The 230,686-nt window shown below is 58.0% G+C and carries 193 protein-coding genes and 3 pseudogenes (1 of these 196 cut by a window edge); 109 read left to right on the top strand and 87 right to left on the bottom strand.

Going from position 1 to position 230,686, the window contains the following annotated elements; translation table 11 throughout:
- The 4 genes from KUF73_RS21270 to KUF73_RS21255 form a co-directional block, all read left to right on the top strand.
- Nucleotides 1-771 carry the 3' portion of an endonuclease/exonuclease/phosphatase family protein gene (locus KUF73_RS21270; protein WP_218439992.1) on the top strand. 108 nt of this gene lie to the left of the window's left edge, so the window shows 771 of its 879 coding nt (coding positions 109-879); the start codon falls outside the window, past its left edge; it ends in the stop codon at nt 769-771.
- Nucleotides 768-2,828 (top strand): GGDEF domain-containing protein, encoded by a 2,061-nt coding sequence (locus tag KUF73_RS21265; protein ID WP_218439991.1) that lies wholly within the window; start codon nt 768-770, stop codon nt 2,826-2,828. The genes KUF73_RS21270 and KUF73_RS21265 overlap by 4 nt, the downstream gene beginning before the upstream one ends.
- Before the next feature lie 101 nt (nt 2,829-2,929).
- Nucleotides 2,930-3,709 (top strand): N-acetylmuramoyl-L-alanine amidase, encoded by a 780-nt coding sequence (locus KUF73_RS21260; protein ID WP_218439990.1) that lies wholly within the window; start codon nt 2,930-2,932, stop codon nt 3,707-3,709.
- A 76-nt stretch (nt 3,710-3,785) separates the two neighbouring features.
- Nucleotides 3,786-5,402: an EAL domain-containing protein gene (locus KUF73_RS21255; protein ID WP_218439989.1), complete on the top strand. Its 1,617-nt coding sequence runs from the start codon at nt 3,786-3,788 to the stop codon at nt 5,400-5,402.
- Nucleotides 5,403-5,408: 6 nt separating this feature from the next.
- Here the strand turns inward: KUF73_RS21255 and KUF73_RS21250 are convergent, their stop codons facing one another.
- Together KUF73_RS21250 and algB are read right to left on the bottom strand one after the other, a co-directional pair.
- Entirely contained in the window at nt 5,409-7,199 is a 1,791-nt protein-coding gene (locus KUF73_RS21250) for a KinB sensor domain-containing domain (protein WP_218439988.1), read from the bottom strand.
- Nucleotides 7,200-7,209: 10 nt separating this feature from the next.
- Nucleotides 7,210-8,556 (bottom strand): sigma-54-dependent response regulator transcription factor AlgB, encoded by a 1,347-nt coding sequence (gene algB / locus KUF73_RS21245; protein ID WP_218439987.1) that lies wholly within the window; start codon nt 8,554-8,556, stop codon nt 7,210-7,212.
- Between the two features lie 380 nt (nt 8,557-8,936).
- On the opposite strand from algB, the gene KUF73_RS21240 reads away from it, so the two are divergent.
- The 5 genes from KUF73_RS21240 to KUF73_RS21220 all read left to right on the top strand — a co-directional run bounded on the left by KUF73_RS21240 (nt 8,937) and on the right by KUF73_RS21220 (nt 13,422).
- Entirely contained in the window at nt 8,937-9,224 is a 288-nt protein-coding gene (locus tag KUF73_RS21240) for a hypothetical protein (protein ID WP_218439986.1), read from the top strand.
- Nucleotides 9,225-9,296: 72 nt separating this feature from the next.
- Complete coding sequence (locus KUF73_RS21235) at nt 9,297-9,461, top strand: DUF1328 domain-containing protein (protein WP_003170804.1); 165 nt, start codon at nt 9,297-9,299, stop codon at nt 9,459-9,461.
- A 2-nt stretch (nt 9,462-9,463) separates the two neighbouring features.
- Nucleotides 9,464-9,928 carry an inhibitor of vertebrate lysozyme family protein gene (locus tag KUF73_RS21230; RefSeq protein WP_218439985.1) on the top strand — a complete coding sequence of 155 codons (465 nt, stop codon included), beginning with the start codon at nt 9,464-9,466 and terminating at the stop codon, nt 9,926-9,928.
- Nucleotides 9,929-10,644: 716 nt separating this feature from the next.
- Nucleotides 10,645-11,976 carry a glutamate/aspartate:proton symporter GltP gene (gene gltP, locus KUF73_RS21225; RefSeq protein WP_218439984.1) on the top strand — a complete coding sequence of 444 codons (1,332 nt, stop codon included), beginning with the start codon at nt 10,645-10,647 and terminating at the stop codon, nt 11,974-11,976.
- Nucleotides 11,977-12,192: 216 nt separating this feature from the next.
- Entirely contained in the window at nt 12,193-13,422 is a 1,230-nt protein-coding gene (locus KUF73_RS21220; protein ID WP_218439983.1) for a nucleoside recognition domain-containing protein, read from the top strand.
- 110 nt (nt 13,423-13,532) lie between these two features.
- Here KUF73_RS21220 and KUF73_RS21215 read toward each other — a convergent pair whose 3' ends face one another.
- The 9 genes from KUF73_RS21215 to KUF73_RS21175 all read right to left on the bottom strand — a co-directional run bounded on the left by KUF73_RS21215 (nt 13,533) and on the right by KUF73_RS21175 (nt 24,059).
- Nucleotides 13,533-14,159 (bottom strand): ABC-type transport auxiliary lipoprotein family protein, encoded by a 627-nt coding sequence (locus tag KUF73_RS21215; RefSeq protein WP_218439982.1) that lies wholly within the window; start codon nt 14,157-14,159, stop codon nt 13,533-13,535.
- A complete protein-coding gene (locus tag KUF73_RS21210) occupies nt 14,156-15,094 on the bottom strand; it encodes an MlaD family protein (RefSeq protein WP_218439981.1) in 939 nt (312 codons plus the stop codon). The genes KUF73_RS21215 and KUF73_RS21210 overlap by 4 nt, the downstream gene beginning before the upstream one ends.
- Before the next feature lies 1 nt (nt 15,095).
- Nucleotides 15,096-15,899 carry an ABC transporter ATP-binding protein gene (locus KUF73_RS21205; RefSeq protein WP_218439980.1) on the bottom strand — a complete coding sequence of 268 codons (804 nt, stop codon included), beginning with the start codon at nt 15,897-15,899 and terminating at the stop codon, nt 15,096-15,098.
- Nucleotides 15,896-17,044, bottom strand: a complete 1,149-nt coding sequence (locus tag KUF73_RS21200) for an ABC transporter permease (RefSeq protein WP_218439979.1) — start codon at nt 17,042-17,044, stop codon at nt 15,896-15,898. Before KUF73_RS21200 ends, KUF73_RS21205 begins: the two co-directional genes overlap by 4 nt.
- Before the next feature lie 55 nt (nt 17,045-17,099).
- Nucleotides 17,100-18,128, bottom strand: a complete 1,029-nt coding sequence (locus KUF73_RS21195) for a DUF5924 family protein (protein ID WP_218439978.1) — start codon at nt 18,126-18,128, stop codon at nt 17,100-17,102.
- A 197-nt stretch (nt 18,129-18,325) separates the two neighbouring features.
- Nucleotides 18,326-19,702, bottom strand: coding sequence for a pitrilysin family protein (locus tag KUF73_RS21190; RefSeq protein WP_218439977.1), 1,377 nt, complete (start codon nt 19,700-19,702; stop codon nt 18,326-18,328).
- A gap of 174 nt (nt 19,703-19,876) precedes the next feature.
- Nucleotides 19,877-21,535 (bottom strand): Na/Pi cotransporter family protein, encoded by a 1,659-nt coding sequence (locus KUF73_RS21185; RefSeq protein ID WP_218439976.1) that lies wholly within the window; start codon nt 21,533-21,535, stop codon nt 19,877-19,879.
- A 363-nt stretch (nt 21,536-21,898) separates the two neighbouring features.
- Nucleotides 21,899-22,666: a TerC family protein gene (locus KUF73_RS21180; RefSeq protein ID WP_218439975.1), complete on the bottom strand. Its 768-nt coding sequence runs from the start codon at nt 22,664-22,666 to the stop codon at nt 21,899-21,901.
- Nucleotides 22,667-22,751: 85 nt separating this feature from the next.
- Nucleotides 22,752-24,059 carry a CitMHS family transporter gene (locus KUF73_RS21175; RefSeq protein ID WP_218439974.1) on the bottom strand — a complete coding sequence of 436 codons (1,308 nt, stop codon included), beginning with the start codon at nt 24,057-24,059 and terminating at the stop codon, nt 22,752-22,754.
- A 443-nt stretch (nt 24,060-24,502) separates the two neighbouring features.
- On the opposite strand from KUF73_RS21175, the gene KUF73_RS21170 reads away from it, so the two are divergent.
- On the top strand, nt 24,503-24,904 hold the full coding sequence (locus tag KUF73_RS21170) for a GFA family protein (protein ID WP_218439973.1): 402 nt from the start codon (nt 24,503-24,505) through the stop codon (nt 24,902-24,904).
- On the opposite strand, the gene KUF73_RS21165 is transcribed toward KUF73_RS21170, so the two are convergent.
- Nucleotides 24,905-25,231, bottom strand: coding sequence for a DOPA 4,5-dioxygenase family protein (locus KUF73_RS21165; RefSeq protein WP_218439972.1), 327 nt, complete (start codon nt 25,229-25,231; stop codon nt 24,905-24,907).
- A gap of 84 nt (nt 25,232-25,315) precedes the next feature.
- Between KUF73_RS21165 and KUF73_RS21160 the strand changes: the two genes are divergently transcribed.
- Nucleotides 25,316-25,981: an NAD(P)-dependent oxidoreductase gene (locus KUF73_RS21160; RefSeq protein WP_218439971.1), complete on the top strand. Its 666-nt coding sequence runs from the start codon at nt 25,316-25,318 to the stop codon at nt 25,979-25,981.
- A gap of 105 nt (nt 25,982-26,086) precedes the next feature.
- Here KUF73_RS21160 and KUF73_RS21155 read toward each other — a convergent pair whose 3' ends face one another.
- Complete coding sequence (locus tag KUF73_RS21155; protein ID WP_218439970.1) at nt 26,087-27,037, bottom strand: LysR family transcriptional regulator; 951 nt, start codon at nt 27,035-27,037, stop codon at nt 26,087-26,089.
- 114 nt (nt 27,038-27,151) lie between these two features.
- On the opposite strand from KUF73_RS21155, the gene betC reads away from it, so the two are divergent.
- The 3 genes from betC (at nt 27,152) to KUF73_RS21140 (ending at nt 31,280) form a co-directional block, all read left to right on the top strand.
- Nucleotides 27,152-28,666: a choline-sulfatase gene (gene betC, locus KUF73_RS21150; protein WP_218439969.1), complete on the top strand. Its 1,515-nt coding sequence runs from the start codon at nt 27,152-27,154 to the stop codon at nt 28,664-28,666.
- A gap of 16 nt (nt 28,667-28,682) precedes the next feature.
- Nucleotides 28,683-29,603 (top strand): choline ABC transporter substrate-binding protein, encoded by a 921-nt coding sequence (gene choX / locus KUF73_RS21145; protein ID WP_218439968.1) that lies wholly within the window; start codon nt 28,683-28,685, stop codon nt 29,601-29,603.
- Between the two features lie 108 nt (nt 29,604-29,711).
- The gene (locus KUF73_RS21140) at nt 29,712-31,280 is read left to right on the top strand and encodes a SulP family inorganic anion transporter (RefSeq protein WP_218439967.1); all 1,569 of its coding nucleotides are present in this window, start codon (nt 29,712-29,714) and stop codon (nt 31,278-31,280) included.
- An 80-nt stretch (nt 31,281-31,360) separates the two neighbouring features.
- On the opposite strand, the gene aroE is transcribed toward KUF73_RS21140, so the two are convergent.
- Nucleotides 31,361-32,182, bottom strand: coding sequence for a shikimate dehydrogenase (gene aroE / locus KUF73_RS21135; RefSeq protein WP_218439966.1), 822 nt, complete (start codon nt 32,180-32,182; stop codon nt 31,361-31,363).
- Nucleotides 32,183-32,195: 13 nt separating this feature from the next.
- The gene (gene hemF, locus KUF73_RS21130; RefSeq protein WP_218439965.1) at nt 32,196-33,110 is read right to left on the bottom strand and encodes an oxygen-dependent coproporphyrinogen oxidase; all 915 of its coding nucleotides are present in this window, start codon (nt 33,108-33,110) and stop codon (nt 32,196-32,198) included.
- 162 nt (nt 33,111-33,272) lie between these two features.
- On the opposite strand from hemF, the gene KUF73_RS21125 reads away from it, so the two are divergent.
- Entirely contained in the window at nt 33,273-34,250 is a 978-nt protein-coding gene (locus KUF73_RS21125) for an NADPH:quinone reductase (RefSeq protein WP_218439964.1), read from the top strand.
- An 80-nt stretch (nt 34,251-34,330) separates the two neighbouring features.
- Here KUF73_RS21125 and KUF73_RS21120 read toward each other — a convergent pair whose 3' ends face one another.
- The 3 genes from KUF73_RS21120 to KUF73_RS21110 all read right to left on the bottom strand — a co-directional run bounded on the left by KUF73_RS21120 (nt 34,331) and on the right by KUF73_RS21110 (nt 37,152).
- Entirely contained in the window at nt 34,331-34,888 is a 558-nt protein-coding gene (locus KUF73_RS21120) for an L-threonylcarbamoyladenylate synthase (RefSeq protein WP_218439963.1), read from the bottom strand.
- A gap of 54 nt (nt 34,889-34,942) precedes the next feature.
- Complete coding sequence (gene dprA, locus KUF73_RS21115) at nt 34,943-36,046, bottom strand: DNA-processing protein DprA (RefSeq protein WP_218439962.1); 1,104 nt, start codon at nt 36,044-36,046, stop codon at nt 34,943-34,945.
- Between the two features lie 80 nt (nt 36,047-36,126).
- Nucleotides 36,127-37,152: a LysM peptidoglycan-binding domain-containing protein gene (locus KUF73_RS21110; protein ID WP_218439961.1), complete on the bottom strand. Its 1,026-nt coding sequence runs from the start codon at nt 37,150-37,152 to the stop codon at nt 36,127-36,129.
- 171 nt (nt 37,153-37,323) lie between these two features.
- On the opposite strand from KUF73_RS21110, the gene def reads away from it, so the two are divergent.
- The 5 genes from def to KUF73_RS21085 all read left to right on the top strand — a co-directional run bounded on the left by def (nt 37,324) and on the right by KUF73_RS21085 (nt 41,991).
- A complete protein-coding gene (gene def / locus KUF73_RS21105; protein ID WP_218439960.1) occupies nt 37,324-37,830 on the top strand; it encodes a peptide deformylase in 507 nt (168 codons plus the stop codon).
- Between the two features lie 70 nt (nt 37,831-37,900).
- Complete coding sequence (gene fmt / locus KUF73_RS21100; protein WP_218439959.1) at nt 37,901-38,860, top strand: methionyl-tRNA formyltransferase; 960 nt, start codon at nt 37,901-37,903, stop codon at nt 38,858-38,860.
- Nucleotides 38,857-40,167 carry a 16S rRNA (cytosine(967)-C(5))-methyltransferase RsmB gene (gene rsmB, locus KUF73_RS21095; RefSeq protein ID WP_218439958.1) on the top strand — a complete coding sequence of 437 codons (1,311 nt, stop codon included), beginning with the start codon at nt 38,857-38,859 and terminating at the stop codon, nt 40,165-40,167. Before fmt ends, rsmB begins: the two co-directional genes overlap by 4 nt.
- A 22-nt stretch (nt 40,168-40,189) precedes the next feature.
- The gene (trkA, locus tag KUF73_RS21090; protein WP_218439957.1) at nt 40,190-41,563 is read left to right on the top strand and encodes a Trk system potassium transporter TrkA; all 1,374 of its coding nucleotides are present in this window, start codon (nt 40,190-40,192) and stop codon (nt 41,561-41,563) included.
- A gap of 113 nt (nt 41,564-41,676) precedes the next feature.
- Nucleotides 41,677-41,991, top strand: coding sequence for a tetratricopeptide repeat protein (locus KUF73_RS21085; protein WP_218439956.1), 315 nt, complete (start codon nt 41,677-41,679; stop codon nt 41,989-41,991).
- On the opposite strand, the gene KUF73_RS21080 is transcribed toward KUF73_RS21085, so the two are convergent.
- The 3 genes from KUF73_RS21080 to tag all read right to left on the bottom strand — a co-directional run bounded on the left by KUF73_RS21080 (nt 41,992) and on the right by tag (nt 43,879).
- Nucleotides 41,992-42,231 (bottom strand): PilZ domain-containing protein, encoded by a 240-nt coding sequence (locus KUF73_RS21080; protein ID WP_218439955.1) that lies wholly within the window; start codon nt 42,229-42,231, stop codon nt 41,992-41,994.
- 162 nt (nt 42,232-42,393) lie between these two features.
- Nucleotides 42,394-43,281 (bottom strand): lysophospholipid acyltransferase, encoded by an 888-nt coding sequence (locus tag KUF73_RS21075; protein WP_218439954.1) that lies wholly within the window; start codon nt 43,279-43,281, stop codon nt 42,394-42,396.
- A 40-nt stretch (nt 43,282-43,321) separates the two neighbouring features.
- Nucleotides 43,322-43,879 carry a DNA-3-methyladenine glycosylase I gene (gene tag / locus KUF73_RS21070; RefSeq protein WP_218439953.1) on the bottom strand — a complete coding sequence of 186 codons (558 nt, stop codon included), beginning with the start codon at nt 43,877-43,879 and terminating at the stop codon, nt 43,322-43,324.
- Nucleotides 43,880-43,960: 81 nt separating this feature from the next.
- Between tag and glyQ the strand changes: the two genes are divergently transcribed.
- The 4 genes from glyQ (at nt 43,961) to KUF73_RS21050 (ending at nt 48,368) form a co-directional block, all read left to right on the top strand.
- Nucleotides 43,961-44,914: a glycine--tRNA ligase subunit alpha gene (gene glyQ, locus KUF73_RS21065; protein WP_008155694.1), complete on the top strand. Its 954-nt coding sequence runs from the start codon at nt 43,961-43,963 to the stop codon at nt 44,912-44,914.
- Entirely contained in the window at nt 44,911-46,965 is a 2,055-nt protein-coding gene (gene glyS / locus KUF73_RS21060; RefSeq protein ID WP_218439952.1) for a glycine--tRNA ligase subunit beta, read from the top strand. The genes glyQ and glyS overlap by 4 nt, the downstream gene beginning before the upstream one ends.
- A gap of 6 nt (nt 46,966-46,971) precedes the next feature.
- A complete protein-coding gene (gene gmhB / locus KUF73_RS21055; RefSeq protein ID WP_218439951.1) occupies nt 46,972-47,505 on the top strand; it encodes a D-glycero-beta-D-manno-heptose 1,7-bisphosphate 7-phosphatase in 534 nt (177 codons plus the stop codon).
- A gap of 83 nt (nt 47,506-47,588) precedes the next feature.
- Nucleotides 47,589-48,368 carry a 1-acyl-sn-glycerol-3-phosphate acyltransferase gene (locus tag KUF73_RS21050; protein WP_218439950.1) on the top strand — a complete coding sequence of 260 codons (780 nt, stop codon included), beginning with the start codon at nt 47,589-47,591 and terminating at the stop codon, nt 48,366-48,368.
- 335 nt (nt 48,369-48,703) lie between these two features.
- Here the strand turns inward: KUF73_RS21050 and gyrB are convergent, their stop codons facing one another.
- Genes gyrB through dnaA form a run of 4 tightly spaced genes read right to left on the bottom strand, consistent with a single transcriptional unit; the run spans nt 48,704 to nt 54,914 of the window.
- The gene (gyrB, locus tag KUF73_RS21045; protein ID WP_218439949.1) at nt 48,704-51,121 is read right to left on the bottom strand and encodes a DNA topoisomerase (ATP-hydrolyzing) subunit B; all 2,418 of its coding nucleotides are present in this window, start codon (nt 51,119-51,121) and stop codon (nt 48,704-48,706) included.
- Nucleotides 51,122-51,126: 5 nt separating this feature from the next.
- Nucleotides 51,127-52,230: a DNA replication/repair protein RecF gene (recF, locus tag KUF73_RS21040; protein ID WP_095943030.1), complete on the bottom strand. Its 1,104-nt coding sequence runs from the start codon at nt 52,228-52,230 to the stop codon at nt 51,127-51,129.
- A 20-nt stretch (nt 52,231-52,250) separates the two neighbouring features.
- Nucleotides 52,251-53,354, bottom strand: coding sequence for a DNA polymerase III subunit beta (gene dnaN, locus KUF73_RS21035; RefSeq protein ID WP_218439948.1), 1,104 nt, complete (start codon nt 53,352-53,354; stop codon nt 52,251-52,253).
- A gap of 39 nt (nt 53,355-53,393) precedes the next feature.
- On the bottom strand, nt 53,394-54,914 hold the full coding sequence (gene dnaA / locus KUF73_RS21030; protein ID WP_218439947.1) for a chromosomal replication initiator protein DnaA: 1,521 nt from the start codon (nt 54,912-54,914) through the stop codon (nt 53,394-53,396).
- A 567-nt stretch (nt 54,915-55,481) separates the two neighbouring features.
- On the opposite strand from dnaA, the gene rpmH reads away from it, so the two are divergent.
- The 26 genes from rpmH to KUF73_RS20900 all read left to right on the top strand — a co-directional run bounded on the left by rpmH (nt 55,482) and on the right by KUF73_RS20900 (nt 83,023).
- Nucleotides 55,482-55,616 (top strand): 50S ribosomal protein L34, encoded by a 135-nt coding sequence (rpmH, locus tag KUF73_RS21025; RefSeq protein ID WP_003213577.1) that lies wholly within the window; start codon nt 55,482-55,484, stop codon nt 55,614-55,616.
- A gap of 16 nt (nt 55,617-55,632) precedes the next feature.
- On the top strand, nt 55,633-56,034 hold the full coding sequence (rnpA, locus tag KUF73_RS21020) for a ribonuclease P protein component (RefSeq protein ID WP_028620331.1): 402 nt from the start codon (nt 55,633-55,635) through the stop codon (nt 56,032-56,034).
- A complete protein-coding gene (gene yidD / locus KUF73_RS21015; RefSeq protein ID WP_081832423.1) occupies nt 56,027-56,272 on the top strand; it encodes a membrane protein insertion efficiency factor YidD in 246 nt (81 codons plus the stop codon). The genes rnpA and yidD overlap by 8 nt, the downstream gene beginning before the upstream one ends.
- Before the next feature lie 2 nt (nt 56,273-56,274).
- On the top strand, nt 56,275-57,954 hold the full coding sequence (gene yidC, locus KUF73_RS21010; protein WP_218439946.1) for a membrane protein insertase YidC: 1,680 nt from the start codon (nt 56,275-56,277) through the stop codon (nt 57,952-57,954).
- Between the two features lie 79 nt (nt 57,955-58,033).
- On the top strand, nt 58,034-59,404 hold the full coding sequence (gene mnmE / locus KUF73_RS21005; protein ID WP_218439945.1) for a tRNA uridine-5-carboxymethylaminomethyl(34) synthesis GTPase MnmE: 1,371 nt from the start codon (nt 58,034-58,036) through the stop codon (nt 59,402-59,404).
- A gap of 550 nt (nt 59,405-59,954) precedes the next feature.
- Nucleotides 59,955-61,847, top strand: coding sequence for a tRNA uridine-5-carboxymethylaminomethyl(34) synthesis enzyme MnmG (gene mnmG / locus KUF73_RS21000; RefSeq protein ID WP_218439944.1), 1,893 nt, complete (start codon nt 59,955-59,957; stop codon nt 61,845-61,847).
- Nucleotides 61,844-62,488, top strand: a complete 645-nt coding sequence (gene rsmG / locus KUF73_RS20995; protein ID WP_218439943.1) for a 16S rRNA (guanine(527)-N(7))-methyltransferase RsmG — start codon at nt 61,844-61,846, stop codon at nt 62,486-62,488. Before mnmG ends, rsmG begins: the two co-directional genes overlap by 4 nt.
- A gap of 18 nt (nt 62,489-62,506) precedes the next feature.
- Complete coding sequence (locus KUF73_RS20990) at nt 62,507-63,304, top strand: ParA family protein (RefSeq protein WP_218439942.1); 798 nt, start codon at nt 62,507-62,509, stop codon at nt 63,302-63,304.
- Nucleotides 63,305-63,313: 9 nt separating this feature from the next.
- Nucleotides 63,314-64,186, top strand: coding sequence for a ParB/RepB/Spo0J family partition protein (locus KUF73_RS20985; RefSeq protein ID WP_218439941.1), 873 nt, complete (start codon nt 63,314-63,316; stop codon nt 64,184-64,186).
- Nucleotides 64,187-64,333: 147 nt separating this feature from the next.
- On the top strand, nt 64,334-64,741 hold the full coding sequence (locus KUF73_RS20980) for a F0F1 ATP synthase subunit I (RefSeq protein WP_218439940.1): 408 nt from the start codon (nt 64,334-64,336) through the stop codon (nt 64,739-64,741).
- A gap of 16 nt (nt 64,742-64,757) precedes the next feature.
- Nucleotides 64,758-65,627 (top strand): F0F1 ATP synthase subunit A, encoded by an 870-nt coding sequence (gene atpB / locus KUF73_RS20975; RefSeq protein WP_218439939.1) that lies wholly within the window; start codon nt 64,758-64,760, stop codon nt 65,625-65,627.
- Nucleotides 65,628-65,760: 133 nt separating this feature from the next.
- Complete coding sequence (atpE, locus tag KUF73_RS20970; protein ID WP_003097235.1) at nt 65,761-66,018, top strand: F0F1 ATP synthase subunit C; 258 nt, start codon at nt 65,761-65,763, stop codon at nt 66,016-66,018.
- Between the two features lie 58 nt (nt 66,019-66,076).
- On the top strand, nt 66,077-66,547 hold the full coding sequence (locus KUF73_RS20965; protein ID WP_060540276.1) for a F0F1 ATP synthase subunit B: 471 nt from the start codon (nt 66,077-66,079) through the stop codon (nt 66,545-66,547).
- Nucleotides 66,548-66,559: 12 nt separating this feature from the next.
- On the top strand, nt 66,560-67,096 hold the full coding sequence (locus KUF73_RS20960) for a F0F1 ATP synthase subunit delta (protein WP_218439938.1): 537 nt from the start codon (nt 66,560-66,562) through the stop codon (nt 67,094-67,096).
- 21 nt (nt 67,097-67,117) lie between these two features.
- The gene (gene atpA / locus KUF73_RS20955) at nt 67,118-68,662 is read left to right on the top strand and encodes a F0F1 ATP synthase subunit alpha (RefSeq protein WP_218439937.1); all 1,545 of its coding nucleotides are present in this window, start codon (nt 67,118-67,120) and stop codon (nt 68,660-68,662) included.
- A 50-nt stretch (nt 68,663-68,712) separates the two neighbouring features.
- Nucleotides 68,713-69,573 carry a F0F1 ATP synthase subunit gamma gene (gene atpG, locus KUF73_RS20950; RefSeq protein ID WP_008045673.1) on the top strand — a complete coding sequence of 287 codons (861 nt, stop codon included), beginning with the start codon at nt 68,713-68,715 and terminating at the stop codon, nt 69,571-69,573.
- A 27-nt stretch (nt 69,574-69,600) separates the two neighbouring features.
- Nucleotides 69,601-70,980, top strand: a complete 1,380-nt coding sequence (gene atpD / locus KUF73_RS20945; protein ID WP_008084423.1) for a F0F1 ATP synthase subunit beta — start codon at nt 69,601-69,603, stop codon at nt 70,978-70,980.
- 45 nt (nt 70,981-71,025) lie between these two features.
- Nucleotides 71,026-71,451 carry a F0F1 ATP synthase subunit epsilon gene (locus KUF73_RS20940; RefSeq protein WP_007969909.1) on the top strand — a complete coding sequence of 142 codons (426 nt, stop codon included), beginning with the start codon at nt 71,026-71,028 and terminating at the stop codon, nt 71,449-71,451.
- A gap of 114 nt (nt 71,452-71,565) precedes the next feature.
- Nucleotides 71,566-72,933 (top strand): bifunctional UDP-N-acetylglucosamine diphosphorylase/glucosamine-1-phosphate N-acetyltransferase GlmU, encoded by a 1,368-nt coding sequence (gene glmU, locus KUF73_RS20935; protein ID WP_218439936.1) that lies wholly within the window; start codon nt 71,566-71,568, stop codon nt 72,931-72,933.
- Nucleotides 72,934-73,127: 194 nt separating this feature from the next.
- Entirely contained in the window at nt 73,128-73,904 is a 777-nt protein-coding gene (locus tag KUF73_RS20930) for a DeoR/GlpR family DNA-binding transcription regulator (protein ID WP_218439935.1), read from the top strand.
- A 1-nt stretch (nt 73,905) separates the two neighbouring features.
- On the top strand, nt 73,906-75,738 hold the full coding sequence (glmS, locus tag KUF73_RS20925; protein WP_218439934.1) for a glutamine--fructose-6-phosphate transaminase (isomerizing): 1,833 nt from the start codon (nt 73,906-73,908) through the stop codon (nt 75,736-75,738).
- A 123-nt stretch (nt 75,739-75,861) separates the two neighbouring features.
- On the top strand, nt 75,862-76,764 hold the full coding sequence (locus KUF73_RS20920; protein WP_218439933.1) for a LysR family transcriptional regulator: 903 nt from the start codon (nt 75,862-75,864) through the stop codon (nt 76,762-76,764).
- 129 nt (nt 76,765-76,893) lie between these two features.
- Nucleotides 76,894-77,520 (top strand): glutathione S-transferase family protein, encoded by a 627-nt coding sequence (locus KUF73_RS20915; protein WP_218439932.1) that lies wholly within the window; start codon nt 76,894-76,896, stop codon nt 77,518-77,520.
- A gap of 63 nt (nt 77,521-77,583) precedes the next feature.
- Nucleotides 77,584-79,614, top strand: a complete 2,031-nt coding sequence (locus tag KUF73_RS20910) for a pyridoxamine 5'-phosphate oxidase family protein (RefSeq protein WP_218439931.1) — start codon at nt 77,584-77,586, stop codon at nt 79,612-79,614.
- A gap of 111 nt (nt 79,615-79,725) precedes the next feature.
- The gene (locus KUF73_RS20905) at nt 79,726-80,922 is read left to right on the top strand and encodes a DUF3142 domain-containing protein (protein WP_218439930.1); all 1,197 of its coding nucleotides are present in this window, start codon (nt 79,726-79,728) and stop codon (nt 80,920-80,922) included.
- Nucleotides 80,909-83,023, top strand: a complete 2,115-nt coding sequence (locus KUF73_RS20900) for a hypothetical protein (protein WP_218439929.1) — start codon at nt 80,909-80,911, stop codon at nt 83,021-83,023. The genes KUF73_RS20905 and KUF73_RS20900 overlap by 14 nt, the downstream gene beginning before the upstream one ends.
- A 3-nt stretch (nt 83,024-83,026) precedes the next feature.
- Here the strand turns inward: KUF73_RS20900 and KUF73_RS20895 are convergent, their stop codons facing one another.
- The gene (locus KUF73_RS20895; protein ID WP_218439928.1) at nt 83,027-83,656 is read right to left on the bottom strand and encodes a LysE family translocator; all 630 of its coding nucleotides are present in this window, start codon (nt 83,654-83,656) and stop codon (nt 83,027-83,029) included.
- 145 nt (nt 83,657-83,801) lie between these two features.
- On the opposite strand from KUF73_RS20895, the gene KUF73_RS20890 reads away from it, so the two are divergent.
- On the top strand, nt 83,802-84,275 hold the full coding sequence (locus KUF73_RS20890; RefSeq protein WP_218439927.1) for an Lrp/AsnC family transcriptional regulator: 474 nt from the start codon (nt 83,802-83,804) through the stop codon (nt 84,273-84,275).
- A 96-nt stretch (nt 84,276-84,371) separates the two neighbouring features.
- On the opposite strand, the gene lpdA is transcribed toward KUF73_RS20890, so the two are convergent.
- A complete protein-coding gene (lpdA, locus tag KUF73_RS20885) occupies nt 84,372-85,778 on the bottom strand; it encodes a dihydrolipoyl dehydrogenase (protein ID WP_218439926.1) in 1,407 nt (468 codons plus the stop codon).
- Between the two features lie 217 nt (nt 85,779-85,995).
- Between lpdA and hflK (KUF73_RS20880) the strand changes: the two genes are divergently transcribed.
- The 5 genes from hflK (KUF73_RS20880) (at nt 85,996) to cfaB (ending at nt 93,381) form a co-directional block, all read left to right on the top strand.
- Nucleotides 85,996-87,957, top strand: a complete 1,962-nt coding sequence (gene hflK, locus KUF73_RS20880; RefSeq protein ID WP_218439925.1) for a protease modulator HflK — start codon at nt 85,996-85,998, stop codon at nt 87,955-87,957.
- Complete coding sequence (gene hflC / locus KUF73_RS20875) at nt 87,954-89,009, top strand: protease modulator HflC (protein WP_218439924.1); 1,056 nt, start codon at nt 87,954-87,956, stop codon at nt 89,007-89,009. The genes hflK (KUF73_RS20880) and hflC overlap by 4 nt, the downstream gene beginning before the upstream one ends.
- The gene (hflK, locus tag KUF73_RS20870; RefSeq protein WP_218439923.1) at nt 89,006-90,064 is read left to right on the top strand and encodes a protease modulator HflK; all 1,059 of its coding nucleotides are present in this window, start codon (nt 89,006-89,008) and stop codon (nt 90,062-90,064) included. Before hflC ends, hflK (KUF73_RS20870) begins: the two co-directional genes overlap by 4 nt.
- Nucleotides 90,061-91,971 carry a cation-translocating P-type ATPase gene (locus KUF73_RS20865; protein ID WP_218439922.1) on the top strand — a complete coding sequence of 637 codons (1,911 nt, stop codon included), beginning with the start codon at nt 90,061-90,063 and terminating at the stop codon, nt 91,969-91,971. Before hflK (KUF73_RS20870) ends, KUF73_RS20865 begins: the two co-directional genes overlap by 4 nt.
- Nucleotides 91,972-92,196: 225 nt before the next feature.
- On the top strand, nt 92,197-93,381 hold the full coding sequence (gene cfaB / locus KUF73_RS20860; RefSeq protein WP_218439921.1) for a C17 cyclopropane fatty acid synthase CfaB: 1,185 nt from the start codon (nt 92,197-92,199) through the stop codon (nt 93,379-93,381).
- Here cfaB and cls read toward each other — a convergent pair.
- On the bottom strand, nt 93,378-94,817 hold the full coding sequence (gene cls / locus KUF73_RS20855) for a cardiolipin synthase (RefSeq protein ID WP_218439920.1): 1,440 nt from the start codon (nt 94,815-94,817) through the stop codon (nt 93,378-93,380). The genes cfaB and cls overlap by 4 nt on opposite strands.
- Nucleotides 94,818-94,949: 132 nt before the next feature.
- Between cls and KUF73_RS20850 the strand changes: the two genes are divergently transcribed.
- A complete protein-coding gene (locus KUF73_RS20850) occupies nt 94,950-95,471 on the top strand; it encodes a DUF3617 domain-containing protein (protein ID WP_218439919.1) in 522 nt (173 codons plus the stop codon).
- Between the two features lie 103 nt (nt 95,472-95,574).
- On the opposite strand, the gene KUF73_RS20845 is transcribed toward KUF73_RS20850, so the two are convergent.
- From KUF73_RS20845 to folE2, 5 genes are all read right to left on the bottom strand, one after another.
- Entirely contained in the window at nt 95,575-96,471 is an 897-nt protein-coding gene (locus tag KUF73_RS20845) for a His/Gly/Thr/Pro-type tRNA ligase C-terminal domain-containing protein (RefSeq protein WP_218439918.1), read from the bottom strand.
- 154 nt (nt 96,472-96,625) lie between these two features.
- Nucleotides 96,626-97,501 carry a metal ABC transporter substrate-binding protein gene (locus KUF73_RS20840; RefSeq protein ID WP_218439917.1) on the bottom strand — a complete coding sequence of 292 codons (876 nt, stop codon included), beginning with the start codon at nt 97,499-97,501 and terminating at the stop codon, nt 96,626-96,628.
- Nucleotides 97,502-97,512: 11 nt separating this feature from the next.
- Nucleotides 97,513-98,073: a metal ABC transporter permease gene (locus KUF73_RS20835; protein ID WP_218439916.1), complete on the bottom strand. Its 561-nt coding sequence runs from the start codon at nt 98,071-98,073 to the stop codon at nt 97,513-97,515.
- A complete protein-coding gene (locus KUF73_RS20830) occupies nt 98,073-98,741 on the bottom strand; it encodes a metal ABC transporter ATP-binding protein (protein ID WP_218439915.1) in 669 nt (222 codons plus the stop codon). The genes KUF73_RS20835 and KUF73_RS20830 overlap by 1 nt, the downstream gene beginning before the upstream one ends.
- The gene (gene folE2, locus KUF73_RS20825) at nt 98,738-99,634 is read right to left on the bottom strand and encodes a GTP cyclohydrolase FolE2 (protein ID WP_218439914.1); all 897 of its coding nucleotides are present in this window, start codon (nt 99,632-99,634) and stop codon (nt 98,738-98,740) included. The genes KUF73_RS20830 and folE2 overlap by 4 nt, the downstream gene beginning before the upstream one ends.
- A gap of 114 nt (nt 99,635-99,748) precedes the next feature.
- On the opposite strand from folE2, the gene zigA reads away from it, so the two are divergent.
- A complete protein-coding gene (zigA, locus tag KUF73_RS20820; RefSeq protein ID WP_218439913.1) occupies nt 99,749-100,954 on the top strand; it encodes a zinc metallochaperone GTPase ZigA in 1,206 nt (401 codons plus the stop codon).
- Nucleotides 100,955-100,975: 21 nt separating this feature from the next.
- On the opposite strand, the gene KUF73_RS20815 is transcribed toward zigA, so the two are convergent.
- On the bottom strand, nt 100,976-101,332 hold the full coding sequence (locus KUF73_RS20815; RefSeq protein WP_218439912.1) for an NADH:ubiquinone oxidoreductase: 357 nt from the start codon (nt 101,330-101,332) through the stop codon (nt 100,976-100,978).
- Nucleotides 101,333-101,358: 26 nt separating this feature from the next.
- Here KUF73_RS20815 and KUF73_RS20810 point away from each other — a divergent pair, with 26 nt between their 5' ends.
- Complete coding sequence (locus KUF73_RS20810) at nt 101,359-102,324, top strand: GTP-binding protein (protein ID WP_218439911.1); 966 nt, start codon at nt 101,359-101,361, stop codon at nt 102,322-102,324.
- 86 nt (nt 102,325-102,410) lie between these two features.
- Here KUF73_RS20810 and KUF73_RS20805 read toward each other — a convergent pair whose 3' ends face one another.
- Nucleotides 102,411-102,824: a DUF3301 domain-containing protein gene (locus KUF73_RS20805; protein ID WP_218439910.1), complete on the bottom strand. Its 414-nt coding sequence runs from the start codon at nt 102,822-102,824 to the stop codon at nt 102,411-102,413.
- 120 nt (nt 102,825-102,944) lie between these two features.
- Here KUF73_RS20805 and pdxY point away from each other — a divergent pair, with 120 nt between their 5' ends.
- On the top strand, nt 102,945-103,817 hold the full coding sequence (pdxY, locus tag KUF73_RS20800; protein WP_218439909.1) for a pyridoxal kinase PdxY: 873 nt from the start codon (nt 102,945-102,947) through the stop codon (nt 103,815-103,817).
- A gap of 90 nt (nt 103,818-103,907) precedes the next feature.
- Here pdxY and KUF73_RS20795 read toward each other — a convergent pair whose 3' ends face one another.
- Nucleotides 103,908-104,390 (bottom strand): acyl-CoA thioesterase, encoded by a 483-nt coding sequence (locus tag KUF73_RS20795; protein ID WP_034149366.1) that lies wholly within the window; start codon nt 104,388-104,390, stop codon nt 103,908-103,910.
- Between the two features lie 284 nt (nt 104,391-104,674).
- Here KUF73_RS20795 and KUF73_RS20790 point away from each other — a divergent pair, with 284 nt between their 5' ends.
- A complete protein-coding gene (locus tag KUF73_RS20790; RefSeq protein WP_218439908.1) occupies nt 104,675-106,438 on the top strand; it encodes a cation:proton antiporter in 1,764 nt (587 codons plus the stop codon).
- 21 nt (nt 106,439-106,459) lie between these two features.
- Here KUF73_RS20790 and KUF73_RS20785 read toward each other — a convergent pair whose 3' ends face one another.
- From KUF73_RS20785 to uvrD, 4 genes are all read right to left on the bottom strand, one after another.
- Entirely contained in the window at nt 106,460-106,867 is a 408-nt protein-coding gene (locus KUF73_RS20785) for an SMI1/KNR4 family protein (protein WP_007943369.1), read from the bottom strand.
- Between the two features lie 138 nt (nt 106,868-107,005).
- On the bottom strand, nt 107,006-107,884 hold the full coding sequence (locus tag KUF73_RS20780; RefSeq protein WP_218439907.1) for a Tim44 domain-containing protein: 879 nt from the start codon (nt 107,882-107,884) through the stop codon (nt 107,006-107,008).
- Between the two features lie 179 nt (nt 107,885-108,063).
- Complete coding sequence (locus KUF73_RS20775) at nt 108,064-108,504, bottom strand: EamA family transporter (protein ID WP_218439906.1); 441 nt, start codon at nt 108,502-108,504, stop codon at nt 108,064-108,066.
- A 120-nt stretch (nt 108,505-108,624) separates the two neighbouring features.
- The gene (gene uvrD / locus KUF73_RS20770; RefSeq protein ID WP_218439905.1) at nt 108,625-110,808 is read right to left on the bottom strand and encodes a DNA helicase II; all 2,184 of its coding nucleotides are present in this window, start codon (nt 110,806-110,808) and stop codon (nt 108,625-108,627) included.
- 259 nt (nt 110,809-111,067) lie between these two features.
- Between uvrD and KUF73_RS20765 the strand changes: the two genes are divergently transcribed.
- Entirely contained in the window at nt 111,068-113,938 is a 2,871-nt protein-coding gene (locus tag KUF73_RS20765) for an EAL domain-containing protein (protein WP_218439904.1), read from the top strand.
- Between the two features lie 69 nt (nt 113,939-114,007).
- Here the strand turns inward: KUF73_RS20765 and KUF73_RS20760 are convergent, their stop codons facing one another.
- The 3 genes from KUF73_RS20760 to KUF73_RS20750 form a co-directional block, all read right to left on the bottom strand.
- A complete protein-coding gene (locus tag KUF73_RS20760) occupies nt 114,008-114,322 on the bottom strand; it encodes a hypothetical protein (protein WP_218439903.1) in 315 nt (104 codons plus the stop codon).
- A 646-nt stretch (nt 114,323-114,968) separates the two neighbouring features.
- Nucleotides 114,969-117,659, bottom strand: a complete 2,691-nt coding sequence (locus KUF73_RS20755; protein WP_218439902.1) for an RHS repeat-associated core domain-containing protein — start codon at nt 117,657-117,659, stop codon at nt 114,969-114,971.
- Entirely contained in the window at nt 117,640-119,196 is a 1,557-nt protein-coding gene (locus KUF73_RS20750; RefSeq protein WP_218439901.1) for a DUF6531 domain-containing protein, read from the bottom strand. The genes KUF73_RS20755 and KUF73_RS20750 overlap by 20 nt, the downstream gene beginning before the upstream one ends.
- A gap of 422 nt (nt 119,197-119,618) precedes the next feature.
- Between KUF73_RS20750 and hexR the strand changes: the two genes are divergently transcribed.
- Nucleotides 119,619-120,485 (top strand): transcriptional regulator HexR, encoded by an 867-nt coding sequence (gene hexR, locus KUF73_RS20745; RefSeq protein ID WP_218439900.1) that lies wholly within the window; start codon nt 119,619-119,621, stop codon nt 120,483-120,485.
- Nucleotides 120,486-120,656: 171 nt separating this feature from the next.
- Nucleotides 120,657-120,869 (top strand): PA3496 family putative envelope integrity protein, encoded by a 213-nt coding sequence (locus KUF73_RS20740; protein ID WP_218439899.1) that lies wholly within the window; start codon nt 120,657-120,659, stop codon nt 120,867-120,869.
- Here the strand turns inward: KUF73_RS20740 and KUF73_RS20735 are convergent.
- Nucleotides 120,811-121,773: a LysR family transcriptional regulator gene (locus KUF73_RS20735; protein ID WP_218439898.1), complete on the bottom strand. Its 963-nt coding sequence runs from the start codon at nt 121,771-121,773 to the stop codon at nt 120,811-120,813. The two genes, KUF73_RS20740 and KUF73_RS20735, sit on opposite strands and share 59 nt — an antisense overlap.
- A gap of 190 nt (nt 121,774-121,963) precedes the next feature.
- Here KUF73_RS20735 and KUF73_RS20730 point away from each other — a divergent pair, with 190 nt between their 5' ends.
- Entirely contained in the window at nt 121,964-123,379 is a 1,416-nt protein-coding gene (locus tag KUF73_RS20730; RefSeq protein ID WP_046030798.1) for an acetyl-CoA carboxylase biotin carboxylase subunit, read from the top strand.
- Nucleotides 123,380-123,390: 11 nt separating this feature from the next.
- Nucleotides 123,391-125,199, top strand: a complete 1,809-nt coding sequence (oadA, locus tag KUF73_RS20725) for a sodium-extruding oxaloacetate decarboxylase subunit alpha (RefSeq protein WP_218439897.1) — start codon at nt 123,391-123,393, stop codon at nt 125,197-125,199.
- A 197-nt stretch (nt 125,200-125,396) separates the two neighbouring features.
- On the opposite strand, the gene KUF73_RS20720 is transcribed toward oadA, so the two are convergent.
- Entirely contained in the window at nt 125,397-127,610 is a 2,214-nt protein-coding gene (locus tag KUF73_RS20720; RefSeq protein ID WP_218439896.1) for an autotransporter domain-containing protein, read from the bottom strand.
- Between the two features lie 267 nt (nt 127,611-127,877).
- Here KUF73_RS20720 and KUF73_RS20715 point away from each other — a divergent pair, with 267 nt between their 5' ends.
- On the top strand, nt 127,878-128,036 hold the full coding sequence (locus KUF73_RS20715) for a hypothetical protein (RefSeq protein ID WP_256345666.1): 159 nt from the start codon (nt 127,878-127,880) through the stop codon (nt 128,034-128,036).
- Between the two features lie 97 nt (nt 128,037-128,133).
- Here the strand turns inward: KUF73_RS20715 and KUF73_RS20710 are convergent, their stop codons facing one another.
- Genes KUF73_RS20710 through KUF73_RS20700 form a run of 3 tightly spaced genes read right to left on the bottom strand, consistent with a single transcriptional unit; the run spans nt 128,134 to nt 129,901 of the window.
- On the bottom strand, nt 128,134-128,805 hold the full coding sequence (locus KUF73_RS20710) for a GNAT family N-acetyltransferase (protein WP_218439895.1): 672 nt from the start codon (nt 128,803-128,805) through the stop codon (nt 128,134-128,136).
- A 17-nt stretch (nt 128,806-128,822) separates the two neighbouring features.
- Nucleotides 128,823-129,269 carry a GNAT family N-acetyltransferase gene (locus KUF73_RS20705; protein ID WP_218439894.1) on the bottom strand — a complete coding sequence of 149 codons (447 nt, stop codon included), beginning with the start codon at nt 129,267-129,269 and terminating at the stop codon, nt 128,823-128,825.
- Nucleotides 129,270-129,271: 2 nt separating this feature from the next.
- Nucleotides 129,272-129,901: an FMN-binding negative transcriptional regulator gene (locus KUF73_RS20700; protein ID WP_218439893.1), complete on the bottom strand. Its 630-nt coding sequence runs from the start codon at nt 129,899-129,901 to the stop codon at nt 129,272-129,274.
- Between the two features lie 90 nt (nt 129,902-129,991).
- Between KUF73_RS20700 and KUF73_RS20695 the strand changes: the two genes are divergently transcribed.
- Complete coding sequence (locus tag KUF73_RS20695; protein ID WP_218439892.1) at nt 129,992-131,545, top strand: PLP-dependent aminotransferase family protein; 1,554 nt, start codon at nt 129,992-129,994, stop codon at nt 131,543-131,545.
- 3 nt (nt 131,546-131,548) lie between these two features.
- On the opposite strand, the gene KUF73_RS20690 is transcribed toward KUF73_RS20695, so the two are convergent.
- From KUF73_RS20690 to aspA, 8 genes are all read right to left on the bottom strand, one after another.
- Nucleotides 131,549-136,147, bottom strand: a complete 4,599-nt coding sequence (locus KUF73_RS20690) for a dermonecrotic toxin domain-containing protein (protein ID WP_218439891.1) — start codon at nt 136,145-136,147, stop codon at nt 131,549-131,551.
- A gap of 203 nt (nt 136,148-136,350) precedes the next feature.
- Nucleotides 136,351-140,922 (bottom strand): dermonecrotic toxin domain-containing protein, encoded by a 4,572-nt coding sequence (locus KUF73_RS20685; protein WP_218439890.1) that lies wholly within the window; start codon nt 140,920-140,922, stop codon nt 136,351-136,353.
- Nucleotides 140,923-141,074: 152 nt separating this feature from the next.
- On the bottom strand, nt 141,075-142,175 hold the full coding sequence (locus KUF73_RS20680) for a polyamine ABC transporter substrate-binding protein (protein ID WP_218439889.1): 1,101 nt from the start codon (nt 142,173-142,175) through the stop codon (nt 141,075-141,077).
- Between the two features lie 12 nt (nt 142,176-142,187).
- Nucleotides 142,188-143,219 carry a histone deacetylase family protein gene (locus KUF73_RS20675; RefSeq protein WP_218439888.1) on the bottom strand — a complete coding sequence of 344 codons (1,032 nt, stop codon included), beginning with the start codon at nt 143,217-143,219 and terminating at the stop codon, nt 142,188-142,190.
- A 211-nt stretch (nt 143,220-143,430) separates the two neighbouring features.
- Nucleotides 143,431-144,423: an AraC family transcriptional regulator gene (locus KUF73_RS20670; RefSeq protein ID WP_218439887.1), complete on the bottom strand. Its 993-nt coding sequence runs from the start codon at nt 144,421-144,423 to the stop codon at nt 143,431-143,433.
- Between the two features lie 104 nt (nt 144,424-144,527).
- Nucleotides 144,528-149,150: a hypothetical protein gene (locus KUF73_RS20665; RefSeq protein WP_218439886.1), complete on the bottom strand. Its 4,623-nt coding sequence runs from the start codon at nt 149,148-149,150 to the stop codon at nt 144,528-144,530.
- A 129-nt stretch (nt 149,151-149,279) separates the two neighbouring features.
- Nucleotides 149,280-150,284, bottom strand: a complete 1,005-nt coding sequence (locus KUF73_RS20660) for an asparaginase (RefSeq protein ID WP_218439885.1) — start codon at nt 150,282-150,284, stop codon at nt 149,280-149,282.
- 264 nt (nt 150,285-150,548) lie between these two features.
- Complete coding sequence (aspA, locus tag KUF73_RS20655) at nt 150,549-151,973, bottom strand: aspartate ammonia-lyase (protein WP_218439884.1); 1,425 nt, start codon at nt 151,971-151,973, stop codon at nt 150,549-150,551.
- 180 nt (nt 151,974-152,153) lie between these two features.
- On the opposite strand from aspA, the gene KUF73_RS20650 reads away from it, so the two are divergent.
- Nucleotides 152,154-153,065: a LysR substrate-binding domain-containing protein gene (locus tag KUF73_RS20650; protein WP_218439883.1), complete on the top strand. Its 912-nt coding sequence runs from the start codon at nt 152,154-152,156 to the stop codon at nt 153,063-153,065.
- Nucleotides 153,066-153,130: 65 nt separating this feature from the next.
- Here the strand turns inward: KUF73_RS20650 and KUF73_RS20645 are convergent, their stop codons facing one another.
- Nucleotides 153,131-153,691 (bottom strand): hypothetical protein, encoded by a 561-nt coding sequence (locus tag KUF73_RS20645; RefSeq protein ID WP_218439882.1) that lies wholly within the window; start codon nt 153,689-153,691, stop codon nt 153,131-153,133.
- 73 nt (nt 153,692-153,764) lie between these two features.
- On the bottom strand, nt 153,765-154,331 hold the full coding sequence (locus KUF73_RS20640) for a zinc-dependent metalloprotease (RefSeq protein WP_218439881.1): 567 nt from the start codon (nt 154,329-154,331) through the stop codon (nt 153,765-153,767).
- 827 nt (nt 154,332-155,158) lie between these two features.
- On the opposite strand from KUF73_RS20640, the gene purE reads away from it, so the two are divergent.
- The 4 genes from purE to KUF73_RS20620 all read left to right on the top strand — a co-directional run bounded on the left by purE (nt 155,159) and on the right by KUF73_RS20620 (nt 157,720).
- Nucleotides 155,159-155,650, top strand: coding sequence for a 5-(carboxyamino)imidazole ribonucleotide mutase (purE, locus tag KUF73_RS20635; protein WP_150634558.1), 492 nt, complete (start codon nt 155,159-155,161; stop codon nt 155,648-155,650).
- A gap of 11 nt (nt 155,651-155,661) precedes the next feature.
- Nucleotides 155,662-156,744, top strand: coding sequence for a 5-(carboxyamino)imidazole ribonucleotide synthase (locus tag KUF73_RS20630; RefSeq protein ID WP_218439880.1), 1,083 nt, complete (start codon nt 155,662-155,664; stop codon nt 156,742-156,744).
- A gap of 106 nt (nt 156,745-156,850) precedes the next feature.
- Nucleotides 156,851-157,096, top strand: coding sequence for a GlsB/YeaQ/YmgE family stress response membrane protein (locus KUF73_RS20625; protein WP_218439879.1), 246 nt, complete (start codon nt 156,851-156,853; stop codon nt 157,094-157,096).
- An 87-nt stretch (nt 157,097-157,183) separates the two neighbouring features.
- Nucleotides 157,184-157,720: a DUF3299 domain-containing protein gene (locus KUF73_RS20620; RefSeq protein ID WP_218439878.1), complete on the top strand. Its 537-nt coding sequence runs from the start codon at nt 157,184-157,186 to the stop codon at nt 157,718-157,720.
- 83 nt (nt 157,721-157,803) lie between these two features.
- Here the strand turns inward: KUF73_RS20620 and KUF73_RS20615 are convergent, their stop codons facing one another.
- Together KUF73_RS20615 and KUF73_RS20610 are read right to left on the bottom strand one after the other, a co-directional pair.
- Nucleotides 157,804-158,703 carry a D-hexose-6-phosphate mutarotase gene (locus KUF73_RS20615; RefSeq protein WP_218439877.1) on the bottom strand — a complete coding sequence of 300 codons (900 nt, stop codon included), beginning with the start codon at nt 158,701-158,703 and terminating at the stop codon, nt 157,804-157,806.
- Nucleotides 158,704-158,777: 74 nt separating this feature from the next.
- Nucleotides 158,778-159,182 carry an acyl-CoA thioesterase gene (locus tag KUF73_RS20610; protein WP_047535207.1) on the bottom strand — a complete coding sequence of 135 codons (405 nt, stop codon included), beginning with the start codon at nt 159,180-159,182 and terminating at the stop codon, nt 158,778-158,780.
- A 363-nt stretch (nt 159,183-159,545) separates the two neighbouring features.
- On the opposite strand from KUF73_RS20610, the gene KUF73_RS20605 reads away from it, so the two are divergent.
- From KUF73_RS20605 to KUF73_RS20570, 8 genes are all read left to right on the top strand, one after another.
- Nucleotides 159,546-160,844: an MFS transporter gene (locus KUF73_RS20605; protein WP_218439876.1), complete on the top strand. Its 1,299-nt coding sequence runs from the start codon at nt 159,546-159,548 to the stop codon at nt 160,842-160,844.
- A gap of 245 nt (nt 160,845-161,089) precedes the next feature.
- Nucleotides 161,090-162,091: a phosphate ABC transporter substrate-binding protein PstS gene (locus KUF73_RS20600; protein ID WP_218439875.1), complete on the top strand. Its 1,002-nt coding sequence runs from the start codon at nt 161,090-161,092 to the stop codon at nt 162,089-162,091.
- Nucleotides 162,092-162,606: 515 nt separating this feature from the next.
- The gene (locus KUF73_RS20595) at nt 162,607-164,640 is read left to right on the top strand and encodes an ABC transporter permease subunit (RefSeq protein WP_218440011.1); all 2,034 of its coding nucleotides are present in this window, start codon (nt 162,607-162,609) and stop codon (nt 164,638-164,640) included.
- 15 nt (nt 164,641-164,655) lie between these two features.
- Nucleotides 164,656-166,326, top strand: a complete 1,671-nt coding sequence (gene pstA, locus KUF73_RS20590) for a phosphate ABC transporter permease PstA (protein WP_218439874.1) — start codon at nt 164,656-164,658, stop codon at nt 166,324-166,326.
- A gap of 163 nt (nt 166,327-166,489) precedes the next feature.
- On the top strand, nt 166,490-167,323 hold the full coding sequence (pstB, locus tag KUF73_RS20585; protein WP_007942698.1) for a phosphate ABC transporter ATP-binding protein PstB: 834 nt from the start codon (nt 166,490-166,492) through the stop codon (nt 167,321-167,323).
- Nucleotides 167,324-167,394: 71 nt separating this feature from the next.
- Nucleotides 167,395-168,156, top strand: coding sequence for a phosphate signaling complex protein PhoU (phoU, locus tag KUF73_RS20580; RefSeq protein ID WP_034149333.1), 762 nt, complete (start codon nt 167,395-167,397; stop codon nt 168,154-168,156).
- 167 nt (nt 168,157-168,323) lie between these two features.
- Nucleotides 168,324-169,244, top strand: coding sequence for a response regulator (locus KUF73_RS20575; protein ID WP_218439873.1), 921 nt, complete (start codon nt 168,324-168,326; stop codon nt 169,242-169,244).
- A gap of 177 nt (nt 169,245-169,421) precedes the next feature.
- Nucleotides 169,422-170,318: a peptidoglycan DD-metalloendopeptidase family protein gene (locus tag KUF73_RS20570; protein ID WP_218439872.1), complete on the top strand. Its 897-nt coding sequence runs from the start codon at nt 169,422-169,424 to the stop codon at nt 170,316-170,318.
- Between the two features lie 108 nt (nt 170,319-170,426).
- Here the strand turns inward: KUF73_RS20570 and KUF73_RS20565 are convergent, their stop codons facing one another.
- From KUF73_RS20565 to phoB, 3 genes are all read right to left on the bottom strand, one after another.
- Nucleotides 170,427-171,767: a hemolysin family protein gene (locus KUF73_RS20565; RefSeq protein WP_218439871.1), complete on the bottom strand. Its 1,341-nt coding sequence runs from the start codon at nt 171,765-171,767 to the stop codon at nt 170,427-170,429.
- 123 nt (nt 171,768-171,890) lie between these two features.
- Nucleotides 171,891-173,177 (bottom strand): phosphate regulon sensor histidine kinase PhoR, encoded by a 1,287-nt coding sequence (phoR, locus tag KUF73_RS20560; protein WP_256345667.1) that lies wholly within the window; start codon nt 173,175-173,177, stop codon nt 171,891-171,893.
- Between the two features lie 75 nt (nt 173,178-173,252).
- The gene (gene phoB / locus KUF73_RS20555) at nt 173,253-173,942 is read right to left on the bottom strand and encodes a phosphate regulon transcriptional regulator PhoB (protein ID WP_034149326.1); all 690 of its coding nucleotides are present in this window, start codon (nt 173,940-173,942) and stop codon (nt 173,253-173,255) included.
- A 152-nt stretch (nt 173,943-174,094) separates the two neighbouring features.
- Between phoB and KUF73_RS20550 the strand changes: the two genes are divergently transcribed.
- Entirely contained in the window at nt 174,095-174,481 is a 387-nt protein-coding gene (locus tag KUF73_RS20550; protein ID WP_218439869.1) for a hypothetical protein, read from the top strand.
- 103 nt (nt 174,482-174,584) lie between these two features.
- On the opposite strand, the gene ubiA is transcribed toward KUF73_RS20550, so the two are convergent.
- Nucleotides 174,585-175,475: a 4-hydroxybenzoate octaprenyltransferase gene (gene ubiA / locus KUF73_RS20545; RefSeq protein WP_218439868.1), complete on the bottom strand. Its 891-nt coding sequence runs from the start codon at nt 175,473-175,475 to the stop codon at nt 174,585-174,587.
- Nucleotides 175,475-176,038, bottom strand: coding sequence for a chorismate lyase (locus tag KUF73_RS20540; RefSeq protein WP_218439867.1), 564 nt, complete (start codon nt 176,036-176,038; stop codon nt 175,475-175,477). The genes ubiA and KUF73_RS20540 overlap by 1 nt, the downstream gene beginning before the upstream one ends.
- Before the next feature lie 201 nt (nt 176,039-176,239).
- Between KUF73_RS20540 and KUF73_RS20535 the strand changes: the two genes are divergently transcribed.
- From KUF73_RS20535 to KUF73_RS20525, 3 genes are all read left to right on the top strand, one after another.
- Nucleotides 176,240-176,407 carry a rubredoxin gene (locus tag KUF73_RS20535; protein WP_007954349.1) on the top strand — a complete coding sequence of 56 codons (168 nt, stop codon included), beginning with the start codon at nt 176,240-176,242 and terminating at the stop codon, nt 176,405-176,407.
- Between the two features lie 21 nt (nt 176,408-176,428).
- Nucleotides 176,429-177,577 carry an NAD(P)/FAD-dependent oxidoreductase gene (locus tag KUF73_RS20530; protein ID WP_218439866.1) on the top strand — a complete coding sequence of 383 codons (1,149 nt, stop codon included), beginning with the start codon at nt 176,429-176,431 and terminating at the stop codon, nt 177,575-177,577.
- A 194-nt stretch (nt 177,578-177,771) separates the two neighbouring features.
- Complete coding sequence (locus KUF73_RS20525; RefSeq protein WP_003195589.1) at nt 177,772-178,047, top strand: HU family DNA-binding protein; 276 nt, start codon at nt 177,772-177,774, stop codon at nt 178,045-178,047.
- A 164-nt stretch (nt 178,048-178,211) separates the two neighbouring features.
- On the opposite strand, the gene KUF73_RS20520 is transcribed toward KUF73_RS20525, so the two are convergent.
- The 4 genes from KUF73_RS20520 to tssI form a co-directional block, all read right to left on the bottom strand.
- Nucleotides 178,212-178,607: a DUF6124 family protein gene (locus tag KUF73_RS20520; protein WP_218439865.1), complete on the bottom strand. Its 396-nt coding sequence runs from the start codon at nt 178,605-178,607 to the stop codon at nt 178,212-178,214.
- Nucleotides 178,608-179,180: 573 nt separating this feature from the next.
- Entirely contained in the window at nt 179,181-180,263 is a 1,083-nt protein-coding gene (locus KUF73_RS20515; RefSeq protein ID WP_218440012.1) for a hypothetical protein, read from the bottom strand.
- A gap of 13 nt (nt 180,264-180,276) precedes the next feature.
- A complete protein-coding gene (locus KUF73_RS20510) occupies nt 180,277-180,945 on the bottom strand; it encodes a DUF2931 family protein (protein WP_218439864.1) in 669 nt (222 codons plus the stop codon).
- Nucleotides 180,938-184,378, bottom strand: a complete 3,441-nt coding sequence (tssI, locus tag KUF73_RS20505) for a type VI secretion system tip protein TssI/VgrG (RefSeq protein WP_218439863.1) — start codon at nt 184,376-184,378, stop codon at nt 180,938-180,940. The genes KUF73_RS20510 and tssI overlap by 8 nt, the downstream gene beginning before the upstream one ends.
- A gap of 483 nt (nt 184,379-184,861) precedes the next feature.
- Here tssI and tssA point away from each other — a divergent pair, with 483 nt between their 5' ends.
- From tssA to KUF73_RS20415, 18 genes and pseudogenes are all read left to right on the top strand, one after another.
- Nucleotides 184,862-186,424 (top strand): type VI secretion system protein TssA, encoded by a 1,563-nt coding sequence (gene tssA, locus KUF73_RS20500; RefSeq protein ID WP_218439862.1) that lies wholly within the window; start codon nt 184,862-184,864, stop codon nt 186,422-186,424.
- A gap of 26 nt (nt 186,425-186,450) precedes the next feature.
- Nucleotides 186,451-186,954 (top strand): type VI secretion system contractile sheath small subunit, encoded by a 504-nt coding sequence (tssB, locus tag KUF73_RS20495; RefSeq protein ID WP_218439861.1) that lies wholly within the window; start codon nt 186,451-186,453, stop codon nt 186,952-186,954.
- A gap of 26 nt (nt 186,955-186,980) precedes the next feature.
- The gene (gene tssC, locus KUF73_RS20490; protein ID WP_218439860.1) at nt 186,981-188,453 is read left to right on the top strand and encodes a type VI secretion system contractile sheath large subunit; all 1,473 of its coding nucleotides are present in this window, start codon (nt 186,981-186,983) and stop codon (nt 188,451-188,453) included.
- 13 nt (nt 188,454-188,466) lie between these two features.
- Entirely contained in the window at nt 188,467-188,877 is a 411-nt protein-coding gene (gene tssE / locus KUF73_RS20485; protein ID WP_218439859.1) for a type VI secretion system baseplate subunit TssE, read from the top strand.
- Between the two features lie 15 nt (nt 188,878-188,892).
- Nucleotides 188,893-190,680 carry a type VI secretion system baseplate subunit TssF gene (gene tssF, locus KUF73_RS20480; protein ID WP_218439858.1) on the top strand — a complete coding sequence of 596 codons (1,788 nt, stop codon included), beginning with the start codon at nt 188,893-188,895 and terminating at the stop codon, nt 190,678-190,680.
- On the top strand, nt 190,644-191,645 hold the full coding sequence (gene tssG / locus KUF73_RS20475; RefSeq protein WP_218439857.1) for a type VI secretion system baseplate subunit TssG: 1,002 nt from the start codon (nt 190,644-190,646) through the stop codon (nt 191,643-191,645). Before tssF ends, tssG begins: the two co-directional genes overlap by 37 nt.
- An 11-nt stretch (nt 191,646-191,656) precedes the next feature.
- On the top strand, nt 191,657-194,275 hold the full coding sequence (tssH, locus tag KUF73_RS20470; protein WP_218439856.1) for a type VI secretion system ATPase TssH: 2,619 nt from the start codon (nt 191,657-191,659) through the stop codon (nt 194,273-194,275).
- Between the two features lie 10 nt (nt 194,276-194,285).
- Entirely contained in the window at nt 194,286-195,803 is a 1,518-nt protein-coding gene (locus tag KUF73_RS20465) for a sigma 54-interacting transcriptional regulator (protein WP_218439855.1), read from the top strand.
- A 34-nt stretch (nt 195,804-195,837) separates the two neighbouring features.
- Nucleotides 195,838-195,978 (top strand): type VI secretion protein, encoded by a 141-nt coding sequence (locus tag KUF73_RS20460; protein WP_218440010.1) that lies wholly within the window; start codon nt 195,838-195,840, stop codon nt 195,976-195,978.
- A 17-nt stretch (nt 195,979-195,995) separates the two neighbouring features.
- Complete coding sequence (gene tagH, locus KUF73_RS20455) at nt 195,996-197,189, top strand: type VI secretion system-associated FHA domain protein TagH (RefSeq protein WP_218439854.1); 1,194 nt, start codon at nt 195,996-195,998, stop codon at nt 197,187-197,189.
- A 5-nt stretch (nt 197,190-197,194) separates the two neighbouring features.
- Nucleotides 197,195-197,695, top strand: a complete 501-nt coding sequence (tssJ, locus tag KUF73_RS20450; protein ID WP_218439853.1) for a type VI secretion system lipoprotein TssJ — start codon at nt 197,195-197,197, stop codon at nt 197,693-197,695.
- Between the two features lie 2 nt (nt 197,696-197,697).
- Nucleotides 197,698-199,029 carry a type VI secretion system baseplate subunit TssK gene (tssK, locus tag KUF73_RS20445; protein ID WP_218439852.1) on the top strand — a complete coding sequence of 444 codons (1,332 nt, stop codon included), beginning with the start codon at nt 197,698-197,700 and terminating at the stop codon, nt 199,027-199,029.
- Between the two features lie 5 nt (nt 199,030-199,034).
- Nucleotides 199,035-199,928: a type IVB secretion system protein IcmH/DotU gene (icmH, locus tag KUF73_RS20440; RefSeq protein WP_218439851.1), complete on the top strand. Its 894-nt coding sequence runs from the start codon at nt 199,035-199,037 to the stop codon at nt 199,926-199,928.
- Nucleotides 199,925-203,443, top strand: coding sequence for a type VI secretion system membrane subunit TssM (tssM, locus tag KUF73_RS20435; protein WP_218439850.1), 3,519 nt, complete (start codon nt 199,925-199,927; stop codon nt 203,441-203,443). The genes icmH and tssM overlap by 4 nt, the downstream gene beginning before the upstream one ends.
- Nucleotides 203,443-204,168, top strand: a complete 726-nt coding sequence (locus KUF73_RS20430; protein ID WP_218439849.1) for a PP2C family serine/threonine-protein phosphatase — start codon at nt 203,443-203,445, stop codon at nt 204,166-204,168. The genes tssM and KUF73_RS20430 overlap by 1 nt, the downstream gene beginning before the upstream one ends.
- Before the next feature lie 23 nt (nt 204,169-204,191).
- Nucleotides 204,192-205,079, top strand: a pseudogene (locus KUF73_RS20425) (serine/threonine-protein kinase); the annotation flags it as partial.
- A gap of 119 nt (nt 205,080-205,198) precedes the next feature.
- Complete coding sequence (locus tag KUF73_RS20420) at nt 205,199-205,582, top strand: helicase (protein ID WP_218439847.1); 384 nt, start codon at nt 205,199-205,201, stop codon at nt 205,580-205,582.
- Between the two features lie 525 nt (nt 205,583-206,107).
- Nucleotides 206,108-207,325, top strand: coding sequence for a hypothetical protein (locus KUF73_RS20415; RefSeq protein WP_218439846.1), 1,218 nt, complete (start codon nt 206,108-206,110; stop codon nt 207,323-207,325).
- Nucleotides 207,326-207,432: 107 nt separating this feature from the next.
- Here KUF73_RS20415 and KUF73_RS20410 read toward each other — a convergent pair whose 3' ends face one another.
- The 6 genes from KUF73_RS20410 to exbB form a co-directional block, all read right to left on the bottom strand.
- Entirely contained in the window at nt 207,433-208,833 is a 1,401-nt protein-coding gene (locus tag KUF73_RS20410) for an aminoacyl-tRNA deacylase and HDOD domain-containing protein (RefSeq protein WP_218439845.1), read from the bottom strand.
- A 78-nt stretch (nt 208,834-208,911) separates the two neighbouring features.
- Nucleotides 208,912-210,987, bottom strand: coding sequence for an ATP-dependent DNA helicase RecG (recG, locus tag KUF73_RS20405; protein WP_218439844.1), 2,076 nt, complete (start codon nt 210,985-210,987; stop codon nt 208,912-208,914).
- Nucleotides 210,988-210,996: 9 nt separating this feature from the next.
- Entirely contained in the window at nt 210,997-211,926 is a 930-nt protein-coding gene (locus tag KUF73_RS20400; protein ID WP_218439843.1) for a hydrogen peroxide-inducible genes activator, read from the bottom strand.
- 186 nt (nt 211,927-212,112) lie between these two features.
- Entirely contained in the window at nt 212,113-212,862 is a 750-nt protein-coding gene (locus KUF73_RS20395) for an energy transducer TonB (protein WP_218439842.1), read from the bottom strand.
- Entirely contained in the window at nt 212,859-213,284 is a 426-nt protein-coding gene (exbD, locus tag KUF73_RS20390) for a TonB system transport protein ExbD (RefSeq protein WP_218439841.1), read from the bottom strand. The genes KUF73_RS20395 and exbD overlap by 4 nt, the downstream gene beginning before the upstream one ends.
- Before the next feature lie 6 nt (nt 213,285-213,290).
- Entirely contained in the window at nt 213,291-214,259 is a 969-nt protein-coding gene (gene exbB / locus KUF73_RS20385; protein WP_218439840.1) for a tonB-system energizer ExbB, read from the bottom strand.
- 189 nt (nt 214,260-214,448) lie between these two features.
- Between exbB and KUF73_RS20380 the strand changes: the two genes are divergently transcribed.
- Nucleotides 214,449-215,303, top strand: coding sequence for an SDR family oxidoreductase (locus KUF73_RS20380; protein WP_218439839.1), 855 nt, complete (start codon nt 214,449-214,451; stop codon nt 215,301-215,303).
- 89 nt (nt 215,304-215,392) lie between these two features.
- Here KUF73_RS20380 and KUF73_RS20375 read toward each other — a convergent pair whose 3' ends face one another.
- The 6 genes from KUF73_RS20375 to KUF73_RS20350 all read right to left on the bottom strand — a co-directional run bounded on the left by KUF73_RS20375 (nt 215,393) and on the right by KUF73_RS20350 (nt 220,697).
- A complete protein-coding gene (locus KUF73_RS20375) occupies nt 215,393-216,133 on the bottom strand; it encodes a hypothetical protein (protein WP_218439838.1) in 741 nt (246 codons plus the stop codon).
- A gap of 68 nt (nt 216,134-216,201) precedes the next feature.
- Nucleotides 216,202-216,582: a RidA family protein gene (locus KUF73_RS20370; RefSeq protein WP_003229509.1), complete on the bottom strand. Its 381-nt coding sequence runs from the start codon at nt 216,580-216,582 to the stop codon at nt 216,202-216,204.
- Between the two features lie 24 nt (nt 216,583-216,606).
- A complete protein-coding gene (gene spoT / locus KUF73_RS20365; protein ID WP_218439837.1) occupies nt 216,607-218,712 on the bottom strand; it encodes a bifunctional GTP diphosphokinase/guanosine-3',5'-bis pyrophosphate 3'-pyrophosphohydrolase in 2,106 nt (701 codons plus the stop codon).
- 57 nt (nt 218,713-218,769) lie between these two features.
- Complete coding sequence (rpoZ, locus tag KUF73_RS20360) at nt 218,770-219,033, bottom strand: DNA-directed RNA polymerase subunit omega (RefSeq protein WP_003177259.1); 264 nt, start codon at nt 219,031-219,033, stop codon at nt 218,770-218,772.
- A gap of 167 nt (nt 219,034-219,200) precedes the next feature.
- Complete coding sequence (gene gmk, locus KUF73_RS20355; RefSeq protein WP_218439836.1) at nt 219,201-219,821, bottom strand: guanylate kinase; 621 nt, start codon at nt 219,819-219,821, stop codon at nt 219,201-219,203.
- Nucleotides 219,822-219,833: 12 nt separating this feature from the next.
- Entirely contained in the window at nt 219,834-220,697 is an 864-nt protein-coding gene (locus KUF73_RS20350; RefSeq protein ID WP_218439835.1) for a YicC/YloC family endoribonuclease, read from the bottom strand.
- 267 nt (nt 220,698-220,964) lie between these two features.
- On the opposite strand from KUF73_RS20350, the gene rph reads away from it, so the two are divergent.
- The 3 genes from rph (at nt 220,965) to gltS (ending at nt 223,572) form a co-directional block, all read left to right on the top strand.
- A complete protein-coding gene (gene rph, locus KUF73_RS20345; RefSeq protein WP_218439834.1) occupies nt 220,965-221,687 on the top strand; it encodes a ribonuclease PH in 723 nt (240 codons plus the stop codon).
- A gap of 28 nt (nt 221,688-221,715) precedes the next feature.
- A complete protein-coding gene (locus KUF73_RS20340; RefSeq protein ID WP_218439833.1) occupies nt 221,716-222,084 on the top strand; it encodes a DUF4870 domain-containing protein in 369 nt (122 codons plus the stop codon).
- Nucleotides 222,085-222,366: 282 nt separating this feature from the next.
- Nucleotides 222,367-223,572: a sodium/glutamate symporter gene (gene gltS, locus KUF73_RS20335; protein ID WP_218439832.1), complete on the top strand. Its 1,206-nt coding sequence runs from the start codon at nt 222,367-222,369 to the stop codon at nt 223,570-223,572.
- 86 nt (nt 223,573-223,658) lie between these two features.
- Here the strand turns inward: gltS and KUF73_RS20330 are convergent, their stop codons facing one another.
- Entirely contained in the window at nt 223,659-224,438 is a 780-nt protein-coding gene (locus tag KUF73_RS20330) for an exodeoxyribonuclease III (protein ID WP_003176915.1), read from the bottom strand.
- Between the two features lie 82 nt (nt 224,439-224,520).
- Between KUF73_RS20330 and pyrE the strand changes: the two genes are divergently transcribed.
- Nucleotides 224,521-225,165: an orotate phosphoribosyltransferase gene (pyrE, locus tag KUF73_RS20325; protein WP_150638147.1), complete on the top strand. Its 645-nt coding sequence runs from the start codon at nt 224,521-224,523 to the stop codon at nt 225,163-225,165.
- Nucleotides 225,166-225,329: 164 nt separating this feature from the next.
- On the opposite strand, the gene argB is transcribed toward pyrE, so the two are convergent.
- From argB to coaBC, 4 genes and pseudogenes are all read right to left on the bottom strand, one after another.
- Complete coding sequence (gene argB, locus KUF73_RS20320) at nt 225,330-226,235, bottom strand: acetylglutamate kinase (protein ID WP_218439831.1); 906 nt, start codon at nt 226,233-226,235, stop codon at nt 225,330-225,332.
- Nucleotides 226,236-226,259: 24 nt separating this feature from the next.
- A pseudogene (locus KUF73_RS20315) lies at nt 226,260-227,663 on the bottom strand (phosphomannomutase/phosphoglucomutase); the annotation flags it as partial.
- Nucleotides 227,664-227,950: 287 nt separating this feature from the next.
- Complete coding sequence (gene dut / locus KUF73_RS20310; RefSeq protein WP_218439829.1) at nt 227,951-228,406, bottom strand: dUTP diphosphatase; 456 nt, start codon at nt 228,404-228,406, stop codon at nt 227,951-227,953.
- Nucleotides 228,407-228,411: 5 nt separating this feature from the next.
- Nucleotides 228,412-229,620, bottom strand: coding sequence for a bifunctional phosphopantothenoylcysteine decarboxylase/phosphopantothenate--cysteine ligase CoaBC (coaBC, locus tag KUF73_RS20305; protein ID WP_218440009.1), 1,209 nt, complete (start codon nt 229,618-229,620; stop codon nt 228,412-228,414).
- Nucleotides 229,621-229,755: 135 nt separating this feature from the next.
- On the opposite strand from coaBC, the gene radC reads away from it, so the two are divergent.
- Entirely contained in the window at nt 229,756-230,430 is a 675-nt protein-coding gene (gene radC, locus KUF73_RS20300; protein WP_218439828.1) for a DNA repair protein RadC, read from the top strand.
- Nucleotides 230,431-230,465: 35 nt separating this feature from the next.
- Here the strand turns inward: radC and KUF73_RS20295 are convergent.
- A pseudogene (locus KUF73_RS20295) lies at nt 230,466-230,686 on the bottom strand (IS110 family transposase); the annotation flags it as partial.

Below are 230,686 nucleotides of genomic sequence, written 5' to 3'. Positions count from 1 at the left end.
AGTTTCAATATCCAGGTTGGCATCAGTACCGAGCGGTATCGGCATTACCTGACCCGGGGCTGGCAACATTTGTTGCCGCACACCGGGCGTGCCGACAATCTGCAGAAAATCGGCAATCTTCTTGGCGACTTCGATCTGGTCGCCCTGCAGGAAGCCGATGGCGGCAGCCTGCGTTCAGGCTACGTCAATCAGGTCGAACACCTGGCGCAACTCGGCGCCTTCCCGTATTGGTATCAACAACTCAATCGCAACCTCGGTCGCCTCGGTCAGCACAGCAATGGCGTGCTCAGTCGACTGCGCCCATGGGCGATTGAAGATCATCCGCTGCCGGGGCCAAAGGGTCGCGGGGCAATTCTGGTGCGCTTCGGCGAAGGTCCGGAAGCATTGGTGGTCGTCATGATGCACCTGGCGCTAGGCGCCCGCGCCCGTAGCCTGCAACTGGCTTATATCCGCGAAGTCATTGGTGGTTACAAACACCAGGTGCTGATGGGCGACATGAACACCCATGCCAGTGACCTACTGCAAAATTCCCCGTTGCGTGACCTCGGCCTGCTGGCACCGCAACTGGAAGCGACGTTCCCCAGCTGGCGCCCGCAACGCTGCCTGGACCACATTCTGCTGAGCCCGACCCTGACCCTTGAAAAGGTCGAGGTGCTGGCGCAGCCCATTTCCGATCACCTGCCGGTCGCGGTAGAGATTCGTCTGCCGGGTTCGCTCACGGCCGATGCATTGCCCGCGTTGAGTCCTGCCCTTCGCGGAACCCCTGAATGAGCGACGAAACAGAGCGCTGGAAAGAGAAGTACCTCAAAAGCATCGAACAACAGGAAAAGCTCGAACGTCGTTGGGACGCCCGGCTCGACTTGCTGCGTCGGGGGCTGGTACGCAGCACCCTGGCGGCGGAAGGTACTGACCGGGCCGTTGACCAATGCATGAAGGAAATGCGCGAAGTGGTGCGCACCGACGACATGGATGCCGGCCTGGCCAATCTGCTTCCACGCCTGGAAAAGGCGGTGCTCGACTCCGAGCAGCGTCGCGAAACCCGAGTCAACCAGACCAGCGCCGCACTGAACGCACTGGTGACCCAGTTGCAAACACTGCCGCTGCCCCGGGAAGTCCGGCGCCCACTCAAGAACTTCGCCAAGCAACTGGATAGCCGCGTCAGCCAGGCACGCGAGATCCCATTGCTGCTCAGCGAACTGAGCGGCCTGCAAGGTAAAGCCTTGAGCCAGCTCGAAACCCCGGCTGAACCTGACCGCCCGGGCCTGTTGCAACGGTTGTTTGGTCACCGTGACGTCGATGAAGCGGCCGCCTCCGCAGAGCAAGCTTCCATCGCGCCATCTATCGAGGCCATGTCGGTGCCGGTAGCTGTGACACCGCCGGTAGCGGTAGATCCTGTGCCTGCCAACACTGAACCGCCTGTCGAAGTGCCGGAAGTCACTGTTGCAGCCATCGAGCCGCCGGCGATCCAGCCCCCAGTGAACACACCGGCGCCGCCCGCCGTTGCGGCTATCGTTTCGCCCATCGTTGAACCGCATCCAGAACCGGCCCTCCCCTTCGAGGAGCAAGTTCAAGCCGACACGGAGAACCCTGAGGTAGCGACACCTGCAACCGTGGCGCCAGTCGCTCAGACTGAACTGGCAATCAACCCCGACGAACTGACTCCAGCAGTATTTCTCGACAGCCTGCCACTGCCTTCAGCCATGGCCCAAGCCCTGGCAGCCATCGACCCGGATGAGCCCGAGCACGATATTCTCTACGCGCTGCCAGACTCGCCTGAGCCCTCCTACAGCTCGGTCGCCAAGCACATCGAAGAAACATTGCTGGGCCTGCTCGACGATCTGACGCTACCCGAGCGCCACCGTCCGCAAGCCGAATCGATGCGCGATCGCCTGAAAAATGGTTTGAACTGGTACGAGTTGCTACCGATTCTTGATGATCTGGCCACCTTGATGCTGGCAATCTCCGACAGCGGTCAGCACGAATTCGAAACTTATCTGCAGCGGCTCAACGAACGTCTCGAATCGTTCCAGAGCAACCTGCAAGCAGCCAGCGCCGGTCATGCCGACAACCGTTCTGCCGCCCAGGCCATGGACACGCAGATCCGAGAGCAGGTCGACGGGTTGCAAAGCAGCATGCACGAAGCGGCAGACCTCGACGGTCTCAAGCACGTCCTGGAAGACCATCTCGAAGGCCTGCTCGGGACCATGGATCAGCACCGCATACAGCGCGACGAGCGCGAGCAAGAGGTGGCGGCCCGCCTGCATAGCCTGGCCGAAAGAGTTGCCCACATGGAGCAAGAGGCCTTGGGCTTTCGCGAACACCTCGAAGAGCAACGCCAAAAAGCCTTGATCGATCCGCTGACCGGCTTGCCCAACCGAGCGGCCTGGAGCGAGCGCCTGGACCACGAAGTCAGCGAGTGGCAACAACACGGCAACACATTGATGCTGGCCATGCTCGACCTCGATCACTTCAAGCGTATCAACGATAACTATGGTCATCTGGCGGGCGACAAAGTCCTGAAAATCATCGCCAGCGTGCTGCGCAAGCGCCTGCGCGGCACGGACTTCATTGCCCGGTTCGGCGGTGAAGAGTTTGTGGTGTTGCTGCCTTCTACGGTGCCAGCCGCCGGCATGAAACTCTTGGAACACCTTCGCGCCTCTATTGAGGCCTGTCCTTTCCACTTCAAGGGTGAGCGGGTGACGATCACCATTTCTATGGGGCTGACGGCGTTCAAACCCGGCGAACACAGCGATCTGGTACTCAAAAGAGCTGATCAGGCGCTATATCGCGCTAAAAATGCCGGACGTAATCGCGTGGAGTTGGGCTGAGGGTATTGTTCCATTTTGTTTAAAACCGGGTGATTACCCTCTGCGTGCAAGGCAGTACGTTACACTGTTGCATTACTGTCTTGCGTGTACTGCCTTCCGCCATGAAATATTTTGCCCTTATCGTGTCGCTAATTCTGTTGGCCGCCTGCTCCAGCGGCCCCCGCTTCGACACCAGCCACCCCTCGGCCAATCACGACAGCCGCATCCAGTTCGTGGTGGTTCATTACACCAATGCATCGCTGGAGCGGTCGCTGCAATTGTTGACCCATGGCGAAGTCAGCAGCCACTACCTCATTGGCGACGACAAGAACGCGACCATCTATAAGCTGATGGATGAAAACCTGCGGGCGTGGCATGCCGGAGAAAGCCAATGGCAAGGCCGGACATGGCTGAATTCCAGCTCCATCGGCATTGAAATCGTCAATCCGGGCTTCAAGGACACCCCGACCGGGCGTCTCTGGTACCCGTACAGCGAGGCGCAAGTCCAGTCGCTGATTGTCCTGCTCAAAGACATCAGCAAGCGTTACGCCATCCACCCGCGCAGCATCATCGGCCACAGCGACATCGCACCCCTGCGCAAACTTGATCCAGGCCCGCTGTTTCCCTGGAAACGTCTGGCTGGCGAAGGCATCGGCATCTGGCCGAACGAACAGGCTGTTGCGCGGCAACAAATGCAGTTTGAAGCACAACTGCCGAGCATCAGCTGGTTTCAGGCAGAGCTGGCCCGCGTCGGTTATGAAACACCGCAAACCGGTGAACTGGACGTCGCAACGCGCCATGTGATCGCAGCTTTTCAGATGCATTTCCGTCCATCGCGCTTTGATGGCACGCCGGATGCGCAAACGGCAGCGCTGCTGCAGGTGCTAAATCAGACAAAATAATGACGCCCGCCCGACGGTCAACGCACTTTCTCAACCAGCAGCTATAACTCATTGGTAATTCTTCGGATATTCCACAATGACTGCTGCTCAAGATGCGTTCCGTAGCTGGTTCTATCGCCCCTGGTTTTTGGCGATGCTGGCGGCTGCCTTGAGCGCCTCGCTACTGATGGCCGGCAGTTACTTCGTTGCCATCCAACAGGTCGAGCAAAACGAAAGCCGGGAAATGAATGCCCAGGGCGAACGCTTCCTCGCCCGCCTGGAGCAACTTTTCGGGCAACTGCGCGAAAGCCTCGATGACCTTGAAGCGCAGCCACTGAGAACCTGCAACGATGAGATGATCGCGACCCTGCAGCAGGTCAGTTTCAATTACCGCTTTGTGTATGAAGCCGCCTATATGGACGCGACGCGGATCTGCTCCAACCGCCCACGCCAGGAAGGCTTGTCGCTGTTGCGGCCACCGGACATCAAGGGTCCCACCTACAGTTACTGGCTGAACACCACCACGGAACCCGATGAAAACCGTGCGGCGCTAATGCTCGGCCGTGGCAATTTTCGCGTGGCCACGTCTCGCGGCCATTTGACCGACATGGTCGACCTGTCACCAGGCAGCAGCCTGTTGGTTGTACTTGACCAAGGCACACGGGCGATTCCGGTGCTGGGTGTCTCACAGGTTTGGTCGCTGACTGAACAATGGCCACCGAGTAAAACCCGCGACGCGCTGCAAGTCACGCCAACACGTTTGATTTATCGCATGCCCACCGACAACCCGGAATTCCAACTGGTGCTCATCAGCCCGCGCGTTGGCACCCATATACCGCCAGTATGGTGGTGGTTGTTGTCCGCCAGCCTGGTACTGGCGGCGTGCGTAGGGTTTTTGGTGTTTCTGCTGGTGCGCCAGCGCCAGTCACTGGATGCCGAGCTGACCGGTGCCATACGCCGGGGCGAACTGCAGGTGTTGTATCAACCGATTTTCGATCTCGACAGCCGCAACTGTGTTGGCGCCGAGGCCTTGCTGCGCTGGCGAAGGCCGGATGGCACGCTGACCAGTCCCGATTTGTTCATTCCTATGGCGGAGAACACCGGGCAGATCCGCCAGATGACCGACTTCGTCCTGCAACGCTTGCTTGAACAACTGGGGCAGTTGCTGCGGTCCAATCCGCAGCTGTACATCTCGGTGAACCTGGCGGCGTGTGATGTGATGGTCCCGCGTATCGGCCAAGTGATGGCGCGCCTGCTGACGTTGCATCGAGTCGCAGCCAAGCAAATTGCCTTTGAAGTCACCGAACGGGGTTTGATCGACGTGGTGGTGGCTCGGGAAAACCTGCAAGCCTTGCGGGATGTCGGGCACCAGGTATTGATCGATGATTTTGGCACCGGTTATTGCAGCCTGGCCTACTTGCAGACCCTGCCGGTGGATTGCCTGAAAATCGACAAGGCCTTTATCGATGCGCTGGGTCATGACGCGGCGAGCAGCGGTGTTGCCCCGCACATCATTCACATGGCCCAGTCACTGCATCTGAAGGTTATCGCCGAAGGCATCGAGTACGAATCCCAGGCAGCGCTCCTGAGCAGTGAGGGTGTGAAGTTCGGCCAAGGCTGGTTGTTTGCCCATGCACTGAGTGCGGTGCAGTTCATCGAACTGATAACCCGTGGCCGTCGACTGGCCAACCGGCGTCTGGATGACGAGGCCTGAAAGCGGCTACACCGCCAGCGCCATATAAAACTGAGTGCCCTGCCCCGGCCGCGAATATACCCCCATCCGCCCACCGTGCAACTGCACAATTTCCTTGCACAGCGCCAGTCCCAGCCCGGCTCCGCCTTTCTTGCGGCCAACTTGCACAAAGGGTTCGAAGATCCGCCCTTGTTGCCCGTAGGCAATGCCTTCCCCGTTATCTTCGACGCTGATAATGACCCGCTCGCCGTGACGTCGAGCCTGCAAGCGTATGAGCCCGCCCGGGGCGGTGTGGCGAAGCGCGTTGTCGATCAGATTGTCGAGCACACGATCCAGTTGTGGCTGATCAGCCTGCAAGCGCGGCAATGGCCCCTGCACTTCCACCAGCAACTCAATACCTTTCTCTTGCGCCCCCTCGGTAAAGCGTATCTGCGCCTGCTCCAGCAAATCCTCTATGGAACACGGCGCCAGTGAGAGTTTCTGCAAACCGTTCTGGTAGCGGGAAAAATTCAACAGGTCGTTGATCAACTGCATCAGCCGTTGCATCTCTTCATTCACCGTGTCCAGCAGGTCCGCTTCACGGGAATCCTCAGGGAAATGCGCACGCTCGCGGAACAGCCCGAACGCCATGTGCATCCCGGTGACCGGCGTGCGCAGCTCATGGGAGGCGCGTAACACGAACTCGCTGCGCACCCGTTCGAAGGCGCGTTGCTCGGTAACGTCATGCAACACCATCACCGCGCCGAGGATATGACCTTGGGTGTGGCTCACCGGCGTCAGGCTGTAAGTCAGCAAGCGCGACTCACCATCGACTTCGATACTCAGGTCTTCCGGCGCCCGCTCCAGAGTGCCGCCCCGCAGTACCAGTTGCAGCTGTTCATCGAGCTCGGGGCGTTCCAGCGCCGAACCCAGGCCTTGGCCGAGTCGATCGTTGTCCCAACCCAACTGACGCTGCGCGACCGGGTTGAGATGCTCCAGATGGCCCTGGCGATCGATCATCAGTAACCCGTCATCGATGCTGTCGAGCACCGCCTGCAAGCGCTGTTGTCCCGCAAGCAGCTCGTCGACGTTGGTCGCCTGATGCTCACGCAACGCCTCAGCCATGATCCCGAATCGCCGCGTAAGCTGATTCAGCTCCACTGCCGAAGAAACGGGCAGCGTGACGTCGAAATTGCCTTGGCCAATGTTATCCGCCGCTTGCGCCAAGGCCTCGATGGGCTCCCCGAAACGCCGGGCGATGGCATGCGCGGTCACAAATCCGATAATCAGCACCGCCAGACCCACCAACCCGAGCAACCCGGCGATCAACAACGCACGCTCCCTGGATGCACGCTCGGTGTCGCTAATGTTGTCCAATGCGTGCTTGTGCTCATTGATCAAGCCATTGCGCAGCGCATTGAATTTTTCAGTGAGTTGCTCGTTGCCGCTCAACACATGCGTCGGCTCGCGGGCCACTTCATACGCCTGGATAAAGCTCTGGTACTCGGCCTTGGCCTTTCTGAAGCCGTACTCGCTGCCTTCAACTGGCGCTTCCTGGGCGATACCCTGCTCCAACAGCTCGAAGTAGTGCTGTTTGGAGGCCTCGAAGGCCGCAGCGTCATGATTTTCGCTGAGCATGATGATCAACTGATCGCCCAGGGTCTGGCGCAGTTTCAGACCCAGATCCAGGGTGTTGAAGTTGTTGCGCACCAAGGCTTCCTGAGTTCCGGCCATTTGCATCACGCTGACCAGCCCGAGCAAAAGCCCGAGCAGCGCTACGGTGATCAGCGCGGAAATGCTCAGAAAAAGCCGGGTCCGCAACTTCATCGCCAGTTTCATCGGGGGCGGCTCACAAGTTGTACTGTTTGCGTTTGCGATACAGCGTCGACGCATCGATACCCAAGGTTTTGGCGGCCTGATCCAGTGTACCCGCGGTGGCAAGCACGGCACCGATGTGGGCTTTTTCCAACTCATCCAGACTCAGCGCCGCGCCGATTCGCGGTGCATTGTTGACCGGCGTTTCGGCCATGCCCAAGTGGCTGATCTCGACTCGCTCCTGCGGACAAATAATGCTCGCCCGTTCCACTACGTTACGCAGTTCGCGAATATTCCCCGGCCAGCGATAACCCAGCAGCGCCTCGCGGGCCTCGTCACTGAAGCCCCGGGCCGGACGCGCGTATTCCTTGACGAAGCGCGCGAGAAACCGGTCCGCCAGGGTCAGGATGTCTTCCCTGCGTTCACGCAGTGGCGGCAAGTGCAAGGTGATGACGTTGAGGCGGTAAAGCAGGTCTTCACGGAAACGACCGTCGCGGACCATGTCTTCAAGGTTCTGGTTGGTGGCGGCCAGAATGCGCACATCGGCGCGGCGAGTGACCGGGTCGCCCACCCGCTCGTATTCTTTGTCCTGGATGAAACGCAGCAACTTCGGCTGTAAAACCAGCGGAAAATCGCCGATCTCGTCCAGAAACAACGTACCGCCATCAGCCTGATTGACGCGCCCCAACGTACTTTCGCTGGCGCCGGTGAACGCGCCACGGCTGTGCCCGAACAACTCGCTTTCCATGAGTTCGGCGGTCAGCGATGGGCAGTTAATGGTGATGCAGGATTTTTTCGCCCGCTTGCTCCATCCATGAATCGCCTGGGACAACTCGCCTTTACCCGTGCCGGACTCGCCGAGAATCAAAATGTTGGCATCGGTTACGGCCACCTGGCGTGCGGTTTCCAGCACCACTTTCATCGCTGGGCTGTGGGAATCGAGGCCATCTTTGGGTTTGCGAATTTCACCTTCCAGGGCTTCCAGGCGCGCCGACAATTGCCGCACTTCCAGCTGCTTGGCGGTGGCCAGGCGCAATTGGTCGGGACTGCAGGGTTTGACCAGATAGTCGGCGGCACCCGCCTGTATCGCATCCACTGCGGTGTCCACAGCCGAATGAGCGGTGACGATCACTACCCGCATCCAGGGTGCCTGAATCCGCATCTGGGCCAGCACATCGAGGCCGTTATCTTCGCCCAGGCGCAAATCGAGGAAGCACAAGTCGAAGACCTGACGTTGCAACAGCGCATCGGCCTGCGCAGCGCTGCTGGCCGTCGCCACGCTGTAACCTTCATCTTCCAGGCAATAGCGGAAAGTACGCAGGATGGCGGACTCATCATCCACCAGAAGAATACGGCCTTGATGCTCAGTGGCTGATTCCATTTTCCTACGCTCCTTAATGAATGATCTTGGTTAGTCCCGGAAAAATCGGGCAAGTTGCATGGTTTATTCTGATCCATTACCGCCATGGCAGGGTAGCTCTCTCCTAGCACCCTGACTTGCGTCCTTTTCTGACAGCTGCGCCCTCCTCTCAATTCAAAAATATTACGAGTCGCTTCCGTTGATCGTGCAATACGCACGACCGCGCAAAGGGCCATCGTGCAGGATGCGTCCGAAGCATGTTGCGTAAAATTATTAACTTATTGATTTATAAAGATTTTTTCACACAAAAAAAGCTGGCATGCCGGCTGCAATAGCCTGAGTAACGCAGGGCAATAACAATCGCCCTCAACAGATTACCCCCGCGAGGGAGGAGCCTCAGGATGAATCGCCAACGTGCCGCCCAATTGCGTTTCTCGCCACTGCATCTGCAGCAGGGTCTGTTCGCTGTCATGGCGCTTGTGATCACCTTGATCGCCGGTCAGCAGATCCTTCGTTGGGAGCAGAGCCAACAGCAAGACGCACCGCGGATTTCATTTGAGCGCCCAACCCAAACCCATTTCAGCGCCGCCGGCAGCGCGATGGCCGACAACGCTCAAATGCGAATGATGGACGTCGACCAGGCCCGCCCACTTGATGAGATGCCTCGTCAGGAACGCTGGGTGTTTTAAGTACACAACCTCGGCGCGCTAGACGTTCCGGGACAAGCAACACCTCTAAATAGAAGCGTAAGGAGAATCACCATGTTGAGCTGGGCAATCACATTCTTGATCATTGCCATTGTCGCTGCCGTACTGGGCTTCGGTGGTATCGCGGGCACCGCCACGGGTATCGCCAAGATTCTCTTTGTCGTGTTCCTGGTGATGTTCATTGCGTCCTTCTTCTTTGGCCGTCGCGGTCGAGGCTGATAATGAGTCTTCTGTTAAAGACACTGGCAGCCGCCCTGCTACTGGGCGGTAGTGCCATGGCAATAGCCGCCAATGATGGGCAGGCACGGGTCAACGAGTTATTGAATGCGGACCCCCAATACCGTGAAACCTGGCAAGGCGTGGTGAAGAAAGAAGAACGCCTGCCGGAATGGGTGATGAATTTGTCCGGCGATGCCGAGCAAATGAATGCCGTTGAAGAGGATGGCGACAAGTATCTGGTGGGGCCGCTGTGTGAAACCCAGGCGACTTGCCTCAACCAACGCTTGATCGTAGCCGTCAGCTTCGACAAAAAGGATGCCTACGCCATGCTGGTCGAAGTGCCTTCAGGGTTACCGGCCGACAAGTCGCCGACACGGCATGCCAATTACCGGTTCCTCGGTAAACCGGACCAGGGTATGCAGGACTTGCTGATGGAACAGCTGAAAAAAGATCCGCACTGGTACTGAAATTGAAACATGAAAGAGGCGTAATGCTTCCTTCCATTGCGCCCACCTGAGGAAGGTCGGCGCATGGCCAAGGGGCCGGGATGTTCTGCCTGTTTCAGGGGCGGAGTGACCTACGGGTACAGGGAGTGCCTGCGAAAGGGCCGGGTCAGGTAAAAGCTGCGACGCAAGTTCGCCAATCAGACATGATTTGACGAGCTTGCGGAGAGCTTGCCAATGCAAGGCACCGAGCTGGAGCTTTGCACTTCGTTTCGACACCTTCCTCTCAAATCCTCGCTGATATCGGCGGAAACTATTTTTCCCGGTGCTGCGCGAGCGACCGTATATCGAGAAACAAGGCCTTTATTTGGCGGTAAGTTTTCTCCGCGTCTTGAGGGATTTTCCCTAAATTCGTCGTCTATTCTCTTGTTCAATAAATAATCAATCTGCTCTGTAATGGCCGGTTCACGGCACTTATGCCTGCCGAAATGTCACATTCGAACCGATTGCGACGTCGCTTTCAGCAAAAACACCTCATGCCGATTCGGCATAGGGTAGGCGTTTACGGCATTAGACGTTGCTTCCTTGCATCGGAATAGTTGCGCCTTTTTTCGCCTGCCAGAGAGCCATTAACAAGCGCTCCGGGGCTCCTTATACGGGAGCAGATGCACACGACTTTTTCGCCACAAGCGTTGCAGGTCGCGTCTCTGCTCGAGTCAAACTGAAGTAAGGGTAAAGATATGAAGAAGGCAAAGCTTAGCCTCGCCTGGCAGATCCTCATCGGTCTGGTATTGGGGATTGCAATCGGTGCGCTGCTCAACCATTTCAGTGCCGAGAAAGCCTGGTGGATCAGCAACGTCCTGCAACCGGCAGGCGATATCTTTATCCGTCTGATCAAGATGATCGTGATCCCGATCGTGATCTCCTCGTTGATCGTCGGCATCGCCGGCGTTGGCGACGCGAAGAAGCTCGGGCGTATTGGCCTGAAGACCATCATTTACTTCGAAATCGTGACCACCATCGCCATCGTGGTCGGTCTCCTGCTGGCCAACCTGTTCCACCCGGGCTCGGGCATCGACATGAGCACGCTGGGTACTGTGGACATCTCCAAGTACCAGGCGACTGCCGCCGAGGTTCAGCATGAACACGCGTTCATCGAGACCATCCTTAACCTGATTCCGTCGAACATCTTCGCGGCCATGGCCCGTGGCGAAATGCTGCCGATCATCTTCTTCTCCGTGTTGTTCGGTCTCGGCCTGTCGAGCCTGCAAGCGGACCTGCGCGAGCCGCTGGTGAAGATGTTCCAGGGCGTATCGGAAAGCATGTTCAAGGTCACCCACATGATCATGAACTACGCCCCGATCGGCGTTTTCGCACTGATCGCGGTGACCGTGGCCAACTTCGGATTCGCATCGCTGGTGCCGTTGGCGAAACTGGTGATCCTCGTTTACGTCGCCATTGCCTTCTTCGCTTTCGTAGTACTGGGCCTGATCGCACGCCTGTTCGGTTTCTCGGTGATCAAGCTGATGCGCATCTTCAAGGATGAGCTGGTACTGGCCTATTCCACCGCCAGTTCCGAAACCGTGCTGCCGCGCGTGATCGAGAAGATGGAAGCCTACGGCGCGCCGAAGGCCATTTGCAGCTTCGTGGTGCCGACCGGCTACTCGTTCAACCTCGACGGCTCGACCCTGTACCAAAGCATCGCGGCCATCTTCATCGCCCAGCTGTATGGCATCGACCTGTCGATCAGCCAGCAACTGCTGCTGGTACTGACCCTGATGGTCACCTCAAAAGGCATCGCAGGTGTACCGGGCGTGTCCTTCGTGGTGCTGCTGGCTACGTTGGGCAGCGTCGGTATTCCACTGGAAGGCCTGGCATTCATCGCCGGTGTCGACCGAGTCATGGACATGGCCCGTACCGCACTGAACGTGATCGGCAACGCCCTGGCCGTGCTGGTTATCTCTCGTTGGGAAGGCATGTATGACGATGCCAAGGGCCAGCGCTACTGGAACTCCCTGCCGCACTGGCGCAGCAAAGAGAAGCTGCCCGCTGGCCAAATCTCCAAAAACTGACACACACCCTGTAGGAGCGAGCCTGCTAGCGATGGAGTATCAGTCGACACCTTTGTAGCTGACACACCTTCGCGAGCAGGCTCGCTCCTACAGTAGATCAATGGCGACCATGAAAACGGGTCTGCCAGACGTGACAAACAAACCCCGGAGAAATCCGGGGTTTGTCGTTTCTGGCCACCCCGCTATCATTCCGGCATCTTTTGGGGGATTTGACTGATGCTAAACGGCCTGTGGCTTGGCTTCTTCATCGTGGCTGCCGTGTCGGCGCTGGCGCAGTGGCTGATCGGCGGCAACGCCGGGATCTTCGCGGCGATGGTGGAAAGCATTTTCGCCATGGCCAAATTGTCAGTCGAAGTCATGGTGCTGCTGTTCGGCACCCTCACCCTCTGGCTGGGTTTTTTGCGAATCGCCGAGAAAGCCGGGATCGTCGAATGGCTGGCGAAGGTGTTGGGGCCGCTGTTTCTGCGCTTGATGCCGGAAGTCCCGCCCGGTCACCCTGCCTTGGGCCTGATTACCCTGAATTTCGCCGCCAACGGCCTGGGCCTGGACAATGCCGCCACGCCGATCGGCCTCAAAGCCATGAAGGCCCTGCAAGAACTCAACCCCAGCGCCACCGTCGCCAGTAACGCGCAGATCCTGTTCCTGGTGCTCAACGCGTCCTCCCTGACCCTGCTGCCGGTGACAATCTTTATGTACCGCGCCCAGCAAGGCGCGCCCGACCCGACGCTGGTGTTTCTGCCGATTCTGCTGGCCACCAGTTGCTCGACCATCGTCGGTTTCCTGTCCGTAGCCTTCATGCAGCGCCTGCGCATCTGGGACCCCGTGGTGCTGGCGTACCTGATTCCCGGCGCACTCGCCCTCGGCGGTTTCATGGCGTTGCTGGCGACGCTCTCGGCCACGGCGCTGGCGAGTTTGTCTTCGATCCTCGGCAACTTGACGCTATTCGGTTTGATCATGCTGTTTCTGGTGATCGGCGCGCTGCGTAAAGTGAAGGTTTATGAGGCATTCGTCGAAGGCGCCAAAGAAGGCTTCGACGTGGCGAAGAATCTGCTGCCTTATCTGGTGGCGATGCTTTGCGCCGTGGGGGTTTTGCGGGCGTCAGGGGCCCTGGATTTTGGTCTCGACGGGATTCGGCATCTGGTGCAATGGGCCGGTTGGGATACGCGTTTTGTCGATGCGCTGCCAACTGCAATGGTCAAACCGTTCTCCGGCAGCGCCGCCCGGGCGATGCTGATCGAAACCATGAAAACGTCTGGTGTGGACAGCTTCCCGGCGCTGGTTGCGGCGACGGTGCAGGGCAGTACCGAGACGACGTTCTATGTGCTGGCGGTGTACTTCGGGTCGGTGGGCATTCAGCGAGCGCGGCATGCGGTGGGGTGTGCGTTGCTGGCGGAGCTGGCCGGGGTGCTGGGTGCCATCGGGGTTTGCTACTGGTTCTTCGGCTAAGCAAGAACCCCTGTAGGAGCGAGCTTGCTCGCGATGGTGTGTCAGTTACGCAGATGTCGACTGATACACCATCGCGAGCAGGCTCGCTCCTACAGGGGTATGCGCAGGTTTCAAGGTCTTGGTGGTGGCGCCAACTTCTGCCCTTGCTCAACCGCCCAACTCACCACCTGCACCGTCAACTGATCAGTGGCTTGGCCAAACCCGGCCACCACCGCCGGCACTTTCACGTCGCTCAGCGGCTGGCGCACTTCAAAGCGTTTGCCGGCGAGGATTCGCTGGTCATAGCCACGCACCAGCAACGCATCCAGGCGCACCACCACGCTGGAGCTCGTGCCCTGATACTCAGTCTGGAACGCCTGCAGGCTGCCGCCCAGTTCCAGGTCTGCCTGGAAGTTGCTGTCGTCGGTACTCAGCAGCGTCACTCGACCATCGCGTTGAAAACCATCCAGCAGACGATTACGCAGCAGCACCGGCGCCGGGTCGCTCCAGCGCGAGCCCTTGTAGCTGATGATCACGTCGCCCTGGGGGATCACGGCGATGTTCGGGCTGTTCAACGCTTCGCTGGCCTGGGGTTTGTTCAGGCGCAATGACCAGCGCTGCGGCGTTCCATGACTGGCCGACGTGTTGCTCTGCGCAGTAGGCAAGCGATAGACATCGAACGGTTCGGACTTGGGCAGGATCGAGCAAGAGCTGATCAGCGTGAAGCTGGCGAGGAGGGCAAGGTGAGTCAGCTTCATGGGGTAAATTCCTTGTTCTTGTCGCTGCCCAGCAGGTAACCGCTGGGGTTGGCCTCCAGACGTTGTGAAATGGTACGCAGCGAGTTCAGGGTTTCACGCAGCTCGCGCACCGCCGGGGCCAGGCCATTGAGGCCCTGCATGCCGCTGTTGAGCGAGTCCTGATTGGTGGCCAGCAGTTTGTTGATGGTCGCGCTGCTCTGTTCCAGCGACTTCATGGCCTGTGCGGCGCTGCCGAACATTTGCTTGCCCTGATCGTTGAGCAAGCCGTTGGCGTTGCGCATCAACGCCGACGTCTGTTCCATCATGGTGCTGGCTTGCTTGCCGACCGATGCCAGTTGCTGAATGGCCTGACTCAGGTCGCCACGCTGGTTGGCAATGGTCCCGGTGGTTTGCTCCAGATGCTCAAGGGTCTTGCTGATACGCTCGATGTTATCCGTGGAAAACAACAAATTGGCGTTTTGCATCAGCGTATTCACGCCGGCCATCAAGTCATTACTGTCATTGAGCAAACGGGCGATGGGCGAGGGCGCGGCAATGATGGTCGGCAGATTGCCGTCCTTGCCCTTGAGCGTCGGGCTCTGTGGTGTACCGCCGCTGAGTTGGATGATCGAGGTCCCGGTGACGCCGGTCAGCGCCAGTTTGGCCTGGGTGTCTTCCTTGACCGGCGTATCGCCGCCCAGGCGAATCCGCGCAAGCACCCGGCGCGGGTCTTTCGGGTCCAGGCGCAGCGACACGACGTCGCCAACCTTGATCCCGCTGTACTGCACCGAACTGCCCTTGGACAGGCCGCTGACCGCCTCGTTGAACACGACTTCGTAATCCTTGAATTCGGTGTCGACACTGGACTTGGCCAGCCACAGTCCGAAGAGCAGGGCGCCCGTCACCACAATCACGGTGAACAGGCCGATCAATACATGATGGGCTCGGGTTTCCATGTCAGACCTCGTTAAGCTGTTGAGCGGCTGTCAGCGCCGCGCGGCCGCGAGGGCCGTGGAAATATTCGTGAATCCACGCATCGTTGGTTTCCGACACCTTGTCGATGGCGTCCGCCACCAGCACTTTCTTCTGCGCCAGCACCGCCACCCGGTCGGTGATGGTGTAGAGCGTGTCGAGGTCGTGGGTCACCAGAAACACACTCAGGCCCAAGGCATCGCGCAGGGTCAGGATCAGTTGATCGAACGCCGCCGCGCCAATTGGATCGAGCCCTGCGGTAGGCTCGTCGAGAAACAGGATGTCCGGGTCCAGCGCCAACGCCCGCGCCAGCGCGGCACGCTTGATCATGCCGCCGGACAAGGACGCGGGATATTTGTCCGCCGCCGACAGCGGCAACCCGGCCAGGGCCAACTTCACCGCCGCCAGGTGCTCGGCATCGTTGCGGCTCAGGCCGGCATGTTCAATCAGGGGCAGGGCGACGTTTTCGGTCACGGTGAGTGAGGAGAACAGGGCGCCTTTCTGGAATAGCACGCCGAAACGCCGCTCGACCAGCGACCGTTCGTGTTCGGACAGGGTCGGCAGGTTTTTCCCAAAGACTTTGACCACGCCTTCGCTGGGCTGACGCAAGCCGACAATACTGCGCAACAGCACCGATTTGCCGCTGCCGGAGCCGCCGACCACGGCAAGGATTTCGCCCTTGAACAAATCCAGATCAAGGTTCTCGTGCACGCTCTGACTGCCGAAGCGATTGCACAGCCCGCGAACTTCGATCACCGCCTCGGTGGGCGCTCGGGGTAAACGTCTCACCAACCCATCTCCATGAAAAACAGCGCGGCCACGGCGTCGAGCACGATCACCACGAAAATCGACTGCACCACGCTCGAGGTGGTGTGCGCGCCGACAGACTCGGCGCTGCCGCTGACCTTGAAGCCTTCCAGGCAGCCAATCGCCGCAATCAGGAACGCGAAGATCGGTGCTTTGACGATGCCGACCAAAAAGTGCTGAACACCGATGTCCGATTGCAGCAGCGACAAAAACATCGCCGGCGAGATATCCAGCGATACCGCGCAGACTACGCCGCCACCGACAATCCCCGAGAGCATCGCCAGGAAGGTCAGCATTGGCAGCGCAACCAGCAAGGCCAGGACGCGCGGTACCACCAGCAATTCCATCGGGTCGAGGCCCAAGGTGCGGATGGCATCGATTTCTTCGTTGGCCTTCATCGAGCCGATCTGCGCGGTAAACGAACTGGCGGTGCGCCCGGCCATCAGGATCGCGGTCAACAACACGGCAAATTCACGCAGGAAGGAAAACGCTACCAGGTCGACGGTGAACACGGTGGCACCAAAACTGGCCAGCACCGTCGCCCCGAGAAACGCCACCACGGCGCCCACCAGAAAGGTCAGCAGGGCAACGATGGGCGCGGCGTCGAGGCCGGTCTGTTCGATGTGCGCGACCATTGGCGTAATGCGCCAACGCTTGGGACGGAACAGGCCGCGAGCGATGGTTTCCAGAATCAGGCCGACAAACCCCAGCAGTTGCAGGGTGTCTTGCCAGACCACGTCCACCGCGCGGCCGATGCGGGTCAGCAGTTGAATGCCGACGCTGATTTCCGGTTCCTTGAGCGGTACGCAGAAATCCGTCAGGGATTGATAAACCGTTTGCAGCAATGCACGGTCGGCGGAGGAGAGGGTGCAGTCGGGGTGTTCGGCGGACCGGCCAAGCCGCTCGGAGCCCAGCAGCTCCACCAAAAGCGAGGCACCTGCGGTGTCTAGAGCACCAAGGCCATTGAGGTCGATGCGGGTGCTGTCATCGTATTGGCCTTCGAGCTTTTCGCTCAGCAGTTTGAGGTCGGCGTAATGGGCAAGCGTCCAGTCCCCTGTGACCCGTATCTGGGCCGGGGTGTGCGAAGTATCCAGTTGGGCATTGCCCGCCGCTGTGCTGCTGGTCATAAGCTCCGTGCTTTTTCAGCTATTACGCAGACCCTACGTAATAGCACGAACCGCATTACTTTTCTTTGGTCGCTGTGCTGTCGGTGATCTTGAAGCGCAGCACACCGATCAACTGACCGTCCTCGGTCAACACTCGAACCTGCCAGTTGCCTGCCGGGTTGCCGGGGAAGTTCTGTTTATGGGTCCAGGCGCGGTAGCCTTCCTTGCGGCCGCCGTGGATATCCAGCGCAATACGGTCGACCTCTTTACCGTTGAACTGCCAGACGTGATAAATCCGCTCGTCCAGGCCACGCGGGGCGTTGATCGCGGTGTAGGCGTACAAACCGCCGCCACGAATCTGCTCGGCGCTGACTTCTTCAAGACTGGCACCTGGGGTTCGGTCCTGCAGTTGCGTGCTGATGGCCACGTCGGTCATCCACAGGGTCGCCGGCGGCACCCACGATCTCAGCACCCAGCCAACGCCGCCGATGCCCACCGTGATACTCAAAATCGCCAAGGCATTGCGCACGGTTCGAATCGGGAAAATCGAAGCCAGGCTCGGGAACGACAATACGACGGCGATGCCCAGCGCCAGTTTGAAACTCTGCGAGGTGGTCAGGTGCATGATCACCGGCAGGGCGGTGAGAAGGGCGGCGAACAGCGTCAGGGTATGCAACGCCAGGAACGCCCAGCGCCGGGGCGCCAACCATTTGTAGTAGAGCGGATCGGTGATGGAGATCAGCGCCGCAATCCCCAGCAGCCCGGTGAAAAACAATTGGCCGCTGTTCCAGGTGGTGGTGATGAAAAAGAACGGCAGGACGAAAAACAGGCTTTCCTGGTGGATCATCTGCGTCGCATAACGCAGCAGCGGCTGGGGAATCTCGCGCTTGAAGACTTTGGTGAACAGTTTGGTCAGGCTGTTTTCCAGCATCAGCCAAACCCAGCTCACCAGCATGATGGTGGTGATCCAGCTCGCCAGGCCTTGTTGACGGTCGACCATGATGAAACTGCCGACCCCGGAGACAAAACCACCGAGCGCGATAACCCCGGGGTAGCGCTTCATCAGTTCGAGGATGCGCTGTACGAAAAGGGTCAGGGTCGGCATTCGGCGGTTCACAGTAGTCGTAGGAAAAATCCCCGACAGGTTACCGCTGGCAGGCCAGTGTGGCGAGGGGCTGCGGTCCGATAGGTGGCGAATTCACAGGCCCCAAAAGATCGCAGCCTTCGGCAGCTCCTACAGGTGTCGGTATTCCTATGTAGGAGCGGCCGAAGGCTGCGAGCTTGGCGGGTCAAGCAACACACTCACCTTCTACGATGAAAGCGCCAAGCCGCCAGAATCAACACCAGCAACCCCAACACCCCGGCAATCGCCCACAGCACCTGGTCATAACTGAGCAGCGGCTTTTCGATCCGCAGATAACCGGGTTGCAGGAGCAATTCGCGCATGGCCTTGTTTGCCTCTTCCAGCGTCACACCTTGCAGTTCCTTGGCCGGGTCGGCGAAGCGACCGTCCTCGTAGTCCCCAAGGGCGCCCCAGTAGTAATCCGCCAGCGCGCTGTTGCCTTGCACGGCCCAGGCCTGACGGGCAATGGCGGCTTGCTTGAGGCGGTTGAAGGTCTCGGCATTGAGCCCGTCCTTGAGCAACCGGGCCTTCAATTCATCCAGCACCTCTTGCGCCTCGGCCACGTCGTCGCGCTCAAGGTCGGCATTCAGGCTCATGAAGCCCACGCCGCCAAACACCTCGCGCTCGGCCCACGGGCCATAGGACAAGCCATGCGCCAGGCGTAATTCGCGATAGAGCGCCCAGTCCAGATAGTCTTTGAGCAGGTCAAAGGTTTCGTCGTGCTGATCCTCCAGCACCGGCTCCGGAACCAGCCAGTGCAACTTGGCCCCGCCACCGACAAACCCGTGAATCAGACTGCGCTCATGGGCTGCGCTGGCCTTGATCTCTGGCAGGGGCAAATGATCCGTGGGGTTGATGGCTTCCAGTGCACCGTAAGTCCGCTCCAGATAGGCCGGCAGCAAACGGTCGAGGTCGCCGACCACAATCAGCGTCATGTTGTTGGGGGCGTACCAGTCCTTGCGTACTTTCTCCAGTTGTTCGCGGGTCAGTTGATCGACTTCGGCGCGCTCCTGGCATTTGAGGCCCAGTTCTACAGCCAGTTGATTGCTCGCGGTATGGCCCAGGTCCTGACGATCCAGCCAACGCTGCAGATGAGAGTAGTGACCGCCGTCTTCACGCTCGACCACTTGCTTGGCGGCGTTGATGGCGTTGTCGTCGAATTGGGTCTGGGTGAGCAATGCCAGCAGCAGGTCGAGGACCTGGCGCTGGTTTTTCGCGGGGGCTTCGATCACGAAGGTGGTGTCGGCGCTGCTGGTGTAGGCGTTCCATTCGCCACCCAGCGCTTGCATGCGCTCTTCCAGGCCGCCTTCGCCGCTGGCGTCGATACCGCTGAACAGCAAGTGTTCCAGCAGGTGCGGCAACTCTTTCTCGGCGCAGCTGAAATCATCGATGCCGACGCCAACCACCAGCCGAATCGCCACATGCCCGCGATCGCTGCCAGGCTTGAGCAGCAATTGCAGGCCATTGCGCAGGGCATAGCCCTCGACCTGGAAGCGATCCAGGGCAAATGAAGGAAAAGAACTCAGCAATAGACAGGCGAACAACAGACAACGCATAGCAAGCTTCCATACGACTGATTGGAGATCCGTGTCGCTTTCCAGGCAGCCATCGCGAGCAGGCTCGCTCCCACATTGGTTTTGTGAACACCACAATTCAAATGTGGGAGTGAGCCTGCTCGCGATGATCTTGAACCGAAACCAATGTTACTGACTGACCACACCGCCAGACGTTCAAGGCGAATGTGTGATGTCAGCCAAATCGTCGACAGCCAGCGCACCGGTGTCGGACGTTTCCAATACCACGTAGGCACTGCTGCAAAACAGTGAATTCAGACGCTTCATATCGGCGATCAATTCCAGGTGCAACGAACTGGTCTCGATACTCTGCACGATCTTACGTTGCAAACGGCTGACATGAGCGTGGGCCAGGCGGCGTTCCTGTGCGCGAAAGCGACGTTTTTCACGCAGCAACTGACGGGCGCTTTCTTTGTCGGCGCTGAGAAATACCGACAACCCCAAGCGTAGATTAGCGATCAACTGACTGTGCAGCCCGGCCAACTCTTCCAGGCCCACCTCGGAAAACGAGCGGCGCTGGGACGTTTTCTGTTGTTGAACCTTGCGCAGCATGCGTTCGATCAAATCGCTGGCAAGTTTGAGGTTGATCGCCAGTTCGATGATTTCCGCCCAGCGCCGGCTGTCCTGATCGCTGAGGTCTTCGCGGGGCATTTGCGCCAGATAAAGTTTGATCGCGCTGTACAGCGCCTCCACATCGTCGGTCAGGCGACGCATCTCCTGGGTCACGGCAGTCTGCTTGCCGTGCAGCACGTCGAGCATGGCTTCGAGCATGTTGTCGATCAGGTCACCCATGCGCAGGGTTTCCCGAGCCGCGTTGGCCAGCGCCAGGCTTGGCGTGACCAAGGCCGTCGGATCAAGATGCCGGGGTTTGGCCATGCCATTGGCCTGAGGGCGTTCCGGCAGCACCCAGGCACAAAACCGGGCCATCGGGCCGACGCTGGGCAACAGAATCAGGCAGCGCGCGGTGTTGTAGAGCAGATGGAAGCCAATGACCATTTCCTGAGGGCTGTAATCAAGGCTGTCGATCCAGTGCACCAGCGGGTCCAGCACCGGAATGATCAGCAACAGGCCGATCAGTTTGTACAACAGGCTGCCCAACGCCACCTGGCGCCCGGCGGCGTTCTGCATGCTGGTGCTGAGGAACGCGAGAATGCCGCTGCCGATGTTGGCGCCGATCACCAGGCCGATGGCCACCGGCAGGCTGATCACGCTGGCGCCGGCCAGGGTCGCAGTCAACAGGACCGCCGCGAGGCTGGAATAGGAAATCATCGCGAACAGCGCGCCGACCAGGGCGTCGAGCAGGATGTCGCCGGTCAACGAAGCAAAAATCACCTTCACCCCTTGGGCATGGGTGATCGGTGTGGCGGCTTCGACGATCAATTGCAACGCGAGAATGATCAACCCCAGGCCGATGGCCACTCGGCCCATCTGCCCGAGCCGCGTCTGTTTGCGCGACAGGAAGAAAATCACCCCGAGAAAGATCAGCAGCGGCGACAGCCAGGACAAGTCGAAGGTCAGCACCCGCGCCATCAGTGCCGTACCGACGTCGGCCCCCAGCATGGTGGCCAGCGCCGGGGTCAGCGCCATCAGGCCCTGACCGACAAACGAGGTGACGAGCATGGCAGTGGCGTTGCTGCTCTGGACCATGGCAGTCACCACGATCCCCGAGATGAACGCCAGCCAGCGCTTGGACATGTTGCGGCCAATCACATGGCGCAGGTTGGAACCGTAGACCCGCAGAATGCCGGTTCGGACGATGTGCGTGCCCCAAATCAACAAGGCCACGGCAGATAGCAAATTGAGCAGGGTGAGCATGCAGGCCCCCTGTGGTGGTAGCGCCCCAAAGGGGCAAGTTGACGGTACCGCGCTTTTTCTACGTTCTGTACTTAAGCTGTAGTTGGCTAACGGTCTGGGCGCCAGCATCGCATAGCTAAAGAAGTGATTGAAACAAAACTGTCATGAAAACAGATTCATGCAGCCATCAAAAAAGGGCCCGAAGGCCCTTTGATAGTTCGCAGAATCATTGTGGCGAGGGAGCTTGCTCCCGCTCGGCTGCGCAGCAGCCGCAAAACCATTGAATGCGGTGTACCGTTGAGATTTCAGGGCTGCTTCGCACCCCAGCGGGAGCAAGCTCCCTCGCCACAACGGCTCTCTGTCACAGAATTCCACCACACAGGGTTACTGGCCCGGAATATCCTTGCGCAGTTTCACCGGGTCTTGCTGCTTCTTCTTTCTCGCAATCGCGGTGCGCATCTTGATGTTGATCGCTTCAACCGCCAGCGAGAACGCCATGGCGAAGTAGACATAGCCTTTTGGCACGTGCACATCAAAGGACTCGGCAATCAGCACAGTACCGACGATCAGCAGGAATGACAGCGCCAGCATCTTCAGCGACGGGTGCTTGTCGATGAACTCGCTGATGGTGCCAGAAGCCCACATCATCACCAGGACTGCAACGATGATCGCCGCAACCATGACCGGTACGTGCGACACCATGCCGACCGCAGTGATCACCGAGTCGAGTGAGAACACGATGTCGATGATCGCGATCTGAATGATGGTGTAGAGGAAGTTGCCGCCCTTGCCACTCGGCTCGTCGCTGGTTTCGTCTTCACCTTCCAGCGCGTGGTACATCTCTTGCGAGCTCTTCCACAACAGGAACAGGCCACCGAAGAACAGGATCAGGTCTCGCCCGGAAATACCCTGGCCGAACACTTCGAACAGGTCGGCGGTGAGGCGCATCACCCAGGTGATCGACAGCAACAACAGAATCCGCGTGACCATGGCCAGCGCCAGCCCGAAGATTCGGGTGCGCGCCTGCATGTGCTTGGGCATGCGGCTGACCAGGATCGAAATCATGATGATGTTATCGATACCCAGGACGATTTCCAGGGCGGTCAGGGTGAAGAAGGCAACCCAGATTTCAGGGTTGGTCAGCCATTCCATGTGTATTCCTTTGAGGATGTGTTAAACCACGAAGGGTCCGGACTTCAAACCGCAAAGCCAGGACCCGACGTGGTGAGTCTTGGGCTTATAGAGTGCTGAACAGCGGAAAAATCCCCATCAGCAATGCTGCAACCAGTATGCACATGCACACCAGCACTGCCCATTTGAGGGTAAAGCGCTGATGGTCACCAAAATCGATACCGGCTAGTGCCACCAACAAATAAGTCGAGGGTACCAGCGGGCTCAGCAAATGGACGGGCTGACCGACGATCGAGGCACGTGCCATTTCCACCGCGGTTATACCGTAGTGGCTGGCGGCTTCGGCAAGTACCGGTAACACGCCGTAATAAAATGCGTCGTTGGACATGAAGAAGGTGAACGGCATGCTCACCAGCGCCGTGATCACGGCCAGGTACGGGCCGAGGAAATCCGGGATCACTGCCAACAGGCTTTTCGACATCGCATCGACCATGCCGGTGCCCGACAGGATACCGGTGAAGATACCGGCGGCAAAGATCAGCCCGACCACCGCCAGCACGCTACCGGCGTGGGCCGCGACGCGGTCTTTTTGCTGTTGCAGGCAAGGATAGTTGACGATCATCGCGATACTGAACGCCACCATGAACAGCACCGGCAGCGGCAGCAGGCCGGCGATCAGGGTGCACATCAGGGCCAGGGTCAGGGCGCCGTTGAACCAGATCAGCTTCGGACGACGGGCATCCGGGAACTGCGAAACGCTGATTTCGCTGTGATCGATTTCATCACCCACCAAGTGCAATTCACCCAGACGAGCGCGCTCGCGTTTGCCGTAGAAATAGGCAATCGCCAGGATGGCCACCACACCGGCCAGCATGGCGGGAATCATCGGAACGAAGATCGCCGACGGGTCCACGTGCAATGCACTGGCGGCACGGGCGGTCGGGCCACCCCATGGGGTCATGTTCATCACGCCACCGGCGAGGATGATCAGGCCGGCCATGATCCGCGGGCTCATGCCGATGCGGCTGTAGAGCGGCAGCATGGCGGCCACGCAAATCATATAAGTGGTCGCGCCGTCACCATCGAGGGAGACGACGAGGGCCAGTACGGCGGTGCCGACCGACACTTTCAACGGATCGCCCTTGACCAGTTTGAGGATCTTGCGAACAGCCGGGTCGAACAGGCCGGAGTCGATCATCAGGGCGAAATACAGAATGGCGAACATCAGCATCACGCCAGTCGGCGCAAGCTTGGTGATGCCTTCGAGCATCATCGGCCCGATTTTCGGCGCAAAACCACCAAACAGGGCGAAGATGATCGGGATGATGATCAGGGCGATCAGCGCGGAAAGGCGCTTGGTCATGATCAGGAACATGAACGTGATGACCATGGCAAAGCCAAGGAAAGTCAGCATGGGAATACTCCAGGCGTAGCGCGGCTAGGGAATGGGCGGATCAGGTGGGATCAGCGCAGAACGGTAAGCGCGGGGCGTACGGACGGAGTTGCAGCGAAGCGGCGGGTAGCAAAGGACATCAGGATCACCATTGTTGTTGTTAAATGGGCCGGGCGAGCAATCGATAACTCGCGTTGGCCAACCGATCTGTTGCCGGTAGTGGGGGCGATCCTAATCGTGGAAGCTTTCAGCCAGCTTTCGCTGATGAAAGCATTGACCGGAAGTACAACCGGTCGTCGGACCGGGTATAAGCCTGCGCGAGCAAGCTGGCGCATTGGTTTGCGTCGCGACACGAATCCCACCCGAAGGCTGCGATCTTTTGATCTTGTTTTTAAAATCAAAGTCAAAAGATCGCAGCCTTCGGCAGCTCCTACAGAGGGCCATACGCAAGAGGAGGTAACGGCATGCGCGACATTCACACCGGCGGCTGCCACTGCGGGCACATCCGCTATCAATTCAGCGGGCCTCTGCACGACATTGCCCACTGCCATTGCTCGATTTGCCGTCGGGTCAGCGGCGGGATCGTGACCACCTGGATCACCCTGCCGGCATCAGCCTTTCAGTGGCTGACCGGGACACCGTCGCGGTACGACTCGTCTTCAACTTGCGCGCGATATTTCTGCGGCAACTGTGGGGCGCAGCTGGCACTGGTGACGCATCTGAGCCCTTCGAGCATCGATGTGACCATCGCCACCCTCGACCACCCCGAACAGGCCCCGGCCGAACGCCACATCTGGACCGACAACCGGTTGCCATGGTTGCGCCTGGACGAGAAGTTGCCGGGAGAGCCTGAAGAAACCATCTGATCAAAAAATAGACAGGTCCAGCGGACGTATCGCGCCCATCCAGATCGCGTGCTCGCTGTGGTCCAGCAGATCGTCGCCGGTGTCCGGGTGCAGGAACACCACCAGACCCTTGCGGTTGAGCGCCAGCCACGGCAGCACCTCGCCGATCAGTTCAGGGCCGAACGCCAGTTGGCAACTCCAGTCCGGGTGCGGGCCGACCGGGCGTTCGTGCACGCGCCCCATCTTCAGCGCAAACAACTGCGCGGCCTGCTCACACAAGGCTCGTGCCTGGTCGATCGAGCTGGCGTCGAAATAGACGTGGGCGTGGTAACCCTTGATCCGTTGCATGTGAATCCCTCTAAAACCGAGTCGAACCCTCACCGTTTCCCGCAGGTCACACGCCATATACGCAGGAAACAACGGAGTTCAGCCATGAAAAATGCCGAAACCCCGGCGGTGAAAGTGGTGCTTTATGGTGCCATGAGTAGCCTGGGCAGTGCGCTGATGGCTGAAATGCTGCGCCGCCAGCATGAAGTGATCGCGATTCTCGATGACCTGACGGCGCTGGCACCGCGTCCGGGTTTGCGTACCAAGACCGGTGACCTGTTCGAGGCTGAACGGGTGAAACAAAGCGTGGCCGGTAGTTCTGCTGTCATCTGTTTACTAGACGCGCCGGGGTTACCTTTCAACAGTGAACATGTGGAAAAAACCATCGTACCGGGACCGGTTGAACAGGTGCTGGCGGCGGATGCTTTGATCGACGGCATGCAGGCGGCGGGCATTTCGCGACTGTTCCTGGTGGGTGATTTCGACGTGCTGGACGATCCGGAAACTTACGACCCACTGCAACGCCACGCCGCTGAAGAAATCCACGAGGCCCTGCAAAGCAGCGCCTTGCATTGGACACTGGTGAACGCACCGCGCGGCGTGCCGGGTCTGACTATCGAGCATTTCAGTCAGGTCAGCAGCAGCCTGGAATCCGGTCTGGCCGAGCCATTGGAGCGCTTGCATCGCACGGCGGTGGGAATTGCCGATGAGCTCCGATTGAATCTGCATGTCGGTGAACATGTGAGTTTCATTGCAGCCTCATCAACATAAACATCAAAAGATCGCAGTCTTCGGCAGCTCCTACATAGGTTTCGCGTGTGATGCCGCCCCCCTGTGGAGCTGCCGCAGGCTGCGATTTTTTGCTCTTAAAAATGCTCAAACCGCAATCGAAGGAAACGGCAGACCCGTAAGCGATTGCGCACTGCTGGCCTGCTCAGCCATCAACCAATCGACAAACTGTTGAATCAGCGCCCCACGCCGTTTGCGCTGAGGCAAGACCACGTAATAGCCCAGTCGAGACATTACCGTTTCGGCGATCGGCCGGCACAACAAACCTTGCGCCAACAAGTTATCCACAAGGTGCCGCCAGCCGATGGCCACGCCCTGGCCACCAATCGCGGCCTGAATCAGCAGAGTGTAATTATCGAAGCGCAGCTGCCCGGGCGCAGGTGGCGAGGTAATCCCCAACTCACGGAACACGCCGCTCCAGTCGAACCAGTTGCTGCTGTTTTCACCGCGCAGGTGCAGCAGCGGAAACTCCAGCAACGATTGGGCTGACAAAGGCAGGGCGCGCTCATTCAGTAATTGCGGACTGCACACCGGAAACACTTCTTCGCTGAACAGCCAATGGCTTTCGCCCTGCTTGAAGCGGCCATCGCCGAACAAAACCGCGACGTCGATATCAGTACGCAGCATGTTATGGCTGCGCTCACTGGTCACCAGGCTGACATCCACTTGCGGGTTGGCCGCGTGGAAACGGTGCAGGCGCGGCATCAACCAATACGCGGCGAAGGCAAAGTCAGTGGCGACCTGCAGTACTTCATGCTGTTGTTGTGCGCTGATTGCGCTCAAACCAGCGTCGATATTCTGTAAACCGAGCTGAACTTGCTCAAACAGGATCATTCCAGCCTCGGTCAACTCGATGCCGCGATAGATACGGTCAAACAGCCGTGTCGCCAGTTGTTCCTCCAGCCGCTTGATCTGCTGGCTAATCGCCGGTTGCGTGGTGCCCAGTTCAACGGAGGCAGCGGTGAAGCTGCGCTGTCGGGCAGCCGCTTCGAAGGCGCGAAGCAAATCCAGAGACAGGTCACCAAGGGCGTCATACATAAGCTGTGCTTATCCTAGTCATTGTCCGGCATGGGCTTTACCGCGACGTGTGCGGGTTACATCCTCGACCACAGCACTCTCGCATAAACATCCACTATGGAATGCCGCGATCACATGAAGCGCAAGAACATTCTTTTCATCATGGCCGATCAAATGGCCGCGCCAATGTTGCCGTTCTACGGCCCTTCGCCCATCAAACTACCTAATTTGAGCCGCCTCGCCGCCGAAGGCGTGGTATTCGACGCCGCTTACTGCAACAGCCCGTTGTGCGCGCCGTCGCGTTTTACCTTGGTCAGCGGTCAGCTGCCGAGCAAGATCGGCGCTTACGACAACGCGGCCGATTTTCCTGCCGATGTCCCGACTTATGCCCACTACCTGCGTCGCCTCGGTTACCGCACCGCACTGTCGGGCAAGATGCACTTTTGCGGCCCGGACCAATTGCACGGCTATGAAGAACGCCTGACCAGCGACATTTACCCGGCCGACTATGGCTGGGCAGTGAATTGGGATGAACCGGACGTGCGCCCGACCTGGTATCACAACATGTCGTCAGTGCTGCAAGCCGGGCCGTGCGTGCGCACCAACCAGCTCGATTTCGACGAAGAAGTGGTGTTCAAGGCCCAGCAATACCTGTTCGATCACATCCGCGAGGACGGCGATCAGCCGTTCTGCCTCACGGTCTCGATGACTCACCCACACGACCCCTACACCATTCCCAAAGCCTTTTGGGATATGTACGACGACGCCGACATCCCTTTGCCCACAACGCCGAATCAACAAGATCTCGATCCGCATTCCCAGCGTTTGCTCAAAGTTTACGACCTATGGGATAAACCGCTGCCTGTGGATAAGATCCGTGACGCGCGCCGCGCTTACTTTGGGGCTTGCAGCTATATCGACAGCAACGTCGGCAAACTCCTGCAAACTCTCGAAGATACCGGTCTGATCGAGGACACCATCATCGTGTTCTCCGGCGACCACGGCGACATGCTCGGCGAGCGCGGCCTCTGGTACAAAATGCATTGGTACGAAATGGCTGCACGCGTGCCCCTGTTGATAAGTGCGCCAGGGCAGTTTGGTGCGGGTCGGGTCAGCGCGTCGGTTTCTACCGCCGACCTGCTGCCGACCTTCGTCGAACTGGCTGGCGGCTCTCTGGAACCCGGTTTGCCGCTGGATGGCCGCTCGTTGGTTTCGCACCTGCAAGGGCAGGGCGGTCATGACGAAGTGTTTGGCGAATACATGGCTGAAGGCACCGTTGGCCCGCTGATGATGATCCGTCGCGGCGCCTACAAATTCATCTACAGCGAAGACGACCCTTGCCTACTCTTCGACGTAACCAACGACCCGCGTGAGCTGGAAGAACTCAGCCAGTCGCCGCAACATCGCCAGCTGTTCGACGATTTTCTCGCCGAAGCACGGGCGAAATGGGATATGCCGGCGATTTACCAACAAGTGCTCGCCAGTCAACGTCGCCGGCGTTTCGTCGCTGACGCCCTGACCATCGGCAAGCTGAAGAGCTGGGATCACCAGCCGCTGGTGGACGCCAGTCAGCAGTACATGCGCAACCACATCGACCTCGACGATCTGGAGCGTAAAGCACGTTATCCACAACCCTGCCAAAACCAATAATGTTAAGGGGAAGTCCATGCAAAGGTTATCCACAGTACTGACGGTCGGGCTCCTGGCTCTGGGCAGCGCATCGGCATTTGCCGATCAAAGTTGCGAGACGGTGAAAATGGCCGATCCCGGCTGGAGCGACATCGCCGCAACCAACGCCATCACCGGTTTCCTGCTGGACGGCATGGGCTACAAGGCCAAGGTCGACACCCTCGCGGTGCCGATCACCTTCGGCGGGCTCAAGGATGGCCAGGTGGATGTGTTCCTGGGTAACTGGATGCCGGCGCAGCAGGGCTTCTACGACAAGTTCGTGGCCACGGGCGATGTCACACAACTGGCGAAAAACCTCGACGGCACCGAGTTCACATTGGCGGTCCCGGATTATGTCTGGGACGCGGGTGTGCATAACTTTTCCGACCTGAACAAATACGCCGACAAGTTCGACAAGAAGATCTACGGCATCGGCTCCGGCGCGCCGGCCAACATCTCCTTGCAGGAAATCATCAAGAAAAACGATTTCGACATGGGCCAGTGGAAACTGGTGGAATCCAGCGAGCAGGCGATGTTGGCCGAAGTCTCCCGAGCGGTGAAAAAACAAAAGTTCGTGACCTTCCTCGGCTGGACCCCGCACCCAATGAACGTGCAGTTGAAAATGCATTATCTGAAGGGCGGCGAAAAATACTTCGGTGATACCGGCAGCGTGCACACCTTGACTCGCAAAGGTTATGCACAGGCCTGCCCGAACGTCGGCAAACTGCTGACCAACCTGAATTTCACCCAGGACATGGAGAACAGCATCATGGCCGAAGTGGTGAACAAGAAAGTCAGCAATGCCGATGCGGCCAAGGCGTGGATCAAGGCCAATCCGGCCGTGCTGGATAAATGGCTCGATGGCGTGAAGACCGTTGATGGCAAGGATGCGTTGCCGGCCGTGAAAGCCAAGTTGTAGATAATCTCTGTGGCGAGGGCGCTTGGCACCCGAGCGGGAGCAAGCTCCCTCGCCACAATTCTTGTTTCGTCCTGCTACCCTTGCGCAAAACCCGACCCGAGAGGACCCATGGCCCTTCCCAGCCGCCATTCACTCTTCCCATTCCTCACCTGGTTACCCCGGCAAACCCGCGCCAGCGTCGGCCGAGACCTGATTGTCGGCCTCAGCGGTGCCATTCTCGCGTTGCCGCAATCCATTGCCTACGCCCTGATTGCCGGTCTCCCCCCGGAATACGGCTTGTACGCGGCGATAATACCGGTGCTGATCGCTTGCCTCTGGGGCTCGTCGTGGCATTTGATCTGCGGTCCTACGGCGGCCATCTCGATTGTCTTGTACGCCAGTGTCAGTCCTCTGGCTGTTCCAGCGACCCAGGACTACGTGACCTTGATCCTGCTGCTGACATTTCTGGCGGGCATTTTCCAATGGCTGCTGGGTCTGCTGCGCTTCGGTGCCCTGGTGAATTTCGTCTCGCACTCGGTGGTACTCGGCTTCACCCTTGGCGCGGCGGTGGTGATTGCCATTGGCCAACTGCCGAACCTGCTTGGCCTGGATTTGCCCAGCCAGGCCACCGCCCTGGATAGTTTCATCAACTTGTTCCGGCACCTCGACAAGCTGGATAAACCGTCGCTGATGCTGGGGCTGGCCACCGTCGTGGTCGGCGTAATCCTCAAACTGTCGTTGCCGCGCTGGCCAACACTGTTGATCACTCTCGTCTTGGGTGCCCTGCTGGTTTGGCTCTGGCCCTCGATGTTCGGCCATGTCGAACTGGTCAGTGCCTTTGTCGGAAAGCTGCCGCCATTTAGTCCGTTGCCACTGGATCTCGATCTGATCCTGCGCCTGCTGCCCAGCGCTGTGGCGGTGGGCATGCTCGGGTTAGTCACCAGCCTGTCGATTGCCCGCTCAATTTCGGCACGCTCGCAGCAACTGCTCGACGCCAACCAGGAAGTTCGCGCCCAGGGTTTATCCAACATCGTCGGTGCGTTTTTTTCCGGATCGCTATCAGCCGGTTCCTTTACCCGTTCAGGCCTGAGCTACGAAGCGGGCGCTTGCTCGCCCATGGCGGGGATATTTTCGGCGTTGTGGGTGGCGTTGTTTGCGATCTTTGGCGCCAACCTGATCGCACACATTCCGATCCCGGCCATGGCCGGCAGCATTCTGTTGATCGCCTGGGGATTGGTGGACCACCGTGGCATTCGCGCATTGCTGCGGGTCAGCCGTGCCGAATTCGTGGTCATGGCCCTGACCTGTGTCGCCACGCTGCTGCTGGAATTGCAGACAGCGATTTACGCCGGAGTGCTGGCGTCGTTGTTCTTCTACCTCAAGCGCACTTCGCAGCCGCGAGTGCAGCATGTACGCGATGGCGATGAAGACATTCTGCGGGTCGGCGGGTCGATCTTTTTCGGCGCCAGCCATTACCTGCAAGTTCGCCTGCAACGCATGCACGGTGCGCGGGTGGTGATCGAGGCGCAGCAAATCAACTTCATCGACTACTCGGGCGTGGAGATGCTGCATCAGGAGGCGCGACGATTGCTGCGTCAGGATCGCAGTCTTACGTTGCGCCAGGCCAGGCCGCAGGTAGTAGATGAATTGAGGAAGCTCGAAGGGGCGGAGAAATGTCCGATCCGGTTTGAAGACTAAAAAGATCGCAGCCTTCGGCAGCTCCTACAGGGTGTCATCAATCCAATGTAGGGGCTGCCGAAGGCTGCGATCTTTTGATTTTAAAGGGCCAGCTGCCGCCGAAGTTCAGCCAACACCGGCGCCGTATCGGGCCGCACCCCGCGCCACAGGAAGAACGCCTCGGCCGCCTGTTCGGCAAGCATCCCCAGACCATCCATGGCCACCGCCGCGCCGTGTTCACTGGCCCAGCGGCAGAACGAGGTGGGCTCCTTGCCGTACATCATGTCGTAGCACAGGGTTTTGCCCGGCTCGATCAAGCTGGCGGCAATCGGCGGGACATCGCCTGACAGGCTCGCAGACGTCGCGTTGATGATCACGTCCACAGACTCCTGCAACCAGTCGTAACCACTGGCCGAAACCGGGCCCAGATCACAAAACAGCTCCGCGAGCAGTTCAGCCTTGTCCACCGTGCGATTGGCGATGATCACCGACGCCGGTTGCTCGGCCAGTAACGGCTCCAACGCCCCACGCACCGCGCCACCCGCACCGAGCAGCAGGATGCGTTTGCCCTTGAGGCTGAAACCCGCGTTAACCGTCAGGTCCCGCACCAGACCGGCGCCATCGGTGTTGTCGCCCAGCAAACTGCCGTCGGCCAGTTTGCTCAAGGTATTCACCGCACCGGCTCGCTGCGCGCGCGCTGTCAGACTGTTCGCCAGGCGATAGGCTTCTTCCTTGAACGGTACCGTGACATTCGCCCCACGTCCTTCTAGGAAAAATTCCCGGGCACAGCCGGAAAAATCGTCGAGTGGCGCCAGCGAGGTGCTGTAGTCCAGTTTCTGATCGGTCTGTTCGGCGAACAGGCGATGAATCAGCGGCGACTTGCTGTGGCCAATCGGGTTACCGAATACGACATAACGGTCCATCAGGAATCCTCGTTCAGGCCTTGGCCAACCAATCGCGGTCTTGCAGGAAATACTCGGTCAGGCGCGCTTCTTCGCTGCCGGGCTCGGCTTTCCAGTCGTAACCCCAACGCACTTGCGGTGGCAGGGACATCAGGATCGATTCGGTTCGCCCGCCCGATTGCAGGCCGAACAAGGTGCCACGGTCGTAAACCAGGTTGAACTCGACGTAACGCCCACGGCGGAATTCCTGAAACTCGCGCTGTTTGGCGGTGAACGCATCGTGCTTGCGGCGCTGCACAATCGGCAGATAAGCATCGATAAACGCATCCCCGATGGCGCGCATGAAAGCGAAACTGGTGTCGAAGTCCCACTCATTCAGGTCATCGAAAAACAGGCCGCCGATACCCCGTGGCTCGTGGCGATGCTTGATGTGGAAGTAGCTGTCGCACCAGGACTTGTACCGCGAGTAAACGTCCGGGCCGAACGGCGCGCAGGCCTGCTCGGCCACACGGTGCCAATGCACACAGTCTTCTTCGTTGCCGTAATAGGGCGTCAGGTCGAAGCCGCCGCCGAACCACCAAACGGGCTCTTCGCCTTCTTTTTCGGCGATGAAAAAGCGCACGTTGGCGTGGGAAGTCGGTACATGCGGGTTGTGCGGGTGAATCACCAGCGATACACCCAGGGCTTCGAAACCACGCCCGGCCAGTTCCGGCCGATGGGCGCTGGCGGACGGTGGGAGACCGCTGCCGAAGACGTGGGAAAAGTTGACGCCGCCCTTTTCAATGACCGTGCCGTTTTCGATCACCCGCGTACGCCCGCCACCACCGGCAGGCCGGGCCCAGGCGTCTTCGACGAAGTGCGTGCCGCCGTCTTCGGCTTCCAGCGCAGCGCAGATTCGGTCTTGCAGGTCGAGCAGGTAGGCTTTTACAGCCTCGGTGCGGGTAGTCATGGCATCACCTTGAATCGGGCAAAGCTACGCGGCGCTCCATCGGAGCGGGCCTGCGCAAATGGGCGCGTAGCATACCACCGCCGGTACGCTCGTCGCAGTTGACGAGGATCAAGCTTAGGAGTCCGATAGGGCACTTGGTAAAACGACCGAAGGAGAGTTCAGATGGCAAAGCGTATTCAGTTCCGTGCCCATGGCGGCCCCGAAGTGCTCGAGTATGTGGATTACCAGCCCGCCGAGCCCGGCCCGCAGCAGGTCCGTGTGAGCAACAAGGCCATCGGCCTGAACTTCATCGACACCTATTACCGCAGCGGCCTCTATCCGCCACCCGCCTTGCCATCGGGCTTGGGTTCGGAAGGCGCGGGCGTGGTCGAGGCAGTGGGCAGTGACGTGACCCGATTCAAGGTCGGTGATCGCGTGGCCTACGGCAGCGGCCCATTGGGTGCCTACAGCGACGTGCACGTGTTGCCCGAGGCTAATCTGGTGCGCCTGCCGGATGCCATCAGTTTCGAACAGGCCGCGGGAGTGATGCTCAAGGGCCTGACCGTGCAATACCTGCTGCGTCAGACCTATGAACTCAAAGGTGGCGAAACCATCTTGTTCCACGCGGCGGCCGGTGGCGTTGGCTCGCTGGCCTGCCAATGGGCCAAGGCACTGGGCGTGAAGTTGATCGGCACCGTGAGCTCAGCAGAGAAAGCCGCGCTGGCCAAGGCCAACGGCGCCTGGGCGACCATCGATTACAGCCATGAAAACGTTGCACAACGCGTACTGGAATTGACTGACGGGAAAAAAGTCCCGGTGGTCTACGACGGCGTCGGCAAGGACACTTGGCTGACCTCGCTCGACAGCGCAGCACCGCGCGGCCTGGTGGTGAGTTTCGGCAATGCGTCCGGCGCTGTAGATGGCGTCAATCTGGGGATTCTGTCGGCGAAAGGTTCGCTGTACGTGACCCGGCCGACGCTGGGGACTTATGCCAACAACGCGGAAAACCTGCAGCGCATGGCCGATGAGCTGTTCGAGATGATCATCAGCGGCAAGGTGAAGGTGGACATCAGCCAGAAGTATCCATTGGCTGATGCGGCTAAGGCACAGACCGAGTTGTCGGCGCGGCGCACGACCGGTTCGGTTGTTTTGTTGCCCTGAATGACGCCATCGCTAGCAGGCCAGCACCCACACAGATCCATTGTGGGAGCTAGCCTGCTAGCGATGGGCGCGCCTCGGTCTCAATCCGGGCGCACAACATGCCCGGTCGCCAGATCGCGAATCACGCTCGGATTTTTGCGCCCACCCAGATTCCCACCCAGCACATGATCGACCTGCCCACGGAAATACTGCTCGACGCGAATCCGCGTGCGCGCCGCCGGACGGCCTTGTGGGTTGGCTGACGTCGACACCAGAGGCCCGACCAACGCACACAAATCCCGTACTTGCGGGTGATCGCTGACTCGCAGCGCCACGGTTTCATGCACCCCGGTAATCCACTGCGGCAATAGATTCTGATGCGGCACCAGCCAGGTGTTCGGCCCCGGCCAGGTGCTGGCCATCCGGTCCATCCACAGTTCAGGGAAGTCTTCGAAGAGGAAGTCGAACTGGCGAATGTTGTCGGCGACCAGGATCAGGCCCTTCTCCATAGACCGGCCCTTGATCAGCAACAAACGCTCCACCGCATCAATGTCCCACGGGTCGCAACCCAGGCCCCAGACTGCTTCGGTTGGGTAGGCAATCACCGCTCCGGCGCGAACTGCTTGTGCGGCTTGTTGCACACGCCAACTGTTGACCATGAAAAACTCTCCAGAAAAAGGCTCTGCGCAGTTTACCGATCTTCCTTGTAAAACCTAGCTCACCCGTGCCAACCAGCGGCCGTTTTCGCAAACTGCACGCCCCTCCATTTCCAGTTCCGTCAGCGCTCCCAACACTTTGGGCAAGGTCCAGCCGCTGGCATCCGCCAGTGCTTCACTGGTATGCGGCGCGGCATGCAGTAACGCAAGCAGAGGATGAGTCGCCGCCGGCGCCGACTCCGTGAATAACGGCAGCTGCTGCCAGCCGCGCAGCGCTTCGAGGATATGCTCGATGGTTTCCACCAACACTGCACCGTCGCGGATCAGCTGATGACAGCCGCGCGCACCAGGATGATGAATTGATCCAGGAATGGCATACACCTCGCGCCCTTGCTCCGCCGCTAGCCTCGCGGTGATCAACGAACCACTGGCGACACTGGCCTCAACCACCAGCACGCCAAGGGACAAACCACTGATGATTCGATTGCGTCGCGGGAAGTTGCTGGCGGTCGGGCCGGCGTCCAGCGGGAACTCCGACAGCACCGCGCTACCCGAGGCAATCATCGCGTCAGCCAGCCGTCGATTGCGTTGTGGATAAAACTTTTCAAGACCCGTGCCCAACACCCCGACTGTTTGCCCTCGGACGTCCAGCGCCGCCTGATGCGCGGCGGCGTCGATGCCCAGCGCCAAACCGCTGGTGATGACAAACCCGGCACTGGCCAGGCTGCGCGAAAACGCCGCCGCGGTGTCCATGCCCGGCCGTGAAGCTCGACGACTGCCAACCATCGCCAGCTGCGGTTTTTCGAGAATGCCGGGATCACCCGCCACGAACAGCAACGGCGGTGCATCGCTGATTTCCGCCAGCAGAGCAGGGTAGTCAGGCTGGTCCCACATCAGTAAATGCTGGCCCTTGCGCTCTATCCAGGCCAATGCGTGACTCGCGCCATCACGGACTTCCGCGCAACGCCTGGCCTCGGAACACGCCAGCGGCAAACCAAGCGCACGCCAGGCACTGGCCGGCGCGCTGATGGCTTTTGATGCCGAACCGAAGGCTTCCAACAACTTTTTGAAACGCGCCGGGCCGAGTTCAGGCAAACGGTGCAGACGTAAACGAGCTTCCAGTTCCGCAGGGGAAACCGGTGTAACAGAGGGCTGCGACATGGATCATCCTTGATCGTTATGAGGACCCGTACAAACGGGAATAAGCTGTGGATAACTCTGTTGGTAACTTGTGAAGCCAACTAAGGATTTCGCACCTTATCCATCACCGCCAGCGAGCGCGAAGCATTGAGCACCAGCCCGTAGCTGAGCTTGTCGTAGGTGCGAAAAACCATCAGCAGTCCGGCGCGCTCATCGGGAATTTTCAGCGGCTGGCCAGTGATCCGGTCGCGCACGGTTTCGCCGGTTTTCATCACCACCAACACGTTGCCTTCCGCCAGACCATCGCGTTGGCCCTTGTTAAGCGTGACCACGTCTAGCGCGCCGATCTGAGTCACCCCGCGCGGCACATCGATGATCACACCGTTGATTGGGTTTTTCGGTGCGCTGGGCATGAACGTCGAGTTGATCGACCGCTCTTCACCGCTGAACAGCCGGTCGCCGAGGCGCACTTTCTGGGTCGTGCGTTGCAGCGCCAATGTGGCCACGTCGCCTTCGGTGGCCACAACTTCGCCGCCGCCGATGTCGTCGGCATTGATGCCCAGAAACTCCTGGGTCTGCGGATCGGTGTAAACCTTGCCTTGGCGGAAGATGCCGTAGACCGGCTGCGCCGGGTCGAAATGGCCACGGGCGAAGATGCGGTCACCCATGCCGCTGAGCACACGCTCGGCATCACCGGCGACGATGTAAGGCGCCTTGTCGAAATCCTCAACCTTGTCGACGATGCGGTTGCTCAACAGAAAGCTATTGATCGATTTCAGCGGAATGCTCGGGATCGCGTCGGCCACCGGGCTGCTGCGCACCCGTGGCGAGAGCTTGATGATGCCCCGCGATGCGCCGCGGTTGAGCGTCAGCCGTGGCTGGCCATTGACGTAGACCAGCGACAGAGAATCGCCGGGGTAGATGAGATTGGGGTTTTCGATCTGCGGATTGGCTTGCCAGAGCTCAGGCCAATGCCAGGGTTCACGAAGAAATTTTCCCGAGATGTCCCAGAGTGTGTCCCCCGCTACCACTGTGTACTGCTGTGGAAAACCTTCCTTGAGTTGCACTTGCGCGTGCGCCAAACCGGCCGAGGCCAGAAGGAGCAGGGCGAGTAGTGATTTCCTCATGCGGTGAATCCCTTTATTATGTGCGTTCGCGTGAAACGCCAGAGCCGTCAGTGGCTCGCTCCCGGCTTGCTTATCAAAAGAAGGGAGCTACGTTTTACAAAGGTAGCCTGCATCTTCGGACTCGCCAGGCCATCGACCCGACCTTACTTCACACGTGCACTCATCAAGCTTATGGCCATTTTAAACATCCTCGAATTCCCTGACCCGCGCCTGCGCACTATCGCCAAACCGGTGGCCGTAGTGGACGACGAAGTGCGTCAGTTGGTCGATGACATGTTTGAAACAATGTATGAAGCACCGGGTATCGGCCTCGCCGCGACCCAGGTCAACGTGCACAAACGTATCGTCGTGATGGACCTTTCTGAAGACCGCACCGAGCCACGAGTGTTCATCAACCCCGAGCTCGAACCGCTGACCGACGACATGGGCCAGTACCAGGAAGGCTGCCTTTCGGTGCCGGGTTTCTACGAAAACGTCGATCGCCCGCAAAGGGTCAAGGTCAAGGCTCTGGACCGCGACGGCCAGCCTTACGAACTGATCGCCGAAGATCTGCTTGCCGTGTGCATCCAGCACGAATGCGACCATCTCAACGGCAAATTGTTCGTTGATTACCTGTCGACGCTCAAACGCGACCGCATCAAGAAGAAACTGGAAAAGCTCCACCGCCAGAACGTTTGATGCCCTCCTTCAAAGGCTTGCTGCGGCAAGCCTTTTTCTTTTCAAGATGCTAAGCAATAGAGAGCCCTTCATGACTGAGCCACTGCGCATCGTCTTTGCCGGCACCCCGGAATTCGCCGCTGAACACCTCAAGGCCCTGCTGAGCAGCCCTCACGAGGTCGTCGCGGTCTACACCCAACCGGATCGTCCGGCCGGTCGCGGGCAAAAACTGATGCCGAGCCCGGTCAAGCAACTGGCCCTTGAGAACAACATTGCGGTGCTGCAACCGCCAACACTGCGCAACGAAGACGCGCAGGCTGAATTGGCCGCATTGAAGCCGGACTTGATGGTAGTGGTCGCCTACGGCCTGATTCTGCCGCAGGTAGTGCTGGATATTCCGCGCCTGGGCTGCATCAACAGCCATGCTTCGCTGTTGCCGCGCTGGCGCGGTGCAGCGCCGATCCAGCGCGCTGTCGAAGCGGGCGATGCCGAAAGCGGCGTGACGGTGATGCGCATGGAAGCAGGTCTCGACACCGGGCCGATGCTGCTGAAAGTCACCACGCCGATCAGCGCCGACGACACCGGCGGCAGCCTCCACGACCGACTGGCCGAAATGGGGCCACCGGCCGTGATCCAAGCGATTGCAGGCCTGGCGGCTGGCACGCTGCAAGGCGAAGTGCAGGACGACAGCCTCGCCACTTACGCGCACAAATTGAACAAGGACGAAGCCCGCATCGACTGGACTCGCCCGGCGGTGGAGCTGGAACGCCTGGTCCGCGCCTTCAATCCGTGGCCGATCACCCACAGCACGTTGAACGGCGAAGCACTGAAAGTGCTGGCCGCGAGCCTCGCCGAAGGCAAGGGAGCAGCGGGGGAAATCCTCGGCGCCAGCAAGGACGGCTTGATCGTCGCGTGCGGCGAGCAGGCGCTGTGCCTGACCCGCCTGCAATTGCCCGGCGGCAAGGCGCTGAACTTCAGCGACTTGTTCAACAGCCGTCGTGAGAAATTCGCCCTCGGCACGGTGCTCGGTCAAACGGCGGATGCTCAATGAATCCGCGTCTGGCCGCCGCCAAGGCACTCGCCGCTGTTCTTAACGGAAAAGCCTCACTCAACAGTTCGCTGCCGACGCAAATGGACAAGGTCGAGGACCGCGATCGCGGTTTCACCCAGGACCTGGCGTTCGGTACCGCGCGCTGGCAGCCACGCTTGTCGGCGCTGGCGGCCAAGTTGCTGCAGAAGCCGTTCAAGGCAGCCGACACCGATGTCGAAGCGCTGCTGCTGGTCGGCCTCTATCAATTGCTTTACACCCGCGTGCCGGCCCACGCCGCTATCGGCGAAACCGTCGGTTGCGCCGACAAACTGAAAAAACCCTGGGCGAAAGCCTTGCTCAACGCCGTGCTGCGCCGCGCCCAACGGGAAAGCGAAGCGCTGCTGGCCGAGTTGGAGCACGATCCGGTGGTGCGCACCGCTCACCCGCGCTGGCTGCAAAAATCCCTGAAGGCGTTCTGGCCTGAGCAATGGGAAGCTATTTGCGCGGCGAACAATGCGCATCCGCCGATGATTCTGCGAGTCAACCGTCGCTATCACACACGCGACGCTTATCTCGGCTTGCTCAGCGAAGCCGGCATCGCCGCCAGCGCATGCGCTTATAGCCGCGACGGCATCATCCTCGACGCCGCCGCCGACGTGCGCAGCCTGCCGGGTTTCGCCGAAGGCTGGATCAGCGTGCAGGACGAAGCGGCACAACTGGCTGCCGATCTGCTGGATCTGGCGCCGGGTCAACGGGTGCTCGACGCCTGCTGCGCACCGGGTGGCAAGACTTGCCACATCCTCGAAGCCGAGCCAGCGCTCGCGGGCGTGGTAGCTGTTGACCTGGAAGCCAAACGTCTGGTGCGCGTGCGAGAAAACCTCGAACGCCTGGGCCTGAGCGCCGAACTGATCGCCGCCGACGGTCGTGACACCGCCACTTGGTGGGACGGCAAACCCTTCCAGCGCATCCTGCTGGACGCGCCGTGCTCGGCCACCGGCGTCATTCGTCGTCACCCGGACATCAAGCTTACCCGCCAAGCAGACGACATCACCGCACTGGCGCTGCTGCAAGGTGAACTGCTGGACGCCCTGTGGAAAACGCTGGAGGTTGGCGGCATCTTGCTCTACGCCACTTGCTCCACATTGCCCACGGAAAACACCGAAGTCATTGAAGCCTTCCTTGCCCGTACACCCGGCGCCCGTGAACTGGACCTGGCTACTGCGGCCGGGATCAAGCAACCTCATGGTCGCCAGTTGCTGGCCCAGCAGGGCGGCCACGACGGGTTCTACTACGCCAAGCTGATCAAGATCGCCGCCGCGCGCGGTTAAACGGATTCAATGGAGTGACTGGATGAAAATCATCATCCTCGGTGCAGGGCAGGTCGGCGGTTCGCTGGCGGAACACTTGGCCAGTGAAGCCAACGACATCACGGTGGTCGACACCGACGGCGAACGCCTGCGCGACCTCGGTGACCGCTTGGACATCCGCACGGTGCAGGGACGCGGTTCGCTGCCAACCGTGCTGCGCCAGGCCGGTGCCGACGACGCCGACATGCTGGTGGCCGTGACTAACAGCGATGAAACCAACATGGTCGCCTGTCAGGTTGCCCACACCCTGTTCCACACACCCACGAAGATCGCCCGGGTCCGTGAAGCCGCCTACCTGACCCGTACCGAGCTGTTCGATAACGAAGCGATTCCAGTCGACGTGCTGATCAGCCCCGAGCAAGTGGTCACCAATTACATCAAGCGTTTGATTCAGCATCCGGGTGCCTTGCAGGTGATCGACTTCGCCGAGGGCAAGGCGCAACTGGTGGCTGTGAAGGCGTATTACGGCGGCCCCCTCGTGGGCCAGCAACTGCGCCAGTTGCGTGAGCACATGCCGAATGTCGAAACCCGCGTCGCGGCGATTTTCCGTCGTGACCGGCCGATTTTGCCTCAGGGCAACACAGTGATCGAAGCGGACGACGAAGTATTTTTCATTGCCGCCAAAGCCAACATTCGTGCGGTGATGAGTGAAATGCGCCGTCTCGACGAGACTTACAAACGCATCGTCATCGCCGGTGGCGGGCAGATCGGCGAGCGGCTGGCCGAAGCCATCGAGAGTCGCTACCAGGTAAAGATCATCGAGATGAACCCGGCCCGTTGCCGCCACCTCTCGGACACCCTCGACAGCACTGTGGTGTTACAGGGCAGCGCCTCCGACCGCGACTTGTTGATGGAAGAAAACATCGCCGACGCCGACATCTTCCTGGCCCTGACCAACGACGACGAAGCCAACATCATGTCGTCATTACTGGCCAAGCGGCTGGGCGCGAAGAAGGTGATGACTATCATCAACAACCCGGCGTACGTGGACTTGATTCAGGGCGGTGACATCGACATCGCTATCAGCCCGCAGCTGGCGACTATCGGCACCTTGCTGGCCCACGTGCGCCGTGGCGATATCGTCAGCGTGCACTCACTGCGCCGGGGCGCGGCGGAAGCCATCGAGGCGATTGCCCACGGTGATGCAAAGTCGAGCAAGGTCATCGGCAAGGCCATCGAGAACATCGGTCTGCCGCCGGGCACCACGATCGGCGCGATCATCCGCGACGAAGAAGTGATCATCGCCCACGACGATACGGTGATCGAAACCGGCGACCATGTGATTCTGTTCCTTGTGGATAAAAAGCATATTCGCGATGTGGAAAAGCTGTTTCATGTGGGGTTGAGCTTTTTCTGACTCAACATTGCCAAAATCGCAGCCTGCGGCAACATCTGCACCGGTATCTGTAGGAGCTGCCGCAGGCTGCGATCTTTTGATCTTTGCTTCAAACCAGACAAAGGAATCCACAAATGATCGAATCCCTGGAAAAAATGCTCGCCAAGGGTGTGGATAACTCGTTGCTGCGCTTCGGCCTGGGCAAGGGTTATCTGGATCTGGGGGACAATGCCAAGGCTGTGGAGCATTTCCAGCGTTGCGTGGAAATCGATCCAAAATACTCGGCGGCGTGGAAGCTGTTGGGCAAGGCGCACCTGGCGTTGTCGGACCATGCCGGCGCGCGCCAGGCCTGGGAACAAGGCCTGGAAGCCGCCCGCGCTCATGGCGACAAGCAGGCGGAGAAGGAAATGACGGTGTTTATCAAGAAACTCGATCGTCAGGCGCTCTGATCAGAGGTAGCGCAAGCCAATACCTTCGGCATCCACCAGCACCACTTCCATGCGTACTCGCGGCGCGCCTGTGGGTAAGTCCTGCACCTGCCCATACACCACCGCCCCTCTGGGCAATGCCGACAAGGCCGGATGCTTAACGTAGACACCGGTGGTCGACAGATTGCGCGTCTGGCCCAGGCATTCGCCGAAGCTTTCGTGGCTGATCTTGATGCGAAATGATTTTCTGTTTTCGGACATCTTTGCGTCCTTTCCTGAACAGCGGCATGTGTGCATGTAGGAGCGAGCTTGCTTGCGATGGACGTTAAGGTTCACGAGGGCTGTCTGGCCGAACGCGGCGCTCTTACGTCCATCGCGAGCAAGCTCGCTCCTACAACTTATCCACAGATCATGCCATTTGGATCAATACCAGCGTTCTTCGCCCGGTGGACGTTTCTTGAAGCGCTTCATGCTCCACATGTACTGGCTCGGATACGCCCGCACATAGCGCTCGACCACCTGGCTCATGGCCGCGCACGACGTCTCGGTATCGGTGCTGTACATGGCTTCGGGCGCGGCTTCGAGGATAACTTTGTAGCCCGAACCGTCCGGCAGACGCAGGGCATGCAGGAACACACCGACCGCTTTACCGCCGGCCAGCATGTTCGGTACGAATTTGCTGGTCAGTGCCTGGGTGGCGAAGAACGGCACGAAGATCCCGGCGGATTCGGACGGTTCCGGGTCAGCGGGAATGCCCACTGCACCACCTTTGCGCACTTCCTTGATGACGCTGAGGATGCCTTCCTTGGTGGAAGCGGCCACTTTGTTGCCCAGTTGCACACGCTGTTTGCGCAGCAATTCATCCACAGCCTTCAGTTTTGGCGGGCGGTAGAAAATGATCGGTTTGCACTGGCTGCAATAGAAGTGGTTGAGCACTTCCCAGTTGCCCAGATGGCTGGTGATGCCAACCACGCCTTTGCCGGAGGCGAGGGCGTCTTTCAATATGTCGAGACCTTCGACCTCGCGCACCAGGTCGATGGAACGCTGGGCTGGCCAGATCCAGGCGCAGGCGCTTTCGGTCAGGGACTTGCCAATGTCTTTCAAGCTCTGGCCGACCAGACGCTCGCGCTCGGCAGGGTCCATGTCCGGAAAGCACTTGGCCAAGTTGATCCGCACCACATCGCGGGAACGGTTGGGGGTTTTCCACATCAGCCAGCCAATCGCCGAGCCGACGGCCTGCACCGCCCGCCACGGAAGCAGGGCAAACAGCCGCAGAGCGCCTACCAGCAAGGCGCCTTTAAACTTTTCCACAGGTCACTCCTGTTCTTGTGCTGTGCGCGAGGCGGCTATTCTAACCGCCGTTCGCCAGCAGCGCGTAGCGGTCACAATCCCGGGTGTGATCCATGACCATGCCCGAAGCCTGCATCAGCGCGTAGCAAATGGTCGGGCCGACGAAGGTAAATCCGGCCTTTTTCAAACCTTTGCTCATCTCCACCGCCTCGGGTGTGATGGCCGGCACTTCGGTGCGGTCCTTGAAATGATTGATCTTCGGCGTCCCGCCAACAAACGACCAGAGAAACTCGACCGGGTCCTCCAGCGCCAGCCAGGCCTGGGCATTGCGCCGGGCGGCATTGAGCTTGAGGCGATTGCGGATGATCCCCGGATCGAGCATCAATTCATCGACTTCGGCGTCGCTCATTTGCGCCACGCGCTGCACGTCAAAGCCGTACATCACCTGGCGGTAATGTTCGCGTTTGCGCAACACGGTGATCCAGGAAAGCCCGGCCTGGAACCCTTCGAGCAAAAGCAACTCGAACAAACCCTGCGCATCGCGTAGAGGCGTGCCCCACTCTTGATCGTGATAAGCCATGTACAGCGGATCTTCGGAACACCAAAAGCAGCGTGGCATAAGGCTCCAGGGGGCGTGCGCAGCAACGAATCGGGTATACTCCCGCTCTTTAAATCGCAGCCCAAGAAACAGGTGAATTTCGTGAGCCAGCCTACGCCAGCCGTGCGTACCTTCCAAGACTTGATCCTCGCCCTCCAGCAATACTGGGCCGAGCAAGGTTGTGTGGTACTTCAGCCCTACGATATGGAAGTAGGCGCCGGCACTTTCCACACCGCAACATTCCTGCGCGCCATTGGCCCGGAAACCTGGAACGCCGCTTATGTGCAGCCAAGTCGTCGCCCGACTGACGGCCGCTACGGCGAAAACCCGAACCGTCTGCAGCACTACTACCAGTTCCAGGTAGTCCTGAAGCCGAACCCGGACAACTTCCAGGAGCTGTACCTGGGCTCCCTAAAGCACGTGGGCCTCGACCCATTGGTGCATGACATCCGTTTCGTCGAAGACAACTGGGAATCGCCGACCCTCGGCGCCTGGGGTCTGGGCTGGGAAGTCTGGCTCAACGGCATGGAAGTGACCCAGTTCACCTACTTCCAGCAAGCGGGCGGCATCGAGTGCTACCCGGTGACCGGCGAGATCACCTACGGCCTGGAGCGCCTGGCCATGTACCTGCAAGGCGTGGACTCGGTCTACGACCTGGTCTGGGCTGACGGCCCGATGGGCAAAGTCACCTACGGCGACGTGTTCCATCAGAACGAAGTGGAGCAGTCGACCTACAACTTCGAACACGCCAACGTCGAGAAGCTGTTCGAACTGTTCGATTTCTACGAAAGCGAAGCCAAGCGCCTGATCGAACTCGACCAGCCGCTGCCGTTGCCGAGCTACGAAATGGTGTTGAAGGCCTCCCATACCTTCAACCTGCTGGATGCGCGCCGGGCGATTTCCGTCACCGCGCGTCAGCAATACATTCTGCGTGTACGCACCCTGGCGCGTTCCGTTGCGCAAGCCTACCTGCTGGCTCGCGCCAAGCTCGGCTTCCCGATGGCGACCCCGGACCTGCGTGACGAAGTACTGGCCAAGCTGGAGGCTGCACAATGAGTGCTCTGGATTTTCTGGTTGAACTGGGCACTGAAGAACTGCCACCCAAAGCCCTGAACACCCTGGCCGAGGCGTTTCTTGCCGGTATCGACAAAGGCCTGCAAGCCGCCGGCCTGAACTACGAGACCAAAACCGTCTACGCGGCGCCACGTCGTCTGGCGGTGCTGATCACTTCGCTGGCTACTCAGCAGCCGGATCGCAGCATCAACCTCGATGGCCCGCCACGTCAGGCTGCGTTCGATGCTGATGGCAACCCGACGCAAGCGGCACTGGGTTTTGCCAAGAAGTGCGGCGTCGACCTGAGCGAAATCGATCAGAGCGGCCCAAAACTGCGCTACAGCCAAAGCATTGCCGGCAAGCCGACCGCCAGCCTGCTGCCGACCATCGTCGAAGATTCCCTGAACGACCTGCCGATCCCGAAGCGCATGCGTTGGGGTGCCCGCAAGGAAGAATTCGTTCGTCCGACCCAATGGCTGGTGATGCTGCTCGGTGACCAGGTCATCGACTGCACCATCCTCGCGCAGAAGTCCGGTCGTGATTCCCGCGGCCACCGTTTCCATCATCCGGAAACCGTGCGCATCGGTTCGCCATCCAGCTACCTCAATGACCTGCGTGCCGCTTACGTGCTGGCCGACGCCAACGAGCGTCGCGCAATCATCAGCAAGCGCACCGAAGAACTGGCGACCCTGCAGGAAGGCACCGCCATCGTGCCGCCGGACCTGCTCGATGAAGTGACTGCGCTGGTTGAGTGGCCGGTGCCGCTGGTGTGCTCGTTCGAAGAACGCTTCCTCGACGTGCCACAAGAAGCGCTGATCACCACCATGCAGGACAACCAGAAGTATTTCTGCCTGCTGGATATCGACGGCAAGTTGCTGCCACGTTTCATTACCGTGGCCAACATCGAGAGCAAAGACCCGCAGCAGATCATCGCCGGTAACGAGAAAGTGGTTCGCCCACGCCTGACCGACGCCGAGTTCTTCTTCAAGCAAGACAAGAAGCAGAAACTCGAAGACTTTAACCTGCGCCTGCAAAACGTGGTGTTCCAGGAAAAACTCGGCAGCGTCTACGACAAGGCCGAGCGCGTTTCCAAACTGGCCGCTTACATCGCTCAGCGCATCGGCGGCAACGCTGCATGGGCTTCCCGTGCCGGTCTGTTGTCCAAATGCGACCTGGCGACCGAAATGGTCGGCGAGTTCCCGGAGATGCAAGGCGTTGCCGGCTACTACTACGCCCTCAACGATGGCGAGCCGCAAGACGTAGCGCTGGCGCTGAACGAGCAGTACATGCCGCGCGGTGCTGGCGCTGAGCTGCCAACCACCCTGACCGGTGCGGCCGTGGCCATCGCTGACAAGCTCGACACGTTGGTCGGCATTTTCGGCATCGGCATGCTGCCGACCGGCAGCAAAGACCCGTATGCCCTGCGCCGTGCCGCACTCGGTGTGCTGCGCATCCTGATCGAGAAGCAACTGGATCTGGACCTGAACGATGCCGTGGCCTTCGCTGTGAATGCGTTCGGTGCCAAGGTGAAAGCTGCCGGCCTGAACGACGCCGTGCTGGAGTTCATCTTCGACCGTCTGCGTGCTCGTTATGAAGACGAGGGCGTCGACGTCGCGACCTACCTGTCGGTACGTGCGCTGAAGCCGGGTTCCGCCCTGGACTTCGACCAACGTGTTCAAGCAGTCCAAGCGTTCCGCAAGTTGCCGGAAGCGGCTGCCCTGGCTGCCGTGAACAAGCGAGTTTCGAACTTGCTGAGCAAGGTTGAAGGCTCGGTTCCGACCGTCGTCGAAGCGAAGTACTTCGACAATGCCAACGAGTTTTCCCTGTATTCGGCGATTCAGCAGGCAGACCAGGCTGTTCAGCCAATGGCTGCGGCGCGCCAGTACAGCGAATCGCTGGCACGCCTGGCCGCCCTGCGCGAGCCGGTCGATGCGTTCTTCGAAGCAGTGATGGTCAACGCGGAAGACGCCAAGGTCCGCGCCAACCGTTATGCCTTGCTGGCGCGTCTGCGTGGGCTGTTCCTCGGCGTCGCCGATATTTCGTTGTTGGGGTAAGACTGTTTGAAACTGCTGATTCTCGATCGGGACGGAGTGATCAATTACGACTCCGACGCTTACATCAAGTCGGTGGAGGAGTGGATTCCAATCCCCGGTTCGATCGAAGCCATCGCGCAGTTGAGCAAGGCCGGCTGGACGGTAGCAGTTGCTACCAACCAGTCGGGCATTGCTCGTGGCTATTACGACATTTCCACCCTTGATGCGATGCACGAGCGCTTGCGCGCGCTGGTGGCGGAGCAAGGTGGTGAAGTTGGGCTGATCGTCTATTGCCCGCACGGGCCGGACGAAGGCTGCGATTGCCGCAAGCCAAAACCCGGGATGTTGAAAAACATCGCCGCACATTACAACGTGTCGCTGACTAATCTATGGTTCGTCGGCGATAGTCTCGGTGACCTGGAAGCCGCCAAAGCCGTCGATTCTCAGCCAGTTTTAGTTAAGACCGGGAAAGGCGAAAAGACTTTGGGCAAGACCCTACCGGTAGGCACCTTGATTTTTGACGATCTGGCGGCGATTGCCGCAGAACTTATCCACAATTAGAGTGCTTCTGATATTCCTGACCAAGGATTGATCGGGAGTGCGCTTAAATTAGGCGGGCAATGCCCGCAACGGTAAACGTCGCCATGTCGATACTGCAGGCCATCAGAACCTTCCTCTTTTACCTGCTACTGGGCACCAGCTCGTTGCTGTGGTGCAGCCTGAGCTTTTTTATCGCGCCATTTCTGCCGTTCAAGGCACGTTATCGCTTCATCAACGTGTATTGGTGCCGCTGCGCCTTGTGGCTGAGCAAAGTGTTTCTGGGTATCCACTACGAAGTGAAGGGCGCCGAGAACATCCCGGCCCAACCCTGCGTGATTCAGTCGAACCACCAGAGCACCTGGGAGACTTTCTTCCTCTCGGCCTACTTCGAACCCTTGAGCCAGGTGCTGAAGCGTTCATTGCTCTTCGTGCCGTTCTTCGGCTGGGCCATGGCCATGCTGCGTCCTATCGCGATTGACCGGGACAACCCGAAAGCCGCGCTCAAGCACGTGGCGAAGAAGGGCGATGAGCTGTTGAAAGACGGCGTCTGGGTGCTGATCTTCCCCGAGGGCACCCGTGTTCCCTACGGCACCGTCGGCAAGTTCTCGCGCGGCGGTAGCGCCTTGGCGGTCAATGCCCAACTACCGGTGCTGCCGATTGCGCACAACGCCGGCAAGTTCTGGCCGAAAACCGGCTGGGCGAAGCAGCAGGGCGTCATCACCGTCATCATCGGCACACCGATGTATGCCGAAGGCAGCGGGCCACGCGCAATCGCCGATTTGAACGACCGGGTACAAGCCTGGAATGAGCAAATGCAGCGGGAAATGGGCTCGTTGCCACCGGCACCAAAAGCGCCAATTGCGAACGATCAGGTGGCTGTCTGAGATTCTGTGGATAACCTGTGTACCGTTTACTTGAAAAACGTCTTATTTTTCTTGTAACTTTATGATTTATATACATATTTCATAAACAGGTAAAAAACCGAAAAACGTGCATAAGTTTTTTCGGGCGCAAAAAAACCGGCTGATATAGCCGGTTTTTTTATGCGTGGCATGTGGAATTTTTAAGATCAAAAGATCGCAGCCTTCGGCATTTGAAAATGCGATCCGTGTAGGAGCTGCCGAAGGTTCGGGCCGCGCTCCGACGATCTTTGCTTTAAACAAATAAAAAGGCCAACGCGAGAGCGTTGGCCTTTTTGGTTTGGCGGGTTACCGAGGGATCAGAAGTCCAGGTTGGAAACCGCCAGAGCGTTGCTTTCTATGAAGTCGCGACGTGGTTCGACCGCATCCCCCATCAGGGTGTTGAAGATCTGGTCCGCGCCAATGGCATCTTCAATGGTCACTTTGAGCATTCGGCGCTGGGCTGGATCCATGGTGGTTTCCCACAACTGATCCGGGTTCATTTCGCCCAGACCTTTGTATCGCTGAATGGTGTGACGCTTGGTGCTTTCAGCCATCAGCCATTCAAGCGCTTCCTTGAACTCGGTGACCGGTTTCTTGCGCTCGCCACGCTGGATGTACGCGCCATCGTCCAGCAAGGTGCTCAGTTGAGCGCCCAGAGACACGACAGTTTTGTAGTCGTTGCTGCCGAAGAAGTCGCGGTTGAAGGTGACGTAGTTCGACAGGCCATGGGAGATCAGTTCGACCTCTGGCAGCCAGACGTTACGTTCACGGTCTTCACGCAGGCTGGCTTTGTAGACCAGGCCGGATTTTTCCACAGTCCGCAGGCGAACTTCGTACTGAGCCATCCAATTCTGCATCGCTGCGTGATCGGACAATTGCTCCAGGCTGACAGCTGGCAGGTAGATGAAGTGTTCGGTCAGTTCCTGTGGGTACAGACGCGACAGACGCTTGAGAGTCTTCATCACCAGACGGAAGTCATTCACCAGACGCTCAAGGGCTTCACCGGAGATACCAGGCGCGTCTTCGTTCAGGTGCAGGCTCGCATCTTCCAGGGCCGATTGCGTCATGTACTCTTCCATGGCGTCGTCGTCTTTGATGTATTGCTCTTGCTTGCCTTTCTTGACCTTGTACAGCGGTGGCTGAGCGATGTAGATGTAGCCACGCTCGATCAGCTCCGGCAACTGACGGAAGAAGAAGGTCAGCAGCAAGGTACGGATGTGCGAACCGTCGACGTCAGCATCGGTCATGATGATGATGTTGTGATAGCGCAGCTTGTCGATGTTGTACTCGTCGCGGCCAATGCCGCAGCCCAGCGCGGTGATCAAGGTGCCCACTTCTTGCGAAGAGATCATCTTGTCAAAGCGCGCTTTCTCAACGTTCAGGATCTTGCCTTTCAACGGCAGGATGGCCTGGGTGCGACGGTTGCGCCCCTGCTTGGCGGAGCCGCCAGCAGAGTCACCTTCCACGAGGTACAGTTCGGAAAGGGCAGGGTCTTTTTCCTGGCAGTCAGCCAGTTTGCCCGGCAGGCCGGCGATATCCAGCGCGCCTTTACGGCGTGTCATTTCACGGGCTTTACGCGCTGCTTCACGCGCGCGAGCCGCGTCGATCATCTTGCCGACAACGAGCTTGGCTTCGTTCGGGTTTTCCAGCAGGAAGTCAGAGAAGTACTTGCCCATTTCCTGCTCGACCGCGGTCTTCACTTCGGAAGACACCAGCTTGTCTTTGGTCTGGGAACTGAACTTCGGATCCGGCACTTTCACCGAAATAATCGCGGTCAGGCCTTCACGGGCATCGTCCCCGGTAGTGGCGACTTTGTGCTTCTTCGCCAAGCCTTCAGCTTCAATGTAGGTGTTCAGGTTACGCGTCAGTGCGGAACGGAAACCCACCAGGTGAGTCCCGCCATCGCGCTGCGGAATGTTGTTGGTGAAGCACAACAGATTCTCGTTGAAGCTGTCGTTCCACTGCAGGGCGATTTCCACGCCGATGCCGTCTTCACGTTGGATGTTGAAGTGGAACACCTGGTTGACCGCAGTCTTGTTGGTGTTCAGGTATTCAACGAACGCCCGCAGGCCGCCTTCGTACTTGAATAGCTCTTCCTTGCCGCTGCGCTCATCCTTGAGGACGATGCCAACACCAGAGTTGAGGAAGGACAGTTCACGAATCCGCTTGGCCAGGATGTCCCAGCTGAAGTGAATGTTCTTGAAGGTCTCAGCCGACGGCTTGAAGTGAATCTGGGTGCCGGTGGTTTCGCTCTCGCCGACGATTTTCATCGGCTCTTGCGGAACACCGTGGACGTACGTCTGTTCCCAGATTTTGCCGCTGCGGCGAACGGTCAGGATCAATTCTTTGGACAGGGCGTTTACTACCGAAACACCTACACCGTGCAGACCGCCGGATACTTTGTAGGAGTTGTCGTCAAACTTACCGCCGGCATGCAGCACGGTCATGATGACCTCGGCTGCCGAAACGCCTTCTTCTTTGTGCACGTCTACCGGAATGCCACGGCCGTTGTCGCGAACGGTGATGGATTCATCCGGGTGGATAATGATGCTGATGTCGTCACAGTGGCCGGCGAGAGCTTCGTCGATCGAGTTATCGACCACTTCGAACACCATGTGGTGGAGACCGCTGCCATCGTCGGTGTCACCAATGTACATACCGGGACGTTTGCGTACGGCATCCAGGCCTTTCAGCACTTTAATGCTCGTTGAGTCGTACGTATTTTCTTCGCTCAATGCCTTCACTCCCGATGGTCGTGGGTCTGGGTGATACGGCCCTGTTCCACGTGGAACAGAGCGACTGGCGTTTCCGTCTGCCAGCCTTCCCTCAATAATTCGTGATCTACACAGGTGATAAATACCTGGCAGCGTAAGTCTTCCAACAAGCGGCAAAGCGCGCGACGGTGATGCTCGTCCAGTTCAGACGGCAGGTCATCCACCAGATAAATACACTGACCGCGTCTGGCCTGGCTGACCAGATGTCCCTGGGCAATCCGCAAGGCACAGACCACTAACTTCTGCTGTCCACGGGACAAGATATCCGCGGCATTGTGTGCGCCCAATCTGAGACGCAAATCAGCGCGTTGTGGTCCGGCCTGGGTATGACCCATTTGCTGATCCCGCTGAAGGGATCCGGCGAGCACTGCGCTTAGCTCTCGGTCTTTGTCCCAACCTCTGTAATAGCTGAGCGTTAAGCCCTCGAGCTCAACCAGTTCGCTCAAGGTCTGTTCAAAGACTGGTTTCAAGGCTTTGATATAAGCGCGGCGGTATTCATCAATTTCAGCGCTTGCCTGGCACAGTTCCCTGTCCCAAACCGCTTGCGAAACGGCGTCAAGTGTACCATGCCGCAGCCAAGAGTTTCTCTGGCGCAGGGCCTTCTGCAAGCGCTGCCAGGTAGACATGAAACGTGGTTCCACGTGGAACACACCCCAGTCGAGAAACTGCCGGCGAATTTTCGGCGCACCTTCCAGCAAGCGAAAGCTGTCGGGGTTGATCAACTGCAGCGGCAGGATCTCCGCCAGCTGTGCCGCACTACGGGCGTTCTGCCCGTCGATGCGGATTTGAAACTCGCCCTGGCGGTCCCGCGAAATGCCTAACGCGCTCTGGCCGCCTTCGGCCAATTCAACCTGGCCGAATACCGTGCATGCCAGTTGCTCGTACTGAATGACCGGTAGTAGACGGGTGCTGCGAAACGAACGGGCAAGCCCCAGCAGATGTATGGCTTCCAGAACACTGGTTTTGCCGCTGCCGTTGGCGCCGTAAAGAATATTGATTCGGGGGGAGGGGGAGAAGGTCACCGGGTGCAGATTGCGCACCGCGGTGACCGAGACGCGACTTAAAGACATCTAGCTTCTGCTGGACATGATTACAGACGCATCGGCATGACAACGTAGGCCGAATCATCGTTGTCAGACTCTTGTACCAGCGCGCTGCTGTTGGAGTCGGACAGGATCAGACGAACCTGCTCGGTGGTCATAACGCCTAGGACGTCGAGCAAGTAACTCACGTTGAAGCCAATTTCCAGGGTGCCACCGTTGTATTCAACGCCTACTTCTTCTTCCGCTTCTTCCTGCTCCGGGTTGTTCGCCTGGATCTTCAACTGACCGTTGGCCAGTTGCAGGCGGATGCCACGGTACTTCTCGTTGGATAGAATCGCAGTACGGCTGAACGCTTCGCGCAGTGCCTGGCGATCACCGAGTACAAGCTTGTCGCCACCCTTCGGCAGAACACGCTCGTAGTCAGGGAATTTACCGTCGACCAGTTTCGAGGTGAAGGTGAATTCGCCGGTGGTGGCACGAATGTGGTGCTGACCCAGAACGATGCTGACGATGCCGTCCGGCTCAGTCAGCAGGCGTGCGAGTTCAAGGATGCCCTTGCGTGGCACGATCACCTGGTGGCGATCCGGCTGACCGATGTCGGCCTGCATCGAGCACATGGCCAGACGGTGACCGTCGGTGGCCACGGCGCGAATGATGCCGGCAGAGACTTCCAGCAGCATGCCGTTCAGGTAATAACGTACATCCTGCTGGGCCATGGCGAAGCTGGTGCGTTCGATCAAACGACGCAGTTTGCTTTGCTCCAGGCTGCAAGTCAGCGAACCCGGGCCTTCTTCCACCGTCGGGAAATCGTTGGCCGGCAGGGTCGACAGCGTGAAGCGGCTACGGCCAGCTTTCACCACGAGCTTCTGTTCGTCGACCTTGATGTCGATCAGCGCATCATTCGGCAAGCTTTTGCAGATATCCATCAGCTTGCGCGCAGGCACGGTGATGGAACCCGGTTCAGCAGGCTCCTCGAGTTGAACACGACCGACCAGCTCGACTTCCAGGTCGGTACCGGTCAGCGACAGTTGCTGGCCTTCGACAACCAGCAGCACGTTGGAGAGCACCGGCAAGGTCTGGCGGCGCTCGACTACGCCTGCGACCAGTTGCAGGGGTTTCAACAGGGCTTCGCGTTGAATGGTGAAATGCATGGTCTAGTCCCTTGCCTTAATAAGCTGCGCTGGTGTTCATCAAGTGGTCAGTGTACGCAGCAGGTTCTTGTAGTCCTCGCGGATGTCCGCGTCGGATTCCTTAAGTTCGTTGATCTTGCGGCAGGCGTGCAAAACAGTCGTGTGGTCGCGACCGCCAAACACATCACCGATTTCCGGCAAGCTGTGGTTGGTCAGTTCCTTGGACAACGCCATGGCGACCTGACGCGGACGGGCGACCGAACGCGAACGGCGTTTGGACAGCAAATCCGAGATCTTGATCTTGTAGTACTCGGCGACGGTGCGCTGAATGTTATCCACAGAGACCAGTTTGTCTTGAAGCGCCAACAAGTCTTTCAGTGATTCGCGAATCAGCTCGATGGTGATGTCGCGGCCCATGAAGTGCGAGTGAGCGATTACGCGCTTGAGCGCTCCTTCCAATTCACGGACGTTGGAACGAATACGCTGGGCAATAAAGAACGCTGCGTCGTGCGGCAGCTCGACTTTGGCCTGATCGGCCTTCTTCATCAAAATCGCCACACGGGTTTCCAGCTCAGGCGGCTCGACGGCAACCGTCAGGCCCCAGCCGAAGCGGGATTTCAGGCGCTCTTCAAGGCCTTCGATTTCTTTCGGGTAGCGGTCACTGGTAAGAATGACCTGCTGGCCACCTTCAAGCAGGGCGTTGAAGGTGTGGAAAAACTCTTCCTGAGAACGTTCCTTGCGGGCAAAGAACTGAATGTCATCGATCAGCAAGGCGTCCACCGAACGATAGAAACGCTTGAACTCGTTGATAGCGTTCAGCTGCAAGGCCTTGACCATGTCGGCCACAAAGCGCTCGGAATGCAGGTACACGACCTTGGCATTCGGGTTCTTCTTTAATAGATGGTTACCCACAGCATGCATCAAGTGGGTTTTACCCAGACCGACGCCGCCATAAAGGAAGAGCGGGTTGTAGCCGTGCTTGGGGTTATCCGCTACCTGCCAGGCCGCAGCCCGGGCCAGTTGGTTGGACTTGCCCTCAACGAAGTTTTCGAACGTGAACGTGCGGTTCAGGTAGCTGGTGTGCTTGAGCGCACCTTCAACCTGCACGGTGCGCTGTTCAGAGCGAACCGGTGCTTGTTGGGAGCTGGCACCGGCCATTGGGTCGAAACTGTCGCGCGAAGGTTCTTCTTCAGTGACCGAAGCGAGTTTTTGTGTCGCACGCTTGGTGGGTGCGGCGGCTGGGGGCGGAGCGCTGACCGGCGTCGAGGCAGCCTGTATCTGCGATGCCGCAGCGGCCGCCAGCGGAGCATTCGGAGCCGCACGCGGCGCGGAACTGCGTTTGCTGCCTATTAATAAGGAAAGCGCTGGAGCCATACCGTTGCCGTGCTCGTCCAGCAGTTCCAGGACGCGACCCAGGTATTTTTCATTTACCCAGTCCAGAACAAAACGGTTGGGTGCATAGACACGCAACTCGTCGCCTTCGGCTTCGACCTGTAGTGGACGGATCCAAGTGTTGAATTGTTGGGCAGGCAGCTCATCGCGCAAAAGCTCTACGCACTGCTGCCAAAGTTCCACTGACACGGATATCCCCTAAGTTGAAAGCCGGTGAGGCAAAAACAAGCGGCCATTGTAGCGACCGGACGCTGACTTATCCACACGAAGGTTCATCACGCGCCGACAAGAATCGACGTTATATACGCAAAAAAGACGACCAGTGGTCTGTGCATAAGCTCTGTGGATAACCGGGTCTAAGCTCATTGCACAACTGGGGGCGAAACTCGGTGGATAACCTGCCTGTGGATAAACCCGCCTTTCACACACAGGTTATCCGACAGCGCAGCACAGGCTGATCACGGTTTTCCACTGTAGTTGTCATTCTCTGTACATCAAGTGATTCAAGGGCTAAGGGCAGTTATCCACAGATGATCGCGTCCCTAGCTTTTATAAGCTTTACAGAAAAGCTTTAAATACTTTCCTTCTTTATTTTTATATTTGGGTAATGAGCTGCGCACGGAAAAACCCCAAGAGATCTATTTATAAGGAAACGTTGGTTGGAAATTGACCTAGAGGCTTGCTTTCTCTAGAATCCCCGGTCTCTTAAAACGGGGGCCATTCCGGCCCGTTGTGGACGAACCAGGTAACACGACAATGAAACGTACTTTCCAACCAAGCACTATCAAACGCGCTCGTACCCACGGTTTCCGTGCTCGCATGGCTACCAAGAACGGCCGCGCAGTCCTGTCGCGTCGTCGCGCCAAAGGTCGTGCGCGTCTGGCAGTTTGATAATCCGGTACTGGAGGTGAGTCAGGACTTCAGTCGGGAAAAGCGTCTGCTTACTCCCCGGCATTTCAAGGCAGTCTTTGACTCCCCTACCGGCAAGGTTCCGGGGAAAAATCTCCTGCTCCTTGCACGCAACAACGATCTTGATCACCCCCGTCTAGGGCTGGTTATCGGGAAAAAGAGCGTAAAGCTCTCCGTTGAGCGCAATCGCCTCAAACGTCTGATGCGCGAATCGTTTCGTCTGAACCAGGATTCACTGGTCGGCTGGGACATTGTTATCGTCGCGCGCAAAGGTTTGGGTGATGTAGAAAACCCCGAATTGATTCAGCATTTCGGCAAACTCTGGAAGCGTCTGGCACGCAGCACGCCAGTACCAGCAGTCAAAACCGAAACTGTAGGGGTAGACAGTCCAGATGCGTAAACTGGCACTCGTTCCGATCCAGTTTTATCGCTATGCCATTAGTCCCCTGATGGCCAGTCACTGTCGTTTCTACCCCAGTTGTTCCTGCTACGCGTTAGAAGCCATCGAAAATTATGGCCTTCTGCGCGGTGGCTGGCTGACCTTTCGTCGTTTAGGTCGCTGTCATCCGTGGAATCCCGGTGGTTATGACCCGGTTCCACCTATCCCTACCTCCCGTTCTTCTTCGATGGCCGAGTAATCATGGATATCAAACGCACGATCCTGATCGTCGCCCTGGCAATCGTGTCCTACGTTATGGTTCTTAAATGGAACCAGGACTATGGCCAGGCTGCCCTGCCGACTCAGAATGTTGCTTCCAGTACTACCGCACCGGGCCTCCCGGATACGGCAACTGGCAATAAAGCGTCCGTCAGTGACGACATTCCACGCGCTGCAAACGATACCAGCGCACCTGCCGAAACGCCGGTAGCCGCAAGCACCGACCTCATCCAGATCAAAACGGATGTGCTCGATCTGGCTATCGATCCACAAGGTGGTGATGTCGCTCAGCTGAAGTTGCCGCTGTATCCACGTCGCCAGGACCATCCGGAAATTCCATTCCAGTTGTTCGATAACGGCAACGAGCGCACTTATCTGGCTCAAAGCGGCCTGATCGGCAGCAACGGCCCGGACGCGAGTCCTGCCGGTCGTCCGGTTTACTCCTCGGAGAAGAAGATTTATCAACTGGCTGACGGTCAGGACCAATTGGTCGTTGATCTGAAGTTCAGCAAGGACGGCGTCAACTACATCAAGCGTTTCACCCTGAAACGCGGCCTGTATGACGTAACCGTTTCTTATCTGATCGACAACCAGAGCGCCCAACCCTGGTCCGGTGCGATGTTCGCGCAATTGAAGCGTGACGCCAGCTCCGATCCTTCTTCCAGCACCGCCACCGGCACCGCGACTTACCTGGGCGCAGCCCTGTGGACAAGTTCCGAGCCGTACAAGAAAGTGTCCATGAAGGACATGGACAAGGGTCAGCTGAAAGAATCCGTTACCGGTGGTTGGGTTGCCTGGCTGCAACACTACTTCGTGACAGCATGGATTCCGGCCAAGGGCGAAAACAATGTCGTCCAGACCCGCAAAGACAGCAAAGGCAACTACATCATTGGCTTCACCGGCCCGTCGCTGACTGTCGCGCCAGGTGCCAAGGCTGAAACCAGTGCCATTCTGTACGCGGGTCCAAAAAGCCAGGCTGTGCTGAAAGAGTTGTCCCCAGGTCTGGAACTGACTGTCGACTACGGCATTCTGTGGTTCATCGCTCAACCGATCTTCTGGTTGCTGCAACATATCCACGCCATTGTGGGTAACTGGGGCTGGTCGATCATCTTCCTGACCATGCTGATCAAAGGGCTTTTCTTCCCGTTGTCGGCTGCCAGCTACAAATCCATGGCGCGCATGCGTGCAGTGGCACCGAAACTGGCCGCGCTGAAAGAGCAACATGGCGATGACCGGCAGAAAATGTCGCAATCCATGATGGAGTTGTACAAGAAAGAGAAGATCAATCCGCTGGGTGGTTGCTTGCCAATCCTCGTGCAGATGCCGGTTTTCCTCTCGCTGTACTGGGTTCTGCTGGAAAGCGTTGAAATGCGTCAAGCGCCTTTCATGCTGTGGATTACTGACCTGTCGATCAAGGACCCATTCTTCATTCTGCCGATCATCATGGGTGCAACCATGTTCATCCAGCAGCAGTTGAACCCGACTCCTCCGGATCCGATGCAGGCCAAGGTGATGAAGCTGATGCCAATCATCTTCACCTTCTTCTTCCTGTGGTTCCCGGCAGGTCTGGTTCTGTATTGGGTTGTGAACAACTGTCTGTCGATCACCCAACAGTGGTACATCACTCGTAAAATCGAACGGGCTACCAAAGCAGCCGCTTGATTTACACTGTGGATAACCACTCAAAACGCCCCCTAGTGGGGCGTTTTGCTATCTGTCACTTTTGTCTGGATACCGGTTTATGAGCGTTCCTCGTGAAACCATCGCCGCCGTTGCAACCGCTCAAGGTCGCGGCGGTGTAGGCATCGTCCGCATTTCCGGGCCATTGGCCAGCGTTGCGGCCAAGGCCTTCAGCGGCCGTGACCTCAAACCACGATTTGCCCACTATGGCCCGTTCCTTGGTGACGACGATGAAGTGCTGGATCAGGGTATTGCGCTGTATTTCCCGGGACCGAATTCGTTCACCGGTGAAGATGTGCTGGAACTCCAGGGCCACGGTGGCCCGATTGTTCTGGATATGTTGCTCAAGCGCAGCCTTGAACTGGGTTGCCGTCTGGCTCGTCCGGGAGAATTCAGCGAACGCGCATTCCTCAACGACAAACTTGACTTGGCCCAAGCCGAAGCCATTGCCGACCTAATCGAAGCCAGTTCTGCACAGGCCGCTCGAAACGCGCTGCGTTCTTTGCAAGGCGCCTTTTCGGCTCGTGTGCATAACCTCACCGAGCAATTGATCGGTCTGAGGATCTATGTCGAGGCTGCAATCGATTTTCCGGAAGAAGAAATCGACTTCCTGGCCGATGGCCACGTGTTGAGCATGCTCGACAAAGTACGCGACGAGTTATCCACCGTATTGCGCGAAGCCGGGCAGGGTGCCTTGCTGCGCGATGGCATGAACGTGGTGATTGCCGGCCGTCCAAATGCCGGTAAATCCAGCCTGCTCAATGCCCTGGCCGGTCGCGAAGCGGCCATCGTGACCGAAATTGCCGGCACTACTCGGGATGTTCTTCGCGAACATATCCACATTGATGGCATGCCGCTGCATGTGGTCGATACCGCCGGTCTGCGCGATACCGATGATCATGTGGAAAAGATTGGCGTCGAGCGGGCATTGAAAGCTATCGGCGAGGCGGATCGCGTACTGTTGGTCGTCGATGCCACGGCTCCAGAAGCACTTGATCCCTTCGCTTTGTGGCCGGAATTTCTCGAAACCCGGCCAGATCCGGAGAAAGTCACCCTCATTCGTAACAAGGCAGACCTCACGGGCGAGGCAATTGCCCTCGAAGTCAGCGCTGATGGCCATGTCACCATCAACTTGAGTGCCAAGTCTGCAGGGCTAGGCCTGGAGCTGCTGCGCGATCATCTCAAGGCCTGTATGGGTTACGAACAGACCTCTGAAAGCAGCTTCAGCGCACGCAGACGTCATCTTGAGGCGTTGCGTCATGCCAGTTCTGCTCTTGAGCACGGCCGCGCTCAGCTGACATTAGCTGGCGCTGGAGAATTATTGGCCGAAGATTTACGCCAGGCGCAACAATCCTTAGGCGAAATCACCGGCGAATTCAGCTCCGACGATCTTTTGGGCCGGATTTTCTCCAGCTTCTGTATCGGTAAATAGTCCTCCCGTTGTCAGCAGACAGGCCGTTCGTGCCTGTCTGTTCTCCCCTTTTCTGAAAGCGGCCCGAAGTGCTGAGCAGATTTTTCCTGCTTGAGCGGATTTTCTGCGGCCAAAATTTGTTCGCTAAGCGATTTTCTGTGGATTAAGCCCTGTGAATAACCGCGACTAAGGGCAGTTGATAACAGGGCCTGAAAACTGAAAATAACCACCCCTGTGGATAACCACTGCTTTAATCCACAGGCTTAGACCGGTTATCCAAGGGCCTCCTTGGCACATGACCACAGGGTTTCAAATCTCTGTACACATTGAAAATAAAGGCCTGTATTAATCTATCCACAGAAATGTGGCTCAGTAGAAATAAACATAAAAACAAAGATTTAATAAATTTCTTTCTTTTTAATTTCTATAACCGCAAGTTCTCCACAGCTGGTTAAATTTTGTGCAAAGGGTTCTTTAGGAAGGGCGAAGTCCCTATACTTGTCGACCAGGTCCAAAAACCTGAGCTCAAACTATTCCTGAATTACCTACTTAAGCAGGCACGAGGTGCGTGGTGGATTTCCCTTCCCGTTTTGAAGTGATCGTCATCGGCGGCGGTCATGCCGGTACCGAGGCAGCACTGGCCTCAGCACGTATGGGGGTTAAAACCCTGTTGCTGACGCATAACGTGGAAACCCTCGGGGCCATGAGCTGCAACCCCGCTATTGGTGGCATTGGCAAAAGCCATCTGGTCAAGGAAATTGACGCCCTGGGCGGCGCGATGGCCATGGCTACCGATAAAGGCGGAATTCAATTTCGCGTATTGAACAGCCGCAAAGGCCCCGCCGTGCGTGCAACCCGTGCACAGGCTGACCGGGTTCTGTACAAGGCCGCTGTCCGCGAAATCCTCGAAAACCAGCCGAACCTGTGGATATTTCAGCAGGCTGCTGACGATCTGATCGTCGAGCAGGATCAAGTACGCGGTGTGGTGACCCAAATGGGTCTGCGTTTCCTGGCCGACTCTGTGGTTTTGACCACAGGTACATTCCTCGGTGGACTTATCCACATCGGTATGCAGAATTTTTCCGGCGGACGTGCCGGTGATCCACCGTCGATCGCCCTGGCTCAGCGTTTACGCGAACTGCCGCTGCGTGTCGGTCGCCTGAAAACCGGGACGCCACCCCGTATTGACGCTCGTTCTGTGGATTTCTCGTTGATGACCGAGCAGGCAGGCGATACGCCAATCCCGGTGATGTCGTTCATGGGGTCCAAAGAGCAACATCCACGACAGGTGAGCTGCTGGATTACCCATACCAACGCTCGCACCCACGAAATCATTGCTGCGAACCTTGATCGTTCGCCGATGTACTCCGGTGTGATCGAAGGTATCGGCCCGCGTTACTGCCCGTCGATCGAAGACAAGATCCACCGCTTTGCCGACAAGGATAGCCATCAAGTATTCATCGAACCGGAAGGGCTGACGACCAACGAGCTGTACCCGAACGGGATATCCACATCCCTGCCGTTCGACGTGCAGTTGCAGATCGTGCAATCGATCCGCGGCATGGAAAACGCGCACATCGTTCGTCCGGGTTATGCCATCGAGTACGACTACTTCGATCCGCGTGACCTGAAATACAGCCTGGAAACCAAAGTCATCGGCGGTCTGTTTTTCGCCGGCCAGATCAATGGCACCACCGGTTACGAAGAAGCCGGTGCCCAGGGTTTGCTCGCCGGGGCTAACGCTGCACTGCGTGCCCAAGGTAAAGATGTCTGGTGTCCGCGTCGCGATGAGGCGTACATCGGAGTATTGGTCGATGACCTGATTACGCTCGGTACTCAAGAGCCGTATCGGATGTTTACGTCCCGTGCCGAATATCGCTTGATCCTGCGCGAAGACAATGCCGACCTGCGCTTGACCGAAAAAGGTCGAGAACTGGGTCTGGTGGACGACGCGCGTTGGGCAGCATTCAGCAAAAAACGCGAAAGCATCGAGCAGGAAGAGCAACGCTTGAAAAGTACCTGGGTACTCCCAGGCACCGAGCAGGGCGATGCCATTTCCGAAAAGTTCGGTACGCCGCTGACTCACGAATACAACTTGCTCAATCTCTTGAGCCGTCCGGAAATCGACTACGCTGGTCTGATCGCTGTAACAGGCGGGGGCGCAGAAGATCCACAGGTTGCCGAGCAGGTCGAAATCAAGACCAAGTACGCGGGCTACATTGATCGCCAACAGGATGAAATCGCTCGTCTGCGGGCCAGCGAAGACACCAAACTGCCTGTGGATATCGATTACACAAATATTTCCGGACTCTCCAAAGAGATCCAGAGCAAGCTCGGTGCGACCCGTCCGGAAACCCTGGGCCAGGCGTCACGTATCCCGGGCGTCACACCGGCAGCCATTTCGCTGTTGATGATTCATTTGAAAAAACGCGGCGCGGGCCGTCAGTTGGAGCAAAGCGCTTGAGTTCGTTGGTCACCTCGCAACATGCCGAAGAGTTATCCACAGGTGCTCGTCAACTCGGCGTCACACTGACAGAAACCCAGCACGCGCAGCTGCTGGGTTATCTGGCCCTGTTGATCAAATGGAACAAGGCTTACAACCTGACCGCCGTGCGCGATCCGGACGAAATGGTTTCGCGTCACTTGCTCGATAGCCTGAGCGTAATGTCGTTCATCGAAGATGGCCGCTGGCTCGATGTGGGCAGTGGTGGCGGCATGCCGGGAATTCCGTTGGCGATCCTGTTTCCAGAGTCCCAAGTGACCTGTCTGGACAGCAACGGCAAGAAAACCCGCTTCCTGACCCAGGTCAAACTCGAACTCAAACTGGATAACCTGCAAGTTATCCACAGTCGCGTCGAAGCTTTCCAGCCTGCTCAGCCATTCAACGGGATCATTTCCCGGGCATTCAGCAGCATGGAGAACTTCAGCAACTGGACTCGCCACCTCGGCGACAGCGAAACACGTTGGCTGGCAATGAAGGGCGTTCATCCCGCCGATGAGCTGGTAGCATTGCCGGCAGACTTCCACCTCGATAGCGAACACGCCCTGGCCGTACCCGGTTGCCAAGGCCAACGCCATCTGCTGATACTGCGCCGCACGGCATGATTGGGAACACAAGCAAGAATGGCTAAGGTATTCGCGATTGCGAACCAAAAGGGTGGTGTGGGCAAGACCACCACCTGCATCAACCTCGCAGCATCCCTGGTGGCAACCAAGCGCCGGGTGTTGTTGATCGATCTCGATCCACAAGGCAACGCCACCATGGGTAGCGGTGTGGATAAACACGGCCTGGAAAACTCGGTCTACGACCTGCTGATCGGTGAATGTGACCTGGCCCAGGCCATGCATTATTCCGAACACGGTGGTTACCAGTTGTTGCCAGCCAACCGCGACCTGACCGCCGCCGAAGTGGTTCTGCTGGAAATGCAGATGAAGGAAAGCCGCCTGCGCAGTGCGTTGGCGCCGATCCGTGAAAACTACGATTACATTTTGATCGACTGCCCGCCGTCGCTATCGATGTTGACATTGAACGCGCTGGTTGCGGCCGATGGGGTCATTATCCCCATGCAGTGCGAGTACTTCGCTCTCGAAGGTTTGAGCGACCTTGTGGATAACATCAAGCGTATTGCAGAGCTGCTGAACCCGAACCTCAAGGTCGAAGGCCTGTTGCGCACGATGTACGATCCGCGCCTGAGCCTGATGAACGATGTTTCGGCGCAGCTCAAGGAACACTTCGGCGAACAGCTCTACGACACCGTGATTCCGCGCAACATCCGTCTGGCCGAAGCTCCGAGCTATGGCATGCCGGCGCTGGCGTACGACAAGTCATCGCGCGGTGCCGTTGCCTATCTGGCTCTGGCTGGCGAAATGGTTCGTCGTCAACGCAAAAACTCACGCATCGCCGCTGCCCAGCCAACTTAAGGAATCCCCATGGCCGTCAAGAAACGAGGTCTCGGACGTGGACTGGATGCACTGCTGAGTGGTCCGACTGTCAGCTCGCTGGAAGAACAAGCGGCGCAGGCCGATCAGCGTGAGCTTCAGCACTTGCCGCTGGATTTACTCCAGCGCGGCAAGTACCAGCCTCGCCGCGATATGGATCCTCAGGCACTCGAAGAGCTGGCACAGTCGATCAGAGCCCAAGGGGTGATGCAGCCGATTGTGGTTCGCCCAATCGGCAGCGGCCGGTTCGAAATCATCGCCGGTGAACGCCGCTGGCGCGCCAGTCAGCAGGCCGGGCAGGAAACCATTCCTGCAATGGTTCGCGATGTACCGGATGAAACGGCGATCGCAATCGCGCTGATCGAAAACATTCAGCGCGAAGACCTCAATCCGATCGAAGAAGCGGTAGCCCTTCAGCGTCTTCAGCAGGAATTCCAGCTGACCCAGCAACAAGTGGCTGAAGCTGTGGGTAAATCCCGGGTGACCGTGGCCAACCTGCTGCGCCTGATTTCGTTGCCGGAAGTCATCAAGACCATGCTGTCCCACGGCGACCTGGAAATGGGTCATGCCCGAGCGTTGCTCGGTTTGCCGGATAATCAACAGGTTGAAGGGGCGCGACATGTTGTCGCACGCGGGCTGACAGTGCGCCAAACTGAGGCACTGGTTCGCCAGTGGTTGAGTGGCAAACCGGAGCCTGTGGAAGCACCAAAACCGGACCCGGATATCGCCCGGTTGGAACAGCGTCTGGCCGAGCGCCTAGGCTCTGCGGTGCAGATTCGCCACGGTAAGAAGGGTAAAGGGCAGTTGGTGATTGGCTACAACTCTCTGGATGAGCTACAAGGTGTACTCGCTCATATCCGTTGAAACATTTCCTCATGTAGCGCGCAGTCGGAAATCACTACCTGATAGTTGAATAGGGGCTGAACCGCCCCTATACTCTGCGCGCATTTTGTCGGCACAAATTATGCCAAGTTGTTGAATTTCGGCAGCCGACCATTGGAGAGCAATTTGATGGAAACCCGCACGCCAAACCGCTTGCCGTTCCATCGTCTGGCAGTTTTTCCGGTGTTGATGGCTCAATTTGTCGTGTTGCTGATTGCCGCTTTGGCGCTCTGGCAACGATACGGAGTCGTTGCCGGGTACTCAGGACTTTGCGGAGGCCTGATAGCCTTGCTTCCCAATGTTTATTTCGCTCACAGGGCATTTCGGTTTTCCGGCGCCCGAGCAGCTCAAGCCATCGTCCGGTCTTTTTATGCTGGCGAGGCGGGCAAACTGATTTTGACGGCACTGCTCTTTGCATTGACGTTTGCAGGTGTAAAGCCATTGGCGCCGCTAGCTGTATTCGGCGTCTTCGTGTTGACCCAACTGGTCAGCTGGTTTTCGCCCCTGCTGATGAGAACAAGACTTTCGAGACCTTAGGGCGTTTGAGGCAACCATGGCAGAAACAACCGCTTCGGGCTATATCCAGCACCACTTGCAGAACCTGACCTTCGGGCATCTTCCTAACGGCGGATGGGGCTTTGCGCACACCGCAGCAGAAGCCAAAGAAATGGGCTTCTGGGCTTTCCACGTCGATACCCTCGGCTGGTCGGTCGCATTGGGTCTGATCTTCGTTCTGCTTTTCCGCATGGCGGCGAAGAAGGCGACTTCCGGTCAGCCAGGTGCTTTGCAGAACTTCGTTGAAGTTTTGGTCGAATTCGTCGATGGCAGCGTGAAAGACAGCTTCCATGGCCGTAGCCCGGTGATTGCACCGCTGGCACTGACCATCTTCGTCTGGGTGTTTCTGATGAACGCCGTCGACCTGGTACCGGTCGATTGGATTCCTCAACTGGCCATCCTGATCTCCGGCGACCACCACATCCCGTTCCGCGCCGTGTCGACTACCGACCCGAACGCGACGCTGGGCATGGCGCTCTCGGTTTTCGCACTGATCATTTTCTACAGCATCAAGGTCAAGGGCATCGGCGGCTTCATCGGCGAACTGACCCTGCACCCGTTCGGCAGCAAGAACATCTTCGTTCAGGCCCTGCTGATCCCGGTGAACTTCCTGCTGGAATTCGTCACCCTGATCGCCAAGCCGATCTCCCTGGCTCTGCGTCTGTTCGGCAACATGTATGCCGGCGAGCTGGTGTTCATTCTGATCGCCGTGATGTTCGGCAGCGGTCTGCTCTGGCTTAGTGGCCTGGGCGTAGTTCTGCAGTGGGCGTGGGCTGTGTTCCACATCCTGATCATCACGCTGCAGGCGTTCATCTTCATGATGCTGACCATCGTTTACCTGTCGATGGCGCACGAAGAAAACCATTAAGACCAGTCTCGACTAGTCTGATGTCCTTCCCGGTCAAACGGGAAGGGGCTCCTTACGGGGCATCTGAAACGATTTGTTTTACCGCTTTAATCTAAAAAACCTAAACCATACGACGTAAAAGTCGGGAGGAAAGATGGAAACTGTAGTTGGTCTAACCGCTATCGCTGTTGCACTGTTGATCGGCCTGGGCGCACTGGGTACCGCAATTGGTTTCGGCCTGCTGGGCGGCAAGTTCCTGGAAGGCGCAGCGCGTCAGCCAGAAATGGTTCCAATGCTGCAAGTTAAAATGTTCATCGTTGCCGGTCTGCTCGACGCCGTAACCATGATCGGTGTTGGTATCGCTCTGTTCTTCACCTTTGCGAACCCGTTCGTTGGTCAGATCGCTGGCTAATTACTCGGATCTTCCGGGTAATTGGATGTGATGGACAACGAAACTGCGAGGTGTTGGCGTGAACATTAATGCGACCCTGATTGGCCAGTCCGTTGCGTTCCTGATTTTTGTACTGTTCTGCATGAAGTTCGTATGGCCTCCGGTCATCGCGGCTCTGCACGAACGTCAAAAGAAGATCGCGGATGGACTGGACGCTGCCAGCCGAGCAGCTCGCGACCTGGAGTTGGCCCAAGAGAAAGCGGGTCAACAACTGCGCGAAGCGAAAGCTCAGGCAGCTGAAATCATCGAGCAAGCCAAGAAACGCGGTAACCAGATCGTTGAAGAGGCTGTTGAAAAAGCCCGTATCGACGCTGACCGTGTGAAGGTTCAGGCTCAGGCCGAGATCGAACAGGAACTGAATAGCGTCAAAGACGCGCTGCGCGCCCAAGTGGGTAGCCTGGCCGTTGGCGGTGCTGCGAAGATCCTGGGTGCCACAATCGATCAAAACGCGCACGCAGAGCTGGTTAACCAACTGGCTGCTGAAATCTAAGCGAGGGCGATCATGGCAGAACTGACCACGTTGGCCCGACCTTACGCTAAGGCGGCCTTCGAGCACGCTCAGGCCCACCAGCAACTGGCCAATTGGTCAGCCATGCTCGGCCTGGCTGCAGCGGTGTCGCAAGACGGCACCATGCAGCGCGTGCTCAAGGCCCCGCGACTGACGAGCGCAGAAAAGGCCGCCACGTTTATTGACGTGTGCGGCGACAAGTTTGATGTGAAGGCACAGAACTTCATCAATGTCGTTGCCGAAAACGACCGTCTCCCGCTGTTGCCGGAGATCGCCGCTCTGTTCGACCTGTACAAGGCCGAGCAAGAGAAGTCGGTAGACGTTGAAGTGACCAGTGCTTTTGCATTGAACCAAGAACAGCAAGACAAACTCGCCAAGGTTCTCAGTGCACGACTCAACCGGGAAGTGCGCCTGCAAGTCGAGGAAGACAAATCCCTTATTGGGGGCGTTGTCATCCGCGCCGGCGACCTGGTTATCGATGGCTCGATTCGCGGCAAAATCGCGAAACTTGCCGAAGCATTGAAATCTTGAGTTTGAAGGGGCAGCAGAGCAATGCAGCAACTCAATCCTTCCGAAATAAGTGAAATTATCAAGGGCCGCATCGACAAGCTCGATGTGACCTCCCAAGCCCGTAACGAAGGCACTGTCGTCAGCGTATCTGACGGCATCGTGCGGATTCACGGTCTGGCCGACGTAATGTACGGCGAAATGATCGAGTTTCCGGGCGGCGTCTACGGTATGGCCCTCAACCTGGAGCAAGACTCCGTAGGTGCCGTTGTATTGGGCGCTTACCAGTCTCTGGCTGAAGGCATGAGCGCCAAGTGCACTGGCCGCATCCTCGAAGTTCCGGTTGGTAAGGAACTGCTGGGTCGCGTTGTCGACGCACTGGGTAACCCAGTTGACGGCAAAGGTCCGCTGAACAACACCGAGACCGACGCGGTCGAGAAAGTTGCTCCAGGCGTGATCTGGCGTAAGTCGGTAGACCAGCCTGTACAGACTGGCTACAAGGCTGTCGATGCCATGATCCCTGTCGGCCGTGGTCAGCGTGAGCTGATCATCGGTGACCGTCAGATCGGTAAAACCGCTCTGGCGATCGACGCGATCATCAACCAGAAAGACAGCGGCATTTTCTGCGTATACGTAGCAATCGGTCAGAAACAATCGACCATTGCCAACGTTGTTCGCAAGCTGGAAGAAAACGGCGCCCTGGCTAACACGATCATCGTGGCTGCCAGTGCTTCGGAATCTCCTGCGCTGCAATTCCTGGCACCGTACTCCGGTTGCACCATGGGCGAATACTTCCGCGACCGCGGTGAAGACGCGCTGATCGTTTATGACGATCTGTCCAAGCAAGCAGTGGCTTACCGCCAGATTTCCCTGCTGCTGCGCCGTCCACCAGGCCGTGAAGCTTACCCAGGCGACGTGTTCTATCTCCACTCCCGTCTGCTGGAGCGCGCATCCCGCGTTTCGGAAGAATACGTAGAGAAGTTCACCAACGGCGCAGTGACCGGCAAAACCGGTTCCCTGACCGCACTGCCGATCATCGAAACCCAGGCTGGCGACGTTTCCGCGTTCGTTCCGACCAACGTGATTTCCATCACCGACGGTCAGATCTTCCTGGAATCGGCCATGTTCAACTCCGGGATCCGTCCTGCTGTGAACGCCGGTGTTTCGGTATCCCGTGTGGGTGGTGCCGCTCAGACCAAGATCATCAAGAAGCTCTCCGGTGGTATCCGTACCGCTCTGGCTCAGTACCGTGAATTGGCCGCATTCGCCCAGTTCGCTTCTGACCTGGACGAAGCGACCCGTAAGCAACTTGAGCATGGTCAGCGCGTTACCGAGCTGATGAAGCAGAAGCAATACGCTCCAATGTCGATCGCTGACATGGCGCTGTCGCTGTATGCCGCTGAGCGTGGGTTCCTGACTGATGTTGAAATCGCCAAGATCGGCAGCTTCGAACAAGCGCTGATCTCTTACTTCAACCGCGATCACGCCGAATTGATGGCGAAGATCAACGTGAAGGGTGACTTCAATGACGATATCGACGCAGGCATGAAAGCCGGCATCGAGAAGTTCAAGGCCACCCAAACCTGGTAAGCCGCAGCGGGAGCCGCAAGGCTCCCGCTTGCTAACCTGATAGGTGTTACATGGCAGGCGCAAAAGAGATTCGCAGTAAGATTGCGAGCATCAAAAGCACGCAAAAAATTACCAGCGCCATGGAAAAAGTGGCGGTCAGCAAAATGCGCAAGGCACAAATGCGCATGGCTGCTAGCCGCCCTTATGCGGAGCGCATCCGCCAGGTTATTGGGCATCTGGCCAACGCCAACCCGGAATACCGCCACCCGTTCATGATCGACCGCGAAATCAAGCGTGTTGGTTACGTCGTAGTGAGCAGTGACCGTGGTTTGTGCGGTGGCTTGAACACCAACCTGTTCAAGGCCCTGGTCAAGGACATGGCGGTAAACCGCGAAAACGGCGTCGAGATTGATCTGTGTGTAGTCGGTAGCAAGGGTGCGGCCTTTTTCCGTAACTTCGGCGGCAACGTCGTAGCAGCTATCAGCCACCTGGGTGAAGAGCCGTCGATCAATGACTTGATCGGCAGCGTCAAGGTGATGCTGGATGCCTACCTGGACGGCCGTATTGACCGCCTGTCCGTGGTGTCCAACAAGTTCATCAACACCATGACGCAACAGCCTACCGTGGAGCAGTTGATTCCACTGGTGGCAACCCCGGATCAAGACCTCAAGCACCACTGGGACTATCTCTACGAACCGGATGCCAAAGAGCTGCTTGACGGCTTGATGGTCCGCTACGTTGAGTCGCAGGTCTACCAGGCGGTGGTCGAGAACAACGCGGCTGAACAAGCTGCGCGGATGATCGCGATGAAGAACGCTACCGACAACGCCGGTGATTTGATCAGCGATTTGCAGCTGGTCTACAACAAGGCGCGTCAGGCTGCGATCACCCAAGAGATCTCGGAAATCGTCGGCGGCGCTGCCGCGGTTTAACGGTTCAAATATTCAGAGGATCCAGCTATGAGTAGCGGACGTATCGTTCAAATCATCGGCGCCGTTATCGACGTGGAATTTCCACGCGACAGCGTACCGAGCATCTACAACGCTTTGAAAGTAATCAGCGATGCCGGCACCACTCTGGAAGTTCAGCAGCAGCTGGGCGACGGCGTGGTTCGTACCATTGCGATGGGTTCCACCGAGGGCTTGAAGCGCGGTCTGGAAGTTACCGACTCTGGCGCAGCCATCTCCGTACCGGTCGGTAAAGCGACGCTGGGCCGGATCATGGACGTCCTGGGTAACCCAATCGACGAAGCTGGCCCGATCGACACTGAAGAACGTTGGGGCATTCACCGTCCAGCGCCTTCGTTCGCTGAACAAGCAGGCGGCAACGACCTGCTGGAAACCGGCATCAAGGTTATCGACCTGGTTTGCCCGTTTGCCAAAGGCGGTAAAGTCGGTCTGTTCGGTGGTGCCGGTGTAGGCAAAACCGTAAACATGATGGAACTGATCCGTAACATCGCCATCGAGCACAGCGGTTATTCCGTGTTCGCCGGTGTGGGTGAGCGTACTCGTGAGGGTAACGACTTCTACCACGAGATGAAGGATTCCAACGTTCTGGACAAAGTGGCACTGGTTTACGGTCAGATGAACGAGCCGCCGGGTAACCGTCTGCGCGTAGCGCTGACCGGCCTGACCATGGCCGAGAAGTTCCGTGACGAAGGTAACGACGTTCTGCTGTTCGTCGACAACATCTATCGTTACACCCTGGCCGGTACTGAAGTATCCGCACTGCTGGGCCGTATGCCTTCCGCAGTAGGTTACCAGCCGACCCTGGCTGAAGAGATGGGCGTTCTGCAAGAACGTATCACTTCGACCAAGGAAGGTTCGATCACTTCGATCCAAGCGGTATACGTACCTGCGGATGACTTGACCGACCCATCGCCAGCGACCACTTTCGCCCACTTGGACGCCACCGTCGTTCTGTCCCGTGACATCGCTTCCCTGGGTATCTACCCAGCGGTCGATCCACTCGACTCGACTTCGCGCCAGCTGGACCCGAACGTAATCGGCCAGGACCACTACGACACCGCTCGCGGCGTTCAGTACGTTCTGCAGCGTTACAAAGAATTGAAGGACATCATTGCGATCCTGGGTATGGACGAGCTGTCGGAAGCTGACAAGCAGTTGGTAAACCGTGCTCGTAAGATCCAGCGTTTCTTGTCGCAGCCGTTCTTCGTGGCTGAAGTCTTCACCGGTGCTTCGGGTAAATACGTTTCCCTGAAAGACACCATTGCTGGCTTCAAAGGCATCCTCAACGGTGACTACGACCACCTGCCAGAACAAGCGTTCTACATGGTTGGCGGCATCGAAGAAGCGATCGAGAAAGCCAAGAAACTGTAATCCCGGCGCCCGGCAACGGGCGCTAATTTAGGTTGAGGCAATCAGATGGCTATGACAGTCCATTGCGATATCGTCAGTGCGGAAGGGGAAATCTTTTCCGGTCTGGTCGAGATGGTGATTGCGCACGGTGCACTGGGTGATCTTGGTATCGCTCTGGGTCACGCGCCGCTGATCACTAATCTGAAGCCAGGTCCGATCCGCCTGGTCAAGCAGGGCGGGGAAGAGGAGGTGTATTACATCTCCGGTGGTTTCCTCGAGGTTCAGCCGAACATGGTCAAGGTTCTTGCCGACACCGTGCAACGTGCTGCCGACCTGGATGAAGCCTCTGCTCAGGAAGCCGTTAAGGCTGCCGAGAAGGCCTTGCACGAACGTGGCGCCGAATTCGATTACGGTTCCGCTGCCGCACGTCTGGCCGAGGCCGCAGCTCAGCTGCGCACCGTCCAGCAGATCCGCAAGAAGTTCGGCCACTAAGGCGAAGCTTGTTGTGTGATTGATTAAAAAGGGTAGCCTCGGCTACCCTTTTTTCTTTTCCGTCGTTCATAACTTTGGTCACAGCCGCTGACCACCCAGGATTGGTAGCCAGTCATGTCTCTTGAAATCGTTATTCTCGCTGCTGGCCAAGGCACGCGTATGCGTTCGGCCTTGCCGAAAGTCTTGCACCCGATTGCCGGCAACTCGATGCTTGGCCATGTTATCCACAGCGCCCGACAACTTGATCCACAGCGCATCCACGTAGTGATCGGCCATGGTGCCGAAGCGGTACGTGAGCGTCTGGCCGCTGACGATCTGAATTTCGTCCTTCAGGACAAACAACTGGGCACCGGTCATGCCGTGGCCCAGGCTGTTCCTTTCATCAAGTCCGACACGGTGCTGATTCTTTACGGTGACGTGCCGTTGATTGAAGTGGAAACCCTGCAACGCCTGCTCAAGAAGGTGGCGGCGAAGCAGTTGGGCTTGCTCACTGTCGAACTCGACGACCCCACCGGTTACGGTCGAATTGTGCGTGACGCGGCTGGCAACGTTACCGCCATCGTCGAGCAGAAAGACGCCAACGAAGCCGAGCGCGCAATCACTGAAGGCAACACCGGTATTCTCGCACTGCCGTTCGAAAGCCTTGGTGGCTGGATGAGCCGACTCTCCAACAACAATGCACAGGGCGAGTATTACCTGACCGACGTGATTGCCATGGCAGTCAGCGACGGTCTGGTGGTGGCCACCGAGCAACCTCACGACGCCATGGAAGTGCAGGGCGCCAACGACCGCAAGCAGCTTTCCGAGCTTGAGCGTCACTATCAGCTGCGCGCGGGTCGTCGTTTGATGGCTCAGGGCGTGACCCTCCGTGACCCGGCCCGTTTCGATGTACGCGGTGAAGTCACCGTCGGTCGTGACGTGCTGATCGATATCAACGTGATCCTCGAAGGCAAAGTCGTCATTGAGGACGACGTGGTGATCGGCCCGAACTGCGTGATCAAGGACAGCACCTTGCGCAAAGGTGTAGTGATCAAGGCCAACAGCCATATCGACGGGGCGATTCTCGGTGAAGGCAGCGATGCCGGTCCGTTCGCGCGGTTGCGTCCAGGCACGGTGCTGGAAGCCCGGGCGCATGTGGGTAACTTTGTTGAACTGAAAAATGCTCATTTGGGCGAAGGCGCCAAGGCGGGTCATCTGACTTATCTGGGCGATGCCGAAGTGGGCGCGCGTACCAACATCGGTGCCGGCACCATCACCTGCAACTACGACGGCGCCAACAAGTGGAAAACCGTGCTAGGTGAAGATGTGTTCATCGGCTCCAACAACTCGTTGGTAGCACCTGTGGATATCTTCGACGGCGCAACCACCGCGGCCGGTTCGACAATCACGTCTACTGTGGACAAATCACAGTTAGCAGTCGGCCGGGCTCGGCAGAAGAATATCGATGGCTGGAAGCGGCCAGAGAAAATCAAAAAACCATAAGTTATCCACAATCCCTGTTAGGAGCTGGCGCAGACTGCGATCTCTTGATCTTGAAGAATCAAAGTCAAAAGATCGAAGCCTGCGTCTGCTCCTACAGGGTTATCCACAGATCTTTTTAACTCCCACGCTTGACGAAGTTTCGCCGATAGGTTTTGATTGCTTCCGCTATCTTTCGAATCGAAACTTACCAAGCCATGTCGAAGCGCAACACTCCACAACGTCGTCACAATATCCTCGCCTTGCTCACTGAGCAGGGCGAAGTCAGTGTGGATGAACTGGCCAAGCGCTTCGAAACGTCCGAAGTTACGATTCGCAAGGATCTGGCGGCACTGGAAAGTAATGGTCTGCTGCTGCGTCGTTATGGCGGCGCAATCACCATGCCTCAGGAACTGGTAGCCGATCTCGGCCAACCGGTGTCCAAATACAAGCAGGCCATCGCCCGCGCTGCAGTGACGCGAATCCGCGAACATGCGCGCATCATCATCGACAGTGGTAGCACCACCGCTTCGATGATTCCCGAGCTCGGTCAACAGCCGGGCCTGGTAGTGATGACCAATTCCCTGCATGTCGCCAACGCTTTGAGCGAACTTGAACATGAACCGGTGCTGTTAATGACAGGCGGTACGTGGGACCCGCACTCCGAGTCCTTCCAGGGGCAGGTAGCAGAGCAGGTACTGCGCTCCTACGACTTTGATCAATTGTTTATCGGTGCCGATGGCATTGATCTGGTTCGCGGTACGACCACCTTCAACGAACTGCTGGGGCTAAGCCGAGTCATGGCCGAAGTCGCCCGCGAAGTAGTAGTCATGGTTGAGGCCGACAAGATCGGTCGCAAGATCCCCAACCTGGAGCTGCCCTGGAGCAGCGTCCATACCCTTATTACCGATGATCGCCTGCCGCTTGAGGCACGGGATCAGATTCAGGCCCGCGGCATCACGTTGATTTGCGCGGCTATCAGTCAGGAGAAATAGCATGTGTGGCATTGTCGGCGCAGTAGCAGAACGTAACATCACCGCCATCCTGGTCGAGGGCCTCAAGCGTTTGGAATACCGTGGGTATGACAGCGCTGGCGTGGCGGTCTATACCAATGACGAAAAACTTGAGCGCATGCGTCGCCCGGGGAAAGTCAGTGAGCTGGAACTGGCGTTGGTCGAAGCGCCGCTGGTCGGTCGTCTGGGTATCGCCCACACCCGTTGGGCGACCCACGGTGCGCCGTGCGAGCGCAATGCACACCCGCATTTTTCCGGTGATCTGGCGGTGGTGCACAACGGCATTATCGAAAACCACGAAGCCCTGCGCGAACAGCTCAAGGCGCTGGGTTATGTGTTCACTTCGGACACGGACACTGAAGTTATCGCGCACTTGTTGAACCATAAGCTCAAGGATATGCGCGACCTGACCGTAGCCCTCAAGGCGACAGTCAAAGAACTGCATGGCGCCTACGGCTTGGCGGTCATCAGTGGTCAGCAGCCGGATCGCCTGGTAGCGGCCCGTAGTGGCAGCCCGCTGGTGATCGGTCTGGGGCTGGGTGAAAACTTCCTTGCGTCCGACCAGTTGGCCCTGCGTCAGGTCACCGACCGCTTCATGTACCTCGAAGAAGGCGATATCGCCGAAATTCGTCGCGACAGCGTGCAGATCTGGGATGTTGACGGCAAGGCTGTCGAGCGTGAAGCCGTGCAGTACCGCGACGGCGCCGAAGCCGCTGACAAAGGCGAATTCCGCCATTTCATGCTCAAGGAAATCCACGAGCAACCTGCTGTGGTGCAACGCACCCTCGAAGGTCGCCTGAGCCCTAACGGTGTTTTGGTACAGGCTTTCGGTCCACAAGCCGCCGAACTGTTCGCCAAAGTGCGCAATGTACAGATCGTTGCTTGCGGTACCAGTTATCACGCCGGCATGGTTGCGCGCTACTGGCTCGAAGAGCTGGCCGGTATTCCTTGCCAGGTCGAAGTCGCCAGCGAGTTCCGCTACCGCAAGGTAGTCGTGCAGCCTGATACCTTGTTCGTGACCATCTCCCAGTCTGGCGAAACCGCGGACACCCTGGCTGCGCTGCGTAACGCCAAGGAACTGGGCTTCCTCGCCAGCCTGGCGATTTGCAACGTTGGCATCAGTTCCCTGGTACGTGAATCCGATCTGACACTGCTGACCCAGGCCGGTCGTGAAATCGGCGTGGCTTCGACCAAAGCCTTTACCACGCAATTGGTCGGCCTGCTGTTACTGACCCTGTCCCTCGGTCAGGTTCGCGGTTCGTTGGCCAAAGGCGTTGAAGCCACATTGGTTGAAGAGTTGCGTCGCCTGCCGACCCGACTGGGCGAGGCACTGGCCATGGACAGCACCGTGGAAAAAATCGCCGAGCTGTTCGCCGAGAAAAATCACACGCTGTTCCTCGGTCGTGGCGCGCAGTTCCCAGTGGCGATGGAAGGGGCGCTCAAGCTCAAGGAAATCTCCTACATCCACGCCGAAGCTTATCCGGCTGGCGAGCTGAAACACGGTCCGTTGGCGCTTGTGGATAACGATATGCCGGTGGTTACCGTAGCGCCGAACAACGAGCTGCTGGAGAAGCTGAAGTCCAACCTTCAGGAAGTCCGCGCCCGGGGTGGTGAGCTGATCGTTTTCGCCGACGAGAAGGCCGGCATGACCAATGGTGAAGGCACTCACGTTGTTCAGATGCCGCACATCCACGACATTCTTTCGCCGATTCTCTACACGATTCCGTTGCAACTGCTGTCGTACTACGTAGCCGTGCTCAAGGGCACGGACGTTGACCAGCCGCGTAACCTGGCTAAATCGGTGACTGTGGAATAAGTTATCCACAGATAGCGCAATAGCTAAAAGATCGCAGCCTTCGGCAGCTCCTACAGAGGATCGACGTACACGTGTAGGAGCTGCTGCAGGCTGCGATCTTTTGATTTGAGCGAGGTGAACTCCATGGACCGCTTCCAGGAAATGCAGGTCTTCGCCGCTGTTGCCCAAGAGCAGGGCTTTTCCGCTGCCGCTCGGCGCTTGGGTATGTCGGCAGCCAGCGTCACCCGTGCGGTCGCAGCGCTGGAGCAGCGCATCGGCACGCAACTGCTCACGCGCACCACGCGCAGTGTGAATCTGAGCGAGGCGGGTCAACGTTATCTTGAAGACTGTCGGAGAATTCTCGCCGAAGTGCAGGAAGCCGAGGATTCGGCAGCGGGCAGTCACGCCCAACCCCGTGGGCAACTGACGATTACCGCGCCGGTTTTGTTTGGTGAGTTGTTCGTCACGCCGCTGATGGTGAGTTTTCTGACGCAATTTCCAGACGTCACGATCAATGCATTGTTGGTCGACCGGGTGGTGAGCGTGGTGGAGGAGGGCGTTGACGTGGCCGTGCGTATTGGTGAGCTTCCCGATAGCAATCAACATGCTATCCGCGTCGGCGAAGTTCGGCGGGTGATTTGCGCGTCGCCGCAGTTTCTGGCCACCCAGGGTCGGCCAACCCATCCGCAAGCGTTGGCTCAGGCGCCGATCATCGCGACGTCCTCGATTGGTCAACTCAAAAGTTGGCCATTCCTTGAAGGTGATGAACCGCTGAGCGTCCGAGCGGAGCCGCGACTGGTGGTGACAGCGAATCAGGCAGCCATTGCCGCTGCGGCACTGGGTTTGGGTTTCACCCGGGTTCTGTCTTATCAAGTGGCAAGCAAGGTCGCGGCGGGCGAGTTGGAAATCATATTGGCTGACTTCGAGATGCCGCCATTGCCCATCCATGTGGTCTATCAGGGCGGGCGCAAGGCCCCGGCGCGCGTGCGCAGCTTTGTCGATTTTGCGGTGAAGGCGCTCCGGAACCATCCGGCATTGCAGGGCTGACGGGTTGTTTCACTGGCTGAAATAATGGATTGCGTTTACTGGTTATTCTGTTGTTTTGGCGGGTGATAGAAGATGGCTGCCATCGGTGCTCTTCTCTCCCGAGCAGCGCCACTCACCGCGGAGCCAACCATGCAAGCCATCAAACTATACAACTTCCCGCGTTCGGGCCACGCTCACCGTGTCGAGCTGATGCTGTCCCTGTTGAACCTGCCGACTGAGCTGATCTTCGTCGATCTGGCCAAGGGCGCGCACAAGCAGCCTGACTTTCTCGCACTCAATGCGTTTGGCCAAGTTCCGGTTCTTGATGATCAAGGTGTGGTGCTGGCTGATTCCAACGCGATCCTGGTTTATCTGGCGCAAAAATACGGCAACGGTCGCTGGCTGCCAGCCGATCCGGTGGGGGCGGCGAAAGTGCAGCGTTGGTTGTCAGTCGCTGCCGGGCCGATTGCCTTTGGCCCAGCCCGGGCCCGGCTGATTACCGTGTTTGGTGCGCCTTACAACGCTGACGAAGTGATCCCTTACGCCCACACCGTGCTCAAAGTCATCGATCAGGAATTGGCTAATACGACTTACCTGGCTGGTAGCGAGCCGACCATTGCCGACGTTGCGGCCTACAGCTACGTCGCCCATGCACCGGAAGGCAATGTATCGCTGGATGACTACGCCAACATCCGCGCCTGGCTGGCGCGGATTGAAGCCTTGCCAGGTTTTGTCGGCATGCCGCGCACCGTTGCCGGTCTGCAAAAAACTGCCTGATGCTTGCGGCCCGACATTGTCGGGCCTTTCACGCTGTGCACTTTGCGCAGGGGAGTAGCCTTAATGGATCGTTCACCGTGGCATGCTGGCGAGAGACAGTTGCAGGCTCATGTGGGTGTTGCCGAGCGAATGGAGGTCCTTGGTCGCAGGGTGATTCGCAGCCAGATGCCGGACCAGCACCGTACGTTCTATCAGCAACTGCCGTTCATGCTGTTCGGCGCGGTGGATGCGCAAGGGAATCCTTGGGCCAGCGTGTTGGAGGGTCAGCCGGGCTTTGTTCACTCGCCGGAACCGGGGCTTCTGCAATTTGGCAGCCTGCCTGGCGTCGACGATCCTGCACAATTGACCGATGGCGGCGCGATCGGCCTGCTGGGAATTGAACTGCACACACGGCGGCGCAATCGCATTAATGGCCGGGTTGGCGCGGTGTCGGCAGGCGGCTTTGGTGTGACGGTGGAACAGTCCTACGGTAACTGCCCGCAGTACATTCAATTAAGGCAGTTTCGCTCAGTGCCACTGGCGGACCCGGCCACACGGCCCGCGCAACATTTCAGCGAGCTGGACGATGCGGCGAAAGCCATGATCGCCGAGGCTGACACCTTCTTTGTCGCCAGTTACGTGGATGTCGAGGGCGGACGTTCGGTGGATGTTTCCCATCGCGGCGGACAGAGCGGGTTCGTTCAAGTGGAAGGCAATCGCCTGACCATTCCAGATTTTGCGGGCAATCTTTTTTTCAATACGTTGGGTAACTTGCTGGTTAATCCCCGGGCCGGTTTACTGTTCATCGATTTCAATTCGGGCGATTTGCTGCACCTCAGCGGTCGTACCGCAATAATTCTTGACGGTCCGCAAGTTGAGGCCTTTCAGGGCGCTGAACGTCTGTGGACGTTCCACGTGGAACATATGGTGCGTCGGCCCGCTGCTCTTGCATTACGATGGCGGTTCGACGGCGTATCGCCCACCAGTTTGCTGACCGGTACATGGACGCAAACCAATGCCCGTCTGCAAGCGCAGGCTCTGGGCGACAGTTGGCGGCCGCTGCGAGTCGTGCGCATCGAAGCGCAGAGCCACAACATTCGCTCAATCTATCTAGAGCCCGCTGACGGTGCCGGGTTGCCGTTGTTCCAAGCCGGGCAGCATTTGCCGCTGCGGTTCAACATTGACGGCGAAATACATATCCGCACTTACAGTCTGTCGAGTGCACCGTCCGATGATTTTTTCCGCATCAGCGTGAAGCGTGATGGCCGAGTTTCGTCGCACTTACACGAACAGCTTCACGTTGGTGATCTGCTGGAAGCACGTGCTCCTCAAGGGCATTTCACCGTGGCGCCCCATGAGCGTCGGCCACTGGTGTTGCTGGCTGCCGGGGTCGGCATTACGCCGCTGCTGTCGATGCTGCGCGAGGTGGTGTATCAGGGTTTGCGCACCCGGCATATTCGGCCGACCTGGTTCTTGCAGAGCTCGCGAACATTGGCTGATCAAGTATTTCGTCCCGAGCTGGATCGCTTGCTCGAGGATGCCGGTGACGCAGTCAGGGTAGTTCGCCTGCTCAGTCAACCGGAGCCAGAGGCACGGGAAGGCGAAGATTTTGATTTGACCGGGCGGATCGACGTCGCGCTGCTCAAGGATTTGCTGGAAGTCGAAGACTACGATCAGCTGGATTTTGTCCTGTGTGGCCCCGGCAGTTTTACTCAGGCGATGTACGACGGTCTGCGCGAGTTGGATATCCGTGATGTACGCATTCATGCAGAAACGTTTGGGCCGTCGACTTTGCGCCGGCAACCAGACCCCGACGCCATCGTTATCGAGCAACCGCCAGCCGCTTCCACCTCTGTGCCCGTGGTATTCCAACGTTCGGCCAAAGAGGCTCGCTGGCAACCCGATGGCGGCAGTCTGTTGGAACTGGCGGAAAGCCGTGGTTTGCATCCGGAATTCAGCTGCCGTGGTGGTTCCTGCGGTACCTGTAAAACCCGTCTTATCAGCGGCCAGGTGAACTATCCACAGCCCCCGGCGGAATTACCGGGCGAAGGACATGTGCTGATTTGCTGTGCAATTCCGGCTCAGGGGACGCAGCCTTTGGTCCTTGATATCTGAAGGATCCTTGCCGGCCAGCATTGCTCACCGGTCGTTGGCTGAGTAGGGTAAGACGCAGAACGAAAAAGGGCCGAGAAAGGCCCTTTCTGCATTTCAGGAATTGGCATTTTCATGGTTTCACTCACACGCTTGTTGGTCGTGATGACGGCGCTGGCGCTGCTAAATGGTTGCAAACCAGAGACCGCGCCGCCGCTCGATCAACAACTCTACGTCTGGCAACGGCAATGGACCCCAGCCCACGACGCTGCGCTGCGGGATAGTCGCGCGGACTTTTCGACACTGCGCGTTCTCGCGTTGCAGGCCTTCCCTCAGGTGGGATGGAATCGGGCGCGGATCGATCCGGCGTTGCTCAAGCGTGATGGTCGGCCTCTGATTGCGGTGATTCGCCTGGATGGCCAACTCAATTCGTTGGATGAGGACGAAGCGACGGCGCAAATTCAGCAGCTGATCGGCGATTGGCAAGCTCAGGGGCTAACCCTCGCAGGGGTGGAAATCGACCACGACGCGGGTAACGCACGGCTACCGGCCTACCGCGAATTTCTCAGGCATTTGCGCTTGGCGTTGTCATCCACGTTGCCGTTGAGCATCACCGCTTTGCCGTCCTGGCTCGACAGTGCCGAACTGCCCGCGTTGTTATCCACAGTCGACAGCAGCGTGTTGCAGGTGCACGCGGTGAGCGATCCGCGTCGCGGCTTGTTTGATCCGGCGCAAGCTCGGAATTGGGTCAAGGCCTGGAGTCGCATCACTTCAAAACCCTTTTACCTGGCACTGCCGGCTTATGGCGTAGCGTTGTTACCGAGCGCCAGCGGTGCGCCTGTCGTGGAAAGCGAAGTGCGCGTCGAGCGTGACGGCGAGCGTCAGGAATTGCTGGCCGATCCACGACAACTGAGTAACCTCGGTGCCGAGTTACGCGTAGAACCACCGCCTCACCTGGCTGGCCTGATCTGGTTTCGCCTGCCACTGGCCGATGATCGAAGGGCCTGGAGCCTGCCTACCCTGCGAGCGGTGGCTCGCGGGGATGTCCTCGACAGTCGGCTGGTGCTGAAACTCTCGGCGCAGGACGGCCTCTATGACATCGGCATTCGCAATGAAGGCAACCTCGACAGCGCCTGGCCCGAGCGCCTGACGCTGCTTGTGCAGGGTTGTGAAGGGGCTGATGCGCTGGCCGGTTATACGTTGCAACAGGGCCCGGATCTGCTTACCTTCACCCGCCTGCGCGACGGTCGAATAGCGGCCGGCGGACAGCGCGCTATCGGTTGGGCACGCTGCGCAAAAATTGATCAAGGAGGTTCGAATGTTCACCCGTAACTGGCCGCGTCATCTGCTCTGCCTGAGCCTCAGCTTGCCGCTGGGTTCGGCGTTGGCGTGCGGGCCGGATTTCCCCATGCGCCTGCTGGACAACCGAGGTCAGTCGCTGGCCGAGCTGCCGGAAGGCAACTTCAACTTCGAGGTGAGCCGCCTCGGACATGCGGTTGCCGGGTTGAAGAGCGTTGCGCAAACCGCCTACAGCATGGAAGCGACCGACTATGCGGAACAGCGCAGCCAGTCGGAACAAACCGGCTTGAGCGCCGAGCAGCAGGCGCTGGTGAAACAGCTTCGCGGCTTGAACGATGCCCGTCAGGTCGAAGCGCAAGGCGCGAGTTTACCCGCCGAGATCAGGCTCTATCTGGCCGGTGCCGTGGCGTTCAGTGGCGGTGATCACGGTTTGGCTGCGGAGTATTTCCGCAAAGTGCTGGCGCTGCCGGCTGAACAAAGAGCGTTGCGAAGCACCTGGGCTGCCTACTCGTTGGGGCGGGCGTTGTTTGCCATGAGCTCGCAGGCGGACGCGGGCCCAGACGTGTTGGCACAGTCTCGCCAAGCCTTTGAACAAACCCGGCAACTGAGCATCGACGGCTTCAGCGACCCACTGGAACTGGGTGTCGCCAGCCTCGGTGAAGAGGCCCGCGTGGCACGTACCGCAGGTGACTGGAACAACGCCATCGAACTCTATGCCACGCAAAATCTCCACGGCTCGGCAGTCGGCTATACCTCGCTGAAGCTGCTGATGGCCGATCTGGCGGCAATGCCTGAGGAACAATTGACCGAGCTGCTTAAGGGAAAACCGGTGCAACAACTGGTAACCGCTTCGCTGATCAGCCGGCTGGGCTGGTCATTCGGCGATCAACCGCCTAACCAGGAAAAGCTGATCAAACTTCTGCAAAGCAGCACGCGCGGGAGTCTCGATAACGCTGATCGCCTGGCGGCAGTGAATTATCAACAGGGTGATTACACCAGCGCCAAGGCGTTCCTTGAACACGCTGGCAATGGCGGGCTGGCCTGGTGGCTGCGGGCCAAACTCGCGGTGCGCGATGGCGATAAAAACGCTGCGGCCGCGGCGTATGCGAAGGCCGCCCAAGCCTTCCCGCAGAATGAGTCCTGGGGTGAGCGGCGTACACCGGACTGGGACTATGAATCCCTTCAGCCCAAGTGTCGCGTTGAAGGTGAAAGCGCGATTCTGGCCCTGCAACGCGGGGATTACTTGCAAGCCTTCGATCAGCTCTATCGCAGCCAAGGCATCTATTGGTTCGACGCGGCCACCGTTGCCGAGCGCGTGCTGACGCTGGATGAACTCAAGCAGTACGTCGACACCCATGTGCCGGCACCGCCGCTCAGTCAGCAGGATCGCGACAACTATGTGCCTTTGCCAGTGGCGGCAAGCCTGCGCAATTTGTTGGGGCGGCGATTGTTGCGTGAGGAGCGTTACGACGAAGCGCCCGCGTATTTCGACAACGTCGAGTTGCAGAACAAGGCCAGGGCGTACGGGCAGTCGCGACAAGAGGCGGCATCCACCTGGTGGCCGACCCGTCGCGCCGGAGCCTTGTTCAACTCAGCCTGGATGGCCCGTGATTGGGGCATGGACATTCTTGGCTATGAAATGGCCCCGGATTACGCCACGTTCGGTGGCAACTACAGCCTTGAAAACAGCGAGCTTAAGGTCGGGCCATTGGTGGCCGAAGATGAAGTGAAACGTCAACAGGTCAGTGTTGCTAAGCCGGATCAGCGTTATCACTATCGTTTTGTCGCAACTTCATTGGCCAGCCGCGCTGCTGATAATTTGCCGCGTACGAGTCAGGCATTTGCGGCGGTGCTGTGTGCGGCGGCGGGGTGGAACTCCAGTCTTGAAGAGGAAAGTGCCTTTTACCAACGCTATGTCAAGGAAGGCCCATACGTGTATTGGGCGGTGGACTTCGGTCATCATTGCCCATATCCCGACTTCCAGAACGCCAACAAGCGCTATGTCACCCAGTTTACTGACACCGCGCGTTCAGCATTACGGCCTTACAAGAAACCGTTGCAGTACGGCAGCGTGATAGCGGTCACGGCAGCGGCGTTGTTGCTGATCAATCGCCGCCGCCGCAAGGCCCGGTAACGCTCAAGCCTGTTGAACGAAGGTCAACCGCACGGCGAATCCGATCAACAGGCTGCCAAATATCCACTGCTGCAATCGTTGGGCGGATGGACTGCGTTGCAGCCATCGACCGAGTGCAGCGCCGACCAATGCATAGGCACTGTCGAACAGCAATCCGACGGCCACCAGCACCATGCCCAGGGTCGCAAATTGCGCCAGCACCGGCCCGGCGTCCGGGTTTATGAACTGCGGCAGCAGGACCGAGCAGAACAGCAGCGCCTTGGGGTTGAGCAGGTTAGTCAGCAAGCCGCGCTGGACCGCGTTGCGCCAGGATGCTTGATCGGTCGTTAAATCGGTCCCGTTCAGGTTCGGCAGCAGGGTTGTGCGCAGGCACTGGATGCCGACCCAAAACAGGTACGCGGCACCCGCCAGGCGCACGACGTCGAAGGTCCAGGGCGCAGCCTTGAACAGTGCCGCCAACCCCAACGCTGCCAGCGCCACATGGCAGCCACGGGCAATGGCCAACCCCACCGCCGTGGCCAACGCAGCCCCTTTGCCCTGACGGGCACCGGTTTGCAACAGCAGGATCATGTCGGGACCCGGCAACAGATAAACCACTGCCAGCGCCATGAAAAACAGCCAGAGTCCCGTCATGTTGCACCCCATTCGTTGTCGATTCGGTACGGCCAGTCTAGGGCGCAGGGGCAGGGCAGGTGTTTGCGTAGTTGGCTTCTAAATCGTCTTGTCTTGGCATAACCTGCTACTCGATGACAGTTAAACCATTGGGATCTACCAAAGCATGAAACTGGATGCCTATGACCGCAAAATCCTCGCCGCGCTACAACGGGATGGTCGCTTGAGTAATGTGCAACTGGCTGACGAGATCGGTCTGTCTGCGTCGCCCTGTTTGCGACGGGTACGGATGCTCGAAGAAGCCGGGGTAATTCGCGGCTATCAGGCCAATCTGGATCGCGACGAAGTCGGGCTTGGGCTGACGGTATTTGTCGGGGTGAAGGTCGAGCGTCATAACGACGAGCAGGCAGAGTCTTTTCGCCTTGCGGTGACGGCATTGCCCGAGGTGATTTCGGCGTTTCTGGTGTCTGGGGAATCGGATTTTTTATTGCAGGTGGTGGTGCCGGACCTGCGCGCCTATGACCGATTTCTCACCGGTCGGTTATTGAAGTTGCCGGGGGTGAGTGATATCCGCAGCAACTTTGCGATTCATACGGTGAAGACGCCGGGAGCGTTGCCGTTGGGGCATTTACCTATCTGAAAATCAAAAGATCGCAGCCTGCGGCAGCTCCTACATGGATATGAACACCTGTAGGAGCTGCCGAAGGCTGCGATCTTTTGATCTTTTGCTGTTGATCTACATCTGCGTCGCCATTCCCTCCACATTCATTGCTGCCTGGCGCAAAGCCTCGGAGCGCGTCGGGTGTGGGTGGCAGGTCAGGGCGATGTCTTCGGCTGACGCACTGAACTCCATCGCCACGCAATATTCGCCAATCATTTCACTGACGCTCGGCCCCACAAGGTGCACGCCGAGGATTTCATCGGTGCGTTCATCGGCCAGCACTTTGGCGAAGCCTTCGGTTTCGTGATTGATTTTCGCCCGGCTGTTGGCGGTGAAGGGGAATTTTCCAACCTTGAACGCGCGGCCTTCAGCCTTCAGTTGTTCTTCGGTTTTGCCGACACTGGCCAGCTCGGGTTTGGTGTAGATGACGTTGGGAATCAGGTCGTAATTGACCTCGCCCGCCTTGCCGACAATTTGTTCGACGCAGGCCATGGCTTCATCTTCGGCCTTGTGCGCGAGCATCGGCCCGGAGGTTACGTCGCCAATTACCCAGACGCCGGCGGCTTCTGTACGGTGGCCCTTGTTGGTGAGCATGCCGCGTTTGTCCGTGGTGAGGCCGACATTCTCCAGCCCGAGGCCTTGGGTGTACGGCCGGCGCCCGATGGCCACCAGCACGTAATCGGCTTCCAGCACTTCGGCGGTGCCACCCGCAGCAGGCTCGACGCTAAGTTGCACACCGGTGTCGGAGGATGTGGCACTCGTCACTTTGGAACTCAACTTGAAACTGATGCCTTGCTTGCTCAAAGAACGCTGCAGGGTTTTACCCGCTTCGCCGTCCACACCCGGGCAGATGCGGTCGAGGAATTCGACTACCGTCACTTGAGCACCCAGGCGCCGCCACACCGAGCCCAACTCAAGGCCGATCACGCCGGCACCAATCACCACCAGATGTTTCGGTACTTCGGTCAGCGAGAGCGCGCCGGTGGAATCGAGAATCCGTTTGTTATCGATGTCGACGCCGGGCAGGGGAGTGGGTTCTGAACCGGTGGCGATGATGATGTCTTTGGCGCTTAGTTCAGTCTTGCCACCGGCATTGTCAGTGACCGTGACCGTGACCTTGCCCGGCCCGTCGATGTGGCCCCAGCCCTTGATCCAGTCGACTTTGTTTTTGCGAAAGAGAAACTCGATGCCCTTGGTCAGCCCGGTCACGCTTTCGTCTTTCTGTTTCATCATCTGGGCGAGATTGAGGGTGGGTTTGACCTCGATCCCCAGGCTGGCGAACTCCGATCCCATGGCTGCGTCGTAGAGTTCGGAGGCGTGCAATAACGCCTTGGAAGGCATGCATCCGACGTTCAGGCAGGTGCCGCCAAGGGTGGCGCGGCCTTCCACGCAAGCCGCTTTCAAACCCAATTGGCCTGCGCGGATCGCTGCGTTGTAGCCGCCAGGGCCACCGCCGAGTATCACGACGTCATAAGTGCTCATGAATGTACTCCTGGATTGAAAGGGGACCGGGATCGGTAAAAGTAGTCTTTGAATAAAATTACGAACGTAATATGTGCGTTCCGGCGCATTTCGGTCAAGGCTTCAGCGTAGCGATAGGTTGAGCATCTTTAGATAGAGCGAATGAGCACGAAAATTTCACCGATTTCGTTATATTGTAACGAAATGCACTGTGGACAAAGATAAACACTGGAGTGGTATGCAAGTCGATCTCGATGAGGATGAAGCGCAGGTAGCCGGTTTGCCGCGCTTTCAACAGGCGGTTTTCCAGGGGCGACGATTGCGCCAGTTCGCCATCGGCCTCGGCGTGCTCGCGGCGATGGGCCTGGTATCGGGGTTTTTTGTCGGGCTGTTTACGCCGCAATCGCTTTGGCCTGCGCTGTTGTTCAATCAGAGCGCTGCGTTGCTGGTGGTCGTCGCTGGCTTGCAATCCGCCTGGTGGGTAACGCAGTGGCGTTCGCGGGCGATGAGCCCGGTTGAGCCAGTGATCGTTGCCGACGTCGACCTTGAAGCCCCGGTGGGTTGGTACGAACGGCTGCTGGATCGGATGGGTCAGCGTTGGGTGAACCTGCTCAGGCAGATCGGTGCGCCGACGTTATGGCTGGGCGGTTGGGCGCTGCTGGCGTTGCTGTGTGTCGAGCAGGTGTGGAACCTTGAATTGCCGTCCGCTGCACTGGGAATATCGGCCACGGTGGGCGCGACGCTGGCGCTGCTGCTGGCCTTCGGTTTGCTCGTGCTGGAGCGTCAACTTGCTCAGGAAAACTCAGCCCAATGGCCTGAAGCTGGTGCGTTGGCGCAGCTGATCCGCGTGGCAATAATCAGCCTGATACTCGGTGCGTTGTGCCTGTTGTTTGGTAATGAAACCGCCCTCTGGCCAGTTCGTCTGGCGGTCCTGATCGGCCTGTTGCCGGGTCTCGTTGCAGTCGAGTTGCTGCTGCGCGCCGCACTGTCGTTGTTCATCCCGCGCCGTGAGCAACTTGAACCGGTGTTGCTGGCCCGTAGCTTTGTCGCCGACATGTTGCGCTGGCCGCCTCAGCCGTTGCTGGCGTTGCAGCACGAATTGCACAACCGCTTTGGTATCGATCTGCGGCAGATCTGGGCGTTCACCTATATGCGACGAGCATTCTTGCCGGTGCTGGCCGTTGTCGCCGTTGTCGGTTGGTCGCTCACGGGTATTCACGAAATACCGCTGCAAGGTCGCGGCATCTACGAGCGCTTTGGTAAACCGGTGGAGGTGTTCGGCCCCGGTTTGCATGCCGGTCTTCCGTGGCCACTGGGGCGGGTACTGAATGTCGAAAACGGCGTGGTACATGAGTTGGCCACCAGTGTTGGGGAAACGTCCGTGCCAGTGCAGTCTGACCCTGCCGAAGGCCCCGCACCGATCACGGCCAACCGGTTGTGGGACGCCAGCCACGTGAACGACAAATCCCAAGTGATTGCCAGCAGCCGCGCTGACAAGCAGAGCTTTCAGATCGTCAATATGGACGTGCGCTTTGTCTACCGTATCGGCCTGAGCGATCAAGCGGCACTGGCTGCCACCTATAACAGTGCCGACGTGCCGACGCTGATTCGCAGCACTGCCAGCCGCATTCTGGTTCACGACTTCGCCTCTCGTACCCTCGACGGACTGCTCGGTGAAGACAGGGTGGGGCTCGCCGATGAGATCGGCCGGGCCGTGCAGGCGGACCTGAACAATCTCCACAGCGGTGTGGAAATTCTCGCCACCGTTGTAGAAGCGATTCATCCACCGGCAGGTGCCGCCAATGCTTATCACGGCGTGCAAGCCGCGCAGATTGGCGCCCAGGCATTGATTGCCCGCGAACGGGGAGCCGCCGCCGAAGCTACCAACCAGGCGCAGTTGCAGGCCAGCATCGCTCAAGATCAGGCGACCGCGAGTGCCCACGAAGTCAATTCCACGGCCAAGGCGGCCGACCTGAAATTCAGCGCCGAGCAAAAGGCTTATGCCAGCGCTGGCCAGGCATTCGTGCTGGAGCAATACCTCAGCCAGCTTTCCCAAGGCCTGGCCAACGCCAGGTTGCTGGTGCTCGACCATCGCCTGGGCGGCAGCAGCAATGCGCCGACCATCGACCTCCGTACGTTCACGTTGCCGGCTGACCCTGCGTCGTCGCGTAAAACCGCTCAGCCAGGAGCTGCCAATTGAGCCAGTCACATTCTTCAGATCATGGTCACGATCATGATGACCATAGCGGCCATGACCACGGCCATGGCGGGCATCACCACCACGGTCATCACCATCATCACCACGGCGATCCGCAGGAAGCCGGCCCGTTCCCATGGCGACGCATGGGTTGGGCGGCGTTGCTGGTGGTGTTTGCCGTGGCAGCGGCGAGCCTGGTGCAAGTACGCTCGGGCGAAGCCACGGTGATCACCCGCTTTGGCAACCCATCGCGAGTGCTGTTGGAACCGGGTCTTGGCTGGCGCTGGCCGGCACCTTTCGAAGCGGCGATCCCGGTTGATCTGCGACTGCGCACCACGTCCAGCGGTTTGCAGGACGTGGGCACACGGGATGGTTTGCGCATCATTGTTCAGGCTTATGTGGCGTGGCAGGTGCAGGGTGATCCGGACAATGTGCAGCGCTTCATGCGCGCCGTGCAGAATCAACCGGACGAAGCGGCGCGGCAGATCCGCACCTTTGTCGGTTCGGCGCTGGAAACCACGGCCAGTAGTTTCGATCTGGCCAACCTGGTGAACACGGACGCCAATCAAGTACACATCGCCGATTTCGAAGCACAACTGCGCCAGCAAATCGATCAACAGTTGCTGACCACTTATGGTGTGCGAGTCCTGCAAGTTGGCATCGAACGCCTGACGTTGCCGTCGGTCACGCTCACGGCGACGGTGGATCGAATGCGCGCCGAGCGCGAAACCATTGCCACTGAGCGCACCGCCATTGGCAAACGCGAAGCCGCGCAAATTCGCTCTGCCGCCGAGCGGGATGCGCGAATCGTACAGGCCGATGCGACGGTGAAAGCGGCTGACATTGAAGCGCAATCGCGGGTCGAAGCGGCGCAGATTTATGGTCGGGCATACGCCGGTTCACCGCAGCTCTATAACTTGCTGCGCTCACTCGACACCTTGGGCACCGTGGTTACGCCTGGAACAAAACTGATTCTTCGCACCGATGCCGCGCCATTCCGTGTGTTGGTTGACGGTCCGCCGACGCTCGATAACAAACCCGGATCACAGCCATGAGTTTGGTTCCACGTGGAACAAATGAATTGAGCAGCCCCTGGATTCAGGCCGGGCGATTGGCGTTTCTCGCCCTGTATGCGGTGACAGTGCTGGCTGCTCTGGCGTGGGCGGTTTCGAATGTGCGGCAGATCGATCCGCAAAACCGCGCGGTGGTTCTTCACTTTGGTGCATTGGATCGCATTCAAAATGCCGGTCTGCTGTTGGCGTGGCCGCGACCGTTTGAGCAGGTCATTTTGTTGCCGGCGGCGGATCGTGTGATCGAGCGTCGAGTGGAAAATTTGTTGCGCACAGACGCTGCGTTGCAGTTTGATCATGTGGCCAGTTTTGCCACTCCGATCAGTGACGCATTGGCGGGTTCCGGTTACCTGCTGACGGGCGATGCTGGTGTGGTGCAGCTGGATGTGCGGGTTTTCTACAAGGTCACTGAGCCCTATGCCTTTGTGCTTCAAGGCGAACATGTATTGCCAGCCCTGGATCGACTGGTTACTCGCAGCGCTGTAGCCCTCACCGCCGCACGAGATCTGGACACCATTCTGGTCGCCCGACCGGAGTTGATCGGCGCGGATAATCAGGCGGCCGAACGACGGGAACGACTGCGCGGAGATCTGGTACAAGGCATCAACCAACGCCTCGCTGAATTGACGGCAACAGGGCAGGGGCTGGGGATTGAAGTGGCACGGGTGGATGTGCAATCGAGTTTGCCCGGCCCGGCGGTCAACGCCTTCAATGCCGTGCTGACTGCCAGCCAACAAGCTGACAAAGCGGTGGCCAACGCGCGCACCGAAGCCGAGAAGCTGACCCAGACCGCCAACGAACAAGCCGATCGCACCCTGCAAGTTGCCCACGCCCAGGCGAGCGAGCGACTGGCGAAAGCCTCGGCGGATACGGCCACGGTGTTGAGCCTGGCCAAGGCCCAACAACAAGGCACCGACCCACAAATGTTGCTGCGGATTTACCGCGAGCGGATGCCGAAGATTCTCGGTCAGGCCGGTTCGGTCACCACGGTTGATCCGAAAGACGATTCCCGGCTGATCATTCAGGGAGCTGCACAATGACTGCTCAAACTGCCGCTGCGCCGAGCATGTTGTCTTCGGCCGAACAACGCAGCGCTGCCCGTCAACTGACCTTGGCCATGCTCGCACTTGGCTTGCTTGCACTGGGGCTCGTCTGGCGCTGGTTGTCGCCGGAGCAGACCGGGGTCAGTCAATTGTTGTTGGGCTTTGCGTCCGTGCTGGTGGCCATACCGGTCATGCGCTCGGCCTGGTACAGCCTGCGGTATCCGAGCCTGCACGGCATCACCGATCAATTGATCGCCCTCGCCATGCTCGGTGCCTGGGCGACGGGCGATTTGCTGACGGCTGCATTGCTGCCGATCATCATGATCTTTGGCCACGTGCTGGAAGAGCGCAGCGTAATCGGTTCGCAAGAAGCCATTCATGCCCTCGGCAAACTGACCCGCAGCCACGCGCGCAAGCTTCAGGCTGACGGCTCGATCGTCGAGGTCGACAATGGCACGCTGAAGGCGGGCGATCGGGTGGAGGTGCGCGCCGGTGATCGAGTGCCGGCAGATGGTCGGGTGTTGTCCGGTCAGGCGAGTCTCGACACCGCATCCATTACCGGCGAGTCGGTGCCGGTGGAGGCGGGTGTCGGCATGCTGGTGTTCGGCGGCGCGATCAACCTTGATGGGCTACTGCGCATCGAAGTAACCCGCACGGGCCGAGAATCGACCCTCGGTAAAGTCATCGCACTGATGCAAAACGCCGAACGTTCGAAGCCACCAATTACCCGGTTACTTGAGCGCTACGCCGGTAGCTACATGGTGCTGGTGTTGTTACTGGCGGCGGTGACCTGGTTCATCACCAATAATGCCCAGGCCATGCTCGCGGTATTGGTGGCGGCGTGCCCCTGCGCACTGGTGTTGTCGGCACCGGCGACGGCGATTGCCGGGGTGGCGGTGGCGGCTCGGCACGGCATTCTGATTCGCAGTTCGGCGTTTCTTGAAGAGTTGGCAGACTTGACCTCACTGGTGGTCGACAAGACCGGCACCCTGACCTTCGGCACCTTGCGTCTGCAATCGATCGACAGCCCGCTGGAGGATCGCACGCACGTCCTGAAACTCGCCGCCAGCCTCGGCTCTGCCAGCAGTCATCCGGTTAGTCGTGCGCTGGCCGGGCTGGTTTCACAGGAGCATTTCCTGCTGCTTTCCGACCTGCACGAACGTCAGGGTTTGGGTGTGGTGGCTATGACAGAGCAGGGCGAGGCGGCACTGGGCAGGCCAGAATTGTTCGCTCAATTGGGCATCGCCACGTCGGTGGTTCCTGACCACGACGGCCCGATTGCCGGGCTCGCACTCAACGGTGAATTCCTGGCCTGGTTGTTACTGGCCGACAGCGTCAAACCCGAAGCGAAGTTTGCCTTGAGCGAATTGCGAGACCTTGGCCTGGGCCGGCAGCTTTTGCTTACCGGTGACCGCCAAAGTGTCGCGCACACTCTCGCGCGGGATGTCGGCATCAGTGATGTCGAAGCGCAGGCGTTGCCCGAAGACAAACTGAACCGCGTGCTCAAGGAAATCGACAGTGGTTTCCGGCCTATGGTGGTCGGGGATGGCATCAATGATTCGTTGGCATTAAAGGCGGGAGTGGTCGGCGTCGCGATGGGCGCGGGTGGCGCGGACATAGCGCTGGCCTCGGCGGACATCGTACTGATCGGGAGCGACCTGCGTCGCCTCGGGACGTGTGTGCGCTTGAGTCGGCAGTGTCGGCAGACCTTGCAGGTCAACGTGATCATTGGCTTGGGCTGGACTCTGGCGATTGTTGCCTTCGCCGCATTCGGCTGGCTCGGCGCAGCGGGTGCAATGATTGCGGCGTTGCTGCATAACCTCAGCACATTATTGGTGTTGGGTAATGCGGGGCGTCTGCTGCGGTTCCAGGAACCGTTGCTGAAGTTGAAGGATGAAGACTGAGAAAAAATCTGCAATCGTTCTAAACCGGGGGATTATCGGCCATAAAATTTTCAGAACTGTGCGCCGTGTCCGCAGTCATTAACGTTGAGGGCATGGCATTTTGTGCATTCGCGGTGATTGGTTATTTGCCGCGAATCATAGAAAACGGCTATTAATTCGATAGCCAGCTATTTTTCCAAGATGGTCTACCCTCTGATCAGACGTCTGAAACAAGGGGGATCCTCCATGCTCGCGCAACTTCCACCGGCCTTACAGAATCTGCAGTTACCGCTACGCCTGCGACTCTGGGACGGCCATGAATTTAATCTGGGGCCGACGCCCAGCGTCACAATTGTGGTCAAGGACCCACAAATGGTTCCCCAGCTCACTCATCCAAGCCTGGACGCGCTCGGAGCGGCGTTTGTCGAGGGCAAACTTGAGTTGGAGGGTTCTATCAGCGACGTGATACGCGTTGTTGATGAATGGAGCCAGGCGTTGCTCGGTGATTTGGACACTCAGCCAGTGCGCGTCGTCCACGACAAGGAAACCGACGCCAAGGCGATTTCCTACCACTACGACCTGTCCAACGCTTTTTATCAGCTGTGGCTCGACAGTGACATGGCGTATTCCTGCGCCTATTTCGAGACGGGTAGCGAGACCCTTGAACAGGCCCAGCAGGCGAAATTCCGTCACCTGTGCCGCAAGTTGCGTCTGCAACCTGGCGACTATTTGCTGGATGTCGGCTGTGGCTGGGGTGGGTTGGCGCGGTATGCAGCGCGTGAGTTTGGCGCGAAAGTATTTGGCATCACCCTAAGTAAAGAGCAACTGGCCCTGGCTCGTGAACGGGTCAAGGAAGAAGGTTTGGAGGACTTGGTTGAACTGCAACTGCTCGACTACCGCGATCTGCCCCAAGACGGGCGCTTCGACAAAGTGGTAAGCGTGGGCATGTTCGAGCACGTCGGCCATGCGAACCTGGCCGAGTACTGCAAAACCCTGTTCGGTGCGGTCAAGGAAGGTGGTTTGGTGATGAACCACGGGATCACCGCCAAATACACGGATGGTCGCCCAGTGGGACGCGGTGCCGGCGATTTCATCGAGAAGTACGTATTCCCCAATGGTGAGTTGCCGCATCTGTCGATGATCTCTGCCGAGATCAGCGAAGCCGGGCTTGAGATCGTCGATGTCGAGAGTCTGCGCTTGCACTACGCGCGTACTCTGGACCACTGGAGTGAGCGGCTTGAGGATAATCTGGAAGCCGCCTCTAAAGAGGTGCCGCAACAAGCACTGCGGATCTGGCGGTTGTACCTGGCGGGATGTGCCTACGCGTTCGCCAAGGGTTGGATCAACCTGCATCAGATACTGGCGGTGAAGACTCACCCCGATGGCAGTCATGAACTGCCATGGACCCGGGATGACATTTACACGCCTTAAAGGATGGGTGAAATAAGCCGGGCGACCCGCATGCCGACTTGTTGCAGGCGGTGGGTTTCCCGGCCTTCTTCTTTGGCGATTTCGTGAGCCTGGGCAAAGTCGTCGTTGAGCATCTGTTCCACTTCGGCAGCAAACGCACTGTCCACCGTCAGCAACATCACTTCGAAATTCAGCCGGAACGAACGGTTGTCCATGTTGGCGCTGCCGATGGCGCTGATTTCGCTGTCGATCAACACCACTTTCTGATGCAGGAAGCCGGGTTCATAACGGAACACCCGCACACCGGCGCGCACGGCTTCGAAGGCATACAGGCTGGAGGCGGCATAAACGATTCGGTGATCGGGGCGTGAAGGCAGGAGAATCCGTACATCAACCCCGCGCAATACGGCCAGGCGTAATGCAGCGAATACTGCTTCGTCGGGGATGAAATAAGGGCTGGTGATCCAGACGCGTTCGGTCGCCGCATGGATGGCTTCGACGAAGAACAGTGAGCAGGTCTCGTAGGAATCTGCCGGGCCACTGGCGAGCAACTGGCAGAGCACACCGTCGTCTGGATACACCTCCGGGAGGATCATGGGTGGTAATGAGCGCGCCGCCCAGAACCAGTCCTCGGCAAACGATTCCTGCATGCACGCCACCACCGGTCCGCGCACTCGAACATGGGTATCGCGCCAGGGTGCCAAGGGTGGTTTTTCACCCATGTATTCGTCGCCGACGTTGTGCCCGCCGACGAAGCCCAGGATTCCGTCCACCACCACAATCTTGCGGTGGTTACGGAAGTTGACCTGGAAACGGTTAAGCCAGCCGCTGCGGGTAGCGAAGGCTTTGACCTCGACACCGGCGTCGCGCAGCGCCTGCACATAACTGTGGGGCAGGGAGTGGCTGCCAATGCGGTCGTACAGCAAATGAATCGCCACACCTTCGGCGGCCTTGCGCAGGAGCAAGTCGCGCAGGCGCTGGCCGAGTCGGTCATCGTGAATGATGAAAAATTGAACCAGCACCGCTTCTTTCGCCTGGCTGATGGCGTCGAAAATAGCGTCGAACGTGGCCCGACCGTTAATCAACAATTGCACTTCATTGTTGGCCAGGCATGGCATGCGGCCCAGTTTCGGCATCGCCCTCAGGGACGCATACGCATTGGACGCGCGCGCCGTCAGTGCCTCTTCCACCCATGGGCGCCAATTCAGTTCGGAGATGGCCTTGCGCATTTCTTCGTTGGCTTGGCGGCGGGCCTTGATGTAGCCATCGAAAGTGCTGCGGCCGAACACCAGATAGGGGATCAGCGTGAGGTAGGGAATGAAAAACAATGACAGTGCCCAGGCAATCGAGCCTTGGGCGGTTCGAACGGTCAGCACGGCGTGTATTGCCGCGATCATGCCTAGCGAGTGCAGCAAGGCAATGGTGTAGCCGAAAATATGCGGTCCAAAATAATCCATGGGGGCAGCCTTGCTCCTGAAGATTCAATGCGTAACAGACCATGTTCCGGGCAGAATGTCGCTATTTAATTGGTCCATGAACCGAAGCCTGTGGCTGACGTCTAACGGCCACTACTGATCAGGAGTTACACGATGAATGTTCGTCTGCTGGGTTTGGCCATGGCACTAGGTGTGGCACTTCCTGTGGTTGCTCAAGCGCAGATGCTCCAACCAGGGCTGTGGGAATTGACCACGAGCAATATGAAGGTCGACGATCAGAACATGCCTGATCTGCAACTGATCCTCGGGCAATTGCAAAGCCAGATGACCCCTGAGCAGCGTGCGCAGCTGGAAAAGCAGGGCATCACCATGGGTGGTAAAGGGATTCGCGCTTGCCTGACCCCGGAGCAGGTCAAGTCGGACAACATTCCGCTGACGGACCCGCAATCGGGCTGCAAGCAGGAAATCACCGACCGCACCGGCAACCAGTGGAAATTCCGCTTCAGCTGTCCGAAAGCGCAAGGTGCGGGTGTGGCTACGTTCCTCAGCGATCGTGAGTTCACCACCAAGGTCAACGGTACTTTCAATGCCACCGGCATCCAGCAAAAGGGCAGCCTCGATACGCGCGCCGTGTGGTTGGGGCAGGATTGCGGGACTGTGAAACCAAGAGCCTAAAAGCTTCGCGAGCAAGCCCGCTGCCATATTTGTCCGAGTTCTCTTGGGGGAACATGGCCAAGTGTGAGCGGGCTTGCTCGCGACAGCGTCCGCACCAGGACCCTTAATCCTCAGGCTGACTCAACCACGCACACACCGCTTCAATCCCCATCCTGCCAAAATCTTCCCCACTTCGACTGCGCACGCTGACGAACCCACCGGCCTGTTCTTTCTCTCCCACCACGACCAAATAGGGCACCGTCTGGCTGTGCTGGCGGATCTTGTAGCGCACTTTCTCATCACGCAGGTCGGCCAGGGCGTGCACGCCGGTACGGCGCAAGGTTTCGGTCACCGATTGTGCATAAGTCACCTGATGTTCACCCATGCTCACAACCATCACACGCGGCGGTAGGCGCCAGTGTTGCAGTTCCTGATGGCTGGACCAGCACGTGCCGTAGATCCGTTGTTGCAAGGTTCCGCTGATGTGATCGAGCGCAAATGCCTGGAGTACCTTGGTCGTCGGGACATGCGGGCCGGTGGTCAGATATTCGGAGTCACCCAGTCGGTAGATCGACAGGTTCTCGGCATGCATTGAAGGGGAAGGTGTCTCACGGCGACGTATCGAGTGATTGGTGGCTGCCAATGACTGCATGCGTGTTTCTATCAACGGCAGGTCCACGGGGGTCAAGGCGCGTTCGACTGCAAACTCGCAAAAGAAACCGTCACCCAGTGTCGAACCCGTGCGCATCTGCGCATGCGGGTGGAGTTGCTTGACCGCCATGGCCAGCATCAACGTACAGGAGCGGCGCAGGATTTCCAGGCCGTCAGGCTCCTGCGGCGTCACTATGCTGACCCTGGCATCGGCCTCGATCATGAACTCGCAGTCCACCAACATGCCGTTGACTCGACCTGCTACTGCCGCGTTGGCCAGCCCAGGGCCAATACTCGCAGCAACCTCGTGCACGGACAGCGGTTGGTCGTATTCACGCAATGAACCATTGGGCAGGGTGATCTGGATCATGGTTGTTGTTCTCGGATACTTCGATCACATGCGCTAGCGCATAAACCTTAGGCCCAAACCCTGGCTGTTGTCATGTAGACATTTGTCGTGTCAGGCCATTTGGTGCTTGCGCGCAGGAGGCGATTCAGTCACTGCCGGAAGGATGGTTGCGTAATCATGGCTTGCTCAACGCGTCGTACAGGGTGTTGAGGTTGTATTCGAACAGTCCGGTAAAGGTGCGTGCCGGACCGCTGGCAGAGAGGGCATCGGAGTACAACGTGCCGCCAATCTGCGCGCCGCTTTCGTCAGCGATCTGCTTGAGCAGGCGAGCGTCCTTGATGTTTTCCATGAACACCGCTTTGACCTTGGCCTGACGAATCTGAGTAATCAGCGCAGCAACTTCGGCGGCCGACGGCTCGCGCTCGGTGGACAGTCCTTGCGGCGCCATGAAATCGATACCGTAGGCCTGACCGAGATAACCGAATGCATCGTGGGATGTCACGATTTTGCGATTGCCCGGCGGCAGTGAGCCCAGTTTGGTCTTGGCTTCGGCGAGCAGGGCGTAGATCTTTTTCAGGTAGGCCTGGCTGTTGCGTTCATAGTCAGCTTTGTTTGCCGGGTCGGCGGTGATCAGTGCCTTGGTGATGTTGCTGACGTACAACTCGGCGTTAGCGAGGTTGTGCCAGGCATGCGGGTCCGCAATGGTCTCGCCGTCTTCATCCAGGGCACGCGGAATGACGCCGTGGCTGGCACTGATGACGGGGGCCCGGGATTCGGTGCTGGTCACCAGACGATCCAGCCATGGCTCGAAACCCAGGCCATTCTTGATGATGAGTTTTGCCTTGAGCAGCGCTTGGGCATCGTTCGGGGTTGGCTCATAAGTGTGTGCGTCGGCGTCGGGGCCGACCATGTCGGTGATCTGGATATGCTCGCCACCGACCTGCTGCGTCATGTCGGCGAGAATGCTGAAACTGGTGACCACTTGAAGTTTTTCTGCGGCGGACAGTGACATCGACAGCATCAAACTGAACAGCACGAGTAAAGCGCGCATCGGGGAACACCTCATTGGGATGTGAGCAAAGGCGGGCGGCGCAGCAAACCGTGCACCGGCCCAAACACCACGGACAGCAGATACAAACCGCCAGCCACCAGCACAATGGCCGGACCGCTGGGCAGCGAGTAATAGAACGACAGCAGCAGGCCCAGCCACACGGAGAGGCTGCCGAGCAGTGCTGCGATGGAGATCAAGACGGGTAAGCGGCGACTCCAGAAGCGCGAGGCGGCAGCGGGCAGCATCATCAGGCCGACCACCATCAAGGCGCCGATGGCCTGAAAGCCGATTACCAGATTCAGCACCACCAACGTCAGGAATACGCCGTGTGCCAAGGGGCCGAGGCCGCCGATGGTCAGCGCGGGGAGGCTCAGTCCGGCGAACCAGAAGCCTAATGCAGCGCCGGGTAAAATGCCGTGGGCTACCGCGTCACCGATCAGGCTCATGCGCCGCAGGATCAGAAACACCCCGAGCGGTGCCGTGCTGCATGCCAGAACCAAGCCGCCAAACAAGGCCCGGCGCATGAACACGAACTCATTAAAAGGTTGCCAAAGATGAGCAGCAGCAAGCATCAGGCCACCTGCGTTTGTGGTGGCTGGTGGATCAGCTCGATGCTCGAACCGTAGACGCAACCGCTGCGTTTAATCAGCAACGTGTGCGGAATATGTTGGCGTACGGCGGCCAGGTCATGGCACACGACAACCAGTGTTCGCCCCTCGGCATGCCATCCGTGCAGGTGTTTCCAAAGGAGCGCCTGACCGAGTTCGTCAAGGGCAGCGTGCGGCTCATCAAGTAACAACAGAGGCGCATCGGCGAGACTCAGTCGAGCGAGCAGGGCGCGCTGCAATTCGCCACCGGACAGAGCCATCAAAGGGCGCTGTTCCAAACCACTCAGGCACCAGTCTTCCAGCACCGTTTTCAGGCGCTGGCTGCGCAGTGCTGGTGATTGCTTGCTGCCCCAAAAACCGGCAGCGACCAACTCCTGCAGGTTGATGGGAAATTGGCGGTCCAAGTGCTGTTGCTGAGGTAAAAATGAGAGAGAGCCCTTGCGGGGGACATCCAGTAAGGTTTTTCCCGTCAGCGGTTTTTGCAGACCGGCGAGGACTTTTAACAGGCTACTTTTCCCGCTGCCGTTGGCACCGATCACGGCGGTGAAGCTTCCCTTTGATAATTCGATATCGAGTTGAGGTGTCAGGGGCTGACCTGGAGCTCCCCAACGCAGCGCCTGGCAACGGATCATGCGACCTCCCAGTTACAGTGACTTTCGGCGACGGCGTCGTGGGCATGGAGGCTTTCGGCATGGATCACCCGCACTCGAAAACCATTGATGCCGGGTGAGCGTTTCAAGGCCTGGTTCAAGCGGCGCGCTGCGTCTTCACAGAACATCAGGTTTTGCCCGTTGGCCAGGGCAAAGGCTTGTTCGTCAGCGCGCTTCACCGCTGTTTGTACGGCGGTGCCGAGTGCCGCTTCGGCATCGTTGATGAGCGCGATCAGCGGAAGTTCGTCCAGATAGTCGTCCAGGCGTACACATAGTTGTGCGACGCTGCGTTGGCTGTGAGGTGTTGCGACGATGCCTTTTGTCGAGCCGAGCCAAGCCAAAACTTCGGCGTGTTGCAGTGGCTTGTTGGTGAAGTCATCGACGAATTGTTGCTGAATCAACTGCCGAGAAAGCGCTGCCGAACAGGGACACGTTGAGGAATAAGGCACGTCGATTTTTAGTTCCACGTGGAACATCGCGTTTTTCAAACGCGCTTCGATGCTGACGGGATAGGCTTTCCAACCGGCAAGTAGACTGACTAACGCGGGTCTTTTAAGCAGCAATTCGGTGTGGATTTTTAAGTGCGTGCTGTTGGAGAGTCCTTCATGGCTATCCAGAAAACTTTGCAATGTTCGCCTTAACAGAGCTGGCGAGAGTGTTTCCGACTCAAGCGTTGCCAACGCCAGATAGAGCCTCGACATATGAATGCCGCGCGCCTCTCCATCATCGAGGCTAACCCCGACATCGGCGTTTGCAGCCAACCGTTGGCCATCAAATAAAACAGGTAGTGCAATGCCGCACATGCCCACCCATTCCAGCGGCAAGGGTTGGCGTGAGGCCTGCGAGGCGATATCCGGCAGAGTCAGCGCATTCATGAGTGAATCCATCGTGGGAGTTGATTTGAGTGTTATGGTGTAACACTATGGTTATAACATAACACTAAATCAAGCCCGACGATTTGCTCGGGCACGAGCTCTGAGGTTTACCTGATGTTCAATCGTCTTCCTGTGACTGTCCTGTCGGGCTTTCTTGGTGCCGGAAAAAGTACACTTCTCAATTACGTACTACGTAATCGCGAAAGTCTGCGCGTCGCCGTGATCGTCAACGACATGAGCGAAATCAATATCGATGGGAGTGAAGTACAGCGCGATGTCCGCCTCAATCGTGCTGAAGAAAAACTCGTGGAAATGAGCAACGGCTGCATCTGCTGCACCCTGCGTGAAGATTTACTGGAGGAGGTAAGCAAGCTCGCCAGAGAGGGTCGCTTTGACTACTTGTTGATCGAGTCCACGGGCATTTCCGAACCGCTGCCCGTCGCGGAAACCTTTACGTTCCGCGATGAAAATGGCCAAAGCCTCAACGACGTCGCACGGCTCGACACAATGGTCACCGTGGTCGATGGTGTGAACTTCCTGCTCGACTATCAGGCCGCCGAAAGCCTCGCTTCCCGTGGCGAAACGCTGGGCGATGAAGATGAGCGCTCGATCACCGAATTGCTGATTGAGCAGATCGAATTCGCCGACGTCATCCTCATCAGCAAGATCGACTTGATCAGCAGCCAGGAACGCGAGGAACTGATCGCGATCCTCGAACGGCTCAACACCGAGGCGCAAATCATCCCGATGGTGATGGGTGAAGTGCCGCTGAAAAACATCCTCAACACCGGCCGCTTCAATTTTGAAAAAGCCGCCCAGGCGCCAGGCTGGTTGCAGGAGTTGCGTGGCGAACACGTGCCGGAAACCGACGAATACGGCATCGCCTCCACCGCTTACCGCGCACGCCGGCCTTTCCACCCACAGCGCTTCTTCAACTTCATCGATGGTCCGTGGGTGAATGGCAAATTGCTGCGCTCCAAGGGCTTTTTCTGGCTGGCGAGCAAACACATGGACGCCGGTAGCTGGTCCCAGGCGGGTGGTTTGATGCGTTACGGTTTTGCCGGGCGCTGGTGGCGTTTTGTGCCGAAGAACCAATGGCCGCAGGACGAAGAAAGCACTGCCGGCATCATGCAGAACTGGAGCGCTGAAACGGGCGATTGCCGGCAAGAGCTGGTGTTCATTGGTCAGAACATCGACTTCGCGCAACTCACCCGCGAGCTCGACGAATGCCTGCTGAGCGATGACGAAATGGCCATGGGCGTGGAGTGCTGGCGACTGCTGCCGGACCCGTTCGGGCCTTGGTATGAGGAGGTGGCCTGATACCGTTGACTGGCCCGTGCATCAAGGCTTGAGCCAGGTTCCCTGGCTCTGGGCTTCGCAAAACGGCTTCAAATAGGCGGCGTCCGTGACTACGCCGTAATAGTGAATATCCTGCCGGTAAGGCATATTGGCGACTTGAGCGTTGCTGCACACTCCGAACGCGCCGCCAGGGCATTGGTCGACGTATTGCACCTCGACCTTCTGCCCAGCCAGATTCGGCTGGCAGAAGCCGTCGGCGAACAGCTTTTCCGGGATGTTGCGGTTCTGCTGGCAGACTTTCACATCGAGCCGCTCAGCCGTACTGTGCACGACGCAGGCCTGGGCAAATACCTCGCCGCACGCCAGTGTCAGAAGCAACGACAATCCCATCAACCGCATCCTTACCTCCTCAGAAAACCTCGATCATGCTGCAGAACATACCCACCCATGTCATCGCCGGGCCACTGGGTGCCGGCAAGACCAGCCTGATCAAGCACCTGCTGGCGCAACGCCCGGCCGGTGAACGCTGGGCGGTGTTGATCAACGAGTTCGGCCAGATCGGCCTCGACGCCGCACTGCTGACCCAGGATGCCGATGGTATCGCACTGGGCGAAGTGGCCGGGGGCTGTTTGTGTTGCGTCAACGGTGCACCGTTTCAGATCGGCCTCGGTCGTTTGCTGCGCAAGGCACGGCCGGATCGTCTGTTTATCGAGCCGTCCGGGCTGGGGCATCCGGCGCAATTGCTCAGGCAGCTGAATGAGGCGCCGTGGCAAGGCGTGCTAAGCGTTCAACCCTGTGTGTTGGTGTTGGATGCCCTGGCGCTTGCCAGCGGAAAACCGCTGCCTGCAGCGCAACAGGAGGCGCTGATCAGTGCCGGCTTATTGTTGATGAACAAGTCCGAAGGACTCGACGATGTTGCTCGCCAGCGAATTGTTGCGCGATTGCCGGTGCGGCCGCTGTACTGGACGCAACAAGCAGTTCTGCCATTGAGCGAGTTGCCGGGTTTGATAGCTCGGGCCGTTGCGGGTGTGGATAACTTTGTGATGCCCAAGGGCTTGGCGCAGATTCCAGCGATCTGGAGCGATCCGGCGCTGCCGATTTGTTTGAGTCAGGAGCAGGAGGGCGGTTGGAGTATCGGCTGGCGCTGGCACCCAAGTCAGACCTTCGATGTGGCCCTTGTCCAGCGGTGGCTTGAAAGCCTTGTCTGGCGGCGTTCGAAGCTGGTTATCCACAGCGCCGGGGGGTGGGTTTCAACGAATGCGCTGGATAACGCGGAGTTGATCTGGCAGGCCAGCGAATGGCGGCAGGATTCGCGGATCGAGCTGATTTTCAGTGCGCCGCAGGACGTTGATGCGCTGCAAAGAGATCTGACCAGTTGTATGTTGGGCTGAAGAGTAAAAGATCGCAGCCTTCAGCAGCTCCTACAGTGGGATTACGATCCAAATGTAGGAGCTGCCGAAGGCTGCGATCTTTAAATTTATGGACGCCACTTGTTGTGCTCTTGCCGCCAATGGCTCAACTCGATTATCTCGGCGCTGGGCTTCACCACATCGACTACCGTTGGGGTATCGTCGAACGGCACCGGGTAGGGTGCCAGTTCGATCTGCGCACTGTGTGCGCCGAATTGGGTGATGGTGCCGTTGTGGCGCGATTCGCCAGTGACGGTAAATTCGAAGTTATACACACGAGCCAGGCGCCGCCGACCTCGGCCGTCTTTGATGAAGGCGATCTTTTTCAGCGCCACGTTGCCATCCAGCAACTCGATTCCGAGATTGCTGCAATGCTGTTTGACCCGCTCCAGCGCACGCTCGCGCAAGCCGTGGTTGTGCCACAGCCATGCGCCAGCGGTAGCGAACAGCATTAGCACGAAAATATTTCCAAGGGTCAGCATCAACAGGGTGCTCCAACAAGATAGTGTCAGCTTAACTGCGTCGCCGGTCTGTCGTACAGGCTGCGTTTAGTCGCATACTGCGCGGCTCGAATTTCAATCGTTTTACGGAAAACTCACCGCATGAAACGTACGCCCCATCTGCTCGCTATCCAGTCCCACGTGGTGTTCGGTCACGCGGGCAACAGTGCCGCGGTTTTCCCGATGCAGCGGGTCGGGGTGAATGTCTGGCCGCTCAATACGGTGCAGTTCTCCAACCACACCCAGTACGGCCAATGGACCGGCGAGGTGCTGGCGCCACACCAGATTCCCGACCTGGTCGAAGGCATTGCAGCGATTGGCGAATTGGGCAATTGCGATGCGGTGTTGTCGGGTTATCTCGGCAGTGCGGCCCAAGGGCGGGCGATTTTGACGGGCGTGGCGCGGATCAAGTCGATGAATCCCAAGGCGCTGTACCTGTGTGACCCCGTGATGGGGCATCCGGAGAAAGGTTGCAGCGTGCCGGCGGAAGTCAGCGATTTCCTGCTGGAAGAAGCCGCCGCCGTGGCCGACTTCATGTGCCCGAATCAACTGGAACTCGACAGCTTCTCAGGGCGCAAACCGCAGTCGTTGTTTGATTGCCTGGCAATGGCGCGAGCACTGTTGGCGCGTGGTCCGAAGGCGGTGTTGGTCAAGCATCTGGACTACCCCGGCAAAACACCGGACGTCTTTGAAATGCTGCTGGTGACTGCGCAGGGCAGCTGGCATTTGCAGCGCCCGCTGCTGGCCTTTCCACGCCAGCCGGTGGGCGTTGGCGACCTGACCTCGGGACTGTTTCTGGCTCGTGTGCTCTTGGGCGACAGCTTGGTGGCCGCCTTCGAATTTGCCGCCTCGGCGGTGCATGAGGTGTTGCTGGAAACCCAGGCCTGCGCCAGCTACGAGTTGGAATTGGTGCGGGCGCAAGATCGGATCGCCCATCCGCGGGTGCGGTTTGAAGCGACTTCGATCAGTTTGTAATTATCTGACGGCTGAAAGATCGCAGCCTGCGGCAGCTCCTACAAGGGAATATGTTCTCCTGGAGCTGCCGCAGGTTGCGATCTTTTTCTTTTAAGCGTCGCCCTTGATTTCCTGATAACGCTTTTCCAGTTCCTGACGAATCTGGCGACGCTGCTGCGCTTGCATGAAGCGGCGCTTGTCCTCACTGTTCTGCGGTTGCAGGGGCGGCACGACAGCGGGTTTACGCTGGTCATCCACGGCGACCATGGTGAAGAAGCAGCTATTGGTATGACGCACCGAGCGCTCTCGGATGTTCTCGGTCACTACCTTGATGCCCACCTCCATGGAGGTGTTGCCGGTGTAGTTGACCGAAGCAAGAAAGGTCACCAGTTCACCGACATGGATCGGCTCACGGAAAATTACCTGGTCCACCGACAGGGTCACCACATACCGACCGGCATAGCGGCTGGCGCAAGCGTAGGCAACTTCGTCGAGGTACTTGAGCAGGGTCCCGCCGTGAACATTGCCAGAGAAATTGGCCATGTCGGGGGTCATCAATACCGTCATCGACAGCTGGGCGTTTCCGGGTTCCATAGCGTTCTCACGGATCAAGGCAAGGTTTGAGGGACACACCTCTGCGGGTGCCTGCGCGGTTTTTTCAAACCACAGTTATCGGGACGCCGGACGGGTAGTCGCCGTCACGCCGGATCGATCTGTTTCCATATATTGCACCGCCTTTCTGCCGGAAGTCGCGGTGTTACCCTTCAAAAGCCCACCTCAAGGGCAATTCCTACGCGGAAAGCGGATTTTTTACTCTGCTCGATCAGACCTTTCCCGCGTCTGGCGATCGAGCAATGTCAGCCAAGGAGCCCCACACCATGCATGCCATCAGTTTTATTCAGGATTTGGCAGTGATCATGTTGGTCGCAGGTGTGGTGACCGTGCTTTTTCACCGTCTCAAACAGCCGGTGGTTCTGGGCTATATCGTTGCCGGCTTCATCATCGGCCCGCATACCCCGCCGTTTGGCCTGATCCACGACGAAGACACCATCAAAACCCTGGCTGAGCTAGGAGTGATTTTCTTGATGTTCTGCCTGGGTCTGGAATTCAGCCTGCGCAAGTTGTTCAAGGTCGGCGCCACGGCATTTATCGCGGCGTTCCTGGAAATCGTGCTGATGATCTGGATCGGCTACGAAATCGGCCAGTGGTTTGCCTGGAACACCATGGACTCGCTGTTCCTCGGCGCGATCCTGGCGATTTCCTCGACCACCATCATCGTCAAGGCACTCAACGATCTGAAGATGAAAAACCAGCGCTTCGCGCAGCTGATTTTTGGGGTGTTGATCGTCGAAGATATCCTGGGCATCGGGATTATTGCCTTGCTGTCGAGCATCGCCGTCAGCGGTACGGTCAGTTCAGGCGAAGTGTTTTCCACGGTCGGCAAGCTTTCGCTATTCATGATCGTCGCGCTGGTGGTTGGCATCTTGCTGGTACCGCGCTTGCTGGCCTACGTGGCCAAATTCGACAGCAACGAAATGCTGCTGATCACCGTGCTGGGCCTGTGTTTCGGCTTCTGCTTGCTGGTGGTCAAACTCGAATACAGCATGGTCTTGGGAGCGTTCCTGATTGGCGCGATCATGGCCGAATCCCGCCAATTGCTGAAAATTGAACGCTTGATCGAACCCGTTCGCGATTTGTTCAGTGCGATTTTTTTCGTTGCCATCGGCTTGATGCTAGACCCCATGATCCTGCTGCAATACGCCTGGCCCATCGCGGTGATTACGGTTGCCGTGGTGCTCGGCAAGATGCTGTCCTGCGGCCTCGGAGCCTTTATCGCTGGCAACGACGGACGTACCTCACTACGCGTCGGGATGGGTCTGTCGCAGATTGGCGAATTCTCTTTCATCATCGCCGCGCTGGGCATGACCCTGCAGGTCACCAGTAACTTCCTGTATCCGGTGGCGGTGGCAGTGTCGGTGATCACCACGTTGCTGACGCCCTATCTGATCCGTGCGGCAGATCCGCTGTCGATCAAGCTGGCCGCCGTGATGCCGCAGCGGCTCGGGCGCGTGTTGGGCATGTATGGCGAATGGCTGCGCAGTATCCAGCCTCAGGGCGAAGGTGCTTTGCTGGCGTCGATGATTCGAAGGATTTTGCTGCAGGTGGGGGTCAACCTGGCGTTGGTGATCGCGATCTTCTTCTCGGGCGCGTTCTTCGCCGAACGCGTGTCCGCTTACCTGCAAGACTGGATCAGTGACCCGAGCTGGCAGAAAGCGTTGATCTGGGGTGTGGCGTTGCTGTTGTCGCTGCCATTCCTGATTGCCGCCTATCGCAAGCTCAAAGCGCTGTCGATGTTGCTGGCGGAAATGGGCGTCAAGCCGGAGATGGCCGGACGCCACACGCAACGCGTGCGCCGGGTGATCGCCGAAGTGATCCCGATCCTCTCGCTGCTGGTGATCTTTTTGCTGTTGGCAGCCTTGTCGGCCAGTATTCTGCCGACCAACAAGTTGCTGGTGCTGATCGCCGTGGTCGCGGCTGCTGTGGCGGCACTGCTGTGGCGCTGGTTTATCCGCGTTCACACGCGGATGCAGGTGGCCTTGCTGGATACCCTGGACAACCACAATGATTCGTCGGGGCATTAATCCGATGGGGCGTTTGCTGACTCAGCTTTCCAGCCAGACGTCCCGCGCCCAGTGCCACACCGATTCCCAGGTTTCTTCGGCGATCAGTTCTTCTTCGGCCTGCCACAGCACCACGGTGCCGTCCTCTTCGACGAGGTAGTAGTCATCACCGTCCTGGCAGATCGGGATCATGCTGCGATCCACGCCGGCGTCCCAGGCGTTAGCGGCAACGTCGGGCAGGTAGGTGTGGGATTGCGGGTCGGTGACGGTCACCGGCTCCAGGCTGCCGTAGACCACGTCGCTGACGGTCAGCAAAAACTCTCTGAAGACGAATGGAATGTCGATGAACAGCTGTTCTTCGATTTCCACGATCTGATCTTCGTCAGGCAACTCCAAGGGGACCGGTACCGGCTCGTTGGCTTCACGCAGTTGTTCGATGATTTCTTCCACGTCCGGGATCCTCTTGCTTGTATGGCGCGGTTTATATGGGGCGGTTTATACAGTAGCTCGCTATAGATGCAACCGCGAAATAGAAAACCCCGGACAAGTCCGGGGTTTTTATTACAGCACGTTAAGCGTGGAGGGTATTCAGCCGTTCTGGCGGATACCGGCTACGAGCCAAGGCTGGTTTTCACCCTGCGCACGTTCCATGTTCCAGCTTTCGCTGAAGACCTCGCCCTGGTCGAAACGCGAGGTTTTCGACAAACCGTTGAAGGTCAGGGTGGCGATGGTCTTGTCGGCGCGATCATCCACACCGTCCAGCTGCACATTGAGGTTATCAATATAGGTGGACTGGAAGCCGTCGCCCAGATCGGCACGTTCGCGCTTCAGGAACTCCAGCATTTGCGGAGTCACGAACTCGGCGATCTTGTCCATTTCGTTGGCGTCCCAGTGTTGCTGCAGGGACTGGAAGTGGCTGCGGGCCGCTTCGACGAAGCTCGCCTCGTTGAACCAGGCCGGTGCATTGATGACCGGACGGGCAGCTGCGGGGGCCGCCGAACCGCCGAAAATCGAACCGGCAGCAGGCTTCTGTTCGAACACTTCACGCTGCATGGGTGCGTGGCCTGCCGGAGCCATGTGCTCCTGTTGCTTGCGACGACGAGCGGCGATGAAGCGGAAGATCAGGAATGCGATAACCGCCATGATCAGAATGTCGAAGATCTGCATGCCCTGGAATCCGCCGCCCATGAACATGGAGGCCAGCAGGCCACCGGCAGCGATACCGGCCAGAGGGCCGAGCCAGCGCGAAGCGCCGCCGGCCTTGGCAGCGGCGCCAGCGGCACCTGCAGCACCAGCAGTCGCCGCAGCGCCGCCCATGCCAGGAGAAGAAGGTGCCATTTGGCTGGTTTGGTGAGTCGGCGCAGCGCCGGCGCTTTTGCCACCACCAAAGCGCTTGGCGGCATTGACGTCGAGACTCATCGTCAGGCCAATGCACAACGCCATGGCGATGCTAAGAAAACGTTTCATAAAGGGAATTCCCGTTTGTGGAGAGCACGCGCGCCATGTTGCACAGCTGAAGTGTTACTGGCTAGCGGCAGAGTGTTTCGGGCTTTTGCCTGACAGGTCGGGTTCAGCTTCGGTCAGCGCAATAAGGCCTGTTAACTTTGGTCTGTCAGATGAGTGGATAAGTTTTGTAGGAGGAATGCTTAGCGCCGCAGCACTAGCATGATCACCCCGCCCGTGATCAGTCCGATTCCACCCCATTGGCGTAGATCAAGCTTTTCGCCTAATAGGACCACGCCGAGTATGGCCACCAGCACTACGCTGAGTTTGTCCACTGGAGCAACCAGTGAGGCCGGGCCGACTTTGAGTGCGCGGAAGTAGCAAATCCATGATGCGCCGGTAGCCAGACCCGACAACAGAAGGAACAGGTAGCTCTTGGCAGTGATCGATCCTAAAGACTGATATTGGCCCGTGGCGTACAAAATCAAGGCCAGGCTGACCAGAACCACGACGGTGCGAAGCAGTGTGGCGAAATCGGAATTGACGTTTTCGATGCCGATCTTTGCAAAGATGGCGGTCATCGCCGCAAATGCCGCAGACAACAGGGCCCAAAATGTCCAGGAGGAAAAAAAGCCTGAGCCCATGATGTTGTCGCCTTTTTGAAAGCAGGGTGGACCTGGAAAAAGATCGCAGCCTTCGCCAGCTCCTATAGGTATACGCAAATTCCATGTAGGAGCTGGCGAAGCCAACGATCTTGTCAGCCTTTAAATAGCTTCCAGCTTCGCATACCCCAGCATCAGCCATTTGCTGCCTTCACTGAAGTTCACCTGAACCCGGGCCTGCGCGCCGGCGCCTTCGAAGTTCAAGATCACACCGTCGCCGAACACCGAATGCCGCACAGTTTGGCCCAGACTGAAGCCGGTTTCCGGAATCGCGCTGCCGCTGAACAGGCTGCTGCCACTCATCGTCTGGTTGCCACCAAACGGACGACTGACACTATTGGAAAGCCGCACTTCCTGAATCAGGCCTTTCGGCACTTCGCGTACGAAGCGTGAGACTTTATTGTAGGTTTCGCTGCCGTACAGGCGTCGGGTTTCAGCATAGGTCATCACCAGGTTCTGCATGGCCCGGGTGATGCCGACATAAGCCAGTCGACGTTCTTCTTCCAGACGACCTGGCTCTTCCAGACTCATCTTGTGCGGGAACAAGCCTTCTTCCATGCCCACCAGGAACACGTAAGGGAATTCCAGGCCTTTGGCGCTGTGCAGCGTCATCAACTGAATGCTGTCTTCATGCTCGTCGGCCTGAGTATCCCCGGCCTCCAGCGAAGCGTGACCGAGGAACGCCGCCAATGGCGTCAGGTCTTCATCTTCTTCGCTGTTTTCGAAGTTGCGCGCGGCGCTGACCAATTCCTCAAGGTTTTCCACCCGGGCCTGGCCTTTCTCGCCTTTTTCCGCTTCGTGGTAGGCGATCAGCCCCGACTGCTCGATGACAGTCTGGGTCATCAAGTGCAGCGGCATCTCCATGCACTTGGCGGCGAGGTTTTCGATCAGCTCGACAAACGCGCCCAAAGCACCCGCCGCGCGGCCGGTAAGACCCTTGTTAGCCACTAATTGGCGCATTGCTTCCCACATCGAAACGTCGCTGTGGCGTGCGTGGTCGCGAATGGCTTCGACGGTTTTCTCGCCGATCCCGCGCGCCGGCACGTTGATCACACGCTCCAGCGCGGCATCGTTGCCGCGTCCTTCGAGCAAACGCAGGTAGGCCATGGCGTTCTTGATTTCAGCCCGCTCGAAGAAGCGCTGGCCACCGTAGATACGGTACGGAATGCGCTCGCGCAGCAACGCTTCTTCCAACACGCGCGATTGGGCGTTGGAGCGGTACAAAATGGCGATATCACTGCGAGCGAGGCCGGTTTTCAGCGCGCTTTCGATGGTTTCGACAACATAGCGAGCTTCATCGTGCTCGTTGAACGCCGCGTACAAATTGATCGCTTCGCCTTCGCCGCCGTCGGTCCACAGTTCTTTGCCCAGGCGCCCGGTGTTATTGGCGATCAGGGCGTTGGCCGCCTTCAGGATGCCGGCTGTGGAGCGGTAGTTCTGCTCCAGACGAATGGTCTCGGCGTCCGGGAAGTCTTCGGAGTACTGATAAATGTTTTCGATTTTTGCGCCACGCCAGCCGTAAATCGACTGATCGTCATCGCCGACCACCATCAGGCTGTCACCACCCTTGGCCAGCAAACGCAACCAGGCGTATTGAACGGCGTTGGTGTCCTGGAACTCGTCCACCAGAATGTGCCGGAAGCGCTTCTGATAGTGCGCCAGCAAACCGGGGTGATCGCGCCACAGGTCGAGGGCACGCAACAGCAATTCGGAGAAATCGATGACGCCGGCACGCAGGCAAGCCGCTTCGTAGGCCTCATAAATACTGCGCATGGTCGCCAGGAACAGGTCGCCGCTGGCTTGAATGTGTTGCGGGCGCAGACCTTCGTCTTTCTGCCCATTGATGAACCATTGGGCCTGACGGGCCGGCCAGCGTTGCTCGTCCAGGCCGAGTTCGCGGATCACCCGCTTGACCAGCCGTTGCTGGTCGTCGCTGTCTAGAATCTGGAAAGTCTGGCTCAGCCCGGCTTCCTGCCAGTGCGCCCGCAGCAAGCGGTGCGCGAGGCCGTGGAAGGTGCCGACCCACATACCGGCAGGATTGATACCCATCAGCTGCTCGATGCGATGGCGCATCTCGGCGGCAGCCTTGTTGGTGAAGGTCACCGACAGGATGGAGTGGGGCGAGGCGTTTTCGACCTGGATCAACCAGGCGATACGGTGCACCAGCACTCGGGTTTTACCGGAACCAGCACCGGCCAGGACCAACTGACGACCCACGCGGGCTGCTACAGCCTGGCGTTGGGCATCGTTGAGGGAGTTCAGCAGAAGGGAGAGATCATCGCGCATCGGGGCATTCTAGGGGGCGGCGTCACACCGGGCAAACCCCGCTTTGCATTAGCCGATGAAAGATGCGCGAGGGACGACCGGTCAGTCATTGGCTACAGGCATTGCCCGGTCTCGTCCAGTGGCTTTTGCTCTCCCGCCGGATGGTCGTAATTTTGACCGTTTTTTGACCTGTAGCAGTTTGGTCCGGGCATTGGCTTGTGTATGCTCCGTGCACGTTTCGGGCCCCATGTCCGTCATTATAAGAACAAGAATATTGCCTATGACCTTCAGCATTGACCTGTCGGGCCCTACTGTGGAGCCCCGGGTTATCCGTAAACAATACGCCATGGAAATGGTGGTTGAACGCACGCGTCTGCTGTATCAGGGCTCCTTGCTGCCCACGCTGTTCATGTTGATCAACGGTCTGGTCTGCGCCGGGTTGCTGTGGAGTCCGCAACGCTACTTCCTGGTCAGCGTGTGGCTGGTGTGGTTGTTGTCGCTGGTAGCCTTGCGGGTCATTCAGGTCGCTGCCTTCGATTCGGCGATTCCCAACCGTCAAGCCCATCCGATATGGGGGCGCATGTTTTTGCTGGGCTCCGGGCTCACCGGCCTGACCCTGGCGGGTGCTGGCATTGCGTTGGTTCCCGCCGACAATTTCATCCAGCAAGCCTGGGTTTTTGGCCTGATTGGCGCCGCGGCGCTCTCGGCCAGCGTGGCCTACGCGGTCAGCCTCCCTGCGTTCCTGTCGTTCACCTTGCCCTGTCTGTTACCGGCGATTGCCTATCTGTTCTGGGGTGGTGACGAGCAAGAGCACGGCTGGGGCTGGTTTGGCCTGATTCTGCTGGGTGCGTTGAGCGTGGTTGCCTGGCAGGTCAATCGACTGATTGATCGCGGCATGTTGCGACGCTTTCAGAACCAGGCATTGATCGAGCATTTGCAGCAGGCGCAAAACTGCAGCGACCAACTCAATCAGAAACTCGCCAAAGAGATTGAGCAGCGCCGTCGCGCCGAAGATGAGTTGCGTGAAATTCAGGTCGATCTGGAAAGTCGCGTCGCCCAACGCAGCCTGGAACTGGACGCGGCCAATCAGGCACTGAGCAAGAGTGAGGCACGTCTGGCGCTGGCGTTGAAAGCCAGTGAGCTGGGGTTGTGGGACTGGAATCTGCAAACCGACGAAGTCCATCACACGCAAATTCAGGAGTTGTTCGGCCTGGAGCCGGAATACGTCACGGCGATGCTGCGCCATCTTAAGCCACGCCTGCATCCCGATGACCTTCCTGCGCTGAGGCGGGCACTGGTCGAGCATTTGAAGGGCCGCAGCGAGGATTACCAGATTGAATACCGCGTACGGCACGGCGATGGCCATTGGGTCTGGATCGAAGACCGTGGTCGCGCGGTGGAGCGCGCCGAAAACGGCCGGGTGATTCGCATGGTCGGCACCCGCCGCGACATCAGCGCCAGCAAGGTCCTGGAAGAACAGCAACAACTGGCGGCGACGGTGTTCGAGGCCGCCAGCGAAGGCATTGTGATTTTCGACCCCAACTACGCCTTGATCGCCGCCAATCAGGCTTTTAGCCGCGTGACGGGCTATGAGATTGGCGACATGCTCGGGCGTAACGTTGTTGAGTTGCCTTGCAGCCGCGATGCGCGCCGACACTACGGGGCGATTCACCAGGCATTGGAACAGTTCGGCAGCTGGCAAGGTGAACTGGTGGAAACCCGCAAGAACGGTGAGATGTACCCGCAATGGCTGCAACTGAACGCTGTGCGCGATGTGCGGGGAAATGTAAGCCATATTGTCGGCTTCTTCTCCGATCTCTCGGCCCGGCGTGAATCTGAAGAGCGCATGCGCTACCTGACCCATTACGACGAGCTCACCGGGCTGGCCAATCGCTCGATGTTCCGTGAACGGTTAAGCGAAGCGCATCAGCGTGTACGCCAGGGCGGCTACCGCAGCCTGGCGCTACTGCACATTAATTTGGACCGCTTTAAGCAGCTCAATGACAGCCTGGGCCATGAAGTCGCCGATCAGTTGTTGCAGAAAATGGCCCGGCGGCTGGTCAACGCGTTGCCTGAGGCGGACACCATTGCGCGCTTGTCCGGCGATGAATTCGCCGTACTGTTCAATTCCTACGGCAACCTGTCGAGCCTGGCGCGGGTAGCGACACGCTTGTCGACCAAGTTGCGCGTGCCGGTCACCGTCGAGGGTCATGAACTGGTGGTCAGTGCGTCCATGGGCATCAGCCTGCTGCCGGACAATGCCCGGGAAATTTCCGCGCTGGTCAGCCAGTCGAACATGGCCATGCAACATGCCAAGCATCTGGGCGGGAACAATTTTCAGTTCTACACCGATAGCCTGCAAGCCAGCACGTTGGAGCGTCTGCAATTGGAAAACCAGCTGCGCAAAGCCATTGATGAGAAGCAGCTGAAGGTGTTCTACCAACCGAAACTGTGTCTGGCCACGGGCAAGCTGAATGCCGCCGAGGCGCTTGTGCGCTGGGATCACCCAACCATGGGGCGTGTGCCGCCGGGAGACTTCATCGGCCTGGCCGAGGAAACCGGGCTGATCGGTCCGATCGGCGAGTTCGTGCTCCGTCAGGCCTGCTGGCAAGCCTGTGAGTGGCAGCGTCAGGGGCTTGAACCGATTCGGGTGTCGGTCAACTTGTCGGTGCATCAGTTACGCCAGGGCAAACTGGTCAGCCTGGTGCGCCAGGTGCTGGAAGAAACCGGATTGGCACCGCATTACCTGGAACTGGAACTCACCGAAAGCCAGTTGCTGGACAGTGTCGAGCACATCATCGCGACCTTCCAACAGTTGCGTGATCTGGGGGTGAAGCTGGCGATCGATGATTTCGGCACCGGCTATTCATCCCTGAGCTACCTCAAACGAATTCCGGTGGATTACGTGAAGATCGATCAGTCGTTCATTCGGGGCTTGGGGGAGGGCACTGAAGACGCGGCGATTACCCGGGCAATCATCGCCATGGCGCATGGCCTTTCGTTGAAGGTAGTGGCGGAAGGGGTAGAACGCAGCGAACAGCTCGAATTCCTCAAGGCCGAACGCTGTGATGAGGTGCAGGGTTATCTGGTCAGTCGTCCGGTCGAGGCCGAAGCCCTGGCCGGCTTGCTGCAAACGCAGGCTGCCAGCTGACAAGGAGGCGTCCTGTTCTCGTTTAGGGATCGCGGGACGCCTGAGAAGCCGGAAGCGGTTTGGGTTTAATTAGTGGGTAATCAGCACTTCATCAATATGGTGCAGTAATTTGCCTTGATAAAAAATGCTGACGCCGGTGACGTTGGAATCGCCCGGTAATTTATATTCAACAAACTTTTCGGTTTCGACTTGCAGTGCAACTTCACTGGAAGTTTCCAGTTTGAGCTCCAGACGCAGGTCGAAGGACTTGTCTTGCAGCAAGGTCCTTTCCAGTTTCGGTGTAATACCAGCGTGCGCAACGGTTACCGTGCCATAGGCACGGAATGAAGCGTTGCCTGGCATGCGGTCAATTTGTGCGGTCCAGTGTTTGGTATTCATAGACATAGTATTAACTCCTGTAATTAAGGTTGATTGCATCCCTGCACAAGAAATATACACAACTTTCATAAGTTTAAGGTAAAAAAATTAGATGACCTTGTAACGCAATATATTCCGTTGAGCCGTCTATGAAAATCTTGATATCCACCATCTTATATAGGATTCAAGCTGTTCATTTGACCAGGATATATACTGTCGCCCTTGAAAGTTTGTTAGATGTCTCACGCTTATCAATTTCGAATTTGTCTCTGGATATCTTTTGAATATAGCGTCTGGCGTCTTTGGGAAGTACGAAATGGAGGATAACCTCCCATTGATAAAGCTAAAATGAGCGATTCCTTGATTCGGATCACCGTCCAATCGAAAATTTATTACTTGGAATATTTGTTGATGAAATTCCCCCCTCAGTAATCCGCTACGTGCCTCTGTGTTTTCGAGTAAAACAGGGTTATAACCACCTGCCTGCAGAATCATCCGCACATCATCAACAACGCTGCAGCTATTTATATCACTTACTAACGGTGGCGAGGATTGTTTGCAAACATCTTCAATATCGACCGGGCTGTGGTATCTGACCATGAAAGCGGTAATAATTATGAGTATTGTAATGACCAATGCGAATGTTGTTATTTTTGATATTTTAATGTTGATATTAATAGTATGCACCCTCAGAGCTGGTCTCAGTTATCAATGATCCTTTTTCAAGAAGTGTCATGCAGCTTTTTGGGCAGTTTTCAGGAAAGTTATTGCCTTTAGCTGCACATATGCCTGCCTGGTTGTTCCAGTCGTCCATTGCCCTTTCATGACGATTTTGACCAAAATTGGACACCTCATTTGCCCATCCTGCGACTCGACTGGTCGTTTCACCCCAATTGGATGATGCAATCATGCACGATGCAACGCAGTGCCTGTACGCATCTTGAGGTCCATTATGGCTCCCTGGCAATTTACTTTCTATTGCTTCTTTTTCTGCTTTTGCAGACCATCCGAAAATAGATTCCATACCCAATGGATCAATGTACTTCAGTGGGTTGCCATTTGCATATCCATACGAATTCAAACCGCCCTTAAGACCAATCGGGTCACTCTCAACATAACGTCCCGTTTTCGGATTGTAATTCCTGAAATAATTGTAGTGCAGATCAGTTTCATTATCGTAGTACTGACCAGGAAAACGTAGATTCAACGTCAAGGAACCGGTGGGATTCCCGACACCAAATACGTCGGGCATCCACTCCCATACAAGCTCTTGGACCGCATCCGTTGCAATGCGGGGTGTATTGAGGTGATCAGTGTGGAGATAAAATAGGCTTGTGTTTGAGATCGCTTCTGTTGCATCGTAATCTACGCTAACTCCGCTCAAGGGTATACCTTCAAGCCAAATGTAAAACTGACTCTTAAGCTTTAAACCTTGGCTGTCATACTGTGTCTCTCCCAGAAGTTCGCCATCAAGTCCATAAATAAATGAAATAGAACCTTGAGAAGTGATCTTTTGAGTGCGTTGACCATGTGCGCTGTAGCTGAACTGAGCCAACACTATGCCGTCTATTTTGACGCTGCTTAAACGATTTTCTTCGTTGTATGAAAATTCGCGATTGGCGTTATCTTTGATCAAATTTCCCGCTGCGTCCGTGATCATCTGTTGACCATCTATTTCGATCAAACGATTATCTTTTTCGCCATACTTGTAGGTTGTTGTCACATCGTCTTGAGATTTTTCATTAGCAAGCGCGGTGATAGTTTTTCTTTTACGGTTACCTACTGCGTCATAAGTAAAGGTTTGCTGGTAAATGGCATTTTTCTCTCCTGTCAGTCGATCAAGCGCGTCATAGCTGTAGTTTAGCTCCCCAATAGGGTTGCTTTTAATTTTATTGATATTCCCGATAGGGTCATAGGTGTAGGTGTTACTCCTCTCGGCGACAGTTTGCGACGTCAGCCTGTAATCCAGATCGTAGGTACGCTTAAGTGTGGTTCCATTATTCCACGTTAAGCTTTTGAGTGGACCGAAAGGCATAAATGCAATTTCGCTTAATAAAGTGATCGATTTCTCTGTGTCATTGAGCATTTGCACTTGTTCGACCTGTCCGGCTGCGTCTCGCAAGTAGACGATGCTGAAACCCGTCGGATAGTCGATTCGATTAAGCCGATTGGCATCATCGTATCCATAGCCCAATCGTTCCCGCTGTTTTGCTGATTTCGACGGTGGAGTCTGCAGTTGCGCCGTAAGATTCCCGTGAGCGTCATAGGTGTAACTCAGTTCACCGTTGATATCCTCTACAGACGTCAGACGGCCGATACCGTTGTTGCCTCCAATAGTCGAGTCGTAGCGGAGCCGCGTATTTAGTTCCGGGTTTGCCGGATAATATCGAGCGGTCAAACGATTGAGGGCGTCATAGGTAAAGGACGTGACAATACCCCGCGCGTCCGTCCGCTTTGTCATATTTCCAGCGGCGTCGTAATTATAGGTATTGGTGCCGCTATCAGGGCTTTCCAACATTATCAAATTGCCTATCCCGTCATACTGATACCGAGTGGTACTTCCGCGCGGGTCAATAATTTGCGTGAGGTTATGTTGAGCATCATATTCAAATTTGGTAGCACCGTTCAGTGCGTCAGTATTTTCAACCAATCTATCGAATGAATCATAGGTTCCAGTTTGGCTATGATTAAGGGGATTGGTAAAACTTACTGGATTATTATTCAAATCATATTTTGTGTGGCTTCTTTGGCCTGCGGCTCCAACCAAGTCTATTAAACGACCGAGTTCGTCATAAACATTTCGACTTTGTTTGGTAAGAGTGCCATCACTGTCTCTGAATCGTATCGCCGTACGGTTGCCCATTGCGTCGATATCAAACTCTATTTTTTCTCCACGATTGTTAGTAATGAGAATGAGCCTTCTCGCATCGTCCCAGACATAACTAAGCCAACTATCGTCGCCCCGAACTATCTTGGTAATGTCACCTACAGCGTTATATTCGAATCGAGTTGCGCCAGCAGAAGTATTTATTGAGCTGACCAAACCTTCTGAGGAATACCTTGGTTTTGTAGCAATTCCATTTGGGTCGATAATAATCTGAGGATTGCCAAAATAGTCAAATTTTGAGAGCTTTGTTACGTGTCCCAGTGCGTTGGTCACACGTGTCATATTCCCTTTAGTGTCATATTTGTAATGGGTGATGTCATTTACATCAGTCCTAGGTCCGTCCGAGGATAACATCAGGCCTTTGGCATTATAGGTATAGGACCAGCCCCGCTCAGATGCTTCCAAAGAAGTTGAAAAAATAATGGAGTTATATACCGCAAGCGCTAACGGCCAAGTTTTAGATACCAGTACGTTCATCATCAGATCCTTCTGATTCAGGGGAAATTATAGTTTGACTAAGTTGTCTTCCTTGCGCGTCATAAGTATATTGAATTAGTCGATTTGGCTCTTTGATACGAACAGGGAGGGGTAAGGTTGGATGCCATTCAGTAGTAATAGTCCTGGCGTACGATGTTTCGCTTGCTTCAGTGCGGGAAATTTCTTGGCCACGGCTATTGTATATGTAAGTCGTAATATTGCCTTCATTGTCCTTTTTCGAAGAGCGCAAGCCATTTTTATCGTAACTAAAAGTCGAATTGCTACTGAGGCAGTTAGGAGAGGGTTCTCCATAAATAGATAAAATGCGCTTATTGCCTTGGATAAAGTCAAATGTGTAAGTTGTCTTTTTGCCAAGTGCATTCGTGACAGTGGTAGAACCGTCAACATTGTAGCTGATATGCGTTTTCTCCACGCCGTTTGCATGTTCGCTGGAAATTGCGCGACCTTGAGGATCATAACTCCATGATGCGTAGATTATTCCGCGCTCATCGGTCATAGATGTCAGTAGTTTTCTGTCCTGTAAATCATTGTAAGAATAGGTTTTTTTATAAAATTTATCGGGATAGGTTTTAGTTACTGATATTAGTTGTTGAACTTCGTCGTAGTCATAGTTAATTTGTAGGTTTTGAAATGTGAAGCTCAGAGGTTGATTTTTTGTGTCCTCTCGAAAGCTAATTTTTGTGCCGTAGCTATCGCTGACGGTGATTGCATCGTTAATATGGGTTATTTTTTGTACTACACCAAATTTTTGGATTTCGGTTAGTTCTCCTTGCTCATTAAAGATGTAGTAATGATTCACTGGTGAGCGGTAAATCCAATTTGCAAGTTTTTTTGTTAAGGATTCGATCCTTTGGTTTTCAGATTTATAAGTGTTCTCCGATTTATTAAAAATCGATGTTTTACCATCTACGTTAATAATAGCTATGGTGTCATTGTTAAAAATCATGCGCGTCGCATAATTGTGTATCCATGCGCCATTTTTGCTATTGTAAGTTCTCGAAAATTCGATGCCGAATGCTTTATTCGGTATATTTAATGCTGGGAAATCCCTTTCTCTCTGTATCTTCTGACCTGTAATGAAATTTATCGGATTGCCCACGAAACTTGATGAGCAAACCTCATCAAGCCTTTCGGCTTCACACATTCCGGTCTGCTTGTTAAAAAACTCTGCGGGCCCGCAGGCATCTCCAAATAGATGTATACCACTTATGAGCGCACCAGGATCTGGACCTCCATCCTCCTCGGCTATTTCAATCGGAATATAATCTATTTTGCACAACCATTTCCAATAATAGAATTCATGGGGAGTGACCGGGTGGTATCCCGTAACTGGAATTTCATCATCCTTGATTAGTGTATTATAGTAGTCCTGACAAGCTCTGTCAGGTGAGTTATGTTGAGTTGGTTCATCGCGAAGGCTCCAGGCCTTCCAATTATATCTTTCAGCCATTGAGCTACCGTGTGTCAATAGCAGCAATATTAAAACCAATAATATGAAGCTGTTCTTATTTATCATTCAATCTTCCGTGATTAAATATATATTTGTTCGGGATATGATCTATAAAATTTTTTGTGTAGAAATACTAGAGTTTGAAATATCGTGATTTATATTCAGTTTTGTTTTAATGTAGATTTAATGTTTGGTTCGATAGCACTTTAATATGACCTTGCGCGATGGCCACATTCTCACGATCTTGAAGGTATGTAATTTTAACCCGAAAACGCATCAATATAGAGACCTGCCTCTTCACGCTCTCTGATCTGGGATGCTTGTCCACATGTGGAGCGGTGCGGCTACTACCTAAATCGCAAGGGGTCAAAACACGAGGCGTTACGCAAATCAGGTGACGCATTGAGCAGGCAAAAAGCCGATTCATGTAGTATAACTACAAGCGTGCTACATCCCCGGCACCTGCCAATAACAAAGAGTCCAGCCCTTTGAATCTGCTGCAACACATCGCCCAGTCTCGCCACCTGTTACGCAAGTCGGAGCTCAAGGTCGCCGACCACGTGCTGCTTGATCCTGCGGCCGTGATGCACAGTTCCATGGCCGACCTGGCCCACAACGTGGGCATCAGTGAACCGACCATCGTGCGTTTTTGCCGTGCCATCGGTTGTTCCGGGTTTCAGGACCTGAAGCTGAAGCTTGCCCAAAGCCTCGCGGCGGGCGCGAGTTTTGGACAGTTCGCGATCCATGAAGACGATTCGGTCGCCGATTACAGCCTGAAAATCTTCGACACCACCCTGCACACGCTGATGGAGGTTCGCGAGAAGCTCGATCCGTTGGAGTTGCAACGGGCGGTGACGCTAATGTCCCAGGCTCAGCGTGTCGAGTTTTATGGCTTCGGTGCCTCGGGCGCAGTAGCGGCTGATGCGCAGCACAAGTTCTTCCGTTTGCTGCTCACCGCGGCGGCGTATTCCGACCCGCACATGCAAGCGATGTCGGCGGTCACCCTGAAACCGACCGATGTAGCGATCTGCATTTCCCAGTCCGGGCGTTCGAAGGACCTGCTGATCACCGCCAACCTGGTGCGTGAAAGCGGCGCGTCGTTGATTACGTTGTGCCCGAGCCAGACACCATTGGCCGAGTTGTCGACCGTCAACCTGGCGATTGATGTACACGAAGACACTGAAATCTATACGCCGCTGACCTCGCGTATCGCTCACCTGGTGGTGATCGATGTGCTGGCGATGGGTGTGGCAATGGCGCGTGGCCCGAGCCTGGTCAACCACCTCAAGAGCGTCAAGCGCAGCCTTCGCAGCTTGCGGTTGTCGCCCAAGTCGGTGAAAGCGCTGGACGACTAAAATCAAAAGATCGCAGCCTTCGGCAGATCCTGCAGGGTTCATGTAGGAGCTGCCGAAGGCTGCGATCTTTTGATCTTCAATAACTTTCACATTCCTGTAACTATCGAGCCGCCAAACCGTCATCCCCCGCGCCTATCTTGAAGCTCCCGTACTCGCCTTGGGAGACTCGAAATGGCCCAGCCCTACGAAGAACGCAACAGCGCCGTCAAAACCCGTCGTCAGCAGGAAGACCAGCGCCGCATGGAGTTTCGCCGCGCTATCGAAGATCGCTGTGAACGCCGTCAGTTGCTCGCCGAGATTGGTGACTTCCCCGAAGATCTGGAGCTCAACTACTGGCAGGCGGCGCCGACAACTTCCCGTCGAAGCGCTCAACCAGCGCGCTGATCTGCACCCGCTCGCTGCGAATGAACGCAAGGAATGCGTGAGCCACCGGTGACAGGCGTTTAGCCTTGGCCTGCACCAGGCACCAACTGCGGTACAGCGGCAGCTCTTCGATCGGCAACTCGATCAGTCCGCCGGTCGCCAGTTCAAGGTTCAGGGCGTGGCGCGTCAACAGCGCGACGCCCAGACCCGCCAACACACATTCACGCTGGGCTTCGGCGGACGAGACTTCCTGGGTCTGGTTGAAGTGCACGCGCTTCTCTTTGAAATACTCTTCGCACGCCATCCGCGTCCCGGAGCCCGATTCGCGCATCAACAGCGTGTAGGGTTCAAGATCCTGCAAGCGCAGCGGGCCCATATGGCATAGCGGATGATCGGGCGGCGCCACCGCGACAATCGGGTTGTTGAGGAACGGCAAAAATTCCAGCCCCATGTCCTGCGGCACCATCGACATGATCACCAGGTCGTCACGGTTGTCCGACAGGCGTCGAATCACTTGTCCACGATTGACCACCGTCAGTTGCAGGTTCACTTCCGGGTGCTGACGTTTAAATGCGGCAAACAGATGTGGCACGAAATACTTGGCGCTAGACTCCACCGCCAACTTCAACTGACCTTGCAGCGAGCCCTGCATGTCCGACAACTGCATGTCGAGGTTTTCCAAGCGTCCGAAAATGTCCCGGCTGGCGCGTTGCAGTGCTTCAGCTGCTTCGGTCATGTAGAGTTTTTTGCCGACGTAATCGAACAAAGGTTGACCAATCAGCTCCTCGAGTTGACGAATCTGTAGGCTGACGGCCGGTTGTGTGAGGGACATTTCGTCAGCTGCGCGGCTGTAAGACCTCAAATCACAGACCTCGTTGAAGATCTGTAATTGACGCAATGTCATACGCATCAAGGACTTACGCATTTTCTGGTTACTCTCGCCGCAGGCTGATGCCTCAACTATAAGTCTTTACTTATGCATGACCCAATAATTATTCATTTTTGTTAATCCCTTGTGGAAGCTAGTGTGGACCTGCGACCGAATTGAAACATTTGGTCACGCGTCGACCTGGTCTAGCAGGTCGTGGGTACCACCGGCTCAAGGGAACCTCCAAGTGATAAAAAAGATCCTGATCGCCAACCGTGGTGAGATTGCCGTACGAATCGTGCGCGCCTGCGCCGAGATGGGCATTCGCTCGGTCGCGATCTATTCCGACGCCGACCGTCATGCCTTGCATGTGAAGCGTGCGGACGAGGCCCATAGCATTGGTGCCGAGCCGCTGGCCGGTTACCTGAACGCGCGTAAACTGGTGAATCTGGCGGTGGAAACCGGTTGTGATGCATTGCATCCCGGCTACGGTTTTCTATCGGAAAACGCCGAACTGGCGGACATCTGTGCCGAACGCGGCATCAAGTTCATCGGCCCATCGGCTGAAGTGATTCGCCGCATGGGCGACAAAACTGAAGCCCGCCGCAGCATGATCAAGGCGGGCGTGCCCGTTACACCGGGTACCGAAGGCAACGTCGCGGACATCGCGGAAGCCTTGGTTGAAGGCGACCGCATCGGTTATCCAGTGATGCTAAAGGCTACCTCCGGTGGCGGCGGCCGGGGTATCCGTCGCTGCGACAGTCGAGAAGAACTTGAACAAGCATTCCCTCGAGTCATTTCCGAAGCCACCAAGGCTTTCGGTTCCGCGGAAGTGTTCCTGGAAAAATGCATCGTCAACCCCAAGCACATCGAAGCGCAGATCCTCGGCGACAGCTTTGGCAACGTGGTGCACCTGTTCGAGCGTGACTGTTCGATCCAGCGCCGCAACCAGAAGCTGATCGAAATCGCCCCGAGTCCGCAACTGACCCCGGAACAGCGCGCCTACATCGGCGACCTGTCGGTGCGTGCGGCCAAGGCTGTGGGCTACGAGAACGCCGGCACCGTGGAGTTCCTGCTCGCCGAGGGCGAAGTGTACTTCATGGAAATGAACACCCGGGTGCAGGTGGAACACACCATCACCGAAGAAATCACCGGCATCGACATCGTGCGTGAGCAGATCCGCATCGCGTCCGGCCTGCCGCTTTCGGTGAAACAGGAAGACATTCAGCACCGCGGTTTCGCGCTGCAATTCCGGATCAACGCCGAAGACCCGAAAAACAACTTCCTGCCCAGCTTTGGCAAGATCACCCGTTACTACGCACCCGGCGGTCCCGGCGTGCGTACCGACACGGCGATCTACACCGGTTACACCATTCCGCCGTTCTACGATTCCATGTGCCTGAAATTGGTGGTGTGGGCGCTGACTTGGGAAGAGGCGATGGACCGTGGCTTGCGCGCCTTGGACGACATGCGTCTGCAAGGGGTCAAGACCACTGCCGCGTACTACCAGGAAATCCTGCGCAACCCGGAATTCCGTAGCGGCCAGTTCAATACCAGCTTCGTTGAAAGCCACCCTGAACTGACCAACTACTCGATCAAGCGCAAACCCGAAGAGCTGGCCCTGGCCATCGCCGCCGCCATCGCCGCCCACGCAGGCCTGTGAGGAATAGAACAATGAGCAAGCAAATCCACGTTACCGACACAATCCTGCGCGACGCCCACCAATCGCTGCTGGCGACCCGCATGCGCACCGAAGACATGCTGCCCATCTGCGACAAGCTCGACAAAGTCGGCTACTGGTCGCTGGAATGCTGGGGCGGCGCGACCTTCGACGCCTGCGTGCGCTTCTTGAAAGAAGATCCGTGGGAGCGCCTGCGCCAACTGCGCGCCGCGTTGCCTAACACGCGCCTGCAAATGCTTCTGCGCGGCCAGAACCTGCTGGGCTACCGCCATTACAGCGACGACGTGGTCAGGGCCTTCGTCGCCAAGGCAGCGGTCAACGGCATCGACGTGTTCCGCATCTTCGACGCGATGAACGACGTACGTAACCTGCGCGTGGCCATCGAAGCGGTAAAAGCAGCCGGCAAACACGCCCAGGGCACCATCGCCTACACCACCAGCCCGGTGCACACCATCGATGCGTTCGTGGCGCAAGCCAGGCAAATGGAAGCCATGGGTTGCGACTCGGTGGCGATCAAGGACATGGCTGGCCTGCTGACCCCGTACGCCACTGGTGAACTGGTTCGCGCATTGAAAGCCGAGCAGTCGCTGCCGGTGTTCATCCACTCGCATGACACGGCTGGTCTGGCGACCATGTGCCAGCTCAAGGCTATTGAAAACGGCGCCGACCACATCGATACCGCGATCTCCAGCTTCGCTTCGGGCACCAGCCATCCAGGCACCGAATCGATGGTGGCGGCGCTCAAGGGCACCGAGTTCGACACCGGTCTGAACCTCGAACTGCTGCAAGAAATCGGTCTGTACTTCTATGCCGTGCGTAAGAAGTACCACCAGTTTGAAAGCGAATTCACGGCGGTCGATACCCGCGTTCAGGTCAACCAGGTTCCGGGCGGGATGATTTCCAACCTGGCCAATCAGTTGAAAGAGCAGGGCGCGCTGAATCGCATGAGCGAAGTGCTGGCGGAAATCCCGCGTGTTCGTGAAGACCTCGGCTTCCCGCCGCTGGTGACCCCGACTTCGCAGATCGTCGGTACCCAGGCGTTCTTCAACGTGTTGGCCGGTGAGCGTTACAAGACCATCACCAACGAAGTGAAGCTCTACCTGCAAGGTGGCTACGGCAAGGCGCCGGGCAAAGTGAATGAACAATTGCGTCGCCAGGCCATCGGCAGCGAAGAGGTGATCGACGTTCGCCCAGCCGACCTGCTCAAGCCGGAAATGACCAAGCTGCGGGCCGACATCGGTGCACTGGCCAAGTCTGAAGAAGACGTGCTGACCTTCGCCATGTTCCCGGACATCGGCCGCAAGTTCCTCGAAGAGCGCGCTGCGGGCACCCTCACACCAGAAGTGCTGTTGCCGATTCCTGAAGCCGGTGGCGTTGCTTCGGCCGGTGGCGAAGGCGTACCGACCGAGTTCGTTATCGACGTTCACGGCGAAACCTATCGCGTCGACATCACCGGTGTCGGTGTGAAGGCTGAAGGCAAGCGTCACTTCTACCTGTCCATCGACGGCATGCCGGAAGAAGTGGTGTTCGAACCGCTCAACGAATTCGTCAGCGGCGGCAGCAGCAAGCGCAAACAAGCCACTGCGCCGGGCCACGTCAGCACTACCATGCCGGGCAACATCGTTGATGTGCTGGTCAAGGAAGGCGACACCGTCAAGGCTGGCCAGGCCGTTCTGATCACCGAAGCGATGAAGATGGAAACCGAAGTCCAGGCTGCCATCGCCGGCAAAGTCACCGCCATTCACGTGGCCAAGGGCGACCGTGTCAATCCGGGCGAAATCCTGATCGAGATCGAAGGCTGAATTCACAGCCTCGATACAACGCTTTAAACCTCGGGGGGGCATGTGCTCCCCTTTTTTTTGCTGATACACACTGCCCCATGTAGGAGCTGCCGAGTGAAACGAGGCTGCGATCTTTTGATTCTGTTTTTAAAAGCAAGATCAAAAGATCGCAGCCTCGTTTCACTCGGCAGCTCCTATAGGGATTTGTGTTAGGTCGGTCAGAACGCCAGCTGCCATTGCCCCATCACGCCATAGCTGCGTCCGTCATCGCCAGCTTCGCCGGTGAAGCCGACCCCCAGACTGTTATTTGCCGACACCCGAAGATCCAGCCCTGCATCGAGCATCAGGCTTTCGCGGTCCAGCGGCGCACCAGAAACGGTGTAGTCGCGGCCCCCGGTTACCAAGCGTTGGCGCGTGTAGCTGTCGAGTTCACCGTAGGTGTATTTCCAGCCGGCGCTGAAACGCGGTGTCAGTTGCATACCGTTATCCAGCGCATGGATTTGCGCCAGACGCAGTCCGAATGTACTGCTGATATTTTCATTGGTTTGCCCATGGACTTTCAGTGCCGCCGCGCCACCCTTTTCCGTGAAGGTATCGCGCTGATAGCGTTGATAACCCAGGCTGGCGAAAGGTTCGAAGCTGATGTTGCCGCGCCCCAGGTTGTAACCCGCCTCGGCGAAGGCTTGCTGGGTGCTGGCGTCGTAACGGCTTTTCGGGCGGTCGCTGAACCGGTTGAAGGCCACCTGGCGTTTGCTGCTGCCGTCATGACTGCTGTAAACCGCGCCAAGACGCAGGGCGAAAGGCCCTTCCTGACGCACCGCATAAGCACCGAAGTGCCAGCTGTCGAGATCCCCATCGTATTGCCCCGCATCGAGTCGGGTTTGTGATTTTCCGCCTGTTACCCCCGCTTGCCAGTGGTCATCATGTCGCCAGTCGGCGCCCAACAATATTCCGTGGGTAGCGAAATTAAGGGAGGTGTTGAAACCACGGTCGACTTTCCCTCCGTTTCCCAAGGCCTGTAGCCATACCCGACCAGTTTGTTGGTTGCCAATGGCCAGACGTGGCGCCTGACTTGATTCGGTGAGCGGGCCACGGCGATTATCCAGTTGTCGCATGGCTGAGAGCATGCTGGTGCTCACCGGGCTGACACTGCTCAATGTGGCTTTTGCGAGATTGGCATTATTGCTAGCCGCCAGTTGTTCAATGGCGACGGGGGCGGTTGACTTGTTGCTATACAAAAGCGAACGGATGGCGAGGCTTTCGCTCGCAGTTTCTGATGCGTCTACACTCCGGGCCAGGGCTTGGCCGCTGGGAGTTCTAGCTAGCTCGGCTATCTTCAATGCGTTGCGCTCGTAAGTCAGCGTCACCGTGGTATTGCTATACGATAACGTCGGCGTCATGAAGGCGAGGTTGCTGCTGGGCTGTCCGAATTCCCCTTCAATTTTTCCGGCAAACAAAACCGGATGCACAGTACTGTCGGGGTAATCGCCTGTTACGCCAAATACATGAAATTTGGCACCGGCTAGTGTGGCAATGCCTTCGACCAATACAGGCGTAGGGAGCTTGTCAGCGGTCACGCCATAGGAAAAAGCTGCCTCTTTGTCGAGTGTCAAGTTGCCGTTGATGATAGGGGAACCAAGAGCCGTATTGACCTCCAGCGAGCCATCTACATACAAGTCGTTGACGCTGCCATAGCCGGCGTAGACAGCATTTGCATCGACATAGGCATCTCCTTTTATTGAGCCGTTGTTCAAAAGGCTGCCTCCGGCCTTGATCTCGGCGTGGCCATCGAAATCATGGTGCAGTGCCCACTGGCCTCGGGCTATACGCAGGCCTTCAAAGTTTTTTGTTTCGCCAATCTCACCTCCTTCAAAAGCGTTCAGCAGTAAACCGTTTTTCCCGGAGCCCCCGTCAATCCGCCCATCCCATTGTGCCCCCTTGTTGATCACCAACAGGTCGTCAGCCTCGCCCAATTGCAAAGCGATACCATCGGTGTTTTCGAGTGGTTTTGAAATAATCGTGTGTTGAGTGGTATAGGCATTCTGGAAGTTGTCGAAAGGGTTTTCCTCTGCCGGAACAATTGCCATTTCAATCGTGGAGGGTTCGGGGAAATCAAGGAGATCGTAGAAGGTGTCATCGAACTCAACTGGGGCGCTGGTGCGCTGTGTAAGTGGCAACTGAGTTGTTTGTTCTTCTCTCGGCCGAGTGTTGGTTGGAGTCGTATGTTTAAGAGGGCCGATGAATTCCTTGAGTGCGAAAAGGTCATCGATAGGGGCTGCGGGTTTGGGGGTTTTTTTGCGAGGTTTAGTGATTTTTTCATCGGTGACGCTTTCAATTACCAGTTGCTGCGCTACGGAGGTTTCTACGCAACCGACGGAAAGCGCGACCGCCAGCGCAAGGTGTTTTGGGCGGAACTTATGTTGTGTGGGCATCGGGTCTGGCCTCTTTTGACAGGAGGCCAAACAGTAAAATGGGGGCTGCAGGTGCCGATGTCAGCCGGTTCCGGTGCATGTGCGAGGGGTGTCAGATTATTTTGTAGTAAATGGTGTGCCACTTGGGATCGACGGTTTTTTATCCTTCCGGGCAGACGCCTTTACCTACAAAAAATCGAGAAGAGAGCTGCAAGCGCCCAAACAATGACGTTCGTCGGCATTGCTCGGACAATACAGATTTTCACGTCCGGGAACTGGCACGACGCTATGGTTCTCAGTTTCGACAACCCCGAAAAAGGTTTCGAAAGTCGATGCAGCTACGGGTATGAGCACACCTATCTGGTTAATAACTTCGAGGACATTTCGACGCCCTTTGCCAAGGCTGTCAGCGCTAAGTTGCCGCTGGATTGGGACGGTGTGCGTTAAAAATCAAAAGATCGCAGCCTTTGGCATCTCCTGCAGGTGTACGCGTACCCATAATGTAGGAGCTGCCGCAGGCTGCGATCTTTTTGCTGTGAAATCGTTACCCCCGACACTCCACCAACGACTTCACCTGATCCGACCCCGTCTGGTTCTCATCGCTCAACCAGCGTTCAAACCCCGCACCAATCGCCGGCCATTCCGAGTCCAGAATCGAGTACCACGCGGTGTCGCGGTTTTGGCCCTTGACCACCATGTGCTGGCGGAACACGCCTTCAAAACTGAAGCCCAAACGTTCAGCCGCGTATTTGGAGCGGGCGTTGCCGTTGTTGCACTTCCACTCCAGACGGCGGTAACCGAGGGCGAACGACTCCTTGGCCAGCAGATACACCGCTTCGGTGCTTTTTGGCGAGCGCTGCATCGGCGCGCCAAAAGTGACGTGGCCGATTTCGATGCGGCCCTGGGCCGGGACGATCGACATCAGGCTGAGGATGCCTTGCACGTCGCCGCCCTTGCGATCAATCACCGCGAAGAAATACGGATCACTGCTGGCGGCGTTGTTGTTCAGCCAGTCATTGAACGCGCTACGCTCGGGGAAAGGGCCATAGGGCAAATAGTCCCAGAGCTTCGGATCGGCACCGGGGCCTTGCAGGGCTTTGAACAAGTCGTCGCCGTGACGTGCCGGGTCGAGTTTTTCCAGGCGGATGAAACGTCCTTCGATCAGTTGAACCGTCGGCGCAGGGACGCCTTTCCAGTCCGCGAGTGAAGTCGACATGTTGTTCTCCTTGAACCTTAAATGGCTTTGCGAAACTGGATGAAACCGGGACGTTCAGCGATGCGCTCGTAGAGCTGGATCGCGGTGGCGTTGGTTTCGTGGGTTAGCCAATGCACCTTGTTGCAACCATCGGCCTTGGCGGTGGTGTAGACGAATTCGATCAGCTTGCGGCCGACACCGGTGCCGCGTGTTTCGGGTGCCACCAGCAAATCTTGCAGGTAGCAGGAGTTTTCAATGGCCCAGTTCGAACGGTGGTAGATGAAATGCACCATGCCCACCGCTTTGCCGTCGGCCCAGGCGAGGGCGGCGTGGGTCGGTTCGTTCGGGTCGAGCATGCGCTGCCAGGAGCTCTGGGTGACCGCCTCAGGCAATTCGGCTTTGTAGAATCGCAGGTACGCTTGCCACAGCGGCAACCAGGCGGCGTGGTCGTCGGCACTGACCTGGCGGATTTCGATCTGACTCATGTTCATTCCTTAGGCATCAACTGGGCGAGGGCCTGATCGTGTGCGTCGGGGCTGGCGGCCAGCCCTTGGCGCACGCCGGCAATGTCTACGGTGTTGCGGTTCTGGCTGAGCTTGCGCTTGCCTTCCAGGCGCTGGATCGGCAAGGCAAAACCAACGATGGCTTTGAGCATGCCGTCGATGTAATCAGCCGGGGCGTCGGCGACTTTCCACGGTTGTGCCCGAGCGGCCTCGTGACGATCAGTCAGCGCACTGACCAGTTTGAGCAAGCGCTCGGCATCGGTGAATACCTCGGCGGTTCCGTACGCGTGCACGGCGACGTAGTTCCAGGTCGGCACGACTTTGCCGTGTTCGGCTTTGCTCGGGTAAAACCCGGGGCTCACGTACGCATCGGCACCAGCGAAAATCACCAGCGCTTCGGCACCATTCTGCAATTCTTGCCATTGCGGATTGGCTTTGGCGAAGTGGCCGTAGAGGGTGCCATTCGGACCTTCGGCAGCGTTCAACAGCAATGGCAAGTGGCTGGCTTGCAGGCCTTGTTCGCCGTGGGTGACGATCATGGCAAGGCGGGTGCCGAGTATCTGCTGCTGCAGTTCCTGTAGATCGTCGATGGCAAAGGCTTTGGGCAGGTACATGGAGATTTTCCTTGGCGAATGCCTGCATCCTAGGCAGGCTATTGGTCTGTTGTAAGAGCCATTAACGACCAATTTTATAGGTCCATTGTCATGTCGGATTCACCGTCGCTGTCCTTGTCGTTCAATCCTGCGGGAATCGAACTGGATCGTCGCCAGGGCTTGAGCCGTCAGCTCTATCAAGCGTTGCGCGTGCGAGTGCTCGACGGTCGGCTGGCCAGTGGTACACGTCTGCCCGCCAGTCGCGACCTGGCGGCGGCGTTGGCGATTTCTCGCAATAGCGTGGTGCGTGCCTACGATCAGCTCTACGCCGAGGGCTTCATCGAAGGGCGAGTGGGCGACGGGACGTACGTTGCGCAATTGCCGCAAAGTGCACTGCCAGTAAAAAAACTATCCACAAAAGTATCCACAGGGTTTTCAACAGGGTTACCCACAGCCTTATCCACAAATTGGCTTGATTTACCTGTGGTTTCATCCAGCAAAGTTATCCACAGCGGGGCGTTGGGACGCGTTGAAAAGAACCATTTGGCCATGCCGCCGAGTGGTCCGCCGCGAGCGTTTCGGGTTGGTGTTCCAGCGTTTGATCTGTTCCCCTTTGAGGTTTGGGCCAAGCTGAATGCGGCTTTCTGGCGCAAACCGGATTTACAGCAATTGTGTTATGGCGACCCCGCAGGCGATGCGCGCTTGCGTGGACTGATTGCAGCGTATTTGCGTAGTTCACGGGGCATGCAATGCACGGCTGAGCAAATTGTGATCACCAGTGGCGCACAGCAGGGGATTAGCCTTTGTGCACAGCTGTTGGTGGAGCCGGGCGACGGGGTGGCGATTGAAAATCCGGGCTACCGCGCCGCGGGGCACGCGTTCGCCGTGGCCGGGGCCAAATTGCAGGGCGTGGCGGTGGACAGTGACGGCATCGATTGCGCGCAACTTGCCGCGCTTGGCGACTGTCGACTGGCCTATGTCACGCCATCGCATCAATACCCCACGGGCGTCGTCATGAGCCTGGCCCGGCGCCTCGAATTGCTCAGTTGGGCCGAGCGCACCCAGGGCTGGATCGTCGAGGACGATTACGATGGCGAGTACCGTTACAGCGGCGCACCGCTGGCGCCTTTGGCAGCACTCGATCGCCATGGACGGGTGTTGTATGTCGGGACCTTCGGCAAGGTCGCATTTCCCGCATTGCGATTGGGTTACCTGGTCTTGCCACCGGGGCTGGTCGAGGCCTTTGCACAACGGCGTGCAGTGGACGTTCGGCATTCGGAAGTCAGTACACAAGCGGTGATGGCGGAGTTCATGGCGGCCGGGCATTTTCAACGCCATATCCGGCGTATGCGTCGCGCTGCATTGAGTCGACGCAACTGTCTGTTGAACCATTGGCCGACCCCTATCGAGGGCGTCGGCAACCTGCCCAATGTCATGGCCGGTTTGCACCTGACCGTCCCTGTGAACAGTGTGACCCGCGAGCGCGAGCTGATCGAAAAAGCCGAAAGCGTCGGCGTCGAGGTCAACGGGTTGAGCAGCTATTGGTTATCCGACTCGCAGACGCCAATGGATCAGCGAGCCGGCTTGGTGCTGGGTTTCGCCGCCGTGCCAGAGCCTGCGATTGAAGCTGCCCTGGCCCGGTTGCGCACGGTTTGGTGCGATTGAGGCCTATGGCCCGGCCGGAGCTTTCGGTTGCGGTTTCAGAAAAAGATCCCGCACCTGCGGATTAATGATGCGGCGCAGTGCATTGTCCACCGCGTCAAAGGTGTCCAGTTCCGCGCGGGTCTTGGCCGGTAACTCCTGCAAATATCCATCGGCCAGTTTGAGATGAGCGACGGTAAACCCATCCTCCGGATCGCTCAGGTTGTTGTAATGAAAATGCGCGACCCACAAAGCTTTTTTGCGTACCTTGTCGAAAATTTTGTATTCCTGGAAAAAGTCTTTGCGCTGTTTGGTTCCGATGCGCCCGCGCTCGTCTTTGGCGATCTCGACCTGGTCGTGGTCGTTCAACCATTTCAGATAGGCTTCCCGGGGTTTGCGTTTCATAAGCATGGCACCGTAAACGGTGACCCCTTCACGGCGGATTTTAGTGGCACCCGCGTGTAGCTCGGCGCTCAGGCTTCCCACAGGAAAGTCGGCACTTCTGCGAACCAATACCGCATCAAGGTGAGTAGCGGCTTGATCGAGTCGTGTTGCTTGTTGATCGAACAGGTCTTTCATGTCGGCCGGAATACGCCACGGGCGTTGGGCGTCTGTGCGGGTACGTTTGATGAATGCGTCGACATCTGCAGTCAACGAAAGTCCGTTGGCCATGATCGCTTCATCGTTCAGCAAAACAGGTTGATCCGGGCGTCTGGTTGCCGACTTGATGATGGGGATTTCTTCGCCGGTATCTGCTGTTTCCGTCGACGGTGTCTTTTGCGCCTCAACAACCCGTGGCCGGGATTTGCTCACTTTACCGATGGCTCTGGAGGTGGAGGGCGCCGGTTCGGTTTTGGCTATCGCCGCGACGGGTTCGTCCTCAGGCTCCGGAAGTAACTTGAGCAGACGGCTGCGGGCCAGTTGATGAAGGCCTGCGACCAATTGTTGAACGCGATTGAAACGGACCGGTTCCAGATGATCTGGCCAGCTGATCGAAAGCTCTTGCAGGCGCCGTTCGGCATCTGCCAGGCGGTCGATCAGCGCCGTGAGCTGATCGACATTCAATGCCTGACTGCTAGCGTTGCGCCGCTCAGCCAGGGTGTGGCCCGCGTCAGCTGCGTTTTCGAAAATATCGACGACAAGCGGACGCACCTGACTCATGTCGCTGCCCGCTACCTCGCGCAGGCTGAGCTCGGTGGACATGCCGATTTCGTTGGCTTCAAGGTCGTAGTGGGAAAATGAAGGCAGCAGTCTTTTAAGCTCGCCGGCGACCTTGCGGGTGGCACCGGTATGGTCCATCAACCTGTCCAGTGAGGCCTGCAGGCGACCCAGGCGATCAATCAACTCATCGCTTACTGCAATGGCCTTTTGTGCCGCCTCGATTTGCACGGCGCGGGACCTCGTTTGCGCAGGTTCCGACTGGCTGAGCTGGGGGAGGACAATTTTCGCGTACTCACGCAATTTCATCCGTAGCCAGCCGTTAAGGTATCGATGTTGCTCGACGGTGAAACGCATCAACTGAGACTGATAAAACACGCCTGAGCCCCCAGCCTCGCGCCACTTTTCGAGGTCTGCCAACGCTTGGCCATATCCGCTGGAAAGCTCATCGGACTTTGCTATGTATATAGCAATGGCTTCCTCGGACAGGGTGGCGAAAAGATCGTTGGTCTCAGAGGGCTGCAAGGTCTCGTCCAGGCTGGCCTTGCGAGTGGCTTCCTGTTCGATGAACAGATGCAGCGCGTTCCACGCTTCGTCCTTTTTCCTGGTTTTTTCGCGTCGCAGGGCTTCAATCCGACCCGTTGGTCCACCCCCGCGCAATCTCAGTTTCAGGTCCCAGTGCCATCGGCTTTCGATGGCGTCGAACTTCACGGCAAAACCGGCCTGATGCGAATCGTTGGGGTCGATGATGAACACCGGCTCATCGGCATTGGCACTGACTTGAAACCATCGCTCGCCGACCTGTGCGTAGAATTTCCCGGCGAGTTCATGGAGGTGATCAGCATTGGCTTTCGCACCGGCAGGCAGATCCGGTTTGGGCACCTGGAATCGATTGATTTGCCGCAAAAACTGCGCCCCGGCATTAACGCGATTCAGCGTATCGGGAGCCAGGGTGGTGAGGTGAGTTTTGGGCAGTTCAGCGCTCAACAGCGTCGAGTCGTACTTGACCGTTGGAGGCTTGGAGGGCGAGGGTTGAATGATCGAGAATTTTTCCGTGGGTTGTTGTTTCAACGAGGCGTTTTCAGTCTGAGGTCCGGAGAGCTGAATACGACGAGTCGCGACCCTTTGGGTGAGCAGAATGCCAAGGGCCAGCAGCACGTCGCCGATCGAAGACCATTCCACAATCGTGTCGCCGCGCTCATGGGCATCCAGGGCTTGCTGAATCTGATTGATGCTTTGCCAGACCCAGACCGCGGTACCCGCCGCGCCACTGAGGAAATTGGCAGCCACACTGAATAGTGCCCAGCCGCTGTCGGCCAGCAATGCCCAGCGACGTTCGGCATTTGAAGTGGATTGGCGGTCGGCGAGTTCAACCATGGCCTGACAGTTAGCGGCAAACAGGGTGCCGAGAATGTCGCCACTCAGAGGCGTGTTCGCCAAGCCGACAGCAGCCGTCAGGTCAAGGTGGATAAACGGTTCGAACGCCAACTCAGTGATGGTCCAGGGCGACGGTAGGCCCGTGGAAAATACATATTGGGCGTAGTCAAAACTCAGTGCCTTCGTAGGTAGCCAGGCCAGTACCGAGTCGCGCAATTCCCCTGGTTGGTAAAACGCGTACAGCATGTTTTGCTCGGAAGGAAACTGCAGCAGCGGCTGGTCCAGCAGCGGCCGGTAAAGCAGGCATGGTCCGGTCTGGCCAGCGGGCGGGCCGATGATGTACATGTTCGTAACGGTGTCCGGTGTGCCACTGAGGCGAAAGCGCGGCACGAACGCCAGCGGGCGAATCTGCACCGGCCACTGGGCGGGTGGCGAGTTGCTTTTGATCGACGCCATCAGTTGGCAGACCTGTCGGTAACCGTGCTTGTCGATGTCACCCTGACGTTTGAGTTGGTACTCCAACGCCAGCAACGGCAGGAGCAACGGCAGCTGATGCCGGTATCGTGTCTTGTGGTGCCGGGCCTGTGTCGGGTCGTCGAGCAGCGTGCGTTTGATCAACTGCGGATAGGTTTCACCAATATTCACCTCGTTGGCGATGCGCAGCAGGAACTTGACCGTCATCCACTCCGGCGCTGCTGTGCCATCGGCATAGGCCACCGTCGCGATGTAGGGCTGGGTGTTGTGCAGGGCGAACTCACTCAGGGTTTCAATACTGCGGTTGCGCGGGTCGGGCAGGGTAAAACCGCCGACTTCAAAGCTGTGGGTCACGGTGATTCGGATATCGCTCAGTGGCAGTAACGCGCTGCCTTTGCCGGGGGTGGCAGCGACGATGGCATCGCACATTTTTTGTTGGGCATAGGCATGAATGGGAGGGATGTTTCCGATATTGAAAGCCTCACTGTCAGCTTCGCCTCTGAGAGTGCCCAGCTCGGTCAGGTAGCGGCTGTAAGCTTGAATGTCATCAATTGAACCCATCAGCAGCCATTCGGGAACTGCGTTTTCCAACTGTTCAATGCGGATTTGATCTTTCGAACTGACCGCATCGCTGTCGTTCTGGCGAGAGGCAATTCGTTTCGCGGGAGAGCGACTGGCAGGGTCGAGCGTATCGATGGAGTCGATCTGACAGGTCACCAATGCCCAGACCATCGCATCGAAAATATTGCCTTCGGGCTCATAGAGTCGCCACTTGAGACTGTGCCCGCGCAAATCAAAGTCGATGCGCCCGGGAAGCGTGACGCCCAATTGTTCCAGGGTGGTGAATGCTTCGTAGCCGTCGGAGATGCTGTACATCACGATCAGTTCGCGCTCGCCCTGTGTGGCCCTCAACACCAGTGCCCCCGGCAACATCAGATGCTCGGTCCTACTGCCCTCTTGCAGTTCAAAAGCGAGATCGAGGTCCAGCATGCAAGCGCGGACATTCGTCAGCCCGCTGCCTGCGGTCTGACGCAGTGCGTTATCGGGGTATTGCGAAACAAGGCGCCCGAGGGTGCATTGATTGGCGTCCCAGCCATTGACCGACTGGACGTTGAGCGCGTCTTTCAGGGTGTCGGACAGTATCCGCCAGCGCGGCAGTTGATCGTCGGTGGTGTTCCAGTAATCCAGCTGACTTTGCTCGAAGGCCACGAACAGCGACGGCGCGTGCTCGTTCAACAGAATGGTGATGGCGTCCATGCTGACGGGCAAATGAACAGGCTCGCTGACATGGCGCGACAGGGTGAGGAAATGCTCGCCTTCGATGTAGTTCGCTACCGTTTGCGTGAATGCCAGACGCGCCAGCGCTTGGGTCAGTGATTCGAAGCGGTTTGTTTGGGTGACAAGACTCTCGCCTTGTTGGCGCCAGACCGGGGTCGCCAGCAGAGCCTTGTCAGGGTCGATGTTTTGTTCTGGAAAGCGTTTTTTCAACGCTTTGCGCAAGAGTTGCGCGGCGGCGTCATGCAGGTTTGGCCCGCCGCTGGTTTGATCCACCAGACGGCTTTTGTTGAGCAGCGGTGCGGGATTGTTTGTGGCAGGAATTGAAGGGGTTTCGCTCATGTGAAGGGTCCGGTCGAGGGGATGGCGTGGCAAAAAATGCCGTCTCGAACCGACAGTACGCGGGCGCAAACCGGGTCAGGTGGTACATATATATAGGGCGCAACTTCACCTGCAAGAGCCGAATCAAAAGATCGCAGCCTGCGGCAGCTCCTACCTGGATCGGTGTAGGAGCTGCCGCAGGCTGCGATCTTTTGATCTGCTTCTCAGGAGAAAAACAACGCCGCAGCCAGGGAGCGATTGATGGCACTTCGGTGGATGGCGATCAGTTCCTGATTACTGCGGGTATCGCGCCAATCAAAGGCGCCGCCCAGTCGCCGTTGATCAACGGTTTTAAGGTGGCCCGCCGTAAAGGATGGCAGTGGGTCGTCGGCGTTGGCGTAGTGAAAGTGCGCGTACCACAGCACTTTGTTGGTTTTTTTGTCGAGAATTTCGTACTCCAGCAAATAGTCTTTTCGCGGGCCTTTGAGCCGGCGGCGTTGGGTGGCTTTGGGGATCAGCACTTCATCTTTGCCCATGAGCCACTCGACCCGCGCTGCGGTCGGTGCCTGCTGTTTGGTCATCTCTATTCGCGTCGTGCGGCCCTTGGCGTAGAGCGCAGTTGCGGCACTGTCGAGTTGGTGGCGCAACGTGGCGGCGGACTTGGTATGGCTTTCGGTGGTGTTGCTGGCCGTCAGGGCCTGATCGATTTTTTCCACGGCATCGCGCAGGCGAGTGGCGTACTGATAGTAGATTTCCTCGATTTCCGTGGGTATTCGGATCGCTCGGGCTATGTGTGCCTGAGTACGCTGGGTGAACGCGGGCAGTTCATCGAGTAAGGTTTGGGCAGCCTGGAGGCTATTGGGCAGATCGGGTCTTGCCTTGACGGGGTTTGCCGGTTTACCTGGAAGTCTTTCTACCCAGACCCCCGGCGATTTTTCATGGAAGGTAGCAATGACCTTGCCCGTCAGTGGTGCCACCACATCGACCAGGTGACGGTCCTCGCCACTGGTACTTTGCCGCGCTTTGCCGACGAGCGTGCCTTTGTAACGGGTCTTGATGATTTTCTTTACCGGCGTGACCGGCGCTTTTGAAGGGCCGGGTGCTGGCTCCACAAGGCGCTGCTCACGCAGCAGAGCCGACAGTTGCGTCACCGTGCCCTGACTGAACTCATCGACGTTTTTACGCAGCTGTTCAAGGCGTTCGGCAATCATGATCTCCGGGAATTCAGTGCTGATGTCGAGGAATCGCTGGTCAATGATTGTGAACTGCTCCACCAGATTGCTCAGCGCCTCAATGCGTTCGCCGAGATGGTCCAGACTCTCTTCCGTACGCAGATCCAGAGCGCTTTGAATGTTGAGCGAGGCGTCTTCGATCAGGTTTTCCAGCGCCAGACGGGCCTGTTCCCTGGGCTGCGTCATACCCTCCTTCAGGCAAAGTTCATGGCTCAGGGTGATTTGCAGAAGCTTGAGATCCTGCAATGAAAACGCTGGCAGTTTGGCTTTGTACTGACGACTGACCTCGGCAGCTTCCTTGCCCAACAGGCTCAGCTCTTCGAATCGCGAATGCGCGAACTCGATTTTGTCGATCATCCCTTGAGTGAGATCAATCATCGTCGCAAAGGGACTGGCACGGTCGCGCGTAGATCCGCTGTCGAGTAGCTCGAGTGTGGTGCGCAAATTTTCGCGAAATACCGGGTATCGTTCATCGAGCCATGCCTGCATCAGGAACAGTTGCAACGACAGCCGATCCACCATGGCGGTGCGATAGTTGGGAACGGCTTCAAGGACATTCAGTGCCTTGATGCTTTCGATATGAGTGCTGTAGTCCGTTACTTGCGAATCGAGCATGTCGAGAAATTGCTGGCGGGCAGTGTCGGCGGTCTCGGGTGTAGCCTCCAGCATGGCGCGCCGGGCGTTGAACAGTTGCGTCCGATTATTTTCAAGTCCGGCATCAAACGCCGCTATTTCTTCTTTCTTTTTACGCAGTTGCTCCTGGTTCTGTCGTTGCAGTTCCTTACGACGACTTTTCAGCCCGCCACCACGCAACCGCAGCCGCAGATCGATAAACCATTCGCCACGGGCGTTGCTTTGCAGCAGCGGACCTGTGCGCGGTGGTTGCTGGCGAGAGTCGATGACCTGCACATCGTCGTTGTCGTTGAGTTCGACCTCGAACCAGCGCTCGCCGACCCGGGCGTACCATTTTTGCCCGTCACGGCTCAGATGCTTGTACGCACCTTCAGTGGCCGGAGCGCCTAGCGCTTGTGGGCGGCTGGTTTTCAGCTCGTCCAGCAAGGAACCAAGGCTGGGGCGGGAGCGATGGATTGCACCGACGGTGTGCAGTGATGCTTCGTGGTGGGTGGGCAGTTCATGGGTCGCGATGTCCGGCAGCCGGGTTGCAGTGATGCTGTTCAGTCGGGGCTTTTCCGGTTCGGACTGGCCAATTGCGGAGTGGGCGCCAGGCGTCCGTTTAGGCGCTGCACCAACCGCCGCCCGATGGGCGAGCACCATGCCAAGACTCAGGAAAAGGTCCGCCAGCGCTGACCAGGCCAGTGGTTTCTGTTCCTGCTCCTGTGCATCGGCTACTGCCTGTAGATCATCCATGATCTGCCAGATCCAGGCCGCCGTACCCACGCTACGCCCCAGAAACGGCAATGCGGCGTTGAACAGGTTCCAGCCGCCGCGCTTGAGGGTGGTCCAGCGGGCCTCGGCGTTGGACACCGATTGGCGGTCAGCCTGGGTAATCAATGCCTGAGTATTGGCCTTGAACAAGGTCGCAAGGACGTCTTGATCGATCACTCGCCCGCCCAGCGCAACCGGCCCGGTCAGTAGCGCGGAGCCGCCGGGATCGACCAGCAATTGCGGTACGGTCCAGATCGAGGGCAGGGCGCCAGGGAAAACGTACTGTGAGTAGTTGAAGCGGACGCTGTCCGGTAGCCACGCCAGAATCGATTGCCGCAGCGCCCGTGAGTTCATGATTGCGTACAGCAAGTTGGCCGGGGACGGGTACTGAATCAGGGGTGGGTCGAGCAGTGGCCGATAGAGCAGACAGGGTCCTTTATCCGGTTGCTGCGGGCCGATCACGAACATATTGACGACTTCATCGGCGGCACGTTTTGCGTGGTCGGCGGTGATGAATGCCAATGGTCGAATCACGATGTCTTGCCCTTCGACTTTCCGGTCCGCAGGCTCAGGTGCCAGCGCTGCCACGACATAGCGGTAACCTAGATCGTCGATCCCCGCTTCGCCGCGAATCTTGTGTTGTAGCGCCAGCAAGGGCAGTTCGATGGGCAGCTGGCGGGTGTAAAGCTGTTGCAGCTTCGAGGCTTGCGTCGTGTCGTCGAGCAGACGGCTTTTCAGCATGGCCGGGTAGGTTTCGCCGATGTTGGCCGTGGTGACAAGGTTTTCCAGATAGGTCGGGGTCATCCATGACGGCACGTCGCTGTTGTCCCGGTAGCGTACCGACTTGTTCCCCAGCGGCAGGGCGATCAGGTTCTGCAACGCCAGCTCGACCAGCGTCATTGTCAGCGTTTCTTCATGCCCAGGCGGAATGAAAGTACCCCAGACCACCACACTGTTGACGGTGATTTCGACGGACTGCAGATTCGGCTCGCGGCCCGGCGTGGGTGTTTGGCCGACGGCCTTCCTTAGCGCATCCAACGTGAAACGCTGGATGCCGGGAATCTCGCCTTGAAAGGTTTTTCCGGCATTTTGATGCTGTACCACCACCAGATCCAAGAGGTGGCGGCTGTAGTTGCTTTGATCGGCGGGCGAGGCGTTTTCCAGCCATTGCGGAAGTGAATGCTTCAGTCGCTCGAAATGAGGGGTTCGCTGTGCCTGGAGTGCGTCCTGGTCGCCGGCTGCATTGAGGCGCGGAAGGACAATCGAATCGCTTGAGCGCTGGAAGAAATCGATCGAGCCTATTGCCTGCGCTTCCAGCGCGATCAAGGTGCAGGCTTGATGATCGAAAAAATTCCCCTGCGGTTCGAACAGTCGCCAGCGCAACTGGATATCGTCGTTGTCTGATTCACTCGCCCATTGCAGCGAGCGGCCAAACGCGTCGAGGGAATCAAATCGCTGAAAGCCTTGGGTGATTGAATGCGTGAGGACCAGCGTTCGTTCTCCTACTGTGCCGACCAGTACCGCCGTATCGAGAATGTTGAGGTGTTTACGCTCGGTACCGTCGCCGTAATCGAGGTCGATCAGGCAGGCGCGGGTCTTGTAGATGTCACCGGGTAATCGCTGCGCTTTATCCGGCCTGTTAAACACAGCGTGCGCCATGGCCCGTTGGTCGGCATCCCAGCTGTTGGTTTCGCTGACGTTCCACAGTTGCCGCAAGTTGTCCGAGAGTTGATACCAACGCGGCATTTCAGGGCTGGTGGGCTGGTTCCAGTAGTCCACCTGTTGTTCCTGATAGGCAATGAACAGCAATGGAGCGAGTTCGTTCAGCAGGCAGGCGATGGCTTCAATTTTCACCGGAAGCTGGGTCGCCGGGTCGATCCCCGGTTGCAGGGTCAGGAAGTGTTCTCCGTCGATCCAGGCTTGTGTGGTGCCGGACAAACCCAGCCGAACCAGCGCAGCGGTCAGGGATTCGAACCGGTTGTCGCCGGGTGCGATCTGATCGCCGTGGGTGATCCAGCTCGGTGTCGCGACCAAGGTCAAGGCCGGATCGATGTCCAGGTCCGGGTACAGGGCTTTGAGTGCAGGGCGCAGAACAGTCGACGCGACTTCGGTGATCGAAGGACCGGTCACCAGTTGAGTCAATACATCGACTGCGCTGGGGGCAGAGGTCTCGGGCATGGCCATTTCCTTTCTGACGGGTTGAGGTCGCTGTCGATGGACAGCGCCGGGTCAGGGCAAGGTAGGGCGCGGGGGCGTGCACAAGGTGGTAGATAAATATCGCAGGCAAAAAAAGACCCGCATCACTGCGGGCCTTCGGTTTCCGCCTTGTATCAGGTGCCCGACTTGATCTTGGTCCAGGCCCGGGTGCGCGCGCGCTCGGCATCACGCGGTAGCGGTTGCAGGGTGTAAAGCGTGCTCATTGCCGCGTCGGTCGGGTACAGGTTCGGATTATTGCGGATCGCCGGGTCGACCAGTTCCGTGGCGTCTTTGTTCGGGTTCGGGTAACCGACAAAGTCACTGACCGGCGCGATCACCTGCGGTTGCAGCAAGTAGTTGATGAAGGTGTAGGCGTCTTCCGGGTTCTTCGCGCCTTTTGGAATGGCGAGCATGTCGAACCAGATCGGTGCGCCTTCTTTGGGCAGGCGCATGTCGACGACCACACCGTTCTTGGCTTCCTTGGCGCGGTTGGCGGCCTGGGAGAAGCTGCCGGAATAACCGACCGCGACGCAGATGTCACCGTTGGCGATGTCGGCCATGTACTTGGACGAATGGAAGTAGGTGATGTACGGACGAATCTTCATCAGCAGTGCTTCAGCCTTGTCGTAATCCGCAGGCTTCTTGCTGTTGGGGTCCAGGCCGAGGTGTTGCAGGGCCAGCGGCAGAATCTCCGATGGCGAGTCGAGCAGCGCGACGCCGCACTGCTTGAGCTTGCTGATGTTCTCTTCCTTGAAGATCAGGTCCCAGCTGTCCACCGGAGCGTTGTCACCCAGCGCTGCCTTGACCTTGGCCGGGTTGAAACCGATCAGGATGGTGCCGTACATGTACGGCACGGCGAATTTATTGCCCGGGTCGTTGGCTTCGATCAGCTTCATCAGCTTGGGATCGAGGTGATTCCAGTTCGGCAGTTTGCTGCGATCCAGCGGCTGGAACACACCGGCTTCGATCTGCTTGGCGAGGAATACGTTGGACGGCACCACCACGTCATAACCGGAGTTGCCGGTCAGCAGCTTGGCTTCCAGCGCTTCGTTGGTGTCGAAGATGTCGTAGACCAGTTTGGTCTGGGTGTTTTGCGCCTTGAAGTCTTCCAGAGCCTTGGGGGTGATGTAGTCGAACCAGTTGTAGACGCGCAACGTTCGTTCTTCGGCATGTGCAGCACCGCTGAGCACCAGGGCGCTCAGGGTGGGCACGATAAAACGCTTGAGTCTTTTCATTGTTTTAATTCCTCAGTTAACGTTTTCAAAACCTTCGAGAACGTTCACGGCATTGATGCCGATTTCTTCCACCGCGTAGCCCCCTTCCATCACGAACAGGGTCGGCTTGCCGAGGGCGGCGATACGCTTGCCCATGGCCAGGTAGTCCGGGCTGTCGAGTTTGAATTGGGAGATTGGATCGTCCTTGAAGGTGTCGACGCCCAGGGACACGACGATGATGTCGGCGTCGTAGTTTTCGATCTCTTTGCAGGCCTGTTCCAGGGCGGCGCTCCAGGTGTCCCAGCCCGAACCCGCGGCCAACGGATAGTTGAAGTTGAAGCCTTCGCCCGCGCCTTCGCCGAGCTCGTCGTCATAACCGAGGAAGAACGGGAATTCGGCTTCCGGATGGCCGTGGATCGAAGTGAAGAGTACGTCGCTGCGCTCGTAGAAAATCGACTGGGTGCCGTTGCCGTGGTGGTAATCGACGTCGAGGATCGCGACCTTTTTGTGGCCCTGATCGAGGAATGCCTGGGCGGCGATGGCGGCGTTGTTGAGGTAGCAATAACCACCCATCAAGTCACCGGCGGCGTGATGTCCCGGTGGCCGGCACAGGGCGAAGGCACTGCGGGCGCCGCGCTGGATTTCCGCTTGCGCGGTCAACGCCACTTGCGCCGCGCTGTACGCCGCTTGCCAGGTACCGGCGGTGATCGGTGCGCCACCGTCGAAGCTGTAATAACCGAGTTCGCCGTGCAGGCTGGTGGGCTTTATGCGGCGCAAAGTGCGGGCCGGCCAGGTGTAGGGCAGCAAGTCACCGTCGGTGTTGAACTCGGTCCAGCGGGCCCAGGCGCCTTTGAAAAAGTCGAGGTAGTCGCGGCTGTGGATGCGCTCGATGGGGCCGAGACCGAAATCCTTGGGGGCTTCTACCGGGCCGAGATTCTGCTGCTGCACCCGTGCCAACACGTGGTCGGCACGCGAGGGCATTTCGAAGCAGGGTTTGAGTTGGCCATCTATCAATTCACAACGGCCGTGGTGCAGATGGTGATCGTTCGAGTAGATCGTCAGCATTTTCTTGTTCTCCGCAGGCTGATTCGGTTGAGCACAGTCTTGCGGTGCGCACGGTTTTGGAGAACGGCAGGAAAGGCCAAAAGGGGATTGATATGGCCAAAACATTTGACCGAAATTCGCCCCCTGAAGATAAGAAGATCGCAGCCTTCGGCAGCTCCACAGGTGGACGCATTCCATGTAGGAGCTGCCGAAGGCTGCGATCTTTTGATCTTCAGGGTCGGAACTGGCTGGGCGCCACGCCACTCCAGCGCACAAACGCATGGCGGAAACTTGCGGTTTCGCTAAAGCCCAACGCCTCGGCGATGCGGTAGATCGGCAGTTGATCTTCGCAGAGCATTTGCTTGGCCTGTTCGAAGCGCAATTCATCGAGCAGTTCCTGATAGCTGCAACCCTCATCCTTGAGGTGCCGGCGTAAGGTGCGCGCGGAACATTTCATCTGTTCGGCCAGCCCTTCAAGCCCGGGTGCGGCATTCAATTGCGCGCTGAGCAATTGGCGAATCCGACCCAGCCAGGCCTGGCGGCCAGTGAACTCGGTATTCTGTTTGCGACAGCGTTCGGCCATGGCTTGATGGGTGATGGCATCGGCCAGCGGCAACGGTTGCTCAAGCCAGCGTTTGTCGAAAGCGAATGCATTGTCCCGCGCCCCGAAGTGCAGCGGACAGTTGAAATGTTCGGCATAGCTCGCTTCATAGTCGGGCGCGTTGTGTTCGAAGCGTGTCGCGAGCAATGGCAGTGGATGGCCGAGCAGGTCGTCGCAGGTGACTTTCAGCGAGACCAGGCAAAACTCGGCGTTGAACGCGGCCAGTGCCGGTGCCTCGCGGTAGTCAGCTGCGGCAAACCAGACGCGCTCACCGTCATCCTCAAGGCTCAGCTCGAAAAGTGTTCCCAGCAGCGCCGGATAATGCATCGCCAAACGCAAAGCGTCACCGAAGGTGGCACAGGTGAGCAAGGCATAACCGAGTATGCCGTAGGACGAAACGTGCATCCGCTGACCCAGTTCCAGGCCGATATCGTGCTTGAGCGCGACGGCGTTGGCGCAGACCTGCATTTCCTGATTGGTGGTGATGCGCGTGTCGGCCCGGCTCAAGTCCGCCGCGCTGATGCCGCTGCCGGCCAACAAGGCGTCGTCGGACAAGCCTTGGGCTTTAAAGGCGTCAAGCACCAGGGAAACCGCATTGAGCGTCGTGAGGTGGGAGTGAAGCATCGGTGGATTCCCGTCTGTGTTTGATCGAGACGGAGCAAGGAGCGTGCCGTGATCAGCGCCCTCATCTGAGCAAGGGCGCTGGTCGTTAGCAAATACCCGGTGCGTCAGCCAGCTTTGAAAAATAGCCGCTTGGCCTGCTCCACGCCAATCATGCTGCGATAGTAGGCAAGCCGTTGTGCCTCATTCAGACCTTTGGTGGTGTCCGCACTCAGTCCCAAGCGTTGCTCTTGCGGGGTTTTCAAGCGTGCGTAGAGGAATGCCTTGGAAGGTACCCACGAGGTGGAGTACATAAAATGTGCATACCAGAGCACCTCACGGGTTGCGGGGTCACTGAGGGTGTATTGATCCAGATAAAGGGTCTTGCCACCTTTGAGTCTTTGTCGAGTAATGGTTTTCACAATGCTGATGGCTTGTTGACCAATGAGCCACTCAATACCTGAGAGTGTAGGGGGCTGCTGTTTGATCATCTTCAGCATGTTGACGGTGGCCTCTTGGTAGAGGTGCTCAGCGGCATCGCTGAGCGCTTTGTTTACCTGCGCGGCCGAGCGTGTCGTGCTTTCGGTGGCATTGCGGTCGGTCAATGCCTGTTCGATGGCACTGCTGGCCTGCTCCAGTTGCATGGCCTGTTGATGAAACAGGTATTCGATCCCGCCCGGTGAACGGCCTGGCTGGTTCAATTGTTCAGTCATGCGTGTGGTGAACGATGGTAGTCCGTCCAGCAAAGTCTGACCCGCATTAATGCTGCGCTGCAGATCAGGAGCCACTGCTGAAGACGCAGGGGTTTGCACTCGCTCAACCCAGACTCCCGGGGTTTTCTCATGGAAGGTGGCGATGACGTTGTTGGTGAAGGGTGATCGGATATCGACCAGATCGGTCTCCAACCCCAACGCGGTCAGGCGCAGCTCCCCGATGAGGACGCCGTTGTATCGCGTCCTGATGAACTTCATCTTCGGCCTTGGCTGGAACAATGGCAGTGAGGGTCTGGCCCGCAATGCATCTCTTTCTTCGAGCACCAGCACCAGATTGTTTGCGGCACGTTTGTTGAACTCATCGAGCTGTTGGCGCAGGCGTGTCATCGGCGTTTCAATGACCTGTGCGGCAAACGCTTTATTGAAATCGATCAAGCGTTCATCAATGACGTTGAACTGTTCGATCAGGTCGTTAAGGGTATCGATCCGTTCGTCCAGACGCGCCACACTGCGCTCATCCAAAGTGTCCCGCAGTGCCTGAACGGCGATGTCGGCGGTGTCGACGATCTGGTCGATGTTGGTCCAGGCGTCAGCCGCTGTAGCAACGGTATGCTCGGGCAGGCACAGGTTGCGTGCCAGTGTCACCTGAAGGGCCTTGAGATCATCGAGTGTATAAGCGGGCAGCAGCTTTCGGGTCTGCTGGATCAAACGCAGCCCTTCCTTTTCAAAAGTATTGAGTTCTGCAACCCGCGACTGAATGTGTTTCAGGCGCCTGATCATGTCCTGGTTCATCTCGCTCATTTGTCGAGCGTCTTCGATGTGACGGTCTTGTCGGGACTTGGCCTGACGCTCGATATGATCCAGAACGGAGCGCAGTTTTGGGGTGAATGTGTTGAGCGCTTCGCGAATACCGGTATGAATGAGTTCCAGTTGAGCCTTCAGGTAGCCAAGCGCCTTCTGCTGGTAGTCCGCCGTTGGCGAAAAGACATGCAGTGCTTTGAGATCCTTAAGCGCAGTCGCATAGTCTGCCTGTTGGGATTCCAGCGTCTGGAGATACAGCTGGCGTTTGGCCGGAGCGGTGTCGGCGGTGGCGTCGACCATCGCTTGATGGGCTTGCTGCAGTTCCTTTTGCGCAGTCGCCTTGCGGCCCTCGAATGCCGTCAGTTTGGTACGTAAGGCCATGGCTTTGAGTGTGGCTTGAGCCTCAGCCACCTTCGTCAGGTTCTTCCATCCACCACCCCGCAGACGCAAGCGTGTATCGACGAACCATTCACCCCGCAGGTTGTTGATCAAGGCCGGCCCGGAACGCGTGGGTTGCTTCGGGTCGATGATCACGATGGTGCCGTTGTCATCCACCGAGACTTCGAACCAGTTTTGCCCCACTGGGGCGTACCATTTTCGATTGAGACCGTAGAGGTGCCGATAGGCACCTGCTTCGGTATTAGCGGTGCCGAGGTTGGTGGGACGGGGGATTTTGAATCGGTCCAGTACGCTCGCCAGGCTGTTGGGTGTCTGATTCACTGCACCGCTGATGCTCAGGTTTTGCTGGAGGCTGGAGTCCTCATGGAAGGTGCTGTCGGCCAGTTGCTTGACTTCGATTTTTTTTGTCGTTGGCTTTTCGGTGATGGGCGCTTCAGACGTCGGCTTGTAGCTTGCCTGGTGTTTGCCTGAGGGCCCTCGGGTGGCGATATGCATCGTGATCGCCATGCCAAGATTGAGCAAGACGTCGGTGAGAGCGGCCCATTGCGCCTGCTCGTCGCCCTGTTCCTGGGCGTCATGCAATTGTTGTAGCTGGTCGATGATTTGCCAGATCCAGGCAGCGATACCAACAGTGCGCCCCAAAAATGGCAGGACGGCACCAAAAATTATCCAGCCGGCGTGCTTGAAACTGGCCCAGCGGCTTTCGGCGTTCGAAACGGATTGACGATCTGCAAGCTCAACCATTGCATGGGCGTTCGCCTTGAACAGGGCCGCGAACAAATCTTCGTCCAGAGTCTGCTCACCCAGCGCCATGGGCCCGGTCATCGTCGTCAGTTTTGAGGCATCCACCAGAAACTCGGCGATGGCCCATGGGGAAGGTAGCGTCCCTGGAAAAACGTAATTGGCGTAGTCGCTGCGCACATCATCTGGCAGCCAGGCCAGCACCGATTCGCGCAGGCTGGGGGATTGCTGGATGGCATACAACAGGTTCGATGGCGACGGGTATTGGCTCAATGGCTGGTCGAGCATGGGCCGATACAGCAGACATGGGCCGGCGGTCGGGTCCTCTGGGCCAATCACAAACATGTTGGCGACCACGTCCTGCGAACCCTCCACTCGACGTTTGGGAACGAAAGCCAGCGGGCGCATAACGATGGACTGGCCGTCTACAACACGGTTGGCGAGTTCCGGTTCCATCACGGCGACGACATAGCGGTAGCCGCGAGCATCGACGTTGGCTTGTTCGCGGATCTTGCATTGCAAGGCCAGCAGCGGCAGCTGGATTCGCAGGTGTTGGGTGTACAACGCCTGTCGGCGCAAGGACTCTTTCGGGTCGTGAAGCAGCTTGCTCTTGATCAGTGCCGGGTAGCTGTCACCGATATCGGCTTTGCTGACGAGATCTTCTATGTACGCCACGGTCATCCACGCGGGCAGTGGTTTGCCATTGGTTGAATGGATGCTCTTGTCTCCGAGAGGGAGGGCGATCAAGTTCTGCAGCGCGAGATCGACAACGCTGAAGATGAACGTGTCGACCTTGCCAGGAACGATGAACGCGCCCCAGATGACGAGGCTCTGGACGCGAATTTCGATTCCGTCCAGGTCCGGCAGGAGGGTGTCGGGGTGATCTTTTTTCATTACATCGTTCAATACCTTCAAAGCGTACTGTTGGAGGGAGGGAATACCCTCCAGATAAGATTTGCCGGCATTCTGGCTGTGCAACGCCGCCAGGTCCTTCAAGTGTCGGGAATAGTTATTCAAATCCGGGAGGGGGGCCGAACTCAACCAGTCAGGCAGTGCGTCTTTGAACCATTCCAGGCCAGGCCCGGTTTTTGTAGCGTTCTCATCAACATTCACCTCAGGCGCAGGCGGCAGGGTCGGTTGATTCGGCGTGCCGTGTCTGAAGTTGGAAAAATCAAGCGTGCCGATGACATCGAGCTGGATAGAAATTAACGCGCAGGCCTGGTAATCAAAAAAATTGCCGTCAGGCTCCACCAGCCTCCACTGCATTTGCGTGTAGGGCGTTGATGGATTCAGACGGAAGTGATCAACCAGTGTTGCGCCCAGTTGGTCCAGGGAGTCGAACCGTTCATACCCTTTGAGCAATGAGTGAGTGAGGACAACGGTGCGACCCTGTTTCGTACCGATCAGCACCGCGATCGACACCTCCTTCAGGTGTTTCACGTTCTGGCCGTCGATCAAGTCGATACTCACCAGACAGGCTTTGCTTGGAAATGGTTCGTCGCGCTTTCGACTCGTCGGATCCGGAGCGCGGAACAAGTTGCGCGCCATTCGGCAATCGTCGTTATCCCAGCCCTGGACCGTATCGATATCCCAGAAACTGCGCAACGTACTGGAGAGTTCATGCCAGCGCGGACCGGCGCTGCTTTCGGCCTTGTTCCAGAACGCCAGTTGCTGTTCCTGAAAGGCCGTGAGCATCACCGGGGCCAGTAGATTGATCATGTTGGCGATTTCGTCGATCCGCACCGGCAAATGAATCGCAGGTTCGGTAATCGGCTGTTGGACCAGGAAGTGTTCACCCTCGATGTACAGGGCTGGAACGGCATAGACCGTCTGATCGGCAAGGATTTCGGTCAAGGCCTGATAGTGGGTGGGGCCCGCCACGATTTCATCATCGACAATCTCCCACGAAGGTGTGCCGAGCATGGTGATGCTGGGGTCGATATCCAGCGCCGGATACAGTTTTTGCAAAGACTGGCGCAGCAGCACGGCCGCCACTTCCCTCAGGTCGGGGCCGACGCTCAGTTGGGTGATCAGGGCGTCGGTAGGGTTATGGCTGGCGGTGTTGTACTGCGTGGAGTTCAGGACTGGTGTACTCATCGTGCATCCCTGCGTTTCAAAGTCATGGAAGTTGCCCGAGGCCAAGCCTCGGGTTTTCCATGCTAGGGAGTCACCAGTCTGCGGAGGTGGTAGTTATTTATGCTCCAGCGGTTTTTTCAGATTCAAGGCTCAGCTCAGTTCGCCGCACAAATCGAGTTCGATCAGGCGCCGAACGTCAGCCGATTCAAGCCCCGCACCCAACAGTGCATGCAGCTTGCCGAACGCGGCTTCACGGGTCATGCCGCCACCGGACAACACGCCGACGCCACGCAAGCGACTGCCGGCCTCGTAGACGTCCAGTTCAACCCCGCCTTCATGGCACTGTGTAACGGCGACAACGACAACGCCTTTGTCTCGCGCTCGCTCCAGACTGGCGAGAAACGCCGGGTTATCGCTCGGCCCGGTGCCGCTGCCGTAGCACTCCAGCACCAGGCCTTGAATGTCACTGTTGAGTACGCCGTCCAGCAATTCGGCGCCGATTCCGGGGAACAATGGCAGCACGGCGACTTTCGCCAGTTGTTTGTCCTGGTTGTAGTTCAACTGCGTCGGCAGCGAAGGGGCCTTCACGCCACCGCCCTGACGCGCCAGTCGCTTGAAGGGATGCCGGCCGAAACTGCGCACCTTCGCGCAACGGGTCGGGTCCAGCCGTTCGCCGTGAAAGTACAGGTGCACGCCCGGCGCCAGGCCTTGGCCCAAGGCAACCAGCGCGCCGCTGAGGTTTTCCCAGGCATCGCTGTCGGTCACGCCGGCCGGCAGCATGGAACCGGTGAACACCACGCGGGCATGCAGGCCGAGCAACTGGAAGCTCATGGCCGCCGCGCTATAGGCCAGCGTGTCGGTGCCGTGCAGGATCAGCACACTGTCGCAGCCCTGCACATCAACGGCGTCGACCACCGCTTCTCGCAGTTGCTGCCAGTACGTTGGAGTCATGTTGGCGCTGTCGATCAGCGGTGACATTTCGCGAAAGCGCCATTGCGGCACGATCAGTTCAGGCTGGCTGTGCAGGTATTCACGCATCCGCGCTTCGAAACCGGACGCCGGGGCCAAGCCATGGGCGCTGGCCTGCATGCCAATGGTGCCACCGGTGTAGAGCACCATGACGTGCTGGGCGGCAGGGTAAGTAGTGGGAATCATGTGGAGCTCTCCGCAAGAGATAACGTGTGCGGAGCCTGCTCGCTCCCACACGTTGTGCACTTTAACTGACGGGCTCGAGTTCGCGTGGGTTACGGAAGATCAAAAGATCGCAGCCTGCGGCAGCGCCTACACCGAACTATGTAGGCGCTGCCGAAGGCTGCGATCTTTTCTCGGTCCAAAAAAAAGGGCCTGGAGAGTGATCTCCAAGCCCTCAAAAGGTGAGAGGTGTCTAGTCCCTCGACCTGGTGAGCGGTGCTACAAGCATCAGGCCTTCAGAGGCACCAGACGCGGGGCAATCATGTTTTCCGGGCGCAGGATGTCGGCGAGCATGGCGTCGTCGAGCAAACCTTCTTCGCGCACCAGTTCCAGCACGCCGCGGCCGCTTTCAAGGGCGATACGGGCAATGCGGGTGGCGTTTTCATAGCCGATGTACGGGTTCAGCGCGGTGACCAGACCGATCGAGTGCTCGACCAGTTCGCGGCAGCGCTCTTCGTTGGCGGTGATGCCGACGATGCAGTGCTCGCGCAGCATGTCCATGGCGCGTTGCAGCAGGCGGATCGAGTCGAAGATCTTGAACGCGATCAGCGGCTCCATCACGTTCAGTTGCAGCTGGCCGCCTTCGGCCGCGATGGTCAGGGCCAGGTCGTTGCCGATGATCTGGAACGCTACCTGGTTAACCGCTTCCGGGATTACCGGGTTGACCTTGCCTGGCATGATCGAGCTGCCTGGCTGACGCGCCGGCAGGTTGATTTCGTTGATGCCGGTGCGTGGGCCGCTGGACAGCAGGCGCAGGTCGTTGCAGATCTTCGACAGCTTGACCGCGGTACGCTTGAGCATGCCGGAGAACAATACGAAAGCGCCCATGTCGGAAGTGGCTTCGATCAGGTCGGCCGCCGGAACCAGCGGTTGACCGCTGATCAGGGCCAGACGCTGAACGGCCAGGTGCTGGTAACGCGGGTCGGCGTTGATGCCGGTGCCGATCGCGGTGCCGCCCAGGTTCACTTCGGTCAGCAGCTCAGGTGCCAATGTCTTCAGGCGACCGAGGTCTTCACCGAGGGTGGTGGCAAACGCGCGGAATTCCTGGCCCAGGGTCATCGGCACGGCGTCTTGCAGCTGGGTACGGCCCATCTTCAATACGTGGCTGAATTCTTCACCTTTGGCAGCGAACGACTGGATCAGGCTGTCGAGGCTGGCGAGCAGGGCATCGTGGCCCAACAGCAGACCCAGGCGAATCGCCGTCGGGTAAGCGTCGTTGGTCGACTGTGCCATGTTCACGTCGTTGTTCGGGTGCAGGTACTGGTATTCGCCCTTCTGGTGACCCATGGCCTCCAGCGCGATGTTGGCGATGACTTCGTTGGCATTCATGTTGGTCGAAGTGCCAGCGCCGCCTTGAATCATGTCCACCACGAACTCTTCGTGGAAATCACCGCGGATCAAACGGGCACAGGCTTCGCTGATGGCAGCGTGCTTGGCTTCACTCAGATGACCCAGCTCGCGGTTGGCGTCAGCGGCGGCTTGTTTGACCATCGCCAAGCCGACAACCAGCTTCGGGTAATGCGAAATCGGGACGCCGGAGAGACGGAAGTTAGTCACCGCTCGCAGGGTCTGGATGCCGTAATACGCTTGAGCCGGTACTTCAAGTACGCCAAGCAGGTCTTTTTCTGTGCGGAATGATGCAGCGGAGGACATGATAGAAATCATCTCGATATGGACCCGGTCTGTGCCGGAACACTGCAAATGCTAGGCTTGTGGAGAATTTTGGGCCAATGCTGTTAAACACTAGCCTATGCACATTCGGCATAATGCCCATGTGACGCCGTGTTGACGGCGAGCGTGTGACCTAAATTGGTGCGTGTCCGGGAGGACGTGATGAATCTTGAAAGTAAATGGCTTGAGGACTTCAGCGCCCTGGCCGCCACCCGCAGCTTCTCCCAGGCGGCGGAACGACGCTTCGTGACACAGCCGGCCTTCAGTCGACGAATCCGCAGCCTTGAGGCCGCATTGGGCTTGCAACTGGTCAATCGGTCACGCACGCCGATCGAGCTGACGGCGGCGGGGCAGTTGTTTCTGGTCACTGCGCGAACCGTGGTTGAACAGCTCGGCGAAGTCCTGCGCCATCTTCATCACCTGGAAGGCGGGCAGGGCGAAGTGATGCAGGTTGCTGCCGCGCACTCGTTGGCGCTCGGATTCTTTCCGCGCTGGATTGCCCAGCTCCGCAACGAAGGCCTGAACATTGCCACACGGTTGGTGGCAACCAACGTCGGCGACGCGGTGCATGCGCTGCGTGAAGGTGGTTGCGACCTGATGCTGGCGTTCTATGACCCGGATGCCGCGATGCAGATGGACCCGGAAATCTTCCCGTCAATGCATCTGGGCCATACGGAAATGCTGCCGGTATGCGCGGCAGATGCGGACGGCAAGCCGTTATTCGATTTGGAAGGCGAAGCCAGCGTGCCGCTATTGGCCTACAGCGCCGGCGCGTTTCTCGGGCGCTCGGTGAACATGTTGTTGCGTCAGCGCGCTCTTCGATTCACCACTATCTATGAAACCGCCATGGCCGACAGTTTGAAGAGCATGGCGCTGGAAGGGCTGGGGATTGCCTGGGTGCCACAGCTGAGCGTGCGCGCGGAACTGGCGCGGGGCGAACTGGTGGTCTGCGGTGGCCCGCAATGGCATGTACCGCTGGAGATTCGTCTGTACCGCTGCGCCCTGGTGCGCAAGGCGAATGTGCGGTTGCTGTGGCGCAAGCTGGAAGGTGGGGCGGCAAGCACGGCTTCCTGACGTAAGCAAAAAAATGAACGCCAGCGAGGCGTTCACTTTTTTCTGAGAGGGAGGGTTCAGCGCGGTCAGTCAAACTGTTCGAGATACTCACGGATATTGTCTCTGTTCTTGTCGCTGAAACGGTTGGCATTGCCCCTGAGACTGGAGAAACCGGAGCCTGGAGCCATAATGGTTTCATCCCACCAACCGTTGTAAAGCACCTCATAGTCGTCATGTCTTGCATCGAACATATGGCCCACTTCATGAGCGGGAGCCCGATGGTTTATTGATGCAATTGCATAATGTCCCGTCGGAGCGGCAATGCCGGCAACACCGCTGTTGATGTTGTCGCGTGTCAGCAAGAGAAATTTATGAAGGTTGTCGTCGAATTTGAAAGTCGATGAAGCTTTATAGGCTTCGATCTTGTCGTACCATCCCCATAACGCGCTTGCTGCATCACTGTTTTTATAATCGTAGCTACTGAGTTCTGGTGAGTTTGATGAAGGTACAAAAGTGAGCGTCATCTGTCGCCCGGAAATGTCTTCGATTTCGGATATTAACCAGTCAAATTGATCGCGCAGATCTCGATAGGGATAATCTGAAAGATCTTCGTGAATAAAGACCATCAGCCATAATTGTTTTGGCATAAATAATTCCTGTGCAACGTTTGAACAGCGCCGTACCGGCAGTCGGCAATAGATTGGTTTAGAGATAAAGCATTCAAGCGAATCGATTGAGGTAAGTTTTAATGTTTTCCAGATTTTTGTCGCTGAAGCGAAATGCTACGGGTGATTCTGCAATTGGGTACATGATCGTTTTCGCAATGCCGTAATAAGTTTCGGCGTTTACTTCGCTGTCTTCATGCCGCGCATCGAACATATGACCCACTTCGTGAGCTGCTGCGATTTTTGTTGTAATGGAAGAGATTCCCAACTGACCAGGGCTGTAGGCGGCACCCAACATCTCGTCGTTAATGTTGTCGCGCGTTAATAGCAAAAATTTATGAATGCTGTTGTCGACGATTGTGTTTTGTGAAGTGTTTAGATGGATCTCTATTTGATAGCTTAGTTTCGCCAGTAGAGAACCAATATTGTCAGTTTTATAATCGATATTACTGATAAACGGCGAATCTGAGGGTGGGACGAATACAACGTCCATGGTCCGGCCGGAGAGAGATGCGATTTTGTCTGCAATCCAGTCAAAATGATCAAGATAGAGTTTGTCTTCGTTGTAGCTTCCCAAGTCTTCGTGTATGAAAACTGTCAGCAGAATTGGACGTTTTGACATGGTGGGTTCCTTGAAAAAATAGTTAGAAATTATGAGCGTTAGTGTGCGGTGCCGATGCTCAACCTAACGGGCAGTGTTATTCGTGATTTGCCAGATGGTGTTTAATGTTTTGCCGGTTGGCAGGGCTGAAGGAATAGCAGTTGGATTTGAACCCGTCTGGACGGGGTCTCATGCAGGTCTCACACCACCAGCCGTAGTACAGCGTTTCAGCGTCTTCATGTTTGGCTCCCAATAAATGCCCACTTCATGGCCGACAGTCGAATAGGTGTTCCGCGAAGCGATAGCAAATTTGCCGGCGTAGTACGGGGGGTAAGTGCGTGAGACGCCTCCAACCCTGGAATTCAAGTTGTCGTTGGTGATCAAGATCACGTTGGCCTGTGGGGTCGTTTCAAATCCTTCGCCTTAACTTCATCTGAATAGAGGTAACCCATGCTTTCCAGAACGATAGGATTAGCAAGTTGTGCCCTTAAAATTAACAGTGATGTATTGGTGTTGCGAGCGAGCATCTATTTCTTACTGTTGCCCGATGTCGAAGATTATAAGTTCGGGTGGTTTTAATATTTGGAAGTTTGCGCAATGGCACCTTTAAGTAACTAAGGGTTATGGCTGTCAGAAGCGGCTGGCTGACTTTCGAGTCAATAAGTGGGTGCCGCCGAGGTGAATGACGGATGGTCGCGCAGGGGGCTGTTTATCTGTCGTATTGCGGTATACTGCGCGGCCTTCGGCCGGCTACGACCGGCCATAATTCGTACAATCAAGCCACGCATAATGCGTGGCTTGTTGTTTTTTGACGCGCCTGCGGGCGCCCAGAGAGAAGAGGCACGACGATGAGTGCACTGGTTGGCGTGATCATGGGCTCCAAGTCCGATTGGTCCACCCTTAGCCACACCGCCGATATGCTGGAAAAGCTCGGCATCCCTTACGAGGTGAAAGTGGTTTCTGCCCACCGCACCCCGGACCTGCTGTTCCAGTACGCTGAAGAAGCCGAGGCGCGTGGCATCGAGGTGATCATCGCTGGTGCCGGTGGCGCTGCCCACTTGCCTGGCATGTGTGCGGCCAAGACCCACCTGCCGGTATTGGGCGTGCCGGTGCAGTCGTCGATGCTCTCTGGCGTCGATTCGCTGCTCTCTATCGTGCAAATGCCGGCGGGCATTCCGGTCGCCACCCTGGCGATCGGCAAGGCGGGCGCGATCAACGCGGCGCTGTTGTCGGCGAGTATCCTGGGCGCCAAGCACCCGCAGTTCCATGAAGTGCTGAAAACCTTCCGTGCTGAGCAGACAGACAGCGTCCTGGAAAATCCAGACCCACGCATCGCCTGAGGTTGTTGACGATGAAGATCGGTGTAATCGGTGGCGGCCAGTTGGGTCGCATGTTGGCGCTGGCGGGAACTCCGCTGGGTATGAACTTCGCTTTTCTGGACCCGGCGCCGGATGCTTGCGCGGCAGCATTGGGCGAACACCTGCGCGCTGATTACGGCGATCAGGACCACCTGCGTCAGTTGGCCGATGAAGTCGATCTGGTGACCTTCGAGTTCGAAAGCGTCCCGGCCGAAACCGTGGCGTTCCTGTCGCAATTCGTCCCGGTCTACCCGAGCGCCGAAGCCCTGCGCATCGCCCGCGATCGCTGGTTCGAGAAGAGCATGTTCAAGGACCTCGGGATTCCGACCCCGGCGTTCGCCGACATCCAGTCCCAGGCTGATCTGGACGCCGCCGTGGCTTCCATCGGTCTGCCTGCCGTTCTGAAAACCCGTACCTTGGGTTATGACGGCAAGGGTCAGAAAGTCCTGCGCAAACCTGAAGATGTGGTGGGTACTTTTGCCGAACTGGGCAGCGTGGCTTGCTTGCTGGAAGGCTTCGTGCCGTTCACTGGCGAAGTCTCGCTGATCGCCGTGCGCGCTCGCGATGGCGAAACCCGGTTCTATCCGCTGGTCCACAACACCCACGACAGCGGCATCCTCAAACTGTCCGTGGCCAGCACCGACCACCCGTTGCAAGCCCTGGCCGAAGACTACTCCAGCCGCGTGCTCAAGCAGCTGGACTACGTCGGCGTGATGGCGTTCGAGTTCTTTGAAGTCGACGGTGGCCTCAAGGCCAACGAAATCGCCCCGCGTGTGCACAACTCCGGGCACTGGACCACCGAAGGCGCCGAGTGCAGCCAGTTCGAAAACCACCTGCGGGCGGTGGCTGGTCTGCCGCTGGGTTCGACCGCCAAGGTCGGCGAGAGCGCGATGCTCAACTTCATCGGTAAAGTGCCGGAAACCGAAAAGGTCCTGGCCATCGCCGATTGCCATCTGCATCACTACGGCAAGGCGTTCAAGGTCGGCCGCAAAGTGGGCCACGCCAACCTGCGTTGTGCAGACCGCGAAACCCTGGCCGCGCAGATCCTCAAGGTCGAAGCGCTCATCGCCGAATAGTTTCATGTGGCAGCGGCGGAACCATTCAGGTGGCGCCGTTCTCTCATGGCAGGATGCGAAAGTCTGACTAGGCTTTCGCATAACTATCCATTCAGAGGGAAATGCCATGGGAATCATCGGAACCATCTTTATCGGCTTGATCGTCGGCCTGCTGGCTCGGTTCCTGAAACCGGGCGATGACAGCATGGGCTGGATCATGACCATCCTGCTCGGTATCGGCGGTTCGCTGGCGGCCACTTACGGCGGCCAGGCGCTGGGCATTTACCAGGCCGGCCAAGGCGCAGGCTTCATCGGTGCGCTGGTCGGCGCCGTGGTGTTGCTGGTGATCTACGGATTGATCAAAAAGAGCTGATTAAACGACAAAGCCCTCTCGGCCATGTGGGCCGAGAGGGCTAGAATGCTCGGCGTTCCATCGTCCTCTCCTTTACCGAGCACCTTCATGCGACGTCTTCTGTTGACTCTTCTTTTAGTGGGTTCTGGCCTTGCCCATGCCGGTGAACTGCCGGAAACCGACTGGCTCGAACTGATGCCCAAGTCGGACCAGAAAGCCCTTGAGGCCATGCCCGAAATCGACCACAACTCCCCCGAATCCAATGGCACCTTTACCGAAAAGGGTGGCATGAAGCAGAGCAAAGGCCTGCCGGCGGTGATGTATTCGACCAAAACCGTGGCGTCGATGAACGACAAGAACATCCGCATTGGTGGTTATCCGGTGCCGCTGGAGTCCGACGCCAAGGGCCGCAGCACGCTGTTCTTCCTGGTGCCTTACCCGGGCGCCTGCATCCACGTGCCGCCACCGCCGCCGAATCAACTGGTGCTGGTGCGCTATCCGAAGGGCTTGAAGCTCAACGATATCTACACGCCGTTGTGGGTGACGGGCACGCTGAAAGTCGAGAAAGTCAGCAACGACCTGGCGGATGCGGCGTATGCACTGGATGCGGCGAAAGTGCGAGTGGTGAAAGAGTCGGATCTGTAGTGCCGTAAATCAAAAAATCGCAGCCTGCGGCAGCTCCTACACCGATCTATGTAGGAGCTGCCGCAGGCTGCGATCTTTTGATCTTAAAGCGCTTTGCTGCCGATACTCACACCCAGGCTATGGCTGGCACCCGGCACCAAATTCACCACATCACCCATCACATTCGCCGTTTCGATGCACAGCATGCGCTGCCAGCCATCGTCGGCCATGTCGCTGAATGCCGCGGCGCGTTCGATCCACGGGTTCCAGATAACGGCGGTACGCGAGCCGACGCTGGTCAGCTCAATACGCCGTTCCCAGGTCGGGTCAACAATGCTCAATTTCGCTGGAGTATCAAGGTAGATGCGATCAGTCTCGCCGGTAAAACGCAGGTCGCCGGATTGCGTGACGGTCTTCCAGTCGTCCAGCGTCTCGATATAGCTCAAGCCATTTAACCCTTCGACATGCACGTTGCGCACATCGCTGACGGCGAAATAGCTGTGCAGCGCCTGACTGATGGTGACGGTTTCAGTGCCTTGGTTGTGGCTGGTCAGGCTGATGTGCAGTTGCTCATCCAGACGAATGCTCAGCTTCAAGTCCACCTGATGTGGCCAGCCGGGCAGGCCGCCTTCAGGGTAGGGCAGGAGGAATTCGACCTTCAGGCCTTCACCCTCGGCTTCGATACCGCCCAGTTCCCAGTCCATTGCCCGCACCAGACCATGAGCCGTTGCTGGTTCGTTGCTGACGCGCATCGCCTGAACGCTTTGCGGGTTGCGCGCCAGATTGCCAAACCACGGCCAGCACACCGGCACGCCGGCGCGGATGCTTTTGCCGGTCTTGAACACAGCCTCGTCGTTGAGCCAGATCACTGGCGGCTGGCCCGCCAGCTGATAACTGAGAATGTGCGCGCCTTGCTGGGCCACCAGCAATTCGGCCTGACCGTGGCGGATGCGCCAGCAATTCAGTTCATCCAGTTTCACGGCTTCAACGTTGGGCGTGCTCATGGGACAGCTCTCAATCAGTAACAGGACTGCTGTGGACCGCGAAACGGTCACCGGGTTTAACGCGGCTCTTTAACTTAACGGGCTCTGGGCGGAACCGAACGGGTGCGGCCGCTGCCATCGATGGCGACGAACACAAACACTGCTTCGGTGACTTTACGCCACTCGCTGGACAACGGATCGTCGCTCCAGACTTCGACCATCATCTTGATCGAGCTGCGGCCGATTTCCAGTGCCTGGGTATAGAAGGAGAGCTGAGCGCCCACCGCCACTGGAACCAGGAACGCCATACGGTCGATCGCCACAGTTGCCACGCGCCCGCCGGCGACCTTGCTGGCCATCGCGGTGCCGGCCAAATCCATCTGCGAGACCAGCCAGCCGCCGAAAATATCGCCAAAGCCGTTGGTTTCGCGGGGAAGTGCGGTGATTTGCAGGGCCAGGTCGCCTTGCGGAATCGGATCTTCCTGTTCGAGCTCTATCATGCCGGGGGTGCCTCTGACCCGTAACTCTTCATAAGTATTTCAGGTGAATAGCCGTCTTCAAGAAAAACGATTCAGCCCGAACATACTACGTTCGTCACGTTTTTCGTAAGGCGCCTAAAGGGAAACTCTGCGAAATCGCCTATGAACCTGACAGGCGTTTTCGCACAGCAACCCTTTCAAACCGGTGCAAGATTGCGAGTATATCGGTCGGTAGACTCCGAGACGACCGTCCGGTTCTCATTTTGACCGTCAAAAACGCACCTCTATGTGCTTTTTCGAACAATTTGCTATGGTGCCGGACCTGTCCAAGCCTCTGCCAGCGTTGTTGAGGTAACAGATCCGACTATAAGAGAAGTCCTTGCCATGACCACAGCGCCCTCGAGCATCGCGCAGCCAGACCAACCCGCACGACCTTTGACCCGCAATGACTACAAGACTCTATCGCTGTCTGCCCTGGGCGGTGCGCTGGAGTTCTACGACTTCATCATCTTTGTGTTCTTCGCCACGGTGGTGGGCAAGCTGTTTTTCCCGGCCGACATGCCGGAATGGCTGCGCATGATGCAGACCTTCGGCATCTTCGCCGCCGGCTACCTGGCGCGGCCGCTGGGCGGCATCGTGATGGCGCACTTCGGTGACCTGCTGGGGCGCAAGAAAATGTTCACCCTGAGCATTTTCATGATGGCGGTGCCGACCCTGATCATGGGCCTGTTGCCGACCTATGCGCAGATCGGCATGTGGGCGCCGATCCTGTTACTGCTGATGCGCGTGATTCAAGGCGCGGCGATTGGCGGTGAGGTGCCGGGCGCGTGGGTCTTCGTATCCGAACACGTGCCGCAACGGCATGTCGGTTATGCCTGCGGCACCCTGACCAGCGGCCTGACAGCGGGCATCTTGCTGGGTTCTCTCGTCGCGACGGCGATCAACAGCATTTATACCTCGGTGGAAGTGGCGGATTACGCCTGGCGAATCCCGTTTCTGTTGGGCGGTGTATTTGGCCTGTTCTCGGTGTACCTGCGCCGCTGGCTGCACGAAACCCCGGTATTCGCCGAGTTGCAACAGCGCAAAGCCCTGGCCGAAGAAGTGCCGCTGCGTGCGGTGCTGCGTGACCATCGTGGCGCGATTGCAATCTCCATGCTGCTGACCTGGCTGCTGTCGGCCGCGATTGTGGTGCTGATACTGATGACCCCGACCGTGTTGCAAACGGTCTACCACTTCTCGCCAACCACCGCCCTGCAGTCCAACAGCGTGGCGATTGTGTTCCTGAGCATTGGTTGCGTCGTTGCCGGCGCTTTGGCGGATCGCTTCGGTGCAGGGCGCGTCTTCGTGTTCGGTTGTGCCGCGTTGCTCGCCAGTTCCTGGACCTTCTATCACAGCCTGGCCGACCATCCTGACTGGCTGTTCCCGATGTACGCCCTGACCGGCCTGCTGGTGGGCACCATCGGTGCGGTGCCGTACGTGATGGTCAAGGCGTTCCCGCCAGTGGTGCGTTTCAGTGGCCTGTCGTTTTCCTACAACGTGGCCTACGCCATTTTCGGTGGCCTGACGCCGATGGTCGTCAGCCTGCTGCTCAAGGAAAGCCCGATGGGGCCTGCTTACTACGTCGCGATCCTGTGTGGGGTCGGGATTTTGGTGGGTGCTTTCCTCTGGAAGAAGGGTCGGTAGGTAACGACTGGCGCCGAAAGATCGCAGCCTGCGGCAGCTCCTACATAGATAGGTGTAGGAGCTGCCGCAGGCTGCGATCTTGGCAATCTACGCATCACTCAACATCATCAGTTACAACTCAAAGGCCAGCCTTCCTGACGGAATACTGGCCTTTCATCCAATTGTCATATTTCAGCCATAGAGTGTTCACACGGCCTGCTGATACTTGGCCCCGAATAACACACCCTATCTGCTAGGAGTAAGGCATGAAACTGAAGCGTTTGATGGCGGCAATGACTTTTGTCGCTGCTGGCGTTGCGACTGCCAACGCGGTTGCCGCTGTTGACCCGTCGATCCCGAGCTACACCAAGACCACTGGTGTGTCGGGCAACCTGTCCAGCGTCGGCTCCGATACCCTGGCCAACCTCATGACCCTGTGGGCTGAGAACTACAAAAAAGAATACCCGAACGTAAACATCCAGATTCAGGCCGCTGGCTCTGCCACTGCTCCACCTGCGCTGACTGAAGGCACCTCTAACCTGGGCCCGATGAGCCGCAAAATGAAGGACACCGAACTGGCTGCCTTCGAGCAGAAGTACGGCTACAAGCCAACCGCAATCCCGGTTGCCGTGGACGCCCTGGCGGTGTTCGTGCACAAAGACAACCCGATCCAGCACCTGACCATGGAACAAGTTGACGCGATCTTCTCGTCCACTCGTCTGTGCGGCGCTAAAACCGAAGTCAAAACCTGGGGTGACCTGGGCGTGACCGGTGACCTGGCCAACAAGCCGGTTCAACTGTTCGGTCGTAACTCGGTATCCGGCACCTACGGCTACTTCAAAGAAGAAGCCCTGTGCAAAGGCGACTACAAGCCAAACGTCAACGAACAACCAGGCTCGGCTTCGGTCGTGCAGTCGATCAGCTCTTCGCTGAACGGCATCGGTTACTCGGGCATCGGCTACAAAACCGCTAGCGTGAAAACCGTTGCCCTGTCCAAGAAAGGCAGCACCGAGTTCATCGAAGACACCGAAGAAAACGCCCTGAACGGCAAGTATCCGCTGTCGCGCTTCCTGTACGTTTACGTCAACAAAGCCCCGAACAAGCCCCTGGCCCCGCTGGAAGCCGAGTTCGTGAAACTGGTTCTGTCCAAACAGGGCCAGGAAGTTGTAGTGAAAGACGGTTACATCCCACTGCCAGCCAAAGTCGCAGCCAAAGCGCTGGCTGACCTGGGTCTGTCGGAAGGCGGCACTGAAGTCGCAAAAAAGTAACACCTTAGGCCCGGGCTAATCCCCGGACCTCTGTAGGAACGTGTAGGAGCTGTGTAGGAGCTGTCGAGTGCAACGAGGCTGCGATCTTTTGATCTTGCCGTTAAAAAGTTCGCAGCCTCGTTGCACTCGACAGCTCCTACACAGCCCCAACACAGCTCCTACATACCCCCCGAATTTTCTATCCACTGCTGGTAATCGCCAGCGGCGGATTTGTCACGTCACTGCACTGTCATCTTTCTGTCATACAGGATCGCTAGGGTGTGCGAATGAATGATCTGGCCAATTCCAACATGACTACTAATCCTCCCAAGCGGATTGACTTCAATACGCCTGAGCTGCAACGCAAGCGGCGCATTCGCGCGCTCAAAGATCGCCTGACCCGCTGGTACGTCCTCGTCGGCGGCCTGGCTGTTCTCGGCGCGATCACGCTGATCTTTTTCTTCCTCGCCTACGTCGTCGCGCCCCTGTTCCAGGGTGCCAGCCTGACTGCCAAGGACGCCATCACGCCCGCCTGGATGCAAGACGCCGGCAAGCCGTTGATGATTTCCCTGGAAGAGCAGAATCAGGTGGCCATGCGGGTTTCCGACAAAGGCCAGGCGTTGTTCTTTGATATCGACAGTGGCGCCGAACTCAAGCGCGTCGATCTGCCCGTGCCGGCCGGCACCAGCGTAACGTCCATCGGCGAAGACCAGCCAGGCCATCCGCTGGTGGCAGTGGGCTTGTCCAACGGCCAGGCCTTGGTGTTCCGTCACACCTATAAAGTCAGCTACCCGGATGGCAAGAAGACCATCACGCCAGCTATTGAATACCCGTACGGCGAAACGCCAATCGCGGTCAACGAAGCCGGCGGTGCGCTGGAGCATGTCAGCCTCAACGCCACCGATTCGACCCTGATTCTGGTGGGCGCAACCGGTTCGCAACTGAATGTTTTGTCGCTGACCAGCGAAGAAAACATGATGACCGGTGAAGTCACCAACGAGCAGAAACGTATCGAGCTGCCACAGATGAACGAGCCGGTGAAGAACATCTTCGTCGACCCGCGTCAGCAGTGGTTGTACGTGATTAACGGGCGTGCCCAGGCCGACGTGTTCAGCCTGCGCGACAAGAGCCTCAACGGTCGTTACAAACTGCTTGAAGACGGCGAAGCCCAAGTCACCGCCAGCACCCAACTGGTGGGCGGCATCTCGCTGATCATCGGCGACTCCAAAGGTGGCCTGGCCCAGTGGTTCATGGCGCGCGACCCGGATGGCGAGCAACGCCTGAAGCAGATCCGAACCTTCCAGATGGGCACCACGCCTATCGTTGAAATCACCGCCGAAGAGCGCCGCAAGGGTTTTGTTGCCCTCGACGCTTCCGGCAAACTAGGTGTGTTCCACAGCACCGCGCACCGCACGTTGCTGGTGGATCAGGTCGCCGAAGGCCAAGGCATTTTCGGTCTGTCGCCACGGGCCAACCGCTTGATCGTGGAAGCCGGCGGCAAATTGCATCCGCTGCTGCTCGACAACCCGCACCCGGAAGTGTCGTGGAGCGCGTTGTGGAGCAAGGTCTGGTACGAGAACTACGACGAGCCTAAATACGTCTGGCAATCGACCGCCGCCAACACCGACTTCGAACCCAAGCTGAGCCTGTCGCCGCTGACCTTCGGTACCCTGAAAGCCGCGTTCTACGCCATGTTGCTGGCCGCGCCGCTGGCCGTCGCTGCGGCGATCTACACCGCGTACTTCATGGCTCCGGGCATGCGCCGCAAGGTCAAGCCAGTGATCGAGTTGATGGAAGCGATGCCGACGGTGATCCTCGGTTTCTTTGCCGGTCTGTTCCTCGCGCCTTATGTGGAAGGGCACTTGCCGGGCATCTTCAGCCTGCTGATGCTTTTGCCGGTCGGCATTCTGGTCGCCGGTTTCACCTTCAGTCGCCTGCCTGAGTCGATCCGCCTGAAAGTGCCGGACGGCTGGGAAAGCGCGATCCTGATTCCCGTGATTCTGTTCGTGGGCTGGCTGTCGCTGTACATGAGCCCGTTCATGGAGAACTGGTTCTTCGGCGGCGACATGCGCATGTGGATCTCCCACGACCTGGGCATCACCTACGATCAGCGCAACGCCCTGGTGGTCGGTCTGGCCATGGGCTTCGCGGTGATCCCGAACATCTACTCCATCGCCGAAGACGCCGTGTTCAGCGTGCCGCGTGGCCTGACCCTCGGTTCCCTGGCCCTCGGTGCCACGCCCTGGCAGACCATGACTCGCGTGGTGATCCTCACCGCCAGCCCGGGCATTTTCTCGGCACTGATGATCGGCATGGGCCGTGCGGTCGGTGAAACGATGATCGTGCTGATGGCCACCGGTAACACCCCGGTCATGGAAATGAACCTGTTCGAAGGCCTGCGTACCCTGGCCGCCAACGTCGCGGTGGAAATGCCCGAATCGGAAGTCGGCGGCAGCCACTACCGCGTGCTGTTCCTCTCGGCGCTGGTGCTGCTGTTGTTCACCTTCGTCATGAACACCCTCGCAGAACTGATTCGTCAGCGTCTGCGCAAGAAATACTCGTCGCTTTAAGAAAGGTAGAAGTCTGTGAAACAGAACTCCCTGAATGGATGGTTCAAGAGCGGCGCCCCCGGCGTCTGGATCAGCGGTGGCGCGGTGTCCATCGCGGTCATCATGACCATTGGCTTGCTGGCAGTGATTGCCGTGCGCGGCCTGGGTCACTTCTGGCCGGCGGATCTGGTGCACGCCAATTACGACGTGCCGGGCCAAGCCAACCACCTGGTCATCGGTGAAGTGGTACAGAAGGAAGAAGTGCCGCGTGCGCGACTGAAGAGCGCTGGCTTGCCGGTGCCGGATGAAGGCCCGGAATTCATGACCCGCGAGCTGATCAAGGTCGGCAATCGTGACTTGAACGGCAACGACTTCACCTGGATCGTCGGCGAGTGGCTGACCAACCAGACCACGCCACCTGAATTGATGGCCATCGAGCGTCGCGAGTGGGGCAACTTCTACGGCTACCTGGTCAACGTCAAACAGGATGGCAAGGTTATCGCTGAAGGCGAGGCCGCATGGCCTGAGCTGCAAGCGCGCGTAGACCGCGTCAACAAGCTCGCGGCGCAACTCAAGAGCCTTGAAAAAACCGACATCGGCGCAATCAACGCCGGTCTTGAGCGTATCCGCCTGCACAGTCGCAAGCTGGAGCTGGAAGGCAAGCTCGACGCCACCGCTCAAGCGGACATGGAGTCCGAGCGTGCTGAGCTCAATGCCCGTTATCAGGACATCGAAGCACGTCTGAGCGATCTGCATGCGCAATTCAACCGCGACAGCCTGACGGCCCGCGATGCCAACGGCAAAGAAATCGAAATCGGTATCGGCAAAGTGGTTCACGCCTATCAGCCGAACGCCATGAGCACCCTGACCAAGGTCGGTTTCTACTTCGGCAAGGTCTGGGAATTCCTCAGCGACGACCCGCGTGAAGCGAACACCGAAGGCGGGATTTTCCCGGCGATCTTCGGCACCGTGATGATGACCCTGATCATGGCGATGATCGTGACCCCGTTCGGCGTACTGGCGGCGGTGTACCTGCGTGAATACGCCAAGCAGAACGCCCTGACCCGAATCATCCGCATCGCAGTGAACAACCTGGCAGGCGTTCCGGCCATCGTTTACGGCGTGTTCGGCCTGGGCTTCTTTGTCTATGTGCTGGGCGGCTCGCTCGACCGGCTGTTCTTCCCTGAAGCCTTGCCGGCACCGACCTTCGGTACGCCGGGCCTGCTCTGGGCCTCGCTGACGCTGGCGCTGCTGGCAGTGCCGGTGGTGATCGTGGCCACCGAAGAAGGCCTGGCGCGGATTCCTCGCACAGTGCGTGAAGGCTCGTTGGCCCTCGGTGCGACCAAGGCGGAAACGCTGTGGAAAATCGTACTGCCGATGGCCAGCCCGGCGATGATGACCGGCATGATCCTCGCCGTGGCTCGCGCCGCCGGTGAAGTGGCGCCGCTGATGCTGGTAGGTGTAGTGAAACTGGCGCCGTCGCTGCCGGTGGATGGCAACTACCCGTACCTGCACCTGGACCAGAAGATCATGCACCTGGGCTTCCACATTTATGACGTCGGCTTCCAGAGCCCGAACGTCGAAGCCGCACGGCCGCTGGTGTACGCCACGGCGCTGCTGCTGGTACTGGTGATCGCGACGTTGAACCTGTCGGCAGTGTGGATTCGTAACCACCTGCGCGAGAAATACAAAGCGCTGGATAGCTGATTACCCCTGTAGGAGCGAGCTTGCTCGCGAAAATGGTACATCCGACACATTTGCTGTGCCTGACCTACCATCGCGAGCAAGCTCGCTCCTACAGAAAAATTGCGTAACCGCAGGCGCATCCTGCGGCTCACTGAACCGAATTTGTTAGCACAGGGAGCCTCCCATGCAGCACGAAACACATACCCACGGCATCAACATGTCGGCCCTGGGTCGCGACAAACAGAGCCTGAGCCTCGAGCAGGAAACCGTGGCCATCGAAGTGCCGGGCCTGAGCCTGTTCTACGGCGACAAACAAGCGCTGTACGACGTCAGCATGAACATTCCGAAACAGCGTGTGACGGCCTTCATCGGCCCGTCCGGCTGCGGCAAGTCCACGCTGCTGCGTACCTTCAACCGCATGAACGATCTGGTTGATGGCTGCCGCGTTGAAGGCGCGATCAACCTGTACGGCAACAACATCTATCGCAAGGGCGAAGACGTGGCCGAACTGCGTCGTCGCGTCGGCATGGTGTTCCAGAAGCCGAACCCGTTCCCGAAAACCATCTACGAGAACGTGGTCTACGGCCTGCGCATCCAGGGCATCAACAAGAAACGCATCCTCGACGAAGCCGTTGAGTGGGCGTTGAAAGGCGCGGCGCTGTGGGACGAAGTCAAAGACCGTCTGCATGAGTCGGCACTGGGCCTGTCCGGTGGTCAGCAGCAACGTCTGGTGATCGCGCGCACCATCGCCGTGGAACCGGAAGTGCTGCTGCTCGACGAACCATGCTCGGCACTCGACCCGATCTCGACGCTGAAAGTCGAAGAGCTGATCTACGAACTGAAATCCAAATTCACCATCGTCATCGTCACCCACAACATGCAGCAGGCCGCGCGGGTTTCCGACTACACGGCGTTCATGTACATGGGCAAACTGGTGGAATTCGGCGACACCGACACCCTGTTCACCAATCCGGCGAAGAAGCAGACCGAAGACTACATCACCGGTCGTTACGGCTAGGAAGCTGTGGTTGCTCACTGAACTGACGCTGCGGTCCACCGCACCTTACCGGACGCTCCAAGGACGCCAACATGATTAGTAAAGAAGGCCTCACCCACCACATTTCCGCACAATTCAACGCCGAGCTGGAGGAAGTGCGCAGCCACCTCCTGGCCATGGGCGGACTGGTGGAAAAGCAGGTCAACGACGCAGTCACCGCGCTGATCGAGGCCGATTCCGGCCTGGCCCAGCAGGTTCGCGAGATCGACGACCAGATCAACCAGATGGAACGCAACATCGACGAAGAGTGCCTGCGCATTCTGGCCCGTCGTCAGCCGGCGGCGTCCGACTTGCGTCTGATCATCAGCATTTCCAAATCGGTGATCGACCTGGAGCGCATCGGTGACGAAGCGACCAAGATCGCCCGCCGCGCCATCCAGTTGTGCGAAGAAGGCGAAGCGCCGCGCGGTTACGTCGAGGTTCGCCACATTGGCGACCAGGTGCGCAACATGGTTCGCGATGCACTGGACGCCTTCGCACGTTTCGACGCCGACCTGGCGTTGTCGGTGGCGCAGTACGACAAGATCATTGACCGCGAGTACAAGACCGCCCTGCGTGAGCTGGCGACCTACATGATGGAAGACCCGCGCTCTATCTCGCGGGTCTTGAGCATTATCTGGGTGCTGCGTTCGCTGGAGCGTATCGGCGACCATGCGCGCAACATCTCGGAACTGGTGATTTACCTGGTGCGCGGCACCGACGTGCGTCACCTGGGCCTCAAGCGCATGAAGGAAGAAGTTGAGGGAACCAGCGGCGAAAGCGCTAATGTTCCGGGCAAATCTGACGATAAGTAAGATTGCCCAAGTAAAGCGCCCGGCCTTTTGGCCGGGCGTTTTTGTTTGCGGCTTACGAAGTCGATTGCAGCACCCGCGAACGAAAAGTCCCGGCGTGACTGAAGGTTTTTGGCAATGTGCCATCAGCAAAGCGGTATGCTTGCCGGGATTTTTTAAAGGGGTTATGGATGAGTAAGGTCAGTGTGTTGGTCGTGGACGATGCCTCGTTCATTCGTGACCTGGTTAAGAAGTGCCTGCGTAACTATTTCCCGAACATCCGGATCGAAGACGCAGTCAACGGCAAAAAAGCTCAAGCGTTGCTGGCGCGGGAAGCGTTCGACCTGGTGCTGTGCGACTGGGAAATGCCGGAAATGTCCGGCCTCGAACTGCTGACCTGGTGCCGCGAGCAGGACAACCTCAAAACCATGCCTTTCGTCATGGTGACCAGCCGTGGCGACAAAGAGAACGTCGTCCAGGCGATTCAGGCCGGGGTGTCCGGCTACGTCAGCAAACCGTTCACCAACGAGCAACTGATCACCAAGGTCAAGCAGGCGCTGCACAAGGTCGGCAAACTCGACACCGTGATGAGTGCTGCTGCGACCAAAACGGGCTCGGCGTTCGGCAACGATTCCCTGAATGCATTGACCGGCGGCAAGGCTGCCGTGGTCGCGCCAACGGCCCCGGCCCCGGCCGCTGCGGCACCGGCACCGTCCCGTGGATTGCTCAACAGCCCACCGGTCAAGGCACCGGTGGCGGCCGCGACTGCCGGCGGCGGGCGGGGCCAGGGTCAACTGCGCCTGCCGAACGGTATCCAGCAATGCGTGATCAAGGCGTTGAGCCTCAAGGAAGCGCTGTTGGTGGTGAAGCGCTCTGAAACCCTGCCGCAAGTGCTCGACAGCGCCGTGCTCGACCTGGAGCAGGGCGACAACGCCGAAACCGCTCGTCTGAATGGGTACCTGCACGCCATCGTCGCCCACGAGCCGAAGCCTGACAGTGACTGGCTGCAACTGACCTTCCGCTTCGTCGACCAGGACGCGCAAAAGCTCGACTACATCTCGCGCCTGATTGCCCGTGGCACGGCGCAGAAGCACTTCATTCCGGGCGCGTAAGCGGTGTCGCTTCCAAAGATCGCAGCCTTCGGCAGCTCCTACAGGTGATCGCTTTCCTCTGTAGGAGCTGCCGAAGGCTGCGATCTTTTGACTTTGTTTTTGAAACATCTGTAGACCACACAGGTCAATTCTGACTGCTAGGCTCACTCCAAGCCTTACTCGAACAGAATCCTGCCCATGCTCGCGCGCCTGCTGTTTCTTTGTGGTCTGTTCATGGCCGCCACTCCGGCTCTGGCCATGACGATCTACAAGTCCACCGACGCCAATGGCGTGGTCTCCTACAGCGACCGCCCCACCAAAGGCTCCAAGGTGTTCACTTTTCGCGATCGCATGGTCGAGCACCTTGAGCGTCAGGTGTACCTGGTCATCATGAAAAAGGATGGCGTGGACAGCGTGTACGTGCGCAATGACCTGTATGCACCGGTAGAAATTGAATTGAGTTTCACGGGCCTGAAGAATGTCAGCGGCGCGCCGAGTCGACCGATTCGCCGGGTCATGCCGCTGCGCAGCAGCATCCGCCTGGCGCAACTCACGCCGGCTCAGGCCGGAAAGCCGCTCGCTTACCTCCCCAACTTCACATACTCCCTGGGTGACCCTGCAGGAGCCACCATGGCCTATCGATACCCGTTGCCCTGGCGTGGCGGGCCGTTTCGGGTGAGTCAGGGCGCCAATGGCCAATACAGCCACTTTGGGCCGAAGAACCGCTACGCCATCGACATCGCCATGCCCGAAGGCACGCCGATCATCGCCGCGCGCGGCGGGGTCGTAGTGAAAACCGAAAACGGGCAGGCTGGACGTGGTTCCGATGCCTCGGGCAATTTCGTGCGGGTGCTGCACGATGACGGGACCATGGGCGTGTACCTGCACCTGAAGAAAGGCTCGGTTTGCGTTCGTGAGGGGCAACGGGTGGCGGTAGGCAGTGCGCTGGCGCTGTCGGGCAATACCGGCAACAGCAGCGGGCCGCACCTGCATTTCGTGGTGCAGCGCAATACCGGAATGGGGTTGGTATCGATTCCGTACCAGTTCAATCAACCGGTGGGCGCGTTACCCAACTTTGTGTTGGGCAAGCAGTAAAAGCAAAAGATCGCAGCCTTCGGCAGCTCCTACAGGTGTACACATAACCCTGTAGGAGCTGCCGAAGGCTGCGATCTTTTGGGATCAATGCGGTTTACCGCATTGCAATCAATCGAGCATCAACACCTTGGCCAGAATAATCTTCGGCCCTTTCATCTTCTTGATGATGATGCGCAGGCCTTCGACTTCCAGCACTTCTTCTTCTTCCGGCACGCGCTTGAGGCTTTCGTAGACCAGCCCGGCAAGGGTTTCGGCTTCGACGTGGTCCAGATCGATCCCCAGCAGCCGTTCGACCTTGAACAGCGGCGTATCGCCCCGTACCAGCAGTTTGCCCGGCTGGTACGCGAGGATGCCGCGTTCGGCCTTGCGGTGTTCGTCCTGGATGTCGCCAACCAGCACTTCCAGCACGTCTTCCATGGTCAGGTAGCCGATGATGTTGCCGTCGGCCTCTTCGACCACGGCGAAGTGCGAGCCACCCTTGCGGAACTGCTCCAGCAACTGCGACAGCGGCATGTGCCGCGACACGCGCTCCAGCGGGCGGGTCAGTTCAGCCAGGTTGAACGACTCCGGAATGTGGTCCAGGGCCGCCAGTTCCAGCAGCAGATCCTTGATGTGCAGCAGACCGACGAACTCTTGGCGATCGCTGTCGTACACCGGATAACGGCTGAACTTGTGGCGACGGAACATCGCCAGGATTTCCTTGAGCGGTGCGTTGAACTCCAGCGTCACCAGGTCTTCACGGGAGTTGGCCCAGTCGACCACTTCCAGTTCGCCCATTTCCACGGCCGAGGCCAATACGCGCATGCCTTGGTCGCTTGGGTCCTGGCCACGGCTGGAGTGCAGGATCAGCTTCAGTTCTTCGCGGCTGTAATGGTGCTCGTGATGCGGGCCGGGTTCACCCTGACCGGCGATGCGCAGGATGGTGTTGGCGCTGGCATTGAGCAGGTAAATGGCCGGGTACATGGCCCAGTAGAACAGGTACAGCGGCACGGCGGTCCACAGCGACAGCAGCTCGGGTTTGCGGATGGCCCAGGATTTGGGTGCCAGTTCGCCGACCACGATGTGCAGGTACGAGATGACAAAGAACGCGGCGAAGAACGACACACCTTTGATCACCTCGGCCGACTGCACGCCGACGGCTTCGAGCATTGGTTCCAGAATGTGCGCGAACGCCGGTTCGCCGACCCAGCCGAGGCCCAGGGAGGCGAGGGTGATACCCAATTGGCACGCCGACAGGTAAGCATCGAGCTGACTGTGTACGGTGCGCAGGATGTGCCCGCGCCAGCCGTTTTTGTCCGCGATGGCTTCGACCCGTGTCGAGCGCAGCTTGACCATGGCAAATTCCGCCGCAACGAAAAAGCCGTTGAGCAGAACCAGGATCAGAGCAAAAAGAATCATGCCGAAGTCGGCGAATATTGTGGCGAGGGTCAAACCAGGGGAAGGGTCCATGATGGAGTTTTGCGGGTTCCGTGTATTCAAAAGGGAAGGAAAATGTGCGCCTGAAGTGCAGGCACAAGTCAGCCAATGTAGCGGCTGACTCGGCGATTGCCTAGTGGCGCGTGCTGGCCGGTATCACTCAGCCGTATTGATAACCCGGGATTGGCTGACCTGGGCCGGGGCAAAATGGCAGGTAAAAGTACTGCCATGGCCCGGTACGCTGCTGATTTCCATCCGCGCTCTGTGGCGTAGCAACACGTGTTTGACGATCGCCAGCCCCAGCCCGGTGCCGCCCGTGTTGGAATTGCGGCTGGAGTCGACGCGATAGAAGCGTTCGGTCAGGCGCGGCAGGTGTTTGCTGTCGATGCCGATCCCGGAATCCTGCACGCTCAGGTGCGCGCCTTGCTCATCACCCCACCAGCGAATGCGGATGTTGCCTTCGGCCTGCGTGTACTTCACCGCGTTGAACACCAGATTGGAGAAGGCACTGCGCAGTTCGGCTTCGCTGCCTTTGAGCAGAATCGTCGGATCGGCGTCCAGAGTAATGCGCTGGTTTTTCTGGGCGGAGAGCTGCTGGGCGTCGCTTTTGATCGATTGCAGCAAGCCGTCGATGGCTACAGGCTGGTTGTCCGACGGGTAATCGGTGGCTTCCAGTTTGGCCAGCAGCAGCAAGTCGTTGAGCAGCGTCTGCATGCGCCCGCCTTGTTGCTGCATTTGCTGCAGGGCGCGGGTCCAGCGTGGGTTCACGTCTTCGACGTTGTCGAGCAGGGTTTCCAGATAGCCGCAGATCACCGTCAGTGGCGTGCGCAGCTCATGCGAAACGTTGGCGATGAAGTCTTTGCGCATCTGTTCGAGCTGATGGATACGCGTCACGTCGCGCACCAGCATCAAGTGCTCATTGTTGCCGTAGCGGGTGATGTACAGCTGAATGCGCAGCCGGTCGTTGGTCGGCGAAGGAATTTCCAGCGGCTCGGCGTAGCTGTCCTGCTCGAAGTATTCCTTGAAGCGCGGGTGGCGCACCAGGTTGGTCACCGGCTGGCCGCTGTCCTGCGGAGTCTTGAGGCCCAACAGGGTTTCGGCGGCGCGGTTCCACCATTCCAGGTTGCCGTCGCTGTCGAGCATCACGACTGCGTCTTTCAGCGCGGCGGTCGACTCCTGAACCCGGTCGATCACCGCTTGCAGGCGCCCGCGCACGCGCTGATCGCGACGTTGCAGGTGGTAGATGCTGTCGAACACTTCGCCCCACAGGCCATAGCCATCGGGCGGTGCTTCATCGGGTTTGTGCAGGCGCAGCCATTCGTGCAGGCGCAGCAGTTGCTTGAGGGTCCAGGCGAGGTAAAGGCCCAGGCCCGCGGCGAGGCTCCAGCCGTAGTAGCCGGTGATCAAACCGATCACCAGGCAGGCGGTGACCAGCAGCAGCATGTGGCGAATCAGGGTGCCATGCCAGTTTTGGTTCACGGAGAATTTGCGTCCTTGTCATCGAGTCTGGCGGTCGGCTCAGGCCTTTGTGGAAAACCGGTAGCCGGTTCCGCGCACGGTTTGTACCAGGTTTTCGTAGGCATCGCCGAGGGCTTTGCGCAGGCGGCGGATGTGCACATCGACGGTGCGCTCCTCGACATACACGTTGCCGCCCCAAACCTGATCCAGCAACTGGCCGCGAGTGTAGGCGCGTTCCTGGTGGGTCATGAAAAATTGCAGCAGACGGTATTCGGTCGGGCCCATTTCAGCTGGCTTGCCGTCGATGGTCACACGGTGGCCGATCGGGTCCAGCAGCAGGCCGCCAACTTCAATCGGTGCCTCGCCATCGGTAGGCCCGGCGCGGCGCAGCACGGCTTTGAGGCGTGCGACCAGCTCACGGGGAGAAAACGGTTTGGTGATGTAATCATCGGCACCGACTTCCAGGCCCTGAATCTTGTTGTCTTCTTCACCCTTGGCGGTGAGCATGATGATCGGAATATCCCCGGTCAGCTCATCGCGCTTGAGGCGGCGGGCCAACTCGATGCCGGAGGTGCCGGGCAGCATCCAGTCGAGCAGGATCAGGTCCGGTTTGCGGTCGACGATAATGGCGTGGGCCTGCTGGGAGTTCTCCGCCTCCAGGCAGTCATAGCCGGCCATTTCCAACGCAACGGCGATCATTTCGCGAATGGGCGCTTCGTCGTCGACGATCAGAATGCTCCTGCCAACCATGCCTTAATCCTCTTGTCATTTAACTGTCTTGCGCCGCATTAGATAACGGAATTATTGCAGTCGTGTGACAGTATTTTAGTCGACCGGCGATTGTCATGAACCTGGGCTAAGCTCTAAGTCCGAATCCTGACAACCACAAAAGGAAGGTTTCCATGTCACAAAACTCGTTCTCCTTCAAAACCCTGTTGGTGGCCGCAGCCCTGATTTTGCCGACGATGGCCTTCGCTGCCGAGCCAGCGATGATGAAGGGCGGCATGATGGTCGATCACAAAGGCATGACCGTTTATACGTTCGACAAGGACGCTGGCGGCAAGTCAATGTGCAACGGTGACTGCGCCAAAAACTGGCCACCGATGATGGCTCCGGCGGGTGCCAAGGCTGAAGGCAAGTGGACCGTTATCAAGCGTGATGACGGCATGATGCAATACGCTTACGACGGTAAACCGCTGTACACCTTTATGAAGGACGAAAAACCCGGAGAAATGAAGGGTGACGGCATGAAGGACGTATGGCACGTGGTCCACGAATCGCAGAAGTAACTGTTACGCCTTAAACCGCAAAAAGATCGCAGCCTTCGGCAGTTCCTACAGGGGTACACCGACCCATGTAGGAGCTGCCGAAGGCTGCGATCTTTTCAATTCTTCAACGCAACGCGTAATCCAGCACAATCCCGACAAAAATCGCCAACCCGGCCCAGTGGTTGTGCAAAAACGCCTTGAAACAGCGCATCCGGTCCTTGCCACGGGTGTACCAGAACTCCCACGCAAAACAGCCCGCCGCCGCCGCCAACCCCAGGTGGAACCAGCCGCCGAGCTCGAATTTCGACCCGGCCAACAGCAGACAAACCAGCGCCAACACTTGCAGGGTCAGGATGATTATCCGGTCCGCATCGCCAAACAGAATGGCCGTGGACTTCACGCCGATCTTCAAATCGTCGTCGCGATCAGTCATCGCGTAATACGTGTCATAACCCACCGTCCACATCAGGTTGGCGATGTACAACAGCCACGCGGCCGCCGGCAATTCACCGGTTTCGGCGGTGAACGCCATCGGCATCCCCCAGGAAAACGCCGCGCCCAGCACCACTTGCGGGTAATAGGTGTAACGCTTCATGAAGGGGTAACTGAACGCCAGCGCCAGGCCACCGAGTGACAGCCAGATGGTGGTCGCGTTGGTGCACAGCACCAGCAGAAAACTCACGCCCATCAGCAGCGCAAAAAACACCAAGGCTTCTTTGGAACTGATCTTGCCGCTGACCAGTGGCCGCTGTTCGGTGCGTTTCACATGGCCGTCGACCTTGCGGTCCGCCCAGTCATTGATGACGCAGCCGCCCGCACGGGTCAGCACCACCCCCAACACGAAAATCACGATATTGGCCAGGGACGGCGAGCCTTTGCCGGCGATCCACAGTGCCCACAGCGTCGGCCACAGCAGCAGATAAATGCCGATCGGCTTGTCCATGCGCGTCAGCTGAATGAAGTCCCAGGCCCGTGGATTCAAGCGGTTCAGGGACTTGAGCAGGCTCTGATACATCAGCAATTCTCCGGATGGGCGCGTGCGGCGCTCCACAGGGTCGGCAGGAAAATTTCGGCCACCAGCACGCTCAATCTGCCACGGTCGAAGCGCGAGCGACGACCCCACAGTTCAGGTGCGCGTACCTCGGCGGGCAGCCATTGCTCAGGGTAGTGACAAACCTCGATGGCCCGGCGCTGGAACGCATGGTCGCAAAACAGCAATTCGCCCAGCGAGCGGCTGCCCAATTCATCCATGTGCAAGCCGTCGCCCTGCAAGGCACTGCGTGAGGCAACGCTGCGAGCAAACACCCACGCCTGGCCGTGACCGCGCAAATACACCTCGCGCACCCAGCCTTCGCTGCCTTCGGCCAGGTCCAGTGCAGCGCATTCGTCGGCGCGCAGGATCTGCCAGCCTTCGAACAACGGCGTAACACTGAAACCGTCATTCGACAAACGGGTCAGGCGTCGCGTCAGCGAGCCTTCATCGAACAACCAGTCGAGGGTAGACGTGTCGGGGCGGGGCGTCAGTTGGCTTTGGGGGAGCCAGAACGGGGCCGGGCAAGGGGAGTTTGTGTGTTGCACAATGAGTCATTATTGGCAGCAAAGGAGGCGGCGAGCTTACCATGTCGGCTCATAATTTTGAGTGATATGGCCGGCCGTTGCGCCGAACAGGCTTGCATCTGCCCGGCCCCATCAGTACAAAACGGCCTGAGCCGAACGGCAGCGCGTTATCCCATCGACTGTTTGCGCCAGTAAAAGCCTGAACCCTGAGGAAGTACCTGAATGAAAAAGTGGCAATGTGTGGTCTGCGGCCTGATCTACAACGAAGCCGACGGCTGGCCGGATGATGGCATTGCACCGGGCACCCTGTGGCAAGACGTGCCGGAAGACTGGCTGTGCCCGGATTGCGGCGTCGGCAAAATGGATTTCGAAATGATCGAAATCAACTAAGACATTTAAGAGGAGTAAGGAATGAACGCACCTGTCGTCATCGTGGGTACCGGCCTGGCTGGCTACAACCTGGCTCGCGAGTTTCGCAAACTCGATAGCGAAACCCCGCTGCTGCTGATTACCGCCGATGACGGGCGTTCCTACTCCAAGCCGATGCTCTCCACCGGTTTCGGCAAAAACAAGGACGCCGACGGCCTGAGCATGGCCGAACCCGGCGCCATGGCCGAGCAACTGAAGGCCGAAGTGCGCACCCACACGCGCATCAGCGGCATCGATCCGGGCCACAAGCGCCTGTGGATTGGCGAAGAAGCCGTGACCTACCGCGACCTGATCCTGGCCTGGGGCGCCGAAACCGTACGCGTGCCCATCGAAGGCGACGCGGCCGATTGCGTATTCCCGATCAACGACCTGGAAGACTACGCGCGGTTTCGTGCGGCAGCGGCCGGCAAGCGTCGGGTGTTGCTGCTCGGTGCCGGCCTGATTGGTTGTGAGTTCGCCAACGACCTAACGTCGGGCGGCTTTGAGGTGCAACTGGTCGCGCCGTGTGAACAAGTCATGCCGACCTTGCTGCACCCGGCAGCCGCCGCTGCTGTGCAGGCTGGCCTGGAAAGCCTCGGCGCACGCTTCCACCTCGGGCCGGTGCTCAATCGCCTGCAACGCGTGGCTGATGGCCTGGAAGCGCACTTGTCCGATGGCCAGGTCGTCCCGTGCGACGTGGTGGTCTCCGCCATTGGCCTACGCCCACGCATCGACCTCGCCGCCGCAGCTGGCGTGCAAGTCAATCGCGGCGTGGTGGTCAACCGTCACCTGCAAACCTCCCACGCCAACATCTACGCCTTGGGCGACTGTGCCGAGGTCGATGGGCTGAATCTGTTGTACGTGATGCCCCTGATGAGCTGTGCGAGAGCACTGGCCCAAACCCTTGCCGGCAACCCGACGGCTGTCACCTACGGCCCGATGCCCATCACCGTCAAAACCCCGGTGTGCCCATTGGTGGTGTCCCCGCCACCACGGGGTTCGGAAGGCGTATGGACAGTTGAAGGGCAGGGCGGCGACATCAAGGTTTTATGCCGCGATGCCTCAGGCAAATTGCTCGGTTATGCCCTGACAGGCACGGCCGTGATGGAAAAACTGGCCCTGAACAAAGAGCTTCCGGCGCTGCTGGCGTAAATACCGGTCGTTCTGTCGGAATCACCCCCATTTTGCCCTGACAAAGGCCGCGCCGAGACTGGCGCGGCTCTTCGCTGCGTGCCATCCTCACTCCCGTCTGCCGCAGAGTAGAGCACCTGCGGCGCTTTTGGCGCTGCTCCGCAGAGAGCAGCACGGACATAACAACAACAAACCGTCAAAGGGGCTTCACTAACATGCGTAAACCAGACCTCGCCGCAGCCATTGCTGAGAAAGCAGACCTCACCAAAGAGCAGGCCAACCGCGTACTCAACGCCGTACTCGAAGAAATCACCGGCGCCCTGCACCGCAAAGACAGCGTGACGCTGGTGGGTTTCGGCACCTTCCTGCAACGCCATCGCGGTGCCCGCACCGGCAAAAACCCGCAAACCGGTGAGCCCGTCAAAATCAAGGCGAGCAACACCGTCGCCTTCAAGCCAGGCAAATCGTTGAAAGACAGCGTCAATCCTTAATCCGTCTTCACATCCTGCCTAGCGGGGAAGCGGAGTTAAAAAATGGGCACACCAACCAGGTTGGGTGCCCATTTTTTTGTGCCTGAAATACCGCCCCTGTAGGAGCACGGCTTGCCGGCGATGGCGTCATCGAGAGCGCTATCGTCAGCAAGCCGGCTCCAGCTTTAGCCGACGCGGCTTTGTTGCTTGGCAATGACCACCGCCATTTCAGGCTCATCCAGATGATCCAGCGCTTGCTCCACCAACAAATGCACCCCGTCGGCCATGCGACTGATCGCCCAGGCTACGGAGCGGCGTGAGCCGTCCACATCGTCGGCGAGGTCGGCAGCGATGGCGCTGATGGACAGCAGGTCTTCCGAGGCGTTGGCCAGGAGTGCTTCAGTGTTGATGTTTGGGCAGACGCTGAAGAGTTGGCCTTTGCGTTTTGGTGGTTTCTTTTCGGCTGGCGGGAAGTGATGGTCGAGGGCGCGCTCGGCGGCTTCGTTGAGCTTCGTCGAATCGAGAGATTCGTAGGGTGATGCTGGATCTGTTTCCGGGGGATTTGGCGTTACTTTGAACATTGGCTCTATCCTCATATGAGTGAGGCCACATCCCGTTCGCGACTAAACGTAAGGGTGGCGGCTGTGCACAGGTTAGTCGACCGATGAGCCAAGAAATCGGCGCGCCGAAGCGCCCTGCGCACAGCCACCATCAAGTGCAGGCATGGAGGCCTGATTGATAGAGACATTGTGCGTCTTGGCATCGACGGGCGACTAAACCCGACCACTGATGGGCAGCGGTAGGAAGACGATAGAGGCCTCGTCCAAAGCGCACAAGCCGGCGGATTCTGGCGTAACCGTAGGCAATGGCACAAGGTTTTGTAGCTTTCATGAAGTAACTCTTGGGGCATTTAAACAAGCACTGTCGGGCGGCGTTTAATCGACAAAAAAACGGGTGCCAACAGCAATGCTGATCACCTAAGTGAACGCTACCCCCGTAGGAGCGAGCTTGCTCGCGATGGACGTAAACGATCACGCGTGTTTGCTGGATAAACACGTTGCCCTCAGGTCCATCGCGAGCAAGCTCGCTCCTACAAATTTCCTTAACTAACTGGCATTAGTCCTGTGCGTGCCGACAGCGAAGCGTACGGATTGTTAACGGCGACGAAAGCACGCCTTGCCAGAGCCAAAATCCGCCGCCAGGCAATTGGGTTCAATCGCCAATTGAAGGTCGTCGAACAAGACGCCCAGATTGTTTTCATTTTCGTTGGCCACTAGGTCCCAGCCAAAATATAGCCACCGATCCGAAGGCACGACGGCAAACCACTGTATGGCTGTGGTAGAGCCCTGCGGGCGCATGCCGATATTTTGTAAGGTTCGAGTAGTGTCGAAGGGAAGGGTCAACAGGGTTTGGCTGGAGTCGGCCCACACGGTTTGTTGTGTAGAACCATCCTTAAACTGCCAGTACAAATCGATCGGCTTGATGTTGGGCGGGATGACATCGTAGGACAACCACAGCGGGTAGTTGTTTTTCAGGCGTTCTGTTGCGTCAGGGTTGTTTCGCAGGAATCTCTGCGCTGCGAAAAGGTTCATTTCCTCAGATATTTCAAATGATATGGGCTGGTTCTTCGGTTTACTCCACCCAATGATTAACGAACGAGTGGTGGGTAAAACGTCATACCACGACGTTGGCCCTGAATGCTCGCTGGTCCCGAAACCAATTTTTTTTAGAGCTCTCTGCGGATCGTAGGGTAGCCAAAACTTTCCCGGCGTTGCCGAACTCAAGAGCACCTGGCTTGAGGGGCCATGAGTGAACTCAAAATACGCATAAACAGGTTTAAAGTCCGAGCTCATGGGCGGACGGCTGTACGTCATTTGCACGACATAGTTGTCTCGTACGGGCTCAAAGAATTTGTCGTGCGGTAAATCTGCTTCGAAATCTTCAATATTGCGATGGCCACGAGGAGAAAATTGCATTTCCTTTGGAGGCCGAGAGGCGGGGTCAGTCGTAAGCGTTACGGTGTTCGTCTCGGCATGCCAAGTCCCTTTGGCATTACCGCCGGCGCTTCCATAAGCGATCCCGCCGGCAAAAGCACCGTCCTTGCGCAGCAGCAACTCCGCTCCCATTTCCATTGCGCCGTGCAAGTAATAATGCCCGTCCAGTGGGTCGGACTCTGCGGCGGCGTAAGAGGTTGGCAACCCCATAGCGGTTGCGAAAAACAACGTTTTTAACTCCATGTACTGACTCTCCTTACCAGCTTCCAAATGGGATGCCGAATTTTTCTATGTAGGCCTTTGAGACTTCGGACAACGAACGATGCTTGCCACTGGATTTACCTTCATAGGGGCCAATCGGATTGATCGATCCTACTACCCGCGTAATTTCAACCGACTTCAGACAGGGACCGCCGAGCCAGACTTTGGCGATGCCCCCAGGCGCTAGACCAATACCGATATCATGGCGGTAATCGGTGATCCACTTGCCGTCAGCTTTGCAAAAGGCCCTTTCCGGTTTACGCATGACTTCCCGTGCTGACGCGGGGATGACGATGTAGGCCTCATAGGTTTGCGGTTCGGCCAGCGATTGCCAGCGGACGTAGATCAACCTCGGTAAATCGGCACCAGTGACGTCGCGGCCGGCACCTCTACCGGGACTTATTGGCCAACCTGCGGGCTGCCCCTTGTTGTCGCTGGGCGTGAACACCGATGCGATCCCGGAGCCGGCTCGACGAAAGACGCGCTCCCTGATATCCACAACGTCCGCCGTTTCAATCCACACTTCCATGTAGTCCGGAGCTCCGAAGCCCAATGACCAGGTTTCGTCGTAGCTTGATTGCGCGAAGCTTTGTGCGCTGGTGAGGAACACCATCCCAAAAAACAGCCCTGCACTTTTTTTGATAAGGCAGGCGACGTTACTCATTGGGATGCACCACCCGTTGGTTTTTTTCGGCAGGCCGATTGATGAAAACGACGCTCATGTCACTACTGTTCAGGTCTTTTACTGCGTTCCAGTGAGCGGATAGGTGGATATAGCGCCTACGTAGCAACACTGTCTCTTCACTCGTCAGCCCATCGACGGATGATTCGCCCAATGCGTATTTCAGGAGTTTTTTGTAGATGGACTCCAATTCATCAGGCAAGGACAGTTTTGGGTCGTTGTCATCAATGACTTCAAACGGAACATCATGTCTGACCGCCAGCTCTCGCATGATGCGCAAATACACCAACGAGAGTTCGCCGTGTACGAGCCGCTCAATGGCAGCCGCCGCAAAAACCTTTTTCTGTGGCTCGGAGTCGGACTTACCCTTGTCGAGCGATTGGGAGACGGGTCTTTCCCAGAGCGTCACTCTCAATTCTTTGCCGTCACCATCGAATCCGATCACGCCTCTGCGGTACAACGCGAGCACTTCCTTTTCGGCGGTAAGAAAGGCCGTAGTTCGGGTCGCTTCCAGGTTGGGCCTGACTTGGCTTGTGACGGGTCTGCCCAGCAGGAGCTTTTCCTTAGCTCGCGGCAAGTAGCCGCCGCCCAGGTCTGAGTGCGCGCCGGGCAAGAGTAGATCGTGGCTGCCCAGGCTGTTGAGTGCGAAGTTTTCACGGATTTCGTCACGGGCAACCAGGTGCACTACCTTATTGGCACATCCGTCGGGCAGTTTGAGATTGATGCCAGTGTTTCTGCTGTTGGCCCCGGTGAAATCGAGCAGGACGGGGTTGGCTATCGATGCAACAGTATCGAATAATCCAATAAAGTTAATGCTGACTTCGGATTTGAGGCGCCAGTAAAAACCGCGTGACAGGACTGAAGAGCCGGCTGGCAAAGCTTTAGCCAAAACGCCGTGACGGCCCTTGAGCACCTCATTGGCAAAGTGTCGTGCTGCTGCCGCACCCCGGCTGAAACCGAAAATATCGAACTCTATTTTTTCGATGATTACTTCAGGGTTTTCCTCTCGGAACAGCCGTATTTGCTTCAGTATTGCTGCCGGGCTCTGTTTAACACGCGCCGCTACACCTGTTTTTCCCAGCCCTGTCAGCTGTGAAGGCAATGAATCCTCATCATTGCTGATAGTACCAACGCCTTCGATGTAGACGCGTAAAGAGGCTTTTTTCTCGGTTTCAGGCATAGGCTTATGTGAGTGATCAGCGTAAAGATCGTAAAGCCTCACAATATTGCTCACATCATTCCCATAACTATTGTCCGGCGAACTCCCATCACCGTCGTACCCATAAGCCGCGCAATGCCTCTGAATTTCCTCAGCCGCTTCAGCCAGATTGGCATCCGGCGCATAACACGCCGCTACAGTTTCGCTGTTGGCTTTGTTGTTCCCCGTGCCATCAAAGAAAACGCCGATCCGCAGCGTAATCCCCTGCATCTCGACTTCTTCCTCCTCTTCCTCCAGCTCCCCCGATTCGTCCCCTTCCTTTGGCGCGGGCGCGGCGGATGCCAGCAGCCCAGCCAACGCCCCTGGCAGTAGCGCATGTGCGGCCATCCCCGCCACGGGTGATCCGCCCAACTCGATCTCGCTACTGCTGAATATCCCGTCAGCGTTGATCACAATATGCTGGCCGCCGACCTTCAAGCTGATGCTCTCGCCCCCCTCCAGCACAAGGTGTGTACCCGCTTTGATATGCAGCTGCTTGCCAGCCTCGACCAGCAGCGCTTCGCCTATCCGGTTGTGGCTGCTTCCGGCAACCTGCAGATAATCGCTGGCCTTGAGTCGGACTTTGCGGTCCGCCGTGACGGTGCGATGTTCTTCGGCCTCCAATACCGTGAGGCTATTGCCCTTGATGGTTTCCTGGCGATCGTTGCCCACTTCCAGACGGCTGTCGTGCCCGATTTTCTGCTCCATATCCCGCTGGGCTCGCAGGTAGATCAACTCTAGCCCGGCGCGGTCTTCGAGCGACAATTCGTTGTATCCGCCGTTGTGCGGTGAACTGTGGCTGCGCAGTACGGTTTTGGTTTTGTGTTCGGGCAAAGGGTAGGGCGCCGGTGTGAGCTTGTTCATCACGTAACCGGTGATCATTGGAGAGTCCGGATTGCCTTCCAGATAGGTGACGACAACCTCCATGCCGATACGCGGGATGACCATTGCGCCGTAACCTTGGCCCGCCCAGCCGGTGGAAACCCGTAGCCAGCAACTGCTGTGTTCGTTGTTGCGTTCGGCCCGGTCCCAGTGGAACTCGACTTTGACGCGACCATATTCATCGCAATAGATCTCTTCGCTGGCCGGGCCGGTGACGCGGGCGGTCTGGCAGACCAATGGCGTTCTTTGCTCATGCCGTGGCGGCCGAAAAAATACGTCCCAGGGAATCGCCCTGAAGCTGTTGCGATAACCCTGGGGAAAACCGCCCTCGGATTCGATAGCGCCGGGGATTGACTCCTCCAGAACCTGGGGCTGTTTGCCGCAGTGGGTAACGCTGAGCAAGAGCCAGAGGTCGTTGTAGGTTTTACGTCGGTGTTGCGTCAGGCTGAAGAAGTGGCCGCTGCGCAGCGTCGGTTGGTCGCTTTTGCCTTCGACCAATTGGTAGTCGGTACGGTGCCGCTCCAACGCCTGCCGGGCGAGTTGGTTGCCGTGCTTTTCGCTCTCGCTGAACAGCGGAAAACCATAGTCTTCCAGCGCTGCGCTGAGCCCGACGGTAAAGCGACTTTCCAGCTGTCGGCTCGGACGTTTCAGGTCGTAATGTCGGTGCGTGGTACTGCTGGTGCGAGTGCTGAAACGCTTGGAGAACTGGCTGACGACCGGATGCTCCGCCGCCATGTCGGCGTCTTCTCGATAAGGGGTTTCACCCACTTTAGGGAAGAAGGTCTGGTCGTCAGTGAACACCAACAGATGCCCTTCACGGGAATGCTGGTGATGCCACGCGATACCGTCCTCGGCGCACAGGCGCTGGACGAACTCAAAATCATTTTCGTCGTACTGGGTGCAGTAATCGCGCTTGGCGCCGGTTCTTACGTGGAAGGTATAAGCGTCTGCCTGGATGCAATGCCGCTTGAGTACCTGAGCGATGATTTGCGGCACCGTCAGGTCCTGAAAAATCCGGTGATCGCGGCTGAACTGCAAGTAGTGGAGCGCGGGCACCAGGTTCACGCTGTATCGGCTCAGGCGCTTTCCAACTTCATAAGCGCACACATTTTCCAACTGAATATGCAGACCTTCGCCGTTAAGGCCGAACTGGAGAAAGGCTGGCTGGCCAAGCAGGCTCTCCAGATCAACATCGGTGTACTCGCTGACCAGATCCACTTTAATTGAGTAAAGAGAACTGATGGTTTCACTGCCTTCAAAGGCCAGCACTTTGAAATCGTTTTGAACTGATGGGATCGCGAGTGTGAAATAGGCTGCATTGGCCGGGGCGAACATACGCTTATCCTTTTGCTTTTCATTAGCTCGTCCTTGAGCTGGAAGTGACAACGTCACCCGGCAAGTCATGTCGGGTTTGAATCTGCGCCGATTGCCGAAGCACGCTAACAAGGCCCTGGAAGGATTTATGTAAGAAAGTTCTTTTGTTTTGGTCAGGAGCTTCCTGTATTTCAGAATGTTGCCTTGGACGCCAATAAGACGGGCCTCAAGTGTGTTGCGTGGATTTCAAACGCTGTGATTTCGATAGTTAATTGCTTGTAAGGCACGTCAATAAGACGGCCGATGAAATTGCATTCCGGTAATTTTTCTTACTGATAAGTGCAACTAATACTACAGAGCTCTAACTTGCTCGTTTCATCTGCTTGCATTTTCAGAAGCGTCCTACATTTTTCATTTCTTATTTTTGTCATGCTCTGCGCCACCTCGGATATGGGGGTTGACGTCATTGAAACTTCAATTGACGAATGACAAAAAAGGCTATGGATGTCTTACTCAAGCAAGCTTTCCGCTCATTACCTTGAACTCGCTAAAGTCTCTGTTTCCAAAGGGAGTTTCGCGGGCGAGGACGTTCGTTTTTCGAATGAATATGAAGCGCTGGAACGCGAGCTGGGCAAAGCCCAATCCATGCATGAAAGCAGTCAGATCGACTGGCAGAAAGTTCGCGAAAACTGCGAAAGCCTTCTGCGTACGCAGTCGAAGGATCTACGGGTTGGCGCTTGGCTGACATGGGCCTTGTATCAGTGCGAATCGTTCCAGGGGTTGTTGGCCGGCCTCGGATTGCTGCATCACCTGTGCGACAGCCACTGGACTGATGTTTACCCGAGCAAACCCCGTACCCGCGCCGCCGCGTTCAGCTGGTTGGTGCAGCGTCTGGAGCAAGTGCTGAACGAAAACGTTGCGATCAAGGAGCAACTGCCATTGTTCCGTTGTTTGACGGAGCATCTGGACGGTCTTGAAGTCATTTGCAGCGAGCGACTGGGTGACGATGCGCCTTTGTTATTGCCGATTTCCCGGCGCTTGAAAAACATGGTGCAACGCACGACTGAACATCAGCCGACACCCACTTTGGTGGAGTCGGCGGTGGCTCAAGTCAAACAAGTTGCCACGCAGTTGTTCAACCCGAGTGCGCCCATCGACAACGAAAAAGATGCCCATAAAGCGTTGCGTGCCCAGCAGGACAGTGCGCGGCCCTTGTGTGCGTGGTGGCTAAAGCAAAAGGCCACCGATCTGCGCGCCCTGCGCTTGAATCGCACGTTGCTCTGGCTATCTGTCGATACCTTGCCCGAGCGTAACGCCGAGCAGATCACAGCATTACGCGGGCTGCCCGCGGACAAACTCAAACGCTGTCGGGAGCGTTTCGATCAGGCTCAGTACGCCGACCTGGTCGTTGAGCTCGAAGCCAGTCTGGCCAAGGCGCCATTCTGGTTCGATGGTCAGCGCATGATCTGGGAGTGCCTTGAGGGCCTGAATGCGGAAATGGCCATGCGTGAGGTGGCAATCCATTTCGCATTGTTGATTCAGCGCCTGCCCGGCGTTACCGAACTGCGTTTCCACGATGGCGCGCCTTTCGCCGACCCGGTCACCCGCGCATGGATAGATGTTCACGTCATGCCGCATCTGCAAAGCCCCAGCGCACCCCGCCCGATGGAAACCCTTGAGGCCCAGCCGCTGTGGGAGCGAGCGCTGGAGGACGTCCAGCCGATCTTGCGCAAGGACGGCCTCAAGGCTGCCGTGCAAATTCTCAAGCAGGGTCTGCAAAGCGCCCATGGTGCACGCGCGCGTTTTTTCTGGCAGTTCGCCTTGGCGCGGTTGTGTTTCATGGCCAGGAAATTCGAACTGGCCAAGACCCAGCTCGAAACCCTCGACCAGACATTACATGACGCAGGTCTGCACACCTGGGAGCCGGACCTCGCGTTGCAAGTGCTGCAATTGCTGCATAGCTGCTGCGAGTTGCTGCCGCAGAACCACGCGGTACGTGAACGCAAGGAAGAAATTTATCGCAGGTTGTGCCACCTCGACCTCGAAGTTGTACTCGACCAGGCCTAAAGGCCGTAACCGCAAGGAGAAAAGCCATGGCCAAAGAAGGCTCGGTAGCCCCCAAGGAACGCATCAACGTCACTTTCAAGCCTGCCACCGGTGGGGCCCAGGAAGAGATTGAGCTGCCGTTGAAACTGCTGGCAATCGGTGACTACACCCACCGCATGGACGAACGCAAAGTTGAAGATCGCAAGCCAATCAGCATCGATAAGCTGACCTTTGACGAAGTGCTGGCCAAGCAAGAACTGCAGCTGACCTTGAGCGTGCCGAACCGGCTTCAAGAGGCCAGCGGTGCTGAAGAACTGGCAGTGAAGTTGTGCATCGACTCGATGAAAGACTTCAACCCGGCCAGCCTGGTCGAGCAAGTGCCTGAACTGAAAAAACTGATGGAGCTGCGTAACGCACTGGTAGCCCTCAAAGGGCCGCTTGGCAATACGCCTGCATTCCGCAAGGCCATCGAAGGCGTGCTTGCCGACGATGAGTCCCGCAATCGTGTCCTGAGTGAGCTGGGCCTGAACGCCTCGGCCCAGCCAGCCTGAGTCTCCCATCAGCCAAGGAAGCCAATATGAGCACCCATGCAGCACAACAACAGAGCGAGAGCGGCCAATACAGCATTCTCGACAGCATCATCGCGCAAACCCGTCTGACCCCAGACGACGAGGCCTACGATATCGCCAAGCGCGGCGTGTCGGCGTTCATCGAAGAGCTGCTCAAGCCACAGAACACGGGTGAGCCGGTCAAGAAAGCCATGGTTGACCGCATGATCGCGCACATCGATGCCAAGCTCAGTGGTCAGATGGACGAAATCCTCCACCACCCTGATTTCCAGTCACTGGAAGCCTCGTGGCGTGGTTTGCAGTTACTGGTGGACCGCACCAATTTCCGCGAAAACATCAAGATCGAAATCCTTAACGTCTCCAAGGCAGACTTGCTGGACGACTTTGAAGACTCGCCGGAAGTGATGCAGGCCGGCTTGTACAAGCATATCTACACCGCTGAGTACGGCCAGTTTGGTGGTCAGCCGGTCGGTGCGATGATTGCCAACTACTTCATGTCCCCGAGTTCGCCGGACGTGAAGCTGATGCAGTACGTATCCAGCGTTGCCTGCATGTCCCATGCCCCGTTTATTGCAGCGGCCGGCCCGAAATTTTTTGGTCTGGAGAGCTTCAACGGCCTGCCGGACCTCAAAGACCTGAAAGATCACTTCGAAGGCCCGCAATTCGCCAAATGGCAGAGCTTCCGCCAGTCGGAAGACGCCCGCTACTTTGGCCTGACCGTGCCGCGTTTCCTGCTGCGTAATCCCTATGACCCGGAAGAAAATCCGGTGAAGTCATTTGTGTACAAGGAAACCGTCGCGAACAGCCATGAGCATTATTTGTGGGGCAATACGGCCTACGCATTTGGCACCCGGCTGACCGACAGTTTTGCCAAATTTCGCTGGTGCCCGAACATCATTGGCCCGCAAAGCGGCGGCGCGGTAGAAGACCTTCCGTTGCACCATTTCGAAAGCATGGGCGAAATCGAAACCAAGATTCCAACCGAAGTGCTGGTGTCTGATCGCCGTGAGTTTGAGTTGGCGGAGGAAGGCTTTATCGCCCTGACGATGCGCAAGGGTAGCGACAACGCGGCGTTCTTTTCCGCCAGTTCCGTACAGAAGCCCAAACAGTTCGGCATCAGTGCCGAAGGCAAGGTTGCAGAGCTCAATTACAAGCTCGGCACCCAACTGCCGTACATGATGATCGTCAATCGGCTGGCCCACTATTTGAAAGTGCTGCAGCGCGAGCAACTGGGGTCATGGAAAGAGCGGACCGACCTTGAGCTTGAGCTCAACAAGTGGATTCGCCAGTACGTGGCCGATCAGGAAAACCCGAGTGCCGAAGTCCGTGGTCGTCGGCCGCTGCGCGCGGCGCAGATCATTGTCAGCGATGTCGACGGCGAACCTGGCTGGTATCGCGTCAACCTGAACGTGCGCCCGCACTTCAAATACATGGGCGCCGATTTCACCCTGTCGCTGGTCGGCAAGCTGGACAAAGAGTAGGCAGAGCTGACTCATGACTGAATACGGCAGCCTCTTTGAACGCCTGGGTGGCGATACGGATAAACGTATCGGCTGGAGTCGCGAAAACTCTGCCATGGCGTCTGTGGCTGCTCATCTGGCCATGATGCTCAGCACCCGTGCGGGCAGTGTGCAGACACTGCCCGACTACGGATTACCTGATCTCAATGACATGCGCCTGAGCCTGCACGATTCGCTGAGTCAAGCGCGCCAGGCCATCGAACACATCATCGAGGCCTACGAGCCTCGTCTGAGCAGGGTTCGCGTTTCACCTGGGCCGCGTAGTGACGATCTTCTGCGCCTGTCCTTCAGCATTGAGGGCTTGCTGGAGATTGATGGATTCAAACGTCAGGCCAGTTTTTCCGCGTGCCTGGATGGCAGCGGGCAGGTCAAGGTCAACCAATGACAGACGGAATTTTCCATGTCGTTTAACCACTACTACCAAAGCGAGCTGACTGCACTTCGCCAGTTGGGTCGGCGTTTCGCCGAGCGTAGTCCGGCCTTGGCACCTTTCCTGGGGCAGCCTGGACGGGATCCGGATGTGGAGCGGTTGCTTGAAGGCTTCGCGTTTCTGACCGGACGTTTGCGGCAGAAGCTTGACGACGAACTGCCGGAGCTGAGCCATTCGTTGATGCAATTGTTGTGGCCCAACTACATGCGCCCATTGCCAGCGTTCAGCATGCTGCAGTTTGCGCCGTTGCCGCATTCGGGACCGGCATTGACGGTGGAACGCGACACGCCGGTGGAGAGTGTGCCAATCGAAGGTGTGTGCTGCCGTTTCCGCACTTGCTACGCAACCGAAGTGTCAGCGCTGGATCTGGTCGCACTGAATTATTCGGTCAAGGGTGATGGAGCGTTACTGAGCCTGCGGCTGGAGATGAGCGCCGACGGTCATCTTGGTGAGCTGGAGTTGAGTCGTTTGCGTCTGCACTTTGCCGGCGAGCGCTACGTCAGCCAAATGCTCTACTTGAGTCTTTTGCGTCATTTGAATGGCATCGAACTGATCCCGCTGGACGCCGCTGGCAAGCCGATTGAGGGCGCGAGCGGTATTCCGCTGGGGTTCAAGTTGCCCGGCGATCCCGTTCAACCGGTGGGCTTCGACGAAGCAGAAGCGCTGACACCGTATCCGCTGAACACCTTCCGTGGCTATCGCTACCTGCAAGAGTATTTTGCTTTCCAGGACAAGTTCCTGTTCGTCGATATCAACGGTCTCGATCTCATCAATGCCTTGCCCGAAGACACCCTCAGGCAAGTGCGAGGCCTGGAGTTGCGCTTCGATATTCAAAAGAGCGGCATACAGCGACTGCGTCCAACCCTGGACAATGTAAAGCTCTACTGCACACCGGTCGTCAATCTGTTCGAGCACGATGCGCTGCCGATCCGTCTCGACGGAAAGCAGGATGAGCACTTGCTGTTGCCGGCTCAATACGGCCAGGAAAGTTGCGGTGTGTTCTCGGTGGAAACGGTCGTCGGGTGGGACCCCGGTGGAAAGAATTATCGGAAATATGTGCCGTTCGAATCCTTCGAGCACGATCCAAGTTTCGATGTGCCCGTCAGTCGTCCGCACTACAGCGTTCGCCAGCGCCCATCCCTGTTGCACGATGGCCTCGACACCTACTTGAGTTTCGGTATTCGTCATACCGAAATGCAGGAAACGCTGTCGATCGAACTGATGTGCACCAACCAGAACCTGCCGCGCAAATTGAAGCTGGGGGACATCAATCAGCCCTGTCCGCAGACGCCGGAACTCTTGAGTTTTCGCAACATCACGGCGGTCACTTCAAGTTTTGCTCCGCCGCTCAATCGTGACTTCCTCTGGAAGTTGATCAGCAATATGTCGCTCAACTACCTGTCTCTGGCCGACGTCAACGCCTTGAAGGTGATTCTCGAGACGTATGACCTGCCGCGCTACTACGACCAGCACGCGGAAAAGGTCAGCAAGCGACTGCTCGGGGGGCTGAAATCGATCAAGCACCAGCATGTCGACAGATTGCACCGGGGATTGCCGGTACGCGGGCTACGCACCGAGTTGACCATCGATCCACAGGGGTACATCGGCGAGGGTGACTTGTTTGTGTTCGCGTCGGTCCTCAACGAGTTTTTCGCACTCTACGCCAGCCTCAATTCGTACCACGAGTTGCGGGTAATCAGCACACAGGGAGAGGTGTATCAATGGACACCCCGCATGGGCCTGCAGCCCCTGCTTTAAGTGGGCTGAGCAGGGTAATACGCGAATACTCGCTGTTTCAGGCCGTCCAGTTGGTCGTAGATCGGCTGCGTGAAGCGCATCCGCTTCTGAGCGAAGACGATCTGTACGACCAGTTGGAGTTCCAGGCCAACCCGAGCCTGGGTTTCCCCGGCAGCGACGTTGACCGTGTGGAATTCTTTGAAGAGAACGGGCAGATGCGTGCCCGGTTGCGTTTCAACTTGCTGGGCCTGACGGGTTCAGGTTCGCCGTTGCCAGCGTTTTACGGTGAGCAGGCCTTGGGCGAGGACGGCCACACGACCCGTACTTTCCTCGACCTGTTTCACCATCGCTTGCAGAGGCTGATGTTGCCGATCTGGCGCAAGTATCGCTATCACGCGGGCTTCAAGAGTGGTGCCCTGGACCCGTTTTCCGAGCAACTGTTCGCCCTGATCGGGCTGGGTGGCGAAGATATCCGCAAGGCCCGCGAGCTGAACTGGAAACGCCTGTTGCCGTACCTCGGCCTGCTCAGTTTACGGGCGCACTCTGCAGCGCTGATCGAAGCCGTGCTGCGCTACTACTTCAAGCATGCCGATCTGACCATCGAGCAGTGCATTGAGCGTCGCGTCGACATTCTTGACGAACAACGCAATCGCCTCGGATTTGCCAACAGCAAGCTCGGGGAAGACCTGGTGCTGGGCGATCACGTCCGGGATCGCAGTGGCAAATTCCGCATCCATATACGCGAACTCGACTGGCAACGCTTTCATGAATTTCTTCCGATCGGTTTCGGCTATCAGCCGCTGTGCGCGTTGGTGCGATTCACGCTGCGTGACCCGCTCGATTACGACATTCGCCTGGTCTTGCGCCAGGAAGAAATCCGCGAACTGCGCGTTGGCGAGCAAAACGCCTGCCATCTGGGATGGACCAGTTGGCTTGGTCGTGAACGGGCTGACGGTGTCGTGACCTTGAGCAGCAAAATTCACTAGGGATGTGTTCGATGATCAATGTGGACCTGCAACAACTCATCCAGGCGCTGGACGCTGAAACCCGTCGCGACCTGGAAGGTTCTGCCGAGCGTTGCGTCTCCCGTGGTGGCAGTAAGATTCTCGTCGAAGACCTGCTGCTGGCGTTGCTGGAGCGCCCGGCAAGCTGGCTCGGCCGCGCGTTGCAGGACGCTGAGGTAGATGCCGGCGATCTGGCAGCCGCGCTGCAAACGCGGATCGAGCACAGCGCTTCACGCAACCCGGTGTTCGCCCCTGAATTGGTGCAATGGCTGCAGGACGCCCTGCTAACGGCGAACCTCGAATTGGGTCAGAGCCATGTCGGTCAGGCCGCGCTGATTCTCGCGCTTCTGCGTAACCCGCTGCGCTACGCCGGTAGCCGTTACCAGTCGCTGTTGGCCAGGTTGAACACAGAGCGGCTGAAGGAGTTTGCGTTATCCAAAGTGGAACAACCGGGCATTGGCAATTCAGCCATACCCGGTGAATCCTTGTTGGAGCGCTTCACTCACAACCTCACTCAACAAGCCCGCAATGGCAAACTGGACCCGGTGTTGTGCCGTGACGGTGCTATCCGCCAGATGATCGATATCCTGGCCCGTCGCCGCAAAAACAACCCGATTGTTGTCGGTGAGGCGGGCGTCGGTAAAACGGCCATCGTCGAAGGACTGGCATCGCGCATCGCAACTGGTGAAGTACCGCACGCATTGAAAGATGTTGAACTGCTGTCCCTGGACATGGGGTTGTTGCAGGCCGGAGCCAGCATCAAAGGCGAATTCGAGCGACGTCTGAAAGGCGTGATCGATGAGGTCAAGGCTTCGCCGAAACCAATCATCCTGTTTATCGATGAGGCCCACACGCTGGTTGGCGCGGGGGGAAATGCCGGTGGCTCTGATGCTGCGAATCTGCTCAAACCGGCCCTGGCTCGTGGGGAGTTGCGGACCATCGCCGCCACGACGTGGGCGGAGTACAAAAAATACTTCGAAAAAGACCCGGCTCTGGCCCGTCGTTTCCAACCTGTGCAGCTGCATGAACCCACCGTCAATGAAGCCGTGACCATTCTTCGCGGCCTGGCAGCGGTGTACGAGAAGAGTCACGGTATATATCTGCGCGATGACGCGGTAGTGGCCGCCGCCGAGTTGTCCGCACGCTACCTGGCGGGGCGCCAGTTGCCGGACAAGGCGGTGGATGTCCTCGATACCGCATGTGCCCGAGTTCGTATCAGCCTGGCTACCGCCCCGGAAAGCCTTGAGCGTTTGCGTGGTGAACTGGCTGAAGGTAGTCGCCGGCGGCAGGCGTTGCGTCGTGATGCCGAAGCCGGCTTGCCGATAGATCTTGAAGGGCTGGAAGCTTTGGACGTTCGACTACGCGAAGCGGAAAAGGAAAAAGGTGCCCTGGAAACCCGCTGGACAGAGCAATCCGATCTGGCTCAGCGCCTGCTGGATCTGCGCCAGCAATTGGCTCAAGCCCGTGCTGTCGTTGAAACGAACGCAAGCACGTGCATGGATGCGCGAGCAGACGAAACTCAGCGCGTGGAAACCCTGGAAATCGCTCTCAACGAAACCCATCGCGCTCTGATCGATGCACAAGTTGATGAACGTCTGGTGAGCTTCGAAGTGTGCCCGCGTCTGGTAGCCGAAGTGATCAGCGCCTGGACCGGTGTGCCACGGGCGCAACTGGCCCGTGAACACAATGCCAAAGTCACCGGTTTTGCCAGCGATCTGCGCCAACGCATTCGCGGTCAGGAGCAAGCCGTTCAAGCATTGGATCGCTCGATGCGCGCAACGGCTGCCGGCCTGAGCAAACCCGATGCGCCAGTGGGCGTATTTCTACTCGTCGGCCCAAGTGGCGTCGGCAAGACCGAAACTGCGCTGGCAATCGCGGACTTGTTGTATGGCGGAGAGCGTTTCATTACCACCATCAACATGACCGAGTTCCAGGAGAAGCACACGGTCTCGCGCCTGATCGGCTCGCCACCTGGTTACGTCGGTTACGGCGAGGGCGGCATGCTCACCGAAGCCGTGCGTCAGAAGCCGTATTCCGTCGTTTTGCTGGATGAAGTTGAGAAGGCTGACCCGGACGTTCTCAACCTGTTTTATCAAATCTTCGACAAAGGTGTTGCCAACGATGGAGAAGGGCGCGAGATCGACTTTCGCAACACGCTGATCCTGATGACGTCCAACTTGGGTAGCGACCGAATCAGCGACCTCTGCAGCAACGGCGCACGGCCCACTGCGCAAGAGCTCGAAGCGTCCATCCGACCAGTCCTCAGCCAACATTTCAAACCCGCGTTACTGGCGCGCATGCGCGTAGTGCCCTATTACCCGGTCAGCGGGCCGGTGTTGCGCGAGCTGATTGAAATCAAACTCGACCGCCTGGGAGAGCGCCTGCGACGACGTCAACTGGAATTCACCTACGATCAGAACCTCGTCGATCATCTGGCCGAGCGTTGCATCCAGAGCGACAGCGGCGCCCGTCTGATCGACTATTTGCTCGACCTGCATGTGCTGCCGCAGGTGGCTGACCGCTTGCTTGATGCGATGGCAACCGGAGAATTTCTGAAGGGTGTTCATGCACTGCTGGCAGGCGATGCCAGTGTCATTTGCGAGTTCAGCTGAGATGGGGGCGATGCTCAATCAAGTGCCTCATCCACTGGTCTATGCCGAAGCCCTGCTGCAGCAGTTCGCGGATTTGTCACGGGCGCCGGACAGCGCCGCGTTGTTGGGAGATTTCATCCGCGGGGTGGCGCAACTCAGCGGCTGCGAGCTGACGCAGTTGTACCTGCTGGATGCAGCGCACACTGACCTCGGCCTGAATACCGAGTACCTGAACGGCATTCTGCAACCCCGGGAAATAGCGACTCTGCCGGTGGATTATAACGGCGAGCAATTGCTGCAATTTGCCCTGTGCCAGAACCGCGTGGTGCACCTTCGAGCCCTGAGCGACAGCCTGCATGAAAGCGGTTTTTTACCGCCCCAGGCCAGACCTTGGCAGTCGTTGCTGTGTGTGCCGTTGGTCAACCAACGAAAGGCGGTCGAAGGACTGGTGCTGTGCGCCAGTCACCGGCATATCGACCTGCAGGGGTTTGCCGATTCACTTGGCCAATTAGGTTCGTTCGTACTTGGCCAGTTGCAGTTGCTGCAACGCTTGCGTCGACCGATCGGCGATGCGCGACTCGTGTCGGTCAGCGTCCCGAATGCCAGTGCTTACGGATTGATCGGCAAGAGTTCGGCAATGCGCCAAACGTATTCCCTGATCAGCAAAGTCGTGCACAGCCCCTATACCGTACTGCTGCGTGGCGAGACCGGCACTGGCAAGGAGTTGGTCGCGCGGGCGATTCACGAGGGTGGCCCACGGCGATCTCAGCCGTTCATCGTGCAGAACTGTGCGGCGTTCGCCGAGAGTCTTCTGGAAAGTGAGTTGTTTGGCTATCGCAAAGGCGCCTTCACCGGTGCCGATCGCGACCGTGCCGGGCTATTTGATGCGGCTAACGGCGGGACCTTGTTGCTGGATGAAATCGGCGACATGCCGTTGTCCTTGCAAGCCAAGTTGCTGCGGGTTTTGCAAGAGGGCGAAGTCCGGCCGCTGGGCTGCAACGACACCCACAAGATCGACGTGCGGATCATCGCGGCAACGCACCGTGATCTGATGTTACTGGTCAGGGAAGGCAAGTTTCGCGAGGACTTGTACTACCGCCTCGCGCAATTTCCGATTGAGCTGCCGGCCCTGCGCCAGCGTGCAGGCGACATCCTCGATCTGGCCCGACATTTTTCCGATAAGGCCTGCACGCTGCTGCAACGGGACGCGCTGTGTTGGTCCGATGCCGCCCTGTGTCTGTTGGCCGGTTACACCTTCCCCGGCAACGTGCGTGAGCTCAAAGGCCTGGTCGAGCGCGCGGTATTGCTGTGCGAAGGCGGCGAATTACTGACCGGGCATTTCTCTCTGCCCATCACCTCAATTGCGAAAGACAGCGGCTCATCTTTGCGTGAACGCCTGGACCAGGTCGAACGCAGTCTGGTGATTGATTGCCTGCGGAAAAACAACGGTAACCAGACGCGTGCCGCTCGCGAGCTCGGACTGCCACGACGCACGCTGCTGTATCGCCTCGGGCGCTTGAACATCCATTCAGGTGATCTCGATGACTGACCCATCATTCACGTTGTTCTTCGGAGACCCCCGGATGTCTGTTCGTCACTGGCAAGTCGCATTGCTGACCCTCGTCGTTTTATGTGGCGTTGGCGGCTGCGGCGGTAATTACAAATACAACGACGACAGCTATCGCCCATTGGGTGATCCCCAGGCGGCCAACCGCGGCAAGTGACCGCAAGGAGTATCAGCATGGAACTGGTTTTCGAAGTTTCCAGTAACGCGCAGTTCGTGCCGACAGGTTTGAGCCGTAAGGGCTTCACCAAGGCCGGCGGTGTGATCGGCCGCGGCGAAGATTGCGACTGGATCATTCAGGATCGTAAGCGCCACCTCTCGAATCATCACGCTTTGATCAGCTACCACGAAGGCGCATTTTTCCTGACGGATACCAGCAGCAACGGAATCCAGAATGGTGTGAACGGTGCGCTTCTGATCAAGGGCAAAGCCATGCGAATCGAGCCGGGCAGTGTTTATGTGTTGGGTGATTTCGAGATCTGTGCCGAGTTGAACGAAGGCTCGACATCCCTCGCCGCCGACACCGGCCCTCTACGGCAAGCAGGCAACCTCATTCCCGAAAACGTATTTCTCGATTTTGACCCGTTGGAACGGCGTGACCAGCAAGAGCGCGTGTATTGCGGCGTCGATGATCTGACGGCCCTCGATAGGCCTTATCAGGAACCCGGGCAGCGCGCCGACTTCGCACGCATCGACACGGAAAACCTGAGGGTGCCGGAGTTGGTTGCAGATTTTACAGCGCCGGCATCAGCTCCTGTGCCCGAGGTTATCGAGCATCAGAGTGAAGAGTTCTGGGAGCGTTTCGGGGCAGCGCTGGGCGTGGACCTTGAAGGCCTCGACCGTACCACTCGTGAAGCGATGGCATTGAGCGCCGCACGGTTGCTCAAGCAGAGCATCGGTGGTCTGCAACAGAGCCTGCGTACCCGCAGTGAGTTGAAAAACGAGCTGCGACTGGCCCAGACGACCGTGCAAGGCCTTCACCCAAGCCCACTTAAGTTCGCCTTTGATGCAGGTGACGCGCTGAGCATGATGCTCGCCGGCAAGCCAGGCCAATTGCCCGCCGAGCAAGTGATCAGCCATGCGTTTCGTGATTTGCAGGCGCATCAGGTGGCGTTGCTGGCCGCCAGTCGCGCAGCGGTTCGGGGAGCGCTGGATCACTTCTCGCCGCAACAGTTGAACCTGCGTTTCGAGCGCGATAACAGGTCGCTGCTCTCCACCTCCGGCAGCCGCTGGAGAGCCTATGGCCGTTATCACCAGGCACTCACTCAGGATGATGAGTGGAGCGAACGCCTGCTGGCACGTGACTTCCACCAGTCCTACGAGGAACAGGTTCGCCTGATCTCCACTCTCCACAGTGACCACCAAGGATGAAGTGCATGCTTCGCTGCTCAACAGTTTTTTATAAAACGCTGACTACTGTTATAGCGCTGACTTCGTTGGCCGGTTGCTCGTCGTTATCGCCGTATTCCAGCGTGACCAAACTCAATCTGAAACTGGTTGCCAGTGATCAATTGAATCCCGATCTACAGGGTCGTCCGTCGCCGATTGTCGTGCGCCTGTTTGAACTCAAGCATCCGGTTGCGTTTGAGAATGCCGATTTCTTCAGCCTCTACGAGCGCGGCAAAGAATCCCTGGCACCGGACATGGTGTCCGGCGAAGAGCTGGAGCTTCGTCCCGGCCAAATCGTCGAGCTCAAACTCAGTTTGCAAGCGGGGAGCCGCTATGTGGGTGTACTCGCTGCCTACCGCGATCTCCCGGAAACACGATGGCGATATACGGTGCCAGTTACATCAGCGGGCATTACCCATGCTGACCTGACCCTCGATCAAACGGGTATCCACAACAGCATTGAAGCACTTGCCAAGGCAGATGACTGAACATGAGCGACCATAAAGTCATTTGGCAGGAAGGCATGCTGCTGCGCCCGCAGCACTTCCAGCACAACGATCGATACCACGACCATCAAATGAAAGTCCGTACCCAATTACTGGGTAGTTACACCTGGGGCTTTCTGAGCCTGGATATCGATTTACAGTTTCTCAATATGGGCAAACTGGTGATTAACCGCGCTTCGGGGATCTTGCCGGACGGCAGCCTCTTCGAGCTGGGTGGAAGCACCAAGCCTTTGGCGCTGGATATACCCGCAAACACCCGCAACACGCCGATCTATCTGGCATTGCCACTGGTGACCGGCAACCATATCGAATCCCGCCGTGTGGAGCAGTCTGACGTGTTGGCACGTTACATCGCCTATGAATTGGAGATCTCCGACTCCAATGCGGGTGACGCCAGCGCCAGCCAGATTAGCTGCGGTCGTCCGGACTTCCGTTTACTGCTGGGTGAACAGCAGAGTGATCAGGCTTATGTGAAGTTGAAGGTCTGCGAAGTCCTCGCTACTACGCCCGATGGCGTGGTCAGTCTCGACCCGGATTTCGTTCCGACGTTCATACAGGCGCACTCGTCCAGCTATCTGCTTTCATGTCTGAAAGAAGTGATCAGCATGCTCAGTCACCGGGGTGACACTATTGCAGAGCGGATTCGCTCCAGTGGCAAAGTGGGTGGCGCGGAAGTCGGCGATTTCATGATGCTGCAACTCATCAACCGCACCGAACTGCTACTGCGTCATTACCTCAATCTTGAACAGCTTCACCCACAGGAACTGTATTGCACGTTGCTGACGCTGCTTGGCGAGCTGGCAACGTTTTCCAGTGACACCAAACGCCCGCGTCTGGACAGCCGTTACGAGCACAGTGATCAGGGTGTTAGCTTTCGCACACTCATGGAAGCGATTCGCCAGGTCCTGTCGATGGTGCTTGAACAGCATGCCATCGAATTGGCGATGCAAGTGCGTCAGTTCGGGATCGTGGTCTCGCCGTTGCATGACCATAAGCTATTGGGCTCAGCCTCGTTTGTCCTGGCGGCCAGCGCCAACTGCGACGGCGAAGAACTGCGCAATCGGCTGCCGGCTCATCTCAAGGTCGGCTCGGTCGAAAACATCCGTCAATTGGTCAATCTTCATCTGCCGGGTATCAGGGTCAGGCCATTGCCGGTAGCCCCTCGGCAGATTCCGTTCCACGCCAACAAAACCTATTTCATCCTCGAACTCAGTTCCGACGACCAGGCCCAACTCGAGCGCTCCGGCGGCTTTGCGTTCCATGTGTCTGGTGAATTCGCCGAGCTCGAACTGAAATTCTGGGCCATCAGGAACTGAGCGACATGATCAAGGACATGGAACACTATCCGGACGACAAAACCGTTCTGCTCGACCGTCAAGGACACGGCCCGGCACAGGGACCTCTGACTGACTTTGCCGCACCGCCACGTTTCGAACATCTGGATGAACGCATGATTTACGCTGCCGAGCAGAAGGCGGCGCAAACCTTCAGCACCGGGCTCAATTCACTGGCAGCGGCGGCGTCCTCCCTGTTATCGCAGGTGGTGCAACTCAAGCACTGCGCCAACAGCGAAGACCTGCCTAGCCTTAACGGGCGATTGTGTACCGAGCTGAAAAACTTTGAAGGCCGGGCACTGCACCGTGGTGTTGAGCGTGGTCAGGTATCAACGGCGCATTACGTGCTGTGCACGGTGATTGACGAAGCTGTTGTGACCACCACGTGGGGCAAGGAAAGTGGTTGGTCGCAAATGAGCCTTCTCAGCAGATTTCATAATGAGCGGTCTGGCGGCGAGAGGTTTTTCCAGTTCCTTGATCAGCTGTCGAAAGACCCGGTTAAAAACCTGCCGATATTGGAACTGATGTACCTGTGTCTATCGCTTGGGTTCGAGGGCAAGTATCGGATTCAGCCGCGTGGCCATCTGGAGCTCGAAAGTCTTCGCGATGCCCTTTATCGACAGATTCGTCTGCTGCGTGCTGATGTACCGCGTGAGCTGTCACCTCACTGGGAAGGCCTTGGAGACCAACGAAGCAGCCTGGTGCGGATTGTGCCGTGGTGGATGGTGCTGTTGATAACGGCGATGAGTCTGGTGGTGATGTACTCCGGTTTCGTCTGGACATTGGCGGATCAGCGCGTTGCGGTGCTGCAGCCTTTCGAGCGGCTGGATCAGCCCGCAGTTGAACCGCCGTCGCTGCGGTTATTCAGGGGCGCACAATGAAAAAGGTCCTCAAAAAAACCGGCGCCTTCCTGCGCAAGACATGGGTCTGGACATTACTGTTGGTACTGCTGCTGGCACTGATGGTGTGGTACGTCGGGGCACTGTTGGCAGTGGATGATTTCAAATTTTGGGAAAGCCCGACCTCGCGGTTGCTGAGCATCAGCGTGCTGTTCCTGATCTGGGGCCTGGCCATGGTCTTCGTCAGCTGGCGCGCCGGTGTGCGCAAGCAAGCGGATGAAGGCAGCGAAGACGGTCTGTCACGCCTGGCGCGGGAAGAGCGGGTCGACAAAGAGTGCAGGGCGTTGAAGGTGCGTTTCAAGGAGGCCCTCAACACCCTCAAGACGTCGAGCCTTTATCGCGGTCGTAGCGAGCGTTGGCGCACTGAATTGCCGTGGTATTTGGTGATTGGTCCTCAGGGCAGCGGCAAAACCAGCTTGCTGGAGTACTCGGGGCTTGAGTTTCCACTTAACAAGTTCGATGAAACCCAGACCTGCGAATCGACGACGACCGACCACTGCAACTGGTACTTCGCCGAACACGGTGTGCTTATCGATACGGCTGGACGCTACCTGACCCAGCCCGAAACAGACGTCGACGCCAGCGCATGGGCTACGTTGCTGGACCTGTTGCGCAAGCGACGTCGAAACCGTCCGCTCAATGGCGTGTTGGTGACCCTTCCGGTCCAAATCCTGCTTACCCGTAACCAGGACAACTTGAAAATCCTTGCGCAGCACGTGCGTGCCCGCCTGCAAGAGATACAGCAGAGGTTGCACGTCAACCTGCCGGTCTATCTGGTACTCAGTAAGGCGGATGAACAATCAGGTTTCGACGAGTTCTTCGAGCAATTGACCCGCGATGAGCGTGATCAGGTGTTCGGTGCCAGCCTGGCTAAAGAGTTGCGCGCAGCGGACACGGACGTTGTACGTGCCGAGTTCGAAGCGTTGCTGCATCGTCTCAACGGCCAAGTGATCATGCGTATGCACCAGGAGCGCGATCCACGGTCCCGAGGTCGTATCCTCGATTTCCCGCACCAGCTCGGGTTGATTGGTGAGGGGCTGTGCCAGTTCGTGGATGCGGTTTTCCCCGGCAACCGTTACCAACGCGTGAGTCAATTGCGCGGCTTTTACTTAACCAGCGCTGCCCATTCGCGCAGACCGCCCGCTCAGCCCACTGATGCCGGTACAGACCAGAAAAACGGCGCATCGGCGGCCCGACACAGCGGTCAATCACGATTCATCCGCCATCTGTTCAGTCGGGTAATTTTTCCCGAAGCCGACCTTGCCGGCCTGGACCAGCGCGAGCGCCGCCATATTCAGTGGGGCCAGCGTGGGCTATACGTGGGTGCCTTGGCCGCATTGAGCCTGTTCGGTTTGTTGTGGGCAGGCAGCTTCGCGGCCAACCACGAACGGCTGGAACATTTGCGGACTCTGGCACAAACCTGGACCCATCAGCGTTCGGCGTTGACCGCCCAGGATGATATGCGGGCGGCGCTTCAGACCCTCGACATCAGTTACGCGACAACTCAGGTGTTTGCTGACAAGAGTGATGTTCCATACCGCGAACGCGGCGGCCTGTACCAGGGTAATGCCGCTAATCCACCGGTCAGAAGTGCCTATGAGCATGAGCTTGAAACGCATCTGTTGCCACGGGTTGCGACGCTGCTGGAAGGGCAGATACGCGCCAACATGAAGGATCGTGAACGCCTGCTCAACAGCCTGCGTGCGTATCTGATGCTGAATATTAAAGATCGCCGGGACGCGGCATGGTTGAAGGAGTGGGTCGCCACTGACTGGTCCACGCGTTATTCCGGCAACACTGCGGTGCAAAATGACCTGGGTGCACACTTCGAACGTTTGCTGGTGCAGCCTTTCAGCTATCCACTCAACGACTCACTGGTTGCACAGGCGCGCCAGGTCTTGCGCAGTGAATCCCAGGCTAACGTGGTTTACCGGATGCTCCGTGATCAGTCTCGCGTTCTTCCGGAGTATCGCTTGAGCCAGCACTTGGGGCCACAAAGTGCCCTGTTCATCGGCACCGGCTATGCGATCCCGGGGTTCTACACCAAGCAAGGTTATCAGCAGTATTTTTCGGTCCGGGGGGCTGGGTTGGTTACCGATATCCTGCGTGACAACTGGGTATTGGGCGAGGGCTCGGGCATCAGCGGACAGGACTTGCGTCGCTTGATGGTCGAACTGGAGCAACTGTATTTCAGTGACTACGCCAATGCCTGGGGCGATGCGATTGCGCAGGTTGCGTTGCAGCCAATTAGCAGTGCAAGTGAGGGGGCCGAGCAGCTGGCCGGCCTGATTTCCGCCCATTCGCCTGTACTGCAACTGCTGGCGCAAGTACGTGAGCACACGAGTTTCCCGGTGATAGTGGACAGCGTGGATGACGCGACGGCAATCGCGCAGGAGCAAAAAGGGAAGGGTGGCAAGCTGGAAAAGCTCGCCATGGCCGCTGCGCAAAAGACTTCCGAGGCGGTGAGCAACAACTTGCCACACACGGCAAGGAAGGCCCTGCAGCGTCGCTTCGAACCGCTTCACCGCTTGCTGGATGACAGTAATGGCTCGACCGCCGACCTGACACCGGTGTTGCAAGCGTTGATTGAATTGCAATTGCAGCTGGCGAGCCTGGCCCGTTCCAGCGCACCGGATCAGGCGGCTTATGAGATGGCCAAGGTTCGCATGGGCAGCCAACGTGATGCGCTGAGTCATTTACGCACGGCGTCGAGTCGCTTGCCGCGTCCGGTGGGTGCCTGGTTCAACGGGCTGGCTGAGGATGCCTGGCGTCTGGTGCTCAATGACGCTTACCAGCACCTGAACCAGCGTTATCAGACTGAGCTGTACGGCTTCTACGCCAAATCTATCAATAAGCGTTATCCGTTCAGCGCCCACAGTGCCAGTGACGTAGCGATCAATGATTTCCGCGAGTTCTTCAAAACCCAGGGAATCGCTGAGCGTTTCTTCGACAACTACATGCGCCCGTTTGTCAGCGGGGGGCCGGGTAATTATCGCCTGCGCAGTATCGATGGCCTCAGCCTGCCTGTGTCGAAGGTTTACCTCAATCAGATGGCAGCGGCGCACGTGATTCGCCAGAGCTTTTTCGCCGAGGGCACCACCGAACCTCATGTGCAGTTCAAGCTGGAGCCATACACGCTCGACCCCGCTGTGAGTCGCGCGGAATTTCGCTATGGCGACAAAACCATGGAATACCGCCATGGGCCGATTGTGTCGGCTTCCTTCAGCTGGCCGATCAACGTTGAGGACGGCCGCACCAGCCTGGTACTCGAAAAAATGGTCGGCCGCCCGATTGGTATCGAGAAAAACAGCGGGCCATGGTCGCTGTTCCGTTTGTTCGACCTGATGCAGACCGAGTACATGACCGGCCGTGATGTGCTGGTTCTCAAAGCAGATCTGGGAGGACTGCGCGCCAACTACCTGCTGACGAGTCAGCGCACGCCGAGCCCGTTTGATATGGGCGTATTACGCACATTCCGCATGCCGGTGCAGCTCTGATGTCGACGGTCAGTCCCTGGCGCAGCGCTGCACGTACCGACCCTGGCAAAGTCCGGACGCGAAATGAAGATGCCTTTCTCGATTGCCCACAGCAGGGGCTGTGGGTGGTCGCCGATGGCATGGGAGGACATCAAGGGGGCGACCTCGCCAGTCAATTGATCGTCGCCAGTCTGGCAGAGTTGCCGATACGGAAAAACTTCGACGATCGAGTCAAAGACGTGAGTCAGTGCTTGCGCTGGCTTAATCGTCGCCTGGGCCAGGAGTTGACGGTCATTGCGGGCCGCCAGGACAACATCATCGGCAGTACCGTGGTAGCGCTGCTGGTGGAAGGTAGTCGCGCGGCCTGCGTCTGGGCGGGCGACAGCCGTTGTTATTTATGGCGCGAGAAACGGTTGTACCAGCTGACCAAGGATCATTCGCTGATGCAGCAACTGATTGATGAACAGCAAATGTCCGCCGAACAAGCTCGTATCCAGCCGGATGCTGGCGCTTTAACCCGGGCCGTGGGGGCCTGCGAACAATTGACCCTCGAAATCCTGGAGTTGGTGGTGCATCCGGCAGATGTGTTTCTGCTGTGCAGCGACGGTTTGTACCAAGGCTTGAGTCATGACGCGTTGGGCAGTGCGTTGAACCTGAACGCACCGGCGGCACTGACCCGTTTGTTCGATAGCGTCTTGAGCGGTCCGGCGCGGGATAATTTGACCGGTGTGGTTATCCGCCAATGAGCGAAACTGCACCGGCGCTCGACCCATTGCCGGACGTGTTGGCCGGGCGCTATCGCATCGAGCGGTTGCTCGGTGCAGGTGGCATGGGAGTGGTGTATCGAGCCCGGGATCTGCTGCACGAACAGTTTGCTGACCCCGAACCTTACGTCGCGTTGAAAATGCTCGGTGAACAGTTCGCCTCATCCGCTGACGCCAGTGCAGTGCTCTATAGCGAGTTCGCCCTGACCCGACGCCTGCATCATCCGAACGTAGTGCGCGTGCACAGCTACGAGGTGGACACCCAGTGTCGACGGGCTTTCATCACCATGGAACTGATGCGTGGCCTGACTCTGGATAAGTTGCTCTGTGAGCGGCCGCTGGGCCTCTCTTGGCCAGAGGCCCGTGACATTGCATGTCCATTGCTGAATGCGCTGGCCTATGCCCACAGTCGCGGAGTACTGCACGGCGATTTGAAGCCAAGCAATGTGATGCTCAGCGAATCAGGTGTTCGACTGTTTGATTTCGGATTAGGACAGACCGAGGAGGGCGTTCTGCCGGGTTTGCCGCACCTGAGTCGCAGGCGATTTAACGCCTGGACGCCAGGCTATGCCGCCCCAGAGTTGCTCGACGGCTCACCGCAAACGCCCGGTGCTGACGTTTTTGCGGTGGCGTGTGTGATCTATGAACTGGCGAGTGGCAAACACCCATTGCGGCGGCTGTCGTCGACACAAGCACGTGATGAACGTCTGGATCTTGAATTACGGGCACCCACGCATCTCCCCAAACGCTGCTGGCCAGCCTTGCGAACGGCGTTGGCTTTCGATCCGGCAGACCGGCATATCACAGCATCACAATTGTGTGACGCACTGAGTGAGATGTCATGGACACAGCGTTGGCGGAATCGATGCGCTGGTGGTTCACATCGTCAATGACTTGGTAGTCATCAGCGTCAAAAACAACACCATCTTCTTCTAACGCAACTCGCCAGTGGCGTTCCCCTCCCAAGTCGCTACACTGCGCCAGTCGTTCATTTTTCTATTAAGGCTTGCGCATGAGATTTCGTTTTCTGCTGTGGATGCTGGGTTTATTGATGGGCAAGGCCAGCCGCACCAATCCTGCGTTTCAGCAGCAGTTGGGCGATAAGGAATTGGTGTTCCAACTACAAACCCTGGACGGGAAAGTGGCGCGGCATTTCCGCGTGAAGGATCAGCGCATTACCAGCAAGGCCGGTGTATATGCCGAGCCTGCGTTTGCGATTGCTTTTAAGGATGCCGCGTATGGCTTTGCCACGATGCAGGCGAAGAATAAGCAACTTGCGTTCATGACGGGGATTCAAGAAAAGTCGATTCAGATCAAGGGCAACCCGGCGCTGGTGATCTGGTTCCAGGGGTTGACCAAGTATTTGAAGCCGAAGAAGGCGAAGGCCAAGGTTTGAATTTGGTCGACTAGACCGGGTTGGATTCATCGCGGGCAAGCCTCGCTCCTACAGGATGGTGTAATCCTTTAGGAGCGAGGCTTGCCCGCGATGCGTTTAGGCCTGGGTAAATTGCAAGGCGAGTTCGCGCAGCAGCACCTTAGCTTCAAGCACTTTGCTGACCACGTCGTTGGCTTTTTCGCGGGTCAGGCCGGGCGCTCCAGCAGGTGTCGGGGGATATCTTCGTTGGGGCCAACCTGGCGCTGGTGATCTGGTTCCAGGGGTTGACCAAGTATTTGAAGTCATACAAGGTTAAATCCAAGGTTCGATGTGCAGCGATTAACTGCTGGCCAGTATGTTTACGTTCACTGTCTGCTGATTAGTAGTTAAAACTTCCGCGTTATAGGACGGCTCAATACGCAACTGATGTGTCTTGCGAAGACAAGACAACTGTCATTCCTGTCAGTTGTTCAATTGTTCGGTAGCGTGCCCAAATGGATCCGATGTCCATCGAACTTTTTTGCAAACACACCATGGAGCACGCTCATGAATCAGCTGGGAGCAATGAGCTCATCAGGTACTCTCGACCCGTCTTTCGGTAACGACGGTGTTGTAGCACTACCGAACGGAACGCCTTCAATTGCCGTTCTGCCAGATAACAAGCTTATCGCCTTTACAGGCAGAAGCCTGCAAGAGCCGTTGACAGTGAGGCGGTTAACCGAAAATGGAACTGTTGATCCATCGTTTGGGAACGATGGTGTAATTGAGGTCCCTGTTGCGGGCTATCACATGATGGCAAACCACATTGAAGTGTTGGAAAACGGCAACTATCTGCTGTCTGGTTATGAAGCCGGTGTGGCCCCTACCAGAAGGTATGTATGCCGACTGTTGGAAGACGGTAAAGCGGATGCTTCTTTCGCAGAGGCGGGTATGGCCACGATTCGTATAGAGGAAATCAAAGAAGTCGTAGATGCTGTTTTTTTTGCCGGCAATCTGCAGGCAGTCTCCAGGCTGAACGGCAAAATCTATATATCCGTTAATTTCTATTCTGAAAAAAGAGGGTTTGAGGCCGCCGTGTTTCGTCTCAATGAAGATGGCTCGCGCGATATCAGCTTCAATGGTGGTTATGTGTTGATTCCACTGATGGAGGGTAGTCCTAACATTTTCCTCACCTCATTGGTCGTCCACGGCGATGGTGTACTGGTGGGTGGAGGATTCGTCGAAAGTACCGGCTTGCGCAAAACGGCTTTTCTAAACCGTTATGAACAGAATGGGCAGGCCGATATTTCTTTCGGCGATCGCGGAACAGTAATAATCCCCAATGGCAATGATGGGCGAACGTCCATTATTAACTCCATAGTGGTCAATACTGACGGTCTGATTGTTGCCGCTGGTGAGTCGGGAAGAGGCGCTGAAAAGGAAGGTTTGATTGCCGTTCTTAATCCTAATGGGAGCTTCAATCTCATTTTCAATAAAGGGCGACCTTTGTACGCCACGTTTTTGATTGATCTGCTCTTTTCAACCCTGGTGCTGCAGGAAAGAAAGATATTGGTGTCTGGCTCGGGTGACAGTAGTGGTTATTTAGTGGCTGCGCGTTATGAACTCGACGGCTCTCTGGATCCGACGTTTGGAGATAAAGGCTGGGTCGTCTTTGACCAAAGTGGGGTATTGAGTGCCAAAAGCAGTCTGTTGACGGGTAATAATAAAATTGTCGTGCTTGCGGCCCGGCCGCTTAGAAGCTATGCCGTGCGATATCTGGGGTGATATTAAGATCTGTGGAAAGTTTGGACCGGGTTGGATTCATCGCGGGCAAGCCTCGCTCCTACAGGATGGTGTAATTCTGTAGGAGCGAGGCTTGCCTGCGAAGCTTTTCAGGCCTGAGTAAATTGCGAGGCGAGTTCGCGCAGCAGCACCTCAGCTTCAAGCACTTTGCTGACCACGTCGTTGGCTTTTTCGCGGGTCAGGCCCAGGCGTTCCAGCAGGGCGTCTGGGATGTCTTCGTCGGGGCCGGAACCGATGCCGCGGCTGCGCAGCAAACGCACGGTCAGGCACACGAGGTTCGGGTACTCGGCGTAGGCACCGTCGTAGTGTGGGTCGTGCTGGAAACGCAGCGCGGTGGCCAGTTCATCGGGCATGTCCCAGTAGCGCATCAACCACGCGCCAATCTGTTCGCGGCTGATGCCCAGCAGGTGTTGCTCGATGTAGCTGTGGCACAGGTGCGGGTTGACCTCCAGGTGACGGCAGATCAGCGAGAAGTGCGGCGGGAACACGTGGGCCAGCAGCAGGTAGCCGAAGTTGTGCAGCAGGCCGGCGAGGTAGGTCAGGCCGGCTTCCGGGCGCTGGGTGCGCGGCATGGCGCGGGTCAGGCCTTCGATGACGGCGGCGGTGTAGATCGATTGCTGCCAGTACGGCGTGCTGTGTTGCGGGTGGTCTTTGGGCAGGCTCAGGGTTTTGCCCAGGGCCAGGCCCAGGGCCAGGTTGATCACCAGGTCGAAACCCAGCACCCGCACGATGGCGTCTTCCACCGAACGAATCTTGCCCGGCGAGGCGTAGTACGGGGACGCCGCCCAACTCACCACTTGCGCGGCCAGCGCCGGGTCGGTTTCGACCACGCCGGTGATGTCGTCGATGGTGGCGTTAGGGTCGACGCGCAGCTTGATGATCTTCTGCGCGGTTTCGGCCAGCGGCGGAATCTCGATGGTCGCTTCCAGGCGTTGCTGGATACGCCGTGCGGTGAACGCTTGAACGGCCTGGGTGATTTCTTTGCCGTCGTCGTCGGGGCGGTCGAGGTTCGGGCGGATGCTGGTCAGCTCTTCGCCGAAGTTGGCGGCACTGGCTTTGTTCAGCATGGATTTGAAGGCTTCGCTGGTGATTTCCAGCAACACGCCCGGCTCGCCCGAGTTGACCAGCACCTTGGGTTCACGCAGCAGGCTTTCTTCATACAGGCACGGCGAACTGGTCAGTGACGGCAGGCCGGGCAACAGGCTCAGGTTGTGCTTGCCGAGCATCTTTACCAGGCGATCGGTCGGCACGGCGGTGAGGCGGCGACCGGTGAGTTCGGTGAGGCGATTGAGGTCGAGCAATTGGCTTTGCGGAAACAGCACCATCAGCGCGCCGACGGCGTCATCGAGCAGAACGGCCTGAACCTTGCGCGCCGGGTTCAAGCCGTGGTGGTCGAGCACTTCTTCGTAGGCAATGCCCATTTTGCCCAGCAACAGCCGAATAACCGACGGAGCGTGCGGGGTGGCGGGTGCGAGGGCAACTTCGGTCATGGTCTGTATCCGTTCTAAAACAATTGCACGAGTATAACCAGCTTGCTCAAAACCATGGATCAGAAACTGAGACGGTGCTCACACTTGGCCGTATTGCTGCCCATGGCGCAACCAACGATCCAGTAATGGGCTGACATGATCCGGCCAGCGTTCCAGCAAGGCTTGCGCGGCGTCACGCACGGCGGGTAGCAAATCGGCGTCACGCATCAGGTCGGCGACTTTGAATTGAAGCAGGCCGGTTTGCCGCGTGCCGAGCATTTCGCCGGGGCCGCGCAGTTCGAGGTCTTTTTCGGCGATGACAAAGCCATCGTTGGTTTCACGCATGATGCCCAGCCGCTGACGGCCGATCTGCGACAACGGCGGATGGTAGAGCAGCACACAATGGCTGGCGGCGCTGCCTCGGCCAACGCGACCGCGCAGCTGGTGCAATTGCGCCAGGCCCAGGCGTTCAGGGTTTTCGATGATCATCAGGCTGGCGTTAGGCACGTCCACGCCGACTTCGATCACAGTGGTGGCGACCAGCAGCTGCAAGTTACCGGCCTTGAATTCGGCCATCACCGCGGCTTTTTCGACGGGCTTCATGCGACCGTGGATCAGCCCGACCTTCAGCTCGCCGAGGGCGGCGGTGAGGTCTTCATAAGTGGTTTCGGCGGCCTGGCAGGTCAGCTCTTCGGACTCTTCAATCAGCGTGCACACCCAATAGGCCTGACGCCCTTCGGCACAAGCACCGCGCACCCGTTCGATGACTTCAACGCGCCGGGTGTCGGTGATCAGTACGGTGTTCACCGGGGTTCGGCCGGGCGGCAATTCATCGAGGATCGAGGTGTCGAGGTCGGCGTAGGCGCTCATGGCCAGCGTGCGCGGAATGGGCGTGGCGGTCATGATCAGTTGATGCGGGCACATGCGTCCGCCGACACCTTTTTGCCGCAGCGCCAGGCGCTGTTGCACGCCGAAACGGTGTTGTTCATCGATGATCACCAGTGCCAGGTTCTTGAACTGCACTTCGTCCTGGAACAGCGCGTGGGTGCCAACCACCATCGGCGTGCCACTGGCGATTTGCTCCAGCGCGGCCACGCGGTTCTTGCCCTTGAGCTTGCCAGCCAGCCACGCGACTTCAATGCCCAGCGGTTCAAGCCAGCGCTTGAAGGTAATGAAGTGCTGCTCGGCGAGAATCTCGGTGGGCGCCATCAGCGCGACCTGATAACCAGCCTCCAGTGCTTGCAGCGCGGCCAGGGCCGCGACCACGGTTTTACCCGCGCCGACGTCGCCCTGAATCAGCCGCAACATCGGTTCGTGCTGACTGAGGTCGTAGGCGATTTCGTTGCCCACCCGTTGCTGCGCGCCGGTCGGTGCGAAGCCCAGGTTGGCGAGGTACTTCGCTGGCAACCTGGTCGCTTTGGGCATCGCCGGCGCGCGCAGCGAACGCATGCTTTCGCGCAGGCGTTGCTGAGACAGTTGATGGGTCAGCAGTTCTTCGAAGGCCAGCCGATGCTGCGCCCAGTGATGACCGAGGGCGAGTTCATCGACATCGGCATCGGCGGGCGGGTTGTGCAAGTAGCGGATCGCATCGGCCAGCGGTGCCAGTTGGTAGTCGCGGGCGAGTTCCTTCGGCAGCCAGTCAGGCAGGCTGCTGGGGCCGAGCAAGGTCAGGGTTTGCATGCACAGTTGGCGTAGTCGCTGCTGCGTCAGGCCTTCGGTGAGCGGATACACCGGGGTCAGGGTTTCATCCACGGGCGGCGGCTCATCGCCGGTGATGGCGCGGTATTCCGGGTGGTAGATTTCCAGCCCCGAGGCACCGGGCCGTGCTTCGCCGTAGCAGCGAATCCGCGTGCCGCGTTTGAGGCCTTCTTTCTGTGCGTTGCTGAAATGGTAGAAGCGCAGGCTGAGCCCGCCGGTGCCGTCCTGCAGGCGCACGACCAGGCTGCGTCGACGGCCCATGACCACGTCGGCGCCGCTGACGGTGCCTTCGATCACGGCGTCTTGCCCTGGGCGCAGTGCGCCAATCGGAACCACGCGAGTGCGGTCCTGATAACGCAGAGGCAGGTGAAACAACACGTCCTGAAGATTTTCCAGGCCGACCTTGGCCAGCTTCTCGGCCATGGCCTCGCCGACACCCTTGAGTGCCGTTACCGACACTTGCGACAACTCGCTCATGACGCGTGCTTAGCCAGCCACCACCGGCGCTGATGGCTTGGCCACCGAGCACAGGCGAATGGAGTCAGCGAGAATTTCAATGGCCTTCGGACGTGGGAAGCTCGCACGCCAGGCGATGGCCACGGTGCGGAACGGCACCGGTGGCGACAGCGGCCGCACTTCGATCACACCGGGAGCGTAGTGATGGCTGTCGACCGCCGACAGCGGCAGGATCGAAATACCGAGACCGGAGGCAACCATGTGGCGAATGGTTTCCAGCGAGCTGGATTCCACCGTGGTGTGCTTGGCGCCGTCGTTGCCTTTGGTCAGCGTTGGGCAGGCTTCCAGCACTTGATCGCGGAAGCAGTGGCCTTCGCCAAGCAGCAGCAGGCTCTTGTCATTGAGCAGACTGGCGTCGATGGTTTCTTTTTGCGTCCACGGGTGTTGAGCCGGCATCAGGACGTAGAACGGTTCGTCGTAGAGTTGCAGGGTCAGCACGTCGGCTTCGTTGAACGGCAGGGCGATGATGATCGCGTCCAGTTCGCCGTTGCGCAGCTTGTCACGCAGGATGTGGGTGAAGTTTTCTTCGATGTACAACGGCATCTGCGGGGCGACCCGGTGCAGTTGCGGGATCAGGTGTGGAAACAGGTACGGGCCGACGGTATAGATCGCGCCGACTTTCAGCGGTGCGGTCAGCTGGTTTTTGCCAGCCTGGGCCAGTTCGCGGATGCCTTGGGCCTGCTCCAGCACTTTTTGCGCCTGGGCCACAATGCCTTCGCCAACCGGAGTCAGGCGCACGGCGCTTTTGCTGCGCTCGAAAATCAGCACACCGAGTTCGTCTTCAAGCTTTTTCACGCCCACCGACAGGGTCGGCTGGCTGACGTGGCAACGCTCGGCCGCGTGGCCGAAATGCTGCTCTTGGGCGAGGGTAACGATGTAGCGTAATTCTGTGAGGGTCATAGCAAGCGTCCATGAAGTTGCGGGTCGAGCATACCGGCTGCAATCGATAGACGCACGTTATCAGACTGTGTGTGTCGCGTGACACCAGGCAATGCAAAAGGCAAAAAAGATCGCAGCCTGCGGCAGCTCCTACACGGGATTAATGCAGGAGCTGCCGCAGGCTGCGATCTTTTGATCTTCTGCTGTTTAGCGCCGGGCTTTTTCCAGCGAGTAAACAAAGGGTGCAACGATTTCGATGGTGCCGTTGGTCAGCATGTCAGCCGGTGGTTTGGGCAGCGGTTGGGCGCGGCGGATCATGTCCAGCGTGGCCCGGTCCAGATCGGCAGTGCCCGAGGCTCCCACCAGTTCAAACGACAACACGTTGCCTTCAGCATCCACCACGAAGCGCAGACGGTTCATGCCCTGCTTGCCGCGGGCCTGCGCACTGGCCGGGTACTTTTTGTACTTTTGCAGGTGTGCCAGCAGTGTGCCTTGCCAGCTGGCCTTGGCAGCCACCTGAGCTGCCGATGGTCCCGGAGCGGGCTGAGCGGATTTCTCCGTCTGCGCCGGGGTCGGTGGGGCTTCGCTCGGTTTCGCTTCGGACGGTTTTTCCTTCGGCGGATCGGGCTTTTTCTCAACAGGCTTGGGCGGTTGAGGCTTCGGCTTGGGTTTGACCGGTTTCGGTACGGCGATCTCGGCCTTCGGCGCTTCGGCGAGTTTCGGTATCGGCAGTTCTTCAACCGGAGCGGGCGGCTGCGGCGGTGTGACGACTTTCGGCGGTGCAGGCGGTGGCGGGGCTGGAACCGGTGCCAGCTCGACCATCATTGCCTGGGGTGGCAACTCGATGGGCGGGCGGGCGGTCCAGTTCAGCGCCAGCGCGATGGCCAGCGCGTGAACGCCCAGCACCACGGCCAGGCTACCGCTGTAACGCGTCAGCTTATGGCGCGTCGTGATCATTTCTTGACCGACTCGAGACCGACCAGACCCACCTTCAGGTAACCAGCGGCGCGAAGGTTGTCCATCACGCTCATCAGGTCACCGTAATCCACGCCTTTATCGGCCTGGAAAAAGATCGTCGTGTCTTTTTTGCCCTGGGTCTTGGCGTCGAGCGTGGCGCCGAGTGCTTCGGCCTTCACTTCGTCTTCGCCGAGGAACAGGCGTTGGTCAGCTTTTACGCTGAGGAACACCGGTTTCTCTGGCCGCGGTGCCGGTTTGGCGGTGGACGCGGGCAGATCGACCTTGATGTCCACGGTGGCCAGCGGGGCCGCCACCATGAAAATGATCAACAGCACCAGCATCACGTCGATGAACGGCGTAACGTTGATTTCGTGGTTCTCGGCCAGATCGTCGTCTGCGCCTTCTTTCAAATGCAGGCCCATGGCCGATTACCCCACTTTCACCATGTGCGGTTGCGAGCTGCGCTCAGGCTGGTGATCGAGGTCGCGGCTGACCAGCAGCAGGACTTCTGCAGACGCGTCCGACACTTGCGCCTTGTAGCCGGCGATGGAGCGGGCAAACACGTTGTAGATCACTACCGCAGGGATCGCTGCAACCAGGCCCAGCGCAGTCGCCAACAAGGCTTCGGCAATGCCGGGTGCCACGACGGCGAGGTTGGTGGTCTGGGTTTTGGCGATGCCGATGAAGCTGTTCATGATGCCCCACACGGTACCGAACAGGCCGACGAACGGTGCGGTGGAACCGATGGTGGCCAGCACGCCGGTGCCGCTGCTCATGTTGCGACCGCAAGCAGCCACAAGGCGCTCAAGACGGAAGGCAACACGTTCCTTGATGCCTTCTTTTTCGCGGGTGTTGGTCGACAGACGCATTTCTTCCAGTGCATCGTGGACCAGCAGGTTGGCGAGGGTGCCGGCCTTGGTCGCCGAAGCGCTGGCTTCTTTAAGCGTGGTGGCTTTTTTCAGGTGGACGATTTCAGTGCGCAGACGACGCTTGGCACCCATCAGCTCCATGCCTTTGGCGATCCAGATGGTCCAGGTGATGATCGAAGCAATGGCCAGACCGATCATCACGATTTTGACGATAATGTCGGCGTTCTGGTACATGCCCCACGGCGACAGGTCATGGGCCATGCCCAGGGTGTTGTCGGCTTCGAGGACTTCAGGAGCGTCTTCGCCGACGGTCTCATGGGCCTGCGCTGGATCGGTTGCCACCGGCGTTACGACCGGGGAAGCATGATCGGCTGGGGCAGGTGCGGTGGCGGCAGCGGGTGCGGCTGGCGCTTGTGCGTCAGCGAATGCGGCCGTCGGAGCCAGCATCACGCTGAGCAGCAGGGCGGCCACCGCGCTCCAGGCGCGAGGTCGTTTGGTTGGCGAAGCGGAGAGTTGATTGCGTGTCATGCTGGGCCGGACCTGAGAGGAAAAGACGGTTAATGTTCTTCCAGGCCTCGCGAGGCCGAGAACAAAGTGGCGTGCATTATTGCAAGTAATTCTTGTTAACAGAAGTAATAGAGTCTCTTTTTTTCCTGCATTGCTAGCCGCTCGTCCATTGCCAGCGCTAGTCTGCCCATTTCCGAGGGGAGTTTTTTGATGTCCGCGCCATCTGTTCTGATCGCCGGTTGCGGCGATGTCGGTAGTCGCCTGGCTACGCAATTGTTGGCTTTTGGATGGGAAGTTCATGGCCTGCGCCGTGATGTCTCGCGTCTGCCCAAAGGCGTGATTGGCATTGCCGGCGACTTGTTCGATAAAGAGTGCCCGCAGACCTGGCCCATTGGTGCGGTGGATTATCTGGTGTATTGCGCCGCTGCCACCGATCACGACGAGGCCGGTTACCGCGCAGCCTATGTCCAGGGTTTGCGACACGTGCTGGAGTGGCTGAATGACTACGGACAAGCGCCCAAGCGTCTGCTGTTCGTTTCCAGCAGCAGCGTCTACGGCCAGCAAAATGGCGAGTGGATTGATGAGACGTCGCCGGCGGTGGCGGCCGGTTATTCCGGCCAAGTGATGCTCGAAGCCGAGCAGATTGCCCTTAACAGCGGAATCCCGGCCAGCATTGTACGGTTGACCGGTATTTATGGGCCGGGACGTGAGTGGTTGCTGACTCAGGTTCGTCGGGGTTATCGCGTGGTTATCGACCCGCCGTTATACGCCAACCGCATCCATGCCGACGACGCTGCAGGGCTGATGGCATGCCTGCTTGAGGCGAGCGAGCGTGGTGTGGCGCTGGATGATGTCTATATCGGTGTCGATGATGAGCCGGCAGCGCTGGCGGATGTGGTGGGCTGGTTGCGCGATTATCTGGGCGTGACCGACTGGGCAGAAGATGCCAGCGTGCGCCGCACCGGCAGTAAGCGTTGCAGTAATGCGCGGGCGAAGGCGTTGGGTTGGGTGCCGAAGTATCCTAGCTTTCGTGAAGGTTACGCAGCGATTCTTGAGGGGCGCTGAAATCAAAAGATCGCAGCCTCCGGCAGCTACTACAGGATGTACGCCATCCCAATGTAGGAGCTACCGAAGGCTGCGATCTTTTCAGTGGTTCATTGTTTTTCCAGCACCCACTTGCGATCGCCAGGGGTGAACTGAGGCATTTCGTCTGCCTGCGCCGTGTTCACAGTCTGGAAAATCTCCAGCTCTTTGCCTTTGCGTGCAAAGATCCAGGCGTTTCCTTGGCCGTTGAGTTGCAGCCACATGTTGTCGTTGCCGCCACTCATCGAAGCACAATCGCCAGCCAGGCAAAGTGCGTAGCGATCCGTATTCGGCAAACCGGTCACCTGGCCATCGGCCTGGAACTGCACGGTATTGCCTTCGCCGGGACCGCTGACGATTTTCCAGCTGCCACCCATGTAGGCCGAATACAGCGCGCGTTCGAAACTGGCGCCGATCGGTGCGCCATCCGGTACCGGGATCAACGCGCGATCGAAGACTTGTGCTGGCTCATTCTCAGTTGCGGTCTGGCTCAACTGCTTGCCGTTGCGCTTCAGCTGGCTGCCGGCGCTGCCATAGATCTCGACCTTCCAGGCCCCGGATTCTTCGCCCAGCAGCTTGCCTTCGACATTTTCAAAACCGTTGGTGTAGCGGGCCTGACTGGCCTTGGTGTTGACGTCCCATTCCAGGTTCGGGCCATAGGCCTGGAGCGCTTCGCGCAGGGGAACGCCTTTGGACGCAGCATCAATTGCCACCTGGTTGATCCAGGTGCCGCTGATATCACGGTCGGCAGGGTTGCTGGCACATCCGCCCAGGAATAGGGCGAGCAGCGAGAGAACGAGCGCTTTGCGCATGGTGGAATCCTTTCAAACTTTCTTTACAGCAGAGCAATCGGCGCAGCCCGGAGGCTGCGCCAGACGCATTACTCGATGACCAGGATGGCATCCATTTCAACCTGCGAACCCTTTGGCAGGGCTGCTACGCCGATGGCGGCGCGGGCTGGGTAGGGCTGATCGAAGTACTTGCCCATGATCTCGTTGACCTTGGCGAAGTGGCTCAGGTCGGTGAGGAAGATGTTCAGTTTGACGATGTCCTTGAACGAACCGCCGGCGGCTTCAGCCACGGCTTTGAGGTTCTCGAAGACCTGGACGGTCTGGGCTTCGAAGCCTTCAACCAGTTCCATGGTTTTTGGGTCCAGAGGAATTTGACCCGACATGTAAACGGTGTTGCCAGCCTTGATCGCCTGGGAGTAAGTGCCGATGGCGGCCGGGGCCTTGTCGCTGGTGATAACAGTCTTGGTCATGTATGACTCCTTGTAATTGGTGGTTTAGGCGCGCATGCGGGTGATGCGGATCACCCCGGTCAGGGCGCGCAGTTTCTTGATCACGCGGGCCAGGTGCACGCGGTCGTGCACGCTGACCACCAGTTGAACCACGCTAATGCGACCATCGCGTTCGTCCATGCTGATTTTCTCGATGTTGCCGTCGGCCGCGTTGACGCTGCTGGCCAGCAGGGCGATCAGGCCGCGCTGGTGTTCCAGCTCGACGCGTAGCTCGACGTTGAATTCGCCGGTGACGTCCTTGGCCCACGAGAGCTGGATGCATTTTTCCGGGTTGTGGCGGATTTCGCTGATGTTGCGGCAGTTATCCAGGTGCACCACCATGCCTTTGCCCGCAGACAGGTGCCCGACAATCGGGTCCCCCGGAATCGGCGTGCAGCATTTGGCGTAGCTGAGTACCAGGCCTTCGGTGCCGCGAATCGCCAGAGGACCTTCAGGGCTCGGCAGCTGTTCGCCTTCGCCGAGCAGCCGGCGGGCCACTACATAGGCCATGCGATTGCCCAGGCCGATGTCTTCCAGCAGGTCTTCGATCAGTTCCAGGCGGTACTCGGTGAGCATCGCCTTGACGCGCTCGGCCGGGATTTTTTCCAGCGAGCTGTCGAAGCCGTTGAGGACTTTGTTCAGCAGGCGCTCGCCCAGGCTGATGGACTCGGAGCGGCGTTGCAGCTTCAGCGCATGGCGGATGTGTGTGCGCGCCTTGCCGGTGACCACGAAGTTGAGCCATGCGGGGTTCGGCCGTGCGCCGGGGGCGCTGACGATCTCGACCGTGGAGCCGCTTTGCAGCGGTTCGGACAGCGGTGCGAGGCGACGATTGATCCGACAGGCAATGCAGCTGTTGCCCACATCAGTGTGCACCGCGTAAGCGAAGTCGACGGCCGTGGAGCCTTTGGGCAGTTCCATAATCCGGCCTTTGGGCGTGAACACGTAGACCTCGTCCGGGAACAGGTCGATCTTCACGCTTTCGATGAATTCCAGCGAGTTGCCGGCGCGCTGCTGCATTTCCAGCACGCCTTTGACCCACTGGCGGGCGCGGGCGTGAGTGCCTTTTGGCTGCTCGTCGCCACTGGATTTGTACAGCCAATGGGCGGCGATGCCGTTGTTGGCCATCTCTTCCATTTCACGGGTGCGGATCTGAATCTCGATCGGAACACCGTGCATGCCGAACAGCGTGGTGTGCAGCGACTGATAGCCGTTGGCCTTGGGGATCGCAATGTAATCCTTGAAGCGCCCCGGCAACGGTTTGTACAAATTATGTACAGCGCCCAGGACGCGGTAGCAAGTGTCGACCTTGTCGACGATGATCCGGAACGCATAGACGTCCATGATCTCGTTGAAGGCCCGACGCTTACCGCGCATTTTCTTGTAAATGCCATAAAGGTGTTTCTGGCGCCCGCTGACCTCGCCCTGGATTTCATCAATCGCCAAGCAGTGGCTCAGGGACTCTTCGATCTTGTTGACGATTTCCTTGCGGTTACCCCGGGCGCGCTTGACCGCCTGGTAGATCCGCGCGGAACGCATCGGGTGCATGGCCTTGAAGCCGAGGTCTTCGAACTCTATGCGGATGGCGTGCATGCCCAGCCGGTTGGCGATGGGTGCATAGATTTCCAGGGTTTCCTTGGCGATGCGCCGGCGTTTTTCGCCGGACAGCACTTCCAGCGTGCGCATGTTGTGCAGGCGGTCGGCCAGTTTGACCAGGATTACGCGAATGTCGCGCGCCATGGCCATGGCCATTTTCTGGAAGTTTTCAGCCTGGGCTTCAGCCTTGGTCTCGAAGTTCATCTGGGTCAGTTTGCTGACCCCGTCGACCAGTTCGGCCACGGTTTCGCCGAACTGCGCTTGCAGCGCTTCCTTGGCAATCCCGGTGTCTTCGATCACGTCATGCAGCATGGCCGCCATCAGGCTCTGATGGTCCATATGCATGTCGGCAAGAATATTCGCAACCGCGAGTGGGTGCGTGACGTACGCCTCGCCGCTACGGCGGCGTTGGCCATCGTGAGCTTGTTCGGCGTAGAAGTACGCTCGGCGGACCAGGTTGACCTGGTCTTTGCCGAGGTAGGTCGATAAGCGATCGGCGAGGGCGTCTATGCTCGGCATGATGACTCCTGCCGTTCGCTGTGACCCCGCGCCGTGCTACGTCGACCAGGCATAGGCTTAGACGGCCTCGTTGGACTCGTCCTCGAACGCTGCGAACAGCGGTTCGTCTTCGACGATTTCAGCATTGGCAATGAACTCGTAGCTCATCAGGCCTTCAGCGATTTCACGCAGCGCTACAACGGTAGGCTTGTCGTTTTCCCACTGAACCAGCGGCTCTTTGCCACCGGTGGCCAGTTGACGGGCACGCTTGGTAGAGAGCATGACCAGCTCAAAGCGGTTTTCCACGTGTTCTAGGCAGTCTTCAACGGTTACGCGGGCCATGGTATTCCTCGGAGCGAATGCAATATGCGCGCTGCCCGGTTGGGCGAGCGGACTCAACAGTTTAAAAAATCACCAGCGATTAGGGAAGCGCTGATTTTTTGATCAAGCCCTTCAACGCGCTGTAAGCACCAATGTAAAGCCCTTGCAGCGGTTTTGGGAAGAGCGAATCAACCCAGCAATTCAGCCAGCAATTTGCCGTTACGCTGCTGCTGACGCTTCTGATGCAGCTGATTGGCACGGAAAATCGCCTTCAGATCGTCCAGCGCGTGGGCGAAATTGTCGTTGATGATCAGGTAGTCATAGTCGACGTAGTGGCTCATCTCGCTGACCGCTTCACGCATCCGGCCGTCAATGATCTCGTCACTGTCCTGGCCACGGTTGGTCAGACGCTGATGCAAGGCTTGCAGGGATGGCGGCAGGATGAATATCGAGCGGGCCTGGGGCATCAACTTGCGCACCTGCTCGGCACCCTGCCAGTCGATTTCCAGAATCAGGTCGTGACCTTCGTCCAGGGTCTGTTGCAGGTGGCTTTGCGAAGTGCCATAGAGATTGCCGAACACCTCGGCGCGCTCAAGGAAATCGCCATGTTCGATCATCTTCACGAAGTCGCTGCGCTCGACGAAGTGATAGTTCACGCCGTTCTCTTCACCGGGGCGCATGGCGCGCGTGGTGTGGGAGACCGAGACGCGGATCTCCTGATCAGCGTCGGTCAGGGCCTTGACCAGGCTGCTCTTGCCCGCGCCCGAAGGGGCGGAAATGATGTACAGGGTGCCAGTGCTGTGGGTCATGTCGGATTTGCCTTACTCAATATTCTGCACTTGTTCGCGCATCTGCTCGATCAACACCTTGAGGTTGACCGCAGCCTGGGTGCTGCGCGGGTCGAAGGCTTTGGAGCCCAGTGTGTTGGCTTCGCGGTTGAGCTCCTGCATCAGGAAGTCCAGGCGCCGCCCGGCAGCGCCACCGGACTTGAGCACCCGGCGAACTTCAATGATGTGGGTGCTCAGGCGATCCAGTTCTTCGGCGACGTCGCTTTTTTGCGCGAGCATGACCATTTCCTGCTCCAGGCGCTGCGGGTCCATCTCGGCCTTCATGTCGGCGAAGCGGTCGAGGACTTTCTGGCGCTGGGTGGCGAGCATTTGCGGAACGAGTTCGCGCAGGGTCACCACGTCCTCTTCAATGGAGGTCAGGCGCTCGTTGATCAACCGCGCCAATTCCGCGCCTTCGCGCTCACGGCCGGCCTTGAGTTCTTTCAAACCCTGGTTGAACAGCGCTAGCGCCTCGGCGTTCAGGGCTTGCGGGTCGGACGCGTCGCCCACCAGCACACCAGGCCAGGCCAGGACTTCGAGTGGATTCAGCGCTGCCGGATTCTTGATCAGGCTGGCAATCGTCTCGGCGGCGGCAACCAGTTGTGCGGCGCGCGCCTGATCCACTTGCAGCGGTTTGCCCGTGCTCTCTTCGGTGAAGCGCAGGGTGCATTCGAGCTTGCCTCGGGACACGCCTTGGCGCAGGGCTTCGCGAACGGCGCCTTCGAGGTCGCGAAAGGACTCCGGCAGGCGCAGGTGCGGTTCCAGGTAACGGCTGTTGACCGATCGCAGTTCCCAGCTCAGGGTGCCCTGGACGCCTGCTTTTTCAACGCGGGCGAAGGCGGTCATGCTGTGCACCATGGGGGTACCTCGCAATGCGGATCGGCGCGGAACTGACGTTCCGGCAATCCGATATCAATGAATTAAAGCCGACTGGCAGCAAAGGCGCAGGATTGTAGCGCAGTGGCATGGATGCGCCCAAACACACGGTGTGACAAACGGCTGCAGGTCGTCGGCAGCGGGCTGTGCAGAGCCTTCGGTCGTCGGAGGATTTTTTTAGAAGTGCCCAGTCGTGGCCGTCGGCTCTATAATGCTCCGCAGTTTTCCGTCCCCGTACAGGTAGCCCTTATGAAACGTCCAAGTGGTCGCGTTGCCGATCAGCTCCGCTCGATCCGCATTACCCGCAACTACACCAAACACGCCGAGGGATCTGTACTGGTGGAGTTCGGTGATACCAAAGTCATCTGCACCGTCAGCGTTGAAAATGGCGTGCCGCGCTTCCTCAAGGGCCAGGGCCAGGGTTGGTTGACTGCCGAATACGGCATGCTGCCGCGCGCCACTGGCGAGCGTAACCAGCGTGAAGCGAGCCGTGGCAAACAAGGCGGCCGTACTTTGGAAATCCAGCGCCTGATCGGTCGTTCCCTGCGCGCGGCGCTGGACATGTCCAAACTGGGCGACGTCACCCTGTACGTCGACTGCGATGTGATCCAGGCCGATGGCGGTACCCGTACCGCGTCCATCACTGGCGCCATGGTTGCGCTGGTCGATGCCTTGAAAGTGATCAAGAAGCGCGGCGGCCTGAAAGGCGGCGACCCGCTCAAGCAAATGATCGGTGCCGTTTCGGTCGGCATGTACCAGGGCGAGCCAGTGCTTGACCTCGACTACCTGGAAGACTCGGCTGCCGAGACCGACCTGAACGTGGTGATGACCAGCACTGGCGGCTTCATCGAAGTCCAGGGCACGGCCGAAGGCGCGCCGTTCCAGCCGGAAGAGCTGAACGCCATGCTGGAGCTGGCGAAAAAAGGCATGAACGAAATCTTCGAACTGCAAAAGGCTGCGCTGGCTGACTGATCGGATTGTTTCGCGCAAGGAGGACGCCATGAGTGACGAACAACAGCTGCTCCCCACCCCGGGCAAAGAGGTTCGGCAGTGGGCGATGTTTTGTCACTTGTCCGCCTTACTGGGAATCTGGATTCCGTTCGGTACGCTGATCGGCCCCTTGATTCTCTGGCAGATGAAGCGCGATATGGACCCGTTCGTCGATGCTCAAGGCAAGGAGGCGCTGAATTTTCAGATCACCGTCGCCATTGCCTCGGCCATTTGCTTCCTGCTGATGTTGGTGATTATCGGTTTCTTTCTGTTTGGCCTGATCGCGATCGGTGCGTTGGTGCTGACGATAATCGCAGGCGTGAAAGCCAATGAAGGTGTGCCTTACCGGTACCCTTTCACGTGGCGGCTGATCAAGTAACAATAAAATGCCCCGACTTGTCGGGGCATTTTTTTAATATAAAAAATATCTCTACATGTTTAGTCACAACTGCAATGTTCAATAGCTGATGGATGCTTGGCAATAAGACTGGGTGATTGTTAAAGTTGCCCGGCGTCATATCTTTCAAGAAATATTTCGATACGTTCAGGCCATTGACGGCCCTTGAATTTAAATCCAATCAGTGTTGAGAGAATTCAACCTGTTCAAGAGGCGAGGCCAGGTAAAGAGTTCGCCTCTGAATGTATATTCAAGAATATCCCGATGCTTCAGCTCGACTTCTATGGAACCCTTGTTGCCGCCTCTTTAGTGCTTTTGCTTGGGCGCGGACTTGTCACAAATATCAATTCCTTACGCACTTACAATATTCCCGAGCCTGTAGCAGGCGGCCTTGTAGTTGCTTTGGCTCTCTTGGCGTTGCGAGTCTTTGATATTGAAGTCCGCTTTGATACGTCACTGCAGACGCCCTTGATGTTAGCGTTTTTTGCCACCATCGGATTGAGCGCAGACTTCGCCAGCCTGAAGAAGGGTGGGCGCATCGTCGGGATTTTTGTATTGGCGGTTACCGGGCTTCTGTTGGTCCAGAACGCGATGGGCATTGGGCTGGCAACGGCGTTGGGGCTCGACCCGCTGATGGGCTTGTTGACAGGTTCCATTTCGTTGGCGGGTGGCCACGGCACTGGAGCAGCGTGGGGCGCGACGTTCAGCGAGAAATTCGGTCTGGCTTCCGCTTCTGAACTTGCGATGGCTTCAGCGACGTTTGGCCTGGTGCTGGGCGGTTTGATTGGTGGTCCGGTCGCTCGACTGCTTATCAAGCGTGTCCAGACGCCCGGTTGCGAACGAGAAAAGCCACGGCTGCCCAAGGGCTTTGAGCAACCGAACAAAGAGCGTTCGATTACGCCATTTTCGTTTATCGAGACGCTTGCACTGATCGCGGTCAGTTTGCTGGCAGGAACCCTGTTAAATGGTCTGCTGCATGGAACCGCATTTGAGTTGCCGACCTTTGTCTGTGTCCTGTTCGTCGGTGTGGTGTTGCGCAATGGGCTTTCAGCGCTTGGCCTTTATCAGGTGTTTGAACGTGAAGTCTCAGTGCTGGGGAATGTCAGTTTGTCGCTGTTTCTAGCGATCGCTCTGATGTCGCTCAAGTTGTGGGATCTGGCTGCACTGGCTTTGCCTTTCTTTATCATCCTGGCTGCACAAACGCTGGTCATGGCGCTGTTTGCGATTTTCGTGACCTTTAGAATGATGGGCAGTAACTACGATGCGGCAGTATTGGCGGCGGGACACTGTGGTTTTGGACTGGGTGCCACGCCAACGGCCATCGCTAATATGCAAGCGGTAACGCAGCGCTACGGCCCTTCGCAGATAGCGTTCCTGGTGGTGCCTATGGTGGGCGCTTTTTTCATCGACATCATTAATGTCATTGTGATCAAGCTGTACCTTGCGCTGCCGTTTTTCGCCGCGGCTTGAGGTTCGGGCTACCCGGTCTTTGAATCAGCCATAAAAAATGCCCGTATCTTTCGATACGGGCATTTTTTTTGTCCGCGAGACTATCTTTAGATGGTCAGCGTCCAGTCATAGTCCACGATCAGCGGTGCATGCTGCGAGAATCGCGGCTGGCGTGGCAGACGTGCGCTGCGTACAAAGCGGCGCAGGCCCGGGGTCAGCAACTGGTAGTCGAAACGCCAACCTAAGTTGAGCATCTCAGCCTGCTCGTTATCCGGCCACCAGCTGTACTGGTCGCCTTCGCGGCTGACTTCGCGCAGGGCATCGACATAACCCATGTTGCCGACAATCTCGTCCATCCAGGCACGTTCAGGTGCCAGGAAGCCCGGGGATTGCTGGCTGTCGCGCCAGTTCTTGATATCCAGCTTCTGTTGCGCGACGTACAGCGAGCCACAGTAAATGTACTCGCGACGTTTGCGCCGCTGTTTATCCAGATAACGGGCGAAATCGTCCATTAGCTTGAACTTCTGGTTCAAGTCTTCATCGCCGTTCTGCCCCGAAGGGAGCAGCAAGGTCGCGATGCTGACCTTGTCGAAATCGGCTTGCAGGTAGCGCCCGTAGCGGTCGGCCGTCTCGAAACCGAGACCGCTGATGACAGCCTTCGGTTGCAGCCGCGAATACAAAGCCACGCCACCTTGGGCGGGGACTTCGGCATCGCAGGCATAAAGGAAGTATCCATCCAGTTGGAAGGCTGGATCGTCCAGTTCAAAGGCGGAGGCGCGGGTGTCCTGCAGGCAGATGACGTCGGCATTCTGTGCTTGCAGCCAACTGAGCAAACCACGCTCGACTGCAGCCTGAATACCATTGACGTTCACACTGATGATCCGCATAAATGGCCCCAAAAATCGCGTGCGTGTATGATACACGGCGTCAAGCTAATTAGCTAAATCCGTGGTATTTGGGGTTTTTTTCATGCAAGCGTATCAGCGCGATTTCATTCGTTTTGCCATCGATCGCGGCGTTTTGCGCTTCGGTGAGTTCACCCTGAAGTCCGGGCGTACCAGTCCTTACTTCTTCAATGCGGGCCTGTTCAACTCGGGTTCGGCCCTGGCGCAGCTGGGTCGTTTCTACGCGGCAGCCATCGTCGAGAGCGGTATTTCCTTCGACGTGCTGTTCGGTCCGGCCTACAAGGGCATCCCTTTGGCGGCGACCACCGCCGTGGCACTGGCCGAGCATCACAACCGTGACCTGCCATGGTGCTTCAACCGCAAGGAAGCCAAGGCCCACGGCGAAGGCGGCAGTCTGGTCGGTGCACCGCTGACCGGTGACGTGCTGATCATCGACGACGTGATCACTGCTGGCACCGCCATCCGCGAAGTGATGCAGATCATCGCTTCCCAGGACGGCGCCAAGGCCGCCGGTGTGCTGATCGCCTTGAACCGTCAGGAGCGCGGTAACGGCGAGTTGTCGGCGATCCAGGAAGTGGAGCGCGATTTCGGCATTCCGGTGATCAGCATTGTTTCGCTGAACCAGGTGCTGGAATTCCTGGCTGACGATCCTCAGCTCAAGCAGCATTTGCCGGCCGTGGAAGCGTACCGCGCCCAATTCGGCGTGTAACCGCAACCCCCTGTAGGAGCTGCCGCAGGCTGCGATCTTTTGATCTTGTTTTAGAAGAGCCAAAGTCAAAAGATCGCAGCCTTCGGCAGCTCCTACATGGAATGCAGGCAAAAAAAGACCCCGCTCAGCCAGGCTGAGCGGGGTCTTTTTGTGTGCGCTATCGCTTAGTGACGCTTGCGATTGCTGATCAAGGTGCCCACACCGGTGTCGGTGAAGATTTCCAGCAGGATCGCGTTAGGTACGCGACCGTCGATGATCAGCGAGCTGCCCACGCCGCCCTGGACCGCTTCCAGTGCGCAACGGATCTTCGGCAGCATGCCGCCGTAAATCGTGCCGTCAGCGATCAGGTCGTCGACCTGCTGGGTGCTCAGGCCGGTCAAGACGGTGCCCGACTTGTCCATCAGGCCGGCGATGTTGGTCAGCAGCATCAGCTTTTCAGCTTTCAGCGCCTCGGCAACTTTACCGGCCACCAGGTCAGCGTTGATGTTGTACGACTCGCCGTTGGCACCGACGCCGATTGGCGCGATCACCGGGATGAAGCCGCCTTTGACCAGCAGGTTCAGCAGGTCGGTGTTGATGCCGACCACTTCGCCGACGTGGCCGATGTCGATGATTTCCGGGGTCGTCATTTCCGGCGTCTGACGGGTGACGGTGAGCTTCTTCGCTCGAATCAGCTCGGCGTCTTTACCGGTCAGGCCGATGGCGCTGCCGCCGTGGCGGTTGATCAGGTTGACGATGTCCTTGTTGACCTGGCCGCCGAGGACCATCTCCACTACGTCCATGGTCGCGGCGTCGGTGACGCGCATGCCGTCGACGAAATGGCTTTCGATCGACAGGCGCTTGAGCAAATCACCGATCTGCGGGCCGCCACCGTGAACCACTACGGGGTTGATGCCCACGGCTTTCATCAAGACGATATCGCGGGCGAAGCCGGTTTTCAGCTCCTCGCTTTCCATCGCGTTGCCGCCGTATTTGATCACCAGTGTCTTGCCGACATAGCGGCGGATGTAAGGCAGCGCTTCGGACAGGACCTTGGCGGTATTGGCGGCGGCATCGCGTTCGAGGGTCATTCAGGGCTCCGGTGCTTCAATGAATCAAAACGGTAGTTGGAGATCAGGTGCAACACGCTTCAACTGAACGTGGAAGACGTCCTTGATGCGTTGCAATTCAGCCGCGTCATCGGCCTCGAAACGCAGCACCAGCACCGGTGTGGTGTTGGACGCGCGAACCAGGCCCCAGCCTTTTGCGTAGTCGACTCGCACGCCGTCAATGGTGGTCAGGTCAGCGCCTTCGCCCCACTTCGCATCGTGCAGTGCATCAATGATGCTGAATTTGCTCTCTTCGGTCACATGGATATTGATTTCCGGCGTAGAAATATCGTTCGGGAAGGTCGCGAACAGCTCTTCCGCCGAGGATTCTTCCTTGCTGAGGATCTCCAGCAACCGCGCGGCGCTGTAAATGCCGTCGTCGAAACCGAACCAGCGCTCCTTGAAGAAGATGTGCCCGCTCATTTCGCCGGCCAACAGGGCGCCGGATTGTTTCATTTTCTTTTTGATCAACGAATGGCCCGTCTTCCACATTAGCGACCGGCCGCCGTATTCCTTGATCAGCGGGACCAGGCGACGGGTGCATTTGACGTCGAAGATGATCTCCGCGCCAGGGTTGCGCGCCAGCACGTCACGGGCAAACAGCATCAGCAGGCGGTCCGGGTAAACGATGCTGCCGGTGTTGGTCACCACGCCGACGCGGTCGCCGTCGCCGTCGAAGGCCAGACCGATGTCGGCGTTGGTTTCCTTGACTTTGGCGATCAGGTCCACAAGGTTTTCAGGCTTGCCCGGGTCTGGGTGGTGATTCGGGAAATTGCCGTCGACCTCGCAGAACAGTGGGATGACTTCGCAGTTCAGCGCTTCGATCAGTTGCGGAGCAATAACGCCAGCCGCGCCGTTGCCGCAGTCCACGACGACTTTCAGGCGTCGGGCCAGCTTGATGTCCTGGACGATTTCGGTGGTGTAGCGGTCGAGGATCTCGACCTTGGTGATGCTGCCCTTGCCGCTGCTCAGGTTGTTGGTCTTGAGGCGGTCGTGCAGGGCCTGGATCTGTTCATTGGCCAGCGTGTCGCCAGCGATGACGATCTTGAAGCCGTTGTAATTCGCCGGGTTGTGGCTGCCGGTCAACATGACGCCGGATTTGCCTGCCAAAACGTTGGCGGCGTAGTACAGCGCCGGGGTTGGCACCAGGCCGACATCGCTGACGTGGCAACCACTGTCGGCCAGGCCCTGAATCAGTTGCTCCACCAGTTCCGGGCCGGACAGGCGGCCGTCGCGGCCCACGGAAACGTTCGGTTCATCCTGGGCCAGACTCTGGGCACCGATGGCGCGGCCAAGCCAGTAAGCGGTTTCAGCGTTCAGAAATTCCGGGACGGTGCCGCGAATGTCGTAGGCACGGAAGATGCTGGCGGGAAACTTGGGGGCGACGCGGGCTGGGGTGCTCATCTGTGGCAATGCTCCATCTCGAAAGTGGCTGGACAGGCCGGCAAATCATTCGCCGGCAGGCTCAAACTGAAAGGTATGACGGCGATTTCCACAGAGAGTTCGTGGTATGAAAGGGCCATGACACTGCGTATGGCGAGGTTTTGGCCAGCCATTGCGACCCCTGACACACCTCCAATTTCGTGACGAGAGCCCTGTAGGAGCGGCCGAAGGCTGCGATCTTTTGATTTTGATTTTTAAAAAACAAGATCAAAAGATCGCAGCCTTCGGCAGCTCCTACAGGGGATACAGCGTTATCAATTGGTGCCGGTATGGCCGAAACCGCCAGTGCCGCGTTCGGTTTCAACGAACTCTTCAACCATCTCGAAATGCGCTTGCACCACCGGCACCAGCACCAGTTGCGCAAGGCGTTCGCCGACCGGCATGGTGAATTCGGTCTGGCCACGGTTCCAGCACGAAACCATCAACGGGCCCTGATAATCGGAGTCGATCAAGCCGACCAGGTTGCCCAGCACGATGCCGTGCTTATGGCCCATGCCGGAGCGCGGCAGAATCAGCGCCGCCAGGTTTGGATCACCGATGTAGACCGACAGACCAGTAGGGATCAACACGGTTTCACCCGGCTTGATGACGGTGTCTTTTTCCAGCATGGCGCGCAGGTCGAGGCCGGCGGAGCCAGGCGTGGCGTACTGCGGCAGCGGGAATTCGGTACCGATGCGAGGGTCGAGGATCTTGGCTTGCAAAGCGTGCATGTGAATTAAACCTGGTTCAGACGTTCGGCGATAAAAGTGATCAGCTGGCGAGCAATCTTGCTCTTGCTGGTCTGGGCGAAGAGTGTGGCGTGAAGCTCACGGTCGATCACACTGCAGGCGTTTTCTTCACTGTTGAAACCAATACTGGGGTTGGCGACGTCGTTGGCGACGATCAAATCGAGGTTCTTGTCTTTCAACTTGCGGGCAGCGTAGTCGAGCAGGTGTTCGGTTTCGGCGGCGAAACCGACACTGAACGGACGGTCGGGGCGTGTGGCGATGCTGGCCAGGATGTCCGGGTTGCGCACCATTTGTAGTAACAAGCCGTCGCCGCTCGTAGGGTCTTTCTTGAGTTTTTGTGGGGCGACGACTTCCGGGCGGTAGTCCGCGACGGCTGCCGAGGCGATGAACAGGTCGCAGGGTATCGCGGCTTCGCAGGCGGCGAGCATGTCGCGGGCGCTGACCACATCGATACGGGTGACGCGATCGGGGGTCGGCAGGTGCACTGGGCCGGTGATCAGGGTTACGCGAGCGCCGGCTTCCACCGCAGCTTCGGCCAGGGCAAAGCCCATTTTCCCGGAACTGTGGTTGGTGATGTAGCGTACCGGGTCGATGTTTTCCTGGGTCGGGCCAGCGGTAATCAGCACGTGCTTGCCGGTCAGCGCCTGACGCTGGAAACAATCCGCCGCGCATTGAGCGAGTTCGGTGGCTTCGAGCATGCGGCCCAGACCTACATCGCCGCAGGCCTGGCTGCCGGAGGCCGGGCCGAAAGCTTTGATGTCGCGGCCTTCGAGGGTTTGCAGGTTGGCCTGGGTCGCCGGATCGCGCCACATCGCCTGGTTCATTGCTGGCGCAACCGCGACCACCGCGTCGGTGGCGAGCACCAGCGTGGTCAGCAGATCGTCGGCAATACCTTGGGCCAGACGGGCGATCAGGTCTGCGGTGGCGGGCGCGATCAACACCAGGTCGGCCCACTTGGCCAGCTCGATGTGGCCCATGGCCGCTTCGGCCGCTGGGTCCAGCAGGTCCAGGTGAACCGGGTGGCCGGACAGGGCCTGCATGGTCAGCGGAGTAATGAATTCACTGCCGCCACGGGTCATGACCACGCGCACTTCGGCGCCCTGGTCGATCAGGCGGCGAACCAGATCGGCGCTTTTGTAGGCAGCGATGCCGCCGCCGACGCCCAGAACGATGCGTTTCCGATACAGCCGCTGCATAGGTCTGCCTTTCATTTCGTTGATGACTGCATGGCGATACCCCCTCCCCAGGGATGAAATCGCCCGCAAAAAAGATGGGCTACGATATCACAGCGACCGCTACGGAACAGCGGCGCCCACAGACAGGGAGGTGCTATGAGTATTCGCGATTGGCCGGCGGCGGAGCGGCCACGGGAGAAGTTACTGGAACAGGGCTCGGCAAGCCTTTCAGACGCCGAGTTGCTGGCAATCTTTCTAAGAACTGGCGTGTCTGGCAAAAGCGCGGTCGACCTGGCTCGGCATCTGCTGAGTCAATTTGGCAGCCTGCGTTCGTTGCTGGAGGCCGATCAGTCGACGTTCAGCCGGCAACTGGGGCTAGGGCCGGCAAAGTTCGCGCAATTGCAGGCCGTGCTGGAGATGGGGCGGCGGCATTTGGCCGAGCGTTTACGTCACCGGTCTGTGCTGGAAAACCCTCATGCGGTACGTGAATACCTGAAGGCCATGCTGCGTCACGAGCCACACGAGGTATTCGGCTGCCTGTTTCTGGACTCGAAACATCAGGTGCTGACCTTTGAGGCGTTGTTTCGCGGCTCCATCGACAACACCAGCGTTCATCCGCGAGAAGTGGTCAAGCGCGCACTGGCCAACAACGCGGCGGCGCTGATCCTTTGTCACAACCACCCGTCGGGCAACACCGATCCCAGCCAGGCCGATCGGGTGCTGACCAAGCGCCTGCAAAAGGCGCTGGAGCTGATCGATGTGCGGGTGCTCGACCATTTCATCATCGGTGACGGCGATCCGCTGTCCATGGCTGAGTACGGGTGGATGTAAGCGCGAGCCTTCACCTGTAGATACCGTCTTGACTCTCACCGGGCAAGTGCAAGTTTTGGGTCAAATGGTTGTCCCGATTTGAGCACCCCGTAAACGAAATGCAGCAGCTTACGCATTGCAGCACAGATGATCTGCTTGGGGGCCTTGCCGTTGGCCTTCAGGCGATCTTTCATGGCAATGATCGCTTCGTTATGCCGCAGCGCTACCAGGCCTGGCATGTAGAGGCCAGCACGCAAGCGCGCTGAACCGATTTTAG

It is taken from the genome of Pseudomonas sp. PD9R, assembly GCF_019200975.1.
In the GTDB taxonomy this organism is placed as follows: domain Bacteria; phylum Pseudomonadota; class Gammaproteobacteria; order Pseudomonadales; family Pseudomonadaceae; genus Aquipseudomonas.
Note: the sequence above shows the minus strand (reverse complement) of the source record. Positions and strands in the feature narration are given on the sequence as shown.

Bases quoted from the DNA above. Each gene is read 5' to 3' on its own strand.
- KUF73_RS21265 (WP_218439991.1), top strand. From the start codon at position 768: ATGAGCGACGAAACAGAGCGCTGGAAAGAGAAGTACCTCAAAAGCATC.
- KUF73_RS21260 (WP_218439990.1), top strand. From the start codon at position 2,930: ATGAAATATTTTGCCCTTATCGTGTCGCTAATTCTGTTGGCCGCCTGC.
- KUF73_RS21255 (WP_218439989.1), top strand. From the start codon at position 3,786: ATGACTGCTGCTCAAGATGCGTTCCGTAGCTGGTTCTATCGCCCCTGG.
- KUF73_RS21250 (WP_218439988.1), bottom strand. From the start codon at position 7,199: ATGAAACTGGCGATGAAGTTGCGGACCCGGCTTTTTCTGAGCATTTCC.
- algB (WP_218439987.1), bottom strand. From the start codon at position 8,556: ATGGAATCAGCCACTGAGCATCAAGGCCGTATTCTTCTGGTGGATGAT.
- KUF73_RS21240 (WP_218439986.1), top strand. From the start codon at position 8,937: ATGAATCGCCAACGTGCCGCCCAATTGCGTTTCTCGCCACTGCATCTG.
- KUF73_RS21235 (WP_003170804.1), top strand. From the start codon at position 9,297: ATGTTGAGCTGGGCAATCACATTCTTGATCATTGCCATTGTCGCTGCC.
- KUF73_RS21230 (WP_218439985.1), top strand. From the start codon at position 9,464: ATGAGTCTTCTGTTAAAGACACTGGCAGCCGCCCTGCTACTGGGCGGT.
- gltP (WP_218439984.1), top strand. From the start codon at position 10,645: ATGAAGAAGGCAAAGCTTAGCCTCGCCTGGCAGATCCTCATCGGTCTG.
- KUF73_RS21220 (WP_218439983.1), top strand. From the start codon at position 12,193: ATGCTAAACGGCCTGTGGCTTGGCTTCTTCATCGTGGCTGCCGTGTCG.
- KUF73_RS21215 (WP_218439982.1), bottom strand. From the start codon at position 14,159: ATGAAGCTGACTCACCTTGCCCTCCTCGCCAGCTTCACGCTGATCAGC.
- KUF73_RS21210 (WP_218439981.1), bottom strand. From the start codon at position 15,094: ATGGAAACCCGAGCCCATCATGTATTGATCGGCCTGTTCACCGTGATT.
- KUF73_RS21200 (WP_218439979.1), bottom strand. From the start codon at position 17,044: ATGACCAGCAGCACAGCGGCGGGCAATGCCCAACTGGATACTTCGCAC.
- KUF73_RS21195 (WP_218439978.1), bottom strand. From the start codon at position 18,128: ATGCCGACCCTGACCCTTTTCGTACAGCGCATCCTCGAACTGATGAAG.
- KUF73_RS21190 (WP_218439977.1), bottom strand. From the start codon at position 19,702: ATGCGTTGTCTGTTGTTCGCCTGTCTATTGCTGAGTTCTTTTCCTTCA.
- KUF73_RS21185 (WP_218439976.1), bottom strand. From the start codon at position 21,535: ATGCTCACCCTGCTCAATTTGCTATCTGCCGTGGCCTTGTTGATTTGG.
- KUF73_RS21180 (WP_218439975.1), bottom strand. From the start codon at position 22,666: ATGGAATGGCTGACCAACCCTGAAATCTGGGTTGCCTTCTTCACCCTG.
- KUF73_RS21175 (WP_218439974.1), bottom strand. From the start codon at position 24,059: ATGCTGACTTTCCTTGGCTTTGCCATGGTCATCACGTTCATGTTCCTG.
- KUF73_RS21170 (WP_218439973.1), top strand. From the start codon at position 24,503: ATGCGCGACATTCACACCGGCGGCTGCCACTGCGGGCACATCCGCTAT.
- KUF73_RS21165 (WP_218439972.1), bottom strand. From the start codon at position 25,231: ATGCAACGGATCAAGGGTTACCACGCCCACGTCTATTTCGACGCCAGC.
- KUF73_RS21160 (WP_218439971.1), top strand. From the start codon at position 25,316: ATGAAAAATGCCGAAACCCCGGCGGTGAAAGTGGTGCTTTATGGTGCC.
- KUF73_RS21155 (WP_218439970.1), bottom strand. From the start codon at position 27,037: ATGTATGACGCCCTTGGTGACCTGTCTCTGGATTTGCTTCGCGCCTTC.
- betC (WP_218439969.1), top strand. From the start codon at position 27,152: ATGAAGCGCAAGAACATTCTTTTCATCATGGCCGATCAAATGGCCGCG.
- choX (WP_218439968.1), top strand. From the start codon at position 28,683: ATGCAAAGGTTATCCACAGTACTGACGGTCGGGCTCCTGGCTCTGGGC.
- KUF73_RS21140 (WP_218439967.1), top strand. From the start codon at position 29,712: ATGGCCCTTCCCAGCCGCCATTCACTCTTCCCATTCCTCACCTGGTTA.
- aroE (WP_218439966.1), bottom strand. From the start codon at position 32,182: ATGGACCGTTATGTCGTATTCGGTAACCCGATTGGCCACAGCAAGTCG.
- hemF (WP_218439965.1), bottom strand. From the start codon at position 33,110: ATGACTACCCGCACCGAGGCTGTAAAAGCCTACCTGCTCGACCTGCAA.
- KUF73_RS21125 (WP_218439964.1), top strand. From the start codon at position 33,273: ATGGCAAAGCGTATTCAGTTCCGTGCCCATGGCGGCCCCGAAGTGCTC.
- KUF73_RS21120 (WP_218439963.1), bottom strand. From the start codon at position 34,888: ATGGTCAACAGTTGGCGTGTGCAACAAGCCGCACAAGCAGTTCGCGCC.
- dprA (WP_218439962.1), bottom strand. From the start codon at position 36,046: ATGTCGCAGCCCTCTGTTACACCGGTTTCCCCTGCGGAACTGGAAGCT.
- KUF73_RS21110 (WP_218439961.1), bottom strand. From the start codon at position 37,152: ATGAGGAAATCACTACTCGCCCTGCTCCTTCTGGCCTCGGCCGGTTTG.
- def (WP_218439960.1), top strand. From the start codon at position 37,324: ATGGCCATTTTAAACATCCTCGAATTCCCTGACCCGCGCCTGCGCACT.
- fmt (WP_218439959.1), top strand. From the start codon at position 37,901: ATGACTGAGCCACTGCGCATCGTCTTTGCCGGCACCCCGGAATTCGCC.
- rsmB (WP_218439958.1), top strand. From the start codon at position 38,857: ATGAATCCGCGTCTGGCCGCCGCCAAGGCACTCGCCGCTGTTCTTAAC.
- trkA (WP_218439957.1), top strand. From the start codon at position 40,190: ATGAAAATCATCATCCTCGGTGCAGGGCAGGTCGGCGGTTCGCTGGCG.
- KUF73_RS21085 (WP_218439956.1), top strand. From the start codon at position 41,677: ATGATCGAATCCCTGGAAAAAATGCTCGCCAAGGGTGTGGATAACTCG.
- KUF73_RS21080 (WP_218439955.1), bottom strand. From the start codon at position 42,231: ATGTCCGAAAACAGAAAATCATTTCGCATCAAGATCAGCCACGAAAGC.
- tag (WP_218439953.1), bottom strand. From the start codon at position 43,879: ATGCCACGCTGCTTTTGGTGTTCCGAAGATCCGCTGTACATGGCTTAT.
- glyS (WP_218439952.1), top strand. From the start codon at position 44,911: ATGAGTGCTCTGGATTTTCTGGTTGAACTGGGCACTGAAGAACTGCCA.
- KUF73_RS21050 (WP_218439950.1), top strand. From the start codon at position 47,589: ATGTCGATACTGCAGGCCATCAGAACCTTCCTCTTTTACCTGCTACTG.
- recF (WP_095943030.1), bottom strand. From the start codon at position 52,230: ATGTCTTTAAGTCGCGTCTCGGTCACCGCGGTGCGCAATCTGCACCCG.
- dnaN (WP_218439948.1), bottom strand. From the start codon at position 53,354: ATGCATTTCACCATTCAACGCGAAGCCCTGTTGAAACCCCTGCAACTG.
- rpmH (WP_003213577.1), top strand. From the start codon at position 55,482: ATGAAACGTACTTTCCAACCAAGCACTATCAAACGCGCTCGTACCCAC.
- yidD (WP_081832423.1), top strand. From the start codon at position 56,027: ATGCGTAAACTGGCACTCGTTCCGATCCAGTTTTATCGCTATGCCATT.
- yidC (WP_218439946.1), top strand. From the start codon at position 56,275: ATGGATATCAAACGCACGATCCTGATCGTCGCCCTGGCAATCGTGTCC.
- mnmE (WP_218439945.1), top strand. From the start codon at position 58,034: ATGAGCGTTCCTCGTGAAACCATCGCCGCCGTTGCAACCGCTCAAGGT.
- KUF73_RS20990 (WP_218439942.1), top strand. From the start codon at position 62,507: ATGGCTAAGGTATTCGCGATTGCGAACCAAAAGGGTGGTGTGGGCAAG.
- KUF73_RS20985 (WP_218439941.1), top strand. From the start codon at position 63,314: ATGGCCGTCAAGAAACGAGGTCTCGGACGTGGACTGGATGCACTGCTG.
- KUF73_RS20980 (WP_218439940.1), top strand. From the start codon at position 64,334: ATGGAAACCCGCACGCCAAACCGCTTGCCGTTCCATCGTCTGGCAGTT.
- atpB (WP_218439939.1), top strand. From the start codon at position 64,758: ATGGCAGAAACAACCGCTTCGGGCTATATCCAGCACCACTTGCAGAAC.
- atpE (WP_003097235.1), top strand. From the start codon at position 65,761: ATGGAAACTGTAGTTGGTCTAACCGCTATCGCTGTTGCACTGTTGATC.
- KUF73_RS20960 (WP_218439938.1), top strand. From the start codon at position 66,560: ATGGCAGAACTGACCACGTTGGCCCGACCTTACGCTAAGGCGGCCTTC.
- atpA (WP_218439937.1), top strand. From the start codon at position 67,118: ATGCAGCAACTCAATCCTTCCGAAATAAGTGAAATTATCAAGGGCCGC.
- atpG (WP_008045673.1), top strand. From the start codon at position 68,713: ATGGCAGGCGCAAAAGAGATTCGCAGTAAGATTGCGAGCATCAAAAGC.
- atpD (WP_008084423.1), top strand. From the start codon at position 69,601: ATGAGTAGCGGACGTATCGTTCAAATCATCGGCGCCGTTATCGACGTG.
- KUF73_RS20940 (WP_007969909.1), top strand. From the start codon at position 71,026: ATGGCTATGACAGTCCATTGCGATATCGTCAGTGCGGAAGGGGAAATC.
- glmU (WP_218439936.1), top strand. From the start codon at position 71,566: ATGTCTCTTGAAATCGTTATTCTCGCTGCTGGCCAAGGCACGCGTATG.
- KUF73_RS20930 (WP_218439935.1), top strand. From the start codon at position 73,128: ATGTCGAAGCGCAACACTCCACAACGTCGTCACAATATCCTCGCCTTG.
- glmS (WP_218439934.1), top strand. From the start codon at position 73,906: ATGTGTGGCATTGTCGGCGCAGTAGCAGAACGTAACATCACCGCCATC.
- KUF73_RS20920 (WP_218439933.1), top strand. From the start codon at position 75,862: ATGGACCGCTTCCAGGAAATGCAGGTCTTCGCCGCTGTTGCCCAAGAG.
- KUF73_RS20915 (WP_218439932.1), top strand. From the start codon at position 76,894: ATGCAAGCCATCAAACTATACAACTTCCCGCGTTCGGGCCACGCTCAC.
- KUF73_RS20910 (WP_218439931.1), top strand. From the start codon at position 77,584: ATGGATCGTTCACCGTGGCATGCTGGCGAGAGACAGTTGCAGGCTCAT.
- KUF73_RS20905 (WP_218439930.1), top strand. From the start codon at position 79,726: ATGGTTTCACTCACACGCTTGTTGGTCGTGATGACGGCGCTGGCGCTG.
- KUF73_RS20900 (WP_218439929.1), top strand. From the start codon at position 80,909: ATGTTCACCCGTAACTGGCCGCGTCATCTGCTCTGCCTGAGCCTCAGC.
- KUF73_RS20895 (WP_218439928.1), bottom strand. From the start codon at position 83,656: ATGACGGGACTCTGGCTGTTTTTCATGGCGCTGGCAGTGGTTTATCTG.
- KUF73_RS20890 (WP_218439927.1), top strand. From the start codon at position 83,802: ATGAAACTGGATGCCTATGACCGCAAAATCCTCGCCGCGCTACAACGG.
- lpdA (WP_218439926.1), bottom strand. From the start codon at position 85,778: ATGAGCACTTATGACGTCGTGATACTCGGCGGTGGCCCTGGCGGCTAC.
- hflK (WP_218439925.1), top strand. From the start codon at position 85,996: ATGCAAGTCGATCTCGATGAGGATGAAGCGCAGGTAGCCGGTTTGCCG.
- hflK (WP_218439923.1), top strand. From the start codon at position 89,006: ATGAGTTTGGTTCCACGTGGAACAAATGAATTGAGCAGCCCCTGGATT.
- KUF73_RS20865 (WP_218439922.1), top strand. From the start codon at position 90,061: ATGACTGCTCAAACTGCCGCTGCGCCGAGCATGTTGTCTTCGGCCGAA.
- cfaB (WP_218439921.1), top strand. From the start codon at position 92,197: ATGCTCGCGCAACTTCCACCGGCCTTACAGAATCTGCAGTTACCGCTA.
- cls (WP_218439920.1), bottom strand. From the start codon at position 94,817: ATGGATTATTTTGGACCGCATATTTTCGGCTACACCATTGCCTTGCTG.
- KUF73_RS20850 (WP_218439919.1), top strand. From the start codon at position 94,950: ATGAATGTTCGTCTGCTGGGTTTGGCCATGGCACTAGGTGTGGCACTT.
- KUF73_RS20845 (WP_218439918.1), bottom strand. From the start codon at position 96,471: ATGATCCAGATCACCCTGCCCAATGGTTCATTGCGTGAATACGACCAA.
- KUF73_RS20840 (WP_218439917.1), bottom strand. From the start codon at position 97,501: ATGCGCGCTTTACTCGTGCTGTTCAGTTTGATGCTGTCGATGTCACTG.
- KUF73_RS20835 (WP_218439916.1), bottom strand. From the start codon at position 98,073: ATGCTTGCTGCTGCTCATCTTTGGCAACCTTTTAATGAGTTCGTGTTC.
- KUF73_RS20830 (WP_218439915.1), bottom strand. From the start codon at position 98,741: ATGATCCGTTGCCAGGCGCTGCGTTGGGGAGCTCCAGGTCAGCCCCTG.
- folE2 (WP_218439914.1), bottom strand. From the start codon at position 99,634: ATGAATGCGCTGACTCTGCCGGATATCGCCTCGCAGGCCTCACGCCAA.
- zigA (WP_218439913.1), top strand. From the start codon at position 99,749: ATGTTCAATCGTCTTCCTGTGACTGTCCTGTCGGGCTTTCTTGGTGCC.
- KUF73_RS20815 (WP_218439912.1), bottom strand. From the start codon at position 101,332: ATGCGGTTGATGGGATTGTCGTTGCTTCTGACACTGGCGTGCGGCGAG.
- KUF73_RS20810 (WP_218439911.1), top strand. From the start codon at position 101,359: ATGCTGCAGAACATACCCACCCATGTCATCGCCGGGCCACTGGGTGCC.
- KUF73_RS20805 (WP_218439910.1), bottom strand. From the start codon at position 102,824: ATGCTGACCCTTGGAAATATTTTCGTGCTAATGCTGTTCGCTACCGCT.
- pdxY (WP_218439909.1), top strand. From the start codon at position 102,945: ATGAAACGTACGCCCCATCTGCTCGCTATCCAGTCCCACGTGGTGTTC.
- KUF73_RS20795 (WP_034149366.1), bottom strand. From the start codon at position 104,390: ATGGAACCCGGAAACGCCCAGCTGTCGATGACGGTATTGATGACCCCC.
- KUF73_RS20790 (WP_218439908.1), top strand. From the start codon at position 104,675: ATGCATGCCATCAGTTTTATTCAGGATTTGGCAGTGATCATGTTGGTC.
- KUF73_RS20780 (WP_218439907.1), bottom strand. From the start codon at position 107,884: ATGAAACGTTTTCTTAGCATCGCCATGGCGTTGTGCATTGGCCTGACG.
- KUF73_RS20775 (WP_218439906.1), bottom strand. From the start codon at position 108,504: ATGGGCTCAGGCTTTTTTTCCTCCTGGACATTTTGGGCCCTGTTGTCT.
- uvrD (WP_218439905.1), bottom strand. From the start codon at position 110,808: ATGCGCGATGATCTCTCCCTTCTGCTGAACTCCCTCAACGATGCCCAA.
- KUF73_RS20765 (WP_218439904.1), top strand. From the start codon at position 111,068: ATGACCTTCAGCATTGACCTGTCGGGCCCTACTGTGGAGCCCCGGGTT.
- KUF73_RS20760 (WP_218439903.1), bottom strand. From the start codon at position 114,322: ATGTCTATGAATACCAAACACTGGACCGCACAAATTGACCGCATGCCA.
- KUF73_RS20755 (WP_218439902.1), bottom strand. From the start codon at position 117,659: ATGAACGTACTGGTATCTAAAACTTGGCCGTTAGCGCTTGCGGTATAT.
- KUF73_RS20750 (WP_218439901.1), bottom strand. From the start codon at position 119,196: ATGATAAATAAGAACAGCTTCATATTATTGGTTTTAATATTGCTGCTA.
- KUF73_RS20740 (WP_218439899.1), top strand. From the start codon at position 120,657: ATGGCCCAGCCCTACGAAGAACGCAACAGCGCCGTCAAAACCCGTCGT.
- KUF73_RS20735 (WP_218439898.1), bottom strand. From the start codon at position 121,773: ATGCGTAAGTCCTTGATGCGTATGACATTGCGTCAATTACAGATCTTC.
- oadA (WP_218439897.1), top strand. From the start codon at position 123,391: ATGAGCAAGCAAATCCACGTTACCGACACAATCCTGCGCGACGCCCAC.
- KUF73_RS20720 (WP_218439896.1), bottom strand. From the start codon at position 127,610: ATGCCCACACAACATAAGTTCCGCCCAAAACACCTTGCGCTGGCGGTC.
- KUF73_RS20715 (WP_256345666.1), top strand. From the start codon at position 127,878: ATGGTTCTCAGTTTCGACAACCCCGAAAAAGGTTTCGAAAGTCGATGC.
- KUF73_RS20710 (WP_218439895.1), bottom strand. From the start codon at position 128,805: ATGTCGACTTCACTCGCGGACTGGAAAGGCGTCCCTGCGCCGACGGTT.
- KUF73_RS20705 (WP_218439894.1), bottom strand. From the start codon at position 129,269: ATGAGTCAGATCGAAATCCGCCAGGTCAGTGCCGACGACCACGCCGCC.
- KUF73_RS20700 (WP_218439893.1), bottom strand. From the start codon at position 129,901: ATGTACCTGCCCAAAGCCTTTGCCATCGACGATCTACAGGAACTGCAG.
- KUF73_RS20695 (WP_218439892.1), top strand. From the start codon at position 129,992: ATGTCGGATTCACCGTCGCTGTCCTTGTCGTTCAATCCTGCGGGAATC.
- KUF73_RS20690 (WP_218439891.1), bottom strand. From the start codon at position 136,147: ATGAGCGAAACCCCTTCAATTCCTGCCACAAACAATCCCGCACCGCTG.
- KUF73_RS20685 (WP_218439890.1), bottom strand. From the start codon at position 140,922: ATGCCCGAGACCTCTGCCCCCAGCGCAGTCGATGTATTGACTCAACTG.
- KUF73_RS20680 (WP_218439889.1), bottom strand. From the start codon at position 142,175: ATGAAAAGACTCAAGCGTTTTATCGTGCCCACCCTGAGCGCCCTGGTG.
- KUF73_RS20675 (WP_218439888.1), bottom strand. From the start codon at position 143,219: ATGCTGACGATCTACTCGAACGATCACCATCTGCACCACGGCCGTTGT.
- KUF73_RS20670 (WP_218439887.1), bottom strand. From the start codon at position 144,423: ATGCTTCACTCCCACCTCACGACGCTCAATGCGGTTTCCCTGGTGCTT.
- KUF73_RS20665 (WP_218439886.1), bottom strand. From the start codon at position 149,150: ATGAGTACACCAGTCCTGAACTCCACGCAGTACAACACCGCCAGCCAT.
- KUF73_RS20660 (WP_218439885.1), bottom strand. From the start codon at position 150,284: ATGATTCCCACTACTTACCCTGCCGCCCAGCACGTCATGGTGCTCTAC.
- aspA (WP_218439884.1), bottom strand. From the start codon at position 151,973: ATGTCCTCCGCTGCATCATTCCGCACAGAAAAAGACCTGCTTGGCGTA.
- KUF73_RS20650 (WP_218439883.1), top strand. From the start codon at position 152,154: ATGAATCTTGAAAGTAAATGGCTTGAGGACTTCAGCGCCCTGGCCGCC.
- KUF73_RS20645 (WP_218439882.1), bottom strand. From the start codon at position 153,691: ATGCCAAAACAATTATGGCTGATGGTCTTTATTCACGAAGATCTTTCA.
- KUF73_RS20640 (WP_218439881.1), bottom strand. From the start codon at position 154,331: ATGTCAAAACGTCCAATTCTGCTGACAGTTTTCATACACGAAGACTTG.
- purE (WP_150634558.1), top strand. From the start codon at position 155,159: ATGAGTGCACTGGTTGGCGTGATCATGGGCTCCAAGTCCGATTGGTCC.
- KUF73_RS20630 (WP_218439880.1), top strand. From the start codon at position 155,662: ATGAAGATCGGTGTAATCGGTGGCGGCCAGTTGGGTCGCATGTTGGCG.
- KUF73_RS20625 (WP_218439879.1), top strand. From the start codon at position 156,851: ATGGGAATCATCGGAACCATCTTTATCGGCTTGATCGTCGGCCTGCTG.
- KUF73_RS20620 (WP_218439878.1), top strand. From the start codon at position 157,184: ATGCGACGTCTTCTGTTGACTCTTCTTTTAGTGGGTTCTGGCCTTGCC.
- KUF73_RS20615 (WP_218439877.1), bottom strand. From the start codon at position 158,703: ATGAGCACGCCCAACGTTGAAGCCGTGAAACTGGATGAACTGAATTGC.
- KUF73_RS20610 (WP_047535207.1), bottom strand. From the start codon at position 159,182: ATGATAGAGCTCGAACAGGAAGATCCGATTCCGCAAGGCGACCTGGCC.
- KUF73_RS20605 (WP_218439876.1), top strand. From the start codon at position 159,546: ATGACCACAGCGCCCTCGAGCATCGCGCAGCCAGACCAACCCGCACGA.
- KUF73_RS20600 (WP_218439875.1), top strand. From the start codon at position 161,090: ATGAAACTGAAGCGTTTGATGGCGGCAATGACTTTTGTCGCTGCTGGC.
- KUF73_RS20595 (WP_218440011.1), top strand. From the start codon at position 162,607: ATGCAAGACGCCGGCAAGCCGTTGATGATTTCCCTGGAAGAGCAGAAT.
- pstB (WP_007942698.1), top strand. From the start codon at position 166,490: ATGCAGCACGAAACACATACCCACGGCATCAACATGTCGGCCCTGGGT.
- phoU (WP_034149333.1), top strand. From the start codon at position 167,395: ATGATTAGTAAAGAAGGCCTCACCCACCACATTTCCGCACAATTCAAC.
- KUF73_RS20575 (WP_218439873.1), top strand. From the start codon at position 168,324: ATGAGTAAGGTCAGTGTGTTGGTCGTGGACGATGCCTCGTTCATTCGT.
- KUF73_RS20570 (WP_218439872.1), top strand. From the start codon at position 169,422: ATGCTCGCGCGCCTGCTGTTTCTTTGTGGTCTGTTCATGGCCGCCACT.
- KUF73_RS20565 (WP_218439871.1), bottom strand. From the start codon at position 171,767: ATGGACCCTTCCCCTGGTTTGACCCTCGCCACAATATTCGCCGACTTC.
- phoR (WP_256345667.1), bottom strand. From the start codon at position 173,177: ATGCTGCTGCTGGTCACCGCCTGCCTGGTGATCGGTTTGATCACCGGC.
- phoB (WP_034149326.1), bottom strand. From the start codon at position 173,942: ATGGTTGGCAGGAGCATTCTGATCGTCGACGACGAAGCGCCCATTCGC.
- KUF73_RS20550 (WP_218439869.1), top strand. From the start codon at position 174,095: ATGTCACAAAACTCGTTCTCCTTCAAAACCCTGTTGGTGGCCGCAGCC.
- ubiA (WP_218439868.1), bottom strand. From the start codon at position 175,475: ATGTATCAGAGCCTGCTCAAGTCCCTGAACCGCTTGAATCCACGGGCC.
- KUF73_RS20535 (WP_007954349.1), top strand. From the start codon at position 176,240: ATGAAAAAGTGGCAATGTGTGGTCTGCGGCCTGATCTACAACGAAGCC.
- KUF73_RS20530 (WP_218439866.1), top strand. From the start codon at position 176,429: ATGAACGCACCTGTCGTCATCGTGGGTACCGGCCTGGCTGGCTACAAC.
- KUF73_RS20525 (WP_003195589.1), top strand. From the start codon at position 177,772: ATGCGTAAACCAGACCTCGCCGCAGCCATTGCTGAGAAAGCAGACCTC.
- KUF73_RS20520 (WP_218439865.1), bottom strand. From the start codon at position 178,607: ATGTTCAAAGTAACGCCAAATCCCCCGGAAACAGATCCAGCATCACCC.
- KUF73_RS20515 (WP_218440012.1), bottom strand. From the start codon at position 180,263: ATGGAGTTAAAAACGTTGTTTTTCGCAACCGCTATGGGGTTGCCAACC.
- KUF73_RS20510 (WP_218439864.1), bottom strand. From the start codon at position 180,945: ATGAGTAACGTCGCCTGCCTTATCAAAAAAAGTGCAGGGCTGTTTTTT.
- tssI (WP_218439863.1), bottom strand. From the start codon at position 184,378: ATGTTCGCCCCGGCCAATGCAGCCTATTTCACACTCGCGATCCCATCA.
- tssA (WP_218439862.1), top strand. From the start codon at position 184,862: ATGTCTTACTCAAGCAAGCTTTCCGCTCATTACCTTGAACTCGCTAAA.
- tssB (WP_218439861.1), top strand. From the start codon at position 186,451: ATGGCCAAAGAAGGCTCGGTAGCCCCCAAGGAACGCATCAACGTCACT.
- tssC (WP_218439860.1), top strand. From the start codon at position 186,981: ATGAGCACCCATGCAGCACAACAACAGAGCGAGAGCGGCCAATACAGC.
- tssE (WP_218439859.1), top strand. From the start codon at position 188,467: ATGACTGAATACGGCAGCCTCTTTGAACGCCTGGGTGGCGATACGGAT.
- tssF (WP_218439858.1), top strand. From the start codon at position 188,893: ATGTCGTTTAACCACTACTACCAAAGCGAGCTGACTGCACTTCGCCAG.
- tssG (WP_218439857.1), top strand. From the start codon at position 190,644: ATGGACACCCCGCATGGGCCTGCAGCCCCTGCTTTAAGTGGGCTGAGC.
- tssH (WP_218439856.1), top strand. From the start codon at position 191,657: ATGATCAATGTGGACCTGCAACAACTCATCCAGGCGCTGGACGCTGAA.
- KUF73_RS20465 (WP_218439855.1), top strand. From the start codon at position 194,286: ATGCTCAATCAAGTGCCTCATCCACTGGTCTATGCCGAAGCCCTGCTG.
- KUF73_RS20460 (WP_218440010.1), top strand. From the start codon at position 195,838: ATGTCTGTTCGTCACTGGCAAGTCGCATTGCTGACCCTCGTCGTTTTA.
- tagH (WP_218439854.1), top strand. From the start codon at position 195,996: ATGGAACTGGTTTTCGAAGTTTCCAGTAACGCGCAGTTCGTGCCGACA.
- tssJ (WP_218439853.1), top strand. From the start codon at position 197,195: ATGCTTCGCTGCTCAACAGTTTTTTATAAAACGCTGACTACTGTTATA.
- tssK (WP_218439852.1), top strand. From the start codon at position 197,698: ATGAGCGACCATAAAGTCATTTGGCAGGAAGGCATGCTGCTGCGCCCG.
- icmH (WP_218439851.1), top strand. From the start codon at position 199,035: ATGATCAAGGACATGGAACACTATCCGGACGACAAAACCGTTCTGCTC.
- tssM (WP_218439850.1), top strand. From the start codon at position 199,925: ATGAAAAAGGTCCTCAAAAAAACCGGCGCCTTCCTGCGCAAGACATGG.
- KUF73_RS20430 (WP_218439849.1), top strand. From the start codon at position 203,443: ATGTCGACGGTCAGTCCCTGGCGCAGCGCTGCACGTACCGACCCTGGC.
- KUF73_RS20420 (WP_218439847.1), top strand. From the start codon at position 205,199: ATGAGATTTCGTTTTCTGCTGTGGATGCTGGGTTTATTGATGGGCAAG.
- KUF73_RS20415 (WP_218439846.1), top strand. From the start codon at position 206,108: ATGAATCAGCTGGGAGCAATGAGCTCATCAGGTACTCTCGACCCGTCT.
- KUF73_RS20410 (WP_218439845.1), bottom strand. From the start codon at position 208,833: ATGACCGAAGTTGCCCTCGCACCCGCCACCCCGCACGCTCCGTCGGTT.
- recG (WP_218439844.1), bottom strand. From the start codon at position 210,987: ATGAGCGAGTTGTCGCAAGTGTCGGTAACGGCACTCAAGGGTGTCGGC.
- KUF73_RS20400 (WP_218439843.1), bottom strand. From the start codon at position 211,926: ATGACCCTCACAGAATTACGCTACATCGTTACCCTCGCCCAAGAGCAG.
- KUF73_RS20395 (WP_218439842.1), bottom strand. From the start codon at position 212,862: ATGATCACGACGCGCCATAAGCTGACGCGTTACAGCGGTAGCCTGGCC.
- exbD (WP_218439841.1), bottom strand. From the start codon at position 213,284: ATGGGCCTGCATTTGAAAGAAGGCGCAGACGACGATCTGGCCGAGAAC.
- exbB (WP_218439840.1), bottom strand. From the start codon at position 214,259: ATGACACGCAATCAACTCTCCGCTTCGCCAACCAAACGACCTCGCGCC.
- KUF73_RS20380 (WP_218439839.1), top strand. From the start codon at position 214,449: ATGTCCGCGCCATCTGTTCTGATCGCCGGTTGCGGCGATGTCGGTAGT.
- KUF73_RS20375 (WP_218439838.1), bottom strand. From the start codon at position 216,133: ATGCGCAAAGCGCTCGTTCTCTCGCTGCTCGCCCTATTCCTGGGCGGA.
- KUF73_RS20370 (WP_003229509.1), bottom strand. From the start codon at position 216,582: ATGACCAAGACTGTTATCACCAGCGACAAGGCCCCGGCCGCCATCGGC.
- spoT (WP_218439837.1), bottom strand. From the start codon at position 218,712: ATGCCGAGCATAGACGCCCTCGCCGATCGCTTATCGACCTACCTCGGC.
- rpoZ (WP_003177259.1), bottom strand. From the start codon at position 219,033: ATGGCCCGCGTAACCGTTGAAGACTGCCTAGAACACGTGGAAAACCGC.
- gmk (WP_218439836.1), bottom strand. From the start codon at position 219,821: ATGACCCACAGCACTGGCACCCTGTACATCATTTCCGCCCCTTCGGGC.
- KUF73_RS20350 (WP_218439835.1), bottom strand. From the start codon at position 220,697: ATGGTGCACAGCATGACCGCCTTCGCCCGCGTTGAAAAAGCAGGCGTC.
- rph (WP_218439834.1), top strand. From the start codon at position 220,965: ATGAAACGTCCAAGTGGTCGCGTTGCCGATCAGCTCCGCTCGATCCGC.
- KUF73_RS20340 (WP_218439833.1), top strand. From the start codon at position 221,716: ATGAGTGACGAACAACAGCTGCTCCCCACCCCGGGCAAAGAGGTTCGG.
- gltS (WP_218439832.1), top strand. From the start codon at position 222,367: ATGCTTCAGCTCGACTTCTATGGAACCCTTGTTGCCGCCTCTTTAGTG.
- KUF73_RS20330 (WP_003176915.1), bottom strand. From the start codon at position 224,438: ATGCGGATCATCAGTGTGAACGTCAATGGTATTCAGGCTGCAGTCGAG.
- pyrE (WP_150638147.1), top strand. From the start codon at position 224,521: ATGCAAGCGTATCAGCGCGATTTCATTCGTTTTGCCATCGATCGCGGC.
- argB (WP_218439831.1), bottom strand. From the start codon at position 226,235: ATGACCCTCGAACGCGATGCCGCCGCCAATACCGCCAAGGTCCTGTCC.
- dut (WP_218439829.1), bottom strand. From the start codon at position 228,406: ATGCACGCTTTGCAAGCCAAGATCCTCGACCCTCGCATCGGTACCGAA.
- coaBC (WP_218440009.1), bottom strand. From the start codon at position 229,620: ATGCAGCGGCTGTATCGGAAACGCATCGTTCTGGGCGTCGGCGGCGGC.
- radC (WP_218439828.1), top strand. From the start codon at position 229,756: ATGAGTATTCGCGATTGGCCGGCGGCGGAGCGGCCACGGGAGAAGTTA.